The following is a 230,686-nucleotide window of genomic DNA, read 5'->3' as shown; positions in this document are numbered from 1 at the left end:
TGCTCCATATAAATATCGTGCAACCCGGTATAAGTATGCAATATTCTTATAGCCGCGTTATCGAGTACTTCATCGCGTTTTAGAAATCCTCCAATTAAAGACCATTTTCCTCTTTCCGGCTCAAAATCTCTTTTGATTAAAAGAATTTTTAGCCCTTCATGGTCAAATCCGAAAATGATACAATCTACTGCTAATAGGACTTTATCAGCAGAGCTATAACTGTTTAGCATATTAAATTTTTTATGGTAAATATATAAACTTCTTAATACGTTTCATAATTTATTAATGTGTGTTTTACACTTATATAAATAACTAATCAAAAGTAACGTTAAAAAAAAGACTTTTTAGAAAAAAATAACAGTCTTTTTTCTGTTTTTAGATTGTTTTAAGACGAAAACAGGATATTACAAGATGGTTTTTTGAAAGAATGTTATTTAAATACTCAAAAAACTAAAGTCAAAAACAGGATTTTATTTACAAAAATAACATTTTTTCTTCTCCAATTAGTTCAAAATTACATCGTTTTCGTTTTTTTTTTAAGGCGTTAAATTTTGCTTAAAAAGCTGCTTTTTGATAAAAAGTGTATATTTTACACAAATAACTTTCCAAAAACACACTTTTTTTGAAAGAAACACTAAATTTTAAATGTCCATTTGACACTTAAATTACGATATGTATTTTTTTTATCGCTTTTTTTTGGGATATTAATTTGTTTTTAAGCTTTTTTTTTATTTAAATTTACAAATGTAGAATTAACACTTATAATTAAACAACTAACCAACCTTAAAAAAACCAATATGATAACAAACCAACGATTATTTTTTTATTGCAATTTTTTATTGCCAAAAAAAGAATGGCTATTAGCATTAATGATGCTATTATTTTCCGTTAATCAAATGTCGGCCCAAGGCAAAGAGATTAGCGGAGTTGTTACCTCGGCACAAGACAAATTACCATTGCCGGGAGTGAACATTATGATAAAAGGAACAAAAACAGTTGCTGTAACTGGATTTGATGGAGAGTATACTATTAAAGCATCAGCAAATGATGTATTAGTTTTTTCATTTCTGGGTTTTCAAAATCAGGAAATAGCAGTAGGAAATCAATCTAAAATAAATGCTGCATTAGGTGAGGATACTAACAAATTAAATGAAGTAGTTGTAATAGGTTACGGTACGCAAAAGAAATCTGATTTAACAGGATCTGTAAGTGTTGTAAATATAGAATCGGCTAAAAAAACGGTAACTTATGATGCTGCAAAAATGCTTCAGGGGCAAGTTCCCGGAGTAACAGTACAATCATCTGGAGAACCTGGAGGTTTTGTAAATGTCAAAATTAGAGGTATAACTTCATTCACAAACAACAGCCCGCTTTTTGTAATTGATGGAATTATGGTTGATGCTCCTTATGATTTTGCACCGGGAGAAATTGAATCGATGCAGGTTTTGAAAGATGCTTCTTCGGCTGCAATTTACGGTGTTCGTGGAGCAAACGGAGTTGTTATTATTACAACTAAAAAAGGAAAAGCCGGCAAAATGGATGTTAAGTTTAAATCTATTGTTGGGCTTCAGGATGTGGCAAAAAAATGGGATGTAACTGATCGTGTTGGATATCAAAAAATTACTAGCGAAGCAGAAAGAAACAGAGATATCAGAGCCGGAGTTCCGGTAAGTATCGCTCCAGGAAATGATCCTATGAGCCCGTCTTATATCAATGACGTAAATACAGACTGGCAAAAAGAATCAATGCAAACGGGTGTAGTACAAAATCAGGCTTTAACTTTTACAGGTGGAGCAGAGAGTATTGCTTATAGCATGAACATTGATTATTTTAAAAATACTAGTTATTTAAAAACACCACAAGAGTACGAGAGATTGTCAACCAATATGAATTTGAATGGTAAAAAAGGAAAATTCAAATATGGAGCTAAGATTGCGTATACACAATCTGATAAAGAGATTTTCAACGAATATAATGCAGGACAAACATTTATTAGCGATATGCTTACTGCTGTGCCAACAATGCCAGTTTATGATGCTAACAGATTAGGGGGTTATGGAGGTACCGACAACCTGACGCAACGCGCAATTTCTATGAACCCAATTGGGTATAATAATCTGATTGATAATAACGGAAAAAGAAATCGCTTTATTGGTGACATTTGGGGAGAATTTGAAATTGTTAAAGGTCTTAAATATAAATTAGACGTAAGTTATGACAGAACAGACTGGGAAAACAGAAAATTTATACCGCCAAGTGATTTAGGATGGTATTATATTACTACAAATGACGAAGCTTCTTTAGATGTAGAAACTGGAAATGAGTTAAGAACTTTCGTTAATAATTTATTGACTTATGACCTTACACTTGGAAAACATAAAATTGATGCTCTTGCAGGCTGGATTCAGGAAAAGAGAGACTATCACAGATATAACTCAAGAGGGGTAGGTTATACACCTGGAGAAATTCCAATGCTTCAGTATGCTGATGCAAGAAATGCAAGCGAATATAAATTTACGATTACGGGAATATCATACATCAGCAGACTAAATTATGCTTATGATGACAGATACTTATTACAGGCTAACTTCAGACAAGACAGAACATCTCTTTTTAGTGATATTAATAATTCTGCAAACTTCTACTCTTTTTCAGGAGGTTGGAGAATTAGTAACGAAAAGTTCCTGCATTTACCAGAATGGGTAAGCAATATAAAACTTAGAGGTGGTTACGGTACGATAGGTAACAATACCATTCCACAGTACTTTTTTGCTTCCACAGTAAATAGTTTTGCAGGGTATGATTTTAACAATGAACTAGCTTCAGGAACAACTGTGGTTGCAGCACTTGACCCTAATGTGCACTGGGAAAAAACAACCAGTAAAAACATCGCATTAGAATTAGGATTTTTAGATAATGACTTACAATTTACAGCAGAGTATTTTGCGAAAAAAGTTACTGGTATGTTGGTAGGGGTTCCATTGCCTTTTTCTACAGGAGCTTTTCCGGCAAATATTACAACAAATGCTGGAGATATGGAAAATAATGGTTTTGAGTTTACAGCATCATATAGTAATCACCATCATAAATTTAAATATGATATCTCTGGTAATTTTGGAACTTTAAAAAATGAAGTAACCAGAATTGGAGCTACAGGAAACCCTATTTATGGAGCAGTTTCAAAAACAGAGGTAGGAAGATCTGTGGGAGAGCTTTTTGCCTGGGAAGCAATTGGTATTTTTCAAAATGCTGCAGAAGTAGCTTCATCACCAACTCAAACAGGAGCGGCTCCTGGAGACGTGAAATTTAAAGATGTAAATAGTGATGGAATTATTACAGATGCCGACAGAACTTTTCAAGGGGTATCTATTCCGAAATATGGTTTTGGATTGAATTTCAGTGCCTCTTATGAAAATTTTGACTTCTCAATGTTTTGGCAAGGTGCGGGAGGAAATAAAGTTTTCAATGCCATGTACCGCAATTTAATGATTGGACAATATACAAATCACAGTACAGATGAATTGAACTACTGGACGCCAACTAATACAAATACTAATGTTCCTGCACCAGTAATTGGTGATCCTAATGGAAACGGTAGAGACTCTAACAGATTTATTCAAAGTGGAGATTATGTGAGATTGCAAACTATGGAAATGGGTTTCAATATTCCGTTGAAAGATAAATTTATTCAAAAAGCAAGAGTTTATGTAAATGGTCAAAACTTGTGGACAATTACAAATTATTCTGGATATGATCCGGATTTTACAAGTGACGGATTGCTTTCAAGAGGATATGATGCGGGATCTTTTCCAAATCCAAGAACAATTTCTCTAGGAGTAGAAGTAAATTTCTAAACCGGTTTAACCAATTAAAAACGTATTAAAATGAAATATAAAATATTTAATTATATAGCTGTTTTCTTTTCACTGGCTGTTGTAACAACAAGCTGTGTTGATAATGAAGATTTGACTCAAATTGACCCTAATAATGATGCAGTTGATTCGTTCTGGAAAACAGACCAGGATGCCCTTGAAGGAGTAAATGCTACATACGGAAGTTTATTAACTGACGGGACTTACATGAGAAGTACACCATTGTTGTTAGATGCAAGATCAGATGATGCACGTACAAATAGCCCATGGGGTTCAATGTATAATGCGGGTCACTTTAATTCAAATGTAGCCGATGCTGCTATTTATGGATGGGCTTATGAAACGTATTACCAGGGAGTTTACCGCGCCAATCAGGTCTTAGCAAACGTGCCAGCTATTGAATTTCAGGATGCGGCACTTAAAAACAGAATACTGGGACAAGCTTATTTTTTAAGAGGACTGTTTCTTTTTCATGCGGTAAACATGTTTAAAAATGTGCCGTTGCCAACAGATTTGGCAGTGTATTATCCTCAGAAAACACAGGCTGAAGGATGGGCTCAGGTTATTGCAGATTTTAAAGCTGCTGCTGACTTACTTCCTACTTCCTATGATGGTATTTCAGGTATAGATGCAGATCAAAAAGGGCGTGCTACAAAAGGAGCTGCTTTAGGATACTTAGGAAAAACCTACTTGTTTATTAAAGATTTTGCCAATGCAAAAACAGCTTTCAAACAAGTGATAGATTTAGGAGTTTACTCTTTGGTTTCAAATTATCGCGACAACTTTACAACCGCTAATGAAAATAATTCGGAATCTCTTTTCGAGGTGCAATTCAGCAGAGATGCTGGTGGTGTTGATTTAGGTTGGGGAGGTGCTCCGGCTTCAGGTTGGGGTAAAACGTCTGCGCGTGCTATTACTTATGCACCAAGAGCTTTTGGATGGACAGACGTACAGCCTTCTTGGGTATTGTTTAATGAATTTCATGATGAGAAAACAAAAACAGGTGATCTTGATCCTCGTTTAGATGCTACTATTTTTTATAACAAGCCGGGAGCTAAGTTATATGGAAGAGATTTTGCTACTTTTTATGCTGCAAGTCCAGGCGATTTAAATGATATATTTTGCAGAAAATATCAAAATTCTGATGGAGAATTTGCTGATGAATACGATTGGCGTTCTGGTATCAACGAACGTTTATTAAGATATGCAGATATTCTTTTAATGTATGCAGAATGTCTTAACGAAACAGGAGATACTCCAGGGGCTTACGGATATATTCAAATGGTAAGAAACAGAGTTGGATTACCTGATTTGGCAACAGCAAAACCAGGAATGACTCAGGATCAAATGAGAGAGCAAATTGGACACGAAAGATTCCTGGAATTCCCTCTTGAAGGTCACCGTTTTGACGATATTCGTCGTTGGGGATGGTTGCAGGATGCTACAAAATTGGCATGGTTGAAATCGAGAGATGCGGAGTTTAATTCTTATACTGCAGGTAGAGAATATTATCCAATCCCACAATTAGAAATGGATAACAATCCGGGTACAATCCAAAATGAAAGTTATTAATATTTATTGAATTAGTTAGAATACCTAATATCATATGGCAGAAAGAAAAATCTGTCATATGATATTATCTTAAAAAAGAATGCGATTATAGAGTAATGAATTTTTTACAGTAACTAAATTTTATCACGAATGAAAACAATTACAAGTTTGGTTTTATTAGCAGTATTATTAGCAGGTTGCCAGAATGAAGATACTATAATCCCTTCGAATGATGAGGCAGTCTCAGTTGAGACAACTCAAAATTCTCAGGTAAAAAATATAACAGCTAAAACGGTTAGCGGCAATGTTCCGTCGCATGACCCAAGTACAATTATAAAAAGCGGTGTTAATTATTATGTGTTTACAACAGGTGATAATATCCCAATGACCTATTCAACAAATTTAACAAGCTGGACTTGGGGAACATCAGTGTTCACTTCAACTCCAAGCTGGATTACAAGTTATGTTCCGGGTTTTACCAAAACATTTTGGGCGCCAGATTTAGCATGGTTTAACAATCGCTGGAATATGTACTATTCCTGTTCGACTTTTGGATCTGCAACTTCTGCCATCGGGCTGGTAACAGCTCCTTCCATTTCACAAAGTGCCGGAACAAAATGGACAGACAGAGGTCTTGTTGTGGCTTCTTCATCTGCCTCAGATGTAAACGCCATTGACCCTTCTATTTTAGTAGACGGAAGTAATGTTTATATGGCATATGGTTCCTGGCATGCTGGTATTGGAGTTGTTCAGATTAATGTTTCAACGGGTAAACCAACAGGAACAAGAACTATTGTTGCCGGAGGAAGCAGTGCTTCATGGGAAGCTCCTTGTTTAATCAAAGAAGGAAGTTATTACTATATGTTCGTAAACAGAGGTTCTTGCTGCAATGGTGTCAACAGTACATATTATATTGTAGTGGGCCGTTCAACAAGTCCGTTTGGTCCTTTTACAGATAAAAACGGAGTCAATTTAAAAAGTGGAGGCGGAACAACAGTTTTGGCAACACAAGGAAATTATATCGGACCGGGGCATTTGTCAAGAATTACCGGAACGCAAAAAGGTGCGGTTCATTATTATGATGGAGCCGACAATGGAAATCCAAAACTAGAAATTGTATATTTTACATGGTCATCAGGATGGCCTACACTTTCTTATTAATTTTAATATTTGGAGGGAGGTTTCATAAAGCCTTCCTCTTTATAATCTTTTAAAAACACGTTATGAAAAAAGCACTTTTAATCACATTTCTTATTACTCTTTGTAATCAGGCAAGTTTTGCCCAAAACGAAACTACAGTAGTAACCATAAAAAATAATGCAGATGCACCAACAATCGACAAAAACATTTACGGGCATTTTGCAGAGCATTTAGGGCGCTGTATTTATGGAGGTTTTTTTGTGGGAGATACTTCAAAAATACCAAATACAAAAGGAGTCAGAAATGATATAGTCGCTGCTTTAAAAGATTTAAAAATTCCAAATTTAAGATGGCCTGGCGGATGTTTTGCCGATACATATCACTGGAAAGACGGAATTGGCCCTCAGGAACAAAGACCAACTATTGTAAACAAATGGTGGGGCGGTGTAACTGAAGATAACAGTTTTGGAACCCATGATTTCCTGAATATGTGCGAACTGCTTGGAGCAGAACCGTACTTGTCAGGAAATGTTGGAAGCGGAACGGTTCAGGAATTGTCTGACTGGGTTCAATATACCAATTTTAGTGGTAAAAGTCCGATGAGTGATTTGCGTAAAAAAAATGGAAGAACAGAGCCTTGGAAGGTTAAATTCTGGGGAATCGGAAATGAAGCCTGGGGATGCGGCGGAAATATGACAGCGGAATATTACGCTGGAGAATATAGAAAATTTGCAACGTTCATGTCAGATTGGGAAAACACTGGAGGAATTACCAGAATTGCATCAGGATCAAACAGTGCCGATTATAATTGGACAGAAGTTTTAATGAAAAACATTCCGCTAAATATGTTAGGCGGAGTTGGAGTGCATCACTACGCCGTAATTGATTGGGGCAAAAAAGGAGATGACAGAAATTTTACAGAAGAAGGTTATTTCAAAACCATGCAGTCAGCTTTAAAAATGGAAGAGCTAGTTACAAAACATAGTGCTATTATGGATAAATACGATCCTGAGAAAAAAGTAGCTATGATTGTTGACGAATGGGGAGGCTGGTATGAAGTAGAACAAGGAACAAATCCTGGATTTTTATACCAACAAAACACGATGAGAGATGCTGTTTTGGCCGGAGCAACTTTGAATATTTTCAATAATCACGCAGACAGAGTTCGTATGGCAAACTTAGCACAATGTGTTAACGTGTTGCAAGCAGTAATCCTTACGGATAAAGCAAAAATGATTACTACGCCAACATATAGTGTAATGAAAATGTACAGCGTTCATCAGGATGCTAAATTATTACCATTAAGTTTCCAATCGCCATTGTATACTTTTAAAGGAGAAACACTTCCTGCGGTATCAGCTTCAGCTTCAAAAGATAAAAACGGAGCAGTTCATATTTCATTGGTAAATGTTGACGCTAAAAACAAAAACAAAATAGAAATTGATGTTAAGGATCTTGGAGTAAAAAACTTTACAGGAACGATTGTAACATCAGCAAAATTACAAGATTACAATTCATTCGATACACCAAACAAAATTGTTCCAACAGCTTTTAAAGGTTTCGAAAACAAAAAAGGAAAACTTGAGATTACTATTCCTCCTTTCTCAGTTGTTGTTTTAGAAGGAAAATAAAATATAGAAAAAATGAAAAAATCCAATTCCATTTTAAAAATTGCCTACATCGGTCTGTTGTCAATTGCATTTGTCAGCTGTTCCAGTGATCCAGATACATCTGTAACCCCAGATCCGGGTCCGGTAGTTGATCCTCCGGTTGTTACACCAGCTTTTCCAGGGCCAACTTATGCTGATAATTATACTTCAATCTCAAGTTGGGGCAGCAGAAAGCAATGGAATTTGGCTAACGTGCACGATCCATCTGTAGAAAAATCGGGTGAATATTATTATATGTATCAAACCGATGCTTCTTATGGAAATGCACACGAAGGCAATGGACATTTTTTCTACAGAAGATCTAAAGATTTAATCAATTGGGAATTCATGGGATCTTCAATGACGCAGGCTCCGGCTTGGGTAAAAGATTCTTTGAACAATAAAAGAGCAAGAATGTCTCCGGCTTTGCCTCCAATAGAAAATCCAAATTATGGATATTGGGCGCCATGCGTCCGTAAAGTGGGGAACAAATTCAGAATGTATTACAGTATCGTTGTAACGAATCCAATTGTGGGAACAGATACGAATACTTCCTGGTCAGAACGTGCTTTTATTGGTCTGGCTGAAACAGATGATTTGGCATCGAATAACTGGGTTGATAAAGGAATGGTTGTTTGTTCTGAACCAGATGGCGTAAAAAGTTACGTTAGAAATGGAGGAAATGACTGGGATGCTTATTTCAAATTCAACGCTATCGATCCAAGTTTCATTCAGACTCCCGAAGGTGAACAATATTTAATTTACGGTTCCTGGCATTCCGGAATTGCAGCTCTAAAATTGAATTCGACAACTGGAAAACCAGATAAATTAAAAACAATTGATGATTACGGAGTACGAATTGCCGGTCGCGGAAATGTTAATTCAAATCGTTGGCAAGCACTTGAAGGACCGGAAATAATGTATAATCCGGAAACTCAATATTACTATTTATTTCTGGCTTATGACGAATTATCAGTAGCATATAACACCCGTGTTGCACGTTCAAAAAGCATTTTAGGACCATACCTTACCAGTACTGGGATGAGTATTACAAGCGGAGCAGAATGTTTTCCAATGTTAACGCATCCATATCAATTTAAAAATCATACAGGCTGGGTTGGTTTTGCGCACTGTGCTGTTTTTCAAAATCCGGATACAAAAAAATGGTTTTATGCTTCGCAAGCCCGTTTACCGGAAGGGGTTCCCGGAATTGCCGTTTCAAACGCCGTTATGATGGGGCATGTTCGCGGTATCGAATGGACAGAAGATGGCTGGCCGGTTGTAGAGGCAGAACGTTATGCGGGAGTGCCCACAACGACTATTTCTGAAGGAAGCTTTGTAGGTGCCTGGGAACAGATTACGATGAATTATCAATATAAAACGATGCAAAAATCAGGAACAATTTATTTAACTGCTGATAAAAAAGTAAGCGGTGATGCAACTGGAACCTGGTCGTATAATAGCGCCAAAAAAATCTTAACCGTAAATGGGGTAAAATGCAACGTAACGGATGCCTGGGATTGGGAATCAGCAACGCGAAAAGTAACCTTGAGTTATGCTGGTTTAACAGCTGCAGGATTACCAGTTTGGGGTAAGAAAGTGAATTAAAATAGTAGCAAGAGATTAAAGGATTAAAAAGATTAAAATTAAATCTGCAAAATCTGCGTGAAAAAATATTCCGTACTAATAAAAGAATGTATTAAATAGATTTTCGTTGCATTATATCGTCAAAATAAAAACATAATGAAAAACCTAATCACAAGCCTTTCACTTTTAGTTTTGATTGCATCCGGCAAAACAGCAGTTGCGCAATCAACTCAAATTGATCCTGCAAAATTCAATAATCCAATTATTAAAGATCAATATACAGGAGATCCTGCAGCATTGGTTTACAAGGATAAAGTGTATTTATACGCAGGTCATGACGAAGCGCCAAAAGATTTTCATTTTTATAAAATGAACGAATGGGTTGTGTATTCTTCTTCAGATATGAAAAAATGGGAATCACATCCGGTACCTTTAAAAACAACTGATTTTGCCTGGGCAAAAGGAGATGCCTGGGCTTCGCAGGTAATTGAAAGAAACGGAAAATTTTATTGGTATGTAACGGTTGAGCATGGTTCCGTAAATGGAAAAGCTATTGGAATTGCAGTTTCTGACAGTCCCACAGGACCATTTAAAGATGCTTTGGGAAAAGCCTTGATCACAAACGATATGACCAAATTCAGCGATATAAGCTGGGATGATATCGATCCGACAGTTTACATAGACACAGATGGACAAGCCTATTTATTCTGGGGAAATACAGCCTGCCATTATGCCAAATTAAAAAACAATATGATCGAATTAGATGGGCCGATTCATCATGTAAAAGAGTTGTTACATTTTACAGAAGCACCCTGGATTCACAAACATAAAAACTGGTATTATTTATCGTATGCTTATGAATTTCCGGAGAAAATCGCTTACGCCATGAGCAAGTCAATTACAGGCCCGTGGGAATTCAAAGGAATTCTGAATGAAATCGCAGGAAACAGTAACACCAATCATCAGTCCATAATTGATTTTAAAGGACAATCGTATTTTATTTATCACAACGGCGCAACGCAACCAGACGGAGGAAGTTTCAGAAGATCAGTCTGCGTTGATAAATTATATTATAACAAAGATGGAACTATGAAACGTGTGGTTATGACTTCTGAAGGAATTCAGTAGTTAGTGTTCAGTATTCAGTTTTTTAGTGATCAGTTCTGAACTTTATTACAAAAACTGTTTATATGACCTATTAAAGTGTTACAGTCAGAGTTCAAACTTAAATTTATTACATAACTTATATGGTTTACAAAAACATAAAATATGCACTTTCTCTTTTAATGGTGTTGATAGCTTCAGCTTCGTTTGCGCAGGAAATTGTCGTGCACGATCCGGTAGTCATCAAACAAAAAGACACTTATTATTTGTATTGTACAGGCAACGGAATTAGTGTTTTTAGTTCCAAAGATTTAAAAAAATGGGATAAGCAGTCTCCCGTTTTTCCAGAAAAACCAGTTTGGGCAGATGGCGTTGCTGCCGATTTCAAAAACCATATTTGGGCACCGGATATTTCGTTTCATAACAATACTTACTATCTGTATTATTCCGTTTCGGCTTTTGCCAAAAATACATCGGCAATTGGTGTTGCGACAAATACAACATTAGATCCAAAAGATAAAAACTACAAATGGGTTGACCAGGGAATCGTTATTCAATCACAGCCCAACCGCGATATGTGGAATGCCATAGATCCGAATTTAATTTTTGACGAAAACAATATACCATGGTTATCCTTTGGTTCATTTTGGGAAGGATTAAAATTGGTAAAATTAAATCCGGATTTAAAATCGATTGCACAGCCTCAGGAATGGCACACAATTTCGAAACGCAAAAGAACTTTTGAATTGCCAGATTCTGATCCGGGAGATGGTGCATTAGAAGCTCCATTCATCTTTAAGAAAAACGGTTATTACTATCAATTTCTTTCTTGGGATTTATGCTGTCGCGGAGAAAAAAGCACTTATAAAGTTGTGGTTGGAAGATCAAAAAATGTAACCGGACCTTATGTGGATAAAGACGGAAAACCATTAAATGAAGGCGGAGGAAGTTTAGTAGTGCACGGCGACGAGAATTACTTTGGCGTAGGGCACAACAGCGCTTATACGTTTGATGGCAAAGATTATATTTTTTACCACGCTTACGAAAAGAAAACCAACGGAACACCAAGATTAGTTGTTAGAGAAATGCTTTGGGATGCCGATTTATGGCCCGTTTTAAAATAGAATATTCAATACAATGAAAAAATATAATTTTCCGATAATAGCGATTTTCATTTCACTGCTGATTTTGATTTCCTGTAAAGAAACCAAAAACAATGTTGTGCAGCCAAGTGATAAAACTTCGGTTTTAAAAGCGGGTTATCAAATTGAGCCGGTAAACATTCAAAATGTAAAATTATCGGATTCTTTCTGGCTGCCAATTATCAAAAGAGTACAGGAAATTACAATTGCTTATGCCATTCAGAAATGCAATGAAGAAGGTCGTTTTGAAAATTTTTTAATCGCAGGAAAACAAAAAACAGGAACAGTAAGAGGCGAAATGCCTTTTGATGATACAGATGTTTACAAAATTATTGAAGGCGCTTCGAATACATTGATCAGCGCGCCAAATCCAAAATTAGAACGTGTTTTAGATTCGTTGATTGCCATTGTAAAAATTGGTCAGGAAAAAGACGGATACTTAACAACCTGGAGAACCATAAATCCAGCAAAACCGCCATGTACCTGGGTTCCGGTTATTGAAGGAAAACGTTGGGAATCGTTACAAATTAGTCACGAATGTTACAATTCGGGACATTTAATAGAAGCTGCTGTCGTACATTATGAAGCTACAGGAAAAAGAAATTTCCTTGACATCGCCATCAAAAATGCCGATTTATTAGTAAAAACGTTTGGAGATGGCCCTGGTCAGGTAAAAGGTGTTCCGGGGCATCAAATTGTAGAGACAGGTTTGATCAAATTATATCAAATTACCGGAAAAGAAGATTATTTAAAACTGGCGAAATACTATTTAGACAATCGCGGTAATCCAAACAATCATAAATTATACGGAGAATATGCACAGGATCATATTCCGGTGGTACAGCAAAATGAAGTGGTAGGCCATGCCGTAAGAGCGGTTTATATGTACGCTGGAATGACCGATGTTGCTGCTATGACAAAAGACAAAGGCTATACCGACGCCATAAATAATTTATGGAATAATATGGTCAACAAGAAAATGTACATCACGGGCGGTATCGGATCAAGACATGACGGAGAAGCTTTTGGAGCGAATTACGAATTACCAAATCTGGCTGCTTACAACGAAACCTGCGCCGCAATTGGAGATGTGTATTGGAATCACAGATTGCATAATTTATCTGGAAATTCGAAATATTTTGATGTAATCGAAAGAACAATGTACAACGGATTAATCTCCGGAATTTCATTAGACGGAAAACAATTTTTCTACCCGAATGCCTTAGAGGCTGATGGTGTTTTCAAATCAAACAGAGGTTCTTGTACCCGACAGGCTTGGTTTGACTGTTCTTGCTGTCCGACGAATTTAATTCGTTTTATACCTTCAATTCCAGGATTGATTTACTCTAAATCAAATGATGTTTTGTATGTGAATTTATACGCTTCAAATAATGCTTCTTTCAAAGTTGGAAAAACCGATTTGCAGATTTCTCAGCAAACCGGATATCCTTGGAATGGAAAAGTAGTCCTTTCGGTTAACCCGAAAAAAGAAAGTCAGTTCACGATTAAACTTCGTGTTCCGGGCTGGGCAAGAAATGAAGTTTTGTCTGGCGATTTATATTCTTATAAAAAAGCATCAACTCAAAAAGCTTCTATTAATGTGAATGGCGAAACATTGGCGATTCAGCCACAAGAGGGTTATTTCGTTGTGACTAGAAATTGGAAAAAAGGAGATAAAATCAATCTTAATTTCCCAATGGAAGTTCAGGAAGTAGAAACCAATTCAAAAGTAGAAACCAACAAAAACAAAGTTTCATTAGAATATGGACCAATTGTTTACGCAGTCGAAGAAATTGACAACAAAACCAATTTCGATAAAATAAATGTAGCAGCCGGAGATATTTTCCAAGTAAAAAAAGAAACCAATTTATTGCAAGGCGTAAATGTAATTGAGAATTCAAAATTCAAAGCAATTCCATATTACAGCTGGTCAAATAGAGGTGTTGGAAAAATGAAAGTTTGGTTGGATTATAGAGAATAGAGTAAAGAAAATAGAGCCAAGAAGAAAGAATCAAGAAGAAAGAATCAAGAAAATGCCACAGATTAAAGGATTAAAAAGATTGTAGAAATCTGCTCAAATCTGCGTGAAAAAATATTCAAAAAAACAAATAAAAATCCGTTTTTATCCGCGTTTTCACTTTAGTGAATCAGTGTAATGCGCGTGCCATAAAAACACATTAATTATAAAAAAATGAAGTCCAATTTAATTACCAAAATTACCCTTTGCGGTTTATTGCTGAACGGCTTTTATGCATCGGCACAAAAAAATAATTTTCAGGTTGATGCTGCCAAAACAGTAACCAAAATTGAACCGACGATGTACGGAGTATTTTTTGAAGATATCAATTTTGCTGCTGATGGAGGTTTGTATGCCGAAATGATTAAAAACAGATCGTTCGAATTTCTGTTTCCAATGATGGGCTGGCAAGAACCCAACAGCGATCGTCATAAATTAAATCAGCAATCCGGAATTGCCACTGTAGTTCAGTATTCAAACCAAGGAACCAATCATAATTATTGCAGAGTTACGCTTAATGATGCCGGCGGTTATGAATTGATCAATGAAGGTTTTAGAGGAATGGGAATTAAAAAAGACCTCAAATACAATCTGTCTTTAAAAGCTTCAAAATTATCAGGAAACATTACCAAGATCAAGTTTCAATTTATAGATAAAGATAATAAAGTTTTAGGCGAAACTTCGATTGTTCCAACTTCAAAAGACTGGACTAATTATTCCACACAACTAACATCAATTGCTACAGAAGCTAAAGCAAAGCTGAAAATTACTTTTGAAGGAAGTGGAGTTATCGATTTGGATAATATTTCATTGTTTCCAGAAGATACTTGGAAAGGAAGAAAAAATGGCATGCGTGCTGATTTAGTACAATTATTATACGATTTGAAACCAGGATTTCTACGTTTTCCAGGCGGCTGTATTGTAGAAGGAAGAACTTTGGCAGAACGCTACCAATGGAAAAAATCAGTTGGAAAAGTCGAAGATAGAGAAACTGCTGTAAACCGTTGGAACATGGAATTTGCACATCGTCCGGCTCCAGACTATTTCCAGAGTTTTGGTTTAGGATTCTTTGAATATTTTCAACTTTCTGAGGATATTGGAGCTTCTCCATTGCCAATTTTAAGCTGTGGAATGGCTTGTCAATTCAACACAGGAGAATTGGTTCCGATGGATCAAATTGATCCTTATGTACAAGACGCTTTAGATCTAATTGAATTTGCAAACGGAGATTTAAATACCGCTTGGGGAAAAGTTAGAGCCGATATGGGCCATCCAAAACCATTTAATTTAAAATTCATTGGAGTTGGAAATGAGCAATGGGGACCAGATTATATTGAACGTTTCAAAGTATTTCAAAAAGCCATTAAAGCAAAATATCCAAACATTACGATTGTATCCGGAACAGGACCATTTCCTGACGGAGATTATTTTGATTACGGCATGAAAGAACTTAAAAAACTGAACGCAGAAATCGTTGACGAACATTATTATAAAGATCCGGCATGGTTCCGTAAAAATGTAACCCGTTACGATAATTACGACCGTAAAGGACCGAAGATTTTTGCAGGAGAATATGCAGCACAAAGTGTAGCAATCGCAAGTCCGGATAATAAAAACAACTGGGAATGTGCTTTTTCTGAAGCGGCATTTATGACCGGAATGGAGCGTAATGCTGAGGTTGTTCACCTGACTTCTTATGCGCCATTATTGGCTCACGTAGAAGGCTGGCAATGGACACCGGATATGATTTGGTTCAACAATTTACAGTCTTACGGAACGCCAAATTATTATGTTCAGAAATTGTTTTCTAACAATAAAGGAACCGATTTAATCAACATTACAAAAGACGGAAAAGCAGTTACGGGTCAAAACGATTTGTTTGCATCGGCAGTAAAAGATGTGAATTCCAAAGAAGTAATTCTGAAAATTGTGAACACTTCTGCAGCAACTCAAAATGTTTCAATTGATGTAAAAGGAGCAAAATTGGATACAAAAGGAACAGCAATAACTTTAAAAGGAGACGGAATAAATGATGAGAATTCTTTTGATGCTCCGACTAAAATTAGCCCGAAAGAAAGCGAATTTAAAGTAAGCGGAAGCAAAGTTCAATACTATTTTCCGGCTTACTCTGTTACTGTTTTGAAAATTAAGATGAAATAATCGCAACAGAATAAATGTAAAAGCTACGTTTATTTTTTGTTTTGACCTTAAATCCTTGTTTTGATGCATTATTTGTAAAAATTCAAGTGCCTGTTTTTATTAAGTGTTTATTGTACACTTATAAATGAATTATAATTATATTTGTCATTATTAAAAATGAATTTCGAATGAAAAATTACGTTATAGGATTGGACTACGGAACAGATTCTGTTCGAGCGGTGCTAATAGATACTGAAAATGGGCAGGAATTGGCATCAAATGTTTCTCATTACAAAAGATGGAAAAACAAACAATATTGTGACGCGTCGATAAATCAGTTTCGTCAGCATCCTTTAGATCATATTGAAGGTTTAGAAATTACGATTCAAACCGTTATAAAAGAAAGTAAAGTAGATCCTTCGCAAGTGCGTGGAATTTGTATTGATACAACCGGATCTTCTCCAGTGCCGGTTACAAAAGAAGGGATTCCGTTGGCTTTGACAAAAGGTTTTGAAGAAAATCCAAACGCTATGATGGTGTTGTGGAAAGACCATACTTCAATCAACGAAGCAAACGAAATCAATGAACTGGCAGTAAGCTGGGGCGGAGAAAACGTAACAAAATATGTAGGTGGAATTTATTCATCTGAATGGTTTTGGGCAAAAATTCTGCACATCGCCAGAGAAGATGAAGCGGTTCGAAATGCAGCGCATACCTGGATGGAGCACTGCGATTTAATGACGTATTTATTAATCGAAGATAAAGATTTAAAAACCTTCAAAAGAAGCCGTTGCGCTGCGGGTCACAAAGCTATGTGGCATGCAGACTGGAACGGACTTCCACCAGCTGAATTCTTAGAAAAACTACATCCGTATTTAGCGCAACTTCGTGGTAATTTATATGATGAAACCTATACCTCAGATTTAGTAGCCGGAAATTTAAGCAAAGAATGGGCAGACCGTTTAGGACTTTCTACAGACACAGTAATTGCTGTTGGAACATTCGACGCACATTCTGGAGCGGTTGGAGCAAAAATTGGAGAAAACACTTTAGTTCGTGTTATGGGAACTTCAACTTGTGATATTTTGGTGGGTTCTTATGATGAAGTGGGAACAAAAACCGTTCGCGGCATCTGCGGGCAGGTTGATGGATCTGTAATTCCAGGCTTTATTGGTCTTGAAGCAGGACAATCTGCTTTTGGAGATTTATTGGCCTGGTACAAAGAATTATTAATGTGGCCGACAGAACATTTATTGACTTCTTCAACAGTTTTAAATGAGGCTCAAAAAGAACAATTAAAAGAAGAATTCAGCGATAAATTAATCGTGGAATTAACTAAAGAAGCAGAGAAAATTCCAGTTTCAGAAAGTCTTCCAATTGCTTTAGACTGGATCAACGGAAGAAGAACGCCAGATGCTAATCAGGAAGTAAAAAGCGCGATATCCAATTTATCTTTAGGAACAAAAGCACCACATATTTTCAAAGCTTTAGTAAACGCAATTTGTTTTGGAGCGAAAAAAATCGTGGATCGTTTTGAAGAAGAGGGAGTAAAAATTGATAGCGTTATCGGAATTGGAGGCGTTGCCCGTAAATCTCCTTTTATCATGCAGACTTTGGCTAACGTTTTAAACAAGCCAATCAAAATTGCAGCATCAGATCAGACTCCTGCTTTAGGAGCAGCGATTTATGCAGCAGTTGCAGCCGGAATTTATCCAAACGTAATTGAAGCAAGCCAAAAAATCGGAAGTGATTTTGATGGAGAATATTTCCCTCAATTAGACAAAGTAGCAGCGTATAACAAATTGTTAATCGCTTACGATCAATTAAGTGCTTTTGAAGATCCAACTATAAAAACAGCAAAACATGAGTTCTCTTTATAAAGATTTAAAGCAAGAATGCTACGAAGCCAACATGCAGTTAAATGCATTGAATTTGGTAGTATACACTTTTGGAAATGTAAGTGCGGTGGACAGAAAAAACGGTGTTTTTGCCATCAAACCAAGCGGCGTTCCTTATGAAGATTTAAAACCGGAAGATATTGTTATCGTCGATTTTGACAACAACGTTATTGAAGGAACCATGCGTCCGTCATCAGATACAAAAACACACGCTTACTTATATAAAAACTGGCCAAATATTGGTGGTGTTGCGCATACACATGCGACTTATTCGGTTGCCTGGGCACAGTCGCAACAGGATATTCCAATTTTTGGAACAACACACGCAGACCATTTAACCGCCGATATTCCTTGCGCGCCTCCAATGGCAGATTCGCTAATCGAAGGTAACTACGAACACAATACCGGAATTCAGATTTTGGATTGCTTCAAAGAAAAAAATCTTTCTTACGAAGAAGTAGAAATGATTCTGATTGGAAATCACGGTCCATTCGCCTGGGGAAAAAATGCTGCAAAAGCAGTGTACAACAGTAAGGTTTTAGAAGTCGTAGCCGAAATGGCCTATTTGACTTTACAAATAAACCCGAACGCACCAAGATTAAAAGATTCTCTAATAAAGAAACATTACAACCGCAAGCACGGAAAAGATTCGTATTACGGACAATAATTTAAGATAAAAGAAGAAAGAATAAAGAGCAAAGATTTTAAGCAATTCAAAACTTGAAACCTGAAACTTGAAACAAAATAAACAAAACAAAATGATTGATATATCTCAAAAAGAAGTATGGTTTGTAGTAGGAAGCCAGGAATTATACGGTGAAGAAACTTTAAGAAAAGTAGCGGAACATTCTCAAATAATTGCAAAAGGATTAGATGGAGCGTCTAATATTCCAGTAAAAGTGGTTTATAAAGATGTGGTAAAATCGCCTTCTCAAATTTTAGATGTTTGTTTGGCTGCAAATTCGGCTAAAAACTGTATCGGAATTATTGCCTGGATGCACACTTTTTCGCCAGCTAAAATGTGGATCGGCGGATTAAGTATCTTGAAAAAACCATTATGTCATTTACATACACAATACAATGCTGAAATTCCGTGGGGAACTATTGACATGGATTTCATGAATTTGAATCAATCGGCACACGGAGATCGTGAATTTGGTTTTATCATGTCAAGAATGCGCAAAAAACGCAAAGTGGTTGTTGGACATTGGGAAGACGAAAGAGTTCAGAAAAAATTAGGTATCTGGACAAGAGTAGCTTTAGGATGGGATGAACTTCAAAACTTAAAAGTAGCTCGTATTGGAGACAATATGCGTGAAGTTGCCGTTACAGAAGGAGATAAAGTAGAAGCTCAAATTCGTTTCGGAATGTCAGTGAACGGATTCGATTCATCAGATGTAACCAAATATATTGAGAAAGTTACAGACAAAGAATTAAATGATTTATTGGCTGTTTACGAACAATCTTATACTTTGACTGATGCTTTAAAAGAAGGCGGAGCGCAAAGAAGTTCATTAGCGGAAGCTGCAAAAATTGAATTAGGGTTAAGAGCTTTCCTTGAAGAAGGAGGTTTTGGCGCTTTTACAGATACGTTTGAAAATTTAGGTGTTTGGAAACAATTGCCTGGAATTGCAACACAAAGATTAATGGCTGATGGTTATGGTTTTGGTGGAGAAGGAGACTGGAAAACAGCTGCAATGGTTCGTGCATTAAAAGTAATGAACGTGGGTCTTGAAGGAGGAACTTCTTTCATGGAAGATTACACGTACCATTTCACACCTCAAAAATCATATGTTTTAGGATCTCATATGTTGGAAATTTGTCCATCAATTGCTGACGGAAAACCTTCTTGTGAAGTGCATCCTTTAGGAATTGGAGGAAAAGAAGATCCGGCTCGTTTGGTATTTAATTCACCAGCTGGAGATGCCATCAATGTTTCTTTGGTAGATATGGGAACTCGTTTCCGTTTAATCGTGAATGAAGTTACAGCGATTAAACCAATGGCTGAGTTACCAAAATTACCGGTTGCAAGAGTTTTATGGGATTGTAAACCAAACCTTGACATTGCTGCAACGGCCTGGATTTTAGCAGGAGGAGCGCATCACACGGTTTATAGCCAATCAATCACAACTGAATACATGGAAGATTTTGCTGATATCGCCGGAATCGAATTATTAGTAATTGATGAAAAAACGACCGTAAGAGACTTTAAAGATAGAATCAATGCAAATGAAGCATATTTTCATTTGTTTCAACACGGCCTTTAAGCCAGTAAAATGTAATTTGTAAGATGTAAAATGTGAAAAAACTTAAAAAGGTAATTTTTACATTTATAAAATGATTAAATTTCACGTCTAACATTTTACTTCTAACATTTAACTTTTTACAAACCAAAAAATTATCATTTATGAATGTATTAAAACGTTGTATTTTTGGAATAAGCCTTATGAGTTTGGCCGCAATTTCAGTTCAATGCAAAAGCGATAAAAAAATGGATGCTACAACAGTTTCGTCAGACGAAAAAGCTACAGTTACAATTGAAAAATCTTCTTACGGAACAACCGCCAAAGGAGAAAAAGTGGACAGTTATAAACTGAAAAACCAAAATGGGATGGAAGTTGACATCATCACTTTTGGTGGAAGAATTACAGATTTAAAAGTACCAAATAAAGAAGGCGTTTCTGAAAATGTAGTAATCGGATTTGATAATTTGGCACAATACAAAAAAGAAAATCCATTTTTTGGAGCTTTGATCGGAAGATACGGAAACCGAATTGCTAAAGGAAAATTCACTTTAGACGAGAAAGAATATCAATTGGCTATAAACAATGCACCAAATGCATTGCACGGTGGGCCACAAGGATATTTTAATGTGGTTTGGAAAGCAGATGAAGCAAAATCCGGAGATGCGGCAACTTTAAAATTATCTTACTTAAGCAAAGATATGGAAGAAGGTTATCCCGGAAATCTGAAAGTTTTTGTGACTTATACATTGACTAATGATAATCAATTAGAAGTATTATATGAAGCTACGACAGATAAGAAAACGGTTGTGAATCTAACGCAGCATTCTTATTTCAATTTATCAGGAGATTTTACAAAAACAATCTTAGATCATGAATTGACTTTGAATGCAGATAAATTAGTTCCGGTTGATGCGACTTTAATTCCGACAGGAAAATTAGATGATGTTGCCAATACACCTTTCGATTTCAGAACTCCAAAATTAATTGGAAAAGACATCGACGTTAAAAACGAACAATTAGAAAGAGGAAAAGGATACGATCACTGCTGGGTATTGAACAATCCTGAAAAAGGAAAAACAATCATTGCAAAAGTGTATCACGCAGCAAGTGGAAGAGTTATGGAAATGACAACAGACGAACCTGGAATTCAGTTTTACTCTGGAAACTTCCTTGACGGAACTTTACCAAATCCTAAAGGCGGAACCTTCGCACACAGAACAGGTTTGTGTTTAGAAACAGAACATTATCCTGATTCTCCAAATCAGAAAAATTTCCCAACAACGGTTTTAAACCCGGGAGAAAATTATAAAACTAAAACTACTTTTAAATTCTCTGTAAAAAAATAGTTTTAGGATTTTGTTTATTAGTTTAGTAATTCTCTAAGAAACCTCGAAAGTTATGCTTTCGAGGTTTTTTATTTATAAATAATTAAGACAAATGAGTATAAAATCGATCTTGTTAATTCGTGCAATTTTTTCTTACATTTGGGTGATAACTATCAAAAACAAAACGCTTACTTATGAAAAACCCAATTAAATTATTACTTCTGTTATTAACCTATTTCCTATGTGCAATAGGAAATGCTCAGGTTCAGATGAATTTTAAATTTGACACGCCTTATGGTAAAAATACTGCTGTTGGAAAATTTGCTGAAATCAATGGAGCTAAAATCTATTATGAAGAATATGGAAAAGGGGAACCATTATTATTGATTCATGGAAATGGAGGAAATATTGAATCAATGGGAAATCAGATCGATTACTTTAAAAGTAAATACAGAGTTATCGTTGCTGATAGCAGAGGTCAAGGTAAATCGGAGTTGAAAACGGATTCGTTGACATACGTTCAGATTGCAAAAGATACAGAGGAATTAGTTAATCGATTGAAACTAGATTCGATAAATATTATTGGATGGAGTGATGGAGGAATTGTGGGTTTGCAAATGGGTATTTCAGGTAAATCAAAAATAAAGAAAATTGTGGCAATGGGGGCAAATTTAAGACCTGATTCTACGGCAATTTATTCGTGGGCTGTAAAAGATGTTCAGAACATGAAAAAAATGGTTGCTTTAAAAATTAAAGAGAAAGACACTAGTGAGAATTGGAATGTACTAAAACAGCTTGCCGGGCTTTTGGTAGATCAACCTAGTATTGCAACTAAAGATTTATCAAAAATTAAAGCAAAAGTGCTTATAATAGCTGGAGATAGAGACGTAATCAGAAATGAGCATACGGTAGAAATTTCCGAAAATATACCTAAAGCACAGTTATGTATTATGCCTGGAGAAACCCATTTTGCACCGGCTTCAAGTCCGGAAGTATTTAATGCATTAGCAAATAAGTTTTTATCAGAACCGTTTAAAAGACCAGATTCGGATTGGACTAAGTGGGGTAAATAAAAACAGACTTAAAGCTTTATTTTCCTGACAGCTTCGCGATTTTGCGAGATTAATCTGTCGCAACCTTTAAAATCTTAACTTAGCAAAATGAAACATCTTTTTAAAGCAGAAGCAAAATGGACTTCAGATCAAATTCAGGAAGATTCAACGAAGAGATTTTACAGCAAAAGCCATAAAATTATAATTGAAGGAAAACCTGTTTTAAATGTTTCGGCAGCAAAAACTTTCAAAGGTGATCCCGAATGTATAATCCGGAAGATTTATTGTTGAGCAGTTTGGTTTCGTGCCATATGATGTCCTATCTATATGTGTGCTCCCAAAACGGAATAGAAGTTTTAGAATATTCAGACAATGCCGAAGCAATGCTCGAAGTTACTGCAGATGGAAGCGGGCGTTTTGTTGCCGTTCAATTAAATCCAAAAGTAAAAATCTCAAATTCGGATCAAATTGAATTGGCAATTGAACTTCATAAGAAAGCAAACAAACTGTGTTTTATTGCTAATTCATGCAATTTTGCGGTTCTGCATAATGCGAGTTGTGAGGTTTTCAAGATGTAAATTATTTAAGTTTATGTATTACAAGACATTAAATAATTAGGTAAATTAGGTATAAAAATGTAGCTTTTTATTTGCATATCCATTCGTTTGGTTATTTTTACTCAAAAAAACCAAAACCTATTTATGAAAAAAAAAATATTAATTATTTTATTGTTTTGTTACACTTTTACTAATGCACAAGTTGAATTTGAAAAAGGATATTTTATTTCAAATGATGGAAAAAAAACGGAATGCTTTATAAGAAATTTAGATTGGATGAATACTCCAACAAATTTCAAATATAAAATACAGCTTGCCGATTCGGAGATTAAAACCGAAAGTATCGAAACCACACAAGAATTTAGCATTGATAGCGAATGCAAATACAAAAGATTTAAAGTGAAAATAGATCGTGCAAATGACGATCAAAAGGAAATTAGCGGAGACAGAAATCCAAAATGGGAGGAAGCAATAGTATTTCTAAAGGTCCTAGTAGAAGGCGACGCAACTTTATATAGTTATACTGAAGCCACTGATAATAAATTCTTTTATTCTACACAAACAATTGCAACCGAGGAATTAGTACGTGTCAGTTATCTTAAAAATGGAGAAAGCGCTGGATATATAACGCAGCTTTCAAACAATGTTAAATCATCAAATATAACAGACAAGGACAGTCAAAATCTTAATTACAAAAAGTCTGATCTTATTAAATATTTTACAAAATACAATAACATTCAGCCTGTTGCCGATAAAAATAAGGATACGAAAGCGAGCAAAAAACTATTTTTTGTTAAAGTAACACCAGGAGTAAGTCTTGTTTCGGTATCTGCAAAAAACACTAATAATTCAAATTTTAATGTTGATTTTGACAATAAAATGGTTTTCAAGATAGGAGCCGAATTAGAATATGTATTTCCTTTTAATAAAAATAAATGGAGTTTATTTGTAAATCCAACATATCAAAAATACACGAATGAAAAAGATTATGTAGCTCGTAGTCAAAGCGTTATATATCCTGAGATTCCGTATAATGTAAAAATAAATTACAGCTCCATACAATTGCCACTTGGTTTAAGGCATTATATGTTTTTAAATCAAAATTCAAAAATTTTCATAAATGCATTATATTCATTTGAAATAAGTGGCAATACTAAAATAACCTATACTAATATGACTCCGGGAAGTATTAGTAAAGCAAATTTTGAAAGCCACTCAGATACCAATCTTGCTTTTGGTTTAGGATATAGTTTTAAAAATAAATTTACAGTCGAAGCAAGATTTAATACCAAAAAAGAATTAATGGAGTACCAAATTTATTCGGTTAGGTATAATGCGATAGATTTTATATTTGGTTATACTCTTTTTTAGTATAATCAAAACGTTTTATTTTCATAGCAACTGAGGTGATTTTTTAAATACTTCAGTTGCTTTTTTATTTATCGAAACGAAAAAATTTTGAAAATGATGGTTTTCTAATTACGCAACGAATGAAGTAATCGATGTTATTGAGTTAAGTTTAAGAGGAGTTAAAACCAAAAAAACCTCTTCTTTCGAAGAGGTTTTTGTACCCGGAGCCGGAGTCGAACCGGCACGGTTTCCCACAGGTGTTTGAGACCAGCGCGTCTACCAATTCCGCCATCCGGGCTTAGCAGACGAAAAAATAACTAATAAATCAGTTATTTTAACGCAATAGAATAAGTAATTATGATGTCATAACTGTGCTTATTCCTTTAACACGGTGCAAATGTAAAAAATAAAATTAAATGTTCTACTAAAAATACTTAAATTTTTCCTTTCAGTGTCCAATAAATTTTCTAAATTTGCACCTCGTTAAAACGAAGCACACACAACTAACTACACCCGAGGCATTTATACACGTTTTGTTTTACCCAAAGAGGTTAAGCCGAATTGTACAGAGCGCAGCGAGTAAAAACAACAAATTATAATGTCGCACCTAGAACCAGAAGCTAAAATTTTTGCTTGTTCACAAAGTGTCTATCTTGCAGAAAAGATTGCCGAACAATACGGAATTCCGTTAGGCAAAGTAACGATGTCAACGTATAGTGATGGAGAATTTCAACCATCTTACGAAGAGTCAATAAGAGGATTACGCGTTTTTATCGTGTGTTCAACTTTTCCATCTGCCGATAATTTGATGGAATTGTTACTAATGATCGATGCAGCAAAACGCGCATCAGCAAGACATATTACAGCTGTTATGCCATATTTTGGTTGGGCAAGACAGGATAGAAAAGACAAACCAAGAGTTCCGATTGGAGCAAAGCTAGTAGCTAATTTACTAACTGCTGCAGGAGCAACAAGAATCATGACAATGGATTTGCACGCAGATCAAATTCAGGGATTCTTTGAAAAACCAGTAGATCATTTATTTGCATCTACAATCTTTTTGCCATACGTGCAGAGTTTAAATCTAGAAAATTTAACCATTGCATCACCAGACATGGGAGGTTCAAAAAGAGCATATGCTTACTCTAAGTTTTTAGAATCAGATGTAGTGATCTGTTACAAACAAAGAAAAGCAGCGAACGTTATTGACACCATGGAACTGATTGGTGAAGTAAAAGGTCGTAACGTAATACTAGTAGACGACATGATCGATACCGGTGGAACATTAGCGAAAGCGGCAGATTTAATGATCGAAAAAGGAGCATTAAGCGTTAGAGCAATTTGTACACACGCTATTTTATCAGGTGGCGCTTATGAAAAAATTGAAAACTCAAAATTGAGCGAATTAATAGTTACCGATTCAATCCCATTAAAGAAAGAATCAAACAAAATTAGAGTAGTGAGTTGTGCACCTCTTTTTGCTGAAGTTATGCACATGGTGCACCACAACAATTCCATTAGTGGAAAATTCATAATGTAAAAGCAATATGCTTTAGGCTTTAAGCCATAAGCTATTTCACTATTACAAAAAAAGCCTAAAGCCTACGGCCTAAGCTTAAAGCAAATTAGAATATTTATTAATAACTATATTTTTTTTACAATGAAATCGATTACAATTAAAGGATCAGAAAGAGAAAGCGTGGGCAAAGTGTCAACTAAAGCCTTACGTAATGCTGGAGCGGTTCCTTGCGTGTTATACGGAGGAAATCAGGCAGTACATTTCTCAGCGGACGCTGCGGCATTCAAAAACTTGGTTTACACTCCAAACGCACACACAGTTGTGATTGAGCTTGGAAAAGGAAAATCATTCAATGCAATTTTGCAAGACATTCAGGTTCACCCGGTATCTGATAAAATTTTACACATTGACTTCTTCCAATTATTTGATGATAAAGAAATCACTATGGAAGTTCCTGTAAAAATCGTTGGTACATCTAAAGGTGTTCTTGCAGGTGGTGTTTTACGTTTAAACACTCGTAAATTAAAAGTTAAAGCTTTACCTAAAAATCTTCCTGATTTTGTTGAAGCTGACATTACTCCACTTGAAATGGGTAACAAATTGTATGTTACTAAAGTTGGACAACCAGAATACAAAGTAATGCACCCAGACAACACTGTTGTTGCTCAGGTAAGAATTTCTCGTGCTGCTATGAAAGCTGCTCAAGAAGCTGCAAAAGCTGCAAAAGCTCCTGCAAAAGGAAAGAAAAAATAATTTTTTTTCAACTCAATACAAAAAGCATCAATCGAAAGATTGGTGCTTTTTTTTTAGATGCTAAGTTGCTAAGGTTCTGGGATGCTAAGGTTAAAAGCATGGCGAACAACTTTATGTAAAACAATAGCAAACCTTTCGGTTAAGAATAATTATCTAATTGACGCATTTCCTAATTATCTAATTTTTTAAAAGCAGACACTTTCAGGTTTTTCAAAACGTGACATTTCTGCCATCAGCTATATCTTTTCCTGGCTAAAGAAGCCAGAAAAAGGATGCCGCTGCTGTCAGGGCTAGCAAGAGCGATTCATTTCTATAAGAAAGAGGTTCAAAGTACAAAGAGACAAAGGTGCAAAGTAAATCTGTATCGATCAGTTCAAATCCCTGTCATCCGTGTTATTATTAATAGTGAACCTTGCGCAAGCCCTTGCGAACTTTGCGGTTAAGGACAATACAAATCAAATTATCTAATCAACCAATTGCCATATTCCCTAATTAAGTTTATTTTTGCATCATGATAAAATGGATGACAAAACTGTTTTCATCAACACAAAAAGAAGAGAACATAGACAATATGAAACCGGAGGTTCACGAACACCCAAAAAACAATATAAAAAGCGTGAGTAAAAAATATTTAATCGTAGGACTAGGTAATATCGGTGCCGAATACGTAAATACAAGACACAACATCGGATTTAAAGTCCTTGATTTTTTTGCCAAAAAAGAAAGCCTTTCTTTTGAAACTGTAAAGTTGGGAGCACTTGCCGAATATAAATTTAAAGGAAGAACCTTTTTTCTGCTTAAGCCAAACACCTACATGAATTTAAGCGGTAAAGCCGTAAAATACTGGATGGACAAAGAAAATATTCCTTTAGAGAACATTCTGGTTATTACAGATGATTTAAACTTGTCATTCGGAACTATCAGAATCAAACCAAAAGGGAGCGACGGCGGTCATAACGGACTAAAAAACATCAATCTTGTTTTAAATACGCAACAGTATACCCGTTTCAGATTTGGTATTAGCGATCAGTTCAAAAAAGGACAACAAGTTGACTACGTTTTAGGCGATTGGGATGAAGAAGAAAAAGCAAAGTTGCCGGAACGTTTAGAAGTCTCTTCAGAAATTATTAAGACATTCGGAACCGCCGGATTAGAAAATACCATGACTACTTTTAATGGAAAATAAAGATTTACAAGTATTTAGGTCTCAAAAAATCAGATTATCAATTAATTAAATTGAATAATAACGAAATAGTATTTTCTATTCCAAAGTTAAATGTTTAAATTTGGAATAAATTATTATAAACCATAAAATCATAATATCATGGCTTTTGAACTACCACAATTACCTTATGCATATGACGCATTAGAACCACATATTGATGCACGCACAATGGAGATTCACCATACTAAGCATCATAATGCATATACTACAAATCTTAATGCAGCTATTGCAGGAACAGATTTGGAAGGAAAAACAATCGAAAATATCTTAATCAACTTAGATAAATCAAACGCTGCAGTTCGCAACAATGGTGGAGGTTTCTACAACCACAATTTATTCTGGACTGTAATGACTCCAAACGGTGGTGGATTACCAACAGGTGATTTGTTAGCTGCAATTGAGTCTTCTTTTGGGACTTTTGAAGAGTTTAAAGCAAAATTTGCTAAAGCCGGTGCTACACAATTTGGTTCAGGATGGGCTTGGTTAACAGTGCAAAAAGGAGGTAAATTAGAAGTTGTAGGTACTCCAAATCAAGATAATCCATTAATGCCAGAAGTTGCTGGTAACGGTGGAACTCCAATCTTAGGAATGGACGTTTGGGAGCATGCGTACTACTTAAACTACCAAAACAGAAGACCAGATTATATCGAAGCTTTCTTCAGTGTAATCAACTGGACAGAAGTTGCAAGAAGATATGCTTTAGACAAATAGTCTTTTTAAGAGATAATAGAATAAAGAGTAAAGAAAAAAGACGGATGGCACAAGCTATCCGTCTTTTTTTGTTATATAGTTTTAAACTATGTTCAACAATCTTTACTCTTTGTTCTATTTTCTTTCCTCTAGAAATAAAAATAAAAAAGGCGGAATCTCTTCCGCCTTTTTTGCCCCAAATCTACCATAAACTTAACCTACTAATGTTATGGTTTAGTAAATGTATGGCAGTTGTATTTATATAGAAAATTTTTCAGACGAACGGCAAATAAATCCGATTAAGTAAGAAGAGGAATGAGAATAGAATAAAGAATATAGAATAAAGACATAGAGAAAATAAAAAAGACGGATGGCCTGATGGCTGTCCGTCTTTGTTGTTGTCTATAAAAGTATGTTCAACAATCTTTCTTCTTTTCTCTTTGTTGTCATATAGTTTGAGCTACGCGTAAAATCTTTACTCTGGAAGAAAAATAAAAAAGGTGGAATCTCTTCCACCTTTTTTGCCCCAAATCTACCATAAACTTAACCTACTAATGTTATGGTTTAGTAAATGTATGGTAGTTGTATTTATTTTAAAAACTTTATAGACGAAAGGTAAATATATCCGATTAAGTGTGTTAAAATAGCCTTAAAGTACTAGTTTTCACTTTATTCCAATAAAAAAGGTGGAATTGCTTCCACCCTTTTTGCCCCAAATCTACCATAAACTTAACCTACTAATGTTATGGTCTTCCAAAAGTAATTTAGCATTTCGGTTTTGCCAAACATATAGGATGAACGGCAAAAAAAACCGATGAAATGCACATTTTAACCTTTTGTTAATACTTTTAGTACGCTCTTGCGTCTTTTCCTTCGTAGAAATTCATAAAAGCACGGTTCACTACACGATTTCCTCCAGGGGTAGGATAATCTCCTGTAAAGTACCAGTCTCCTAAATTTTTTGGACATGCAATATGTAAATCTTCTACTTTTTGGAATATTATTTTTACTTCAGCGTTAATTTCAGGTGAACTTAACATTTCTGCAATTTTATCTGAGATTTCTTCCGGTGTAAATTGATCGTAGATTGCAGTTACATAATTGACAACATCAGTATCTAAATAGTTCTCCTGAGCTTTACATTTAGCGTAAACTTCGTCTACGATATGATATAGATTTCTTTCTTTTAATAAAGCTAAAGCTGCTCTAAAAGCAACAAGACCTTCCAGCTTTGCCATATCAATTCCGTAACAGTCAGGATAACGAATTTGTGGTGCAGATGAAACAATTACAATACGTTTTGGTTTCAAACGATCCATCATTTTAATGATACTCATTTTAAGAGTTGTACCACGAACAATACTGTCGTCAATAATAACTAAATTGTCAGTTGGTTTTATTACGCCGTAAGTAACGTCGTAAACGTGAGCCACTAAATCATCACGGCTGCTGTCTTCTGTAATAAAGGTTCTAAGCTTAGCATCTTTAATAGCCACTTTCTCCGTACGGATTTTTACCGCCAATAACTCCTGAAGTGTTTCGGCTGTAAGTGTATTTCTGTTTTCTAAGATATAATTGTTCTTTCTCTGATTTAAGAAATCCTGAGCGGCTTCAACTAAACCGTAAAAAGATGTTTCGGCTGTATTCGGGATATAAGAGAAAACAGTATTATCTGTATCGCTATCAATTGATTTAAGAACAGCAGGTAAAATTAGTTTTCCTAAATCTTTACGTTCCTGATAAATTTCAGCGTCACTTCCTCTTGAGAAATAAATTCTTTCAAAAGAACATGCTTTCTTAACAGTCGGTTCTAAAATTTGTTGCATTGAAACTTTTCCGCTTTTCTTGATAATCAAAGCATTTCCCGGATCAATTTCCTGAACACTTTCAAAAGGTACATTAAATACAGTTTGAATAACGGGTCTTTCAGAAGCAACAACAACTACTTCGTCATCCTGATAATAATAAGCGGGACGAATTCCGGCAGGATCTCTAAATACAAAAGCGTCACCATGACCTAGCAAACCTGCCATTGCATAACCTCCGTCTAAATTTTTTGCTGAACGGGCTAATATTTTTGCAATATCCAAACGATCTGCGATCACAGGAGAAGCTTCTCTTTTAGAATAACCTTCAGCTTTGCAGTCTTGGTACAATTGCATTACTTCTTTGTCTAAGAAGTGACCAATTTTCTCCATTACCGTAACAGTATCTGCCATTTCTTTTGGATGCTGTCCAAGTTCTACTAAATTTTCGAAAAGCTCCTTAACATTTGTCATGTTAAAGTTACCGGCCAAAATCAAATTACGGTGCATCCAGTTACTTTGACGTAAAAATGGGTGTACACTTTCAATGCTGTTTTTTCCGAAAGTTCCGTAACGTACATGTCCTAAAAACAATTCTCCAATATAGGGAATCTCTGATTTAAGTTTAGCTACATCGTCAGTAATTTCAGGACGGGCAGTCAATTCCTCATTGATACGATCGTTGATCTGTTTGAAAACATCCTGAATTGGTTGTGCGTGATTCGAACGAACTCTGCTGATATAACGTTGTCCTGGCTCAACATCTAATTTAATGCTTGCAAATCCGGCACCATCCTGACCACGGTTGTGCTGCTTCTCCATCATCAGATACATTTTTTGTATCCCGTAAAAAGCAGTTCCGTATTTCTCTTTGTAATATTCAAGCGGTTTAAGAAGTCTAACTAAGGCTATACCACATTCGTGTTTTAAAGCGTCGCTCATTGTGTTTTGTATTTTGTGTTGTTGTAAGTTGTGTGTATTAACGTAATAAAAAAAGCCCCGTGTTATCGAGGCTTTCGGGCATTATATTTCTATGTCAAACTGAGTTAACGACTTAAATTGCTGTAATCGAATCGCTACTTCTGCTTTGCTTAATGTTTCCATCCTTTCGGTTCCAAATTTCTCCACACAAAATGAAGCTAAATTAGAACCGTAAATAATGGCATTTTTCATATTGTTAAAAGAGATGTTTTCACTTTGTGCAATGAATCCTGAGAATCCACCTGCGAAAGTGTCTCCAGCTCCTGTTGGATCAAAAACTTCTTCTAATGGTAATGCTGGTGCAAAGAATACTTCTCTGTTATGGAATAAAAGCGCTCCGTGTTCTCCTTTTTTGATCACCACATATTTTGGTCCCATGTCCTGGATTTTAGCTGCTGCTTTTACTAATGAATATTCTCCTGAAAGTTGTCTTGCTTCTTCATCATTAATAGTAATAACGTCTACACGTTTAATTACGTCCAATAATTCTGGAAGAGCGCAGTCCATCCAAAAGTTCATAGTGTCTAAAACTACTAATTTTGGTTTTTTCTCCATTTGATCTAAAACACTGCTTTGTACTAACGGATGTAAGTTTCCTAACATCACAACATCAGCGTCTTTATAATTTTGAGGAACTTTTGGCTGAAAATCTGCCAAAACGTTTAATTCAGTTACAAGAGTATCTCTAGAGTTTAAATCGTTGTGGTATAAACCGCTCCAGAAAAAAGTTTTTCCACCTTTTACAATTTCGATACCAGAGATATCAATATTTTTTGAAGTTAAAAGATCTAAATGTTCTTGAGGAAAATCGTCGCCAACTACAGAAACGATGGCCGATTGCAAGTTAAAAAAGGATGCTGATAAACCAATGTACGTTGCAGCACCACCTAATATTTTATCTGTTTTTCCGAAAGGAGTTTCAATCGCGTCGAAAGCAACCGTTCCAACAATCAATAATTTATTCATTTTATGAATTTCGAATTAGGGTGCAAAGATACTTCATAAGTTGCAATATTGCAACGGTTTAAGTTCTCAAAATTTTCTTAAAAAAACAATATCGATTTCGGGTCTAATTATATTGTAAATGAATGAATTATATTTTGTTTTGTGGAGTGCTTAAAATATGTTTTTTGGTTTTAAATTGCAAGTTTTATTTTCGAAAAAAGCTTTGAATGTTTTTGATTAGATTTGTGTAAATATCAAATCATATTCATGAAGAAAATTTCAATCATATTAATATTGTTTTGCTTTCTAATTTCCTGTGAAAAGAAGAAACCTAATTTTTCAAAAGAAATGATTAATGTTTTGGCTGATCGTGGAGAAATTCAGGATAATGGGGTAGTAAAATTACCGCCACCTCCTGTTACATTTTTAAATATTTATATTAGGATAAATGATAACGAAATTCTTTTAAGTAGTAGTAGGGAATTGTTGTTCTTTTATAAAGATTATTATTCTACAAAATTTGATTCATATGAAGACTTTTTAGATACTGTTTTAAACCAGAATTTTGTTTTAGATAAAAAAATGTTGAAAAAGCCAACTTATTTGGAAAGCTTTAAACTAAACTCAAATACAGAAAAAGAATATGCGGATTTAGGTTTTGACAGCTTTTTGAAAAAGTATTCGAAAGAAACAGTTGCAAAAAGATTAGCTCTAAACCGGAAAATTGTAAAAGAAGGCGAATACTCAACTATAGTTTATATTTTATTTAAAAATGGTTATGACATAAGTTCAGATTGCTATTTAGGAATCGATTATATTCGAAAAAGAGAAGATTCATTCAAATAATAATTTACAACTGATACTTTTTATCAAAATACTTCTTCAATAATCTTCCGAACTAAAACAATAAAAGGAACAACTAATAAAGTTTTTGAAATATGAATTTCAAAAACAATTGCCGAAATTTTATCAGTGTAGGATTTTCCTATTTCTAAATTGCTCTGAGTTCTTTAAAAGAATAAGTGTTTCTTTTTCCGATTAAAACAGGAAGATTTTCTTGCGTATGATTCTTCAATTTATTTTATATTTTTAATCCAATTGATCGCATCTTTCATAGGTTCTTCAGAGTCTGAAAATGCTGTATTGTGTCCTAAATTTGGAAACAATTTATAGTCATAATTTTTTCCTTTAGATTTTAAGATATCAAGATATTCGATTGATAGCTTAACGGGAACCTGAATGTCTTTGCCTCCAAAAATCCAGATTCCTGGAATTGATAATTTAGAAAGAATATCATTGGGATTTGTGTCAATAAACTCATATTTGTCTGGGTCATGGAAAACATGTTTTCTTGTATCTTCCTCAGAGTGTGTATTCCAAAAATTTATATCTCCATTTGTATAAAATTGGAATCTCAATTGTTCTTTAACCGTTATAAGAGCACCACTAAATAGGGTCATAAATTTGACTTTTTTATTTTTCTCTGCAGTCAATGGAATTATCCATCCAGCTTGACTGCCCCCTATTAAACCTATGCGTATTTGATCATTTGATAAATGTTTGGATAAAGTATTTACAGCAGCACTGGCATCTAAAGACAAAAGATTTAGATTTGAGAAATCAACATTGTTAGTTCCTACTTCAGGTCCTGCATATACACCGGCTGATTCTCCGACTCCACGTTTATCATAGGTTAAAACTGCAATTCCATTGTTGGCCAGGATTGTAGCAAAGTTTGTCATTCTTTTTTCTTGTCCGGATCCATGAACAATCACAACGGCAGCCTGTACGTTGTTAGGTGTAAAAATAGTTCCGGCGAGTGAAATTCCTTCACTAACAAATTTTATTTCCTTTGTAGTAAAGTTTGGTGGGATTGCTGATGCATAACTAGTAACAAAAAACAGCAACATTAAGGCATAATATATGCCTGTTTTTTTTGCTCTTAGCATGTGTTTAAAAATGGCTGTTTTATTTTTCATTTTTAAATTTTACAGTTGATACTTCTTATCAAAATAATTTTTTAAAACACCAACCTGAATTAAAATCATAAAAGAAACTATTAAAATAGCGTACATTAAAGTTTTAGAAATATGAATTCCAGAAACGATTTCCGAAATTTTATCACTATACGATTTTCCTATTTCTAAATTGTTCGGAGTTCCGTTAAAAAACACATTATAAACAATTAAAAGAGCCAAGACAATTCCGATAAAAATCCACGTTGAGATAGAAATTAAAGGTTTGTAAGGTTTGATTTTTGCTTTTTCAGAAACAAGAATTTGTGACATTAAATTCGAAGTAAAGTCAAAAGATGGCGTTTCCAAAGTGTTTTCGGCCATCATTTTATCTATAAGATTTTCTATGTTTTTATCGCTCTCTTTCATAACACGCTACTATTTCTGGTTCTAATTGCTTTTTCAAAATTACAGCTAATTTCTGTCGGCTTCTAAATAATTTTACTTTGACATTATTAGCATTAATATTCATAATCTTCCCGATTTCCTCTAAACTCTGATCTTCAAAATAAAATAAAGTTAGCAGGAAATTTTCATCACTCGGCAACAAATTCAAACAATTCTGAATGGTCTGCTTTCGTTCTTTATCTTCCAAAGCACTCAAAGCATTGTCCATCGTCTTAATTAAATGTGCCGAAAATTCATCTATTGATATATTAAGCTCTTCTTTTTTGTTTTTCTTCAAACGATCTAAACAGGTGTTATAAGCAATCTTATAAATCCAGGTCGAAAATTTAGAATCGCCTTTAAACTTGTTCAGCGAACTATAAATTTTAATAAAAGTATCTTGTGCAACTTCTTCGGCTTCTTCCCGGTTTTTAACCATCTTTAGTGCCAAAGTAAAAATCATATCCTTATAACGATCCACCAGCACGGCAAACGCATTGGTCTCGCCATGTAGGATTTTATCGATATAATGTTGATCACTGATTACACTCATATTATATAGGACGACACGTTCTGTGTTTAGGTTACAAGAAATTTTAAAAAAAATGAAATTCCAATAAAAAAAATCCAAATTCCAACCTTTAAGTGCACGATTAAACATACTATTGTCGGCACTAACTTTATCGTTTTAAACTTTGAATGCATTTTTGTCATTCCGAACGAGGAATCTCCGTAAGAAGCTCGACAACGATTGGCGATTTACTTTACGGAGCTTCTAATGTGATCTGCTTCGTCAGTCGCTAGCGCTCGAGTCTCCTTCGTTGAGATGACAAGAATGAATGTAATAAACTTTAGTATTTTAAAGTTTTGACAAACATTATTGTTTTCAAAAGGAATTTTATAAATCAAAATTAACTGATAATCAGTGACTTTTTGGATTTTGAATTTAAAATTTTGAATTTATTTTCAATTTCTTGTAACCTGAATTTAAAACCTGTCGTCCTATGAAGTATCAATCAATTAAATAAAACAAAATTATTATGGGACCAGAAATTTTAATACCAATTAGCATGTTTTTGATGATCTTCGGGATTGTCTATCTTTTTTTCTCAACCAGAAACAGAGAGCGTATGGCGCTTATAGAAAAAGGCGTTGATGCCAGTATCTTTTTTAAAGGAGCGGGAAAAAGTTCTTCTTGGAAAGTTTTTGTTGTGAATTTGGCTTTCTTATTAATAGGAAGTGGGGTTGGAATTTTTATCGCTTTATTAATTACAACTTATACTTCTTTAAATGATGAGGCGGTTTTTCCTTCTATCATTTTCATTATGGCGGGAATTGGCTTGTTGGCTGGATTTAGAACTGCAAAAGATCTGGATAAAGAGGAATAAGATTTTTAAGTTAGTACTTTAAAAAAAAACGCATCGAGGAATATTTTTCTGATGCGTTTTTATTTTTTATTCCATTTTTGAACCGATGGTTTCGTAATATTCATCAATAGAAAGCTTTGGTTGCATTGATGCCATAACGGCCAATTGATCACAACGCTCGTTTTGAGGATGATTGTTGTGGCCTTTTATCCATTTAAAATTGACTTGGTGTTTGCGGTAAACAATTAAAAACCGTTTCCATAGATCGGCATTTTTTCTTCCAACGAATTTCTTTTTCTCCCATCCCAAAACCCATTTTTTCTCAACAGAATCGACAACATATTTAGAGTCTGAAATAACCAAAACCTTCATGTTTGGGTTTTTTAGTTTTTCCAAACCAACAATTACAGCCAAAAGTTCCATTCTATTATTAGTAGTCAGACGAAAACCTTCGTAAAATTCTTTTTTATGAGGCGTTCCAACCAATTCCATTACCACACCGTAACCGCCGTTTCCGGGATTTCCTTTTGCAGCGCCATCTGTATATATATGTACTTCGTGTTGAATCATTTTATTTTTTTTTCACCATATAAGTGATATAAGTTCAATTTAAACTTTGTCTATACTTTGTTCGTTATATATAGTAATGTAAGATTATATAAGGTTTCTTATATTTCTTTTAAGATAAAGTGAGATTTACACCTACTATTATATTTACTTATATGGTTTAATAATTTTTTAGTTAGAATTTTCTTTGGTGGAGTCTTCCAGAACAGCCTGAATAATTTCCGGAAAATACTTTTGTTCCAGTTCATGGATCTTTTCAGCTACAGTTTCTGGTGTGTCTTCCTCAGTTAGCGCCACATTTTTCTGGAAAATAATGCCGCCTTCATCATAATTTTCATTTACATAATGAATTGAAATTCCGGTTTCTTTTTCCTTATTATTGACTATAGCCCTGTGTATATGCATTCCATACATTCCTTTGCCTCCATAATTAGGTAAAAGCGCCGGATGGATGTTTATAATTTTATTAGGATATTTCTCGATTATATTTTCTGGAAATTTCAAAAGAAAACCAGCCAAAACTATTAGATCCGGGTCGATTTCTTGTATTTTTTGTAATATATTTCTCTCTAAAAGTTCGTTTTTTGAGAAGATTTCGACTGGAATTTGATGATTTTTTGCTCTTTCGATGACTTTTGCCGAAGCATTGTTGGTAAAAACAGAAACCACATTTGCAATTTGAGTTTTTGCAAAATATTTTATAATATTTTCTGCATTAGTTCCTGATCCTGAGGCAAAAACAATAATTTTTTTCATAATCGACTTTATTTTGAGAATGCAAAAAACGGAATAAAAATCGAAAATAAATAGTATTAAAAGGGCTTTCTTGAAATTAATTTTATAAATTAGTATCACATTTATAAACTAAATAGTTGTTTTAAAATAAAGTTTTTTATTTTTGCCAACAAATTAAATTCTAAAATTAAAGATTATGTCAGACATTGCATCAAGAGTAAAAGCGATTATCGTAGACAAATTAGGTGTTGACGAAAACGAAGTTGTAACAGAAGCAAGCTTCACTAATGATTTAGGAGCTGACTCATTAGACACTGTTGAGCTTATTATGGAATTCGAAAAAGAATTTGATATTCAAATTCCAGACGATCAAGCAGAAAACATTGCTACTGTTGGTCAAGCTATTTCTTATATCGAGGAAGCTAAAAAATAATAATACTGCACCCGGTTTCTAAAAATACCAATTTTTGAAATTCCAAATTCCAGTTGGAATTTGACTTTTGATTTTTGTAATTTCTAAGGATCGGGTGTTATTATTTTTTTTAAAATTTAAATTTCGATTGATTTTCAATCAATAAGATATATTTATATTGTAATGCCCATGGCTCTTAAGTAACAATACTGTTAAGAAAGCGTGGGTTTTATTTGTTTAAAGTACAAAATACATATTTATGGCATTAAGGCGAGTTGTTGTAACAGGATTAGGTGCACTTACTCCTATCGGGAATAATATCCAGGATTATTGGAATGCACTTGTGAATGGGGTTAGCGGAGCCGCTCCTATCACATACTATGATACAGAGAAGCATAAAACGAAATTTGCCTGCGAAGTAAAAAACTTCAATATTGAAGACTACATGGATCGCAAGGAATCTCGTAGATTAGATAAATTTGCTCAATATGCTATTGCTGCCAGTGACGAAGCTATTAAAGATGCTGGACTTACAAATGATAATATCGATAAAACAAGAGTTGGTGTTATCTGGGGAGCAGGAATTGGTGGTTTGGAAACTTTCCAGGAAGAAGTAATTTATTATGCTAAAGGTGACGGAACTCCAAAATTCAATCCGTTTTTTATACCTAAAATGATTGCCGATATTGCTCCTGCGCACATTTCGATGCGTAATGGTTATATGGGTCCAAATTATACTACGGTTTCTGCATGTGCATCTTCTGCAAATGCATTAATTGATGCTTTCAACTACATTCGTTTAGGAATGTGTGATGTTATCGTATCAGGTGGTTCAGAAGCTGCTATTACCATTGCCGGTATGGGAGGTTTTAACTCTATGCACGCTTTATCTACAAGAAATGAAAGCCCGGAAACGGCTTCAAGACCTTTTGATGCAACCAGAGATGGTTTTGTTTTAGGAGAAGGAGCAGGAGCTTTGGTTCTTGAAGATTACGAACATGCTAAAGCAAGAGGCGCAAAAATTTACTGTGAAATTGGTGGAGGCGGAATGTCATCTGATGCTTACCATTTAACGGCACCACATCCGGAAGGAATTGGAGTTATTGCAGTAATGAAAAATACACTAAGAGATGCTGGAATGAATCCTGAAGATGTTGATCATATCAATACACACGGAACTTCTACTCCATTAGGGGATGTAGCTGAATTAAAAGCGATTAGTGCTGTTTTTGGTGATCATGCAAAAAACATCAATATCAATTCAACAAAATCAATGACAGGTCACTTACTTGGAGCTGCTGGAGCTATCGAAGCAATTGCTTCAATTTTGGCAATGCAACATAGTCTTGTTCCTCCAACGATTAACCATACAGTTGTGGATGAAAAGATTGATCCTGCATTAAACCTTACATTAAACAAACCACAAAAAAGAGAAGTAAATGTTGCTATGAGTAACACTTTTGGTTTTGGTGGTCACAATGCTTGTGTATTGTTTAAAAAATTAGTTGACTAATTTCTGTATATGAATATTATCAAAAAAATATTTTCTAAATCCCGTTCTCTAGAAGACGGGATTTTTTTTGACACTATTCAGAAAATACTTGGTTTTCCGCCAGCGAATATTAATTTTTATAAGAAAGCATTTACGCACCGGTCTTCAAACAAACTTGATGAATCTGGAAATCCAATAAATTACGAACGACTTGAGTTTTTAGGAGATGCTATGTTGAGTGCTGTAATTGCTGCACACTTATTTAACAAAGCACCTAATGGCGACGAAGGTTATTTGACAAAAATGCGTTCTAAAATTGTAAGTCGTGAGCATTTGAATGAATTAGGCAAAGACTTGAATTTAGTTCGTTTCGTAGAAAGTAAAGTGCCTATTCAGCACTTTGGTGAAAACATTCATGGTAATATTTTCGAATCACTTATTGGAGCTATTTATCTGGATAAAGGATATGCTTTTTGCGAAAAATTTATACAAAAAAGAGTAGTTACTCCTTATGTCGACATTGCACGATTGGAAGGAAAAGTAATTAGTTATAAAAGTTTGGTTATTGAATGGTGTCAGAAAGAAAAGAGAGTCTTTCATTATGACATTTTTGAAGATAATGGTATTGACGGACAACGCCTGTTCGGTGTCAAATTAAGTATAGACGATAAAGTAATCGCAAGAGCGCGAGCAACTTCAAAAAAGAAAGCAGAAGAAAAAGCATCACAAAGAGCTTATTTTGCATTTCAGGAAAAAATAGATAAGAAATAACTACAAAAATACCGCTAGTTTCTTAAAGCTATAACGTTTTCGTTTATAAATTAACAAAAACATCCACATCTTAACTATTGATGCTCCGTTAGAAATAGTATATTTACACCTTGATTTTTCATGATATGGCTATTCATAGATTGGATTTAGACGAATTTGACGAGATTGATTATTATTTAATGGCAATTCATACTTCATTAGAAGATTATAGATTGGCCTATTTTATCAATAAAAACCTTCCGATCAACTTAAGTAAGAGCAAAAACGAGATCCATGCTCAGACTAAGGAAGGCGAGGCAAATTTTTCCAGATTTTATTATTATGATTCTGAAAAAGCCATTTCCTGGAATTTGATTCAGAATAAAAATGAAATCATTTCTGTGAGTACGAATGATTTCCAGAATTTGTTTTCCAGCGAAACAAGTGAGGTTTCGACAACAATTCATTTACTTCCTGAATTCAAAAAGGTAGATTTTTTCCTGAAAATAGACAATAGCGATGAGGCTGTCGATTTTTCAGAAATTCAGCAACAACTAAATTCAATAGAAAGTATTGCAGCAATATATGCTGTGGATACCAACAAAATAAAATCAAAAAACAATCTAATTTTTTAAAAAAAATGTTAACAAACAAGAAAACCAAAATTGTTGCTACGCTAGGGCCTGCATGTAGTACGAGAGAGATTATCAAGGATATGATCGAAGCAGGGGTTAATGTGTTTAGAATCAATTTTTCGCATGCTGATTACGAAGGAGTAAAAGATAAAATTAATATTATTAGAGGCCTTAACGAAGAGTTTGGTTATACAACTGCAATCCTTGGAGATTTGCAGGGACCAAAACTTAGAGTTGGTGTAATGGAAGAAGGAACTGTAGTAAATGATGGTGACCTAATTACTTTTACAACTGCAGAAGATATTTTAGGAACTGCTTCTAAAGTATTCATGAAATACCAAAATTTCCCAAATGATGTTAATCCGGGTGAGCGTATTTTGCTTGATGACGGAAAACTTATTTTCGAAATTATTTCTACTGATAAAAAAACAGAAGTTGTCGCTAAGGTAATTCAGGGTGGAGAATTAAAATCTAAAAAAGGGGTTAATCTTCCAAACACAAAAATTTCATTACCGGCTTTAACTGAAAAAGATATCGCTGATGCCATTTTTGCAATTGAGCAAAAAGTAGACTGGATCGCACTTTCATTCGTAAAAACACCACGCGATTTACAAGACTTACAAGAATTGATCGCTAAGCATTCTGATTATAAAATTCCAATCGTTGCTAAAATTGAGATGCCGGAAGCTCTTGAAAACATCGATAAAATTATTGCTTATTGTGATGGTCTTATGGTGGCTCGTGGAGATTTAGGAGTTGAACTTCCTGCACACGAAGTGCCATTGGTACAAAAAGACTTGATTCGCAGAGCTAAAACGGCTAGAATTCCTGTTATCGTTGCTACACAAATGATGGAAACAATGATTACAAGTTTGACACCAACAAGAGCTGAAGTAAATGACGTTGCAAACTCTGTAATGGATGGAGCTGATGCTGTAATGTTATCTGGAGAAACAGCTACAGGAAATTATCCGGTACAGGTTATCCAAAAAATGACTCAAATTTGTGAGGCAGTTGAGGATTCTCCGCTTATTCAGGTTCCACAAAACACACCACAAATTAAAACAAAACGTTTTGTTACTAAAACAGTTTGTCACCAGGCAGCTTTATTGGCAAATGAAATCAAAGCAAAAGCCATTTGTACTTTAACAAATAGTGGTTATACCGCTTTCCAGATTTCGGCTTGGAGACCCTCTTCTCATATTTTGGTGTTTACTTCAAACAAAAGAATCTTAACACAATTGAATTTATTATGGGGAGTTAAATCATACTTCTACGATAAAGACGAAAGTACAGATGATACTGTAACTGATGTTAACGAAATCGCAAAACAAAAAGGTTATGTTGTCAAAGGAGATTATTTGATCAACCTTGCAGCAATGCCAATTAAAGAAAAAGGAATGGTGAACACCATGAGAGTTTCTGAAATAGAATAGTTTAAACTTTCCAATATTCAAAGCCGTCAAATAATTTTTGACGGCTTTTTTTTGCCCAAATTTTCTCCTTTTATAGTTTAATTTATCAGCCAAATGGATCTCTGAAAATAGATATTTTCTGTACTTTAAGACAGAAGTGTTTAGCGTATTAACATAAAATAGTAAAACATTTACCATTTAAAGGTCGATTATCAAACTGAAAATGTTGTATTTCTTAATAAACGCTGCAAAAATGACTTACCAAAAAAGAATTTCATACTAAAAAGCGCATTTTTCTAAAATTAAATTTAAAATCTAACTACCTAGTTTCATGTTTTTTAGATGGTTCATTTTATAAAATGAAAAAACATGAAGAAAAATAAAACTTTTTTAACGTTTCATTTTATAAAATGAAACAATGTCAGCCCCCATAATTACTATAGTTCGTTTTTTTATTAGTTAATTTTGAGAAACTTAAAAAAAAAGTTAACAAGAAACATGTTTCAAATCCGCCCCGGAATAAAGAATTTAAAACTTGAAACATGTGCATAAACAGGAAGAAATATTCTTATTGAAAAAAATGAAATAATACGCTTTTATATTTTATACGCATATCATTTATAACAGAGAACTATTAACAAATTTTACTACCATGAAACAAGTTAGACTAAAATGTGTTTTTAAAAACGCAATAATGCTTTTAGCATTAGTATGCTCCACTAGTATGCAGGTGAACGCTCAGAGCACGAAAAAGCCCAATATTCTAATACTTTGGGGAGATGACATTGGTACCACTAATATAAGTGCTTATAGTGATGGACTAATGGGATATACTACTCCTAATATTGATCGTATTGGAAATGAGGGTTTACGTTTCTTACAATACTATGGCGAACAAAGTTGTACTGCCGGTCGTGCAGCGTTGCTAACAGGTCAGCACGGTATTCGAAGCGGATTGACTAAAGTTGGTTTCCCTGGAGCGCCAATGGGTATGAGCCAATTAGATCCTTCTATTGGTGGGATCATGAAAAACTTAGGATATGCAACAGGTCAGTTTGGTAAAAATCACGTTGGTGATCGTAATGAGAGTTTACCAACTGTAAATGGTTTTGACGAATTCTTTGGAAATTTATATCACTTAAATGCTGAAGAAGAGCCAGAATTGCCAGATTACCCAAAGGATCCCGAATATTTGAAAAAGTTCGGACCTAGAGGAGTATTAAAATGCACGGCAACAAATACAGATGATACCAGTGTTCCCGATGCCCGTTTTGGAAAAATTGGAAAACAAAGAATTGAAGATACAGGTCCTCTTACTAAAAAAAGAATGGAAACTATAGACGATGAAACATCTGCAGCAGCTATTGATTTTATCAAAAGACAAAATGCAGCAGGAAAACCATTTTTCTGCTGGTTCAACGCGACACGTATGCATTTGCGCACACACGTACGAGCAGAGCATCGTGGAAAATATACACACGGAGACAGTGAATATATCGACGGTATGATAGAGCATGATTTAACAATTGGAGATATATTAAAAGCATTAGACGATTTGGGTATTGCTGATAATACCATTGTAATCTATTCTACAGATAATGGTCCTCACATGAATACATGGCCTGATGGTGCTATGACACCATTCCGTTCAGAGAAAAATACAAACTGGGAAGGTGCGTTCCGTGTACCGTGTTTGGTGCGTTGGCCAGGCGTAATTAAACCAGGACAAGTTACTAATGAAATGATGTCTCACAATGACTGGATGCCAACATTGGCTTCAATTGCAGGAGAGCCAGATTTAGTAAAAAAATTATTATCAGGTTATTCTGCTAATGGAAAAAACTATAACGTTCATTTAGATGGATTTGATCAGTCTGCATTGTTACGTGGAACCGGAAAAAGTGTAAGAGATAAATTTTTCTATTCTGATGATGACGGATTGCTGGTAGCTTTACGACAAGGAGATTATAAATATGTTTTTGCTGAACAACGTGCACCAGGAACAATGCAGGTTTGGGCAGAACCATTTACCAAACTTCGTTTGCAAAAAATATTTAACATTATGCAGGATCCTTTTGAAAGAGCAGACATTACTTCTAATACGTATTGGGACTGGAATCTTAATCACGTTCCTGCCATGTATGGTGTAATGGAACAGGTTTTTGTTTTTGCTGAAACATTCGACAAATATCCTCCACGTTCAATACCGCCAAGTTTCAACCCTACGACGATTCTTGATCAGAAATTGATGCAAATAAAAGCGAAAGCATTTATTGAAAAAAACATGATGGCGGGTGATAAGAAAGAAAGTGTTGAAGATGCAAATGCAAAATCAACCAAAAAGAAAAAATAAAAAGGTAATAAGTAAATAATAAAGCTTGAGTCAGTAATGGCTCAAGCTTTTCGATAACTTAAAAAATCAATATTATGTATAAGAAAATATACGTATTGCCCCTGTTTTTATTATTATTTGTTTCTTGTAAAAAAACGGATACTCTTACAACAGGTACTGATTCAAAGGACAGTACGACAGTTGCAACAAGCGGTGATCCTTTACCAAGTTGGAACGATGGAACACTCAAAAGTAATATTATTGCTTATGTAACTAAAGTGACTAAAGAAGGAAGTCCTGATTTTATTCCGGTTGAAAGCAGAATTGCGACGTTTGATAATGACGGAACACTTTGGGCTGAAAAACCCTATGTTCAGGAATTATTTGCTTTTTACCGAGTTAAGAAAATGGTCGAAGCAAATCCTGCTTTAGCTCAAAGACAACCTTTTAAAGCTGTTGTAGAAAAAGACAAAACATTTTTTGAAAAAGGAGGAGATAAAGCTTTAATCGAATTGGTTGCTGCCACACATACCGGTATGACCGAAGATGAGTTTGAAGCATCAACAAAAGAGTTTTTTGCTGGTGCCCAATATCCTGGTAAAAATGTTCCCTTAAAACAAATCAGATACCAGCCACAATTAGAGCTTTTAAATTATTTGCGCGCAAATGGTTTTAAAACTTTCATTGTAACGGGTGGAACGGTTGAATTAGTACGGGCAATATCAGCTGATTTTTATGGAATACCAAAAGAACAAGTTGTGGGAACTTCTTTCAAATACACCTTTGACGATGCAACAAATTCCATTAAAAGAGAACCTGCTTTAGATCTCTTAGATGATAAAGAAGGAAAACCTGTTGGCATACAATTACACATCGGTCAAAGACCTGTTTTTGTCTGCGGAAACGAAGGCGGCGCCGGTGATCTTGCTATGTTACGATATTCTTCAGGAAGCAGATATCCATCTTTTCAAATGTTGGTAAATCATAATGATTCAATTAGAGAGTACAATTATCAGGAAAAAGACAATCTTTCGTTAAATACTGCTGCCAAATACAAATATCATGTAATTAGCATGAAGGACGATTGGAAAACTATATTTCCAACAAAATAATTTTAAAGTTGAGTAAAAATCTTTTAAGAGAAAAAAATCATGAAACTTCCAAGGTATTCGATTTCAATTCAGTCTTTTTTTATTGCATTTGTTTTTCTTTTAAATTTTACTGCATTTGCACAAGAAGAAAAAGCCGGAGCAAGTGCTCAGGAATTGGCAGATAAAATGGCAAATCCGGTGGCGAGCTTAATTAGTGTGCCGTTGCAAAATAATCTTACTTACGGGATTGGCCCATACAACGGATCAAAATATCAGATCAACATACAGCCAGTCGTTCCTTTTAAACTAAGTGAAAACTTAAATTTAATTACACGTTATATTCTTCCGGTGGTAGATCAACAGGATGTTACTGGTGAAAACACACATGAGTTTGGCTTAAGTGATGCTACGGTAACCGCCTTTTTTGCTCCTAAAACTAAAGGAATTATTCTGGGAGTTGGTCCCGCTTTTTTGGTTCCAACTGCTACCGAAAAATTTTTAGGAACAGAAAAATTTGGTATTGGACCGAGCGTCCTCGTTATGCATCAGGGAAAAGGACTTTCTATAGGTTTTTTAGCCAATCAAATATGGTCCGTGGCAGGTAATGCAGACCGTGCTGATTTCAATCAATTTTATACTCAAATCTTCCTGACGCATAGTTATAAAAGTGGGGCAAGTTTAGGTATTACTTCAGAAATAACGCAAAACTGGCAAGGAAATACAACCCTGATTACGGTTAGCCCGAATGTTGGAGCCATTACAAAATTAGGAGGGCAAACCATGCAATTCGCTGTTATGCCTTTAATACCAATTGTAGGCCATTCAGCTATCAGACCAGATTGGGGATTGAGAGCTGTCGTGGCTTTTATTTTTCCGCAGTAAATTCTTCATTGATCTAAAATTTATAATTGTTGCTCTATCCATTTTAAGAACAAAAACTAAAAGACATGAAATCAAAAATTTTAGCACTTGTAACAGTTTGCTTTTTAGTATCCTGTACTAAATCGACAAAAACAAATGAAACCACAGTTGTTGCTGATACTACAGGAACAGCAACTTTTAAACCTGCTGATTTTGAAGAGCAAATAGTTTACAATCGGGCAATCGAAGCGGTGATTTGGGGAATGCCTGCCGTTAATGCAGAATTGCTGCATGAAAGTCTTTTAAAAGCAAAGGGAGATTATAATCAGATTGTTTATTGGTCAGGATTAATCAGTTCCAAAAACCAGACGCTGACTCCAAACCCGGATGTAATTTATATCAATCCGCTATACGACACCAGACAAGGACCGGTGGTTTTAGAAATTCCGGCCGTAGAAGGAGTTTCGTCTTTAACCGGTAGCGTAGATGATGGCTGGCAAACCGCTATTGAAGATATTGGCCCTGCGGGACTAGATAAAGGTAAAGGTGGGAGGTACCTTATTTTACCACCCAATTATAAAGATATTCCACCGATAGGTTATATTCCGCTTCAATCTTCTACTTACACAGGTTTTGCGATACTTCGATCGAATTTAACAGACGGAAGTCCTAACGATATAAAAAGAGCAGTTGAGTACGGAAAAAAAGTAAAAATTTATCCGCTTTCTGAAGCCGATAATCCACCAGCAACAATATTTGTAGATTTGATCAATGTTGATTTTAGCAATACAATTCCATACAGTGTACATTTCTTTGAAGTCTTAAATCAGTTTGTACAAAGAGAACCTTGGCTAACAAGAGATTTGCTTATGATAGATCAGTTAAAATCTATCGGAATAGAAAAAGGAAAAACTTTTCAGGCAGATGCGAGAAGACAGGAAATCTTAAGTGCAGCAATTAAAGATGCGCACAACTGGATTGATAAAAAATATGAAAAGATATTTACACCTCCTTTTTATGATGGTACAAATTGGGCTCTGCCAGCATCTCCGGATGTAGTCAAAGCCATCATGTCAAATTATCTCGCTCCTAATCTTTATCCTGTTGACGAAAGGGCGATAAGTTATTCTATGGCTTATTTCAGTGCTAAAAAATTAGGAACCGGGCAGTTTTATCTCATGTCTATTAAAGACGATAACGATCAGTCTTTTGATGGTTCAAAATTGTATAAGCTTCATTTGCCTGCTAAAGTTCCCGTAAAATTATATTGGTCTTTTACAGCTTATGACCGTGAGACACATGCCTTGATTTTGGGGACGAAATACTCAAGTCGTGCTTCTACAAGTCCAGGACTTCAAAAAAACGCAGACGGTTCTGTGGATATTTATTTTGGTGCTACTGCTCCCGCAGGAAAAGAATCAAATTGGGTTCCGACTGATTCGAAAAGAAAATTCGAATTGCTGGGTCGTTTTTATGGACCGGAAAAAGGATTTTTTGATAAGACATGGAAGATGGGAGATGTTGAAGAGGTGAAATAAATACAAACCGGAATTCAGGAAATTTAAATTTCAGCATTTAATTATACAGTATTATGAAAAACAAATGTCTCATTATTATCGCATTTTCATCTCTTATTTTAAATTTTGGATGTAAAAAAGCGGAAACAGAAAATGTTGCTTCAACATCAGTTTTAACTTCTGGAACTGAAATAAAAATGGATGGAGAATTGCCCTCAAAAGAATCTATTCCGAAATTATTTGACGAAATGGATTTTCAACAGGCAACTCAATGTTATTTGTGGGGATTACCGATTGTGGCTTTCGCCGAATGGCAGCACATTCAATACAAAACCTTTAATGCAACGAGTAATGATCTTATTTTTTATAATAGCTATAATGATCGTCTTGGTATTTTGACAGGGAATGCCACGACTCCTTATATTATATCATTCATAGACCTTGCCGCAAACGGGCCAACGGTTATCGAAATGCCTGCGGGACATACCGCTGGAGGATTGGGAGATTTTTGGCAGCGTGAGCAGGCTGTTATTGGTGAGATGGGACCAGATAAAGGAAAGGGAGGGAAATATATTTTGGTACCGCCGACTATGAAGGACTTTAAACCAGCAGGATATTTTGTAGTTCCTTGTACGACGGTAAATATGTTTTTTGGTTTTAGAGCTTTAGATCCTGATCCAAAAACAACAGAAACATTGGTAAAACAGGTAAAAATATATCCGTATGATAAACGCGCCAATCCTGTGCCAACTAAAGTAATTAGTCCGCCAGCCGGTAAAAAATGGTACGGAATTCAGCCAACCGGAATTGCTTATTGGGAACGGCTTCATGCCATTTTACAAAACGAACCTGTAGAAGAACGTGATCGTTTTTTTATGGCGTGGCTTAGAAATTTGGGTATTGAAAAAGGAAAACCTTTTAATCCGGATGAGCGTCAAAAGAAAATTTTAATTGCTGCTGCAGAGAAAGGACAGCAAATGGCAATGGCAAATTCATTCGAAAAACGTTTTAAAGACGTGAAACACTGGCCGGACAAAAAATGGGATTACGTTATGATTATCAAAGATCCGTCACAACATGCGGATAATTATGATGAGTTTTTTGAAAGAACTTCCTATTTCTATGAAGCCGTTACGTATTCAAAAGCTATGATTACCAAAATTCCAAATGTGGGTCAGGCCTATTTAGGTTCTTATTTTGATAATACAGGAAACTGGCTCGATGGAGGAAAAAATTATACATTGAATGTGCCGGCAAACCCTCCGGCAGTAAATTTCTGGTCGATTACGATTTACGATGTAGCGACACGCTGTCTGATTGATAATCCTCAAAAAAATGCCGATTTATCTTCCCGTAAGGATTTAATAAAAAATGCTGATGGTTCTGTCGATTTGTATTTCGGACCAAAAGCGCCAGCCGGAAAAGAGAAAAACTGGGTTCAGACTTTACCGGGAAAACACTGGTTTACATACATGCGTTTTTATGGGCCAACTCAGGCTTATTTTGATAAAAGCTGGAAAATGGATGATATTAAAGAAGTAAAATAAAACTTTTTTCATAAAAATGCTCGAAGCAATTAAAGAAGGCAGGTTGCTGATTTCGCAAAATAACTATTGAAATAAGTTACATAGCGTTAGAAAACGGAGAAATTGTATTAGAATAAAGTGCGGAGAATAAGTAAGAATTTTATCCACTCTGTTATGTTAATTAAATAAAATGATTTATCTTTGAGAGTATAGTAAGGAATTGTTATATAAGGAGTTGTGTTTTATTATTAACTATTTAACATGATTTACCTTTCATGCTAGATTTGATCATGATTTTAATAATGTCGCATGAAACGAATTTAATCATTAATCTAAATACCACAAAATGAATATCAAAAGAAAGAATCTTCGAATTATCCCATTTTTTGTATTGGGATTGCTTATCAGTTGTTCTCCAACTGTTAAAGTAACTACTGATTATGACCATTCAGCTAATTTTGGCGAATACAGAACTTTCACTGTTTATGATTTGAAAGCTCAGGAAGGTCAGGTAAATCAACTTAATGTTGATCGTGTTGCAAAAGCAATTCGTGCCGAAATGACTGCAAAAGGCTTTACAGAATCCTCTTCTAATGCGGACTTAAAAGTAAATGCGGTATCCATCCTAAAAAATAAAACACAAGTTACAGCCGATACTAATTTCTATGGTTATGGCGGTATGTACCGTCCGTATGGATATTGGGGAGGTGGTGCCATGATGGGCGGTGGCTCAACAACATTTAATACTTACGATTATGTTGATGGTTCATTGATAATTGATATCGTATCTACCAAAACAGGTAAACTGGTTTGGCAGGGAATTGGGAATGCTCAAATTGACAGCAAACCTGATAATCCGGAAGAATTTATCAATGGTGCAATTAAAAAAATATTGGAAGGTTTTCCTCCGGGATTAGCCAAAAAATAGTTGACTAGTTTATAGCTTATAAATTTAATGTATAAGGGCCTTTATACTTATTTGTTTCGGCAAATAAGTATAGCCTTTTCAATGACCCCAAGTCAGTTCTTTTAAATAACATTAAAAGAATACCTTTTAAAATTTAAGCCGGAAAATATGCTCGATATAGTACTCTCTCTTTTCTTTTTTGTAGCCACAATAGTTGGATTTGCAACATCATTTATGGTTCTTTTTTCAAAGAAAAACTATTCAAAAAGTTTCTTTTTAGGGCTATTTCTGTTCAGTCTTGCAATTGTGAGCGTTTATAATTTTTACATGTCGGCCAATACTTTTAAGACCTTTCCTGATCTGTTTATGATCACAAAATCTTTTCTGTTTTTAGTAGCACCTTCTGCTTTCTTATATGTAAGAAGTGTTTTGTTTTCAGACAGGATATTTAGAAAGTACGACTGGATGCATTTCCTGCCTTTTATCTTCTACTTTAGTTTAACACTAATTGTATGGGTGGACAGCTATTTTGATCTTCCCATCATTAATAATTTGGCAGTTAGAATAGAGAGCCCGTTTTCGATGCTAAGTCTAACAATTTGGCTGATGTATGCTTTTTGCCAGACTATGATGATTTTGAACTACGATTTGAAAAAATTCAAAGCAGATCACTTTAACAGAATAAAGGTTTTAAGCTGGATCCGACTTTATAATTTGATGATCTTGTTTTTATTTTCGACGCTTTTTGTACATTATTTTTTAGTAAACCGTGTTGATAGTATCGACTTTTCATGTTATATCCTGATTTCTTCGGTGCTTGTTTTTACAGTTGGATGGCTTTATTTTAAGCCGCAAATTTTCTATGATGCAAATCAAATAGAAGAGGTAAATGATAGTAATGAAGTAAATGAGAATTTTGACTTTGACCAGCAAGAAAGTCACCTGGTGATCATTAAAACAAATGAGACAAAAAATAGTCTGCCGGTAGTGAAAGAATTAACGACAGAAAAAAAACAATTATATCTCGCCCAATTAGAAAACATATTTGCTGTAAAAGAGCTTTTTCTGAAGAAAGATTTAGTGATTCGGGATATTGCTGAAGAAACCGGAATATCGGTACATCATCTTTCAAACTTAATTAATTCAGAGTTCAATCTTCATTTTCAGGATTACGTAAACCTGAAAAGAATTGAATATTTCAAAGAAAAAATAAACGATCCGGACTGGAAAGATTTATCTCTTGAAGGAATGGCATGGGGTTCTGGTTTTAAATCAAGAACGACCTGTTTTAGAGCATTCATCAAACATACCGGAAAATCGCCTTCAGAATATTTTAAAGTAATTAGAATAAATCCTGAAAAAGCAACTACTTATTATTTAAAACAATCTATAAACTAGAAAAAATAAAGTTTGTAGAGTGTTTCGTTTTGTCGGATCTTATTAATTTTTAACGCAGAAATGATGAAAACGATTAAAGAAAGACAAACAATATAGTGGTCAGGAAATGTTCTTGAACGCATTCTCTGTCGTCGGTTTAAATATAATAGTAACGAGATTCTAATATGAAAAATACAAAACTCTTCCAGAAAATAGTTCTCGTAAATGTTTTTTTTCTTTTATCATTGAATGTAATTATAGGGCAAGAACGTCATATTAGTTTAAGGGATTCGTTAGATCACGCGATTGATTTAAGTGACTACATCATTTATGCACACGGTTTTATTGTAATTCCATCAATCATAACTGAGCCTGCTTTGGGTGGAATTGGTGTTGCTGTTGCTCCTGTTTTTCTTAAAAAACATGCGCCCGTAGTTGATGAAAACGGTAAAAAACGTTTTATAAATCCTGATATTACCGGAGGACTTGGGATGTATACCGGAAATAAAAGCTGGATGGCAGGAGCATTTCGTTCCAGTACTTTAATAAAACCAAAAATCTTATATCGTGTATTTGCTGCATATGGCGATTTGAATCTGTCTTTTTATGAAAACCTGCCAAATGGAGACGATAAGGAATTTAAACTTAATTTTAGGTCCACTATGTTTTATACGCAGTGGTTAAAACAATTTAGGAATGCAAAATGGAGTGCCGGGCCGCAATATTTATTGCTAAATTCAGATATAACTTTACCTGATTTAAACCTGAATCTCCCGCCTTCTTTTGTTAAGCCAAAAGACATAAATAGTTTGGTCAGTCAGTTAGGAGGTGCGCTTCAGTTTGATGGACGCGATAATATTTTTACTCCCGATAAGGGAATTCGAGTACAATCTGATTTTTTCTGGTCAGATAAAGCCATTGGCTCTGATTATAATGCCTGGCGTGTTAATTTATCGGCGATTGGTTATTATCCACTTGCAGAAAAATTAATCGGAGGTCTTAGGATTGAAGGTAAACAGGCCTTTGGAAGTCCACCATTTTATCTCTTGCCGGGAATCAATTTAAGAGGAATTCCTGCTGGCAGATACATGGGAAGAACAAGTATAGTTACAGAAGGTGAATTTAGATGGGATTTATACAGAAGATGGAGCCTTATGGCTTACGGTGGTCTGGCAAGCGCTTTTAACGATTGGGACCAGGCTTACGCAAAACCAGTTGTATACAGTTACGGAACTGGTTTTCGGTATTTACTGGCCCGAAAATTCAAATTACGTATGGGAGTCGATGTTGCAAAAGGGCCTGAACAATGGGCCTATTACATAGTTTTTGGAAGCAATTGGATGCGATAGAAAATTATACGCAACAAGCTATTTGCGCCAATACCAGGCTTCATAAAATTTATCTCTGTACTCCCTCTCAACAACAGCAACAAAAATTATCTGATTATTTAATTGACACATTATCTAATTTGACACATTTTCCAGTTGATTTCTCTTTTGCGTATTTTGTAAGTTTTTATAGATTAATAAAAACATTGTGTAAAAATTAACGGCAAAGCGTTAGTTTTATTAGCTAATATTTAATTGTTTTGTAACAAAAATTAATTAAAGGTTACTAATAAGTTAACTATTTAAATCATTGATTATGTATAAAATTACGATGAAATCAGTTTTCGTAGCATCAGCATTTTTGGTTGGTGTGAGCAGCTGTTTTGCACAAGACGTTTTAGTGAATTCACTAAAAATGAATGCGAGTGAAAAAAGTAAAGAGAACTTTAAATTCACAGAGCAAATTAACCTGGGGACAACTTCGGTAAAAACACAAGGTTCTTCAGGAACGTGCTGGAGTTATTCTACAAACTCCTTTTTAGAATCAGAAATGATTCGTTTAGGAAAACAACCTGTAGAATTGTCTCAGATTTATTCCGCTAGAAATGTGTATGTCGAAAAAGGGATTAATTATGTGCGTATGCATGGTGCTGTAACTCTTGGTGACGGAGGTGCATTGCATGACGTAATCAACATGTACAAAAAGTACGGAACCGTTCCGAGAGAAGTTTATACAGGATTAAACTACGGAACGGATAAAAATAAATTTGGTGAAATGGCAGCGCTTATCGAAGGTGTTTTGGCTGCTGTAGTTAAAAATCCAAATGGAGAATTAACGCCAAACTGGCAAAAAGCATATGCTGCAGTAATCGATTCTTATTTAGGAAAAGTGCCGGATAACTTTACATACAAAGGAAAAAATTATACGCCACAATCTTTTGCGAAAGAAGTGGTTGGAATTAATCCTGATGAATATGTAGAAATGTCTTCTTTTACAACTGCTCCATATTACCAAAAAACAACTATGATGGTGCCGGACAACTGGTCATTTGATCAGGTTTATAACGTAAAGGTAAATGATATGACCGATGTTATTGACAACGCTTTGAAAAAAGGGTATACGGTAGCATGGGCAACTGATGTAAGTGAGAAAAGCTTTAGCTGGAAAAATGGTGTAGCCTATGTTCCGACTAAGAAAGTTGATGATATGACTGCTGAAGAAAAAGCAGACATGTTTAACGGACCAAAACCAGAGCCGGAAATTACTCCGGAGATGCGTCAGGCTGCATTCGACAATTACGCTACAACAGACGACCACGGAATGCATATTATCGGTCTTGCAAAAGATCAGACTGGAAGGGAATATTATATTGTAAAAAATTCATGGGGAGAAACAAACGACTACAAAGGTTTCTTGTTTGTAACCAAAAATTTTGTGAAATATAAAACAACTGCCTTAATGGTAAACAAAGGCGGAATTCCAACCGACCTTGCTAAGAAATTAGGGGTTTAGTTTTAAGACTTATTTTAAAATAGAAAAAGCGCTGCAAGTAAAATTGCGACGCTTTTTGTTTTAAGTTGAAATAGTTAAAAAATAGCAGGACATGCTTTTCGCATTATTTTAATTCCAAGCTATTTGATGTGTTTTGTTGTTGAAAAACAGTATTTTAACGGTTTTTAAGGTTGTTCATGGGTATAATAAAATAAAAAAAGGAACTATAAGTACCTTTAAATAATATTTTAGTATTCAGAATAAATTAATCTAATCAACATGAAAACTTATGCAGTTAAAATTACAACAATTGCATGTGTTTTTTCTTTGAGCTGTTTTGCACAGCGTGCTACTTCAAACGCTCCTGTCATTGCGCCGATAGCAAATGCACATTCACAAACTGACAACAAAGCTGGTGATGATCTTGTATTGGATTACTATCATGTAGTGGAAACCATTAATATGTCCTTTGGAAGAAGGGTGACCAAGTACGATGTTTCAAAACTTGATATGGTAAATACATACGATCTTGGGCCAAACAATACAAGAACCGTAACACCAGTATATAGAAAAGCAAAAGTAAAACCAACGGAAATTGGAATGCTCTCCAAAAACATTAAGGACACCGTTATAACCATAAAACCCGTGAAAGTTGAGGTGATCCCACCAGCCCAAAAAGCAAAATACCTTACTGTAGACCTTACCAAAACGTATATGAAAGTGGTAGACAAAGGTTATGCTTCACCAGATATGCTCAAAAAGGTAGCAGATAAACATTATTTTAATGGCGAAATGACAGAGGCTGCCAAATTTTATGCACAGTTATTGGAGATGGCTCCAAATTCAGAAGCGTCTTATTATTATAGATATGCACAGTCATTGAAAGAGACAGGCCAAATAGAAAAAGCCAATGAGATGATGGTGTTATTTGAAAGTAAAAACACAAATAATAGAATTGCGAAAGAATAGTTCCACGTGTTCTCTGAGCAAGAAAAAAGACTATCATGGAAGTGATAGTCTTTTTTATATTCCATTTAACTAAATAAGAAATTATTTATTGATCAGTTTTTCAAGCCTTGCCATCATTTCATCTTTCTCTTTCAACATACGCTCATATAACACGATTTTTTCTTCGTGTAGTTTTAAAACCTCTTTTATTGGGTTAAATGTCGGATGAAGATTAATTGCAGACGCTCCATCTTTAAAATCTGAAAATGTATTAGATATAATATTTACCGCCTGCTCCTCATCAAAATTCTGAAAAGCTTCAACAGGAATTCTCAATGAATTTGAGATTTGTTTTAGTAGAGCATCTTCAATTACATCTTTTTGCTCCAGCATAGAAATTTTCTTCTGATTCCATTCTTCTCCTAGATCATAAGCCAATGCCTCCTGTTTGATACCAAGCATTTCTCTGAAGCGTTTTACGTTTCTTCCCTGATGTATTTTCTGTTCCATAATGAAATTTTCTGAAGGCTCAAAGGTAAAGCCATTTGGATTAAAAATTTTGACCTTCAAAGATAGAAAAAATATCTTGTAAAATATCCCTTTTGTCAGATAATATATCCGCTTTTGGAATAGATTATCCTTTTGAAAGAGTGGAACTTCGCTTTTCAATTTTAAATCCTCCATTATGAAAAAGAATAAAATATCCTTCGAAACAAGGTTTTGGGCAGGGTTTGTGGCAAGAGATCCATTTGAGGCATTTGACGCCATTTTTGACTTCGCTCATCTTGATTATTATAAACAGAATTTAAGTGAAGCTGTACTTCACTCCTTTAAAAGAAAAGTCTACCATCAGGACAAGCCTTGCAATGTTTTTGTTTTTTATACTGCTATTTGGTCATTTCTCAAAGTGTGTTACTGCCTAAAAGAAAAAGGTAATAAATGGAAAGTGAAAGAGTCATCCCGCTGTGAAACAGTATTTCATCTTTCTTCTTTAACCAAGGAAGAATTCGATAATCCTTTTTTGGTGCTTCAAAATGCATTTGAAAAGAGGACGTTGCAACAGTTTGAATTTTTCTTATGTGAAATCACTGAGCTTTCATTGTCTCCTTTTGCTGGAGATCCTGACTCCGACCTGACTACACCTTATATTCATTTAATCAAAATGCTCGATGCAGGGGAGCTTATAAGAGAAAGAGGCGTTGAGAAAATCAAGAAAGCTGATCAGATTGATTCTGTAACGCAATAAAATATCCTTAGCTAAACTTGATTTGCATTTTTATTGTAAGGCTACCAAAGATATTGCCTTGCAATTTTTTGCCATAGCTAGTAATACTAGGGGAAACTATCAAGGGTTAGAATATTTTTTTGCAATATTTTTCATGTCCTTTTGTAGAACATACATTTTCATAAAAAACTATTACATTCCAAATTATGTTTCTAATCAAACTTTATGGCAATTATGTATCTATGTTGATTCGGACTTGCGTAAGTATAATTATTTAATAGAGCAGTTTTGGACAGATTTCTTTCCTTATTTAGACAAGCATATGACTCTTCATCATAAGTTGTCAAAGATCGGTAGAGAAGAGGCTTCTCAGATGAATGTTATAGTTGAGAAACTAATGTGTGAATTACAAAACCTGGTTATTGAAGATGGAGTAGTATTAAGCTTGAAGCAAGTTTGATACATTGTTATTTGATAAAATTAATCAATTTAAAAATAAAGATTATGCAAACTGATGAAATTAAAATCCTGGAGACTATTAAGAGATTAACTTCTAGCTGTCTCAGTACTTTGAAGGCAACAGAGGACAAACGCAATATTCACACTGCTGAAATAAAAGTATACGATTACTACGAACTTGCCTCGGTTATTAGAAACTTATTGAAATTATGTATTGTTGCTTTGGATCATGACGGGGCTGAAATTCCCATTACAATTGAAAACCGTTCAATTGATGTGGGGCTTATACTTGGAATTGCCTTGCAATTATTTCCAATTGATGAATTTGAACTGTTAAATGAAATCAGCATATTATTTGCTGTAGATCATGATTTAAAAAACGAAATATAGAGCTTTTCTTGTCAGATTATTTAATATTTTGCCTAATCTCCAACTTTTGCGTATGATCCAGATCTACGTTTTGATCCATGCTTTATTGAATTAATCTATTGCGAAAGCTTATTGTGCTTGACTTTAGCGCAAAAAAAATACCACTTACATTTCGTAAGTGGTATTTAATAAGCTCCCCCTCTTGGGCTCGAACCAAGGACCCTCTGATTAACAGTCAGATGCTCTAACCAACTGAGCTAAGGAGGAATCACCTTAAAGGTAAATATGTTTGCTAAAAAAAGTTGCTCCCCCTCTTGGGCTCGAACCAAGGACCCTCTGATTAACAGTCAGATGCTCTAACCAACTGAGCTAAGGAGGAAGTTGTTGCTCTTTTTAGCGAGTGCAAATATAGTCGATTTTTTAATTTACCAAAAATATTTTAACTCTTTTTTTAATTATTTTTTTTACTTGACAATCGCTTTGTAAATATCGTTTCCGTTAGCAAATAAAAGCAGTGCTATAAGTAGAACGAAACCAACCATTTGGGCGTTTTCAAGGAATTTATCGCTTGGTTTTTTACCACTAATTATTTCGTACAATAAAAACATCACATGACCACCATCAAGGGCCGGAATTGGCAATAAATTCATAACTCCAAGCATAATTGACAATAAAGCGGTGATTGACCAGAATGCTTCCCAGCTCCAGGTGTTTGGAAAAATGTTGAAAATAGCCGCAAATCCACCCACTTCTTTATAAGCTTCTGTTTTTGGATTGAAGATTGTTTTAAGCTGATTTCCGTACTCAACTAATCCGTTGGCACCAGTTTTAATTCCAATCGGAATTGACTCCGCAAAACTAAATTTTTGACGGTTGATCTTGTAAAGATTCAATTTCTCCAGATTAGAATACGGTAATCTTTGAGCATAATATACTCCGGATTTTGATTTGTTATTGAATTTTAGCGTACTCTGAACAACCTTATCTCCTCTTTTTACTGTTACAGCAATAGTTTTTCCACTAAAATTTTTAAACTGAGAAGCCACTTCATCAGCATATTTTACCGGAACTCCATTGATGTGCGTTAGTATGTCTCCAGTTTTTACAGCTTTAGCATTTGGATAGTTTTCCTCAAATCCTGCAACTACAAAAGGAATTCTCATCTCTACTAAAGAACGCTTAACTCCGGAGTTACTAATCTTATTAATAATGTTAATAGGAAACTTAATTGTCTTGATTTCGTTGTTTCTCTCTACAGTAACTTCGCTAGCCATGAACAGGTTTTTAGCGATATCATCGTAACGATCCATTTTTTTACCGTTAATAGCAATGATTTTATCACCTGTTTTAATCCCCGCATTTTCAATTGCAGGATTGGTTACCCAAACACCATCTTTCAAATCGGCATTAGCTACATAAGTATCACCGTAAACAAAAGCCATTCCTATATATATAATAAAAGCCAATATAAAGTTTACTGTAACACCACCTAACATAATGATCAGACGTTGCCAGGCCGGTTTAGAACGGAATTCCCACGGTTGAGGTGGAAGCGCCATTTGTTCTTTGTCCATACTTTCGTCGATCATTCCTGAGATTTTTACATAACCTCCCAATGGCAACCAACCAATTCCGTATTCTGTTTCGCCAATTTTCTTTTTTAGAAGCGAATATTTAACATCAAAAAACAAGTAAAATTTTTCGACTCTGGTTTTAAATAATTTAGCGGGAATAAAATGCCCTAATTCGTGAAGAATAATAAGTAAAGATAAACTCAATAGAAATTGAGAGAGTTTGATAACTATATCCATTTTGTATTTTTAGTTCGTAATTTAACGCACAAAAGTAACGTTTCTATTTTAATTTGATAGCGCAATATAAGACATAAGGTTTTAAATGTTTGTTAATTAATAAACATTTAGATTTCTCCTTTTATTAAGATGCTGTAACTTTACTTTTTTATATGCTATCGTACCTAATTGGTAGCCTAAAACCATTAAAAGTTACACTATATGGCTTCATTATTATTTTCTCCACTTACTATAAAAAAAATTACATTAAAAAATAGAATCGTTATTTCGCCAATGTGTCAATATTCAGCAGTTGACGGATTCGCAAACGACTGGCATTTGGTTCATTTAGGAAGCCGTGCCAGCGGAGGCGTGGGTTTGATAATTCAGGAAGCCACAGCTGTTTCTCCCGAAGCCAGAATTTCTCCTGCGGATTTGGGAATCTGGAAAGACGAACACATTCAGAAATTAAAAACAATCAATCAATTTATAGTTTCTCAAAATTCAATTCCGGGAATTCAGTTGGCGCATGCCGGCCGAAAAGCAAGTGTTTCTGCTCCTTGGGAAGGCAATAAAAAATTAGATTTCGCTCAGGGCGGATGGCAGACGGTTTCTTCAAGCGCTATTCCGTATCATGATGACGAACCGTTTCTTCCGGAAGCTTTAGATAAGGACGGAATACAAAAAGTGATTTCTGATTTCAAATCAGCAACCAAAAGAGCAGTTGAAGCGGGTTATCAGGTTGTAGAAATTCATGGCGCGCATGGTTATTTGCTGCATCAGTTTCTTTCTCCTTTAACTAATAACAGAACCGATGCCTACGGAGGAAGTTTTGAAAACAGAATCCGTTTTACTTTAGAAATTGCAGAAGCTGTTCAATCCGAATGGCCTTCGGATTTACCTTTATTTGTTAGAATCTCAGCAACAGACTGGGCAGAAGGTGGATGGAGTCCGGAAGAATCAGTAAAACTTTCTGAAATCTTAAAAGAAAAAGGAGTAGATTTAATAGATGTTTCGTCTGGTGGATTGGTTTCACAGCAGCAAATTCCGTTACATCCCAACTATCAGGTTCCGTTTGCAGAAAAAATCAAAAAAGAAGCCAATATTTTAACAGGAGCGGTTGGTTTAATAACACATGCAGTGCAAGCCGAAGAAATTCTAAATAACAATCAAGCGGATTTAGTTTTATTCGCCCGAGAATCACTTAGAAATCCTAACTTGCCGTTAGATTTCGCGAGAGATTTAAACGACGATATTCAATGGCCAAAGCAATACGAACGCGCTAAAATAAAATAATTATTAGCCACGAATTCACGAATTATTTTTTAGTGAATATATAATTCGTGGCGGAAAAAAAACACAAAATGCAAAAAATAAGAACAGCACTATTATCATACGGAATGTCGGGGAAAGTTTTTCACGCTCCATTTTTAGACATTCATCCAGGATTTGAATTATTAGGTTCCTGGGAAAGAAGCAAAAACCTGATTCAGGAAGATTATCCCTATGTAAAAAGTTATCCTTCAATTGATGATTTATTAGTAGATGATGTCGATTTGGTAATCGTAAACACACCTGTTGGAACCCATTATGAATATGCTAAAAAAGTGCTTTTAGCCGGAAAACATGCTGTGGTCGAAAAAGCTTTTACAACTACAGTTGCCGAAGCCGAAGAATTAGCATCAATTGCCAAAGATAAAGGATTAAAACTAGCCGTGTTCCAAAACAGAAGATGGGACAGTGATTTTAAAACAATCCAGAAAGTAATTAAAGATGGTGTCTTGGGAGATTTGGTCGAAGCCGAATTCCATTTTGACCGATACAATCCAATATTAAGCCCAAAAGCGCATAAAGAAACAGCCAATGACGGAGCAGGAATCCTGAAAGATTTGGGGCCGCATTTAATCGATCAGGCAGTTTGTTTGTTTGGTTCGCCAAAATCGGTTTTTGGAGACATTCGCTATACCAGAGAAAATTCTTTAGTAGACGACTGGATCGATTTGGTGTTGATTTATGACAATTTGAGGGTGAGGCTAAAAGCCGGGTTTTTTGTGAGAGAAGCCAATCCTGCCTATACGATTCACGGTAAAAAAGGTTCTTTCTTAAAACCGCGCGGTGATGTTCAGGAAGATGAATTAAAACTCGGTAAAAAACCAAATTTAGAATCTTGGGGAACGGAATCGGAAGCTTTACAAGGGCTTTTACATACAGAAATCAATGGAGAAGTAGTCCATGAAAAAATACCAACCCTTCAGGGAAATTATTTTTCCTTTTTTGATGGCGTTTATGATTCCATCGCAAACAACAAAACAGAACCCGTTACCGCACAAGATGGTGTAAAAGTAATGCAGATTATTGAAGCTGCTATTGCAAGTAACGCACAGCAGAAAGTAATTAATTTGTAAATAAAATTAGCCCACGAATTTGACAGGTCAAACAGATTAACGCAGATTTTTGTTTGCCACGAATTACACTAATTTTCTCATTTTGAGGGTAAGATAATTCGTGGAAATTCGTGGCAATTTTTTTTATTGCCAAAGACTATATGTAATCTGCGTTAATCTGTTTGACCTGTCAAATCCGGGGACAATCACAAAGAATTTATAAACATATAACGTTATAAATTTAGGAACTGGTAGTCTTCGCTACTGTGTAAAGTACATTTTTTGTATTTTTATAGTAGCAAATAAAAAATCCATCATTTTGATCAACTTCAATCCATTATCACTTTTCCAAACTAAGGGGAAAATCAAGAAAGTCTATAGAGAAGCTAAAGCTTCTTATTTAAACCGAATTCGTTTTGCTGTGGGAATGTTTTATTTCGGAATGGGGTTAAGTTTTGCAACCTGGGCAAGCCGAATTCCGGACATAAAAACCGCTTTGCATTTAACCGAAGGTGATTTGGGTTCTATACTTTTTGCCTTGCCAATGGGACAATTGGTCATTATGCCTTTTTCTGGGAAAATGGTAACCAAATTCGGGAGTCATCGCATTTTAGTTTTCTCCTTAATAATGTATGTTTTGTGTCTGGCCAATTTAGGTCTGGCAACCACAGCCTTTCAATTGTCTGTAGGTTTATTTTTGTTTGGATTGTTTGGAAATTTAGCCAACATTGCTGTAAACACACAAGGCGTTTATACCGAAGTACTTTTTAAAAAAACAATCATGTCCTCTTTTCACGGCATGTGGAGTTTCGCCGGATTCACGGGCGCGTTGGTCGGCTTGGGAATGTTAGCTTTAAATCTATCGCCATTGCACCATTTTATGATTGTTGGTGCTATTGTAATGGTGATGGTTGCTTTTAATTTTAAATTTTTGGTCAGAGCCAAAGAGAAAATCAAACATAAAACCTCCGAAGGGAAAAAGTTATTTGTAAAACCCGACAGCACTTTAATCTGGCTTGGCGTAATTGGTTTTTGCAGTATGGCCAGCGAAGGCGTAATGTTTGACTGGAGTGGGGTTTACTTTAAAGATATTGTACAAGCTCCCGGGCCATTGGTGATTTTAGGATATACTTCGTTTATGATCATGATGGCCAGCGGACGATTTTTAGGAGATGGCTTGATCAATAAATTTGGGCGCGAACGTGTCATGCAAATTAGTGGTGTAATGATTTCTGCCGGACTTTTTACAGCTGTTTTTCTTCCTTATATTATTCCGTGTACGATTGCTTTTATGGCTGTTGGTCTTGGTGTTGCCACTATTGTTCCGACAGTTTACAGTATGGCCGGAAAAAACCCAACTGTTCCACCAGGAGAAGCTTTAACGATAGTTTCAAGTGTTAGTTTCCTCGGATTCTTAATGGGACCTCCAGTAATTGGACATATTGCTCAAAATTTCGGACTTCAATTTTCGTTTGCCTTTATCGGAATTTTTGGGGTTTTGATTGCTTTTATGGTTTCTAAAATTAGAGTTGCCCAATAAAAATTCTTTCAATTCTTTTTAAAAACAGATATTGATTTACAAGAAATAACCTATAAATATAATTTTTTGTTAATATTTGAATTTTAAAAATTTTGTCTCAACAGGTTTTAAATTAACCAAAACCAGTTTATTCTTTGAATTAGAATTAAATATTTTGTTAGCTCAAATTGTTTTAATTTAAAAATTAGTATTCAAAAAGTAAATTGTCTTTATGAGAAAAAATTACCTGCTGTTTTTTATTTTTCTGCCTTTTATTCAAAATTTTGCTCAAGAAGTAACAACTTTTTTCGGGTTTGTCATCAATGCCAACATGATTTGAAAACGGATTTGCCCTTAAATTCTTTAGAAGTTTTGTTTTAAAAAATTTTGACGGCTCAAATAGTGCCAAAGCGAAATGGACAAAACTGACTGCAAAACTCCCTTCTTTGTCCACACCGGTAAGCACATTTATAAGTTCAGGCGCAATTGATTTAACTGCTTATTCAGGAAACATTTATATTGCATTTAAATACATTGCTTCAGGAAAAGATAAAACATTAAACGGCGCTTTTATGGTTGATGACATTAAAAATTTTGGCAAAAAGCAGGTTTTATTTTTTTTGATAGTAATTTAAAGTATTGGTTTTTTGGAGAATAATTTAATAGTGTATTTTTTTTTGAGATTTAAACTGTTAAAATTTGATGGAATTTTGTATTTTGGTCATCCCAAATACAAATTAAAATTATGAGAACCTACTTGATCGCCATCCTGATGATGGTACTTCCATGCTTAGTGCATAGCCAGGACAACACTGCACCTGTCCGTTTAAAGCAAATCAATATTGTAAAAACAAACTATCAGAACTCTACAGATGGTGAGATTATCAATAAAACTGTAGTGTTTAAAGATGGTAAAATACAAACCATTACCACTTCAGATGTTGTACAGCATTTCTTCTACAACAAAGCAGGATTGTTGGATATGACTGTAAAAGACAAAGTGGGAAGCGACTGGAAAGAGGTTGTAAACTACACTTATGATGCAGACAACAACATTACGAAATTTGTAAAAAAATATCAGGAAGGCCCTGATTATATTACAAAAGTGGTGTCTTTTGGATATGAAGGAGCAAGGATAAAAGTGACAACTAAAAAAAGTACGAACCATCAAAATTTAGTTGATGACATTGAATATATTGTTGAAAACGGTATTATTGTAAGACGTACTTCACGTGACAGAAACAAAGCTATTATTGGTAAAATTGAATATGTTTATACTAATGATAATGTAATAAAACACAGAGGTTTGGTAGGAGATAAAATCTCTAAAACTTATACTTTTGACGATAAAAAATCAGTAGATCAACTTATTGTTCAGAGTTTGTTTGGGGATAACTACAAAGTAATTGTGCCGATGATCTCGTATCATGAAGAGGAGTTTAGCTTTGAAGCAATATCTTATAATAACGAATTGAATTTTAGTCCGTCATCTAGTGCTTTGGTTGCTGTAAGCAGAAAGTATAAATACAACAAATTGAACTTTCCAATTTTCTGTACTCAGATCGAGGAGAACGGAATTGTAAAAACGGAAAAAACATTTATTTACGAATAAAAAACTGTATCTTCAGTGGGATGAAACCATTTAGAGTAATTTCTAAATGGTTTTGTTTTTTAAAAAAAGCAACAATCTCTTAAATAGAACTTAAAAAGAATATTCTATAAGGGTTAGTGTGCTACAAATCATTAAATTTGCACCTTATTCAAAGCTATGTTAGAAAAAGAAGTTATAAATTTTGAGAGAACAGCCATTGTTGGTATTGTGACTCAAAATCAAAGTGAGGAAAAACTTAACGAATATCTTGACGAATTAGAGTTTTTGACTTTTACCGCTGGTGGTGAAGTGATCAAACGTTTTTCGCAAAAAATGGAACGCCCGAATCCGAAGACTTTTATGGGAACGGGGAAAATTGAAGAAATCAATCTTTTTGTAAAAGAAAACGACATATCGACTTTAATTTTTGATGATGAATTGTCGCCTTCACAGCAAAAAAATATCTCTAAAATTATTGATTGTAAAATCTTAGACAGAACCAATTTGATTCTGGATATTTTTGCGCAAAGAGCCGAAAGCTCTTATGCAAGAACTCAGGTTGAATTGGCGCAGTGTATTTATTTATTACCTCGACTATCTGGTTTATGGACACACCTTGAGCGTCAGAAAGGGGGTATTGGTATGCGTGGACCGGGGGAGACGGAGATTGAAACGGATAGACGTATTGTTCGTGACCGAATTTCGTTACTGAAAGAAAAAATCAAAACCATTGATAAACAAATGGGTGTTCAGCGTAGTAATCGTGGTGCGATGGTACGTGTGGCGCTGGTAGGGTATACCAATGTTGGAAAATCGACTTTGATGAATGCGGTTGGTAAAAGTGACGTTTTTGTTGAGAATAAATTGTTTGCAACGCTGGATACAACAGTTAGAAAAGTGGTGATCAAAAACTTACCATTTTTGCTTTCTGACACCGTAGGTTTTATTAGAAAACTGCCAACGCAATTGGTAGATTCTTTTAAAAGTACGCTTGATGAGGTTCGCGAAGCTGATTTGTTATTGCATATTGTAGATATTTCGCATCCTGATTTTGAAGATCATATTGCATCTGTAAATCAGACGTTACAGGATATTAAGGCACATGAAAAACCAGTAATCATGGTTTTCAATAAAATTGATGCCTACAAACATCTAACGATTGATGAAGATGATTTAATGACGGAGAAAACGCCAAGGCATTATACGCTTGACGAATGGAAATCAACCTGGATGCATCGTTTGGGAGAAGAAAATGCATTGTTCATTTCGGCTACCAATAAACAAAACTTTGAGGAATTTAGAGAAAGGGTTTACGAAGCAGTTCGTCAAATTCATATTACCAGATTTCCTTATAATAAATTCTTGTATCCGGATTATAAAGATGCAATCGAGAAGGAAGAAGAACAGGATGAGGAATAATAAAAACTTTTACCACAAAGGGCACAAAGATTTTTATATTCAGGTATCATAACACAAAGTTCGCAAAGCTAAATCAACATGTAGCTTTGCGAACTTTTTTATTTAGTAAGTTTTTCAAAAAAAACTTTACGCTCTTTGCTGTAAAATGGACAGATTAGAATCCGAAATTAACACCTAAACCAAAAACTTCTCTGGTTTGAAAACCCTGATAAGCATTGTCATCATAAATAGCCTGGAAAGAAAAATTGGCTGATAAATATTTGTTTACTTTCATGATGATATTCAACGAGTAATCAATATCTACATTTTGAGGATCTTCCAGATAATTAGAGTAAAGATTTAAAGTGTTTTCTGCCGTTACGTTGGTCATAATCGCTAGCTTGTAGTAAACCGAAGCGTAGAAACCTAATTCGTAACGCATACTTTTGCCTTCGTCGACACCAAAATAGGTTCCGTCAACATAAGGTAAACCAGTATTTTGGTCGATTCCTGAAGTATAGGCATTGTCTACAAAAGTAAATTTTGAAGTTAAGGGTGCGAAGTTAATTTTAAGATTGGCATCTTTAGTCCAATAAATACCAGGACCTGTAGTTAGATAGCCCGGAGACATAAATTTGGTGTTTTCTGTTCTGATTTCTTTTCCGTTTGCATCCTGGCCATAAACATAACCAGTTGTAAATTGGGTTCTGAAATTTAGAAAGTAAGAGTAATACCACTGACCAAAAGCTTTTTTACCAACAATTGAATTCAGTTCAAAGCGGTCATCTGTCTTTTTTTCGAAATCGGCGTTTTTAGTTTGCAATAATCCGTAGGAAGCTAATACTTTGTTATCCCAGGTTATGTCATCTTTTTTGTAATTGAAATCATAGTTGATTCCCAAAGTTCCGGAAAAGCTATCTTCTCCACCTGCAATCCAGTTATTAAAACTCGATTGATTTAATAAAAGTGAAACCGTCCCTTTTGTCTTCCAACCTTCTCCTTCAATAGTGTCGTTAATTTTTTTTACTGCTTTTTCAGTATTCTGAATTAACTCTTTTTCGGTATTTTGGGCTTGTACAAAAGTGAAATTTACTAAAACGAAAAGTAATAACGCTAGCTTTCTCATAGTTTTTAGTTTAGAAGTGTATTAACAAATATACTAAAAACCGTCAAAAGGTTTAGGGTTTATTGCTTGTAAAAGAAAGTTATTTCTTAGTTTCTTTGTACAGCGGAACTGCTGAACAAGCCTCTCCGTACATAATACTTCTGGCAAAAGGCTGCAGATATGTAGTAGCTAAAATATACGCACGCATTGGAACTGGCTTTTTTGAACAGCCCTTTACGATGACAGGTTTGTTTTTGTATGCTGAATAATCAATGTTTTTTAAGATTTCCTCATATAAACTGCCATCTAAATCTTCGATAGTTCCATTCACAACTTTCTTGGCATAAGGAGCCAGATGAACACTTACTAAAATTAATGCCCAAGCCGGAACAATTGCATCTGTACTGCAATTTACAGCAACATATTGATCTTGATATTGCGACCAATCGTGATTTTTTAAGTGCTCTCTAAAGTCTTTTTCGCGCAACAAAAAACCTTCTAAAAGCCATTGCGAAATGTCAATTTGCACACGTATTCCCTTTGGATAATAATCTTCCAAATCAAATACTTCCAGTACACTATTAGCAACTTTATTGATGATTTCTTCCATAATTTTATAGTAAACAGTGATCAGTTTTTAGTGATCAGCCTGTAACTGAACACTTTTTTTAAAGCATTCCTAATTCTAATTTTGCTTCCTCGCTCATTAAATCTTTACTCCAGGGCGGATCAAAAGTAATTTCAACGTCGACATCTTTAATGTATTCGATTGTTTTTACTTTCTCTTCCACTTCTCTTGGTAAACTTTCTGCCACCGGGCAGTTTGGAGACGTTAATGTCATTAAGATTTTTACTTCGTAATCTGTATTTACCATTACGTCATAAATCAATCCTAATTCGTAAATATCTACAGGAATCTCCGGATCGTAAATGCCTTTTAAAACTTTTACGATTGATTCTCCTAATTCGTTTGTGTCAATTTCTTGTTCCATTTTTTATTTGCTATGTGATTTTAAATCAATAGTATATTCTACATTGATTATTTTTTGAACTCCAAGGTCTGTATTTGAGAATAAAATGTAAGGTGTTATTTTACTATTATATTCGTCATTTAATTCTACGGAATCTGTGTAAATTCTATTATTTGTTTTATAAATATATTTCCCGTTTAAAGAATTGTTTGCCGTAAACTTGATTTCTTTCACGCTTTCATCAAATGTTTCTTCATATGCCGAAGCAGAAGACAGATATTTAATTTTCTTCTTGTTATAATCTATTTTTAAAGAGTAACTGTGTTTTTTAAATTTGGTATTTAAAATTTCTGCGAATGAGTTGTTTAAATAGTCTATATCTAACTTGATTACAAATTTTGTATAGTTTTTGACCGGATCGTATGATCCTTCAATACTATGTGATGTATGTGATAGTAAAACCGTAAGTTTCTTTAAATCATTTCTAGAGAACTCTTTTAAGGCAATAAATCCTATTGATGGTTGATTATTCTCAATAAGTTCATATTTTAAATTAGGAAAATTTGCTTCTAAATATTGTTTGCTGGCATATAATCCTTTTTTATCCAGAACACAGTTTGGTCTTTGTTCATATTTAAAATTAATTGCCGGTGTTGCTTTTTCTTTATTTTGAGAAAAAACAAAGTTGACTGCTATTAAAAATAATAAACAAAGATTAATTTTCATATTTAGTTATTCTTAGCATTAAAAGCCAAAGCGTACATTTTGATGTTTTTAATCATCGAAACCAAACCGTTTGCGCGGGTTGCTGATAAATGTTCTTTTAAGCCAATTTCGTCAATAAATTGCGTGTCGGCATTTATGATGTCTTCTGCTTTTTGATTCGAGAATGCGCGGATTAAAATTGCGATTATTCCCTTCGTTAAAATCGCATCACTATCTGCAGTAAAGACAATTTTGTCATCTTTTTGTTCACCATGTAACCAAACCTTAGATTGACATCCTTTGATTAAATTCTCGTCAGTTTTATACTCTTCATTAATTATCGGAAGACTTTTCCCTAATTCGATGATATACTCGTAACGTTGCATCCAATCATCGAACATTGAGAATTCGTCTATTATTTCGTTTTGTATCTCTTTAATTGTCATAATTATTCTTTAGCAAAATCAACTAGCAAATTTACCAATTTTTCTATTTCCTGTGGAGGAAAACCATTGTCAAAACCTGTAGTTTCGTAGGTCTTTTGATTTTGAGTTATTTTTAAATTTCCAATTGCGGCGCCATCATAAAATCGTTTTTCAGTTGGTGCTTTTAAGGTTGGAATGCTTTCTAATTTAATTTTTGAAAACTCTGTTACAATCTGTTTCCATTTTGTATCGGTGATTTTCTTTTCTATCGGTTGTGTATCTCTGCCATTGGTAATCGAAACTGTTTTATTCTGCACAACGATCTTTTTGTAGACTCCTCTCGAAACCGCAGAATATTCCATTTGTGTTGTTGTCATATCAGCAAGTTTTTGGCTTGAACAGCCTGTTCCGAAGAAAATTGTCAGGAGTAATAAAGATAGTATTCTCATAAAATGTGTTTTTTAGCTTAACATGGTTTTTGCTTTTTTTACCGCTTCAACCATCGCATCAATTTCTTCTTTAGTATTGTAAAAAGAGAAAGAAGCACGAATAGTTCCCGGAATACAGAAGAAATTCATGATGGGTTGTGCGCAATGGTGACCAGTACGAACAGCAATTCCTAATTTATCGATAATTGAACCAACATCATAAGGATGGATTCCATCAATATTAAACGAAACCACAGAAGCTTTATTTTTTCCGGTTCCGTAAATTTTCAGGCCTTCAATTTCTAATAAGCGTTTTGTAGCATGGTCTAATAATTCGTTTTCGTATTGTTGAATATTCTCAAAACCAATATTGTTTAAATAATCAATTGCAGTTCCTAAAACAATTCCGCCAGCAATATTTGGAGTTCCGGCTTCGAATTTATGAGGAAGATCAGCATAAGTCGTTTTCTCGAAAGTAACCTCTTTGATCATCTCGCCACCACCCTGGTAAGGAGGAAGCTTGTTTAACCACTCTTCTTTTCCGTATAGAATTCCGGTTCCGGTTGGGCCACACATTTTATGACCTGAAAAAGCATAAAAATCGCAATCTAATTCCTGAACGTTCGGTTTTAAATGCGGAACCGCTTGTGCGCCATCAATCATAACGGCCGCTCCAACAGCATGTGCCTTATCAATAATATATTTAATAGGATTGATGATTCCCAATGCGTTCGAAATATGATTTACGGTAACGACTTTGGTTTTTTCTGATAACAAAGCATCAAAAGCTTCCATAATCAATTCGCCGTCTTCGTTCATCGGAATCACTTTTAAAGTTGCTCCCGTTTTTTCGCATAACATTTGCCAGGGCACAATATTACTGTGGTGCTCTAAAGAAGAAACAATTACTTCGTCGCCAGGCTTTAGAACCGCAGCAAAACCGTTAGTTACTAAATTGATTCCGTGTGTTGTTCCTGAAGTAAAAAGTACTTCGTGAGCAAATTTTGCATTAATATGTTGTTGCACTTTGCCACGAGAAACCTCGTAAGCATCAGTAGCTAATTGACTTAATGTGTGAACACCTCTATGAATATTGGCGTTTATTTCCTGATAGTATTTCACTTCAGCATCTATCACAATTTGCGGTTTTTGTGAAGTTGCACCGTTGTCGAAATATACCAATGGTTTTCCGTTTACTTTTTGTGAAAGTATCGGAAATTCAGCTCTTATTTTTTGGATATCTAGCATGTCTTATTTAGAAAAATTCTATCTACAAAAGTACTAAAACTAAATTTGTTTCTACGGCAATTCGATAATTTCCTTTTATAGTGCCATCAATTGCAGGCTTAAATGTTGAATCTGTAAAATTAGATTTGATTTTCTAAATTATATGAAATGGAAATCTAAATTCGATCATAATATCGTGATCATAAATTAATTATATTGCATTAAAAATAGCTGACATCATTATGAAAAAATTTCTCAAAGCGCTTCTTCTTGTTTTAGTTCTGGCATTTTTGTATTTCGGATTTACAACTTATCCCAAACTTGATCTGATTTCCGGTTTCTCGGCCAAAAGTGTCGCTTCTGGCCATTTTATGGATAATCGACCGTTAGACCTGATCCAGAAAACGGACAATGATATCGATATGATTGATTTGGCTAAAAATTCTATAGATGAAGCAGGTAAGTTTGCAACGGCTTCGGTTTATGGTTTAAAAGAAAGAAAAGCTATTTATCGCGAAGGTTTAGGAGCAACTTTGATCAATGAAGATTTTGATGTTTCGAAACCGTATTTGCTTCCAAAAAGAACAAAATTAGTCAACAATCTTCCTTTTCCTTATGGGAATAATGAACCAAAAGATACTACGTTTTCAAATGTTGATTATGCAAAATTGAAAGGTGCTGTTGATAATTCATTTGATAAAAATGGAGGAAAGAAAAAGAGAACCCGTGCCGTTGTGGTTTTGTATAAAGATAAATTGATAGCCGAAGAATACGATACTGGCTTTAATAAAGATAGCAAAATTTTAGGCTGGTCGATGACAAAAAGTATCACAAGTTCTGCTTTTGGTGTTTTGGCCAAACAAGGAAAAATTGATATTTATAAACCAGCTCCAATTGCCCAATGGCAAAATGATGATCGTAAGATTATCACGATTAATGATTTGCTTCATATGAATTCTGGTTTAGAATGGGAAGAGAATTACAGTAGGATTTGCGATGCAACCAAAATGCTTTTTCAGGCAGAAGATATGGGGAAAGTGCAAATGGATAAACCAGCACAGTTTAAACCCAACACGCATTGGAATTACTCGTCCGGAACAACCAATTTATTATCCCGAATTTTAAGAAGCCAATTCAAAACACAACAAGAATATCTTGATTTTTGGTACAGCGCCGTAATTGACAAAATCGGAATGAATTCGATGATAGTCGAACAAGATATGTCAGGAACTTTTGTGGGCTCCTCTTACGGATGGGCAACGCCAAGAGACTGGTCAAAATTTGGATTATTATACCTTCATAAAGGAAATTGGAACGGAGAACAAATCTTAGAGGAAAGCTGGGTAAAATATACTGCAACCCCAACAAATACTTCTGAAGGAAAATATGGAGCACAGTTTTGGTTAAACGCCGGAGGAAAATTCCCGGATGTGCCGCGCGATATGTTTTATTGCAGTGGTTACCAAGGACAAATGGTAGCGATTATTCCGTCTTTAGATATGGTAATTGTGAGAATGGGAGTGAAGGAAGAAGAACCTGGATTTGATTTTAATGTGTTTCTGAAAGGGATAATTGAGAGTGTGAAGAAATAGAGTGATATTTTTCTAATTGTATAGATTGCTATAATAATTTATATATTAGCGTTTTAAAAAGCTATTTTTTATACTTCTGGATTAGAAAATAATATATCAAAATTTGAAAATATAAATAGAATGCAGGAGTTGAAAATTATAAGTATTGATGGGGTTCTCGAAGGAGGAAGTTCTAAACCATTATTAATAACAGCGATTGACGAAGATAAGGTTGTATCACAGTATGTAATGAAGGTTTTTAAAAAAGACTACATCGAGCAAAATTATACTGTTGCAAAAGAAATTTTTATAAGTGAATTATGTAAAGAGTTTAATTTAGAATCTCCAGAATATGCTTTAATTAAAATTGATCATTCTTTGTTGGTTGATTTTTATGATAAAGATTTTTTAGATAAAATTGATGATGGGTACAAATTTTGCGGTAAATATCATGGACAGTATTTAATTTTTAATCCTTTAGTATCTTTGTCATTTATAAAAGATTATGATATTGAAAATCTGTTTGCATTTGATAATATAATTATTAATACTGATAGAGGTGGATATCGAGATAAGCCTAACTTGTTAATTAATGACTCTAACATTTTGCTTATTGATCATGAATTAACAATTCCGTTTATAAATAATTCAAGTGAAGACCCTAATTTTTTTAATTACCTAAGAAATTATCAGTATCAAAGGCATATTTTGACAAGACACCTGAAGGAACTAAAAAATAAAAATAATCTATTTGCTGAGTTTTTTGAATTGTTAAAAGCAGTAAATGTTAATAGATTTAATTTTATCTTTGATGAATTAGACCGTTTTGATGTGAAATATGGTGAAAAAGATAAAATATTTGCGTATCTTAATTGGATAAAAAATAATAGTACATTCATTAGCAACCATTTAATAGGGATAATAAAATGAAAAATGATTTCTATAAATACTGCATACTTAAATATAAACATAATGTTTTTCTCGAGGAAAGCATAAATATTGGTATTCTTGTGTTTTTTAGTAATAATTCGAAATTTTCGTTTACTTACTCTAAAAATTTAAGCAGAATAAAATATATTTATGATAATGTGCCTGAAAAAACTATTAAAGAATATTTAAAACGGATAGAACTCCAAATTAAAAGATTTTCTCATATTGAGAATGATATTTTTCATTCATTAGAAGTAAATGATTTAAGAAATTTTATTTCTAAAAATTTGTTGGCAATAGATTCAAGTTCTCTTCAATTCTCAGAATGCAAACATAATTTGCAATATGATTTTCACAATGAATTTATAGAAGAAGTTCTCATAAAGAAATTTTTAATAGATGACATCAAACATTTTAGTAATCAACCTAAAGAGCCTAAATTATTACAAAAGTATTTTTCTAATTTAAAAGGTTTAGATTTTGAAAGAATTAATCGAAATGAGAAAAAATTTTATATCGATTATCAATTAAAAAATGAAACAGGTAGTGTTTTTACTTTTGATTATGCCTGGCAGAATGGAAGTTTAAATCTTGTAAAGCCAATAAGTTTTGATCTAAAAGAACCTAAAAGTATTGCGGAGAAAGCGTATAAAAATCTGGGACAATTTATAGATTTAGAGGAAAATGCAAAAAATCAAAATTTGAGGTTTGATCTTATATTAGGAAAACCAAGTTCAAAATCATTATTTAAAGAATATGATCATGCAGTTAAGCTTTTGGAAAAAATTAAATTTTCGAAACTAATTGAAGAAGATGAAATTGTTGAATATGCAACTAAAACGTCATATGAAATTACTAAAGACTTATAGAAGTTTATTAGAAGAAATAATTCAGTAAATAAAAACCCCGATCAAATTTGATCGGGGTTTTTATTTATTGAATTTTCTACAAATCAAATCCTAAATTCACGCCCAATTTCATGGCAATGATTTTAGTAATACGTTGTTTTAATTCTGGTATTTTGATGCTTTCGATAACGGCATTTGAGAATGCGTACATCAATAAAGCTTTTGCTTCTTTTTTAGGAATACCACGAGATTGCATGTAGAACATTGCTGTTTCATCTAATTGTCCAACAGTACAACCGTGAGAACATTTTACGTCATCAGCAAAAATTTCTAATTGTGGTTTTGCGTTGATAGTTGCTTTGTCACTCAATAAAATATTGTTGCTTTTTTGAAAAGCGTTTGTTTTTTGAGCTTCTTTTTCTACCAAAACTTTTCCGTTGAAAACTCCAGTTGAGCGATCAGAGAAAATTCCTTTATAATCCTGGAAACTCTCGCAATTTGGCGTTGCGTGGTTTACCAAAGTATAATGATCAACGTGTTGTTTTTCTCCAATAATGGTAATTCCGTTTAGTGTACTTGTCAATCTTTCTCCAAAATGATAAAAGTTCAAATTGTTACGAGTCAGATTTCCTCCAAACGAGAACGTATGTACATAAACATGACTTTCTTGTTGTTGCGAAACGTAAGTGTTGTCAATTAAATTCGCTTCAAGATTGTCATTTTGAATTTTGTAGTGATCTACAATGGCACGTTTTTGCGCGAAAATCTCTGTAACCGAATTAGTTAAAACCGGATTTTCATTCAAACTTTGGTGACGCTCGATAATTTGAACATGTGAATTTTCACCCACAATAATCAAATTTCTTGGCTGAACCAATAAAGCAGATTCATTTCCTGTTGAGAAATACATGATTTCAATAGGTTTGTCAGCCACTTTCTTTTGTGGAATATTGATAAAAGCGCCTTCACTTGCAAAAGCAGTATTCAACGAAGTTAAACTTTCGTCTTTGCTTGCTACCTTGTTGAAGTAGGTATCAATAATCATTTTATATTTTGGTTTGGTCAATGCCGAAGACATCAAACAAACATCGATTCCGTCATGCGTAGTAGAAGACAAATGAGAACTAAAAACGCCATCAATAAATACTAATTTATAAGTATCAATTTCATGTAAAAAGTATTTTTTTACCTGATTAAATTCGATTGCATTTTCTTCTTTTGGAAAAACCGTAAAGTCATTTTTTAAGATGGCGTTTAACGATGTATATTTCCAAGCTTCTTCTTTTTTGGTTGGGAAACCTTTATTTTCGAAGTTTTTTAAGGCATTTGTGCGAATGTCATGCAAATCTGAATGTACATCAACACGCTCTTCAAAAGCCATAAAAGACGATACTAATTTTTCTTTTAAATCCATTTTCGTAGTTGTAAGTTATAAGTTATGAGTTATGAGTTTTTGCAAACTGTAAACTGTAACTGTAAACTAGTTTTCTGCTTTAATCCAGTCGTATCCTTTTTCTTCCAATTCGTAAGCCAATTCTTTTCCGCCTGATTTCACGATTCTTCCGTTGTACAAAACGTGAACGAAATCTGGCACGATATAATCTAGCAAACGTTGGTAGTGTGTGATCACGATAATTGCGTTTTTCTCGCTTTTCAATTTGTTAACTCCGTTAGCCACAATTCTTAAAGCATCGATGTCAAGACCAGAATCGGTTTCGTCAAGGATTGCTAATTTTGGTTCTAACATTGCCATTTGAAAAATCTCGTTTCTTTTTTTCTCTCCTCCTGAAAAACCTTCGTTTAAAGAGCGAGATAAAAATTTACGATCGATTTCTAATAATTCCGATTTCTCACGAATTACTTTTAGCATTTCGTTAGCCGACATTTCTTCCTGACCGTTTGCTTTACGAGTTTCGTTGATGGCAGTTTTCATGAAGTTCGTTACACTTACTCCAGGAATTTCTACAGGATATTGAAACGAAAGGAAAACTCCTTTGTGTGCTCTTTCTTCAGGAGCAAGATCAGCAAGATCTTCTCCGTCAAGGAAAACTTCTCCGTCAGTCACTTCGTAGTTTTCGTTTCCGGCAATAACAGCCGAAAGTGTACTTTTCCCGGAACCGTTTGGTCCCATGATAGCGTGTACTTCGCCAGCTTTAACTTCTATATTAATTCCTTTAAGGATTTCTTTATCACCAATTCCGGCGTGAAGGTTTTTTATTGATAACATTGTTTTTTTATTTTTATATAAATGTCAATTCTATTTTTGTTGTTTGGTTTAGGATATTGGCATTAAAATGCGCGTGTCCTAAATATTCCATGCCTAAATAATCGGCTGTTTTTTTGAACGGAATGTAAAAACTCTCTTCAATTTCGTTGTCGTGTGAATTTGATATCACACCAATTTTCTTCCCTCTAAGCTTTCGTCCGGTTTCTTTTTCAATTCGGATTAAATCCGAAAAACGATCAAAGAAAACCTTCATAATTCCGCTCATATTATACCAATATATAGGCGTTGCAAAAATTAAAGTGTCGTACTCTTCGAGTATTCTTCTTATTAAAGGCAGAAAATCATCTTCTCTGTTTTTGCTTTCGTAATCATAATGAGAAATATTATAATCACTTAAGTCAATCACATCAATTCCCGATTCTTTTGCAATTTCATCGACAATTTTTGTTGTGTTTCCGTTTTTTCTGGCTGAACCTAAAATGATGACTTTTTTGCTTTCCATCTTTCAATTATCCAACAGATCCTTCTAAAGAAATCTCTAATAATTTTTGAGCTTCAACAGCAAATTCCATTGGTAACTTGTTCAATACATCTTTACTGAAACCGTTTACTATTAAGGCAATCGCTTTTTCAGTCGGAATACCTCTTTGGTTACAATAAAATACCTGATCTTCTCCAATTTTACTTGTAGTTGCTTCGTGCTCGATTTTAGCCGATGGATTTTTACTTTCGATGTAAGGGAAAGTATGCGCTCCACAATTGTTACCCATTAAAAGAGAATCACATTGTGAAAAGTTTCTTGCATTCTCAGCTCTTGGGCTAATTTGCACTAATCCACGGTAACTGTTTTGTGATTTACCAGCCGAAATACCTTTAGAAATAATAGTCGATTTAGTGTTTTTACCTAAATGGATCATTTTAGTTCCGGTATCTGCCTGTTGGTAATTATTGGTAACGGCAATAGAATAAAATTCTCCTACCGAATTATCTCCTTTTAATACACAAGAAGGATATTTCCAGGTTACAGCAGAACCTGTTTCAACTTGTGTCCATGAAATTTTAGCGTTTGTTTCGCATAAACCTCTTTTGGTTACGAAGTTGTAAACCCCACCTTTTCCTTCTTTGTTTCCTGGGAACCAGTTTTGAACGGTAGAATATTTAATTTCTGCATCATCCAAAGCGATTAATTCAACCACCGCAGCGTGCAATTGATTTTCGTCACGACTTGGAGCAGTACAGCCTTCAAGGTAGGATACGTAACTTCCTTCATCGGCAATAACAAGGGTTCTTTCGAATTGTCCTGTTCCTGCCTGATTGATTCTGAAATATGTTGAAAGTTCCATTGGGCAACGAACGCCTTTTGGAATATAACAGAAACTTCCGTCAGAGAAAACTGCTGAGTTTAATGCTGCGTAGAAGTTGTCTTTTTGAGGTACAACAGTTCCCAGGTATTTTTTTACCAATTCAGGATGTTCTTTGATAGCTTCAGAAATCGGGCAGAAAATAATTCCTTTTTCTCCTAGTGTTTTTTTGAAAGTAGTTGCAACAGAAACAGAATCGACCACAATATCCATAGCGACATTGTTCATCATTTTTTGTTCGTCAACAGAGATTCCTAACTTTTTGTACATTTCTAAAAGTTCCGGATCTACATCATCCAAAGTTTTGTTTGGATCAACTTGTTTTGGAGCTGAATAATAAGAAATGGCTTGGAAATCTGGTTTTTGATAATGAACATTTGCCCATTCCGGCTCAATCATTTCTTTCCAGGCACGAAAAGCCTCGATGCGCCATTCGGTCATCCATTCTGGCTCTTCTTTTTTAAGAGAAATAGCTCTTACGATATCTTCGTTTAAGCCAATAGGGAACGTTTCCGATTCGATATCGGTGTAAAACCCGTATTCGTATTCTTTAGTTTCGAGTTCGATTTTTAAATCGTCTTCTGTGTATTTGCTCATTTTTGATGTAAAGATTTAAAGAGGTAATTTTCAAAAATTTCAAAGAATTACTCTTTATTAGTCTTGTTATTCTTTATTAATTTATAGTGAGAATGATTCTCCACAACCACAAGTTCTGCTTGCATTTGGATTATTGAATACAAATCCTTTTCCGTTTAGCCCTCCAGAAAATTCTAAAGTTGTTCCTGCTAAATATAGAAATGATTTTTTCTCCACTGCAATTGTTATGTCGTTGTCTACAAATATTTTATCGTCTTCGCCTTTGGTTTTGTCAAATTTTAAATCGTATGACAAACCAGAGCATCCGCCACTTTTCACACCTACACGTACGTAGTCATGTGCGGCATCAAAACCATCATCACTCATCAAATCGATGATTTTCTTTTTGGCTGTATCTGAAACTTTTATCATTGTATATGGTATTTGTTTTTTCTTTCATTTTTAATCTGCAATTAAAATAGTAATGAAATTATTACATTTTTAAAGTGCTGTGTTTCAATGTTCAAATGAAATTGTCTGCAAAGATACGACTTAAAAACCTTTTTCCATAACGGTTCACATTATTATAACAAATGTTAAAATAGATAGAAGTTATTTTGTTTTAGAAAAATCTGTTTTACGATAAACAAAATTCACTTTTTTTAGAATTTCAATTGAAAGTTTTTTAATTTGATAATAATTTGGGATATAAGTTAAAAATACCGTATTTATACTTGTTTTAACTAATCGAATTGTGGTATTTTTGCACAAAATTATGGGTAATTATGAAAAAACATTACAAAAATGGGTGGATAAAAGCACTTTTTGCAGTATTATTTGTTTTTGGATTAGGTGCTACATTTTATATTTTTAGCAATGAATCTAATCCTGAATCATCTTTAATTATAAAGAAGGAAAAACAGGACATTAGCAAATTTAGCGAACAAGAACTTGCACAAAAGGACATATTAGATTCTTTAAATATTTTAAAATTGGCGTACGATGTCGCTATTTTAGAAAAAACAGCTTTGTCGCAACAATTAGAATTAGAAAGAAAGAATATCCAAAATTTGATGGAAATAATACAGGCATCAAAAAATCCTTCAACAGATCAAATTATACTTTATCGTAAACAATTCGCTGACTTACGACAGTCATTAAATTCAAGTGTTTTAGAAGTTAAAAAATTAAAATCCCAGAATAAAAATCTATTGTCTGAAATTGAGGATCAGAATGTGGTAATGTACCAACAAAAGGCTGAAAATGACACTTTAATTTCTAAACAAAAAAAGTTAGAATCGACCTTAAAAGACGCCTCAAAATTAGCAATGAATAATTTTAAGGTAGTTGCACTTCGGGAGAAAAAGTCTGGAGTAGAACTGGAAACTGATAAAGCTAAGAATGCTCAAAAACTTAAAGTGAGTTTTACCATCAATGGAAATTCGATTGCAAAAACCGGAAAAAGAATTTTTTACATTCAGGTTCTGGATCAAAAGAACAAGGTTTTGGGGGAAGATAAATTAATCGAATTCGGAAACGACAAAGCTTTGGTTTATAGTTTTATTGTAGCTGTAGATTTTCAGGGAAAACCTGCCAATGTTTATGGGGTTTTGAATTCTGATGATGGTCATTTTCCAAAAGGAACTTATTTTGTCAACTTCTTCGACAAACAGGAAATTTTTGGAAGTACTTCTATTACGCTGGAATAAGCCCTGTTTTTTTGAGGGAAGTTTTAAGTAGAAATTTCTAGTATAAGGAAATTGGATTTCCTAGATTTGTTCTATCAGAAATTTACTCTCATGAAACTTTACCCAATAGAATCCGGAAATTTTAAATTAGATGGCGGTGCTATGTTTGGTGTTGTTCCTAAAACAATCTGGAACAAAACCAATCCCGCAGACGCAAACAATTTAATTGATATTGCAGCGCGCTGTTTGCTTATTGAAGATCAAAATCGCCTGATTTTGATTGATACCGGAATGGGCGACAAACAATCAGAGAAATTTTTTGGTTATTATTCCCTTTGGGGATCACATTCGATTGATAAATCATTGGCAAAATACGGTTTTCACCGAGATGATATTACCGATGTTTTTATGACGCATTTGCACTTTGACCATTGCGGAGGAAGTGTACAATGGAACGCTGATAAAACCGGATATGAACCGGCATTTAAAAATGCGAAATATTGGACGAATGAAAATCATTGGGAATGGGCAACCAAACCAAACCCTAGAGAAAAAGCTTCTTTTCTATCAGAGAATATTTTACCAATGCAGGAAAGCGGGCAACTTAATTTTATAAAACGACCTGAGGCTGATTTTGGTTTTTCTGAAGAAATGAATTTTGGAATTTACTACGTTGACGGTCATACTGAAAAGCAAATGATTCCTCATATTCAATATAAGGATAAAACAATTGTTTTTTGTGCTGATTTATTGGCTACAGCAGGACATATTCCGCTACCTTATGTAATGGGTTATGATACAAGACCTTTATTGACCATGCCTGAAAAAGCAAAACTATTGAATGCAGCAGCAGATCAGAATTATTATTTATTTCTGGAGCACGATGCTCATAACCAAATCATAACAGTCGAACATACTGAAAAAGGAGTTCGATTAAAAGAGGTATTAACCTGCGAAGATATTTTTTAATCTAATTTCCATCCAAACGTTGTCTGGAACACATAATCGTCTTTAGGAGCATCGTTTTTTGGCTTGTTATCATAATTATAAACAAACGAAAGTTTAATAAAGAAATCGAGAGGTAGATCGTATTTGGTATCCAGATTAAAATCAGTACGCACCCTTTTATTTTCTGTTAGACTTGGAAAAACGGTTACCTTTGATTGAATGCTGAAATCACCAAGATCATAGAGATTAAAATCGGTTCCTAGAAAAAGTTCCAAACTTTTATTGGCATCGCTTACACCTGTATAACGCTCATGATTGAAGGACAATCCGGAGGCAACTCCCCAGTATTTTTTATTGTCATGCAGGATGTATTTTCCGTAACCAGCTTTTGAAATAATACGTAGGGCAATATCTTGTTCTGTGTTAGATAAAGTGGTTATGGATAACGGAATAAAATAATCTTTTGCCAGAAGGTGTACATAACTTAAATCAGTATCAATCCTCCGTATAGGATCGCTATTATCCTGAACCGATTGAATTTGTTTATAGGTTCCGGTGGCAAACCATCTTTTTGCTGTGTAACCCAGGTTTGCGTTTATTGTTAATTGCTGTAAGTTTTCGGCTTTTGTCAATTTTATTCCCACATCAAAACTGGCATCGAGTCGGTCCCAGAAACTATCATTAACGGGTTTTATATATACAATATCGGTTAGACTAACTTCGGTTCTATTTTGGGTTTCGATATCTTTAATTTCACATTTATTAGGAGTTTTGCTTTTTGAAATAGTTCCGTTTAGCAAAGCACCTGAGGACAAGGTTATGATATGAGTCCTTGTTGAAGAAATGTTTTTCACATGTTTCCATTCCAGTTTAAAATCATCTTTGCTGTAATCCGTTTCTATCTGCAATATTCCTTTATTCATTGATTTTATTTCGCCTATTATAACATCATTGTTTTTCAGGACCAAAGTATCTGACTTTTGCGCATAGATTGAAGAGAAGAATTGGATAAAAAACAAGAAGATAATTTTATTCATAAACCGAATTTATTGTATTGGTTATCAGCTGTAAAATTAAAGTTAGGAATAAAAATGCAATGTAAAACAGATTCAAAAAAAAATCCCATTTTCAGTAGCACTGAAAATGAGATTTTAGATTAGAGTATAGTGTTATTTTAAAGAATACTAGTTTGTTTTAAATTTCCAAACCTGACCAACAGTTTCTCCTCCTTTGTTGTCTTTTACCACTACTTTCCAGTAATATTGTTTAGCAGGTTCTATTGTGACAGTGGTAGAAATTGCAGCCGCATTTTCACTTACTTTTTCAGTTGGCGGATTGGATGTTCCAAAATAAACATCATACGTAAGAGCGTCAGAAGTGTCAACATCAGAAGCACTCCATTTTAATAAAGTGGTTGTTCCGTCTAAAGCTATATTTAATACAGGCGCAACTAATTCAGGCGAAAAAGGCAAATGATTAACCACAGCCTCTCCGGTAGTATAAAGTTTAAAAGTCGCTGAATAAGCGCTTGCCAAACCTTTGCTGTCTGTTGCTTTTATTCTCCAATAATAAGCAGTATTTTTTTCTAAAGCTACAGAAGTACTGTTGGTTTTAATTTCAGCTGTTTTTACAATTTGAGAGAAAACATTGTCTTTTGCCACCTCAATTTTGTAGGTAATAATATCCTTGTTTGCATCTGTAGATACATTCCATTGAAAAGCAACAGTATTGTCTACACATAATTTATTGTCAACCGGAAGTGTTAAAGTTGGTGTGCTAGGAGCAACATTTACTTCTTCAACAGGCGGTGAATCTTCTCCTCCGCCACATGAAATTAGTGAAAGTCCAATAATTGAGAGGTATATAAAATTCTTCATCTTTATTTTTTTATGATTTTAATATATTCTGGCTTTTCTAAATAGATTTTGGCTGCATAAATCCCTGAAGGCTGATTTTCAAGAGTTAATTTTGCTGTTCCGTTTTCGATAACATAATTTTTGCTCGAAATTAATTGCCCGCCAAAATTGTAAAGTTCTATTACAACTTCATTTTTATTAGTTGGAACTTCGATTTCAAAAAATCCAGTAGTTGGATTTGGGTGTGCAGAAAGAATTGTTCCTAAAATCTCTGCCGTTTGAACCTTCTTAGAATAAATTCCTTCACAGGCTTTTGCTGTTGCTACTTCAATTAATCCACCTTCTTTAAGTTCTATTGAGAAATTAGAGTTGCTAGTTTGAAACTGTTCTGTTCCGTCAATAGAAACTGTAAATGGCGCTGTGCCTTCAGTAATTTCGATATCTACTTTTTTAGAAGTTATGCTAGACTTTCCAGTAGTAGTGGCAGCTTTTACAATTGTAAAATTGAAGTTTTGCTCAAAGTTTTCATCAGGAATAGTAACTGAAATAGTATAATTTCCCGGAGCTAAGCTTGCAACTTTTAAACTGTTGTTAGTGAAAGGATATGTTTTTCCACTAATAATGGCCTCATAAACATAGGTTGCTTGTGCTGTTATATTAATTTCTCCATTGTTTTCCCCTAAACATGATTCTCCCTTTGTCTCTACAGTAAAATTATCGTTAGGTAATACAAGAGTAGATCCACAATTGGTATTATAAGTGGCCGTGGCATCTTTTTTACTGGCCATTTTTTCGTTAGCAAAAGTGATATCATCAACCTGGATGCAAGTTAAATTAGGATTGTTTCTAAAGTCTATAGAATAATCATTGTCTAATCCTTCGAAATTAACATTATTTCCATTCTTAATGTTTAGACTTACTAGATTGTTTGAACTGCAATTGATGTATTCTAATTTTTTATTTTTTGAAACATTTAGAGTTGTTAATTTGTTTTCCTTACAATATAATGTCCATAAATTTGAATTACTTGACAGATCTAAAACGGTCAATTGATTTCCGCTACATGAAAAGTGAGACATATAGGTGTTTTTAGACACATTAATTGAAGTTAGTAAATTGTTGTCACAACCAAATTGTGATAATGAGGTTTGGTTTGAAACGTCTAAAGTTTTAAATTGATTGCCTTCGCAAAAAAGATACATTATAGATTTATTGTTTGACAGATCTAAATTTTCAAGCAAGCTATTAGCGCAATTTAAGTAGTTTAAATTTGGATTTGCTTTTAAATTTAAGCTGGTTAGTTTGTTGGTATGAGCATATAAATAATTAAATTTTGGATTTTTAGAAAAATCTAATGATGTCAATTTATTTTCCTGGCAATTAACAGTTAAAAGCTCTGTATTTTTAGAAAAATCTATTTGTGTAAAATAATTGTTTGAACAGTCTATTTTCGTTAGTAAAATGTTTTTAGATAAATTAATCTTACTTAAACGATTATAACCACAACTTAATTCTGTTAAAGCAACATTGCCAGAAAGATCGAGTTCGGTTAATTGATTGTTCGAAACATATAGTTTTTCTAAAGCTTTAAAATCTTGTATTCCTGTTAAATCCTGAATGGTAGATTCATTTGAGCCTTGAGGTAAATAAAGATTTACTTCTTTTAAAGAAGAAATACTTGATGTCAAAACACCCCCATTAGCACCATCTTTGTCTATTCCAAGTTGAATTAATTTGCTTTCAAAAATAGCATCCGGAATTAATGTAAAACTATTATCGTCACAAACTAAAGCATAAGAAATGGTTGTTTCTTTTAAATTTGGCCAGTTCGTGTCTGAAAAATCTTTGTCATCAACCTGAATACAAGTTAGTTTAGGGTTGTTTTTAAAGTTACCGCCAGTGAAATTTAGATTATTTCCATTTTTCAAATTCAAACTAAATAAGTTATTTGTTGAACAGTCTACCTGCACTAATGCCGTATTTTTTGAAAGATCTAAGTTTAGTAACTGATTTGACGTAGCATTCAATGACGTTAGTGCAACATTTTTAGTCAAATCAACAGCTTTTAAATTATTTGAAGAAAAATCCAATTGTTTTAATGCAACAAATCCTTCGATTCCGGTTAAGTTTGAGATCGAACTTGAAGATATATCTAAAGTTGTTACTGTAGCAATGCTTGAGGTTAATACTTTTCCGTTTTTGCCATCAACATCAATTCCTAAATCAATTAATTTATTTTCAAAATTGGAGTCGGGAATTGCTACAAAAGCATTACAAATTGTATTATAATTTGCAGTAGCATCTTTTAAACCTGACCAGTTTGTATTCGAATAATCTTCATTATCTACCTGAATACATTTTAAATTTGTGTTGTTTGTAAATAAAGAAGTGTTTTTGTTTAGTAAAGTATTTTTACCATTTTTTAAATCTAAACTTACTAGTTTATTGTTCGAAGTATTTACAGAAGTTAAGGCACTATTTTTAGAAAGATCTAAAAATAATAATTGATTGTCTTTACAGTTTAAAGTTTGCAGACTTGCAAAATCCTGAATTCCTGTTAGATCAGCAATAGTACTATTTGAAACATCTAGTGTTTTTATTGTGGCAATGCTCGAAGTTAAAACCTGACCATTTTTACCATCAATATCAATTTTTAAAGCGATTAATTTATCTTCAAAATTGGAATCGGGGATAACAGTGTAAGGCCTGCAATCTTCAGAAAATTTTGTCCAGATTTCTTTCTTATCGCTCCATTTTGTGTCTGCATTGACTTTATTGTCTACTAAAACACAAGCTAAACTTAGATCGTTTAGTAAGTTAATATCTAATGCACTATTGTTCCCGTTTTTTAAGTTAAGATCATATAATAACTTGTTAGAGGCAAGTTTTGCATAAGTTAATTTTGTATTAAATGACAAATCTAAACTTTCGATTTTAGTTCCTTCCAAATACAAATAAATTAAAGCTGCATTTTTAGATAGGTCAAGATTTTTTAAAGGGTTATTACTCCCATCAAATGATTCTAATTTTAAATTATGGGATAAATCTATATCGGCTAATTCATTGTACTCTAGAGATAGTCGGTTAAGTAATACGTTATTAGATACGTCTATTTTAGTTAAATCATTAAAATGTGCAGTCAGTATAACTAATTTTGTGTTTTGAGTAACGTCTAAGTTTTTTAATCTGTTAGAAAGACAGTCTATTGTTAGAAGTTCTTTGTTGTTAGAAACGTCCAGTTGTGTCAACTCATTGTTATAACATGCCAGACCGGTCAATAAAGTATTCTTAGATATGTTTAAATTGTTTATTTTATTTCCATAACACTCAAGTGTTTTTAAGTTTGGCTGTTGGCTCAAATCCAGCGTAACTAAACTATTATTGGCAGTTCTTACTATTTCTAGTTTGTTGTTTTTAGAAAGATTTAATTCTGTTAATTTATTATTATTACAGATTAAATTTTTTAATAAAACGTTATTAGAAATGTCTATTGAAGTTAGTTGATTAATTCCGAAATTTAAATCTGTTAATAATACGTTGTCGGAGACATCTAGGCTAGTTATTTTGTTATTATAACAATTAAATTCAACCAATTCCTTATTGTCTGCTATAGAAATAGAAGTTATTTGGTTACCATCAAAGTTTAATGTTTTAAGTTTTAAATTTTTAGAAACATCTAAAGTAGTAAGTTTATTACTTCTGCAAATTAAGCTTTCTAGCTCCAGATTATTAGAAACGTCCAGAGTTGTCAATGTGTTTAAACTACAATCTAGTTTTTTAAGCATTAAATTTTTGGAAACATTTAAAGATGTAAGACTACCTGTATTCCCTCTAAAAGTCAAGTTTTCAAGTGCAGTAAAGCCTTCAATTCCGGTTAAATCATTAATGTTCCATTGATAGTATGAAAGATCAAATGATTTTACTGTCGAAATCGCGCTTGTAAGCACTTTTCCGTTAATACCGTCTTTGTCATAACCCAGATAACCCAGATAGCTTTCAAACTCTGCATCCGGAATACTTGTATATTGCTCAGGTACTTCTGCAATATCTACAACAGAAACATTGTCAACTAAAATTTCAGAGTTTAGAGCTCCGTTTGCTGTAACATCAATTTCTATATTTTCAGATACGGTTGATGTATATTCGAATTCAATTTTTCTCCACTCTGATGTTGAAAAAGTAACATCTGATTTTTTAGCAATTTCTTCTTTAAAAGTACCAGGTTTATGATAAACACTCAAGTCAAGTGAGGAAAATGTTCCTAAGACAGCTTTGTGATATAAAGTTACACGATAGGTTTTATTTGCCTCAACAGCAAAATATTCACTATTAATGTAAGTAAATGTACCAGTGGCAATCATCATATTTGTACTCGATGATCCGTTTTGGGCAGTTGTACTTTGTGAAATATAACCACTAAAAAAACCATACCAATTGTCTGGCTGTGATGATGAAGTCCAGTTTTCAAAATTACCATTTGGCACCAAATTAGTCTGGGCCATTGTAGTTAAAGAAAGCAGCAATAAAAAAGAAAGTAGTTTTGTTTTCATAGATAAGGTTTATGATTCGGTCGCGCAAGTGTACGAATTTTGTGTTAACTTTCCTTACGGGAAGACGTAAAGGAGCTGTTTTTTATTAATTATTTAATTTTGAGGAAGTGATAAAGAAAAAAAACTATTGATATTTCGTAAGAAATGACTTAATTCTTTGTAGTAAAGAGTTTTATGCTTAGTTTGTATTTCTTAAATCATAACTAAAAAATCATAACACAGTGTTAATCGTTAGTATTATGTAACAAAAAATCATAATTTAGGCCCATATTTTAACTTTTATCATAATTACATATGAGTCATATAAAACCAAATAGCTTATCTGCTTTTGCATTACTTGTTTTAGCAGGTTGTAGTGTAACCCTACAAGCACAAGTTTCAACTCCTAAAGCAGCGATTAGCGCTCCTTTGGCTATTGTAAAAAAAGCTCCGGTTACCGAAAATGAATTAAAGAGATGGAGTCATCTTGATCTGGCAAAAGATACCATTGCGGGAATGAGTGTTGATAAGGCTTATGCCGAATTACTACAAGGAAAAACAGGTGTAAAAGTAATCGTTGGTATTGTTGATTCAGGTGTTGATATAGAACACGAAGATTTGAAAGGAATGATCTGGACCAATACTAAAGAAATCCCAGGAAACGGAATCGATGATGATAAAAATGGATTTATTGATGATGTTCACGGATGGAATTTCCTTGGTAATGCAGTTCATGAAAATCTTGAAATGACACGTGTTGTTAAAAAGGGAGATGATGGTTCTGCACAATATAAAAATGCTTTGGCGCAATATACGGAGCGATATGAGAAAGCTTTAAAAGATAAAAAACAAGTAGACTTTTTGTTAGACGTTCACAATACTATAAAAAAGGAATTAAATAAAACGACTTACAAACTGGAAGATTTAAGTACGATCACTTCTACTAACCAAAAAGTTTTGCAAAGTAAAGATATTATGACTCAAATTTTTACAAATGCAGGCCCAACTTTTGATCCGGAAGCAGAATTGGAAGACTATAGAAAACAAGTTTACGATGAATTAGATTATAATTTAAATAAAGAATTTGACGGAAGAAAAATCGTAGGCGATAATCCGGAAGATATTAAAGACAATCATTACGGAAATAATGTTGTTTTTGGCCCGGATAAAGAAGAAGCACTTCACGGAACGCACGTAGCCGGAATTATTGCGCAAGTTCGTGGTAATAATTTAGGTGGAGACGGAATTATTAATAACGTTGAAATTTTGACGGTAAGAGCGGTGCCTGATGGAGATGAATACGATAAAGATATCGCATTGGCAATTCGTTATGCAGTAGATAATGGGGCAAAAGTGATTAACGGAAGTTTCGGAAAAAGTTTTTCTCCGCACAAACAATGGGTTTATGATGCATTAAAATACGCCAAGAAAAAAGATGTCTTAATTGTACATGCGGCCGGAAATGACGGATACAATATTGATGAGACAAAAAACATTAATTATCCAAATGATTCTGAAGACAACGTAAAAGAGTTTACAGATAACGTGATTACAATTGGTGCGATTAATAAAGCATATGGAGAAACTGTAATTGCTCCATTTTCAAACTTCGGAAAAATTAACGTAGACGTTTTTGCTCCTGGTGAAGAAATTTATGCAACGGTTCCAAATAATAAATACAAGTATTTGCAAGGAACATCAATGGCATCACCAAATGCTGCGGGAGTTGCGGCCTTAATTCGTTCTTATTATCCAAAATTGAAAGCTTCTCAGGTAAAACAAATTTTGATGGACTCCGGAGTTGCACTTCCTGCAAAAGTAGTTTTGGGCGAAAATCCTAATCCAGATGCAGCGCCAGTAGCAGTTTCATCAGTTGAATCATCAAAAACAGCTAAAATGGTAAACGCTTATAATGCGCTGTTAATGGCTGAAAAAATGGCGAAGAAATAAAAATATAAAATACTAATCACGATGGAAGAGTGGCAACTCTTCCATTTTTATTAAAATAATGATGCGAAAAATTATACTATTATCCTTTCTGAGTTTTGGTTTAAACTCTGCATTTGCACAAAATACTCCCTATTGGCAACAACATGTCGATTACAAAATGGAGGTATCTATGGATGTCAAAAACTATCTGTACAAAGGGAAACAAGAATTGGTTTATACCAATAATTCTCCTGATACTCTAAGAAAGGTATTTTATCATTTATATCCAAATGCCTTTCAGCCAGGAAGTGAAATGGATGCACGTCTGCATTCTATAAAAGATCCGGATGGAAGAATGGTAACTAAAGTAAAAGGTGCCGATGGAAAAGAGGTAAAACAAAGTAGAATAGAAACGCTGAAACCAAATGAAATTGGATTTTTAAAAATTACAAATTTCAAACAAGACGGTGCAACAGCTCAAACCAGGACTTCGGGAACTATTCTTGAAGTGACTTTGGCTAAGCCAATTTTGCCAAACTCTAAAACGACTTTTACCTTAGATTTTGATGGACAAGTGCCAGTTCAAATTCGTCGTTCTGGACGAAATAATACTGAAGGAGTTGCCCTTTCAATGTCACAATGGTATCCAAAATTAGCCGAATTTGATTTCGAAGGATGGCACGCAGATCCTTACATCGCAAGAGAGTTTCACGGTGTTTGGGGGAATTTTGATGTAAAAATTACAATTGATAAAGACTATACAATTGGAGGTTCTGGATATTTACAAGATAAAAACCAAATTGGTCACGGGTATCAGGACGCTGGTGTAACAGTTGTTTATCCAAAAAAAGCAAAAACATTAACATGGCATTTTATCGCACCAAATGTTCATGATTTTACTTGGGCTGCTGATAAAGCCTATACACACGATATTGTAAAAGGACCAAACGATGTTGATTTACACTTCTTCTACAAAAATGATCCAAAAACAACTGAAAATTGGAAACAGTTAGAGCCTTTGATGGTAAAAGTAATGGATTATTACAACCATAAAGTTGGACCATATCCATACAAACAATATTCATTTATTCAGGGTGGAGATGGTGGAATGGAGTACGCAATGTGTACTTTGATGTTAGGAAGCGGAAAATTGGAAGGAATTTTAGGTACAGCAACGCATGAACTAGGACACTCTTGGTTCCAGCATATTTTGGCTTCAAATGAATCAAAGCACCCATGGATGGACGAGGGTTTTACAACTTACATCGAAGACAGTGCTTTGAATGAATTAAAAGGAGATAAAAAAGAAGTAAATCCGTTTAAAGGAGCTTATGGAGCTTATTATCAGTTAGTAAATTCTGGAAAAGAACAACCACAAACCACTCATGGTGATCGTTACGACGAAAACAGACCTTATAGTATTTCATCTTATGTAAAAGGATGTATCTTTTTATCACAATTGAGTTATGTAATTGGACAAGAGAATTTAGATGCAACTTTAAAAAGATATTATAATGATTTCAAATTCAAACATCCTACGCCAAATGATATCAAAAGATCTGCTGAAAGAGTTTCCGGAGCTGAATTGGATTGGTATTTAATTGACTGGGCTGAAACAGCAAATACAATTGATTATGGAATCAAAGACGTAGCAGATAACGCAGGAAAAACAACTGTAACACTAGAAAGAATTGGAAGAATGCCAATGCCAATCGATTTAACTATTGAGTATACAGATGGGACTACTGAAAGTTTCTACATTCCGTTAAGAATGATGAATTTCATTAAACCAAATCCAAATCCAAATGTAAAAAGAACTGTTTTGGAGGATTGGGCGTGGGCGCAATCCAACTACAGTTTTACAATCGATAAAAACAAAACTGCAATCAAAAAGATCACGGTTGATCCAAGCGGGTTAATGGCTGATATAAAAGCTGCAAACAATGTTTTTGAAGTGAAATAAATCAAAAATCTATTTTATAAAAAAAGCCCTTAAAAATTATTTTAAGGGCTTTTTCTTTTTTCAAATTTTATCTAAAATTGATGTTATACTGTTTTTATTTCAGTAACTGCCTGCGGTTGCGTTTTCTTAAAAGGAAATAACTTTAGGTAACTGGCAGATCTCCACAGCCATTCGACAGGACCGTAATTGTATTTTGAGAGCCACCATTTACTGATGAATAATTGGATGATAAAAACAAAAACAGCCAATGAAAAGTAAAACCAGTATGGCATTGTATCGGCTATTCCTAAACCAATTCCCGAGAAAATAAAAGCAGCCAGAATATTTTGAGTAATATAATTCGTAAGCGTCATTTTCCCTCCGGCACTAAAATAACTGAAAACTGTTTTTAGTTTTCCATTGATGTAGAGTAAGCAGATTCCCGTTGCAATAAAAATCATCGTACTTAAAACTAACCAGTACAATGGATGAAATATTTTAAGAGGAGCCAGCTTATATAAAATCATTAAATTGAAACCAACACCAATAAAAATGGCCGTACCTAAACTAATCCAAAGCGTCTTTTCTAGTAACTTTTTCTGTTCGTTTAAATGGTTAAAGAAATCTAATTTTTGAAGCAGAAATCCAAAAAGCATACAAGCAAACATTACAATATGTGCCGTAATAGCATAGCCCGGAATAATGATTTGTTCGTAAAAAGAAGCCAGTAAATTGAATTTAAAAAAGTCCAGCCAGTTTCCGGAATGGTATAATTTTAAATATTCCGGATTTGTGGTAATTTCAGGATGTTCGACGGTAAAGCCATTCACAAATGCCATAATAAAAGGAGTCGTAACAACAAGAACGGCACAAATAATGCTTAATGTTTTTGCTGAACTCTTGTAAAATAACAGCATCACAAGTCCTAGAAAGGCATAGTCTTTTAGAATGTCGCCCAGCCAAAAGGAAGAATTTATAAAAGCCAAAAGGAAAAGTAAAATCATTCGCCAGGCAAAAAAAGTAACAGGATTTTTTCCTTTAGCCGCTACATTATTAATTAAAATGGCGAAACCATAGCCAAATAAAAGCGTTAGTAAAGTCCAGGATTTTGCTGCGAAAAAATAACGGTTGAAATAAAATAGTATATCTGATATGATACTATTGTTGATTTTGTGCTCTACACCTATGTGTAAAAAATCAGAATAATTGCCAATGGCAACACCTAAAATGGCCCAGCCGCGAAGAATGTCGACAATAGCAGTTCGTTTGCTTTGCTCGACAGGATGATAAGAATTTGTCATTTGATTAACATTTTGTTTGTGATTGATTGATGATTTTAGATAAAATTTGAAATTATTCTAACGCAACCAAAAGTATGAAAATTATGTAACCAATACCTTTTGTCTAAAAATATATTCGTAAAAGAAAAGCGTGTTAATCAAAAAGAATTTCTTTCAGATTAGCACGCTTTAAATTATTTAGAATTTTAGCTTAACTCAAATGCTCCAGCATATCTTTAGTCATGGTTTCAAGATCAAAAGTATGTTTCCAGTCCCAATCTTTTCTAGCCTCAGCATCATCGATACTTGCCGGCCAGCTGTCTGCAATTTTTTGACGGAAATCTGGATTGTAAGTAATCTCAAATTCCGGAATATGTTTTTTGATTTCAGCAGCAATTTCCGTTGGCGTAAAGCTCATTGCAGCTAAATTATAGGATGAATGTATTTTGATTTTTTCTGCTGGCGCTTTCATAATGCTGATGGTGGCATCAATGGCATCATCCATATACATCATTGGCATTTTGGTTTCAGATGATAAAAAGCATTCGTATTTTTTATCGGCTATAGCCTTATAAAAAATATCAACGGCATAATCTGTAGTTCCACCACCCGGAGGCGTCGACCAGCTAATTAAGCCTGGATAACGGATGCTTCGAACATCAACTCCATAAATATTATGGTAGTATTCGCACCATCTTTCACCTGCTTGTTTACTAATTCCGTAAACTGTTGAAGGCTCCATAACAGTATATTGTGGAGTGTTTTCTTTTGGAGTTGTTGGTCCAAAAACAGCAATACTCGATGGCCAGAAGATCTTTTTTATTTTTTTTGCTTTCGCCAAATTTAAAACGTGAAATAAGGAGTTCATATTCAAATCCCAGGCAAATGCAGGATTTTTTTCGGCTGTAGCCGATAAAAGTGCCGCCATCAAATAAATATCAGTAATTTGATGTACTTCTACAAGATGCTCAATTTGGTTAAAATCTAAAGCATTGACCACTTCAAAAGGTCCTGAATTAACAACATCAGTATTTAATTTTCGGATATCAGAAGCAATTACATTTTCTGTTCCGTATAACTTACGTAATTTCTGGGTTAATTCTGTCCCAATTTGACCGCAAGCGCCAATAATCAAGATTTTTGGATTCATTTTTTTGTAGTTTTTTTAGTTAAGCAAATATAACGTTTTCGCAATTACGCAAGCTTTTTAGAATCATAAATTATAGATTCAATAATGAAAAAGTTTGTTTGTTGGATAATTCTCTTTTCCAAGGGTGTGCCTTTGTGCCGGCACGGATGTGTCTGTGTGCCTTTAAAAAGGTTTTGTTAAAAATCATTTTCATGGAAAATAAAAGGTAAAAAGAAACCTTTTAAATGGTTATGGAGAGCGCTGTCGAAAGGGACAAAAAAATAAGCTTGTTTTATAGATTCTTTAGCAAAAAACAGAATTCGTAATTGTAAATTTACTTTGTAACTTTGTAGCTTAATGTTTTACCAAATGAAATATAAAATATCTCTTTTTTTGCTTTTGATTTTTGTGCTGAATTCATGTCAAAATGAAAATGAAAAACGCCTTGCTGAAAATCTAAAAGTGGCAAAAAAGAACGAAAAAATATTTAACAATATTAATAAGGCCTGGGTTTTTATAGACGAACCAATCAATGAAGTTTCAGAGAAAAATGTAAACTCCTGGAACGAATGGCGTGAGTTTCTAAAAGAACTGGGCGAAAAACCAAGAAAAACAATCGGCGCATTTCAGAAAAAGTCAACTGCTATTTCAAAAAAAGCAATGGCACTGAACAATAATATTCCTGCAGAATTCAATCTTCCTCAAATAAAAAGCCGAATTTCTATTTTGATTACCAAAGTCAAAATGCTGGATCTATTCATTCATTTGAGTGCGATTCCAGACGAGAAAGTAACTTTTCTAATAGGAGAAATCAACAAAGAATTGGTTTCATTAGAAAGACAAATGGATAAAATCGTTGAGAAAGCTAAAATTCCGAAAGAAGAAGGTGAAGAAGATTTCTTGAGAATGTTAGATACAACACGCGCAATTCCGAATTTACAACCTGCGCCGTTTATAGACAAAAATACGCCTAAAGTTGAGTAAAAACGCCCTATATACTACCTACGATAATCTGCCAAAAACAGAGCAGATTGCCAACCAATTACTAGAGCAAAATCAGGTAAAAATGCATCTTAGCGGTTTGTTGGGATCAGCAGTTTCATTTATTATTCGCGCTGTTTTCAAAAAAACTGAATTACCTTTTTTAATTATTTTAGACAATAAAGAAGAAGCTGCTTATTATTTGAACGATCTCGAACAAATGATCGGTGAGCAGGATGTTTTGTTTTATCCGGCTTCATTTCGTCGTCCGTATCAGGTTGATGAAACTGATAATGCCAATGTTTTGCTTCGTGCTGAGGTTTTAAACCGAATCAATTCCCGTAAAAAACCTGCCATAATTGTTACGTATCCGGAAGCACTTTTTGAGAAAGTGGTGACACGTCAACAATTAGATAAAAACACTTTAAAAGTTTCTTTGAACGATAAAATTTCGATCGATTTTATCAACGAAGTTTTATTTGAATACGAATTCAAAAGAGTTGATTTTATTACTGAACCGGGAGAGTTTTCTGTTCGTGGAGGAATTGTCGATGTGTTCTCTTTTTCGAACGATCATCCGTATAGAATTGAATTCTTCGGCAATGAAGTGGACAGTATCCGAAGTTTTGATGTTGAAACCCAATTATCGGTGGAAACGCATAAAAAAATCACGATTATCCCGAATGTCGAAAACAAGATATTTCAGGAAAACCGTGAAAGTTTCTTAGATTATATTGCAGAGAAAACCGTTCTTTTTATTCAAAATACCGACGGACTTTTTAGTCAGTTAGACAAACAATTCGCAAGAGCCGAAGAAACTTTTGAGAAACTTTCAGGCGAAATAAAACACGCCACTCCCGAACAATTATTCTTAAATCAGAGTTCGTTTATCAAACGTGCCTTAGATTTTTCGATAGTAGAATTGGCTTCAAAACCCATTTTCAAAACTACTAAAAAGGTTGAATTTCATTTTCAGCCACAGCCTTCTTTCAACAAACAATTTGATTTGCTGTTGAATAATCTGAGCGAAAATCATTTTAACGGATATAAAAATTATCTGTTTTGTTCAAATGAAACGCAGGCAAAACGTTTTCATGATATCTTCGAATCTTTGGATGAAGCGAATTCAGAGAATATCCGCAAGCAGTATCATACTATTGTATTGCCTTTGTACCAGGGTTTTATTGACGAAGAAAATCAAATTACGGCCTATACCGATCACCAGATTTTTGAGCGTTATCACAAATTCAACATCAAAAACGGTTATTCTAAAAAGCAGAATATTACGCTAAAAGAATTAACAGCGCTTTCTGTTGGCGATTATGTAACCCACATCGATCACGGAATCGGGAAGTTTGGTGGCTTGCAGAAAATTCAGGTGGAAGGCAAAACGCAGGAAGCCATAAAACTGGTTTATGCTGATAATGACATCGTTTATGTAAGCATTCACTCGCTTCATAAAATCTCCAAATACAACGGAAAAGACGGAACGCCTCCGAAAATCTATAAACTAGGATCGAACGCCTGGAAAATTTTAAAACAAAAAACCAAAGCGCGTGTCAAACATATTGCGTTCAACTTAATTCAGTTGTATGCCAAACGTCGATTGGAGAAAGGTTTTCAGTTTGCACCGGACAGTTATTTGCAAAACGAATTAGAAAGTTCGTTTATATATGAAGATACACCGGATCAAACCAAATCAACACAAGAAGTAAAAGCCGACATGGAAAGCGATCGCCCTATGGATCGTCTGGTCTGCGGTGATGTTGGTTTCGGTAAAACCGAGGTTGCCATTCGTGCTGCGTTTAAAGCAGTTGATAACAGCAAACAAGTTGCCGTTTTAGTGCCAACAACGATTTTAGCCTACCAGCATTACAGAACTTTTACAGAAAGATTAAAAGATATGCCCGTTTCTGTAGGTTACTTAAACCGATTCAGAACCGCAAAACAAAAAGCACAAACTTTAAAAGACTTAGCCGATGGAAAACTGGATATTGTCATCGGAACGCATCAATTAGTAAACAAAAATGTGGTTTTTAAAGACCTTGGTTTATTGATTGTCGATGAAGAACAAAAGTTTGGCGTAAACGTAAAAGACAAATTAAAAACGATTGCCGCGAATGTTGATACGCTAACATTAACCGCAACGCCAATTCCGAGAACGCTTCAGTTTTCATTAATGGCAGCGCGCGATTTATCTGTAATTACCACACCTCCGCCAAATCGTTATCCGATAGAAACCAATGTTGTTGGTTTTAATGAAGAGATTATTCGTGACGCCATTTCGTATGAAATTCAGCGAAACGGACAGGTTTTCTTCATCAATAACCGAATCGAAAATATAAAAGAAGTGGCCGGAATGATTCAGCGTTTGGTGCCAAACGCCAGAGTCGGAATTGGTCACGGTCAAATGGAAGGTGCCAAACTCGAAGAATTGATGTTAGGCTTCATGAACGGAGATTTTGATGTTTTGGTGGCAACCACAATCATCGAAAGTGGTTTGGATGTACCCAATGCCAACACGATTTTCATTAATAACGCCAATAATTTCGGATTGTCAGATCTGCACCAAATGCGAGGTAGAGTAGGGAGAAGCAACAAAAAAGCATTCTGTTATTTCATCTGTCCGCCGTATTCTTCTATGACCGAAGATGCCAGAAAACGTATTCAGGCTTTGGAGCAATTCAGTGAACTTGGAAGCGGTTTCAACATCGCCATGAAGGATCTTGAAATTCGTGGTGCCGGAGATTTATTGGGAGGAGAACAAAGTGGTTTCATCAACGAAATTGGTTTTGATACGTACCAAAAAATCATGAACGAAGCCATCGAAGAATTGAAGGAAAACGAGTTCAAAGATTTATATCCGGAAGAGAACGATATTGAAACGAAAGAATATGTAAAAGATTTACAAATCGATACCGATTTTGAGTTGTTGTTTTCTGATGAATATATTAATAATGTTACCGAGCGTTTGAGTTTATATAACGAATTGGGTTCTGTAAAAAATGAAGAAGAACTTGTTATTTTTCAGAACAAATTAATTGACCGTTTCGGACCAATGCCTCCACGCGCAAACGCCTTGATGAATAGCATTCGCATTAAATGGATTGCAACCAACATTGGAATCGAAAAACTCGTGATGAAAAAAGGTAAAATGATTGGTTATTTTGTCTCCGATCAACAGTCTGACTATTACCAGTCCTCAAAATTTAGAAAGGTTTTACAATTTGTGCAAAAATACAGTTCACTTTGTCAAATGAAAGAAAAACAAACGCCTAATGGTTTACGACTTTTATTGACTTTTGAGAATGTAAAATCGACTAAAAGAGCATTGGAATTGATGGAATTATTAGGGGAGTAATTTTATTTAGAAGCAGAAAGATTCTTTTTCAAAAGAAGATCAGTACCGCTATCCCTTTCAAACGAAGTTCACTGAACTCCAGTAAGAATAAGAATTAAGTGAAGTGATCTTTTGTGCTGAACCCCAGCATAAAAGGATTTCCAGTCCTATCGGGGCTAGATTAGACGTTTTGTAATTCTATTTACCTTTTTTTAACCTTGTGTAGAAAAGTAAACATAAAAAAATGCCGGATGAAATTTTCATCCGGCATTTACTTTTTAAAAAATATTAATTCGTGCTAATTCGTTGCAATAAACATTATTTAACAATCAGTTTCTTCGTCACATTAAATTCATTCGAATTAATATTTACAATATAAATCCCCGAAGCTAAACTGTGATTAATTTGTCCTGAAGTCGAAAGTCTTTCTGTTAAAACCGTTCTTCCATTCATGTCTGAAACCGTGATCGAAGCCACATCTCCAGCTTGTAATTCAGGCATTAAAACATGAAATTCACTATCAGTTGCCGGATTCGGATAAATGCCGATTACAGCCTCAGTTTCTGTAACAGTATCAATTTTTAAAGCCGATTTTCCTGTTCCAACTGTTGTTGGTTCTAATTGCCATTGTGCGCTATACCAGCCATCCTGAGAATTTCCGTATTGTGCCGATCCTGTTTGGTTTTCAACATGAATAATATTTCCAGATTGCCATCTGTTTCTCAATCTTGTCCATGTTCCGTCGATATAATCGCTAGACCATTGTGCGCTCCAGAAAGTAGTATCTGTAATATTACATTGAACACTACCAGTCTGGCCTTCAATATTAATTAATTCACCAGTTGATACATTTTTCAGCACAAAATAAGTCGCATCTATAGCAATTTTTTGCCATTTGTAACTGTTGCCCGAAACGGTAGTTCCGTAACCAACATTTGCTCCGGCATCAGATAAATAAGCGCCAGTCCATCTGTTTTTGATCGTGTAATAATTTCCTGTTGCAGTTGAAACTGTTACTGCACAACTACTTGTTTTGCTTCCGTCAACAGTTGTAACCGTAATTGTTGCGCTTCCATTTGCTGCAGCTGTAATTAACCCTGATGCATTTACCGTTGCTACAGCTGTATTGCTAGAACTATAAGTAACCGATTTATTTGTTGCATTAGCAGGAAGAATTGTCGGCGTCAATTGTTGCGTTCCGCCAACAGCTAATGAAGCTGTAGTTGGACTCAAACTTACACTCGTTACTGCAACATTTGTTGCGTTTACCGTTACCGCACAAGTCGCTGTTTTTGCTCCATCCTGAGTGGTTACAGTAATAGTTGCAGAACCTGCTGCGATTGCAGTTATTAATCCAGTTGCGTTTACAGTTGCGATAGCCGTATTGCTTGAACTATAAGAAACCGTTTTGTTCGTTGCCGTTGCAGGGGCAACTGTTGGTGTTACTTGTTGTGTGGCACCAACCAATAAAGTGGCCGTTGTTGGCGATAAAGTAACTCCAGTAACCGCAACAACAGTCCCTGGATTCGAATCATACCAAGTGTTGTTCATGTACCAGCCTGTTTTGTTTCGGCTTAAATCAGCAGTTTGACTGGTTCCGTCATTGAAAATTAAATTGGTTGACGTTACGTTGGTGAACGTATAACTGTACCAACCATTTCCGACATCGGTCATATTAACTCCCGGCCAGGTGGCGTTTGCTAAAACTCCTGTTGGCAAAGCACTCCAATAATAAATTTTAATTCCAGTTCCCCAATTAGATGGTTTATAGAAGTAAACCGTAAAATTAGTATTCGGATTTACTGTAATTGCAGCAACTGCAGTTTTGTTTCCGTCTTGTGTTGTAGTTGTAATATTGGCTGTTCCTGCTGAAACCGCTGTTACAAGTCCACTGGAATTTACAGTTGCAATAGTCGTGTTACTTGAGCTATAAGTTACGTTTTTATTAGTGGCATTTGCTGGTAAAACGGTTGCCGTAAGTTGTTGTGTATTTCCTGTATATAAACTTGCAGTAGTTGGTGTAACACTTACAGAAGCCACTGGAATTGCCGCAACAGTAACTGCCGAAGTTGCTGTTTTGTTGCCATCAACAGTTGTAGCTGTGATTGTAGTTGTTCCTGCTGCTACAGCGGTTACTAACCCGTAAGCGTTAACTGTTGCTACAGAAGTATTACTGGATGTCCAGTTTAAATTTTGATTTGTTGCATTTGCCGGAGCGATCGTTGCGCTTAATTGTTGTGTAGAACCCAAACCAACTGTTACTGTGGATGGACTAACAGAAACACCTGTCACCGCAACAACCGGAGCATTGGTATTGGTTAAAACCAAATACTCATAAGCAGCAAATGATCTTGTAGCACCTGCAGTTAAAGTTACAGGAGCATTACCATTGTATGGATTTACATAAGTTCCCGCCAAAGCAGCCGGAATAACATAAGATTTAGAAGCATTTCTTAAATTCGACATTACAATTACTTTTTCAGTACCTAATGTTTTGGTAAAAATGCTAATATCATCATTCGCATACATCGTTAAATCTCCACGTCTGATCGCTGCGCTCGAAGTTCTGAAATTTAAAATCTTAGCAAAATCGGCAGCAGCAGTTGGATTTTGAGACCAATTGAATTTAAAGCCTTGCCAAGGCCAGTCGGTTTTGGGTTCGTAGTCGATTTCCTGTCCGCTCATTAAAAAAGGAACTCCTTTCATATAAGCCGAAACTAAAAAGTTTGCTACAATTCCGTTGTGATTATTGAAGATTACGAATGGTCTTTGCACGCCATTATCATTGGTATACGTATCATGATTTCCGGTATAACGAACAGCCTGATTTGAACCCGTTGCATTGGCATATTCGTAATCATTGATCGTTTGAAAGCGAGTCGAAACCGGACCACCGGCAGCAACATCCTTTAAGGCATTCCAAAACCATCTGTCACCAAAATTCATGTCAAAACCTGCCGTAAAATTGGCTTGTCTGTCTCCTTCGGCTAACATTAATAATTTATGAGAAGAAATTCCACGGATGTTTCCGATAACTTCAGACCAGAAATCTAATGGAGGGTTATTAGCATAATCGCAACGGTATCCGTCAACGTTTGCTGCTAAAATCCAGTAACGCATCGCATCTTTTATAGCGGCGCGTGTGCCCGTATTATTAAGGTCAAGAGCTGCGATATCGGAGAAGTTTCCTAATTGCTGAATAGTTGTGCCGCTTCTCATATAATACTCAGGATGCGTGGTCGTCCAGGCATTATCCCAAGAAGTTCCGTTGATGGCGATGTCTAAAATAACGGCCATTCCACGGCTATGAGCTCCATCTACTAAAGTTCTTAAATCGGAAAGCGAACCATATTCTGATCCCACCGCTTTAAAATCTTTAATACAATAAGGCGACGGCGAGCTGCGAGAATCGGTACCATGAGGATAAATGGGCATTAAATAAATAACGTTGGTACCGAGTGCTTTTATATTATCTAAACGGGCGGTTACTCCGGCTAAATTTCCGTTGGCACTAAACGGACGAATATGTACCTGATACATGTTTACATCCCGGGTATCGGGAACACCGGCAAAAGGCGTACCATACTGAGGCGGATCTTGTGCATAAACGGAACTTGCAAATAATAATAGAAAACAGATTATTGTTTTCGTGAAATGAAATAATCTAGTGGTAATTTTGATTTTCATAATTTCGGTTTTTTGCATGCTTGTCAGCATCTCTAACTAAAATTCATTCTCACTCGCATTGGTTTTAAATTTGACAAACATGTTGTGGTTAATAGTTTTCAAGTAGTAAAATTTTTAATTTTTGTCCATAAAAGTGGACGATATTTTTTTGCCACGAATTGCACTAATTTGCACTAATTTTTAGGCAATAGTAATTCTTGCCAATTCGTGAAATTCGTGGCAAAACTTTTAATTACATGTGATAAGTATGTAATCTTATAACTTTTTCAATCCCTTTAATTCAGTTGCATTTCCTTCTTTGATGCTGATGGCAACACCTCCGCCTGGAGCTAAATACTGCTTTAAAATTGTTTTTGCGGTTATAACAACTTTTGTGACAGTATATTTCTGTGGATTTTTATCCCAGTTTGCTTCTTTAGCATCAGCATAAATTGTGGCGATGAATTTTTTGCCTGCAGGTAAATAGTCAAATGTGATGTTTGCAGTTCTCGCATTTTCGTCTGTGATTCCTCCCACAAACCAAGTGTCTTTTCCTTTAGCTTTACGTGCAATTGTGATGTAATCTCCTGGTTCAGCTTCTAAAATATAACTGTTGTCCCAATCGACTGCAACATCTTTAATGAACTGAAAAGCATCTGGAAAACGCTCGTAATTCCCTGGAATATCAGCCGCCATCTGTAATGGACTGTACATCGTAACATAATACGCCAATTGTTTTACCAAAGTTGTGTTGACACGTTGTGTACTTCCAGTTCCGTAATACGAAAGATCAGTTTGGAAAATTCCTGGCGTATAATCCATTGGTCCACCCATCAAACGGGTAAAAGGCAAAATAGTAGTATGATCCGGTGCTAGACCTCCCATTGATTCAAACTCTGTTCCTCTTGCAGATTCCTGCGCAATCCAGTTCGGGAAAGTTCTGTTCAAACCTGTTGGTCGAACCGCTTCGTGACTGTCAATCATAATTTTATAATCAGCAGCACGTTTGGCTACATTGATATAATGATTCACCATCCATTGCCCGTCATGATGTTCGCCACGCGGAATAATTTTACCTACATATCCTGTTTTTACAGCATCGTATCCGTTGTCATTCATAAATTGAAAAGCACGATCTAAACGACGCTCGTAATTCGTTGCAGATCCTGAAGTTTCGTGATGCATGATAATTTTAACTCCTTTTGAAGCTGCATATGCATGAACTGCTTTTACATCAAAATCCGGGTAAGCGGTTACGTAATCAAAAACTTCTTCTTTCCAGTTGTTGATCCAGTCTTCCCAACCGATATTCCATCCTTCGATAAGAATCGCATCAAAACCATTCTTCGAAGCAAAATCAATATATTCTTTTGCTCTTTCAGTTGTAGCTCCATGTTTTCCATTTGGCGTAAGCTTCGTGAAATCATCTGTAAGTTTTACGTTGTTTTCTTTTCCGAAAGCCCAGGTACTTCTTCCTGCTACAAAATATTCCCACCAGATTCCGATGAATTTTACTGGTTTGATCCAGGATACATCTTTGTAACTTGTAGGTTCGTTGAGGTTCAGAATTAATTTTGAAGCCAAAATATCCGTTGCTTTATCACTAACGACAATAGTTCTCCAAGGCGATTGTGCATCCGTCTGCATATACCCTTTTGCCCCCACTGCATCTGGTGCTAAATGACTGCGCATTTTATTATTTACGGCATCAACTTCCAGATACATTGCCGGATAATTGATTAATCCCGCTTCGTGAATATTGATGTATAAACCATCATCAGATTTCATCATAGATGGCGTTTGAACAGCAAGTTCTTTTATCGGCCACTGCGAATTAATTTCGATCGTGGCTTTTTTCATCAACGAAGGAATCTCAGAAATTTTCGAAGTCGTGTACGCATATTCATTGGTATCATAATCGCCCGGAATCCAGAAAATTTTATGATTTCCAGCCAGATTAAATTCAGAACGCTCTTCTTTAATCACAAAATAACTCAGGTCATTTTGCTTCGGAAATTCATATCTAAAACCTAATCCGTCATTGAATAAACGGAAACGAATGCGAATATATCTGTTGTTGTTTTTCGCTTGCGCTAAAGTGACAACCAATTCGTTATAATGATTACGAATGGTTTTTTCTTCCCCTAAAACCGGATTCCAATTTTCATCAACAGAAGATTGTGCTGTATTTGTTACGGTAAAACCATCCAAAAACGAAGGCAAATTTTGAAGCTCTAAACCCAAAGAACTTGGTTTTATAACTGCTTTTTGGTTATATGATAATTGGTAAGACGGAATTCCGCCTTCTTTTAATTCAAATTTTAAGGAAAGATTTTTGTCTGGCGAATTGATTTCCTGTGCCTGAATCCATAAGGAGTTCGCACACACGAAAAGTAAAAGCGCTAGTTTTTTGCTCAAACGAATTTGAAGCCTTTTTTGGGATTGAAAATTCATGTTATTTAATTTTTTGCAAAGCTAATTTTTAAAATTGCTTTAGTATTAGTTTTTCAATACTAAATATTGAAAAGGTTGTAGTGTCACTTCGGCACCAACAGTTACGGCATTTCCGCTAAAAGCATCTTTCCATGTTCCTTTTAATGTAGGAGCAACCAAATAGTTAACAGCTGAATTTGTTAAATTAGAAAGAACCAGCACTTTTTCAGTATCGTTTACCATTGTAAAAGCACTTACAGCATTAGTACTGTATCCTGTATAAGCTCCTTTTTTTATAGCATTACTAGCATTTCTGAAAGCGATTATTTTTTTGTATTCTGCCAAAACAGCTGCATCAGCAGTAGACCAGTCGATTGGCGTTCTTGAAAAATAATTGATTCTTTGATTGTATCCTACTTCTTGTCCGTTGTAAATCATTGGAACAGATTTCAAATAGGCAGCAACAACAAATGTAGCTATAGAACCTTCTTTTCCTCCAAAAAGTTCATAAGGAGTTCCTTCAGAAAGGTTCACATCATGATTGCTTGTATATCTTACAATTCTATTTTCAGGTTTGTAATTGTTTGCATATTCGGCAGCGTTTGAATCCTGAATAGTAGTGGCAGATTTATTTTCTTTGAAAAGTTTTTCTAAAGTCGAGAAAAAGTTAAATCCAAATGTATAATCGAAACCAGAAGCAAAATGATTCACTTTTGTACCCTCAGCAAGCATTAATATATTTTGATTTTTTTTGATGTTTCTTAATTTCGTAATTGCATCTGTCCAAAAGTTTTGAGGAACGAAATCAGCATAATCGCATCTGAAACCGTCAATGTTTGCATTGTAAACCCAATATGACATTGCATCAATCATGGCGTCTTTCATTTCTGTATTATTGAAATCCAATTGCGCAACATCATTATAATTTGTTCCAGGAGGAATGATGATTTCTCCTTTGTCATTTTTTTGATACCAATTTGGATGTTGTGTAATCCAGGCATTATCCCAAGCTGTATGGTTGGCAACCCAGTCTAAAATAACAGCCATGTTTTTTTTGTGTGCTTCTTCAACCAAAACCTGCAGATCTTGTAGCGTACCAAAATCAGGGTTTACTGCTTTGTAATCTTGCACAGCATAAGGTGAACCCAATTCTCCTGAAGCTTTTATTTTTCCAACAGGATAAACAGGCATTAGGTAAATCACATTTACGCCTAATTCCTGAATTTGGGCAAGTCGGTCCTGAACACCTTTTAAAGTTCCTGCCTGACTAAAAGCACGAATGTTTACCTGATAAATGATAGCGTCTTCCTTATTTGGCATTTTTTCAAAAGAAGCGCCATATTGGGTATAAGGGGAAGGGGCAATAGGGGTGGAATTGTCATCAGAAGAACTGCACGAAATAAAAGCCAATGCAATTAGCAGCGTGTAGATGATGTTTATATTTGATTTCATATTTTTTAAATTTGATTAAATAAGTACAAAGTTTAAAGATATCCTGCCTTTCGCTCAAAAAGGCAGGTATCACTCAAACTAATCTAGCTTATTTTAATGTTAGATTATTTTTTAACGATAGTACAAGTTGCAGTTGCAGGGTAACCATTTGATACCGGATCTACTTCGTTTATTGTAAAGGTTACTTCATAAGTTCCTTCTAGTCCAATGCTATAAGCAGCTGTATTACCAAGGTTAATTGTATTGGTTGAAGCATCTGCAGGACCATAATTTACGTCCCAGGAATTATTTAATCTAAACTTTAAGGCTCCTGGCAGTAGGGTGGTAGTAATTTTCCATGTTTTGTTTTGATGATCATAGCTCATTGGAGTACTTGCATCCCAACTTCCTGCTGTTGCTGTTCCAACAATTCCCCATGAATAAGGTGTGCCGCTCCATTTTAAAGTATTTAAATTTACTTTTATTTGATATGAACCTGCTCCTGGAAGTGTTAAATCCGTATCACTCATGTTTTTTAAATCAGCATTTGTTGCACCTGCACCGTAGAATTGAGCCCAGTTTCTTGCTTTATTTAATTTAAACCCAGGACCTGAACCATCAGGCACAGTCATATACCCCTGATAAATTCCTACTTGTATTTCAGTTAATGCAGCTGCTGTTTCTATACCCCATCCCTGATAACTTCCCGGCATATATATTTCGCCGAACACCACTACTTTTTCGTAAGGGGTGACCGTTATTGTAACAGGATTGGAATAAATTCTATGATCCATCGAAGACTCTACGCGTATTACTAATTCTCCGGCAACATTCGGTTTTAGCCCTAATTCTGTAGCGATTTTGTTCAATTCGAAGACGGTAAAAGATTTACTTAAAACATCTTCACCAACTTCAACTCGTTTAGCTTTTCCCCAAGCCTCGCTTCCTTTGATGTCAGTCGTTAAGTCAAATTGTAGCGCATAGGTAACAGGCGCAGCGATCGGATAAGTCACTTTTGGCCATGAAACAAGTAACGCTTGCTGATCAGACACATCTTCTTTAAGTACAATTGTTTTCGATGAAACTTCAATCGCAGCAGGGAAACTTACTTTTGCTAAAGTTGTTAGTTGTCCATCAGTTTCGCAGGAAGCAGCTAAAAAAAGCAAACTGCCTAGTACGAATAATTTATTTATATATTTTTTCATAATAGTTTTTTGTTTTTAGTAACCAGGATTTTGTTTAAGTCCGGGATTAGCATCCAAAGCAGATGTTGGAATTGGGAACAATTTTCTAAAAGCAGGAGATGCTGCTCTAAACTCGTTTGCTAATAAAAATTTGTCAAAACGAATCATGTCTTGTCTTCTGTGACCTTCCCAGTTTAATTCGAATCCTCTTTCGTTATAAATATCATCTAGGGTTGGATTTCCTTCCAAAGGATCTAATCCCGCACGTTGTCTGATTTGATCTACAAAAGGTTTTGCCGCAGCAGGATTTCCTAAACGAGCATTACACTCTGCCATCATTAAAATTACATCAGCATATCTGTAAATCGGGAAGTCATTTGAAGCTCCTCCACCAGTTTGTGCTCCTGCTGGATAAAATTTAATGTTGCGAACGCCAGCCTGAGGATCAGCTCCCGGATCATCTAATGAAGCAACATCAAGAGTATAATTAAATCCGCCTTTTTGTTCTCCAACTAAAAACTGTTTTCTTCTAATATCCTTTAAATCGTATTTCAGGAAGAAATCTTTAGGAACTATAGTTCCGTTCCAGGTATCAAAACCAAATAGAGCTTTTCCATGTGGTCCATACAGACTGCGATTGGTGTAAATATTACGTGATACAACATCAAGAGTAGCATAGATAGGTAAAATAGTTTCATCGTCCGGCAGTACATCTCCAAATAATTCGTAGTATTTATTTCCCAGAGGACTATTAGTATTTTCTTCACCTGAATGTAATGTAAAACCACCTTCGCTTACTTTGTTACAAGCAGCAAGACACTCGTTCCATTTCTCTTCTCCTGTATATACCTTCGCATTTAGATATACTTTTGCTAATAAGGTATATCCGGCCCATTTATTAAATCTTCCGTAATAATTTCCGCCTTTAGTTATTGAAAGTAATTCTACATTTTCGGTTAATTCCTTTACAATAAAATCAAATACTACTTTGCGGCTTGCCTGAGGAATCTTGTCTACCGTAATATTATTATCAGTATAAAAAGGAACATCTCCAAAATCATCAATCAATAAATAGTAAAAAAAAGCACGTACTACTTTTGCTTCCGCTATTTTTGAAGGATCAGCATTTCCTTTTTCTAATAGCTCAACTGCTAAGTTGGCTTTGAAAATACCATTGTATAACCATCTCCAGGTATTATTAATAATACCCTCGCTTGGAAGCCATACATGTTTGTGCAAACGGGCAAAATCCTGTTGCCAGTTACCGTCATTTCTATGCGGAATAACCTGCTCATCCGATGACATACAGTTCATATCATACCAGCCGTTATCAGCTCCTGCATAACCTACTCCAGGGACACCTTTGCGTTCAAAATCACCCGGAATTTCAGCATAAACACTTGCCAATGCAATATTGGCTCCCTCAGGAGTTCCGTAAAAGCTGTCAGGTTGATATTTATCGTATACATTTTCGTTTAAATCTGTACAGCTAAAAAGGCTTAGGAAGCATACACTTCCTGCTATTACTATATTTTTAATTTTCATTTCTTTTTACTATTTAAATTTTACAGTCAAACCAAATGCAATGCTTCTGGTACGAGGATAAATACCTTTATCTCCTCCAAAAGTTTCTTCATTATTTGCGCTTACGTTCAATTCCGGGTCCAAACCTGTGTAATCTGTGATAAGAAGCAAATTGTTTCCTGTAAGAGAAAGTCTAATATTGTCTACATATTTGTCAGTAAAACGGAAAGTATATCCTGCTGTAACATTATCCAAGCGTATGTATGAACCATCTTCTAACCATATATCAGATCCGTATGGAGAAGAACGAATTCCTTTCTCAACACCGCTTTCTAAAATATTTGAACTACCCGTATTCTCCAGCATGCTCAACCTTTGGTTAAGAGTGTTGTAGATTTTATTCCCACCGGAACCTCTCCATAACATAGAAGCATCAAAATTCTTGTATCTGTAAGTCGGATTAAATGCAAATGTATAAGTTGGTAATGCTGATCCTGCATTATAGCGATCTGCGCTTCTGGCACCTTGATCTATAAGTCCGCTTCCATCACGATCCTTTACAGTTTCGACACCATTCCCATTAACTCCCGTATGCTCTAAAATATAAAATGAACCAATTGGTTGTCCTTGTACTAAATAGGAGTTTGGTGCGCCCCAGCCCACATAATTAGTATTTAAAGGAATACCATTAATGCTGCCGCTTAAATTAAGCACTTCGTTTTTCATGAAGGATACGTTTCCTGCTAAGGTAAGTGTGCTGTTTTCTGATTTAATAACATCATACGCCAAAGCAACTTCTAAACCTTTGTTTGAAATACTTCCTACGTTTGCTTTAATTTGATCGTATGGATAAGGTGGTTGCGGTACAGTGTAGTTGAACAATAAATTATCTGTTGTGGAATCATAAACATCTACACTACCTCTCAACCTATTGTCTAAAAGAGCAAAATCAAGTCCAATATTGGTTTGTTTTTTGGTTTCCCATTTCAAATCAGCATTTGCATTTTGAGAAATACCAAAATTGGTAATAAGCGATCCTCCAAAATAAATAGTTCCGGCACTATCCACTAACGGCAGTGAAGTTTGTGGCACAAGACCTTGCTGATTACCAGTTTCCCCATAACCTACGCGTAATTTTAATTCAGAAAATAAATTCTGATTGGTCATGAATGATTCTTTGTTAATTTGCCATGCCACAGATGCAGACGGGAAATTTCCCCATTTGTTGTTAGTACCAAAAACAGATGAACCATCTCGTCTGATACTTGCTGTAAGTAAATAACGATCTAATAAAGAGTAGTTTAATCTTCCTAGATAAGAAACTAAAGACCTGTCATTTTTATAAGATCTGATATCTGCGGCTCTCACTTTAGATAAATCACCGAACTGAAGTGCATTGTAACTAGCTTCATCACTGATAAAACCTCTTGCCTGAGTGAAATTACCCTGATAAGTTTGACTTTGCCATTCGTATAAAGCCAATGCATTAAAGCTATGGATTCCGAAAGACTTTTTGTAGTTAAGACTTAGATTGGTTAATTTTTCATTTTGTCTGTTATTTTCAATATTACCAAAACCGTTCTGCTCAACTGCATCTGCAAAAGTAGATTTTGCCGGCATATAATATCCTGCAGTTCTATTCGTTTTTCTCCAGCTTCCAAACCAGTTTGCTGCAAAGCCTTTGCCTAAATCTAACTCTGCCTTTAAACTTCCAAATAAATTGTCATTTTGAGTTTCATTGGTAACTTCTTGTGCAGCTGCATAAGGATTTAAGTAATGAAATACGGTCGGATCTGTAAAGTAGCTTTCATCAGTATTAAAAACAGGATCTGTTGGTCTGGCTAATAATGCATTTGTAATTAGGTTAGATGAATAACCTACAGTTCCAATATTCCCAATACTGCTTGTTACATTATTTACTCCTGTATTTAAATTAAAAGTCAATTTTAATTTGTCATTAAGCGCCAATTGCGTTGCTTGTAAACGACCAATATATTTTTGATTGCTTGAATTAATTACTACACCATCTTGCAGAATAGCCGTGATAGATGCTCTGTAATTAAATTTATCAGTTCCTCCACCAAATGATAGTGTATGCGTTTGTGTGATTCCGGTTTGCGTTAAAAGACCGTACCAATCTGTATTCGAACCATGATTTGAAGAGGCGGGAACGCCAACATTTTGAGCAGTTTCCCACCACTGATTTGCATCCAGCATATCCAATTTTTCTGGAATAAAATCTATAGAAGTGTATCCTATATATTCCATCGTAGTTTTGCCTGCTTTATTTTTTTTTGTGCTTACAATGATAACCCCAGGTGCTCCTCTTGAACCGTAAACCGCAGTAGCTGAAGCATCTTTTAAAATATCTATACTTTCAATCTCACTTGGCGGAACCTGATTTAACAAATCCATGTTTCCCTGAATTCCATCAACAACTACAAGCGGATCATTTCCTCCAATTAAAGAAGAAATACCACGAATACGAACACTTGGTGTTGAACCTGGTTCACTTCCAACCTGAGTAATATTTACACCCGCAGCTTTTCCTGAAATCAAGGACAATGGATTTACAATTGCACCCTGATTCATGTCTTTTGCTGCTACGGAGGAAACAGCTCCCGTAACATCTCTTCTGGAAGCAGTACCATAACCCACTACTACAATTTCTTGTAAATCAGTTGCATCCGGAATAAGCTGAATATTTATAATGCTTTGATTAGCAGTTACTTTTTTTTCTTTATATCCAATAAAGCTTACTATGATTACAGATGAAGTGCTTTCAACCGTAATCTTGTATTTTCCGTCAAAATCGGTTACCATTCCATTTCTGGTTCCTTCTTCAAGAACAGAAGCTCCAGGTAATGGCAAACCATTTTCATCAGTAATAACACCAGAAACTGTTTGTTTTTGATATTTAACGACCTCCGTTTTTAGCCCGGGCTTTTTTAAAATGATCTGAGTATCTCTAACTTTAAATTCAGTTGGAGTTCCTTTAAAAAGTTTATCTAAAACAATATTTATGGGTTGATCTTTTACAGAAATTGAAATTGTTCGATCTAAATCGATATCACTCAATTTGTAAATAAACCTGAAATCTGTTTTTTGCTCTATGGTCTCAATAACCTTTTCGATAGTTGAATTGTTTAATTCCAGGGTTACTTTTGTCTTTTGGGCATAAGTATTCCCTCTAATATTAAACATGGCGACCAAAATAAGTAGTGTAGTTAGTTTCAATTTTAGGTCATTTTGGAACACTCGGTATAAAAACCCAGTATTCTTTGATTTTTTTTTCATAATTTTGTTAATTGATTGTAGTTAATTCGTTATATTCAATCACTTAGTTAATCGGAAATTGTTCGCAGCTCTTTCCGATTTTTTTATTCTAGTATTTTCTCTTCATTTATTTTCATTGGTTTTAGTGGTTATTTAATTAGTATTTGATTGTCTTTTATGGTGTAATTAATGCCATGAATGTCATTAAAATAGCTCATCACATTTTCGATAGATTCTTCTTTGAAACTTGCATTGAATTTCTCGTTTGCCAGTTTTTCATTTTTATTTACAATAGTGACATTGTAACGTCTTTCTAGTTTTGTAATAATATTTTTGAAAGTCATATTTCTAAAAGTAAGTCCGCCATTAATCCATGAAGTATAAATGTCTGTGATAACAGGTTTTGTAAAAATCTGGCTATTTCCCTTATTGAAGCTTCCTTTATAACCCGGTTTAAGAATAGTGTTTTTATTAGCATCAAATTCTTCTTTTACATTATACATTCCAACAGAACCTTCAACTAAAACGATATCTGTTACAGCATCTTCAGGATAGTTTGAAACATTAAAATGTGTTCCTAAAACACGAACATTCAAATTGTCAGCATTTACGATAAAGGGATGTTTTTTATCCTTGGCGACCTCAAAGAAAGCTTCTCCATCTAAAAAGACCTGTCTGTTTTCGCCGGCAATAAATTTCACAGGATATTTTAAAGTAGTTCCGGAGTTTAAATGAACAAGAGTTCCGTCAGACAACTGCAATTGAAATCTTTTCCCGTATGGAATCTTGATGGTGTTATAAGCGATTTTTTCTAAATCAGAATTATTGTCGTAAGTAATTTTATCTCCGTCCTGATTTCCAACTATATTTCCGTCAGCATCTCTTACTTCAACTTTATTATTCTCAGAAATAATCTGAATATTTCCATTTTCTAATTGTAATACAATGTCAGTACTTTTAAAATCGAATTTTGGTTCTGATTTAGTATTGAAAGCTCCCTTTTGATAAGCAAACCCAATTCCTAATAAAACAACTACCGAAGCAGCTATCGAAATGTATTTTCTGAAATTTGATTTTTTAGGCGCGATAGAAATTGTAGTTTCATTTTCTTTAGCAGCACCCAAAATGTTTAAGAAAATATCATCAGCAGTTTTCTCATTCATTTTTGGCATTTCGCCCAAAAGATTTTGAATGTCTTCTACAGTCGGAAAATCGTCTGTAAGTTGATTTTTTTTGTAATAGGCAATTACTTCATTTGTTTCCTCAGGGGTACATTGGTTTAAAACAAACTTTTGTAAAAGGTTTTTTATTTCAGAATTTGAATTCATTACGAATTGTTTTTAGGTCCGGTTTTTATATAATACAGTTGAAAGGAAGTTGAGTACTACTCAAACGTTATAAATTTTTTAATTTTAACATTTTGATATTGAATAAACCTTTGTTAAGTGTTGATTTTGCTGAATTCTATCATGAAGAATAATTTTTATGCTAGAAATCATGTTTTTGTCATTTAAACTGTTGATTTAACCGAAAAGTTCGCAAAGGTTTATGCAGAGAACGCAATGAATAAACCTTTGCGAACCTTGCGTAGATCCTCACGTTCCTTGCGGTTAAACAAAAAAAATCATCCGAAAAGGATGATTTTAATGGTTTGTGGTTTTTTGGTTTAGATAATTTCATCATGAACGTGAAAAAAGACTCGCATCGATTCTAATGCTTTACTCATTTGGTTCCTGACTGTATTTATAGAGATGCCGAGTTCCTGACTAATTTCTTCGTAACTCATGCCTTTCTTTCGTGACATTTTAAATATTTGCTTTCGTTTGGGAGGAAGCTGTTTCATGGCCTGCTTTCGAAGTTTCTTACAGTCCGCTTCCCGTATGGAATAATCTCCATATTCATGAGATTTTTGACTTTCGTAAAAAACAGCTTCTTTAAGAGCCAGATCGTTTGCAGCTTTATTTAGGGTATTAAAAGCCTGATTTCTTGCAATGGTAAAAATGTAGGCTTTAAAAGACTGATCTGGATTTAAGTTTTCGCGATGCAGCCAGACTTTCATAAACACATCCTGCACATTTTCTTCGGCTGCTTCTTTCGATTTTAAAAGACTAATGCTGTAACCATAGATATCCTGATAGTATAAATCAAAAAGTTGGCGAAAGGCTTTTTCGTTCCCATTTTTGAGTTCACTAACTAATAATTGTTCGCTATGGTTTTTTGTTTCCAGCAATTTAATTAGTCTTTATTTAATTCTAATTATACCAAACTGTCAAACGGAAGATTCTTGTTTGACTCGTAGCAAATATATAAAAATATTATTCGCAGCAAATTATATGTAAAAAAACTTAATTCTTATTTTTATAACGTTTTTTGAATGAATGAGACAAAAACAGTCTAAAAGTACCCTTTTTTCAAGTAAGTGTGTTTTTGACGCTTTAGTAAATTGTTATTTAATTTAGAATTTATCTTTTGAGAATATTCTTATTTGTGAAAATGAAAATTTAAAGAGAATGACAAAAAACAATTCAAAAAAAAATCCTTTTGTCTTCAATTGAAGGACAAAAGGATTCTATGAAAATTAAAATATAACTTAGTTTTTAAGATCTTTAATTACTTTGAATGCAACATCAACCTGATCTTCTCCCACTAAAATGGTGAATTCATTTGAAGTAGAAATTACCTCATTGATGATAATTCCTTCCCAGGCCAAACGCTGGAAAATGAAGTAATAAATACCCGGAACCACAATGTTTTCTTTTGGTAATTTTACTGTAATCGAAGCTAAATTATCTAATTTTTGAATTAATTTTTCACGCATAAAGTGCTTTTCAACTAAATGATTTACACTGCTGCTGACAACAATATTCGTCTCATTTACACCACGAGATGAGGTGTAGAAAATATCAGACAACGCATTAATATCAGAAATTAAATCGGCTTGTTTATTTAATACAGTTTCTGAAGCTGCAAAAGTGTAATCCGTCAACTCAGAACGAACCGTAATTTCACCAATATTCTTGATTACTTTATTGATTTTATGGTTCAATTTAAAATCTAATTCTTCAGTAAGTCTTTTAAGTGACATTACTACAGCGCCTTGTTTTACTTCTTTGCCAAATTCGCTTTCTAATTCGGTCATAATGTTCCGAGAAAGAGAGGTTAAATTAATTATTCCGAGAGATAATGCATTTAATAAAAACGGCTTTGTTTTGATGTAATTTTCGACGATTGAAGAAACGGTTTTCATAATTTTTTTTCTTTTTTTTTGTAACGTAATTGTGTTGGTTTGGTTTAATAGTGATGTTATAAATCTTGACAAAGATAAATAAAAAAACAATTTGTTACAATTATAACAATAAAAAAATATGTTAAAAATGATAAAATGCGTCGGTAAGATGTTCAATTGCAAATGTTTCACCGTCTTTATGGATCGCAATGATGTCAAAACGAACCTCCATCGCATCATCAAAATCCATTTCCCTATCGTTTATGTAGGCATTTACTGATTTTATGAGTAACTGAATTTTTTTGGGTTTCACAAAATCCTGCGGATCTCCAAAATCTAAACTCGATCTTGTCTTAACTTCGACTATGGCCAAATAGTTGTCTTTTTGTGCAATGATATCAATTTCAGCCTTTTGAAAATTCCAGTTTCGGTCTCTTATTTCCTAACCATTTTCTTGAAGAAAGTTTAAAGCCAATTCTTCTCCTTTTTTTCCTAGTTCATTGTGTTCAGCCATTTTTTTAAGTTTTCAGTCTCAAGCACTGTGCGGTTAGTAATTTCACGCAAAGACGCAAAGTCGCAAAGAATTAAATTAAAACTTTGCGTCTTTGCGTGATTTTATGTGGTATTTAGATTTCCCTAATTAAAGATTATTGGGTAGAAATATTACTTTTGAAAAGTAAGCGTACTTCCAGATGCATTTACATCAATAGTTACGGTATTTCCCATAATCAAAGCTCTATTGTCCTGAATATGACCGGCTGGGAAATTGAAGATTACAGGAATATTATATTTTTTGGTTACATCGTCTATAATTTCGACTGCATTTTTACCCCAGGGAACTTCGTTATCTTTCATTTTTGTCATTCCTCCAACAACAATTCCCTTCAGGCTCTCGATGCAGCCATTGCGACGAAGGTTCATCATCATACGATCAATATGATATAGATATTCATCTAAATCTTCTATAAATAGAATTTTATCTTTACAATCTATTGCCGATGGAGATCCTAACAAACTGTACAAAATAGATAAATTTCCACCCACTAATTCGCCGGTTGCTTTTCCGAAACGATTCATTTTGTCCGGACCAACGGAGTAAGATACTGGCTCTCCAAACAAACTCGATTTCATAGAACTGATGGCCGCCGGAGTTGCTCTCGGAATCGTTACAGGCATTACGCCATGAATCGATTTATAGCCCATTGTATTTAAATGGTTATGTAAAACCGTAACATCACTAAAACCAATAATCCATTTAGGATGTTGTTTGAATTTGGTAAAATCTAATAAATCAAGCATTCTCACAGTTCCATATCCACCACGAACACACCAAATTGCCTTAATATTCGGGTTATCCAATTGCTTCTGAAAATCAGCTGCACGTTGCTCATCTGTTCCAGCTAATTGGTTAAAATCAAGTCCAATTGTACTTCCAACAACAGCTTCTAAACCCCAGCTATGCAATAAATCTATAGTAGGTTTAAGGTTGTCGTCGATGTTTTTTCTGGCAGTTGCTAAAAGTGCTATAGTATCTCCTTTTTGTAAATAAGGTGGTGTGATCATGTTTTGTTGAGATTGACAGGTGAGTGATTGTAAAGCAAAAATAAGAAATACGAATTTATAGCGTGTAAAGTGCTTCTTTAAATTTTTATATATAGGGTTGATCATAAGTTGTAATTGGAATAGAATAACAAATATAGGGATTTTAAAAATTTAAATTATTAGAAATTTCCTACAAAACAGTATTTTCGTAATTTTATATTTTTAAATACTCAGCAATTATGCGCAACTTTCAAGCCAGAATTTATTTTATTTTTCTTCTATCAATTGCAAATTTACAAGCACAATCCAAAAAATATATCATTCACACGGTTGCATTTTACAATTTCGAAGACCTCTTTGATACCAATAATGATCTCAATACCAATGATGACGAATGGACGCCAACAGGAGCACAGCATTATCGACTCCTTGCAGCAAATTAATCCAAAGGCCAAAGTTTTTACAATGGGAGTTTTAAATGATGGTCCGTTTAATAGAAGCATAAAAATAGCTTTAGGAGCAAAGGCGAAAAAGAAAGAAGTTTCGGAGTTTGGTGTTTTCAATCCCTTTGAAGAAATGGCCAACAAAGGAATGGGAACTATTGCTTTTCGGGATTCCTGGGATATTTTCGATCATGATGACAGAATCTGTTATAAAACCCGATCATTCCGCTTTTACGTTTTGGAAAGCAGGTATTTTTAATCGCCCTTTTTTAGTTCAGACTTCCGGTCAATACAAAGGATATCCGCTTCGGCATAGTCAGACAGAAGTTGGTTTTAGCGATCACTTTCCTGTTTATATTTATTTGATAAAAGAAAAAATATAAAGCCGCAGTTTACGGTCTCAGTTTATAGGTTTGATCTGAAAACGGAGACTGTGACTGAAAACTTTTCCTTAACTTAGCTACTCAGAAACTTAGTATCTTAAAACATGTCAATAGCAAAACCTTTCAATCTTACTAAATGGATTGACGAAAACCGTCATTTATTAAAACCACCAGTTGGAAATAAAAATCTCTATGTTGATTCCGGTGATTATATTGTAATGGTTGTGGCGGGCCCAAATGCCCGAAAAGACTATCATTACAATGAAACCGAGGAGCTTTTTTATCAGCTTGAGGGAAGCATAAAAGTTGTGATTCAGGAAGATGGTGAACGCAAAGAAATGGAATTGAATGCCGGCGATATGTACCTGCATCCTGCAAAGATTCCGCATTCTCCGGTTCGTTCAGCTGGCTCAATTGGATTGGTAATAGAGCGCAAACGCGCCGGAAAAGGTTATACCGACGGATTGCTTTGGCATTGCGATAACTGCAACCATAAATTATACGAAGTGTATTTTGAGTTACACAATATCGAGAAAGATTTCTTGCCTCATTTTGAACATTTCTATAATTCAGAAGAGTTAAGAACTTGTGATAATTGTGGAAGTGTAATGGAATCTGATCCGAGTTTTGTGGCGAAGAAGTAGTTTAATTAGGAGCTAATCCCGCTATCGTTCCAATCTTTGCTTTTTAATGGAAAAAGCAAAAGGATTTCCACTTCTATCGGCGCTAGGGCACTCATTTTCAAAAGAAAATTAATTTTTGTAATCATGAATCTTTGTCAAAGTTTTAAACTTTGACAAAGATCAATACCAAAAGAAAAATCTTTTTAATCTAATAATCTGCGGCTAAAGAAAAACTACAATTCAAAACGTTTCCCTTGATCAGGATAAATAATTTGTACTCCTAAATCATTCTGATTTTTGATCTGTTCTTTAAGCGTTACAATATTTTTTGTTGGCGGTTTTAAATGCGTCACAATAATTTTAAAACCTTTCAAAGTTCCTTTTCCAGCTAACTCTTCTAAAACGTGAAGTTCTTTCATCAAATAATTTGGAGTCAGATGGCCAAATAAAAATTGGTCCGGCTGTTCGTTTGGAAAGGATACTTCAATAAAAATTCCTTTTAGTTGTTTGTTTTTTACAAGTGGAGCAATTGCTGTCCATAAATCTTTCAAATCGTTACTTTTCTCTACTGCATCAGGTCCCGTATCTCCTAAATATAAAGCGTAAGCATCTCCATTTTTAATCAAAAAAGCTGTACTCTCAAAAGGATTGACATGGCTTAACGGAAAAGCTTTTACTGTCATTGTAGTATTGGTAATTGGAATTTCTTCGCCAATATTTAAAGTTTGGAAATGATACTTTTTCAAGGGTTTTCCGGGGCCTATATCTCCAAAATTAGCCCAGCTCTGATCATTAAAATAATGATTTTTCATCATTTCCATACATTTAGTAGTAGCATAAACGGTCTTAGCTGAATCGGCAGGAGAATTAATTATTAAACCTGAAACATGATCGAGATGCGCATGCGAAATGAAATACCCTTTTATATACTTTCTCAAAACTTCGCTCGTTGAAACTTTGAAACTTTTATTTTCGATTGCTTTTTCAATTCCGGCATTTATAGTTCCTGCATCCAAACTGATATAATCGTTCGTATTGATTGGTGCCAATAAATAAGCCGATAGATTTTTTTCGTCAATACCGCCTTTTACTCCCAAAGGAACAACCTGAAAAGAAGGTTTCTCTGTTTTTTGCGAAAAAGCATTCAATGAGATTAAAAAGAAGCACAGCAGAATACGATTGAAAATGGTCATATTTAAGTAATTTTGTTAAGGCAAATTTCATGAATTAAAGCGAATAAAACGATCCATATTTCCGAAATTCATCATAAATAGCCCTAAATTTACTTTGTTTTTAATGATGGAATTGGATCAGAATTCAGCTCGAAATAATATCTTTACAAAAAAAATATAACAATTTTAACTAAAAAAGTTACAATGACAACAATAGCATCGCAATTTGGAATGAATGAGGCTCTGGATAAATTGGGCATCAAATTGATAAATGACGGAACATCAACAGGATTACAATACTTTTCATCAGGAGAAATTCTGGATAGTTTTTCACCAGTTGATGGAAAATTAATTGCTTCGGTAAAAATGTCAACACAGGAAGATTACGAAAAAGTAATGCGTTCAGCGACGGAAGCATTCAAAACATTTCGTTTGATTCCTGCGCCACAACGTGGTGAAATTGTACGTCAGTTTGGAGAAAAATTACGTCAGAATAAAGAAGCGCTGGGTAAGTTGGTTTCTTATGAAATGGGAAAATCATTGCAGGAAGGATATGGAGAAGTTCAGGAAATGATCGATATCTGTGATTTTGCAGTAGGATTGTCTCGTCAATTGCACGGATTAACAATGCACTCTGAAAGACCAGGGCACCGTATGTATGAGCAATATCATTCATTGGGCGTTGTCGGAATCATTTCGGCATTCAATTTTCCGGTAGCAGTTTGGTCTTGGAATACGGCTTTAGCATGGATTTCCGGAGATGTTTGTGTTTGGAAACCTTCTGAAAAAACACCTTTATGCGGAATTGCATGCCAAAATATTATCGCTCAGGTTATCAAAGAAAACAATCTTCCGGAAGGAATTTCATGTTTGATTAATGGCGATTACAAAATAGGGGAGTTAATGACAAAAGATACTCGTATACCTTTAATTTCTGCAACAGGGTCAACCCGAATGGGGAAAATTGTTGCACAGGCTGTAGCCGGACGTTTAGGAAAATCATTGTTGGAGTTAGGTGGGAATAATGCCATTATTGTAACTCCGGATGCTGATATTAAAATGACTGTTATTGGGGCTGTTTTTGGAGCCGTAGGAACTGCTGGACAGCGTTGTACATCAACTCGTCGTTTAATTATTCACGAAAGTATTTACGATAAAGTGAAAGATGCTTTAGTGGCAGCCTATAAACAATTACGTATCGGAAATCCGCTTGACGAAAACAATCATGTTGGACCACTTATTGACACATATGCAGTTGAAATGTATGCAATCGCTTTAAATAAGGTTGTTGCTGAAGGTGGTAAAATTTTAGTAGAAGGTGGAGTGCTTTCAGGTGATGGTTACGAAAGTGGCTGTTATGTAAAACCTGCAATTGCTGAGGCTGAAAACTCTTTCGCAATTGTGCAGCATGAAACATTTGCTCCGGTTTTATACTTAATTAAATATTCTGGTGAAGTGGATAATGCAATCGAAATTCAGAATGGAGTAGGACAAGGATTGTCTTCTGCAATTATGACCAATAATTTGCGTGAAGCCGAAAGATTTTTATCTGTGGTTGGATCAGATTGCGGAATTGCAAATGTAAATATTGGAACTTCAGGTGCTGAAATTGGTGGTGCTTTTGGAGGAGAAAAAGAAACCGGAGGAGGTAGAGAATCTGGTTCTGATGCCTGGAAGATCTATATGCGACGTCAAACGAATACAATCAATTATACTACAAGTTTGCCTTTGGCACAAGGGATTAAATTTGATTTGTAGCAAGTTCTAAAACTTAAATAATGTAAAAAGGCTTCCAAATTTGGAAGCCTTTTATTTTTGAAACCTGTTTTATGAGTTTTATTTTTTAAGAATGGTCTGATTGAATGAACCATCATTCGTATACACTTTTACTAAATAAGTTCCTGCAATTAAACTGCTGAAATCGATACTTTCAGCATCCTTTTCAGCACTCTTAACTAATGTACCAGACATATTATAAACCTGAACTTTTTCTATTGTCTGAGTTGATTTAGTAAGATATAAAACATCAGCAACCGGATTTGGATATAAAATTATTTTCGCAGTTTCCGGTTCTGCAACAACTTCTGTTGTTTGTGCCATACGAGCTGTACCGCCAGTATAATGTGTACTGATGTAGAACAAGTTTGCAACAGATCCTTTAGTAATTGTGTTTGAACCTGCAGGAATTGAAGCCGTAACGATTCCGGCTGATGCGGTGTAAGAAACGTTGTTTACTTTAATTGTTCCTGTAAAATTAGAATCAAAAACTAAAGTTAAGGTTGAAGCACTTGTAGTTGTATAAGTAATTGAAGTACTTGATTCAATTTTTAAACGTGCTGTTAAAGTCAATCCGTCATAAGTTACAGATCCAGGAGTAGAATTCATATTTCCTGTAATAGCATAAAAGGAACTTGTTTTTCCAGAAGTTGTAAAGTTGTGAATTTGATCTCCACTTGGCGTTCCGGTGGTAACGGTAATTGTTCCTGAACCTGTCGCAGGTGTTCCGCTTCCTGTTGTAGCAATTGAGTAAGATAAGGTTGCTGTTGGCGTTCCGGTAATCGTGATTGTTTTTGCCGTTGTATTCTTTACAAAGCTAATTCCTGAAGCTGGTAATCCAGTAACAGTTGCATCAGTTGCAGTTCCTCCCCAAGTGAAAACAATTGAACTAATAGCCGCACCACTCACAACTGTTTGATTGTTGTTGCTAGTTGAAGTTAGTGTTTGAGTTCCTGCCGGATTAACCGTAATTGTTCCAGATCCAGTTGCAGGTGTTCCAGTACCAGTTGTGGCAATTGAGTATGATAATGTTGCCGTTGGAGTTCCTGTAATAGTGATTGTTTTAGCTGTAGTATTTTTTACAAAGCTAATTCCTGAAGCTGGTAATCCAGTAACAGTAGCATCTGTTGCATCTCCGCCCCATGTAAATACAATTGTTGCAATGGCAGTTCCGCTTGTTACGGTTTGATTGTTATTACCTGTAGAAGTTAAGGTTTGAGAACTTGCCGGAGGGTTTCCTTCTCCTTGTACTGCAACAAGAGTTCCCGAATAATTAGTCAATGCCGATTTAAGAGCGGTAATTACAAGTGAAGATTTGTCATCTACATTATTGTCAAAAGTCCATTTTAAGTCTCCTCCGGAAATACGTCCCGCGTATTGCGTTGTTTTTGTTTTGGCAGTTGCAGGTTGGTCTACAACTAAGTTTTTCACATAAAATGCAGCATCGGTATCAAAGTTATTATATGTATTTGCGCCAGACTTAGATTTAACGGCGCTGCTTACCGTTTCGCCTCTTGTTGTTGCAACATAAGCATCAAAATCAGTTGTTGAACTAATTTTACCAGCAATATTGTACAAAGGATTTGGATCATTATAAGCGACAAAACGCATATCATTTGTTCCGATTGAGGCATCAAAAGTATTATTGAACGCTTTGATTGATCCACCAGCTTCACCTGAAAAAGTTCCCATTGTTCCGGCATTATTTACCTGATTGGCTTCGTCCCAGATATCTGTTCCTTGTAAAGACGTTAGCATTGGATTTTTAGTATTACGGAAATAGTTTCCCTCAATAAATAGAGAAGAACCTAATGTTGATCCTGAACCATATTTAGAAACACCATCAAAATAGTTGTTATAAATATGGGCTGAATAATAACGTACACGAGGGTGACGAGAATCAGAGTGGTCAAACCAGTTATGGTGATATGTGATGTACAAACCACTTGTTGTTCCTTCGCTTAAACCAAGCAGACTTGCTTTTCCACTATCCCAAAAGTGATTGTAAGATAAAGTAATGTAAGTTGATGTTTTATTGTCAAGAGCTCCATCTCCTTTGATTTGGTCTGCATCGCTTCCTGCATTTCCATAAAACAAGTCGCAGTTATGAACCCAAATATGATCATTAGCTTGTTGCATTCCAATATTGTCTCCTGCAGTACTATTGCAATTCATAACGCCAATATTACTAATTTCTACGTTAGAAGCTGATTTAAGTCGGATTCCCCAGCCATTTGCAACAGCATCTGTTCCTACACCTTCTAAAGTAATATAGCTTGATGCATTATTGGCGTTTTCGATAACAATATCTCCGCCTTCCATTACCGTTAAATCAGTAACATTTCCTATCAATCGGAAAATAAACGGGCGTGTGTCTTGTCCTTTTTTGATAGCGTACAAAATATTTTGTAAACCAACACAAGGATTTGAGCTCGCACCAGTGATGTTCATTGAAATGGTGTTTTTGGTATTTGGAGTAATGTAGGCAATTACTGCATTGTCTTTTGGAGTTCCATCTGCTTTGTATCCGCCGGGAACGCGACCGTCGGCAAAAGCAAAGCCATTACGGTCCTGTGCGGCAACAGTTAAATTACCGGTCGTTGTTCCGGTTCCTTCAGCACCAGAAATTACAGGTTTTACTTTTACAGTGTAGGTTCCGGCCTGTAATCCTGGAATATCAGCTCTAAAGTAACTTCCATAACTACGAATAAGCTGATCATCAATTTTTTTGTCTGTCACCCCTTGCCCGGTGTAGTAGACGTTGTACGTTTGTGCGCCACTAACGGGCTGCCATTTTACAAAAGCCGATTCCAGCCAGCCGGATGCTTCGTTGATTTGAACTTGTTGGGCCCAAATTTGGACGGTAAGAAAAAACACAGTCAGAAAAAGTAGGTTTTTTTTCATAATTGTTTGGTTTAAGTGGTTAAATAGTTAATGTGGATTCTTAATTTTTTACTTTAATTTTTTTTGTAATCGATTACACAAAAATATATGATTTTTTCAAATTCTTAGTATTTTTGTAATAAAAAATAATATTGTGTAAAAAATTACGCCTTGTATTTGTAATAATGTAATAAATTGCATAAATTGTAATTTATTACATACAAAAATAAACCGTAAAAAGTCTTGATTTTATTAGCTTTCCTGAAGTTGAAGATTGGAACTTTATTTTTGAAAAGGCCTTTTTTAATTTTAAATCAAATATTGGGGCACTACTATATTTTTGAATGAAAAAGATTACTTTTTAGTTTTTTAAAGCAGTAAATTTTCATTAAAAAAGAATTTATTCGATTACTTTTTTAGTGGCTTAGCTTAAAAAACACTCTTCTTTTTTTTTACGGAAGAGGATAAAACGAAGGTAAAATTAGCGCATAAAAAAAGCCTTTTTGAAAACTCAAAAAGGCTTTTAAAATATGTTGAAGAGTGTAAATTTAGTCTTTACTTGATAATTTAGATAGTAATCTTAAAAATTCAACGTATAACCAAACCAGGGTGATCATTAATCCCATAGCGCCAAACCATTCCATGAATTTTGGCATTCTTTGTTGAACCCCTTTTTCGATTTGATCAAAATCTAAGAAAAGATTTAATGCTGCAATGATAATTACAAAAACGCTAATTCCAATACTCATCATACCGTTTCCGTAATGTACTGGTGTGAAATTGAAAATTAGAGAAGCTAACCATGAAAATAAATAGTATGTTGCTATTGCCAGTGTAGAAGCAATAACTACAGACTTAAATTGCTCTGTAACTTTTACAATTTTAAATTTATATAAACCTAAGCAAACTAGAAAAGTTACTAAGGTTGCGCTTACAGCGTTGACAACAATTCCGGGATATTTTATTTCAAAAATAGCAGAGATTCCTCCAATAAATAAACCTTCAAATAAGGCATAACCTGGGGCTAAATAAGGAGAAAGATGCGGTTTGAAAGAAGACACAACAACTAGAATTAGACCAATAATTGCACCTCCAAAAGCGGGTACAATAGGATTCATTCCGTTAAATGCCATCCACCATGTTACCATAGCAGCAGCTGTTAAAATTAAAAATAAAATAGCTGTTTTATTGATAGTACCTGACAAAGTCATTTCCTGATTGTAATCAATAATCTTTGCTTCGTGCACTTCTTCAGCTTTTGAAACAGCATTTGATGAAAAACGCTTGTCGCTTAAAAATGGATTTTTTGAATTGAAGTTCATATTTCTAATACATTTAATTGTATTCAAATATATGGAGTTTTTTTGAAGTGCACTTGTTTGCGTTAAATTTTTAACATGAAATTTTCGTTACTTAAAAAGGCTTTAAAATAAAAAGTCCATCAAAAAAACTCTTGATGGACCTGTATTTATTTTGATGAAATATTTAGTTCAATAAATCTAAAACTAAAGATGGAAATAAACCTAAAACAATATTTAATACCATTGAAACGATTGCAACAGCATAGATAAGGAATGGTTTTCCGGTACGCTCCTGATTCGGTTCTTTAGAGTACATTGCCAGAATTAGTTTGAAATAATATCCAACACTGATGATTGAGTTGACAACAGCTACAATAACTAAAGCGATATAACCAGATTCAATTGTTTGGTTAAATAAAAATAATTTAGCAAAGAATCCAGAGAAAATCGGAATACCAGCCATCGATAATAAGGATCCGGTTAAGATTGCAGCCAATAACGGATTCGTTTTTCCTAGACCATGGAAATTCGTAATATCTTCGTTATCCTGATTTTTGCAAATGTATAAAATAACACTAAATGCAGCGATTCCTGCTAATGCATAAGCAGCTGTATAATATAATAATACTCCGGCTGAAGTTGCAATTGTCAATAAAGTCATCAACATAAAACCTGCATGTGAGATTCCTGAGAATGCCAACATACGTTTTACATTTACCTGACGCAATGCCATAATATTTCCAACAGTCATCGAAGCTATAGAAATGATTACTACAATTGTTTCAAAAGTTGGTAATAAATCCTGATTCTCAAGTGATGGGATTAAATTTAACGCTGAGATTAATTTATATAATGTGGCAATAGCTACAACTTTTGCCAAAGTACTCATTAAAGCAGTGGTCAATGCAGGTGATCCTTCATAAACATCCGGAGCCCAAAAGTGAAATGGAACTGCAGCTACTTTAAACAACATTCCGATAACCATCAAAACCATCCCAATAGGAAACCATATTGGCAATTCAGCTGATAAAGAATTTTCGCTGATTTCAACTACATCAAAACTTCCCATCGCACCGTAAATCAAACAGATACCAAATAGGATAATTCCTGATGCAAATGATCCCATCAAGAAGTATTTCATACCAGCTTCGTTACTTTTCAAATTCAAACGCTCACTTGCAGCAAGTACATACAATGCAATTGATAAAATTTCGATTCCTAAGAAAAACATTGCTAAGTTTCCAAAAGATACCATTGCAACTCCTCCAGCCAATAAAAATATTTTTATAGCAACAAAATCTGAAATTTTGGTTGGATGGTTTTCATAGAAATTATGACTTAATGCCACTAGGAAAATGGTCAGGATGATGAACAATGATGAGAATGCAGTAGAGAATTTACTCACTGTGATCATATTGTTGTAGTAACTTTCTGTTGATCCAAATTCAGAAAAATTAATTGCCAAAACGCCCAATAAACCCAGAATGGTAATTGGAACAATGGCTTTTCTTAAATTAAGAATTTCAAATAATAGGCAGAAAATACCCAATCCTGTTATAGCTATTAATGTATTCATTTTTGCTTTTTTGATTTAGGAAATCCAAACTACAGATGTCCTAATTTATTTTTATTTAAAATATTAATTTTTATTGATAACGCTTAAAATCGTTTCTAAACTTGGTGTAATCAAATCTGTAATTGGTTTTGGATAAAATCCGAAGAAAATTAAAACAGCGATAATTACTACTAATGAGATTCCTTCATTAACAGTTACATCTGCAAAAGTTTTCGAATTCGTTTCTCCTAACATTACACCCTGAAACATCTTAAGCATATAATAAGCTCCTAAAATAATAGTTGTTCCACCTAAAACAGCGAACCAAATATTGATTTGAGAAAGACTATACAAAACAGTAAATTCTCCAACGAAGTTAAAAGTACCTGGCAAAGCTACAGAAGCCAATACCAATATTAAAAACATAGAAGTGAATTTTGGCGATTGTGTACGGATGCCACCCATTTCTGAAATATTTCTCGTTTCGTATCTTCTGTAAATAATTTCAGCTGCGTAGAATAATCCAACAACAACAAAACCGTGAGCAATCATTTGTAAAACGGCTCCACGTAAACCATCAACTGTTAATGTATAAGTTCCTGCAGCAATTAATCCAACGTGAGCAAGAGAAGAATAAGCTAATAATTTCTTTAAATCTTTTTGTCTCAAAGCAACGATTGATCCGTAGATTACACCAGCAACTCCTAAAGCAATGAAAATAGGCATGTATTCTTTTGCAGCAAGAGGTGCAATTGGCAATTGCCAACGAATAACACTATATAATCCCATTTTTAGCATGATACCTGATAAAAGCATAGTTCCAACGGTTGGTGCTTTTTGGTACACATTTGCCTGCCAGGTGTGGAAAGGAATAATTGGAATTTTAATAGCATAAGCTAAGAAGAAAGCTAAGAATATCCATAACTGCTCATCAGCAGATAAGCTTACTTTGTATAGATCCTCGATTAAGAAACTTCCAGCTTTTTGGTACAAGTAAATGAAAGCAACCAACATGAATAATGAACCGGCAAGTGTGTAAATAAAGAATTTAACTACTGCTTTTCTGCGTTCTTCAGCATCTCCGTTACCCCAAATAAGTGCGATAAAGTAAATCGGAATTAAAGCTAATTCCCAGAAAATATAATACAAAAGACCATCTGCAGCCAGGAAAGTTCCTGTCATTGCAAAAGCCATAAATAAAATTAAAGCATAAAAACCTTTTGCATTTTTATATTCATTTCCAAAAGAAGAGAATATAATAATAGGAGTCAAAGCTACCGTTAATAAAAGCATAGCAATTGCCAATCCATCAGCATTTAAAGCAAATGAAATTTTAGGTTGTGTAATCCACGCATTAATTACACTGATGTTATCGCCAGCACAAAAATGATTTAACAATACAACCGAACAGCCCAGAGCTGCCAAACTAAAGAACAAAGCTACTTTTGATGCTAGTTTATCACCAACAAAATAAGTGGCAAATGCACCAATTAAAAGAATAATTAATATAAGAGAAACGTTCATAGTTATAAAATTATTGAGCTAAAAATATATAGGAAATAATGGCACAAAGACCCAAAACAAAAGCAAACAGATATAATCCGATACTTCCGTTTTGTAATTTTTTACCTTGAAAAGCCAGTTCATTAGTCACTTTACCTAATCCGAAAACAACTGCTGATAAGCCAGTTTCAACATAGTCTCTAAAGAATTTTGACAATCCGTTGATAGAGCGTACAAATACGGCATCGTAAATTTCATCTACATAATATTTGTTGTATAAAACTTTGGTTAAACCAGTGATGTTTTCATCTGCTTCAGGAACATTAGCTTGTTTGAAATATTTGATATAAGCAATTAAAATACCGATCAATCCACCTAAAACAGCAACACCCATAAGTGTATATTCAGTTGCACCTAAATGGTGCTCTTCTCCGGCCACTTTAGTGAAAAGCGGAGCCATATATTCATTTAACCAGCTATTTCCAGGAAGACTGATAAGACCTCCAAAAGTTGCCAAAAGGGCTAAAATCATTAATGGGAAAGTAATTAATCCGTCACTTTCATGTAGATGGTGTTTTTGCTCTTCAGTCCCTCTAAACTCTTTAAAGAAAGTAAGGAACATCAATCTGAACATATAAAATGCCGTCATGATTGAAGCAACAGATCCAATAATGTAAAGCGGAATACTGTGGTGAAAAGCAGTCATTAAGATTTCATCTTTAGAGAAGAAACCGGAAAACAAAGGAACACCTGAAATCGCTAATGAGGAAACTAACATGGTCCAGAATGTGATTGGCATTGCTTTACGCAAACCACCCATTTTGCGCATATCTTGTTCTCCGTGCAATCCGTGAATTACAGATCCTGATCCTAAGAACAAACAAGCTTTGAAGAAAGCGTGAGTGATTACGTGAAAAACAGCTACTTCATAAGCACCGAATCCTAAAGCTAAAAACATTAAGCCTAATTGAGAAACGGTAGAGTAGGCCAATACTTTTTTAATGTCAGTCTGAACCAAACCAATTGTTGCAGCAACTAATGAAGTTACAGCTCCAACAATAGCTATTACAGTCTGAACGTCTGGCGCTAAATCAAAAACAAAGTTTAATCTCGTTACCATAAAGATACCAGCAGTAACCATTGTCGCTGCGTGAATCAATGCCGATACCGGAGTTGGTCCAGCCATCGCATCAGGTAACCAGGTGTATAATGGAATCTGTGCCGATTTACCACAAGCTCCAATAAACAAACATAAAGCTGCTAACGAAAGCAAAGGTATGTTTAGATTTGTCGCTCCGGCAATCGCCGTTTTTAAAGTTGCATAATCTAAGGTGGAGAACATTGCACCCAAAATGAACATTCCGATTAATAAACCTAAATCTCCAATTCTGTTCATGATGAAAGCTTTTTTCGCAGCATCATTGTAATCCTGATTTTTATGCCAGAATCCGATTAATAAGTACGAACAAAGTCCAACACCTTCCCAACCAATAAACAATACTAATAAGTTACTTCCAGTTACCAATGTAATCATGAAGAATATAAACAGATTCAAATAAGCAAAAAACTTATGCATATTCTCATCATCGTGCATGTAACTGATAGAGTATAAGTGAATCAATGATCCAATTCCGGTAACAAAAAGCAACCAAAGAACTGATAATTGATCTAATAAAAATCCTAGATTAATATGAAGATTACTGATCTGGATCCAATCAAATAAAGTTACCTGAATGGCTTTTCCAGTTGAAGTAATTTGATTAAAAAGTATAAGAGTAACCACAAAAGAAATTGCTACGGCAAGGGTTCCGATAATACCCGAAACTGTTTTTCCTAAGCTTTTCCCGAAAAAAACATTGATTAAAAATCCTAAAAAAGGAGATAAAACTAAGACTAAAGCTAAATTGGTATCCATTTCCATTTATCCTTTTAAATTTTTTAAATTATCGATACTAATTGAGCCTAAATTTCTAAAAATAGAAACTAAAATGGCCAATCCTACCGCAACTTCTGCTGCAGCAACTGCCATCGAAAAGAACACAAAAACTTGTCCTTGTGCATCTTGATGATACGTTGAAAAAGCAACAAATAAAAGGTTAACTGCATTCAACATGATTTCGATAGACATGAAAACGATAATAGCATTTCGTCTGTACAATACACCAAAAACACCAATACAAAAAAGTACAACACTTAAAAAGATGTAGTTTTCAATACCTATTTGATTTAATATATTACCCATTATTTATTTAATTTTTCTTTTTTAGACAATAATACTGTTCCAATCATGGCTACTAAAAGCAAAATCGAAGCAAATTCAAACGGAACCATATATTCGTTCAATAATATTTTACCTAATACTTTTATAGATTGAAAATCTTCTCCGGTTGAATCATATTCGCCAACAATTGGTTTAGAATTGATGAAAATTGTAATCAATACAATAACAATTAAACAAAAAGAAACAATAGCGCCCAAACGAGTAATTCTTGGTCTGTGAACCTGATGACGCTCATTTAGATTCATTAACATGATCGTAAACAGGAATAAAATCATAATCGCTCCCGAGTAGACTATAATATGTACAATAGCCAAAAATTGAGAGTTTAATAATAAATAGTGACCAGCAATTGAAAAAAAACAAATCACTAGATAAATAGCGCTGTGAATAGGATTTCTACTAAAAATGGTCAAAAATGCGGTAATTACCGTAATAAACGCTAAGAAACAAAATATAATTTGTACAGTTGTTGCGTGTGCAAAATCAGGAATATGTATCATTTAGTTAGCATTATTAAGTTGAGCATTTTTGATAGCCACATCAAGAGGCATCACTAATCTGTCTTTTCCAAAAATGAAATCTTCTCTTTCATAACTAGAAGGAACCAAAACTTTTGAAGTTGTCAAATAAATGGCATCTTTCGGACAAGCTTCTTCGCAAAGACCACAGAAAATACATCTTAACATGTTGATTTCATAAATCGAAGCATATTTTTCTTCTCTGTACAAATGTTTTTCGTCCGCTTTACGCTCAGCAGCTTTCATAGTGATTGCTTCTGCAGGACAAGATAAAGCGCACAATCCGCAAGCCGTACAGTTTTCACGACCTTGTTCATCACGTTTCAACTGGTGTTGACCACGATAAACCGGACTCATTTCACGTACTTGTTCCGGATAATGAATGGTTACTTTTTTTCTGAAAAGGTGCTTAAGTGTAATAAGCAATCCTTTCACAATCGCCACAAGATACAATCGCTCCCAAAAAGTCATCTCTTTGTTCGAGACCATCTTTTTTCTACCCGATAATGATATAGTTTCTATTGACATTTTTTAATGTATGATTTATGATTTATAATTTGATGTTTAAATCAAATCCACAATCTATTTTATTTTTAATTTGAATCCCGATAACTATCGGGACTGCTATCCGCTTGTATCTTTTATTGTTCCCGAGGCTTCGGGACCACCATAAAAGGATACCACTTCTGTCAGGACTAGGGCACTCAGGTATTAAAACCCTAAGTAAGCAGCAATATCATGTCTTAAAATTACAACCCCTGTAATTATGATATTAAGGATCGAAAGCGGAATCAAAATTTTCCATCCTAAGTTCATTAACTGGTCATATCTAAATCTTGGAATGGTCCAACGAACCCACATATAGAAAAAGATCCAGAAACAGATTTTGGCAAATAATACCGCGATTCCTAAAATATTAGCTGTATTTACACCTACATTTTCTACCATCCACTGCATTCCAGGATAATTGTAACCTCCAAAAAACAATACTGATATAATAGTTGCTGATATAAACATATTCGCATATTCAGCAAATAAATAGAATCCCATTTTCATGGATGAATATTCAGTATGATAACCACCAATCAACTCAGATTCACATTCTGCTAAATCGAAAGGCGTTCTGTTTGTTTCTGCGAAAGCACAAATTAGGAAAATCAAGAAAGATAAAGGCTGGTAAAAAACATTCCAGTTCATTCCAGCTTGTTGCTCAGAAATTTCTTTTAAGCTTAAAGTTCCGGTCATCATCAATAATGCAATCATTGATAATCCCATGGCAACTTCATAAGAAACCATTTGAGAAGCCGCACGAACAGCTCCCATCAAAGAGAATTTATTGTTTGAAGCCCATCCACCAATCATGATTCCGTAAACTCCGACAGAAATTACTCCGAAAACATATAATAAAGCAATATTTACATCTGTAGCCTGTAATAAAACATCACGTCCAAAAACATGAAGTCTGTCTCCCCATGGAATTACAGCGCTGGTCATCAAAGCCGTACTCATGGCAATTGCCGGACCAACAACGAATAAAAATTTATTAGGCGTGTTTGGTTCAAATTCTTCTTTTGAGAATAATTTCATACCATCAGCAAGTGGTTGTAATAATCCACCCCAACCAGCACGGTTTGGTCCTACACGATCCTGAAGAAAAGCCGCAACTTTACGTTCCGCCCATGTAGAATACATTGCCATGATCATTGTTATAGCAAAAACCACAACGATTACAACACTTTTCTCTATAATAAACGTACCATCTACCATCATTAAGAAATTTTGTTGTTAGTGTTCAATGGAATTTCAGCCATACTAATTTTTTTACGGTCAATATCTCTACCCATAAGGATAGTTTTTTCTGTGTCGATTTCTACTTTCTCTAATTTTTGAGTGTAGTTATTTTGATTGATAACAGAATCTTTTTCAAATTCTCTTGGTCCTTCAATAACCCAGTCATTTACGTTTTTGTGATCAAAACGACAAGAATTACAGATGAATTCTTCCACTTCATGATACTCATCTTTACGACCTGTTACACGTTGAATTTCTCCTCCAAACATCCAAACGGTTGTTTTTCCACAACATCCCGGAGTTGTACATTCTCTGTGTGCATTGTAAGGTTTGTTGAACCAAACTCTTGATTTGAAACGGAAAGTTTTATCTGTTAGTGCTCCAACCGGGCAAACGTCAATCATATTTCCAGAGAATTCATTATCAATAGCTTTTGAGATTCCTGTTGAAATATTAGCGTGATCTCCACGATCTAATACTCCGTGAACTCTGTTGTCTGTTAATTGATCTGCAACTTGTACGCATCTTTGGCATAGAATACAACGGTTCATATGTAGTTGAATATTTGGACCAATATCTTCTGGTTCAAATGTTCTTTTTTCTTCAATAAAACGTGATTTTGGATTTCCGTGTTCAAAACTTAAATTTTGAAGATCACATTCTCCGGCCTGATCACAAACCGGGCAGTCAAGCGGGTGATTGATCAATAAAAATTCTGTTACAGATTTACGGGCTTCCGTTACTCTGTCAGAAGATTTACTGTTTACTTCCATTCCGTCCATACATCCTGTTACACAAGATGCCATTAATTTTGGCATTGGTCTAGGGTCAGCTTCACTACCTTTAGAAACTTCAACTAAACAACAACGACATTTTCCTCCGCTGCCTTTTAATTTTGAGTAATAGCACATGGCTGGCGGTACCAAATCTCCACCAATCATACGTGCAGCCTGCAGGATCGTTGTTCCTGGCTCTACGTCTATACTTTGACCGTCTATGGTTACTTTCATCTCTTATTGATTTGAATGTTGAAAGTCGGAATATTTAAAAAGATTTGCTGTCCTTTTTATATTATTAACTTTATAACTTTCTGCTTTATATGTTTCTTTATACGATTACTTTACCGCCTACCAAATGTTTCACTTGCGAGAAAGGTTCAGCAACAAAATGATCTCTATGTTTAATTTTTTCAGGGAAACGAACGTGATATTCAAATTCATCTCTAAAGTGACGGATCGCTGCTGCTACTGGCCAAGAAGCTGCGTCGCCAAGTGGGCAAATGGTGTTACCTTCGATTTTACTTTGAATACTCCACAATAATTCGATATCTTCTTCACGGCCCTGACCGTTTTCAATTCTCCACAAGATTTTTTCTAACCAACCAGTTCCTTCACGACAAGGTGTACATTGCCCACAAGATTCGTGGTGGTAAAAACGTGCAAAATTCCAAGTGTTTCTTACTACACAAGCAGTATCATTATAAACGATAAATCCTCCAGAACCTAACATCGATCCGGTAGCAAAACCACCATCACTTAAAGATTCGTAAGTCATTAAGCGGTCTTCACCGTTTGCTGTTTTGAAAATCAATTCAGCAGGTAAAATTGGCACTGAAGATCCTCCGGGAACAAACGCTTTCAAAGGTCTGCTAGAAGACATTCCGCCTAAATACTCATCAGAATTCATGAATTCGTCAACACTTAAGCCTAATTCAATTTCGTAAACTCCTGGATTTTTAATATGTCCCGAAGCAGAAATTAATTTAGTTCCGGTTGAACGACCAATTCCAATTTTTGCATAATCATCTCCAGAGTTGTTAATGATCCAAGGCACAGTCGCAATAGTCTCTACATTGTTTACTACTGTTGGATTAGCCCAAAGTCCAGAAACCGCTGGAAATGGTGGTTTGATACGAGGGTTTCCTCTTTTACCTTCCAAAGATTCAATAAGTGCAGTTTCTTCACCACAGATATAAGCTCCGGCTCCACAGTGAACATGTAATTCTAAATCGTAACCTGTTCCTAATATATTTTTTCCTAACCAACCGGCAGCTTTTGCTTCGGCGATTGCTCTTTCTAAAATTTTGAAAACCCACATATATTCTCCACGAATGTAGATATACGAAAGGTTAGCGCCTAAAGCAAAACTTGAGGTAATCATTCCTTCAATCAATAAGTGAGGAATAAATTCCATCAAATAACGATCTTTGAAAGTTCCCGGTTCAGACTCGTCGGCATTGCAAACTAAGTGTCTTGGTTTACCTGATTTTTTATCAATAAAACTCCATTTCATTCCGGCAGGGAAACCTGCTCCACCACGACCACGAAGTCCTGATTTTTTTACTTCTTCAACAACTTCGTCTGGCGTAAGTGTTTTCAAAGCTTTTTCTACAGAAGCATAACCACCATTTTGGCGATATACTTCGTAGGTTTTAATACCTGGAACATTGATTTTATCTAATAATATTTTCTGTGACATCTTATTTATCGTGTAATATTATTTTATCATCTCTACAATCAGCGATTAACTGATCGATTTTTTCTTCTGTCAATTTCTCTTTGTAGAAATCGCCTAACTGCATCATCGGAGCATATCCGCAAGCACCTAAACATTCTACTCCGGCAATAGTAAACATTCCGTCTGGAGTTGTTTCTCCCATTTTAATGCCTAATTTTTCAGAAGTATAATCCATTAAATTTTCAGCACCATTTAAACAACAACAAGAAGTCTGGCAGAATTCGAACATGTATTTTCCAATTGGTTTTTGGTTGTACATGGTATAAAAAGTAACCACTTCGTAAACCTCAATTGGTTTGATGTGCAAAATTTCAGCAACTTTATCCTGCAACTCAGTGCTCAACCAGTTATCATGCGCATCCTGCACTTCATGCAAAACAGGCAACAAAGCTGATTTTCTTTTGTCTTCAGGATAATGACTGATCAATTCATTGATGCGAGTCATCAATGCTTCAGTCATGTTTATTTCTTGTTTGTAATGTTTTCTTTCCATTCTTATTTTGGATTTTAGATTTTAGATTTTAGATTTTTCAATCTGTATCTAGAATCAGCATTCTGCAATCTTTTTTAATTTTAGATTTCTGATTTTAAATTTTAGATTTTTCAATCTGCAATCTAAACTCTAAAATCTGCAATTCTTTACGCGTCTAATTCTCCTGCAATAACATTTAAACTTGAAAGGATAACAATTGCATCTGATAATAAAGCGCCTTTAATCATTTCAGGATATGCTTGATAATAAATAAAACAAGGTCTTCTGAAATGTAATCTATATGGAGTTCTGCTTCCGTCAGTAACTAAGTAAAATCCTAATTCTCCATTTCCTCCTTCAACCGGGTGGTAGATTTCTGCAACTGGTACAGGAACCTCTCCCATTACAATCTTAAAGTGATAAATTAAAGATTCCATTGAAGTGTAAACATCTTCTTTTGGAGGAAGGTAATAATCCGGAACTTCTGCGTGGTATTCGTTTCCGGCTGGCATTTTGTCTAAAGCCTGGCGAATGATGCTTAAACTTTCGCGAACTTCAGCATTACGAACACAGAAACGATCGTAGGTATCACCTGATTTTCCAACAGGAACAATAAAATCGAAATCTTCGTAAGATGAATAAGGATGTGCAACACGAACGTCATAATCAACTCCGGCAGCACGTAAATTTGGACCTGTAAATCCGTAAGCCATTGCTTGCTCTGCTGAGATTGCTCCAACATTTACAGTTCTGTCAAGGAAAATTCTGTTTCTTTCGAATAAGTTTTCAAATTCTTGCCAAGCGACAGGGAAATCTCTTAAAAACACTTCTAATTTGCGGAAAGCTTCTGGTGACCAATCTCTTTCGAAACCACCAATTCTTCCCATATTTGTTGTTAAACGAGCACCACAAATTTCTTCGTAGATCTCGTAAACTTTTTCTCTAAATTGAAAAACGTATAAGAAACCAGTATAGGCACCAGTATCTACACCCAAAATCGAGTTACAGATTAAGTGGTCTGTAATACGAGCCAATTCCATTACGATAACTCTTAAATATTGCGCTCTTTTAGGAACTTCAATATTCAACAATTTTTCTAAAGTCATCCACCATCCCATATTATTAATAGGAGAGGAGCAATAGTTCATACGGTCTGTAAGAGGCGTAATTTGGTAGAAAGGGCGATTTTCGGCAATTTTTTCGAATGCCCTGTGGATATAACCAATAGTTGGTTCAGCCTCAAGAATTCTTTCACCATCCATCAATAAGATATTCTGAAAAATACCGTGAGTTGCAGGGTGAGTTGGACCTAAATTCAATACTGAAAGCTCGCTTCCGTCTTCGTTTAGTTTCTCCTTTATTATTTTAGCATATCGATGCTCTGGTGGTAATAATAGTTCTGACATTTTATAATGTTGAATTATTTATTTTTTAGCAATTTGTTGTTGTTCTTCCAAAGAATCTGTCGTCTTTATCCGTTCTTCCGCTGTCTTCCATTGGGAATTCTTTTCGCATTGGGAAAGAGATCATTTCGTCCATATTCAAAATACGTTTCAATTGCGGATGTCCAATAAAGTTAATCCCGAAGAAATCGTATGTTTCTCTTTCCATCCAGTTGGAGCTTAAGAAAATATTTGAAATGGTTTTTATCTCTGGTTTTTCACCATTAAGATATACTTTGATTCTAATACGTTTATTTTCGTACCAGTTGTGTAAGTGATATACTATCGCGAACTGACGATCTGCTTCGTTGTCCGGATAGTGAATTCCACATAAATCAGTTAAAAAGTGAAAACGTAAATCAGAATCGTTTTTCAAAAAAAGAATTAAAGCAGTGATTTTATCCGCTGTTGTTTCTATTGAAAAAATATCTCTTTCTTGTTGAAAGTTAAAAACACTTGAATCAAATGTTTCTGTAAGTTTGTCTTGAATCAGGGTATTTTCTAAGGCCATCTTATGAAATATTATATGAAGCTAGTAATTCTTGGTATTCTGGAGAGCTTCTGCGTCTAACAGATTCGCTTCTTACCAATTCCTGAAGTTTCATTACTCCATCAACAATTTGTTCTGGTCTTGGAGGGCATCCCGGAACGTAAACGTCAACCGGAATTACTTTGTCGATTCCTTGTAAAACAGAATAAGTATCGAAGATTCCACCTGATGAAGCACAAGCTCCAACTGCAATTACCCAGCGAGGCTCAGACATTTGTTCGTAAACCTGTCTTAAAATAGGCGCCATTTTTTTAGAAATAGTTCCCATTACCATTAACATATCTGCCTGACGAGGAGAGAAACTCACACGCTCAGAACCAAATCGTGCTAAATCGTAGTGTGAAGCCATTGTAGCCATGAATTCGATACCACAGCATGAAGTTGCAAAAGGTAATGGCCACAAGGAATTGGCTCTTGCTAAACCTACAACGTCATTTAGTTTTGTAGCGAAGAAACCTTCTCCTACAACTCCTTCCGGCGGCGCAACCATATTTACATTTGAATCGCTCATTTTATTTTAGATTTTAGATTTCTGATTTTAGATTTTGTAAATCTTGTATATCGAAATCAATATTTTAAAAGTCAATATTATATTTTGAGAAACTGTCTTTCAAATCTAAAATTCTAAATCAATCTAAAATCTAAAGATCTGAAATCTAAAATTTCTTATTCCCAGTCTAAAGCTTTCTTTTTGATGATATAGAAAAAACCAACTAAAAGCAGTGACATGAAAACAATCATTTTTAGCATTCCTTCCATTCCTAATTCCTTGAAGTTTACTGCCCAAGGGTAAAGGAAAATTACCTCTACATCAAATAATACGAACAAAATAGCTACCAGGAAGTATTTTACTGAAAACGGAATACGGGCATTACCAACAGATTCGATACCGCACTCAAAGTTTTTGTCTTTAACTTCTGAGGTTCTTTTTGGTCCTAATTTTCCAGAAATTATGATTGTTCCTACCACAAAACCAACAGCTAAAATTAACTGCATTAGAATAGGAATGTAACTGTATTGATCAGATTGCATAAACTTAGGGTTTTTACTTAAAGAATAAGCCACAAAGATAACTTTCAACTATGTAAATCACAAGATAAAAAATGATTTAAGTATGTTGAGAAACGGTGTTTGTGTCTAATTTTTATTGATTATAAATAACAATCTCAAATTTTAATATTTTTTTAAGATTTGAGCAAAAAAAAACGTTTCGAAATAAATCGAAACGTTTTAAAACCATTCAGAGGCAAAAAAAATAAATTGCTATATTTTTCTTAGATTACTGCTACTTTAGCAGCAACTTTCCCTTTTCTTCCTTCTTCTTCTTCATAGCTTACACGGTCACCTTCGCGTAATTCTTCCGCGTTAATTCCTGAAGCGTGAACGAAGATATCTTTTCCTGTTTCTTCGTCTGTAATGAATCCATAACCTTTAGATTCATTGAAAAATTTTACTGTACCTGTACGCATTGTAATTGTAATAATAATTTATAATGAAGCAAATGTAAGATATAAATTCATACAAAAGACAATAAGGTGTTAATTTTTTGTAAAAATTATTGATTCACAGTCTTTTCGCTATTTATATTGCATCAAATCCCATACAGATGTGCTTTATTTGAGAATCATTAATTGTAGGAAACGAACTAAGAAAAATTAGCCTGACTTTAAGGTCATTTTGACAATTATTGTAATTGTTGAATAATTTAGAAAGTAATTGTGATAAAGGTTGCCTTTTGTTATGTTTTTGAGAATTAGGAAATGAAACAAAAAAACTGCAACTAAAAAGATAATTGCAGTTTTGTATTATGAAATTCTTTAGAATTTTATTGAATATCAACTTTAATATGTAATTCTTTTAGTTGCGCATCATCAATTGTTGCAGGCGCATCAATCATTACGTCACGTCCTGAATTGTTTTTTGGGAAAGCAATGAAATCTCTAATAGTTTCCTGGCCTCCTAAAATAGCAACAAGTCTGTCCAATCCAAATGCTAATCCTCCGTGTGGCGGTGCTCCAAATTGGAAAGCATCCATTAAGAAACCGAATTGTGCTTTTGCTTCTTCTTCGGTAAATCCTAAATATTTGAACATTAATTGTTGGGTAGCTTTATCGTGAATACGAATTGATCCTCCTCCAATTTCATTTCCGTTTAATACCATATCATACGCATTGGCACGAACTTTTCCTGGTTCAGTTTCCAATAATTGCATGTCTTCTGGTTTTGGAGAGGTGAACGGGTGGTGCATTGCATGGTAACGTCCACTTTCTTCGTCAAGTTCCAATAATGGGAAATCTACAACCCATAACGGAGCAAATTCTTCAGGATTACGTAATCCTAAACGAGTTGCCAATTCCATACGAAGTGCTGAAAGTTGTGCACGTGTTTTGTTTGCCGGTCCGGAAAGTACAAAAATCATGTCACCAGGTTTTGCACCTGTAATTTTTGCCCATTGTCCTAAATCGTCCTGATTATAAAATTTATCTACAGATGATTTGAAAGTTCCATCGTCATTGCATTTTGCATAAACCATTCCTGATGCTCCAACTTGTGGACGCTTAACCCAGTCAATTAACCCGTCAATTTCTTTACGTGTATAATTTCCTGCTCCCGGAACGGCGATCCCTACTACCAATTCTGCAGCATTGAATACTGGAAAATCTTTGTGTTGTGCATACTCGTTTAACTCACCAAACTCCATTCCGAAACGGATGTCCGGTTTGTCATTTCCGTATGTTTTCATAGCATATTCGTAGGTAATTCTTGGGAATTTGTCTACTTCAATACCTTTAATCTCTTTGAGTAAATGTCTTGTCAATCCTTCAAAAACATTCAAAATATCTTCTTGTTCCACAAATGCCATTTCGCAATCGATTTGTGTAAACTCAGGCTGACGGTCTGCACGTAAATCTTCATCACGGAAACATTTCACAATTTGGAAATATTTATCCATTCCACCCACCATCAATAATTGTTTGAAAGTTTGCGGAGATTGTGGCAATGCATAAAATTGTCCTTCGTTCATACGGCTTGGTACAACGAAATCTCTTGCTCCTTCAGGAGTAGATTTAATTAAGTAAGGCGTTTCAACTTCACAGAAATCTAAATCAGATAGATATTTACGAACTTCCATTGCTACTTTATGACGGAATAATAAACTGTTTTTTACAGGATTTCTTCTAATATCTAAATAGCGGTATTTCATTCTGATATCTTCTCCACCATCCGTTTCATCTTCAATTGTAAATGGAGGTGTTAAAGCTGCATTTAAAATGTTTAATTCAGAAACTAAAATTTCGATTTCACCAGTCGGAATGTTTTTGTTTTTGGCTTCACGCTCAATCACAGTTCCTTTTACTTGAATTACAAATTCTCTACCAAGTGTTTTAGCTAATTCAAAAACCGTTTTATCAGTACGGCTTTCGTCGAAAATAAGTTGTGTAATTCCGTAACGGTCGCGTAAATCAACCCAATTCATAAATCCTTTATCGCGTGATTTTTGAACCCAACCCGCTAGTGTAACTTCCGTATTAATATTTGAGGCGTTTAACTCGCCACAATTATGACTTCTATACATGATCAAAATTTTAGACTGCAAAAGTAAACACAAAATTCAAATTAAAATAGTAAAGTGATAATCTGATGTGCATTAATTTTAAATATTTTGTTAATTGTTAAAATTTGCACTTTTAATTTCTTTAGATTTGAAATACTAAAAACAAACTTTAATTACCTATGAAGAAACTTTTTATTGCCGGTCTGGTGCTTGTCAGCACATTAAATGTAGTTGGACAATCTAAAAAATATGTCACTTTTGAAGCAAATATTGCGAACAGAAATGGAGATGTCATTAAGATTGTTAATAATGGAAAAATTGTAAAAACAATTAATGTTAATGCAAAAGGCATTTTTAAAGATACTTTGATGGTTGATGGAGGAAGAAGCCGATTATCAGATGGAGTAGAATCTACCGAATTATTTCTGAAAAATGGTTATGATATCAAATTGAAAATGGATGCCAAACAATTTGATGAGTCTATTGTATATACTGGTAAGGGAAGTTTAGAAAACAATATTTTGGCACAGCGTATTTTAGCTGATGAAAAATTATATAGTGACTCAGTTTTAACATTAGATGATGCTGCTTTTAATAAATTGGTTGAAGAAAAAAAGACTGCCGATTTGGTTCGATTAAATAATAAAAAATTAGATCCTGAATTTGTAAAAATTGAAACTGAAAATGGTGTTCGTGCGGTAGCTGAAATTGCAGAATATCGCAAGCAGGCGCAGGAAATGGCAAAAATGAACAATTCACCATCACCAGATTTTGATTATGAGAACCATAAAGGCGGAAAAACCAAACTTTCAGATTTAAAAGGAAAATATGTTTATATTGATCTGTGGGCAACGTGGTGTGGACCTTGTAGAGCAGAGATTCCTTTTCTTCAGAAAATTGAAGAAAAATATCATGGAAAAAATATTGAATTTGTAAGTGTTTCTGTTGATACTCCAAAAGATCATGATAAATGGCAAAAATTTGTAACGGACAAGCAACTTGGAGGTATTCAGCTTTTTTCAGATAATGAATGGAAATCTGCGTTTGTGACGAGTTACAATGTAACGGGAATTCCCAGATTTATTTTGATAGATCCAAAAGGTAACATCGTGGACGCTAACGCAGCAAGACCTTCTTCTCCAGAACTTCAAACGCAATTAGACACATTATTGAACTAATTTTTGTATGAAATTATAACGATATAGTAATTTTATAATTTTTATAAAATCACAGTAAAACCAATGCTTCGGCGTTGGTTTTTTTGTTTTTAGAAAATCTCCAATGTTAAGTTTTTATTCAATGTTACCAAATTGTTAAGTAAAAGTTTGTTTAATGTAAACTATTAACTATATTTGATAACGATTTGATAACATTAATACCTAAAGATATGAAAAAATGTGTGATTTTAGTTGCAATGATGTTCTCTGGAATTTTAGTTGCACAAGAGGTAAAACCAGAATTAGAAGCTGTTGGAAATAAAGTAAAAGCTACTTATTACCATGAAAATGGTAAAGTACAACAAGAAGGTTTCTTTAAGGACGGTAAACTGGATGGCGTTTGGGTATCTTATGATAATAAAGGTAATAAAGTTGCCGTGGGAGAATACACAGACGGATTGAAAACTGGAAAATGGATTTTCTTTAATGAAAATAGCCTATGCGAAGTTGCTTACGAAAATAGCAAAGTGAGCTCAGTTAAAAACTTACAGAAAAATTCTTTAGCTGATAGAAACTAAAGTAATTTCTAAAATACATTTAAAGAACCGCTTTTTATAAGCGGTTTTTTTATGCCTTTAATTTTTTGCAGCTTTTTTTTCTTCTTCCATACCAGATTATAAAACCGGATACAGGAAGAGCTGCCGCAATTAAACTTACTATAAAAGCAATAATTTTTCCGGGTAAATTCAGAATTTGCCCTGTATGGATTCCATAATTCATTTCGACAACCTGGAGTCCTAAACTTTTTTGATCATAAGGATCACTCTGAAGCAGTTTTCCGTCAAGCGGATGAAAATAGTAATTGCTTTGGTGATCGTATCTTAAAGTATGAGGATAAGCCCCAGTACTAATTATGTCACCTTTTTTCTGCGAGAGCAAGACAAAAAACATTTCGGATTTTGGTTGCAATTTTGCAGTTTCAATAAATGCGCGATCAACCGCAGTTATACTATTTGTTTTAAACTTTGTTGTGTCAATTACGGGTGCTTTGGTTTCTACAGCTTTATCTCCGCCAAAATTGAAAGTTTTGTAAATACCATCACCAACCCATTCGTAAGTAAAGGTTAAGCCTGTTATGGCAAGAATAAGTACAATAAGCGAAATGTAAAAGCCAGAAGTATTGTGCCAGTCATAGTTTACACGACGCCATTTGGCTGACCATTTTACTGTAAAACTTCTTTTGATATCATATTTTCGTTTTGGCCACCATTGAATAATTCCGGAAATTAGTAATAAAATGAAAATTATGGTTGCACAGCCAATAATATGTTTTCCAATATAATCGGGCAGGAGTAAACACAAATGAATGTATTCAACAATAATAAAAAAATCAGTTTTTGGATTTTCGGTTTTTAAATATTTTCCTGTGTACGGGTTAAAATACAAATACAAATTTTCAGTATCAGAATAGGTGTAGACAATTGCTGATCGATTTCTTCCGTAATACGAAACCATACTTGCTGTGTTTTTTGGAAGTATTTCTTTTGCTTTTTGCTGTAAAACGGAAGGCATCAAAAAAGATTTGTTCTGAGGTTCAACAAATCGCCATTCTTTTCTTGTAATATCTTTTATTTCGTCATGAAAACAAAAGATGCAACCGGTGATGCTTATTATAAAAACAATAAGCCCGGAAATTAATCCGAGCCATTTATGTAGAAAACGTATTTGTTTTTTGAAACCCATTTTTTGAATAAAAGCGTAAAAGTATGCGCTAAATCAATTAGGGGCAAATTATTTCAATTATTTTTCAATAAGTACTTCTTTTTTTGGTTTTAAATGATAAGCCACGTAAAGCGATATTGAAGCCAGAACAACCCAGAAAACATCAATAAAGAAAACCTGAATTTTGTTTTCCATAAAAGAAGTCCAAAACCAATTACCTGAAACGATTCCGTTTGTAATCGGGATTAAGAAGCCTAAGATACTTCCAGAAATCAGACATACTTTATTGGTAAAGGCATCATTCTTTTTAAGTATAAAAAAGACTGTCAGTATTAACCATCCCAGAAAATAAGCGGTATAAAGATTATTCTGAGTTAATGGGTAGAATATTTTGGTAATTATAAAAGCAAGCGCAGTGATTGGATACATACTCAAACAAATCGCCAAATAAATACGAACAACAGCTGCATTGAAACGTCTTTTCTTTTCAGGCATATTGTTTTTTTGTCTTGCCACTAACCAGATCATAACACCTGAAATGATCACAAAACAAGTAATAATTCCTAAAATGAAGCTGACTATTTTCAGCGCATAACCACCGTAATCGCCAAAATGAATTTTGTACAAAACATTTTTGACAACATCCAGATAATTGTTATCAGTTACAGGGTTTTTCTTTGCAATTTCTTTTCCGTCAGCAATTCGGTAAACTACTTTTCCAATTCCGGTGAATTTTTTGTGGTTTGGCATTTCACCTTCAACTAAAACGTGCATGTTAGTATCGCCGTAATTTTGGATGAAAACGCGTGTGATTTCAAAATCAGACCAATTACTTTTTGCTTTTGCAACCAGTTGATCAATGTTAAAAGGATTGGCTAATTTTTTATTTTCAAATTTGTAATCAGGATCGTTGTATTCTAATTCTTTGTATAATTTATCCTGATCTCCTTTATATAATGTCATTACAGCGGGAGCAACGATTAAAAGTTTAATCATAAAAAAAGCTCCGGTGACAGCATAAACAAACTGAAAAGGTAATCCAATCATTCCGAGAGCTGTGTGTGCATCTGTCCACAACGTTTTTAATTTTTCCTTTGGACGGAACACGTAAAAGTTAGAAACAATTTTTTTCCAGTGTAATAAAACACCAGTTACAATTGCAAACAAGAAAAATAAAGCTACAAAACCAGAAAGGTAATAGCCAACAGGATATGGAACTTGTGCCAGGAAATGCAATCGGTACAAAAACTCTCCTAAGGAATAAGATTCTTCATAGGTAAAGGTTTTAAAGTTTTTAGTATCAAGATAAAAAAACGATCCTTTTTTTTGTTTGGCTGGAGCCAAAGTATCTTTGGTGCCTTCCATATAAATGGCAACTCTCCTTTCATTACTTGGTTTAGAAATGGTAATGTTTCTTCCGTGTAGAATATATTTTTTGTCAAGCGTATTTAATGCCGCGTTGTAGTCTAATTGAATTTCTTTTGTGATAGCAGTAGATTCACTTCTTTCCCAATTGATTATTTCATCCCTAAAAAAAGAAAAAGATCCTGCAAAGAAAATGACAAACAGGACCACACTAATAACGATACCGCTAACGGTATGTGTATGAAAGTAGATATTATAATTGCGATTGCTCATGCTTATTGTGCCGTTGGATTGCAGGTTTGACCCAGATAAATGAAAAGAGAAAAAACTAGTGTTAGAAGAATATAGAGACCCCAAATTTTCCAGCCGCTTTTTGCCAGAAAAGCAATTACCATAAGTGCAACCCAAAGGATAAAACCACTAAAAGCCATTGTCATCAATATGTTTGCACGGTTAAACCAGGAAGCGAGTGCCAAGTGAAAGGTAACAGAAACAAAGTAGCCGCCTAGAATGGCAGCAGTAATTTTGGCAAAACGCTGCCATTTGGACTGGGTTAAATATTTTGGATTTGCTGGCATAGAGAGCTTAAGAATGATTTAGTAATAGTAAAATTCTAATAAGGCAACAATTATGAATAACAATAAAAGAGCGATGCTATTTACTTTTTTCAGAGGCTTCAATATGATAATCAAACTGCCAATAGTCATTAGCTGAATGAAAAACATGAAAGTACCGCAACACAATGATTGCGAAAAGAGCCATACAGAATAAGCAGATAAAAGAAGCAAGAGTCCTGTGATTTTAGTTTGCTTTGGATTCTTCTGCATCCATTTTTCAAAACCTAAATCATATGATAAAGCTGCTCTTTTTGAGGTGTAATACAAAGTGTAAAAAGCTAAAAAAACGATAAGACTTGCAATTGTTATCATGATTAAAAATTTAAAACGCGCAACTATTATTTAGAATAAATTTTAATAGTGCAAATCTAAGTTAAGAATCTAAACAAAACAAGTTATTTTTATTTATTCTAAGTAAGTTTTCAGGTAGAGTTTGGGCAATAAAAAAAACCTGCTCAAGTATTGAGCAGGTTTTATATAAAAATTGAAAATTATTTGAAAACTACAATTCTAAAGCACGTTTAGCATCGCCGTTCATCAATAATTCTACTGGATTTTCTAAAGCTTCTTTTACAGCAACCAAGAAACCAACAGACTCACGTCCGTCGATAATTCTGTGATCGTAAGAAAGTGCAACATACATCATTGGGTGAATTTCAACTTTACCGTTTACAGCGATTGGACGCTCGATAATGTTGTGCATTCCTAAAATTCCTGATTGAGGAGGGTTGATGATTGGAGTACTTAACATACTTCCAAAAACGCCACCGTTAGTAATAGTGAAAGTTCCACCAGTCATATCGTCAACAGTAATTTGACCGTCACGAGCTCTTAAAGCTAATCTTTTGATTTCAGCTTCAATTCCACGGAAAGTTAAAAGTTCTGCATTACGAACAACAGGAACCATTAAACCTTTTGGTCCAGAAACTGCGATAGAGATATCAGCAAAATCGTAAGCGATTTTGTAGTCACCATCCATCATTGAGTTAACATCTGGATATAATTGTAAAGCTCTTGTAACTGCTTTTGTAAAGAAAGACATAAAACCTAAACCTAAACCACCATGTTTTGCTTTGAATGCATCTTTGTATTCATTACGAATTTGGTTGATTGGTGTCATGTTAACCTCATTGAAAGTAGTTAACATTGCTGTTTCGTTTTTAGCAGAAACTAATCTCTCAGCTACTTTACGACGCAACATTGATAGTTTTGTACGCTCAGTTCCACGGCTTCCTCCAGTTGGAGTTCCCATAGAAGGTACTGCATTTACAGCATCATCTTTAGTAATTCTTCCACCTTTACCAGTTCCTGAAACTGTTGCTGGTGCTATATTTTTTTCGTCTAATATTTTTCTTGCTGCAGGAGATGGAGTTCCGGCTGCATAACTTGTTGCTGCTGGTGCCGGAGCTGCTTTTGGAGCTTCAGCTTTTACTTCTGCCTTTGGAGCCTCAGCTTTTGGTGCTTCAGCCGCTGGAGCTGCTGGTGCATCACCTGCAGGTTTTGCTGCATCTGTATCAATTAAACAAACGACAGCTCCTACTGCAACTGTATCACCTTCTTCAGCTTTAAGCGTAATGATACCGCTCATTTCAGCAGGCAATTCAAGAGTAGCTTTATCTGAATCAACTTCAGCAATAGCCTGATCTTTCTCTACATAATCTCCGTCTTTTACTAACCAAGTTGCAATTTCAACTTCTTTTATTGATTCCCCTGGTGATGGGACTTTCATTTCTAAAATCATCTTATTTTTTGTTTAAGGTTTTTATGGTTTCAGGTTTCATGTTGTTACACTTAAAACCTGAAACTTGAAACATTTTTTTATCTGAATAAATTTTTATCGAAAACCATTCTAATCGCATCTGCATGACGACGTTTAGCTCTTGTGTAACTTCCTGATGCCGGAGCAGCATAAGCTTTTAATGAAGCTAATCTCCATTTTACAAGATCGAAGTTCATTAACATAAAGCTGTAAGCTCCCATGTTTTTAGGCTCTTCTTGTGCCCAAACATAATCATCAGCATTTGGGTATTTAGCAATAATTTCTTTTAATTGCTCCACTGGTAATGGGAATAATTGCTCAACACGAACAACTGCAACATCATTTCTTCCGTTGTTTTCTCTTTCAGCAACGATGTCATAGTAGAATTTACCAGTAACAAAAACTAACGTTTTTACTGCTTTTTTATCTACTGTATTATCGTCAATCGTTTCCTGGAAACTTCCGTTTGCTAATTCTTCAACTGTAGAAACGCATCTTGGGTCACGCAATAAACTTTTTGGAGAGAAAACTACCAAAGGTTTACGGAAATTTGTTTTCATTTGTCTTCTCAACAAGTGGAAGAAGTTAGCTGGCGTTGTACAATCTGCAACGTACATATTTTGTCTCGCACAAAGCTGTAAGTAACGTTCCATTCTTGCAGAAGAGTGTTCTGCACCTTGTCCTTCATATCCGTGAGGTAACAATAAAACAATACCATTTTGGTTGTTCCATTTGTCTTCACCACATGAAATATATTGGTCAATCATAATTTGAGCTCCATTAGAGAAATCTCCAAATTGTGCTTCCCAAATAGTTAATGCTTTTGGATTAGCTAATGCATATCCATAGTCAAAACCAAGAACACCATACTCAGATAAAAGAGAGTTGAAGGCACCGAATTTTCCTTTTTTGTTTTCGATAGCATCTAACAGAATTACTTCTTCTTCAGAATCTTCAACCTTAACTACAGCGTGACGGTGAGAGAATGTACCACGCTCTACGTCCTGACCTGAAATACGAACATCAAATCCTTCTGTCAAAAGAGAACCGTAAGCTAATGCTTCAGCTGTTCCCCAGTCAATAGTGTTATTGTCGTATCCAGATTTTCTATCTGTAACAATTTTTGTTATTTTGTTGATGAACTTCTTGTCAGATGGTAAAGTTGAGATTGTATTGATGATAGAATCTAATCCTTTTTTATCAAAAGTAGTATCAACTTTTTGAAGCATTTGCGTATCAGTTACCTGAACAAATCCATCCCATTCGTTTTTCATGAATGGTGTTATAATTGTCAAATCTTTTTTACGGGAAGCTTCTAAATTCTCCTCCATATTAGATTTGTATTCTTTTTCTAAAGCGTTTACATAAGAAGCATCGATTACGCCGTCAGACAATAATTTCTCAGCATAAATATCTCTTGGATTTTTATGTTTAGCGATGATTTTATATAAAACAGGCTGAGTGAAACGAGGTTCGTCACCTTCGTTATGACCGTATTTTCTGTATCCTAATAAATCGATAAATACGTCACGTCCAAATTGCATTCTGTAGTCTAATGCAAAAGATACTGCGTGTACAACAGCTTCAGCATCATCAGCATTTACGTGTAATACCGGAGATAACGTTACTTTGGCAACGTCTGTACAATAAGTAGAAGAACGAGCGTCTAAATAGTTCGTTGTAAAACCAACCTGGTTGTTAATTACAATATGGATTGTTCCTCCAGTTTTGTAACCGTCAAGCTGAGCCATCTGAATGATTTCATATAAGATACCCTGTCCTGCAATTGCAGCATCTCCGTGAACGGCGATAGGCAATACTTTAGAGAAATCGTCAGCATAATATTTATCTTGTTTTGCTCTTGTGATTCCTTCAATTACAGCTCCAACCGTTTCTAAGTGTGAAGGATTTGGTGCTAAATTGATATTGATGCTTTTTCCTGATCTTGTTTTTTTGTCAGCGGTAAGACCTAAGTGGTATTTTACGTCACCATCAAAATATTCCTGATCGTAATCTTTACCGTCAAACTCACCAAAAATATCCTGAGTAGATTTTCCGAAGATGTTTGCCAAAACGTTCAAACGACCACGGTGTGCCATTCCCATTACGAATTGTTCAACACCTTTTTCAGCAGCTTGCTCTATCAAAGCATCTAAAGCTGGAATAATAGATTCTCCACCTTCCAGTGAAAAACGTTTTTGTCCAACATATTTAGTGTGTAAGAAGTTCTCGAAAGAAACTGCTTCGTTTAATTTATTTAAGATTGTTTTCTTTTCTTCTGTAGAAAAATTAGGCTGATTAACATTAACCGCTAATTTATCCTGAATCCATTGTACAACACCAGGATTTCTGATGTACATATATTCAATTCCAATATGCTGGCAGTAAATAGATTTAAGACGCGTTACAATATCCTGTAAAGTAGATGGTCCAACTCCGATAGTCTTAGCTGCATCAAAAACTGTTGAAAGATCAGCTGTTGTTAATCCAAAATTCTCAATGTCTAAAGTAGGAGATGAAGTTCTACGATCACGAACCGGATTTGTTTTTGTAAACAAATGCCCGCGCGTACGGTAACCATCGATTAATTTTAGTACGTTGAATTCCTTTTGTAGTTTTTCTGAAACTTTGCTGTAATCTGTGTTGTCGCTAGTCACATATTCAACAATCTGTTGAACCGGATTTTCGTCATTATAAGTCGTCATTCCAAAGTCGAAACCCTGAAAAAAACTTCTCCAGCTAGGCTCAACGCTGTCTGGGTTAACTAAATATTGATCGTATAATTGTGCGAAAAACTCTGTATGCGCTGCATTTAAAAATGAAAACCTATCCATAATATTAGTGAATATACTTTTTGTTAAATAGAATGGCAAAAGTACAACAATCACATTTATTTAAATCTTTTTTTTACGTACTTTTACGTAAAAATTTGTTAAAAATAGATCTAACTATGAAGAAAAATCAAATTTCAATCGTTTTCAAATCTTTTTTTGTGATTATGACAGTCTTTTTTTCTAGTTATGCAACCGCTCAGCAAAACTATGTTATTGATAACAGCAATCACTTTTGGGATAAAGTTCAGTTTGGTGGCGGATTAGGATTAGGTTTTGGATCCGGGTACACTAATATTTCAGTGATGCCAAGTGCTATTTATAATATTAATGAAGTAGTAGCTATGGGAGTTGGATTGCAGTTTGGCTATTTATATCAAAAAAACTATTACGAATCTTTTGTTTACGGAGGAAGCTTTATTACACTGGTTAGCCCCATTCCTCAATTACAGTTATCTGCAGAATTAGAACAGGTAAGGGTAGATACAGACTATGAAGAAAATTATTATCACCCTGGTTATTCAGATGCTTATTGGAACACAGCCTTATATCTGGGAGCAGGTTACAGAACTGGAAATGTAACGATTGGTGCACGCTACGATGTTTTGTATGATCCAAATAAAAGCCTTTACGGATCTGGATTTATGCCTTTTGTGAGAGCGTATTTTTAAAAGTATTATATAAAAAAAGACCGATTTAACTTCTCAATTTAAATCGGTCTTTTTATTTTGGAAAATCATATTCTACAACTACTCTTGTGCCAAATAAATAGAATATAAACTTCTGGGGTCTGTAATTTCACCTGGCGTACTACCTCCAACAATTAATCTTGCTTGATTTGAGTTAAGTTCCATAATATTTGTTTTATTAAATACCATTTTTTTTAATGTAGTTTTTTTTAATTTAATCTTTTTCATAATGTTTTTGGTTTTAAAATTGGGTTTAATACTGTGAATTGTTTGGTGAAATTATTCTAAAAATAGTATTAAAAAAAACCTGACAACCTTATTTTTATAAAAATAGTCTCCCTTTTTATAAAAATAATCTATCTTCGATATTAAATTAATGATTCCTGCTTTTTTGAAAAAAAACCAAAATGAAGACACTGTCTAAGTTGTACTGTTTGCTTTTATTATTTTCTATAAATTTATGTTTTTCTCAGAATAAAATAGAGATCTACAAAGACTCTGTGAAAAGTCTTTTATATTCTGATCCTGTTAAGGCAAAATACTATTGCCATAAAATACTAAAATATGCTAAGCCTAATAATTTAGTCGAAGAAGAAGCCAAGGCTTATTGTATTTTAGCTGACTTAAGCGGTGCCTTAACGCAAAAAGATAGTGCTTATTATTATTTTGATAAAGCAATCCAAAAGACGATTCAAACCGATAATCAAAAACTTGAAATGGTTTTCAAAATCAATAAAGCGAATTTTTTATTCAATGAATTTGATTTTGAGGAAGCTTTAACTCTTTATGAGGAATGTTCGGACTTGTCTAAACAGCTGAAAGACATTGATGCTTATGATTATATTTCGATAAAAAAAGGAAGTATTGCTTATGAGTTAGAGCGATATCAGGAAGCTTTAAACATTTACAAAGAAAACTTAAATAAAAAAGGTATTAGTATTGTAGGTCAATTAAATCTCAAGTTGGGATTAGTAAAAACGTATATTAATTTAAATAAGCCAGATTCCGCCTATATCTTTATAAAAAATGGGATTAAAGAATCAAAAAAAAACAAATTTAAAGAACACGAAGTTCAATTTTTGATTCAGTTGGGGCTAATTTATATAGATAAAAAAAAATATTCAGAAGCCAGATCAACTTTTGATAAGGCATTGCTAATTGCACAAAATATTCAAAGTAAAAATTCAGTAATTGAGGTTAATATCAAGATATCTAAATTGTATTCTATTCAAAAAGAGTACGATAAATCAATTTTGATTTTGAATTCATTAATAAAAAAAGAGGCTTTATCAAATATTTCGGTAGAGACCTTATCAGAAATTTATTATCTATTAGCTGAAAATTATAAATCAATCAATAAATTTTCTGAATCAAACTATTACTATAGTCAATTTATCGAAAAATCGGAGAAAATTGGACAAAAAAGAATTGAAGCCATTGATCATTTGCATAAAATTGATATCAATGAAATTAAAGACCGAGAAACGGAACAAAAACAGCAAAATTGGATTTTACTTGGTCTAATTGCCTTTTTGACTCTTGTATTTATTGGAGTTTTACTCAAAAGAAGGAAAGAAAGCATACAAAATCAAGTGAAATTTGAGGAACTAATACTTAAGATTAAAAACTTTGAGAATCAAGCCCATAAAAAAATAGAGGAGCAGGAACAAAATACAACATTTTTAGAAGAAACAATAGATCAGACCATAGAAGATAAATTTGAATTAGAACTGATTCAAAACCCAATTATACCAATTATAACTGATCTAGAGGATGAAATATTTATTGAAAATAATAGTCTTGAAGATAATGGTATTGAAGATAATAGTCTTGAAACCGAAGAATCTACAAATCCTCAATTTGTTATAAAAGATACGACAAGAATAGAAATACTGGATAAGCTTATTAAACTGGAAGAAAAAAGGTTGTTTTTAAGACAAGACTTCACATTGCATAATGTTGCAAAGAGATTAAAAACAAATACGGCCTATTTATCTAAAATCGTGAACAATGAATTAGGTAAGAATTTTAGTACATACATAACCGAATTAAGAATTAATTACATAATCATTGAATTAAAGAATAATGCGAAGTTAAGATCCTATTCAATTAATGCCATAGCAGAAGAAATCGGATATAAAAGCCCCGAATCATTTACCAAATATTTTAAGATTGCAACCGGTATTAGTCCTTCTGTTTACATAAAAAAGATAAATCAAATGAAGGAAGACGAAAAGATGTAATTTGGTTGTAAATAATTGATAAACAGATGGTTATTTGTTTATTTAACCCCCCTTATTTTATAAATATGGGGGGTTTTTGTTTTTTTTGCAGAAAAAAAAGATTTTACTTTGTCTCAGAAATAATTCGAATATCAGAATGTTTCAATTGGGTTTTAAAAAAGTGGTGAAAATAAGTAGCCACTTTTAAAACTAAAAAATAAAACAGAGTGTGGAGACTCTGTTTTATAAGGTAATTTAACAAAACGTAATATCTAACAAGATTGCCAGAAATTACTTCTGCAAAAGTAAAAAAAAATGTGTTCACAAAACATTTTTTTTACAAATTCTAAAGTACTTCTACAATGCATTACTTGTTAGCTTTTAAAAACAAAGGTTATGAGAACGGGTAATCAATCCAGTCCTAAAAGACTAAGCAAAAATTCAATTTTTAAAATTAATGACAATCAGGATTTAAAACAACCTAAATCATTGTTTTACATACTAACAAAAAAGATTAGGGGTTTTTTTAAATAAACCAGTCAGGATGTTTTCCTGAAGCACTATGCATACGATATCACGGTTTATTTAAAAAATATCTGATCATCTGAGAACACTTGATTTTAATTGAGCCTGGCTGAAATTATTTTAGTCACACGTGATATTATTTAAATCATTAATACAGAAAAAACAACATTAATTAAATAAAAAATGAAAAGCTAAACCCAAACAAATTGGCTTTTAGAAAAGCTATTGTTGCTGAATTAAATCTTCAACAATTAAAAACTATATGGAAACAGGAATTAAAGGATTTGATGATACAAACTCTTTTCCGAGCTGTATATATGATCTATTATCTATAAAAATAACCGTTAAACAATTAAATTAAAAACAAATGAGAAAAACAATTATCACTAACAAACTGGCTTTTAAAAAAGCAGACGTTACAGAATTAAATGACAATTCAATGAACGAAATTAATGGCGGATCCACTATTTTGGGAGGAGACAACTGCACAGGATGCTGTTGTTTACAAATAAGCATTATAATAATGCAAGATATGTAATCGCGGCATCTCAAAATGAAAAAATCAACCCAAAACAACAAATTAGTTTTCAATAAGGCTATTGTTACAGAATTAAATGAAGATGAATTGAACGATATCAACGGCGGTACAAATGATTTAATCATAAGTTTTATTATCACTGCCGGATACGGTACTTGGTTAATGGTTGTGTAAAAAAGCAACTGAATGATGAGCATTGCTATTGGTTTATTAATAACCAGGTATTTGCACAAAATAAAACAGAGTGTGGAGACTCTTTTTTATAAGGAAATTTAACAAAACGTAATACTTTCAAGTTTGCTGGAAATTGCTTCTGCATAAGTAAAAAACATTTCATTCGTTTTTTACACTTTCAAAAGCACTTCTTCTACGCATTACTTGAACACACAAAATAGAGTGTATGGCCGGGGATGCTATTGCCCCAAAGGTTAATACTGTCTATATGTCAAACCGATGACGCTTTATTAAAAGATTTTTAAACAAAGGTTTATACTATAAACAGTTGCTATTCTTTTTAGTAAGTATCGTCATGTTCTAAACCCGCTAAAATTTGGCTGATTTTTCAGCTGAGGTTTTCAGCACATGGAATTGGTATGTTCAAAAGTAAATGAGACGTATTAAAATTTGGTGAATATTTTTAGTGATTTTGAATCTATTGTGTGCAATAATTCAAAATAAAAGTAAATCATTTCAAAACAAATCAACATGAAAAAAACAGAAACAAGCAACAAACTTGCTTTTAATAAAATGGCGATTACGGAGCTTAATGACAGTCAAATACAAGAAATAAATGGAGGTACTGATTATCTAAAAAGCATTTCTATTACTATTTATATTCTGACTTTAATTTAAAATTAATAACAGCCTAAATTAGAAAATGAAAAAACAGAACTCAAACAACAAGCTGATTTTTAACAAAGTCGCTGTTGCAGAATTAAACGATAACCAGCTTCAAGATGTAAAAGGGGGAAGCTTCCTGTTAACATCTATTATTGTAGTCGTAACGATTGGAGCTGGTATCCTGGTTAGTCAAGCAGAATAACTAATAAATAAAAAACTAATAAACAGAATCATGAAAAAACAATATGCAAACCACAAGTTGGCTTTCAACAAAGTCGCTGTAACTGAATTAAATGAAAACCAATTGAACGACATTAACGGCGGAACATCAATAGATGGCGGCGGAGATACCTGCACAGGATGTTGCTGTGTTCAAACTTTACTTGTAATGGCCTAAAATTTAAAAAAAAAATGAAAAAACAAAATCCACACAACAAGCTTGTTTTTAATAAAGCAGCTGTTACAGAATTGAATGAAAACCAACTACAGGAGATTAACGGGGGAACGTCAATAGTTGGCGGCGAAGAAACCTGTACAGGATGCTGCTGTGTTCGAACTTTACTTATAATGATTTAATAAATTTCTTAAAAATGAAAAAACAAAATGCAACAAACAAGCTTGCTTTTAATAAAGCAGCTGTTATCGAATTAAACGATACTCAAATGTATGAAATTGACGGAGGAACTGGGGGCTATTGCAGTGTAGCTGTAATTGTCAGTATTACCTATCTAATCTACGAGGCTCTGTAAATTCATAGTAAAACAAAACTAGGAGTAACCCAAAAATCCTTAAAAAGAGTAGGGAATAAAATTAAATTATAAAATTATGAAAAAGCAAAATGCAAACAACAAGTTAGCTTTCAATAAAGTTAGTGTTATCGAATTAAATGACAACCAAATGTATTCTGTAGAAGGTGGAACTTCTCCAGCAACAGTTTCTTCAACGTGGTGTGCAGCAGCTATTGGCGCTGCCGTTGGTGGAGCTATCGCTTGGGCAATGGCTGAATAATAGAAATAATGAGTTATAAAAGCAATCAGATAGTTTTGACTTTTTTATTAGCCCTTTTGACAAGTTATATTATTGTTAGAGATTTTAAGAAGAAGCAATATTCTAAAAAAATTGAAATCGAAAATAAAATTGCAAAGCAAAAGTAATCTGAAAAGTCAAAAAAAAAGAGTAAGAATAAATTGTTGCTAAAAACAACCAAATAGATAAAAAAATGCCAGAACTATTTTACAGTACTAATAGCATTTTCATACTATATTATATTGTTTTAGGCAACAATTTCTTGAGCTCTTTAAATTCATAGCGAAACAAACAAGGAGTAACCCAAAAAACCTTAAAAGAGTTGGGAATAAAATTAATTATAAAAATTATGAAAAAGCAAAACCAAAACAACAAGTTACTTTTTAACAAATCTGTAATTACAGAATTAAATGATGATGTATTGAAGGATCTAAACGGAGGCGGTGGTGATAGTGCTGCATCTTTCATTGCTTCAGTAGCACTAAGTTATGCCATCACTAAAGATTTATTTGCTGATCATTAATAAATCAGAATCCACACAACAAGCTTGTGCTTTTAATAAAGTAATTGTGAAAGAATTGAATGACTGTCAAATGTATGAAATAGGCGGAGGAACTGGACTTATTGCAGCATAGCTGTAGTGGTGAGTATTACTTATCTAATTCTATGAGGCTCTTTAAAATTCATAACAAAATAAACGAGGAGTAACCCAAAAAACCTTAAAAGAGTAGGGAATAAAATAAATTATAAAATTATGAAAAAGCAAAATGCAAACAACAAATTAGCTTTCAATAAAGTTAGTGTTAGCGAATTAAATGACAACCAAATGTATTCTGTAGAAGGCGGAACTTCTCCAGCAACAGTTTCTTCAACATGGTGTGCAGCAGCCATTGGTGCTGCCGTAGGTGGAGCTATCGCTTGGGCAATGGCTGACTAATAGAAACAATGAGTTATAACAGGAGTAACTCGAAAATCCTTAAAGAGTAAGGACTCAATTTAAAATTTAAAAAATTATGAAAAAGCAAAACCAAAACAGCAAGTTAGTTTTTAACAAATCTGTAATTACAGAATTAAATGATGATTTATTGAAGGATGTAAACGGAGGCGGTGGTGAAAGTGCCGCATCTTTCGTAGCTTCAGTAATGCTAAGCTATGTAATCACTAGAGATTTGTTTGCTGCCGAGTAATAAATCTAAAACAAAACATAAACAACAAACTGATTTTTAATAAGTCTGAACTTGCAGCATTAAATCATTAAAAACTATTACTAATAAACCGAGATAGTTTACGTGTTGTTTTTGTAAAGTTATTAGAGATTCAATTAAGGATAGCACATTTGATTTTCTTAAAAAAAACTACCTGCATTAATTTGCAGGTAGTTTTTTTATTAAGATAAGTAAACTATAAATAACATCTTAATTGTTCCAAAAATACTGGTTTTACTACAACGTTATTAGCCCTATAAAATATAAAAAAAGACTTTTACAGATAGCGTTATTGATTTTAAAAATCAACAATTCTTTTCTTTTATGATCAAAAAAACATGAAAACTAATCTGAAAGCAAAAGACTCGTAAAAGTCTAAATAATATTTTTATTTCGCTTAAAATCAGTAAAATAAGTCCTAATTTCATATGCTTTTTTTATAAAAATAGGTATTCTTCATTTTTTTCTTCTTTAAATATTAGGTTCATTTGTCAAACAATTTAATACTAAAGAAATGAGCGATAGTGAAATTTTTCCAGAAGAGATTTTAAACAGTACAGTTGAAAGTCATATTATTAAGCACAATAAAAAAACGTCGCTTTTATTTGTGATTACTTTCCTGGCACTTTTAATTGCCATTATTTCTCTTCCTTTTATAGATATCGATATTTATACTACAAGTAGAGGAAACATAATTCCGCAAGAAAAAAAACTTACACTATACTCCCCAATAAGTGGTAAAATATCTTTTTTTAATGTTGATGAAAATCAAAAGATAAAAAAAGGTGATACTCTACTAATAATAGATCACAATATATTAAAAGAAAGAGAAAATCTGAACACTGTTCAAAGTTCTGAAAACTCACTTTACTTAAATGATTTGAAGAATTTGATCCATCGAAATTACAATCAAATAAAATCCGATCAATATAAAAGAGAGCTTTTAAAACATCAGCAGGAACTATATAATCTGGATGTTATTATTAAAAACACACAATCCGAGTTTAATAGAAAAGAATACTTGTATCGAAAAGAAGTCATTTCTAAATCAGAATTTGAAAAGGCACAACTGGATCTGGATAAGATTAAAAACGACCGAATCAATTTAATCAAACAAACCGAATTATCCTGGCAAAAAGAATATACACAGTTAAGTCAGAATAATAAAAGTATTCATTCGAATCAAAAACAGTTAAAAGAAGAAGAAAACAATTACATCATAATTGCGCCCATAGATGGCGAATTAATAAACATGCAGGGTTTTCATAAAGGCAGCGGAATTGCAGCAGGAAACCCAATTGTTGAGATTTCTCCCGATAAAGATATCATAGTAGAAACCTACGTTAATCCATCAGAAATAGGTTTTTTAAGAGAAGGTGGAGAGGCTATATATCAGGTTGATGCCTTTAATTCCAATCAATGGGGTTTTGGAAGGGGCAAAATTTTCGAAATAAGTAAAGATATTTTGGTCATCAATAATGCTCCTTATTACAAAATTAAGAGCAGCCTGGAAAAAGACACACTCTCCTTAAAAAATGGAGCCACAGGAAATTTGAAAAAAGGGATGAGTTTAACAAGCCGTTTTTTTCTAACTAAAAGAACCGCGTTCCAGTTATTATTTGATAAAGTAGACGATTGGTTTAATCCTTATAACAACAAAAATGAATAAAATTGCCATAAAACAACATGACTCTTCAGATTGCGGTGCTGCTTGTTTAGCGTCAGTTTCAGAGCATTACAATATAAGCCTGCCTATTTCGAGAATCCGACAATATGCAAATACCAATCAAAAAGGAACAACATTATTAGGGTTAAGAGAAGCTTCGGTAAAATTAGGATTTCTGGCCAAAGGGGTAAAAGTTGAATTTGAAGGATTAAAAGATATTCCGTTACCCGCCATATTGCATGTACTAATTATAAAAGACGGACATGAGTTTCCTCATTATATAGTAGCTTATAAAGTTACCAGCAAATATGTCCTTACAATGGATCCTGCGGTAGGCAAATTAGAAAAAAAGTCATTTGCTGAATTAGAAAAAATATTTACCGGGTACGCTTTAATTTTAGTTCCGGATGATGATATTTTTAAAGAGAAAAACGAAAAAGTATCAAATTTCAAAAGAATCTTATTTTTATTAAAGCCTCATAAATACATTTTACTGCAAGCTATTATTGGAGCAGTTTTATATACCCTTTTAGGTTTCTCAGTTTCAATTTATGTAGGTAAGATTACTGATTTTGTACTAGTCAGCGGGAACAAAAGCTTGCTGAATTTAATGAGTATAATTGTAATAGGCTGTTTGTTGCTTCAAATTGTATACAGTGTTTTAAAAGATGTATTTATTTTAAAAACAAGCCAGCAAATTGATTCAAGGCTGATATTAGGGTATTACAAACATCTTTTTACAATGCCTCAAAAGTTTTTTGATACCATGCGAATTGGTGAAATTATGTCAAGAATTGGAGATGCCGTAAAAATTCGGGCTTTAATAAATGAAACAGCTTTAAGCATTTCGGTAAACCTTTTAATTGTTATTTTTTCTTTCATTTTCATGTTTACTTTCTATTGGAAATTGGCTTTAATCATTTCATTGATAATTCCGTTTTATGTTACTATTTATTTAATAACAAATAAGTTAAATAAAAAAGTAGAACGCGAAATAATGGAGAAAAACGCGCTTTTGGAATCTCAATTGGTAGAGTCTATAAAAAACATCGGTACGGTTAAAAGATTATCGTTAGAAGATTTCTCTAAAACAAAAACAGAATTAAAATTTATTGATTTGCTTCAAAGCATTTATAAATCCGGATTGAACGGAATTTTTGCCAGAACATCTACTGATTTTATTTCCAGATTATTCACCATTATACTTTTATGGGTTGGAACCTATTATACCATTGATGGCGAAATTACACCAGGAGAATTGTTTTCGTTCTACTCTATTATTGGATATTTTACAGGTCCTGCAGCACAATTAATAGGAACCAATCAGGCCATTCAGAATGCAATGATTGCTTCAGATCGTTTATTCGGAATCATGGATCTGGATCGTGAAGAAATGGAATCTAAAGTAAACCTGACCAAACATAATTTTAATGACATCAAATTTAAAAACATCGATTTCTCTTATGAATTGGGAAGATACATTTTTAAAGATTTGAATTTAACAATCAAAAAAGGCCAATTTACAGCTTTAGTGGGAGAAAGCGGAAGCGGAAAAAGTACAATCGCATCATTAATTCAAAATATTTATGCTCCAAAAGAAGGCAAAATATTAATTGGTGAATATGACCTGAATTACATCTCTAAACAAAGTATCAATTCATTAATTACCACAGTGCCTCAAAATGTAGAGCTTTTTGATGGAACGATTGCTTTTAACATTGCAATTGGACAGTCAAATCCAGACATGGAAAAGATAATTAATGTGAGTAAAAAAGTAGGAGCTTATGATTTTATTGAAGCTTTACCAAACGGATTTAATACTTATTTAGGTGAGTTTGGAGCCAATTTGTCAGGAGGAGAAAGACAGCGAATTGCTTTTGCAAGAGCACTCTATAAAGATCCGGAAGTGCTTATTCTTGATGAAGCTACGTCAGCTCTTGATTCGGAATCAGAGTTGGTGATAAAAAATCTGGTTGAAGATTTAAGAGCCCAGGGAAAAACAATAATTGTAATTGCACACAAGCTGCAATCGATAAAAAAAGCAGATGTTATCTATGCCTTCAAAAAAGGCGAAATTGTTGAGTCAGGCTCTCATGAAGAGCTTCTAAATAAAAAAGAATACTATTATAAAATGTGGAATAATATAATTGTTCAATAAGGAAAATTTAACAAAAATGAAAAATTACTCTTTTACAAAAACAGCTATCGTAAGAACTCCAATTGCAGAAAAACAAGTGGATATTACGTGGGAGAAGATTCAGGAAATCTTCTCCAAAAAAGAAAACAGAGAAGCACTATTTATTGGCTCACCAAACATCTACAAGGCACTTTTATCTTGGGAAAAAGGAGAAGCTTTTCAGAACGAAGATGACTTAAAAAACCTAAAAGGATCTTTATACAAATATGTTTCCCGTTTGTCAAACAGAAGTACGCCTTTTGGAATGTTTGCCGCTGTGTCAGCAGTAGATATGAAGCCGGAAACAGATTTGAATATTGCGGAGAGTGCTTTTGGCCGGTTTACTAAATTTGACATGTATTTCTTAGGAAGCTTTTTACCTGTCATTTTGCAAAATGATGCTATACAAGGAGTTTTAAAATACTATAGCAACAACTCAATTTATACCGTTTTTGATAAATACAGATATGTAGAGTACTATTTCAAAGATAATGTTAGGTTTCATAAAATCTCTGAAGTAGAAATCAGCGAATATCTGGAACAACTATTCGAGAAAGCTAAAAACGGGGTTTTGTTAAACGAATTGGTAAATCATTTAATTTCAGATGAAATTACAGAAAAAGAGGCCAAAGAATTTATCAATACTCTTATTCAAAGTCAATTTATTGTAAGCGAACTTGAGTTTACAATAACCGGCGAAGATTATCTGGATAAATTAGTAAAAATATTTTCGGAAAAACGATTTGATTTTTATGAAGCTCAGGTCATCAAAGAACTAATTACGAATCTAAAAACAAAAATCAATACCCTTGATAAAAATAATAATAACGATCCTGCTTTATATACTGAAATTCATGAATTAGTAAACGAAGAATTAAATCACGTTGATGTTTCAAAATTATTTCAGGTTGATAGTTTCAGAAAGATAGAAAATGGTTCCATCAGCTTTAAAACCTTGAAAAATTTACGTCCTGCGTTAACTGTTTTAAATAAATTGCAGTCAAAATACAACAATACCAGCTTAAATGAATTTAAGAAAAAATTCCAGGAACGTTTTGAAGAGTATGAGCAGCCATTAGTAAGTGTTCTGGATCCGGACATTGGTATTGGCTACGGAAGACAGTCTGGAGCAAAATCACCTTTGGTTGATGAATTGCAAATCAATGGCGAACAGTCTGAGGTAAATCAGATTTCAATGGATGCAAAAAAAATATTCATATTCCAAAAATTGATTCAGGCTACAAAAAATAATCTTCAGTCTATCGAAATTACCGATGAAGAAGTCAATAAATTTGAAGAAAATGAATCTTTATATCCTGATACTTTTTCAGCATTTGTAAATGTTTTTCATGAAAATGGAGTTGAAAAAATCAATTTAAAAACGGCTAGTGGTCCATCTGCAAACGGGTTAATTGGAAGATTTAGCCATTTAGATACCAGAATTTTAGATTTATGCAATGAAGTAACTACAATTGAGAACCAACTACAGCCGGATAAAATTATTGCTGAAATAGTGCATTTGCCTCAGGCAAGAACAGGGAACATTTTGTACAGAAATTTCCAAAGAGAATATGAAATTCCATATTTAGGAAATGCATCTGTAGACAAAGAGAATCAAATTATGATTGATGATCTGTATGTTTCAGTAAAAGGAGGAAAAATCGTTTTGCGCTCTAAAAGACTCAATAAAGAAATTATTCCAAGACTTAGTAATGCACATAACTTTAGTACAAATGCATTGCCGATCTATCATTTTCTTTGTGATCTTCAAAATCAAAGCTCTTTTGGATTTGGATTTAATTGGGGTGCACTTCAAAATCAGTTTGATTTTTTACCACGAGTAACGTACAAAGATGCAGTTTTAAGCAGAGCTACCTGGAATATCAATAAAACAGAAATTGAAAGTATTTTGGCTGTTAGCGAATCAAAAAACGTTGAATTTATTCAAAATTTTATAGCAAAAAGAAAGATTCCGGATCTTGTCTATTTCACTCAGGGAGATAATGAAGTCCTTATTAATTTCAACAATAATTTAAGCTGTAATGTTTTTTACTATATGCTTAAAGGAGAAAAATTCGTTCAGTTAAAAGAATTTTTATTCACTGAAGACACTATAACAGGTACATATTGTAATGAAATAATCTTTACAGCACATAAAAATATCGATCAAAAACAAGTAGCTGCCGATGCTATTCAGTTTGTATCGAAAGAGTCTAAAGCAAATGTAATTTCTTCATTTTCGATAGGAGAAAAGTGGCTTTATTATAAATTTTATTGCGGAGAGAGAGCAGGCGAAGAGGTACTGAACAGAGCAATAAATCCAATTGTTCAGGAATTAGAATCAAATGATTTAATCGATAAATGGTTTTTTATTCGCTATCACGACGCTCAGGGTCACCATGTCAGATTCCGTGTTTTGCTAAAAAAGATCGATTCTTTTACAGAGTGTATTCAAATTGTTAAAACGCATATCGAACCTCTTGAAAAAATGAAAATCATCTGGAAAACACAAACAGATAATTATCTTAGAGAGTTGCAAAGATATGGATACGAGGCTATTGAGGAAACCGAAACCTTGTTTCACAATGACAGCGAATGTACTTTGCAGTTTATTGATATGATTGAAGGAGATTCCGGAGAAAAAATAAGATGGCTGTTTGCTCTATTGTCTATGGATCACTTTTTAGACGATTTCAATATCAGTCTTGAAGCAAGAATCAAATTGTTTAATTTGGCTAAAACCAGTTTTGGAAAAGAATTTAATCGTTCAGGAAAACTTAACAAACAAATCAATGAGATGTTTGTTAATCATGAATCTGAAATTGAAGCTTTCTTAGATAGAAACAATATTGAGGAGATGTATGAGCCTTTAACTGAAATTCTTAAAGAACGTTCAGCAAAAAGTGCCAATGCTGTTGCCGCAATAAAAAGAATCAGTAATGAAGATCGTCTTCCAACACCACTTTATAATATCATGTTAAGTTATGTACACATGATTTGTAACCGAATTTTTATAACCAAACAAAGAGCACACGAAATGGTTGTTTATGATTATTTGTATAAATATTACAGTAAACAACTGCATACAAACAAACCGCTTAAAGAAAAAGCAGAACTAATAAACTAACATTATGAGAGCATTAGCAGTAGTAACGTCTTCTCTATTTGATAAAATCGAAGACAGCCAAAAACATTTAATAGAAATTGATAACTTAAAAATTCCTATTGCTTTCATTGAAGGAAATCCTCCTAATTTTGAAGCTGATTCTGCTCAATACGCGAATCTTGTTTTAGTAAAAAAATCAAGTTTTTCTTTAAATTATAGAGATTTAGGTGTTATTGAAGGTGCATGGCAACAATTAAACGCTGAAAAAAACGATACTTTTTATCCCATCGGATCGGATTTTTCAGGACATGTGGCAGCTATTGGTAAAAATGTAACCGCATTCGCAGTGGGTGATTTGGTGATAGGAAATTGCTTCTATCCTGAATCTGAAAATGGAGCTGTAGCGGGAATTCCCTCTAATCATTCCAGCAAAGAATATGAAATATATCATTGGGGGAAATTAATCAAGGTACCGGCTTATATTTCCAGTGTCGAAGCCGGAGCACTTAGTATAGGAACGCAAACTGCCAATGCAATGATAAGAAAAGCCAATATCAAAAAAGGAGATAACGTATTGGTAACCTCAATTACGTCCAACACTTCTTTCTTTTTACTGAATGCGCTTTGGAACCTGGATTGCAATGTTTATGGATTATCTTATTCAGGAAAAAACACTGAAATAGTGCGTGATCACTTTCCTTTTATTAAAGATGTTTTTTCAATAAAAGACAATAAAATATCCGGAAAATTACTTTTTGATGTAGTTTTTGATGCCTTTTCAGATACTTATTTGAGTATTTTGTCTTCAAAATTAAATTTGAATGCGCGGTACCTGACTTGTGGTATTTTTAATCAGTCATCAGATAAAATAAAAAATATAAAACCGACAAATTTACCTTTGTTAATTGCTAATCTAATGATTCGTAATGTTAGCTTTATTGGTAATTGTTTAGGAACAACTGAGGATTTGGTGACAGGTATGGAAACGTATAAAACAAATAAGCTCAAGATCGATTCTGTTTTTACGGATAGTGATTCTTTATCTGATTTTATCACTAAAACCTATAATCTGGGATCTGATAAATTTGGAAAGGTGGTTTATCAATATACTTAACCCGGGAAGCAAAGTCTATTTATAGTAATTCCGAAACCAAACCTTCTGCCATTCTCGTTTTAAAACTAAAAAGGAAACCTGTTCAGCCAGAATAACTAAATCAGAACCGTCTAGTTTTTTAATTTCACTTTCTGACACATCAATAATATAAAGAAGATTCAAATATTCAGCGAATTTGTACTGAATCATTCGGTAGATTTTTTCGTGAAGCTGAATCTTTAATTCGTCTGGAGAAATGCTTAACGGAAAATCGATTCCTTCATTAGCTAAATTAAAATCCTTGTTGATTTGTTCGATCAGGTTGAGATATAGGTTTTCTTTTTCGGCATCAGCCAATAAAAAATCGGTATTTTCTGGAATTGGAAACATTGATGCTTTTTAAGATTGACGCAAAGTTAAAACTAAAAAATCATTTAACTGTCGATTCTCTTTCAATGATTCTTGTAGGGAGTTCAATAATTTGATGTGTTACCGGACGATGCTCTTTTATGTCTACTATTTCATCAATTAAAAGAGAAACTGCCTGATGCCCCATTTCAAATCCGGGCTGATCAATGGTCGTTAATTTTGGTGAAATAACGGTGCTCATAAACCAGTTACTAAATCCGAAAACGGCAACTTGCTCCGGTGTTTTTATTCCCGCTTCATTAAAATATTTAATAATCCCGATGGCTACCAAATCTGTAATGGCAAAAATGGCATCAATATCCGGATGTTCGGTCATTATTTTTTGAGCATTTTCGTAACCATCCTCAAAATCGGTATTGTTGTCACAAACATAAACCAGTTTTGAATCGTACTCGATTCCATGAGCTTCAAGCGCTCTTTTGTATCCTAAAAAACGATCAATAGAATTTTGAGGAACATACGAACCTCTAAAGTGTGCAATTTTTTTATATCCTTTATTGATAAGATAGGTAACAGCATCATAAGCGGCTTTGGCATCATTGATTACTACTTTGGAGCAATCTACTCTTTTTGCTATTTTATCAAATAAAACAACCGGGGTGTTTTTTCGAATGGCTTCATTAATGTGAGTAAAATCATCAGTTTCATTCGAAAGCGACATTAAAACGCCATCAACGCGCTTCTGAATCAATAAAGCAAGCTGTTTTTTCTCAAGTTCATATTTTTCGTTTGATTGTAGTATAATGACCAAATAACCTCTTTTTTCTGCTTCTTCTAAAATACCATTCAATACACTGGAAAAGAAATGATGAACCGTCGCCGGAATAATGACACCAATGGTTTTTGTTTCATTGGTTCTTAAGTTTACCGCAACAGAATTGGGCATATAGTTCATTGTCTCCGCCATTTCGATAACGCGGGCACGGGTGGCTTTACTAATATCTGTATAGCCTTTTAGTGCCTTTGAAACCGTTGTAACCGAAATTCCGAGTGCCGAGGCTATATCTATTAATTTAGTATCATTCATGAAATAAAAGTACTAAAAATAAACTGCATTGATAAAATTTTTAGTTTCGAAAACGTTTTAGGTCGTTTCGAAAACGTTTTCGATTTCTAATTCTTAAATTGGTGGTAATTAGTGATTAAGTTTACAATCATAAAAAGAAAACTTTACCAACTAAACCAAAAAAAAATGAAATCAAAACAATCTTATTTAGGTATATTATTTTTAATAATGTGCCTAATCTCTGTTCCCAATAACCTGTTTGCGCAGGTAAAAAACACTGTTTCAGGAAAAGTATTCGATGACAGTGGAGCAACGATTCCCGGTGCTAATGTATCTATTAAAGAAACAGGAAAAGGCACTATTACGGATGAAAACGGAGGATATTCATTCTCAAATATCGAAGCTGGAACTTACACCATTATTGCAACAAATGTGGGTTATAAAACTTTCGAGAAAAAAATTGCAATAAAAGAAGGAGAATCTTTGGAAGTAAATTTACTTCTTGAAGGCGAATCACAAAGTTTAAAAGAAGTTGTAGTTACCGGATCATCAAGTCCGAGATCAAAGCTTGAATCGAGTGTTGCTATTACGACAATGGGGGCGAAGGCAATCGAAGACAGAGCGCCATCAAGTACAGCAGCTTTGTTGCAGACAATTCCCGGATTTGTGGTTGAAGCATCTGGAGGAGAAATTGGAAATAACCTTTTTGCAAGAGGAATTCCATCAGCAGGAGCTTACGAATATGTGCAGATTCAGGAAGATGGTTTACCGGTTTTTGAAGATGGAGCTTTGCAATTTGCAAATGCCGATACATTTTACAGATTAGACGAAACGGTAAGTAAAATGGAAGCTGTTCGTGGAGGTTCTGCATCAATTTTCGCAAATAATGCTCCGGGTGGAATTATCAACTTTATTTCAAAAACAGGTCAGAATGAATTTATGGGAAGAGCCAAATTCACAACTTCAGATTACGGAATGTTCAGAACAGACCTTAACCTGTCTGGTGCTCTAATTCAGGATAAATTATTCTTTAATGTAGGAGGTTTTTACAGAGCCGATAATGGAGTAAGAAATACTGGTTTTACAGCCAATAAAGGAGGACAAATCAAAGGAAATCTTACATATAAATTTGATGATAGCGATTATTTAAGAGTAAACTTCAAACATCTTGATGACAGAAATACATTCTATTTGCCAATTCCTTTAAAAAGCAACAATGGAAAAATTGAAGGTATTGATGGATTTAATCCGAATTACGGAACTTTGACTTCAGTAAATTTCAGTCATTTAAATGTACCTCAATATGGCGGCGGAACTTTTACTGCTGATTTAGAAGATGGCTCTCATCCAATTATAAACTCAATTGGAGCTGAATTTAAAAAGAAAATATCGGAGAAAGTAACCTTCAAGAATGCCTTCAAACAAACCAATATTGATTTAAATTATAATGCCATTTTCCCTAATGGAGGTCCTTGGACACAAGACGCTTATGCAACAGGAGTTCAAAATACAACAGCCAGTAATTTAACGTATTCTTATGTAGACAATGGGCAAACTCTTGATCCAAATGCATTAATTATGAGAGCAGATCTTTGGCATATCGAGAAAAAGATGAACAATTTTGCGAATAATTTCTCTTTTTCTTTTGATTTAGATCCTGTACAATTGACTGCCGGTTACTATTATTCTAACTGGAAATCGAATCAATACTGGAACTGGAATTCGTATTTAGTGGGCGTTTCAGATAATCCGAGATTGTTAAACGTAAAAGACAACACAACCGGAGTTGATCATACCTGGAATGGTGTAGAAAGAATTACCTGGTTGGAAAGAGATGCTCAGACTAAAGGACTTTTGAATGATATTTATGCTGATGCAGAAATTAAAGCTACTGATAATCTAACCTTCAACGCTGGTTTGAGATACAATAAAGACAAGTATTCAGGATACAGAGATAACGCCAGATTTTTTGCTGAAGATTTAGGAATTTTAGATAACAATACAGCCGACGATGCGGTGACAACGGTAAAAGGAAATCCTTATACTTACTGGAGATATGATGTGAGCGAATGGTCTTATACTGCTGCAGGAAACTACAAATTCAACGACAACATGGCTTCTTATGTTCGTTACAGCCACGGTTTCAGATCTCCAATTGAAGAGTCATTTTATGATAATGCAGCCGATTTAAGCAAGTTAGAAAACACAGAAGTAAATCAGTTCGAATTGGGTTATAAATATTCTAATTCATTCTTCAATGTGAATGCGAATTTGTTTCACATGAACTTGAAAAATGTGGCTTTTACTGATATTTTATCTGACGGAAGTTCTGAGAATAAATTTGCAGACGTAAACAATATTGGTCTTGAAGTTGAAACCAATGCAAGATATGAAATGGTTAAACTGAACTTTACATTTACTGTTCAAAAACCGGAATATGATAATTTTACAGGAACAAATGCTGACGGTTCTACTTTTGATTTCAACGGGAATACAGCGAGAAGAATCCCTAAATTTTTCTGTAACCTAAGGCCGGAAGTAGACATCACAAAAGATTTTACAGCATATGTTCAGTTTTCTTATTACGATAAAAAATTCACAAATCAGGATAACAGACAAGTTTTACCGGCATATAAAGAAGTTGGTGCAGGGTTGAATTATACTTATAATAATCTTCGTTTTGCAGTCGATGCTTCGAACTTATTTAATGAAATTGGTTTAACCGAAGGAGATCCAAGACAAACAACATCTGCCGCAAGCGATGTGTTTATGGCAAGACCAATTTTAGGACGTGCTTTTAGATTTTCTGTAGCGATTAATTTCTAAATTCATATAAAATCAAAGGGTATGCGGTATTGTAGAGGCGCACAGCAGTGCGTCTCTCACACCGTAACCACAAAGCATAGACAAACAAGTAAAAAATGAAAAACATAGGAATCAAAATATCGCTTTACCTTAATTATTTTGTCTTTGCTATTTTATTAAATAGTGTAGGTATTGTGATTTTAAAGTCGCAGAAAAATTACGGAGTCGATGAAGTTCAGGCTAGTATTTTAGAAGCTTTTAAAGACATGCCAATTGCCATTGTATCTTTTTTTATAGCTTCTTTTTTACCAAGAATTGGCTATAGAAAATCGATGCTTATTGGGTTAGGTTTGGTTACTTTGGCTTGTATTTCTATGTATTTTGGGAACTCTTTTGACAATGCCAAAATTCTTTTTGCGACAGTTGGAGTATCCTTTGCTTTGATCAAAGTTTCGGTTTATTCGTTAATAGGAACTGTGACCGAAACCAAGAAAGAACACAATGCTTTAATGAGCAGTATCGAAGGGTTTTTTATGGTCGGAATTGCATTGGCTTATTTCTTATTTCCGGCTTTTAATAACGAAAATGATCCTAATTCCTGGCTAAATGTTTATTGGTTTTTGGCAGGATTATCACTGCTTTCGTTCTTGTTTTTATTCTTTGTAAAATTTGAAGAGCCTGAAGTTTCGGCAGGAGCAAATCTCAAAGACGATTTCATGCAAATGTTCAAATTAATGGCAAAATTGCTTACCGTTATTTTTGTAATAAGTGTCTTTTTGTTCGTAATGATAGAGCAGGGAATTTTGTCGTGGCTGCCAACATTCAATACCAAAGTGCTTCATCTGCCGGAAAATATCAGCATTATGATGGCTAGTATTTTGGCTATTTCTTTAGCAATAGGAAGATTGATTGCCGGGATTGTGACCAAAAAAGTAAATTGGATTTGGGTTTTAAGTTTTTGTATCCTTTCTGCCATGCTGATTGTCATTTTTGTACTTCCAAAAACAGTAGGTTTAGAAGTAAAAAGCATCAATACACTTTCGGATATTCCCTTAATTGGCTTTGCATTTCCTTTAATCGGATTGTTTATTGCGCCTATTTATCCGCTGTTAAATTCGATTGTTTTGAGTGCTCTGCCTAAAAATCTGCAAAGTTCAATGACCGGATTAATTGTAATTTTTTCGGCTCTTGGCGGAACATTAGGTTCCAGAATAACGGGTTGGCTGTTTAAAAATGAAGGACCGGAAAAAGCTTTTTATTTTACCTTAATTCCAATGTCATTATTACTGATATCCTTTTTTATTCTTAAAAAAATAACTGCAAAAGATGAAATTTAAATTACATATAACCCAAACGATCGAAAAATTATTGACTCAGGAAGATACTGATGGCGATAAAAAAATAACGATTGATGATAATGGTCCAAAAAGATTTTTGCTGTATGATGTAGATGGAAATCCGGCTATTATTGAAGGGACTTATCAGCTTTCAAATTTATTGCAGGAATTGGCGCTGGCGAAAAAAAACAATATAGATTTCGCCGAAATCAATCTAAACGAAATTACCGAAGATCCTGTAAAAAGGATTTCTAGAAAAATAAAAAATCTCTATTGGAAAGGTTTAACGAGAACAATTGATGCAAATGGTGTAAAGAAAATTCTGGAAGATAATAAGATTGAAAATGAAATAGCTTATTTATATGTTCCTTTTGGAGATGAAATTGTTTTTGATTATTTCAAAAAATTGGAAGCCACAACACCAAAGTTAAAAGTGGTTCAAATGCCTAAAAGTATTTCACCTGAGTATGTTTTATCACTTAATAAACAACCCGGAATTCTGGCATTGGCTCTTCAAATTAAGAACAATGAAATTTCAGGAGTTCCGTTTGTTGTTCCGGGTGGAAGATTTAATGAAATGTATGGCTGGGACAGTTATTTTATTGCAAAAGGACTTTTAATCGATGACAAAATTGATCTTGCATTGGGTATTGCAGAAAACTTTAAATATCAGATTGATCATTATGGAAAAATTCTAAATGCCAACCGAAGTTATTATTTGACACGTACACAACCGCCTTTATATACATCCCTAATTATGGATGTTTTAGAAAGTTCGAATCCGGATATTTTTTGGATTGAAAGACATTTAAAAACCGCCATAAAAGAATATCAAACCGTTTGGATGGAAGAAGGAAAACGACTTACCGCAAATGGATTGAATCGTTATAAAGCAGAAGGAATCGGGCTTCCGTTTGAGGTAGAAGAAGGGCATTTTGATGATATTCTGGAGCAATATGCGCCAAGATATAATTTGTCTACGCGTGAATTTGAAAAGAAATATCTCGAAAGAGAAGTGGTAGACGCAGAACTTGATAAGTATTTTATTCATGATCGAAGCATGCGAGAAAGTGGTCACGATACAACAAATAGGTTGGTCGGAATTTGCGCTAATTTAAATACGGTTGCGATCAATAGCTTGCTTTATAAATATGAAACAGATATAGCTTTTTTAATCAAAAAATATTTTAAAAACGAATTTCAATATTTTGAAGATAAGTCTTATTCGAGTGAATATTGGATTTCAAAAGCCGTTTCCAGAAAAGAAAAGATCAATAAAATGTGCTGGAATCCTGAAAACGGAATCTATTTTGATTATAATTTTGTAACGGAGGAGCAGCATTTCTTTGAAGCTGCGACAACATTTTATCCACTTTGGGCGAAAATAAGTACGCCTGAACAAGCAGAAATCTTGGTAAAAAAGGCACTCCCAAGATTTAAAATGAAAGGTGGAATTGCCGGAAGCACAAAAGAATCTATTGCCAATCTGGATGAGAATTCACCAATACGACAATGGGATTATCCTTTTGGCTGGGCGCCGCATCAAATGCTTTTGTGGAAAGGTTTGCTAAATTATAATTTTAACGAAGAAGCACAAGAAATGGTGTATCGCTGGCTTTGGCTGATTGCCAGAAATGCGGTCGATTATAACGGAACTATTCCGGAGAAGTTTGATTTATCGATCAGTTCTCACAAGATTTTTGCCGAATATGGAAACGTAGGAACCGAGTTTGATTATATAACGGAAGAAGGTTTTGGATGGATGAATGCTTCTTTTCAATACGGTTTAACAATTTTAGAAGAGGATTTAAAGCAAAAATTATCAGCTTTAGTTGATCCGGATGATTTGTTTTAATTTCTAAAATGACAAACCCGACAGGTTTTTTTAAAACCTGTCGGGTTTGCTATATGTGTAATTCGTGGCAAAAAAAACTAAACTTTTCTTCCCATTAAATTTTCACCGAAAGTTCTCAGAATATTTTTCTTTTCGACATTAATATCCATTTTTTCTAAAGTTTCAAAAGCTTTAAAAGTATACATTTCTATCGCTTCCTGTGTCGCTTTTGAAGCTCCTGATTCATTAAAAATAGCTTTCGCAGTTTCTATTTTTTCTAAATTGTCTTCTAATTGCAATCCAAATAACTGTCGTAATTCTGCTGCTTTTTCATCAGATGAAAACTCAAGAGCTTTTAGATATAAGTACGTTTTTTTGTTTTCGATAATATCTCCTCCAACTTGTTTTCCGAAGGTTTCAGGATCTCCAAAAGCATCTAAATAATCATCTTGTAACTGAAATGCCAATCCAAGATTAAGTCCGAAATCGTAAATCAAATCTGCCTCTTTTTCAGAAGTTTTCGATACAATAGCACCCATTTTCATGGCCGCAGCGACTAAAACAGCTGTTTTGTATTCGATCATTTTCAGGTATTCGGGAATAGTAACATTACTTCTTTCTTCAAAATCAACATCCCATTGTTGTCCTTCACAAACTTCAAGAGCCGTTTTGCTGAATAATTTCGCTAAATCCCTAAAAACCGTTGGTTCGTATTGTTCAAAATACTGGTAAGCCAGAATTAACATCGCATCACCAGAGAGAATTCCGGTGTTGATATTCCATTTTTCATGAACGGTAACTTGCCCTCTTCGCAAAGGCGCATCATCCATAATGTCATCATGAACTAACGAAAAATTATGAAAAACTTCAACCGCCATTGCAGCTGGAAGCGCTATTTTATAATCGGCATCAAAAACTTCTGAAGCCATTAAGGTAAGTACGGGACGCATTCGTTTTCCGCCAAGCCCTAAAATATAGGTAATAGGTTCATAAAGATTCTTGGGTTCTTTGTCTATGCTTTGGTTTTCTAAATAATTAATGAAAAATTCCTGGTACTGACTAATATCGTGCATAAAATGAAATTCTGATTTACGAGGCTCAAAGATACAATTCAAATATGAAATATGTTGTGCTAAAATTTAAATGCTAACTAAGATTAAAAATCAGTTAAAATTGACCTCGTTTTTAATCTGTTAAATTATTTTAAAAAAAACTTGGAAACTTATTTGGTGTTTAGAGTTTCCTGTTTATATTTGCACTCTTAATCGGAAACTCAGAACACTATAAAAGTTTCCGTATGAAGTTTAGACAGATTATAAACTAAACAAAACCAAAAAGTTATGAAAACAACATGGACCTTAGATTCTAGCCAATCAGATGTTTTGATTAAAATGAGACATTCGATTATTGCCTATTTAGGAGGAACTACAAATAAATTTGACGGTTACGTTAATATTGAAGACAATGAAATCGAAGATGCTTCGGTCGAATTCTCATTAGATATTAATAATAAAAATGATAGTTTTCAACACATCGATTCTCATATGCAGTTGAATGATTTGTTCAATGTAAATGAGCATCCTATTATCAGTTTTAAATCGACATCCTTTCAGAAAATTAATGATAACATCAATTTTTTCAAGGGAGATTTAACTATAAAAGATGTAACAAAAGTAGTTGAGCTTGATGCAGAATTTATTGGTATCAATTCTTATAACGGACAGAAAAAAGTTGCTTTTGAAATTAAGGGAGATATTAAACGTCAGGACTTTGGTTTAGACTATAATGCATTTAATTTCAACGGGGGATTAGCATTAGGAAAAGATATCAAACTTATTGCAAATCTTGAATTTAGCATATAAATCTTACATATTGAATAAATTAATGTAAAATTATTACAAATATAACGGAAACTATTTTTTAAGTTTTAGTTTCCTAATTATATTTGTAATGCAATTTGAATTAAAATGAAAGAGAAAATCATATCAAAAGCGAGTGAGTTGTTTTTAAAACTCGGTTTTAAAAGTGTTACGATGGATGATATTGCAGGAGAAATGTGTATTTCGAAAAAAACGATTTACAAATATTTCTGTAATAAAGAAGTTCTGATTGAAGAAAGTACTTCGATGGTTCACAGACAGGTGCATGAAATAATCGATACCATAGTAGCTAAAGATTACAATTCCATTCATGAAAATTTTGAAATAAGAGAGATGTTTCGGGATATGTTTAAAAATAATATGGATACTTCACCCATTTATCAGCTGAAAAAGCATTATCCGGAAATTTATCAAAATGTTTTATCGCATGAAATTGAACAATGCACCCAATATTTTAGAGTAAACATAGAAAAGGGAATTAGTGAAGGATTGTATCGTGAAGATTTAAATATTGATATCTATGTGAAGTTTTATTATACGTTAATTTTTCACATTAATGAAACTACAATCTCTGAAAGGGAAGCGCAAGAAATAGAATTAGAAGCGTTGGAGTATCATACCAGAGCTATGGCGACCGAAAAGGGAATAATCGAATTAGAAAAACAACTTAAAAAAATTAGTACTTAATTAATCAATCTATATGAAACGAATAATTCTTATATTTTTGTGTTCAATTGGCTTGACTGCCAACGCACAAGTCAAAACCCTAACCTTAAAAGAGGCTCTTACATACGCGTTGCAAAACAAAGCGGATGCTAAAAAATCGAAACTACAGGTTGAAAATAGTGAGTATCAAATTCAGGAAATTCGCTCAAGAGCTTTACCACAAATTTCTGGTAACGCAAGTTTAACTTATAATCCTATTCTGCAAACCAGTGTAATCGATGGAGGATCTTTTGGTCAGCCGGGAACTTCTATTCAGGCTACTTTTGGTCAAAAATGGACTTCCGGAGCAGGAATCTCTTTAAGTCAGGCATTGTTTGACCAATCTGTTTTTACAGGTTTGAGAGCTGCTAAATCTACACGTGAATTTTATCAAATAAACGATCAGTTAACAGAGGAGCAGGTTATTGAAAGAGTTGCAAATAACTACTATGGAGTATATGTACAGCGTGAAAGATTAATTTTATTAGATAGTAACTACGTTAATACGACTAAAGTTCGCAATATCGTACAAGGTCAGTTTGACAATGGTTTGGCTAAAAAAATTGATTTAGACCGTATTATTGTTAAAATGTCAAACATTGATACTGAGCGTCAGCAAATTAAAAATCAAATTACTTTACAGGAAAATGCTTTGAAGTTTTATATGGGAATGCCTATTGAAGCTCAAATCGAGATTCCAAAAGAAGAATTTGAAGTGGTTCCTGCTGCCTTAACTGAAGTTCCTAATGTTGAAAACAGAACAGAATATTTGCTTTTGAAAAAACAAGAAGAATTATTAGTGTTTAATAAGAAAGCTACTGAAGCATTGTATTACCCAACATTAAATTTGGTTGCTGGTTATAATTATATAGGGCAAGGTCCTGATATGCCTCTTTTCGCTAAACCAAAAGATGGTGTTTATTGGTCTGATTACTCTGCAATTGGATTGAATTTACATGTGCCAATCTTTACAGGTTTCGGTACTCGTGCTAAAGTAAGACAGGCAGATGTTGAAATTAGATCACTTCAAGAAGATATTAAAGACACCAAACTTTCACTTGATTTGGATTACAGAAATGCAATGGCTCAAATTGAGAACAACCTTATCACGATTAACAATCAAAGGGAAAACATGCGTTTAGCTAAAGAAATTTTAAGCGATACAAAAAACAATTACCTTCAGGGATTAGCATCATTAACCGATTTATTAGATGCTGAAAATGAATCTCTTGAGGCTCAAAATAATTTTACAAGAGCAGTTTTAAATTACAAAATTGCTGAGATAACACTAATCAAATCAAAAGGCGAACTAAAAACTCTTATTAAATAACTAATTACAATGAAGAAAACTATTATAACAATCGTAATCATAATCGCAGCCTTAGGGGTGATTGGATATATCTTAAATAATAATAAGAAGGAGAATAAAGAGAAAACAGATATTGTTGCTGAGAAAAATGCTGCGGTTTCAGTAAAAATTTCTCCTGTTAAGACAGAAGAAGTTTCATTAGACTTCGTTGCAAACGGAAACTTTCAACCAATCCAACAGTTGACATTTTCTGCTGAGAAATCAGGAAAAGTAATCAGCGTTTTGGCAAAAGAAGGAGATTACGTAAAAGTTGGTCAAACTTTATTGACAATGAGAGGTGATGTAATCAATGTAAATGCACAACAAGCACAGGCTGTTTATGCAAATGCAAAATCAGATTATGCGAGATATGAAAATGCTTTTAAAACAGGTGGTGTTACAAAACAACAATTAGATCAGGCAAAATTGGCTTTAACAAATGCTCAGTCTAACTTAACCCAAGCTAATATTAATGTTGGAGACACAAGAGTAAAAGCACCAATCAGCGGATTTATCAATAAAAAATACATTGAGCCGGGATCTATCTTAACAGGAATGCCGGCGACTGCATTGTTTGATATCGTAAATGTTTCTAAATTAAAATTGGTAGTTACAGTAAACGAAAATCAGGTAGCAAGTTTAAAAGTTGGAAATACTATCAATGTAACTGCTAGTGTTTATCCTGATAAAAATTTCTCAGGAAAAATCACTTTTATTGCAGCAAAAGCTGACGAAAGTTTAAACTTTCCTGTTGAAATCGAAATTGCAAATAATACAAACAATGACCTGAAAGCAGGTATGTACGGAACTGCAAATTTTGCTTCAAATCAACAAAAACAACAGTTAATGGTTGTACCTAGAAATGCATTCGTAGGAAGTGTAAGTAGCAACGAGATTTTTGTGGCTGAGAATGGTATTGCAAAATTGAGAAAAGTAACTGCGGGAAGAATTTTAGGAGATCAGGTAGAAATCATCAATGGATTATCTGATGGCGAAAAAGTAATTACTACCGGTCAAATTAACTTACAAGACGGTAATAAAGTAGAAATTATTAAATAATTTAAAGCAATAAGCTATACGCCATAAGCATTAAGCTTATTGCCTAAAGCCTACAGCCTAAAGCAAAATATATGAAATTAGCCGAAATATCCATAAAACGTCCGTCGTTAGTAATTGTATTGTTTACAATTCTGACTCTTGGTGGATTGTTCAGTTATAGCCAGTTAGGCTATGAGCTGATCCCTAAATTTGAGCAAAACGTTATTACAATTTCTACAATTTATCCTGGAGCTTCTCCAAGTGAGGTAGAAAACACTGTAACCAAGAAAATTGAGGATGCGATTGCATCTTTAGAAAATGTCAAGAAAATTGACTCGAAATCATACGAAAGTTTATCTATTGTTTCGATTACACTGACATCAAATGCAAAAGTCGATTTCTCATTAAATGATGCGCAACGAAAAATCAATGCGATTATTAGTGATTTACCAGATGATGCTGAAACACCTTCGTTAACCAAATTCTCGCTAAGTGATTTACCAATCATGACGCTTGGTGCCAACGGAAAAATGGACGAGGCGGAGTTTTATGATTTGATTGATAAAAAAATAGCCCCAATTTTGTCTCGTGTACAAGGTGTGGCACAGGTAAATATTATTGGTGGTGAGGAACGTGAGATTCAGGTAAATCTTGATGCATTAAAAATGCAGGGTTACGGATTATCTATTCCTCAGGTGCAACAAAATATTTTGAGTTCGAATCTAGATTTCCCAACAGGAAATATCCAAACCAGAAATCAAAAAATATTAATTCGTTTAGCGGGTAAATATAAAAGTGTTGAAGAATTAAGAAACTTAGTAGTTTCTTCTCAAAACGGAATTCAGGTTCGTTTAAGTGATATTGCTGATGTTCAGGATACTCAAAAAGTAGCAGAGAAAATATCTCGTGTAGATCAAAAAAGTGCGATTGTTTTACAAATCGTTAAACAATCTGATGCAAATGCAGTTGCAGTAAGTGAGCAATTATTGAAAACAATTGCAACTCTTGAAAAAGATTATGAAAAAAATCATTTAAAATTAGAAGTTGCAAAAGACAGTACAATTTTTACTCTTGAAGCAGCAGATTCTGTTGTTCACGATTTATTAATCGCGGTAATTCTGGTAGCATTTGTAATGTTGTTCTTCCTGCACAGTATTAGAAACTCGTTGATTGTAATGGTTTCTATTCCTGCCTCTTTGATTGCAACATTTATTGGTATTTATTTAATGGGATATACATTAAACTTAATGAGTTTATTAGGACTATCTCTGGTGGTTGGTATTCTTGTGGATGATGCGATTGTGGTATTGGAAAATATCTACAGGCACATGGAAATGGGTAAAAGCCGAATTCGTGCATCATACGATGGTACTGCAGAAATTGGTGGAACCGTAACTTCGATTACCTTAGTAATTGTGGTGGTATTCTTGCCTATCGCGATGAGTTCTGGTTTGGTTTCTAATATTATTACACAATTCTGTGTTACGGTAATTATATCAACTTTACTATCACTTTTAGCTTCGTTTACTATTATTCCATGGTTATCATCTCGTTTTGGTAAATTAGAGCATATCGAAGGAAAGAATTTATTTGGAAGAATTATTCTTGGTTTCGAAAGTTATTTAACACGTTTCACTAACTGGGTTTCTGAATTGTTAACCTGGTGTTTGGATCATTATATTAAAACATTTATTGTTGTATTAGTATTGTTCTTTGGTTCAACAATTGGATTAATGGGTGGAGGTTTTATTGGAGGAGAGTTTTTCGCTTCTTCTGATAGTGGAGAGTTCTTAGTTCAAATCGAAATGCCAAAAGATGCATCGTTGGAACAAACGAACTTCATGACACAAAAAGCAGAAGCTTATTTGAAAGCTCAGGAATATGTTCACAGTCAAATTACAACAGTAGGACAAACTTCTGAAGGATTTGGTGCGTCGCAAGCTACAGCTTACAAAGCAGAGATTGACGTAAAAATGATCGAGCAAAAAGATCGTACAGATGATGCAAACGTATACGCTGCAAAAATCAAACGTAAATTAGAAAAAGTATTAGTTGGAGCAAAAGTAAAAACAGTTCCGGTTGGTATTTTAGGTACTGCGGAAGATGCAACTTTAGGATTAATTGTAACAGGTCCTTCAACAGAAGCGGCTATGGCATTTGCTAAAAAAGCAGAAGCTGAATTACGTACTATTCCTGGAACAACAGAGATCAAATTAACAGTTGAAGATGGTAACCCTGAGATTAACGTTAAGGTAGATCGTGATAAAATGGCTGCCTTAGGATTGACATTACAAACAGTTGGTTTAACCATGCAAACTGCTTTTAGTGGAAATACTGACGGAAAATACAGAGCTGGTGAATATGAATATGATATCAACATCAGATACAATGCATTCGACAGAAAAAGTATTACGGATGTTAGTAATTTGATTTTCATCAATGCAGCTGGTCAACAAATTAAATTATCTCAATTTGCTACAATTACAGAAGGTTCAGGACCTAGCCAGTTGGAGCGTAGAGATAAATCAGCGTCGGTAACTGTAAAAGGACAAAACGTTGGGGTTCCTTCAGGAACAATTGTTACACAATGGCAAGCGAAGTTAGACAAGCTTCAAAAACCAGCTGGTGTAAACTATATCTGGGGTGGTGACCAGGAGAACCAATCTGAAGGATTTGGTACTTTAGGAATCGCTTTATTAGCCGCTATTATCTTGGTTTACTTAGTAATGGTGAGTTTGTATGACAGTTTCGTTCACCCATTCGTAGTATTATTTGCGATCCCGCTTTCGTTTATTGGTGCGATGTTGGCATTGGCTTTGACTAATAACTCATTAAACATCTTTACCATTTTAGGTATCATCATGTTGATTGGTCTGGTGTGTAAGAATGCGATCATGCTGGTCGATTATACGAACCAAAGAAGAGCAGCTGGAGAATCAATCAGAACGGCATTAATTCAGGCGAATCACGCTCGTTTACGTCCGATTTTGATGACTACAATTGCGATGGTATTTGGTATGTTCCCAATTGCATTAGCATCTGGAGCTGGAGCGGAATGGAAAAATGGATTGGCTTGGGTAATCATCGGAGGATTAATTTCTTCTTTATTCCTAACCCTGATTGTAGTTCCGGTTATTTATAACATCATGGAGAAAATAATTGCTAAAGTTAGCAAAGGAGAAAAAATCGATTACGAAGCTGAAATGGTTGCCGATTATGAGCATACAGAATTAAGTGAAGATGGTTTTAATCCTAAACATACCCATTAATTGATTTAATTTTAGATTGAAAAAATCCCAAATTCCGAAAGGAGTTTGGGATTTTTTATTTTTATTAAGCTCTCAGATTTGGAATTTGAGATTTTCTATCTTGGAATTTAATTAGGTTTATTTCTTCACAATCTTAATTGTTTTGGTCTTACCTTCTGAAGTTACTTTTAAGAAATAAAATCCTGAAGGAACATTCGATAAATCAATTTCTGAATGCGTGTTATTGATTTTTTTCTCTAAAATAGATTTACCGGAAATAGAAATTATTTCGATTTTATCAATGTTTGAAGTATTGTCAACACTCAGAACATGTTGAATAGGATTTGGATAAGACTTAAAATTAGGCAAAACAAAATCCGGAGTCGAAAGATTGCCATTTAATTTTGCTGTTACAGCAAGTCGTTCCTTACTTTCAATTCCGTTGATTGTTTGCGAAGCATAATAAGTTGTTCCGTCTACAAGTACTGTTGTTAAAGGTAAAGGAGTTTCAGCAGCTAATTTTCCTGCTTTATTATCCAAAGGATTATGACTGCTATACCATTTTATGTTGTCGCCTTCAACAACAAGATCTGCTAAAGTTTGTCCCGGTTTAAATTCAAGTGTTAATTCGTCTTTTCCGTCTATCAATGGTGGTGGTGGGTCTACAGTTACATCAATTACATACACACCACAGCCATTTGTATCCCTTACAGTTATTTTATAATTTCCAAAATTAGGGACTTTAAAAACAGGATTAGACTGAAAATTAATTCCTTCTAAGGAATATTCATATTGGCCACTTCCTCCAATTGCTGTAATGGTTATTGTTAGATTTTCTACAAGAACATCTGCAATTAAAGGTGTAGGTTCCGTTATATAGGTCTGAAGTAATACTTTGCATCCAGTGGCATCGGTAATTTCGACAGTATAATTTCCCGCCTCTAAATTTGCGAAAACCATTGTCGATTGCTCACTTACTATCGGTGTTCCGGAAAGATCTTTAAGAGAATAAGTAAAAGGTAAATTTCCGCCAGATATATTTACTGTAATAGATCCATCTTTCATTCCAGAACAAGTTACATCTTTTTTTAATACGTCTGCAATGATTGGTTGATAAGCAACAAGGGCAACCATCAGTGAATAGACACAGCCTAAAGCATCTTTTGTATTTATCATGTACATTCCCGGTTCTAAATTGGTAAATACATTAGCAGAGCTATAAGAGCCTCCATTAAAGGCATATTGATAAGGAGATTTTCCTCCACTTCCCATAATAGTAAGAGTTCCTTTGGGGTTTATACAAGAAATTCCTTCTGTAGTTATAAGAGAAATCAAATAAGAGTTTAAAATTAAATTAAAATAATTGGTTGTAATAGTCCCAAGATTATCAATTCGGGCATAAATAGTTTTAGAATTTTCAGTACTGATATAGCTCGAAGGATTTGCAATTGCATTTGTATTGTTGTTTGCTTCTGCAAGACTTAAATGATAACTAATCGAGGTTTCAGCAGGATTTAGATTGCCCAATAATTCTGTTTTTCGAATTGTTAAGTCAAAATTAGTATCACCAGCACAATGTTCAATATTGGTAACCTGGGCATAAAAAACAGTAGTAAACAAGAAAAGAAAACAAAGTAGAGTTTTTTTCATAGTATTAGATTTGTTAAAATGGACTTAACAAATATATACAAAAAGTGATTCTACAATTGTATAAAGAATGATTTTCTCACAAAAACAACTTCAAATTAAATTTTCTTTAAACATGAAATCTTGAATTATAAAGTCTTGGAGTTATAAATTTCAAAAACTTAAATTTATAATTTTAGGTACAAATAATGATTGTAGTAATCAATAATTGCTTTACCTTCAAGCAAGACATCAGCACCAATAATACCATCAACCGCCTTTGATTTATAAGCTTCCAATGCTTCATTAACATGCGAAAGATCAAAAATGACCAAACTGAAATCTGCATTTTTCCAGCTTCCGATTTGTAAAAGATTGCTGGCCGAAATTTGCGTTCGCATACCGGTTCCACCAGCTCCTGAAGCTTTTGTTTTTGATTTTTTTGCTGTAACACTAAAAAGTTCAATACTTTCAAAACTTATACAAGTATTGGAAGCTCCGGTATCAAGAATAAAATTCCCCAAAATACCATTAATTTTAGCTTTTATCAAAAGATGCTGTGTTCTGGTTACTTTGAATTTTATTTTTTTGTAATTTTTTTTCCTAAGAGTCTCGTGAAGATTTTCCATTTTCGATAGTGATTGAGTATCAAAAATAAACCAATTACAGTCAATAAACTAATGATGTAATAGATATAATTTGATACTTTTTCTTCCTGTGATATTGAACCGTAATACACAAACGAGCTCCAGTAATACGGAGATTTCTTTGCATTCGAAATCGATTTGTCGTTTAAAAATGCAATTTTAGCATTGGCATTGGCTTCAAAATAAGGAACATCATTTTTGACATTTTTATAGAAATCAGTCATAAAAACCGATGTGGTATAATCGTTTACTTTCCATAAAGAAAATAGTAAATTTTGTGCGCCGGCAAACTGAAAACCTCGCGCCACACTCATCGCGCCTTCGGCTTTGTAGAGTTTACCAATTCCGGTTTCGCAAGCACTTAAAACCACTAAATCTGGATTGATGTTGAGGTTATACAATTCAGAATATAATATTTCCTGATCAGAGAATTTAATACTTGCCGGAGTTTCAACATCGCCGGAAGAAGCATGTGTACTTAAATGTAAAATGGAATAATTGGAAGCATTGTTTTTGAAATTTGAAAAACTCGCTCCTGAATTTTCTAAATATTTTCCTTTGAAATTACTTCGGATGGATTCTAATTCTTTCTTTGAATAAGTCAATTCAAAAGCCGTTTTTTCGAATATGGGAAAAATGCCCAAAACTGTTTTGTCTGAATTGGAAACCGGTTTTGAATTCAAATAAAAACTAGCCGAAGTATTGTACGCTATCTTGAAATCATTTAGCAAATAATGCATTTTGGCAAAATTTGTTGTAGAAGATTCCTGCGTTATCAAAGCTTCAAAAGGAAGAAAATTTAAAATTCCGTCGGGAATAATAATAAGGTTTTTGTATATTGTGTTTTGAGGTAATTTCAACATGTTGTAAAGCACTTTTCCGTATTTATTATATCCGGAAATATCGTTTGTAATAGCATCTGCTGAATTGAAATAATCTATAAATTGTGCAATTTTAGGAATTGCAGTATCTGTAATATTAATTTGCAGGAGATTAATTTTCTGATTTTGTAAAGTGAAATAAAACAAATTTTCATCACCCATAAAATAATAAACCATTACCGCTTTATTTTTTTCCAGTTTTGAAAGAAGAGCTTTTAAATCAAAGTTTTCAGAGGAAGAATTAAAATCGTTAGATTGATTTTTTTTCAATAAAAGCATCAATTCGTTTTGCTTTTTTATTGCCAAATTTATTTTTGAAATATTAGCTAACGCTCCTTTTTGCTGTTCTTTTAAAATGGAATTATTTAAGTTTTGAAGTTGCTTTAAAAGAGATTTTTCTTCTGCAGAAACACTTTTAATAGTCGAACGATAACGTCGCAAAATGCCAGATTTTGTTTTTTCTGACAATTGAAAAGCTTTTTCTATGTATTGAATTTTGTTTTCTTCCTGATACAATCGATCATAAATAGAAATACATTTTTCAGTACGATTTCTTGCTCTCATCTGGCTAATAATTTTGGAGTTTTCGTAAACCAAAATATTCATCATTAAATCTTCAATATGAAAAGAAAGGAGATAAGCCAAAAGTGCTTTTTTGGGTTGGTTTTTTTTGATAAAAATAGCAGCCTGTAGATCAAAAACATCTAATAAAACTGTTTCAGCATACAAATCATTTTGTTTTGGCAGAATGTTTTTTGAATTATAGTTCGGAATCAAAACTTTAAAAACAGCTTCAATTTCTTTAGAACTTTCAACATATTTTTGTTGCTCAAAAAGCAATAAAGCTTTTTCATAATATAATTTTGCGATTTGCCTTGGTTGTTGATTTGGAGTTTCAAAAAACAGTTTTTCTGCCTTTTTTAAATAAGAATTAGCAAGATCGTATTTTTGCCATCTTATGTTTAAAGAAGCTAAATTTCTGTAACAATTTGATAAAGTTTCTGATTGACCTTTTTCTTTTTCCAAATATTGAATTGCAGCTTTAAATGATTTCTCAGTATTATCAGTTGAATTTACAACAAATAAAAACTTATTTGAATTCAGCATATAGCTATTTCCCAGATTATTTAATAAAATTCCTTTCTGGACATTCGATAATTTCTCTGTTTTCAAAGTGTTCTCCAATAATTCAATAGCCAAAGAAGTTTTCCCGGAACTCTGATACACATTCGATAAATTCAAAATCGCAGCAAATTTTTGTTTCTGTGCGTTAGGATAATTCTTGGTAGTATTGACAATAAAGAAATATTGTTTAATAGTGTTTTCTGCACTGTCATAATCGCCTAAAACAGTATATAAATTGCCTAAAGGTTTAAGGCAAAATTCAATAATATCATAATTGGAAAGTTTCTTTTTCTGATAAATTTGCCAGGCTTTTTCATAACTCGAAATCGCTTTTTCCGTTTGCCCGAACTGGTTTTCATAATACGCTTTATTGCAATTTAAAATCACAATTGCCAATAATTCATCGCGAGTTTTTGGTTTAGAATTTTTCCAGAAATCAGCTTCAGTTTTGGATAAATTTTGTAACGCTTTCGCGGAAGGATGAGCAACAAAAACATCAATTGCATTATAAATTTTATCTTCTTGAGAAATAGATTTCTGCCCGAATAAAATCAGAGTAGAGAAGATGAAAATATAGCAATATAGTTTTGTCATAGCTTTTTGTTTCGCAGAGATTCGCAAAGTTTTTCACAGAGATTCGCAAAGTTATTTTTAAATTCTCTGTGCATCTCTGTGCATCTCTGTGCAAACCTCCGTGCATCTCTGTGGTATAACTTTTAAAACTTCCATATCCCATAAAACTGGAAATAATTAAAATTCTGTTCAAAATTGATTACGTATCTCGCACCCAAACTTGGACCAATTCTCGCAAAACCAGCTGTTAAATCAAACAAAAGCCCTGTTTTAATATCAGTAAAAGAATTTTTTACCGTGTTGGATGTTGTTGTTGTACTAATTAAAAAAACTTCTTTTTCAGCTTCAAAAGTTTCGGTTTTTATATTCTGATTTTGTTCTTCAGATACATTGATATTCCCCTGAATTCCGGCGCCAATACCGATGTAATTATTGATGTTGTACCGAATCAAAAGAGGAACTTCCCAATTGACATTTTTGTTTTCTGTTGCTGTCGTTGTTCGCACCAATTGTCTTACTCCATTTGCGTTTGTATTTATTTCATTTTTGATATCAACCTCACTATCATACTTATTCAAAGCATTAACCCATTCTGCCTGCCAATAAAAACGATACGATTTAAAAGGCGAAATCGTGGCACCCACAAAATAACTCGTCGATTTATCTAAATCAGGATATAAATTGTATCCGGCTTTTGCACCAATCGAAATTCCGGGCAAGAATCGGGTAGTGGCGTAATTGGTAATTATGGGTTCGTTTTTATCAAATATAATCGCAGTTCGGCTTCGGGTTTTTATTTTGTGAAAGTCTTCGGCAAACTTCATTGAATATTTTACAAAGCCTTTTGTAGAATCTTTTTCATGTACATTTTTCTGTTCACTTCCCGGCAAATAAATGTTTTTGAAAGTGAAGAAAATCTGTTTTTGTTTGATAATTGTATCCAGACAACTTACAGTTGGTTCTTCATCTTTTGGACAAATCGGACATTTTGGATACATGTCTTCGATCTGAAAAGTCTTTTTATCAAACATATCCGGAATGTCAGTTTCTAACCGAATCATTCTCGCCGGACCTTCGCCGTTGTTTTGAAAACGAGTTTTAAAATTCACTCTTTTAAAACGCACCAATCTGTAATTCATAAAACTTCCGTTCGATCCCATTTTGTTCGGGTCGTGAGAAGTCACAATCTCCATTTCCAGATTTTTAATTTTGTGGTTTTTATAACTTCGATTTGGAACAAAAATCCCACGCATCGTAACTGTTGCACTGGTATCTTTTATCATTTCCGGAGTGGTTTTGAAGGTGTAAAAGATATTGCGCGTTTCTCCGGGATTAGCATCATCAAATTCTAAAATATTGACATTATGATATAATTTATTGGCTTCTAATAACGAAGCATCCAAATCTTCTTCAGTAGTTGTATTTCGGTATTTTTTGAGTTTGATTCGATTTTCGGCGGAAGCCAGATAATTTTTAGAATCGTCCAAATCATCAACCGAAGCAACGGTGTTTTCTTTTACTTCGCGTTCGTTGGCATAGGTTCTAAAATCCACTAATTCAAAATTATTGTTTTTGAATTGCTTTTCATTATAAAACAAATACAGTTTTCCACTCGCTACATAATTCTCCAGATTTTGATAACCTACTACAACTACCATTTCCTGTTCCGGAATAGGGTCACAATTTTTAATTATCGCAAATCCATTTTGATCTTCTATTGATGCAATGTCTTTATAATTCGTATCCGTTATATCGTTTATGGCGACTTTTTTAGGTCGCGTTGCCGGTGGTTTTCCGTTGTCATAATTGTTAGTTACAGCCAATCGGGTAGTGTATGTCCCTTTATTTTTATAGACATGTTTAGGTTGGGCTTCTTTACTGTAATGACCATCGCCAAGTTCCCATAAATAGGAATAACTTGGTTTTGGCGCACCCGCAATCGGAATTAAAGGCGGCGTTTCGGGTTTATAGTTTACAACGTTTCCGTTTTGAATAAAACCAATCGTGGCTCTTCGGGTTATGGTGTCTTTTACTTTGGTTTGTCCTATTAAGAGAATAGAAAATAGAAGAAAGAAAATAGACAAGAGTGGTTTCATAGCTAGTAATTTTTTAGCCTTAAAATCATCAGAGTTAATTTTAAAACTGGATTAAATGTAAAAAAAAGTGATGAGCAAATCACCACTTTTTCTTAAAAGTATTTTGTAAGTTACTGAATAGCATTGATTGCGGCTACCAGTTGTACTTCTGTTCCAACAACAGTTTCTGCAAGTGTAAAAGTGTAAACATCGTTTGCAGCAACGGTTACGGCTTTTATTGCATAACGCCAATTGCCATTGTCTTCAGTCACAAAAATCACGTGACAAGCCAGTCCAATTGGAATTTGACCATAGTGTTCGCTGAATAGTCCAGCAGTAGTGTATGTATCTAATTTAGCCAATGCATTGGTTCCTTCACCGTCATAAGAAAGATAAACGGCACTGTTATCATTGTCATAACCTTCCGGAGCATCCACAAGAATCGTTGTTTTTGGTCTTGGATCGCTGTAAAAACGATCCACATTTGTCCATCCAAAGTTTCCAAAAGTTACATAATAGTTGGCGCCTTCGCCCTGAACACCGCCTTTTCCGCCATTGGCTTCTTTATCTTCTCTCCAGGCTAGTTCCCCTTTTTCGTCGATTACACCAGCCCATAAAGTCATGGCATTGTCCAAACCATCAGTTAAAGCAGTTGGAATTATCATACTCATTGAACAAGAATTTTGAAGCTCAACACCGCCCTGAGTGGCCTTGATGAAGATTTCTCCTCCGGAAATCAGTAGGCTTTTCTTTCCGTCAGGCATAATTCCCATTGTTGGTTTGTTGGTTACCAACATATTTCCTTTGTCAAAAAGTTCAATGTATTCGATATCGACAGTTCCTGCTACCGCATTTCCGTTTTTGGTCAGACAGTTTCCATTGATGTTTACTTTTACTCCTTTAGCTGAAGTAAAGGTTACCATTCCGTCTCCGGCTGTAATAGTAAAGTTTTGCGTGTTTCTTTTAAGTCCTTTTTCGCTAATGCTTTTAAAAGCGGCTGATGTTGGTGGGGAAATAATAATATCATCGCCATCAGTGTTGGTATCACAACTTACTAAAGTGATAATTAATAAAAATAAAAGACTAGTAGTTTTAAATTTTGTGTTCATGATTTCTGGTTTTTATAAATCTGTCTTGATGATTCAAGCGGTTTCAGATTCAGGTTGTTAATTTTAATTTTATATTCTTATATCAACTCACTAATAAAATTGTTACCCCCGTTTTTTATTTTTTTTATTTATGCGGAGAGGCATTTGTCTTCAAAGAGATTTCCGTCTTCGTCGACTGCGACAAGTATGTTTTTCTTCCGCGAAAGTGTAACAATTAAATACAGCCAGACAAGAGACCATAGTCCAAATGTGAGGCAAGTCAAGAAGAGATGAAAAGAATGTTTGATAGCCCTTTTTTCTTTAGATAAAACCACATAAGGTAGTTTTTCGTTGTGTTCGATAATGACAAAACCATTTCGTTTTTTGGCTGAAATCATTTCGTAAAACTGATCGAGATTTTGTTTGTTTGTGAATTGATACGTTTCCATTTCTCTTAATTATTTTGGTTTAAAAGATTATTGTACTCCTATATCAACTTGATTTTGTAATTGTTACCCCATGAAATGAAAGTTATTTCAGATTCTTTTTCTAAATTAGCTATCAAAAAGTTTTTTTATGGGCGCAAATAAAATTCATCCTGACCAAATGTATATTGAAGGGCTTGCTGCAAATGATTCGGCAATTATTCAGTCTATTTATAAAAAGTTCGTTCCAAAGGTCGTTTTTTTCGTCATGAATAATTCCGGCGATAAAGACCAGGCGCAAGACATTGTTCAGGAAGTGATGTTATTGCTTTTTAATCAGGCGAAAACCAATACCCTAAAATTAACCTGCCCGTTTGACGCCTACTTCTTTCTATTGTGCAAAAGAAAATGGCTGAATGAGTTTAAAAAAACATCTAATAAAGGGGTAACAATTCATGAAGATATAGTATCTATGAATGAATCTGCAATCGAATTAATTGGACAAACAGAAGAATTTGACGAAAGGCAACAGCTTTTTGATACGATGTTTCAGAAACTAGGAGACAAATGTCAGGAACTCTTAAAACTGAGTTTTTCAATTAAGTCGATGGAAGAAGTGGCTGAAAAACTTAACGTGACTTATGGTTATGTCCGTAAAAAGAAATCGTTGTGCGTAGGTCAGTTAACGCAGTGGATTCAGGAAGCTAAAAATTTTAATTCTCTAAAAAACAATTAGTCATGAACGAAGAACGCTATATATTATTTGATCAATATCTTCAAAGCGAAATGACTGCTGCTGAAAAAACTGATTTTGAAAAACAATTAGCCGAAGATCCGGAATTTGCATCAGAATTTGAGACTTTTAAAGTAGTAGAGCTTCAATTGCAAAATAAATTTGGATTTGAAGCCGAAAGAGAAGCGTTTAAGAAAAATCTGGATCAGATTGCAGAAAAGCATTTCAATAAAGAAAAACCAAAAGTAGTATTGATGCGTCCGTGGTATTTAGCGGCGGCGGCCTCTGTAATTATTTTATTCGGATTGTTCTTTTTTGACTACAATCAGAATCCGTCTTTTAATGATTACAATCATCCAGGGCAAGCTCATTTTACAGAAAGAAGCACTACGGATATGCATCTCTTACAAGCCGAAAAAGCCTTTAATAGCAGAAAATTTAAAGAGGCGATTCTGTTTTTTGAGATGGCTTTAAAAGACAACAAAACACCAGAAGTTCAATATTATTATGGTGTTTCTTTATTAGAAACCAGTGAATACGAAAAAGCAGAAGCTGTTTTTAATGAATTGAAAGCCACAAACCCTGTTTATAAAGACAAAGCGCGTTGGAATTTAGCTATAATGAAATTGAAACAAAAAGATTATAAAGGCTGCAAGCAAATCCTGCAAACCATTTCTCAGGATTATGAAGATTATGATGAAGTTCAGGAGCTTTTGAATGCCTTAGATTAGAAGTTATTTCACAGAGATACAAAAAGAATTTTACCACAAAGTTCGCAAAGAGTTTACGCAAAGATTCGCAAAGTTTAATTTCTTTGCGTTCATAGGGTAAACTCTTTGCGAACTTTGCGGTTAGACATTTTTCGTCTTTACGTAAAACCGTAATTGAATTCGAATTTTAATAATTACATTCGAACTTATTTTGCCAAAACACCCAAACCTATTGTAACCTAACGTTTATTTAATGAAAAAAATTACCCTCTTTTTTCTCTTAGTTTTTACACAAATTACCTTTAGCCAGGCCAAAATCACAGAAACTGAAAAACTTGCCGCAACTTGTAAAGTTTGGGGTTTTCTAAAATATTATCATCCAAAAGTAGTCAAAGGCGAATTAAATTGGGATCAACAGCTTCTCGATATTTTACCAAAAATTGATAAGGCACAAACCAAGGCAGAGTTCTCTTTAATTCTGGAAAACTGGATTGATGATTTGGGAGTTGTACCAGAAATTGCGCCAATTGCGATTCCGAAAGATGTTGCGTTTTTCGATAAAAATTTCGATTTAAGTTGGTTTAACAATAAGTTATTTTCGAAAAAATTTTCGAAAAAATTGAAATTTATTGAGGAGAATAGATTTCAAAGCAATGAAGAATTCGGGATGGGTTTTGATGGTTTTAAAAATGTTAGAAATTATTTTGATCTTGACTATAATAATAAAAATTCCAGGCTACTTATGCTGTTTGCTTATTGGAATGTTATTGAGTATTATTTTCCATACAAATATGTAATGGACCAAAAATGGGATCTGAGTTTTGATCAGGCATTGCCTTCTATCCTTGATGCTAAGACAGAAACGGATTTTTATATTGCGCTAAAAAAATTGACTACCAAACTTAATGATAGTCATGTCGAAACTTCAATATATGGAATGTCCGGCAGAGGATCGAATTTTTTTCCTGCGAAGGGTAAAGTAATTGACGAAAAATTGGTTGTTACTGAGATCTTAGGCGATAGTTTGGCTGAGGCAGATAATATTAAAATAGGTACCGTAATTACCAAAATAAAGGGTAAAACAATAAAAGAGTTAATTTTAGAAAACAGAGAACTAATCTGCGCTTCCAACGAAGACAAGTATTTAGACAAGGTGATAATCCCTATTTTAAGAAGTAATTCTGAAAATGTTGAAGTAGAGTTTTTAAAGGATGGCAAGTACGAAACAAAAGCAATGATTTGGACCAATTATCATGATTCCCATAGAAATGAATTTAAAAAGGGAGCCATGAAAAAAAGGGAAAAATTTAAACTTTTAGATAATAATATTGGCTATGTCGATATGGGTGTCATAAAAGTTAGACATATCCCTGATATGATTGAGACCTTAAAATCTACAAAAGCAATTGTTTTTGATATGAGAAATTATCCGAATGAAACATGGAAAGAGATTTCAGATTTTTTAAATGCACAGGAAAAGGAATTTTGCAAATATACAGAGCCCTATTTAAATTATCCTGGGCGATATATATGGACAGAAGGAAGAAAATGTGGATTTGAAAATAAGGATCATTATAAAGGAAAAGTTATCGTATTACTAAATGAAAAATCTTTAAGTCAGTCAGAATGGACGGCTATGTGCTTTCAAACGGCACCAAATACTACAATTATAGGTAGCCAAACGGCAGGAACGGATGGAAATGCAATTGATATTGATTTTAAAGGTTTTCATTCCAGATATACCGGCTTAGGGGTGTTTTACCCAGACAGACGCGAAACACAAAGAATCGGTATCGTTCCGGATATTGAAGTAAAACCAACCATAAAAGGAATTCAGGAAGGAAGAGACGAGGTTTTAGATCGCGCTTTGCTGTTTGTTGAAACTGGAAAATAATACATAGTTTGTTAGACTGAGGAACGAAGGGTCACACAAGAACTAGACAAAGATTGGGGGCTCTGTACAAGGTTACTTGCGGAGACTCCTCGTTCCTCGACATAACAAGATTGCGCTCAGATCATTATTAAATGAAAAATCCGCATTCACCCGCGCTTTCGCGTAAGCGAATCCGTATCATCCGTATCCTATTTCCTCAAGATTGGGAAAGTTTTTAATATTGTCGTAATTTTGGCTTTTTAAAAAATTTACCATTGAATTCAACACCCATAATTACCGATACACATACCCATTTATATTCTGAAGAATTTGATCAGGATCGTGACGAAATGATGCAGAGAGCTATAAATGCCGGAGTAACACGTTTTTTTATTCCTGCTATTGATGCTACTGCCACACAATCGATGTACGATCTAGAGCAAAATTATCCGGACTATGTCTTTTTAATGATGGGTTTGCATCCCACTTACGTGAAAGATAATTATGAAGAAGAATTAAAACATGTTGAAACCGAATTGGCCAGAAGAAGATTCTACGCTGTCGGCGAAATCGGAATTGATTTGTATTGGGATAAAACGCATTTAAAAGAGCAGCAAATCGCTTTTAGAAGACAAATTCAGTTGGCAAAACAATATAAATTACCAATCGTAATTCATTGCCGTGAAGCTTTTGATGAAATTTTTGAAATTTTGGAAGAAGAAAAATCGGATGATTTGTTCGGAATTTTTCATTGTTTTACCGGAACTCACGAACAAGCTTTACAGGCAATATCCTATAATATGAAGTTAGGAATTGGCGGAGTCGTAACTTTTAAAAACGGAAAAATCGATCAGTTTCTAAATCAAATCGATTTAAAACATATTGTTTTAGAGACCGATTCTCCTTATTTGGCACCTATTCCGTACCGTGGAAAACGAAATGAAAGCAGTTATTTAGTCAATGTTTTGACAAAATTATCTTATATTTATAGTATTTCTGAAGAAGAAATTGCAGCAATTACAACACAAAACTCAAAAGACGTTTTTGGTATTTAATAGTCAACTAACAATACTTTAATTTTTTTTTTGTTCTTTTGCCCACCTAAATAAATATTTATAATGCAGAGATTTGATGCCATTCGACCGTTTTATGATTCAGAAATAAATGAAGCACTTCGTGATGTTGTGAATCATCCGATGATGAAAACCATGATGAACTTTACTTTTCCGGAAGTAGAAGATGAGGTTTGGAAAGAGCAGCTTAAAAAAACGCACTCAATTCGTGATTTTCAATGCAACTTTATTTATAATACAATACAAAAAGTTTTGGAGAAAAGTTCTGAAGGTCTTACAACTTCAGGATTCGAGAAACTTGAAAAAAACACTTCTTATTTATTTATTTCCAATCACAGAGATATTTTATTAGATACTACTTTGCTCAATGTTTGTTTATTCGAACATGGTTTAGTTATGACAGCATCTGCAATTGGAGACAATTTAGTTAAGAAAGCTTTCCTGAGTACTTTGGCAAAACTAAATAGAAATTTTTTGGTTTTAAGAGGTTTAACGCCAAGAGAAATGTTGCAGAGCTCTAAATTATTGTCTGAATATATGGGACAATTATTGCTTCGCGAAAATCGTTCGGTTTGGATTGCACAGCGTGAAGGACGTACCAAAGATGGAAATGACGAAACCAATCCGGGAGTTTTAAAAATGATCGGAATGGGTTCTGATGAAGCTAATTTGATGGATTATTTTAAGAAATTAAAAATTGTTCCGGTTTCAATTTCATACGAATACGATCCGACGGATGTTCTGAAAATGCCACAATTAATGGCAGAAGCAAAGAACGAGGTTTATATTAAAGAGAAAAACGAGGATTTCATGACCATTTTAAGTGGTATTATGGGAACCAAAAAAAGAATACATATTTCAGTTGGAGATGTTTTAGATACTGAAATTGATCAGATTGTTGCAGAGAATGACAATGCAAACAAACAAGTACAGGCTTTGGCACAAGTTATTGATGATTCTATTTTAAAGAGTTACCGATTATGGCCAACAAACTTTATTGCTTACGATATTCTAAACCAGACTGATAAATTTTCTCATTTGTACAGAGAAAGTGAAAAATCACTTTTTGAGCGTCGTTTAGAAATGCGTATCGGAAGTGATAATCCTGTTACCAGACAGGGATTTCTTTGTATGTATGCCAATCCTGTAGTCAATAAATTAAAATATCAGGATGTCATCTAAAGCTAAAATACTTTTAGTTTATACCGGAGGAACCATCGGTATGAGCAAGGATTTTGAAACGGGCGCACTCAAAGCATTCAACTTTGGAAAATTATTGCAAAAGATTCCGGAGATCAAACAATTAGATTGCGAAATTGAAACCGTTTCTTTTGAACACCCAATAGATTCATCGAACATGAATCCTGAAATGTGGACCAAAATTGCCACGATAATTGAGGATAATTATATTGCTTACGACGGATTTGTAGTACTTCACGGTTCAGATACCATGTCATATTCGGCTTCAGCATTGAGTTTTATGCTGGAGAATTTAACAAAACCAGTTGTCTTTACAGGCTCTCAATTACCAATTGGAGATTTGAGAACGGATGCTAAAGAAAACCTGATCACCGCAATTCAGATTGCTTCACTTCAGGAAAATGGAAAACCGGTTATTACGGAAGTTTGTCTGTATTTCGAATATAAATTATACCGAGGGAACCGAAGTTCAAAAGTAAATGCAGAACACTTTAAAGCATTTACAGCACCAAATTACCCTGAATTGGTGGAATCTGGAGTTCATCTTAAATTAAACAGACATTTATTTCTTCCAGTAAAAGAAGAGGCTAAACTGATTGTACACAAGAATTTAGACAATCATGTAGCCATTATAAAAATGTTTCCCGGAATGAGCGAAGTTGTTTTATCTTCGATTCTTGCCATTAAAGATTTAAAAGGAATTGTCCTTGAAACATACGGCTCAGGAAATGCCCCGACCGAAGATTGGTTTTTGAATTTAATTGAGAAAGCTATTCAGTCTGGATTACACATTGTAAACGTAACGCAATGTTCAGGAGGAAGTGTCAATATGGGACAATACGAAACCAGTACTGCCTTAAAATCGTTAGGTGTTATTTCAGGAAAAGATATTACCACAGAAGCTGCAATTACGAAATTGATGTATTTGCTTGGGCACAATATTCAGCAGGAAAATTTTAAGACGATCTTTGAAACTGCGTTACGCGGGGAGATTTCGTTGTGATTTTTTTCCACCATATAAGTGATATAAGTTTTATTTAAAAAAAGCTCTTATTCTTTGAATAGGTTTGCGACTAGTTTGTCATTTTCTCGTTCCTCGAAATGACAATATTGCGGATAATTGGAATTTGGAATTTAATTTTTGGAATTTCTATACGGAACCGGACAAGTTTCCAATTCTTCTTCAGAACTATGTTTTTTATAATAAACATACACAATCACTGAAATAATACAAATTATCCCCTGAATTGCTACTGTTTCACGTGTTCCAATAATATGCGAAATGTATCCAATTATTAAACTTCCCACAGGAATCATTCCCTGATACGCCATTAAATAATAACTGATACTTCTCGAACGCATATTCACAGTACTTTGAGTTTGTACATAAATGTTTATCGATGAGGTTTGCGCCATCATTCCGATACCGCTCAAAGCCATACAAATAAGCGCTACAGTCAAACTATTTGAATAGGCTAGTATAATGACACTAAAACCTAATAATAGACTCGCAGCGATCATTATTTTGTTCATATTGTCGGCTTTTTTAAGATTGGCTAAATAGATTGCGGATACAATAGACCCAATTCCGGCGGCACTTTCAAACCAGCTGAAAGTTTGAGCATTCCCGCTAAAAATATCTTTGGCAAAGACCGGCATCAAAGTATTGAAAGAAATTACGAATAAACTACTAACCATTAACATCAGAAGCATTTTTGCCATCTCTGTTTCTTTTTTTACATAATCTAAACCTTCAATAAAATCATCCCACATTTTCAATTTGTCAGTTGCTTTAATGTGCGGCGTGATTTTCATCATCAACAAAGAAATCAAAACCGGAATATAGCTTAAGAAATTTCCAATAAAACAAATGTCTTCTCCGTATTGGTGCAAAATAATTCCTGCTAAGGCTGGGCCTGCAATTCGGGCGAAATTATTCAAGGTTGAGTTAAGAGCGACTGCGTTTGGTAAATCTTCTTTATCATTTACAATATCAATCATCATGGTTTGTCTGCAAGTCATATCAAATGAATTGATAATTCCCTGAAAAAGACTCAAAGCCAGAATAAAGTTGATGTTGTATATTTTTAGATAAATTAGCAAAGCCAAAGCTCCGGCCTGGAACATTGCCAAAGATTGTAACAGGATCATACTTTTGTGTCTGTCGTAACGTCCAATAATACTTCCGGCAATTGGAGCCAGAAATAAAGACGGAATCATACTTAAAAAAGTGGCTAATCCTAATAAAAAAACAGAACCTGTAACGCTGTACACCATCCAACTTACAGCTGTTTTTTGAAGCCAGGTTCCGATAACAGAAACAGATTGTCCGTAAAAGAACAACTTGAAGTTTTTTGATTTTAACGCTTTAAACATAACTCTTATTATTTTTTTACAAAGTTCGGAATTATGATTTCATTAGAAAAATTAATAATTTTACTGATAACAAGTATTAAAACTTATCAATATGGAAATCTATCAATTGGAATATTTTATTAAAACAGCTGAGGTTTTGCATTTTACGAAAGCGGCGGAGTTGTGTTTTGTAACCCAATCCGGACTTTCGCAGCAAATTAAAAAGTTAGAAGAAGAACTCGGAATGCCTTTGTTTGTAAGGATTGGTAAGAAGGTGCAGCTTACTGAGGCTGGATCTGTTTTTTTAATTCATGCCAAACAAATTATCGAAAATGTCCAAAGCGGCAAACAGGCTATTGATGATTTAAACCAGATGATTGGTGGAGAATTGCGAATTGGTGTGACTTATATTTTTGGGCTTTTGGTTTTGCCAATCGTGGATTTGTTTGCCAAAACCTATCCACATTTAAAGATTGTTGTTGAATATGGCACGACTGAACCTTTGGAACAAAAACTGCTGAATAACGAATTGGACTTGGTTTTAGTCATTTCTTCGAATGAAATTGAGCTTCCTTTTCAAAAGGTTCCATTGTTTACATCAAAGTTGGTTTTGGCCGTTTCAAAAACGCATCCTTTAGCGGTTTTAGACAAAATTTCCTTTAAGAAAATAGAAGATCTTCCGCTTATTTTACCTGTAAAAGGGTTTAATTCGAGGGAATTTCTTGATGAATTGTTTTTGAAAAACAATATGAAGCCTACCGTTTCGATTGAATTAAATGCGGTTCATGCTTTATTGCGATTAGTGGGTGATAGCGATTATTGGGCAACGATTGTAACCGAGAAAGCCCTAAAAGGCTGGGATAATATAAAAGCGATAAACATTTCAGGAGTCGCAACACAAAGAGATTCGTTTATGTTAACGATAGAAGGGGCGTATCAAAAAAAGGCAGTAAAATTATTTATGGAAGAATTCAGAAAAAGTATGTAAACTAATTTTTGATTTTGTTTTTGTAACTCAGTTTTTTTTGTGTTCTTTGCAGACCAATAAAGAGAGGTGTCCGAGTGGTTGAAGGAGCTAGCCTGGAAAGCTAGTATATGGGTAACTGTATCGAGGGTTCGAATCCCTTCCTCTCTGCAAATAAAAATCCCTTATGATGATTCATAAGGGATTTTTTGTTTTTACTACAGTTTAATCTCAAACAAACTAAAAGAACCTTCTTTGTAATGTTCCGGTAATTCATTTGTCCATTCGATAGTACTGATTCCTTTGTATTCGAAACCGCAACTTGTGTAATATTTATTTATTCTTTCGTTTCCGCTATGCGTGTCAAGTCTGATGTATTCTTTACCATTCTCTTTGGCATAAATTTTTGCCCATTCTACAATTTTTGTGACATAGGATTGTCCTCTGAATTTTGGATTTGTTGCAATACGATGTAAGTATATTGCAGGATCTGAACTTGTATCTTTCCAGATAATCAAATCATTAAAAGTAAGTACAAAGGTACAGGCGACTTCATTTCCCTCTTTGATAATAAAATGACGATTTTCGGCTATTTCTTTTTCGATTAGCGCTCTTTCAAAACCTCTCCAGCTTTTATTATTAACTGTTTTTTGATAAGATGTAGCTTCATTATAGATGTCGAAAACAGCATCGATATCTTGTTTTGTAGTTTTAAAAAATTCCATTATTGAGTTGTATTCTGTAGATTAATGAATTCTTCAAAGTTAAATCTTTCTATTTTCTAAGTCCAAAGAAAGCGATAGGTTTGACATTTTTTTATGAGAAATGGGTAGTGGACAAGAAAGACCTAATAACAATTCATTCCTATTAAAATTATCTAAAAATTATTATATATTTGGCTCTTATTATAAATAACTTAATGGATTTACCTCCTTATTCACCAGGACTGCATAAACTGGTTACTTTATATGTTACCGACCCTCAAAAACTAACTGATAGTAAGGGTTTTGTTGCTATCACTAATTCTATTTTACAGACATATGAGCTTGAAAAAGTGGGTGTTATTGTTCATGATTTTGACAATGATAGTTTTACTATTTCATTTTGTTTGAAAGAATCTCATATCTGTATACATACGTGGCCAGAATATAGTCAATTAACACTGGATGTTTATTTGTGCAACTATCAGCAGGACAATTCTCAAAAAGTAAAAGACGTTATGGCGGATTATATTGCCTATTTTGAAGGAACAATTATTAAAGATTTTGAAATTAACCGCTAGTATATGAAAGTTCCTTGTTACAATTGTAATACTGTTACAGAACTGGAAGTTGGTTTTGAAGTAGTAAACTTTGTTTGCCCAAATTGCCACAGTTTATATTTAGCAGATAGTGAACGACAACTTCGTTTAAGTTCTAAATTTAAGCCAGAGATAAATGATTTTGCTTTTAAAATAGGAGATAAAGGCATTCTAAAAGGAGTAGAATATACGGTTACAGGCGCTTTGGTCAAAAAAGTATCGCGGAGTCATATTTGGACAGAATATATCCTGAAGAGTTTAAAAGGGGATTTTATTTATCTCTCTGAATCAGATGGAAATTGGATTTTTTTAACCGAAATGGACGAGAAATTCGATGTAAAACAGCATCCTGCAACTCTGAAATATAATGATGCTATTTTTGATATTTATGCCTATTGTGATGCAGAAATAGAAAATGCCCAAGGTTATTTTGATTTTTCATTACCAATCAAAAAAGTTCATACGGTCGAATATATTCAGCCACCGCTAATGATTTCTATCGAAAGAATGAATGATGTTGAAACGGCTTTTCTGGGAGAGTATATTACAAAGACTGAAATTAGAAAAGGATTTCCGCAAGTTAATTTACCTTATCAAAAAGGGGTAAATATAACACAACCTTATTATTTTGATCTAAATAATACAGCCATCATATTTTGCATTGCTGCTCTTTTGATCGTTATTTCAAATTGGTACATATATAAAGATCAGACGCAACAAGTAGTTTTTAATAAAATAGTTTCTTTTACAGATTTTAATGATAAAGAAATTACAAGTGAGTCTTTTGTTTTAAAAGGAGGCTCGGCTCCAATGACCATTCACGTAGCGACTGATGTAGAGAATTCCTGGGCAAACGTTGATATAGTATTGGTGGATGAAAGAACGAATGATGAGATTCATGCTAACAAGGATATTGAATATTATTCAGGTTATGAAGATGGGGAAAGCTGGTCAGAGGGAAGCCCGTTTGAGAAGTTTAATATTTGTGGAATTAAAGGAGGTAAATACCACCTCTTAATTACACCAGCCAAGGCACCTGAAGATATGAAGAATAATGCAATGACAATTAGAGTTGTCTGGCAAGAACCTTCCAATCGGAATGTATGGCTGATTGTTATCTTTATGATTGCCGTTTTTATATTGATACGCTTTTTAAAGATTAATTTTGAGAAGAAGAGATGGTCAGATAGCTCATATTCTCCTTACAGCGAATAGTTATGAAAGATAGTTTTGATTTTATAAAAAATAATTTGGGTGCAGTTGCAATAGGTTTATTTTGCTTTGCTGCTTATTTGTATTTTGCCTATTCCGGAAACAGAATTTGCGATTGCGAAACCACAGAAAAATATAGTACATCCGGAAGTCGTAGTTCCGTAAATCGTTTTTATCATAAATAATACTTTAAAATATGGATTTAATACATGCTCAGCCAATAGCTAATTCGATTGTTTATTCTTTTTTAGGAATCATTATCTTATTAATAGCTTATTTCATAATCGAAAAAATTACTCCGGAAAACACTTGGAAAGAAGTTGTTCAAAAAAATAATATAGCTGTTGCGATTGTTTTGGCAGCATTTATCATTGGAATTTCAATGATTATTAGTGCCGCTATTCATGGGTAAAAAGTTTTTAAAGTTTGAATTTTTATTGCTATTTGCTGTATTCGTTATTGCGACCTGCGGACTTGTTTACGAGCTTGTGGCAGGTACATTGGCCAGTTATTTATTAGGAGATTCAGTAAAACAGTTTTCATTTATTATTGGAGTTTACCTGTTTTCAATGGGTATTGGCTCTTTTTTTTCAAAATTTTTTCATAAAAACTTACTGAATACTTTTGTTGAAATCGAGATCTTGGTTGGCTTAATTGGTGGTCTGAGTTCAGTAGTTTTATTTTTATTATTTGAAAGTGTGGAGTACTTCCAATTCATATTGTATTTACTTGTTTTTATAACAGGTTTCTTAGTAGGATTAGAAATTCCGCTCTTGATGAATATATTGAAAGACAAAGTCGAATTTAGAGATTTGGTTTCAAATGTATTTACGTTTGATTACATAGGAGCTTTACTGGCATCCATACTTTTTCCTCTTATTCTGGTTCCTAAACTTGGTATTATGGGAACTTCATTATTCTTCGGAATGATTAATATTAGTATTGCGATTGCTTTATGTTTTCTTTTAAAAAGAGAATTGAAGAATAGTTATTTTTTAAAAACAAAAGCCATTTTTTCATTTGTAATTTTGTTGGGTGTCTTTATTTTTTCAGATAAAATTTTAGCCTATTCAGAAGGAAAGCTTTATGGAGAAAACATCATTTATACGCATTCAACTCCCTACCAGAGAATCGTTTTAACGCACAATAAGAGCGATTACAGGCTTTATTTAAATAATAACCTGCAATTTAGTTCTGCCGATGAGTATCGCTATCACGAAGCATTGGTTCATCCTGCAATGTCAATTGCAAAAAACATTAAAAATGTTTTAGTTCTTGGAGGAGGTGATGGCCTGGCTGTGCGTGAAATTTTAAAATACAAAAATGTTGAAAAAATCACTTTAGTAGATCTCGATCAGGGAATGACAAAGTTGTTTAAAACTAATAAAGTATTGACAGATTTTAATAAAGGGTCACTGAATAACCCAAAAGTCACAGTCATCAATACAGATGCTTATATTTGGGCAAAAAGCTGTAAAGAAAAGTTTGATGTTGCTATTGTCGATTTTCCTGACCCATCAAATTATAGTTTGGGAAAGTTGTATTCGCTTAATTTTTATCAAACCATGAAAACTATTTTACAACCTGATGCGGTGGTCGTGATTCAGACAACTTCACCTTATTTTGCTCCAAAATCATTTTGGTGTATCAATAAAACGGTCATGCAGGTTTTTACTCAGGTTGATGCCTATCATGCTTATGTGCCCTCGTTTGGAGAGTGGGGTTATACTATTGCCATCAATGGGTTTGGAACTACTTTTAATCAAGTAAATCGTAAAGCTTCGGGGTTAAAATTCTACAATTATCAGTTTGATAGATTTAATTATTTTACCACAGATATGATCTCAAATGAAATTGAAATCAATCGTTTAGACAACCAAATTTTAGTACGCTATTTTGATGAAGAATGGGGAAAATTACAGTAAGTCAAGGCGCAGTTTTGTAAAAGGAATTGGGGCTTCTTTATTGTTAATTCCTTTTCTGCAATTTTGTTCCGATAAAATCATTCTTTTGCTGCTTCGTCTGTCAGGAACCAATCATCTCTTGGGACATAGGCTATGGGTAAAAGATTTTCCGAAACCAACGACTCAAATTCATATTCCATACTTAATTATTGGTGGCGGAATTTCAGGTTTAAGTGCTGCAAGACAATTTCAGAAAAAAGGAATTTCAGATTTTCTATTAGTAGAATTAGAAGGACATCTGGGTGGTAATTCATCTAATGGGGAAAATCAATATTCTAAATTCCCGCTTGGTGCGCACTATTTACCTTTACCTAATTTTAAAGATAAAGAATTATTGCGGTTTCTTGAGGAAGAGAAAATCATTTTAGGTTATGATGCAAAAGGATTTCCTGTTTTTGATGAACTACAATTATCGTTCGCGCCTGATGAACGTTTGTTTTACAAAAATAATTGGCAAGAGGGAGTAGTTCCAAAACAAGGGAATTATAAAAAAGAAGATTTAGAATTTCAACGTTTTTTTACCTTAATGGATACTTTTCGTGAGGGAAAAGGAGAAGATGGAAAATATTTATTTGATATTCCGCTTCATCTTTCTTCAGAAGATATTGTAACTAGAAATTTGGATAAAATCACAATGAAAGACTGGTTTGAAACGAACAATTTCAAAGCTGAACCTCTCTTTAATTATATTGATTATTGCTGTAAGGACGATTTTGGACTTGGAATTCATTATGTTTCGGCTTGGGCAGGAATTCATTATTTCGCTGGGCGAAAACAAGATTCTACTGCAGATAAAAAAGAAGGTGTTTTAACCTGGCCCGAAGGAAACGCCAGATTAGCCTCTCATCTAAAAAAATATACCGATGGAAAAACATTAAAAAACCATTTGGTTTATGAAGTTAAAGTCGAAAAGGATAAAGTTGTTGTAACAGTATTTGATGATGTTAAAAAGGTTTCTGTAGAAATTATTGCAGATAAAGTAATTATGGCAACACCTCAATTTGTGAATCAGTATTTAATAAAAGATAGAAAAGAGTTTACAAAAGCATTTCATTATACGCCATGGCTTTTAGCAACTTTAACTGTTACTGATTTAGCAGACAATTTTAGTTTTCCGCTTTCCTGGGATAATGTCATTTATGATGCAAAAGGACTAGGTTATGTATATGATCAGCATCAATCTTTAAAGCAGTTTCAGACCAGAAAGGTAATTACATATTACTATAGTTTTTCTTCTTCAGATTTAAAAAAATCACGAAAAGAGTTGTATAAAAAAAGTAAGGAATATTGGAAACAATTTGTTTTTGATGATCTAAAAATTGCCCATCCTGATATCGAAGATTGTACAGAACAAATGGAAGTTTTTTTATTAGGCCATGGAATGGTAAGTCCTGTGCCTAATTTTATTTTTGGCGAAGCAAAGAAACAAGCTTCAGGAAATATGGAGAATAAAATCTATTTTGCTCATACCGATTTGTCCGGAATATCCATTTTTGAAGAAGCTTTTCATCACGGAATTAATGTAGTAAATCAAATTTTAGATGAAACAGCCCTGGATTAATAAAGAAAAGACAGATTTAATTTTTATCATTGGCCCTTCCTTTTTTGTATTAGCCATAGTGTTTCTGTTTCAAAATTATATTACAGAAATCGAGAATAATTATTCGTTTTATACATGGCTTTTCCTAATTGTTTTTATAGACGTGGCACATGTTTATGCAACTTTATTCAAAACTTATTTTGTTGCGGATGAATTTAAAAAGAATAAAAAAAGATTACTTCTTCTGCCTACAATTTGTTTTGCCATTGGTGTAATTCTTTTTTCGTTTGGGAGCTTAATTTTTTGGTCGTTTTTGGCCTATGTTGCAGTATTTCATTTTATAAGACAGCAATATGGCTTTATGCGATTGTATGCCAGAAATGAAGAAAAAACAAAGCTTTCTGTTGTTATTGATAATCTGGCAATTTATGCTTCAACAGGTTACCCGATGCTGTATTGGTTTTTTTCTTCTGAAAGGAAATTCAATTGGTTTGTTGAGAATGAATTTTTTCGTTTTCATAACACATTTATATTAGAAATGTTTTTTTGGATTTATATGGAAATAATGGCAGTTTTTGTAATCTATACTATTTGCAAAAGCGTACAGCAAAAGTTTTTTAATATACCAAAAAATGCTATTGTTTTAGGAACAGCACTTTCATGGTATTTTGGAATCGTTTATTTTAATAACGATCTTATTTTTACTTTACTCAACGTAGTTTCTCACGGAATTCCATATATGGCGTTGGTTTATTTTAGAGAAATCGAGAATAAAAAAAAAATAGATTTAGGTTTCTTTAACTATTTAAAAAAATATAATGTCCTCTTTATTTATATTTTAATTTTATTAATTATTGCTTTTACAGAAGAATTTCTGTGGGAAATTTTGGTTTGGAATGAAAATTTTTCAATTAGAAATTTTGATTTTTCCTCATGGCAATTTTTTATAGTACCATTGTTAAGTGTGCCACAGTTTACCCATTATTTATTAGACGGATTCATCTGGAAATCAAAAAAAACTAATTCTGTAAAGCCATTTTGACCTGAGGCAGTATACGGTCAACAAACATTTTGTAAGCTTGTTCAGAAGGGTGTAAGCCATCAGACGCGACTAAACTAGTATTGCTTAAACCTGTTCTTGTAATATCAGTAATAGAAATGAAAGTTACGCCTTTGCTTATGCAGTACCTCTCAGCAGAAGCATTGTATTGATCTATCTCATTCGAAATTTTCATTCGGTTTTCATAAGTATAATTAGCTGCAAAAGGAGTGTAGGCATAATCTGGAATGGAGAGTACAATGACATTGTTTTTATCGCCTTTCGCCAGAGAGATAGCCTTGTTTAATAACTGTGGAAATTCTTTTTCATAGACAGAAAAATCCATATGCTGATACTGATTATTAACTCCAATCAATAACGTAACCAGGTCATAATTTGGTTCTGGATTTTGAGCATTTACTGCCGAAATTAAATTCGAAGTTGTCCAGCCGGTTGTAGCAATTACTTTTAAGGTGAAATTACTTTCAGGATAAATTGCTTTTAAACTTGATTTAAGTTGTTCAGGATATCGGCAGGTTTCGCATACGCTTTGTCCAATAGTATAACTGTCGCCTAAGGCCAAATAATTGATTGAACCGGAAATTGGAGTTGTTGGAACTTGTGTAGTTGGAGGTTTAACCTGAGGCGGAGTAACAGCATTGCCTGAGCCAGAGTCTTCAGCACTACAACTTAATAAAAAGAGGGAGAGTATAACGATAACTATTTGTTTGAAATGTGATTTCATAATTTGAGTAAATTAGATTCTGGGTCATCTTAAACAAATAGTTACGTTAAATTATTTGTTTTGGTTTTTACGATATCGCCTTTTTGCAGCGTTAATTTGAATTTTATAGCTCTTACTTTTGATTACGGTTTTTGCGCTTCTTTATAAATGTTTCTTTCCATAACGATATTTAATCTTTCAAACATTTCGGAAATATTAAAGTCTTCTTTTTTATATTGGGCCTGAACAGTTTCTTTTGCTTTTTTCAAAACAGCTTCGTTTTCCCAAACGGCAATCGTCATATAAATTAAATATCCGTTTTCATCGGTGCGTTCATAAGCGTCATCTTTTATAAATCCGTTTAAGTGTTTGATAAAGTTTCTATTAATGCTTACTCTTTTTAAGAATTCTTGTTTTGATTTCGCAGGAACGATAAATGTATCGATAAAAATTTGCTTCATGGTTTCTGATTTTTTGGATTCTCTTTCTGAATTTACAATTGCTGTCTGTGCATCTGCTTTAATGGTAAAGAATGCCAAACAGATGATTCCGATTAAAAGATTTGTTTTCATAATTCTTAATTTTTTGTTGATGTAAAATTCAGAATTGAAAGCACCAAATCATTGTAAAAAATCATTGATTTACCAAAAGGAAGAAAATTTGAAAAATTCAGAGGGAGTTTGCCCGGTAAATAACCTGAAGTCTTTATTAAAATGGGGCTGGTCAAAATATCCTGCATCAAATGCAAGATCGATTAGGTTTTGATTGTGTTGCTTTTGGTCTATAATTGATTTTATTCTAACGACATAACAAAACTGTTTGGGAGAGGATCCAATTGTTTTTCTGAATCTTTTTTCAAAGGCATCCTGACTGATGTAAAGGGCGTTCGCGAGTTCTTTGATTTTAACAACACCTTTTTTAGATTGAATTATGGCAATTGCTGCAGCGATCAATTTATCGGGTTTGTAGTCGTGCAATCGCGACAAAAGAAATTGTTCTATGATGGCAATTTTTTGGTTGTTGGTTTTTGCTTCTGCCAAAAGTTCTTCTATGATTGCTATTTTTTGCTGCGGAATAAAATTATCCAGCGAAACACTTTCTTCAAATAATTCGTGAAGTGGTTCTTTAAAAAATGCTTTGGCTCCAGCTTCTTTAAATTGAATGACTATAGTTGTAGTATCTTCTGAGTAATTGATTAAACGGACTGATTTACGAATTCCGGAAATTGTAGAAATTGGTAAGTTTTCATGCTGATTTTCTCTTATATAATTTACATTTCCTTTGCACCGAAAGGATATAGCAAGAGAAGTACTAGGTAAAACCCGATTTGTCATTTCATCCTGACTTTCTATAATTCTGTAAACCTTTACGAAAGGTTTTAATTGTTCCGATGGGATGAAATCTACAATTTTCATTTTGTATGTGGTTTACAATCAATGAATAACAAAGGTATGGAAAACAATATTTAGAATAAAATGGTATTGTTTAAATAATAAAATCCCAAAACTTAAAAGGAAGCAATGTCCAATTAAGTTTTGGGAGTATTTTGATTAAGTATTGAGTCAGTAATATTTTTCTGACTTATACCATTTCTGCTTTCATCACGATTTCTTCTTCAATGGCATTCCAAAGCCCGATTCTTTTTTCCAGGGCAAGAATGGATATTTCTTCCACTTCTTTCCATTTTTGAGCATCATCTTCACATAAATCTGTGATCATCTGCATTGCCATTGGTCCGTGCTCATCGGCATCCAATTCGATATGTCTTTCAAAATAATAAAGCAATTTGCTCAAATCAGTTTCTGGAAGATTTTTTTGAAAGTTTTTTAAGATTGCAGTAAACATACTCGGAATTAGATCTTCTCTTCCAAAAGTAAAACCGGCGGCAATCTCATGCGGTTTCCCTTGTTCAATAACTCTGAAGGTAAAATCTAAAAAAGCTTTTACATCTGGATGCAGTGAGCTCTGTTTTATGGCAACAAAAATATTATGCAGCGAATGTACTTCTGATAAAAATTTATTGATTCCAGTAGTGTCGGCACCACAATCTTCCATGGCTTCAAGGTACATTTCGTAATGACTTTGTCTTCTTCCGTCAATCGTTAAATCGGTTTCTTCGGCAAGAACAATTTCGTTGATTAAATATCTTGTTTCAGGATTTTTAGTGGCAAACCAAGGTGTTGTGGTACAGGTAAGTTTGGCTTGTAAAGCTTTTAATAGTGACATAAAATCCCAAACGGCAAATACGTGATTTTCTAAGAAAATATGTAAATCATCAATGCTTTGGATTTTGTTGTATAAAGAATGTTGTAAAAGTTGTTCTTTTTGAGGTTGAATGCTATTGTTTATAGTTTCAATATTCATTTTTGGAATTTTTGTGCAAAGATAAAAAGCTTCTCGGTTAGAAGAAGCTTTTAGTATTGTTTTTGTATATATATTAATAATTGTTTACTATTTAAACGCTGGAATTCCAGTAACATCCATTCCGGTAATCAATAAATGAATGTCATGAGTACCTTCATAAGTGATAACACTTTCAAGGTTCATCATGTGTCGCATAATTGAATATTCGCCTGTAATTCCCATTCCGCCCAACATTTGCCTGGCTTCACGGGCAATATGAATTGCCATATCAACATTATTACGTTTTGCCATCGAAATCTGAGCAGTTGTCGCTTTTCCTTCGTTTCTCAAAACACCTAAACGCCATGTTAATAATTGCGCTTTTGTGATTTCGGTAATCATTTCGGCTAATTTTTTTTGTTGCAATTGCGTTCCTCCAATTGGTTTTCCAAATTGAATTCTTTCTTTAGCATAACGCAAAGCCGTATCGTAACAGTCCATCGCAGCACCAATTGCGCCCCATGCGATACCGTATCGGGCAGAATCTAAACAGCCAAGCGGTGCTCCTAATCCTGACTTATTTGGTAAAAGATTCTCTTTTGGAACTTTAACATTATCAAAAATTAATTCACCGGTTGATGACGCACGAAGCGACCATTTATTATGTGTTTCAGGAGTTGTAAAACCTTCCATTCCGCGTTCAACGATTAAACCGTGAATTCTTCCGGTTTCATCTTTAGCCCAAACAATGGCAATATCAGCAAACGGAGCATTAGAAATCCACATTTTAGCACCATTTAAAAGATAATGATCTCCCATATCTTTAAAATTGGTAATCATGCTTCCGGGATCAGAACCGTGGTCAGGCTCGGTTAAACCGAAACAGCCCATGAATTCTCCGGTTGCTAGTTTTGGCAGATATTTCATGCGCTGTTCTTCGTTTCCGTATTTCCAAATAGGATACATCACCAAAGAAGATTGCACAGATGAAGTCGATCGTACACCAGAATCACCACGTTCGATTTCCTGCATTATTAAACCATACGAAATCTGGTCTAATCCTGCACCACCGTATTCATGTGGAATATAAGGTCCGAAGCCACCAATTTCTCCAAGTCCTTTTATAATTTGTTTAGGAAATTCGGCCTTTTGAGCGTACTCTTCTATAATTGGAGAAACTTCTCTTTTAACCCATGCACGTGCAGACTCGCGAACTAATTTGTGTTCGTCTGTTAATAGATCGTCAAGGTTGTAATAATCTGGAGCTTGAAATAAATCTGGTTTCATTTTTGATAGTTTTACTAAAACAAATTTACGTAATAAAAATATAACAAAACAACGCACAATTGTTATATTTTTTTAATTTTGTAACAAAATTAACAACAAAGTAGCAAATTAATTTTAGTTTATTGAAAATTTAAGCGTTATTTTTGAAATCCAAAAACACATAAATGAGGCTAATCATCTCTTTTTTACTACTCTTTGTTCTTAATTTAGGTTTTGCTCAGAAAAAACAAATTAGCGAACAGGAATATTTAGCGTTGCAAGACAAAATTCGATTTAGTTTTAATACAAATGTCGAACAGGGTCTTGCATATACTAAAGAATTGATGAGATCTAATAATATTAAGCATTTGGCTTTTGCCACTAGTGCGGCTTCTTATTTGTATCAAATGAAAGGTGACACTGTTAAGTGTAACGAAAGCTACAAATTATCACTACAATACTTAGATCGTATGCCGGAATCTGATGAGAAAACAAAGCTCACAGGTTACATTTATAATTACAGAGGATTAACAGAATGGAAACGAGGAAACTTTAGTAAAGCCCTTGATAATTATCAAAAAGGAATGAAGTTTTCATTAGCAGCTGAGGATGTTATTCAAATTGTAAAATTTAAAAGCAATATTGCCCTGATTAATGAAGAAGTTGGTAATTACCAATTATCAATTAAGAATTTGAGACAAAATAATGACTTCATTGATAAGAATGAAAGGGTTTATCCGAGAGAGCAATTTCAAAATAGTAAGAGCAACATCAACTTAGACTTAGGAGGCTCATATGAAGGATATTATATTAAAAATCAAAATAAGAAGTATTTGCTTGATTCGGCCGAGTACTTTTATAAAAAAGCAATTACATATTCTCAAAATTTCACTACCAATAAAATCAGTGCTAAACTGAGTTTAGGTAATGTTTATTTAATGAAAAATGATTTTAAAAATGCCGAAAAAATATATTACGATATCTTATTTCTTTCAAAGCAAAATAATTCTGAAGAATTACTTGATATTGCAAATTCTAATTTAGGTTATTTATATTACTCAACGAAAAAATACGACAAGGCTTTAGTGTTTTTTAAGAAAGTAGATTCGATTTCACACAAAAACAAAACTACTAATTCTAATTTTTTAAGATCAAATTTTTGGCAGGCTAAAATCTATAGTTCATTAAATGAGCCGGAACTGGCGTATAAGTATTCGAGAATATATCTGGATACTTATGAAAAATCTGAAGCCAAATTAACAAATGAAGCTTTAGAAGTTAATTATAGGCTGGGAGTAAAAGATTTGAGTGATGAAATGGTTAGTATTCAGGAAAAATACAAATATGATGTTCTGTTAAGCAAAGCATTAAGGGTATTTTATGTTTTGCTGGTAGTTGGAATTGTATTTTTACTAATAAAAAACATTAGGGATAAAAACAAGGCACATAAAAAAATGAATGCCTTGATTGAAGAATTCAAAGCTAATTTGGAGAAAAAAGAAAATACTGTTGTCCTAGCCACAATTGAAGAATTAGAACATGAAGATATTCAACTCAAAAAAGAAAATGTTAATCTAAGTATTGACGAAGCCAAGGAAAACAAAATTGTTGAAAAATTGTTGGCACTAGAAAGCAAACAAGAATTTTTAAACGCTGATTTTACATTGCCATATGTAGCAAAAAAAATCAAAACAAATACGACCTATCTATCCTATGTTGTCAATAAGCGATTTGGTAAGTCTTTTGGAGAATATTCAAATGAGCTAAAAATTAATTATGTAATTAATGAAATGATTACAAATCATATGTATCGTAAATATTCGACCCAGGCAATTGCTGAAAGTGTAGGTTTTAAAAATGCTGTTTCTTTTGCAAAGTCTTTCCGTAAAAGAACAGGTGTATCTCCGGCGCAATTTGCCAGTAATATTTAGTTTGCTGATGTTCCCAATTATCTCAACCTTTTCAAAAACTAACTCAATTAGAATTATCTCTGTTGTTTTCTTTTTTCTTTTTTATACAGCTTTTGCTCAGCAGAAAAACACAGTAATTGAAGATGACTACGAAACACTGAAAGGTAAAATTCGACTTAACTGGAATATATCTGTGGACCGTTCATTAGTGTATGCTGAACAAATGGCAAAATCAAATAATTATGAACATTTGGCTTTTGCAAATGGAGCAATATCCTGTTTAGTGCAATTTAAAGAAGAACCAGAAAAATCTAAAAAAAAATATAAAGAAGCACTCTTTTACTTGAATAAAATTCCAAATTCAGATGACAAAAAACGTTTGACGGCAGATATATACAATTACGGCGGATTAGCCGAATGGAGTAGAGGAAATTTTGCTTTGGCATTGGAAAAATTTCATGATGGAATTAAAGTTTCTTCTCAGATTGGCGATATGAAACAAATTATGAAATTCAAGGCCAACATCGGATTAATAAATGAAGCTGTCGGAAACTATAAAGAAGCGATTAAAAATGCTAAAGAATACCTTGATTTTATTGACAAAAATCAAAATCTATTTACCAATACGGAAATTATAAATAAAAAAAGTAATTTAAATCATGCTATTGGAAGTGCCTATGAAGGTTATTTTATGGAAAATCATGATAAATGGGCATTGCTTGATTCAGCAGCATACTATTATAAAAAAACAATTACTTATTCTGACTCCTATACAGATAATGAAATCAGTGCAAAGTTAAGTTTAGGAAATATTTTAAACTGGAAAGCCGATTACAAAAATGCTGAAAAAACATATTACGAAGTTGCCTCCTTGTCAAAACAAAATAATATGGATGGGGTATTGTGTATTTCTTATTATAACATAGGAGATATTAATCTCACAATTAAAAAATATGATAAAGCCCTTCTCTTTTATAAAAAAAGTGATTCAATTGCACTTTTAAAAAATACAGAGCCTCTTACTTATTTGAAATCCAATTGTTATCAGGCTAAAATCTACACTATACTTAATATGCCTGAACTCGCTCACAAGCATTCTAAAATCTATCTGGAAAAATTAGATGAATTTGAAAGTAGATTAAGAGAGGAAAGGTTAAAAGTTAATTATAAACAGGGTGAAGAAAACCTCACTGCTGAAATGCTTTCGATTGATAAAAAATATAGGGAAGACCTTTATTTAGATAGGATTTTTATTTTTTTTGGTATTTTTTTAATTGTTGGAGTTGTCTTTTTCTTGATCAAAAATGTTAACGATAAAAAGAAAATCCGTAAAAATACTATTGCTTTAATTGCAGAATTCAAAGCAAAAAATGACTGAAAAATTCGCTTTATAAGTAATTGAAAATTTAATTGGAAGACTAAATTTACGATAATGATTTTCAAAAATCATTTCGCAAAACGACCTGGAGTATCTCCAGGTCGTTTTGCGAATAATATTAATTGAATACTGAAGAGATAGAGATCAATTACATCAATTCAATATTATGATTTAAATTAACCATTTCCTCCTTTTCCTCCTTTTCCAGTTCCATCAACAGGATCAGTTACATCATCTCCTCCTCGAACCGTTTTTTGTTGGTTTTTAGATAATTTCTCTGCCTCAAAATCTTCGAATTTTAATTTCATATTTGCCATGATATTGTGTGTTAGAATTAGTGTATATCAAAACTAGACAAAAAGGAAAACGCTTCATCGAGAATAGGCTTTTGCAAGTTTTTGCGAAACACTTTAGGTTGTAATTAGTTAATAATCAACGCTTTAGTTATATGACTAAGACTGATATAATTTATAAATTGTATGTAGTATAATTGATAAAATGTGTGCCTTCAGCGTTTTATTCTGGATAAAAACACTAATCTTTGTATTGTAATTATGATTTTAAACGATCCGAAAAGATGTTAAAACTTGTCCAAAAATTTCTACAGATAAATAGATATTCAGAGATAAAAAATGAGTTTAAGGATTTGTTTCTTTCTCATCCAAATTATCCAAGTTTATTTGCGATAACAGATTCGTTAGATCTTTTATCAATAGAAAACGCAGCAATAAGAGTTCCGAAAGAGCAGATCGTAGATTTGCCGGCAAATTTTTTAGCTTATTTTCAGGACGAACTTATTTTAGTAGAAAAAGCTAAAAATGATGTTCGTGTTACAACCGAGAAAAAAGGACCACATAAAATGGCTTACGAAAAATTCCTTTTAGATTGGAATGGCGTAATTGTGGCGATCGAACCAAATAATGTAATCGCAAGAGAAAATCTAAAAGTAGAATTTAATTGGTTAAAATATTCTCTGCCTCTTTTTCTTTTAGTGGGCTTGTCGTTTTTTTATAATACGTATAGCTTGTTTAGTCTTGCTTTTTTAACAACATCTATATTAGGACTTATTGTTAGTATACTTATTGTACAGGAGAAATTAGGTTTTAAAAATACGATGATCTCGAAGTTTTGCAATCTGAGTTCAAATTCTTCATGTAATTCTGTTATTAATGCTAATGAAGGAACTGAAAACAAATTGCTTAATTTTTCAGATTTGCCCCTTATTTTTTTCGGTTCAAGTTTGATTGCAATTTTAGTGAAGCCTTTTGATTCGGCAATATTTATCGGATTTTTAAGTTTGCTCGCTATTCCCGTTATAGTATCATCTATTTGGATTCAGAAATTTGAGATTCAAAAATGGTGTGTAATGTGCCTCGTAGTTTCGTTCTTAATTTTTACGCAAAGTGCTATATGGTTTGCATCAGACTTTTTTACATTGACTTTTGCATTTGAGAGTATGTTTCCATTGTTATTTTCTTTGGCTCTTCTTGTGCCGATGTGGCTTATTGCAAAACCAATGATTAAAAACATGCTCAAAAGCGATAACTCACTTAAAGAGCTTAAAAAATTCAAAAGAAATTATTCACTATTAAATTTCCTGTCTCGAAAAGTTATAAATACAAATGGATTTGATGATTTAAGAGGTTTGAATTTTGGTAATAGAAATGCAGCAGTAAAACTGTCTGTAATTATAAGTCCAAGTTGTGGTCTATGCAATACGACATTTCAGGAAGCATTCGATTTGGTTTTAAAATTTCCGGATAGAATATTTTTAAAAGTCTTATTTAATATCAACCCGGAAAATACAGATAATCCTTATAAAGCGGTTGTAGAAAGATTATTGACCATAAACAGATCTACACCGGGAAAAACGGTTGAAGCTATTTCAGACTGGCATATTAAGAAGATGAGTCTTAAAAAATGGCTTAAAAAATGGCATGTTGAATCAGTAAGTATGATGATTAATCAGGAGATTAATAAACAATATGAATGGTGTTCGAAAAATAATTTTAATTATACACCGGTTAAAATTGTAAATGAAAGATTATTTCCGAACGAATATGAGCTAAACGAGCTGAAATATTTTCTAAACGATTATGTAGAAGATGTTGAGATTCTCGAAAAAATCGCCTAACAGGAGAAAAGCAGACAGAATCTTCAAATGTCTTAAAACGATTGGAGCCTAAAACTTAGAACTTATGTTAAAGAATATTCTAAACCTTGAAGGAACTCAGGAATTAACAGCAAATGAACAAAAAATGATTATTGCTAACAATGTTAAAGAAGCATCTCCAAGATGCGAGGCTTGGATTAATGAAGAAGATTGTACATCGTATTCTGATCGAAGAGAGTTGTGGCAATTAAATTGATTCAAAATTAAAACATAACAGCCATGTTAAAGAAAATTTTAAATCTAAAAAATGCTCAGCATATAAGTAAAAGTGAGCAAAAGACAATAAAAGGAGGAATTCCTGAATGTTGGATTTATGCGATAGAAGCGGGATGTGTTTTAGTGCCAGTTGGCCAACCGTGCCCCATAGATAAAATGCCGGGTATTTGCGATACAAGTCGTCTATGCTGTTGATTTTAATTTTTTTTTGCAAGTATACAATATAAAGCCTTATCAGAAATTTAGTCATGTTTTTTTTTGAATTTGTAGGCGCTCGATCGTGGAACATTGAGCAAATATCCCAACATTGATGATTGGTGTCGGGATTCTCAGGAAATTGGTCGCTGTGTTAATTTTATTTGGTTAGGGTTAGCCAGTGCCATGTCCTAGAGAAAAGGGTGTATTGCTTTTCGTTAGACATTGTTTTTAAATAATATATATCCTTGAATTTAAGAGTAAATTCAAATTTGTTATTATGTTATGAATAGACAGAAGCTTCAAATGTCTCTAAACGATTGGAGTAATAACCCAAAATTTCAAAGCTGGTACATTATGTTAAAAAACATTTTAAATTTAGAAGGAGCTCAAGAATTATCTAGAGAACAACAACAATCTATTAAAGGTGGTATTGCATGTTCTGAAGACTTTCCATGTAAAAAAGGAAGTCATTGTGTATATGGTGATGATAGCACCGAAGGACGATGCGTGCTTAACTAGTCTTATTGGTTAATTATATAATTTATACCAGTTTTTTTTAAATTCTAGTATAAATTAAAATAATAAGAATTTGAATTCTTAGTTTTTGGGTTGCAAACAATTGTAGTATAAAACCTTATCAGAAATTTAGTCATGTTTTTTTTTGAATTTGTAGGTGCTCGGTCGTGGAACATTGAGCAAATATCCCAACATTGATGATTGGTGTCGGGATTCTCAGGAAATTGGTCGCTGTGTTAATTTTATTTGGTTAGGGTTAGCCAGTGCCATGTCCTAGAGAAAAAAATGTATCGCTATTTTTTTATTTTTTAGATACTTAACAGGGTGGATTTATTTCTTCTCTGTTTTTTTTTACTATAAAATCAAAAAATATAATGTTAAATTGCTCCTGAATAAATTGATTATAAATTGAAAAAATTTACCAATTACAAACAAGCCGATTTTAAGGATTGTGGTCCAACGTGTTTGAAAATTATTGCCAAGCATTATGGAAAAACAATCAACATTCAGGATTTACGAGATATTAGCGAAACAACTCGTGAGGGAAGTAATTTGCTTTTTTTAAGCGATGCTGCAGAGAAAATTGGGTTTAGGACCTTGGGGGTAAAATTAAATTTAGAGAGATTAGAAGAGGCGCCTTTGCCATGTATTTTGCATTGGAATAAAAACCATTATGTTGTTCTCTATAAAATCAGAAAAAACAGCTATTATATTTCAGACCCGGCCTTTGGACTGATTGAATACAATAGAGAAGATTTTATAAAATTCTGGATTGGCAATAATGCGGATAATTCGACTAAAGAAGGAATTGCATTGCTCATGGAAGCAGCACCAAAATTCTTTCAGTCTGACTTTGATAAAGAAGAAAATAAAGGATTAGGATTTAGTTTGTTATCACAATATGTATTGCGTTATAAATCTTTTCTGACGCAGTTAAGTATTGGGTTGGTTGCCAGCAGTTTATTGATGCTAATCTCGCCATTTTTAACCCAAAGTATTGTTGACGTTGGTATACAGAATCAAAATCTTCGTTTTATTTATTTAATTCTTTTTGCGCAATTATTTCTTTTTGCCGGAAAAACAGGTTTAGAACTGATCAGGAGCTGGATATTGCTTCATCTGTCTACCCGAATTAATATCTCGCTTATTTCAGATTTCTTCATTAAACTAATGAACCTGCCCATTTCTTTTTTTGATGTCCGAATGACAAGCGATATCATGCAGCGTATTAATGATCATCGACGTATAGAGCGAATTCTGACTACATCGTCTTTAAATGTTTTATTCTCGGCTATTAATATGGTTGTTTTGGGCGCAGTTCTGGCTTATTTTAACCTAAAGATATTCCTGGTGTTTTTTATAGGGAGTCTATTGTATTTTGGATGGATTACTTTGTTTTTGAAAAGAAGAGAAGTGTTAGACTATAAACGTTTTGCAGAAGTATCTCAGGAGCAAAGCAAGGTTATGGAGCTTATCAATGGCATGCAGGAAATAAAACTTCACAATGCCGAAAAACAAAAACGATGGGGTTGGGAATATGTACAGGCACGACTTTTCAGGGTTTCAATAAAAGGATTGGTTTTAGAACAAACCCAAACTATTGGTTCGTCTTTTATTAATGAATTAAAAAACATTTTCATCATATTTCTTTCGGCTAAATTGGTTATCGATGGTTCGATTACACTCGGAATGATGCTGGCAATCAGTTCCATTGTTGGAAGCTTAAATGGGCCAATAACACAACTTATAGAATTTGTAAGGGAATTACAGGATGCCAAGATATCATTAGCAAGATTATCTGAAATTCATGAAAAAGAAGATGAAATACAACAGGAAGTCCATCAGACAAATGAAGTTCCCATTGATTGTGATATTACGCTAAAAAACGTTTCGTATCGTTATTTGGGATCAGACATTCCTGTTTTGAATGATTTGAATTTGATAATTCCGGCCAATAAAGTAACGGCGATTGTAGGTGTTAGCGGAAGCGGTAAAACGACCCTGATGAAATTGCTTCTAAAGTTTTACGATCCCGAAAAAGGAGAAATAAATATTGGAAATGCCCAGTTAAAAAATATTTCACAAAAAGCCTGGCGATCGAATATTGGGGCCGTAATGCAGGAAGGTTTTATTTTTAGTGATACGATCGCCAATAATATTGCTTTTGGAGTTGATAAAATTGATAAAGAGCGTTTAGTATATGCAGCAGATGTCGCCAATATAAAAGAATACATTAGTGGCTTGCCATTGGGATACAACACAAAAATTGGAGCAGAGGGAGTGGGAATGAGCACCGGACAAAAACAACGTCTACTCATTGCAAGAGCCGTTTACAAAAATCCGGAAATATTGTTTTTTGATGAGGCAACATCAGCTTTGGACGCTAATAATGAAAAAGCAATCATGCAAAAGCTGGATATGTTTTTCAAAAACAAAACAGTTATCGTGATTGCGCATCGATTGAGTACAGTAATAAATGCAGATCAGATTGTGGTTTTAGATAAAGGAAAAATTATCGAAATTGGAAACCATTCAGCATTGGTAGAGCAAAAAGGGAATTACTTTGAGTTGGTTAAAAATCAATTGCAGTTAGGAAATTAATTATGGCAGAAGATACATTCGAATTAAGAAGTGAAGAGGTTCAGGACATCCTGACCAAAGTGCCACATTGGATGATCCGATGGGGAACGGTCCTGATATTTGCCATTATTTTTATGCTCTTTTTTGTTTCGTGGTTTATAAAATATCCGGACGTTGTAAACACTGAGATTTTTATCACAACCAATATTCCACCAGAAAAAATTGTGTCAAAATCATCGGGCAGAATTGAAGCTATTTTGGTAAAAAACAGAGCTATAGTTTCAAAAGGTACTACGCTGGCCATTATTGAAAACACGGCAAATTATAAAGACGTTTTTTTATTAAAAAGCATAGTTGAAAATTATAATATCAACGATCCAAAAAAAGCATTTCCGTTTGCGGTCTTGAAAAATAGTCAATTGGGGGAAATTGAAAGTGCTTTTGCTGTTTTCCAAAAAGATTATGAGGCAGACAAACTAAATGAAAATTTACAGCCTTTTGAAGTCGAAAACAGAGCGCAGCTTTCTGAAAAAATTCAGATAAAGGAAAGATTGGATATTTTGCAACAGCAAAAAGTACTTAATGAAAGTGAATTGCAGCTTCAGAAAAATGAAATTGCCCGTTTTGAAACGCTGTTTAATAAGGGAATTATCTCAGCGCAGGAAATGGAAGCTAAAAAACTGGGCTATCTTCAGGCGCAAAAGAATTATAAGAGCCTGTTAACGTCGATTTCTCAATTAAGGTCCTCTTTGATCAATAATACAAAATTGAGCCGGAATTCGCAGATAAGCGGCACTAAAGAAGAAGTTAGCCTTGGGCGTAATATGGCGCAGTCTTTTTATCAGCTTAAAAAAGTAATAAAAGATTGGGAATTGGCCTATACACTAAAATCATCAATCAGCGGTGTAGTCACTTTTTTGCAGGTCTGGAATGAAAGCCAAACTATAAATGTCGGCGATAATGTCTTTTCTATTATTCCTGATGCAAAGAATGGTTTTATTGGAAAAGTAAAGGCTCCGGCCCTCAATTCAGGTAAAATAAAAGTAGGGCAAAAAGTGAATATCAGATTGGCCAATTTTCCGGACAGGGAATTTGGAGTCCTAAAAGGCAAAATTCAGAATATTTCTCTTGTTCCGGATAAAGATGGTAATCTGCTTTTAGATGTTGCGCTCCCAAACGGGCTACAAACTTCTTATAATAAACAAATTGTATTTCAGCAGGAAATGAAAGGGAGTGCTGAGATAGTAACCGAAGATTTACGATTAATTGAAAGAATTTTATATCAATTTAAGAGTATATTTGAGCAAGTTTAAAATTAGCCCAAACCTAAATAATTAACCTAGCCATTTTTTTCTAATGAAGAAAACATTACTTCTTGTCCTTGTTTTATTATTTCAAAATGCATTTTCAAAACCAATTACCGAAACTCAAAAACTCGCTGCTACCTGCAAAGTTTGGGGTTTTCTAAAGTATTATCATCCAAATGTGGCGGATGGAAGTAAAAATTGGGACGAACAATTGTTTCAAATTTTGCCAAAAGTAGAAGAAGCACAAACTGCCGAAGCTTTTTCGTTAGTGATCGAAAATTGGATAACATCTTTAGGCGAAGTAAAAGCATATAAAATTTCGACACCTACTTCAAAAAAGGAATATTTTGATAAAAACTTTGATTTGTCATGGTTTTCAAAAAATGATTTATTCTCTAAATCACTTTCAAAAAAATTAAAATTTATTGAAGAAAACAGAATTCAGGTAAAGCAATATTATGTTGATTTTGAATTGAATACTGGGAAAGTGCCGTTGCAGTTTAATAATGAAATTAAGTACACAGATTTTAAATGGACAAATAAAAATTTGCGTCTTTTGGCATTGTTCAGATATTGGAATTATATAGAATACTTTTTCCCTTACAAATATCAAATGGATGAAAACTGGGATAAAGTATTAAATACGATGCTTCCTAGATTTTATGCTCCTGAATCTGAGAAAGATTTTGTTTTGGCAATGCGTGAGATTTCTATAAAGCTTAATGATACGCATGCATCAACCCAGATGTCTCAATTGTTTGATTATTTTGGAGATAAATTTATCCCTGCGGATGTCAAAATTATTGATGAAAAGGCAGTGATCATTAGTTTAAAAAACGATTCATTGGCAAAAGTAAGTGATTTAAAAATAGGTGATGTAATTACGAAAGTTGAAGGAAAAACTGTTGCTGAACTTTTAAAAGAAAATAGAAAATATGTTGAAGGATCAAATGAACCGTCTGTCCTAAAGAATGCCTATTGGACAATCTTTAATGGAAAAACACCTGCTGTTGAAGTAGAGTTTGTCCGTGATGGGAAAACGACGTTAAAATCAGTAAATCGTTATAAATATCAAGACTTAAAAATTCAGTTTCCAGATAGAGAAAAATGGAAAATTTTAGAGGGCAATGTTGGCTATGTTAATTATGATGCATTAGAAGAAAGTGATGTCCCTGCTTTGATCTCTGCACTTAATAATACAAACGCTATTATTTTTGATAATCGTGAACGTCCGAATGATGTTATGTTTGCTATTTCGGACTGGCTAAATTCTGAACCTAAGGAGTTTGTTAAATTCTTAGATCCAGATGTAAGTTATCCAGGACGTTATTTGTGGAGAAATGAAATTCTAAAGTGTGGTAAAAACAATCCAGAATATTACAAAGGAAAAGTAATTGTTTTGGTAAATGAAAAAGCTGTGAGCCACGCAGAATTTAATGCGATGAGTTTGCAAACTGCTCCAAAAGTTAAAGTGATAGGAAGTCAGACAGGAGGTGCAGATGGAGCAAATTATGGATTTCCGATCATTAAAGGATTTTATACTTCGTTTACTTGTTATGGCGTTTTTTATCCCAATAAAAAAGAAACCCAACGCATTGGTATTGTTCCTGATATTGAAGTAAAGCCAACAATTTTGGGAATTCAGCAAGGGAAAGATGAGGTTTTGGACCGAGCGATTTTGTTTGCTAAAAATGGAAAGTAAAAATTATGTAGTCTTTGTCAAAGCTTCAAACTTTGACAAAGATGTTTTTTACATCTTCAAATAAAACTCCTTTGTCAATTCGATATATTCAGGAGTATAAATGTGTCTGTCGATTTCGATAATTAACTCGTCAATTTCAATTTCAGGGCTTTCATTTCGGCTAAAAGCCAGTAAACTGCGCTTGATTTCAGATTTTGGAGTTCCTTTTACGCGCGTAATTTTGATCGGATATAATTCGGATTCTTTTGTTAAGGCGATGAATTTTTCTTCTTCCTTGAAAGGAATAATTAAAGCAAATATTCCATTTTCAGAAAGTAATAAATCAGCTGCTTCAATTAGCTCTTCAAAAGGCATTGCATCCTGAAAGCGGGCTAAATCGCGCTGTTCACTTTCTGTCTTGTAATCTTCAGCATAAAAAGGAGGATTCGAAACAATCAGATCATATTCGTCTTCAGGTTCTTCAATAAATTCATCCAATCCCGCATGAAAACAAAATAAGCGATCACTCCAAGGCGAATTTTCAAAATTTTCTACCGTTTGTTCATAAGCCTCTTCGTCAATTTCAAGAGCGTCAATTTGTTCCGCATGAGTTCGCTGAGCAAGCATTAAAGCTATAATTCCAGTTCCTGCACCAACATCTAAAATGCTAAATGGATTGTGGTTTATTGGAGTCCAGGCACCAAGTAAAACGCCATCAGTTCCGACTTTCATAGCACAGCGATCTTGCTTAATTGAAAACTGTTTGAATTGGAACATATCTGTTATGATTGTAGATTAAAGATTTTTGATTCAGAAGAAAACTGAATACTTAAAATTGTAAACTGATCACTTTTTTAAAGGTACATTTCAACAAGCCCTTCAGGCAAGTTCATAATTACTTTTTTATTCTCGCGGTCAATTTTTACAAGAAAATGATCGATCATCGGAATTAACATTTCGACTTCGCCATTTAAAACTTCAAAAAGAGGTTGTGCTGTAGTATCGTTTACAGCGACTATTTTTCCAAAAACGCCTAAACGCTGGTCTTCGATTTCAAAACCGATAACCTCATGGAAATAAAATTTGTTGCCGGAAAGTTTTGGCAACATACTTAAAGGAAGATAAATAGCATTGCCCATAATAGCATCTGCATCTTCTTCGGTATTCATGTCTTCAAAACGAATTCTAAGAAAATCATTTTTGTGTAAAGAACTTTTTTCAATAAAAAAAGGAACCAAGTGTTTGTTGCATTCAACAAACACTGATTCCAGATTTTCGTATAACTCAGGTTCGTCCGTGTCTAAATAAGCCAGAACTTCACCTTTGAAACTAAATTTTTTAGCGATTTTACCTAAATAAAAACATTCTTCTTTACGCATTCTCGCTAAATAAAATTATGCTTCAGTTGTTTCGTTATTTTCTTCAGCAGCAGGAGCTTCTTCAGTAGCAGCTTCTGCTTCTACTTCAGCAACTTCTTCTTCAACTGCAGGAGTTGCAGCAGCGATAGCATCAGCTTCAGCCTGAGCTGCAGCAGCTAAACGTTTAGCATTAACTTCTTGTTCTGCTTTAAAAGCTTTAGCTTTAGCATCAGCTTGCGCTTTTGTTAAACCGTCTTTTTTAGCGTCAACTTTTCCAGCTTTAGCTTCTAACCAAGCAGCTAATTTAGCATCAGCTTGCTCTTGAGTTAAAGCACCTTTACGAATACCTCCATCAAGATGGTGTTTCAATAAAGCTCCTTTGTAAGAAAGAATTGCTCTGGCAGTATCAGTTGGTTGTGCACCATTGTGTAACCATTTTACAGCGCTGTCAAGGTTTAATTCAACAGTTGCAGGGTTAGTGTTTGGATTGTAAGTACCGATTTTCTCTAAGTATTTACCATCTCTTTTTGAGCGTGCATCTGCAGCTACAACCCAGTAAAAAGGTTTTCCTTTTTTACCGTGTCTTTGTAATCTAATTTTTACTGACATAATCTTATGATTAAATTTTGAGGTACTCGACCTCTGTTAATTAAGGGCGCAAAGATATAATTTTTTTATGAATTATGCGTTCCAAACAGTATTAAATATATTTAAGGTGAATTTTTATCATTTTTAGACGGTTTTAGGATCCAATTTTTAAATATTTATTTCAAATAAGGTACTTTTGCAGCAAATTCATTCTATATGAAAAAAATCTTTTATTTTTTATCACTTCTTTTTATCCTCTCATCTTGTACCGAGGACATAAAATTCAATAATCCGGCCTTTCAGGGCTTAAAAGACAACGTTTTTTGGAGATCTAATGGGTATGTAGCAAATTCAGGAACAAATGGAAATATGGTTATTGAAGGAACTCTAGGTTATGAAAAAGTGATTTTAGAAATACCATCTCCTGCAGTACAAACATACATTCTTGGAATAGATAACGTTGCAATGGCATCTTATTCAAATACTTTTCCCGGACAACTGGAGGAATTTAGTACCGGCGAAAATAAAGGCAATGGTCAGATTGTAGTTACAGAATTTAATAGTGAAACAAATACAATTTCGGGAACATTCAAATTTACTGCGCCTAATGTAAATGAAGAAGATCTTGAAAAACCAAGTTTAAATTTCAAAGAAGGTGTTTTTTATAAAATTCCGATTACTCCAAATCTAGAGAATTAAAATATTTAATTAACAATCGTTTGGTTTTGCTGGTTTCTGCTTTTTTAAATCAAAATAAAAGCATAAATAAACTAATATATAGTAGATTAGAGAAAAATAAGATTACATTTGCTACATTATTATAAATAAGTACATATGAACATTTTTGTTGGAAGCCTTCCATTCAGTATTGAGGAAGCAGATTTAAGAGAGTCTTTCGAGGCTTACGGAGCAGTAGATTCAGTTAAAATCATTACTGATAAATTTACAGGAAGAAGCAAAGGTTTTGGTTTTGTTGAGATGCCAAACGATGCTGAAGCTCAAAAAGCAATTGATGAATTGAACGGAGCTACTGTTCAAGGTCGTGCAATTGTGGTTAATAAATCTGAGCCGAAACCTGAAGGTGAAAGAAGAAGCTTCAATAATAACAGCCGTGGTGGAGATTCACGCGGAGGTTATGGTGGAGGAAACAACCGTGGTGGAAATGACCGTGGTGGTAGAGGAGGATATTAATATTTTTTTCTAAATATATAAAAGGGATCAACGAAAGTTGATCCCTTTTTTTGTGGTAAATTATTTTGTTTCAGGTTTATTTTGTTTGCTTCGCCCGTTCGGCTAAAGCCTCACGTCAAGTTTCAAGTTGGAAAACCTGAAACCTGAAACAAAAATAACTATAAGTTAGCTACAAGCCAGTCTCCAACTTCGCTGGTTTTGTAAGCTTTTGATCCTTTTGCCGCTAAATCTTCAGTAACAATTCCTTGTTCTAATGATTTATTTACGACTGCTCTAATGGCTTCAGCTTCGTCTTTTAATCCAAAAGCATCTTCGAACATCATAGCTGCAGATAAAATAGTCGCTAATGGGTTAGCAATATTCAGTCCTGTAGCCTGAGGATAAGATCCGTGGATTGGTTCGTATAATGAAGTATGTTCTCCAACAGAAGCAGAAGGCATTAATCCCATAGAACCTGAAATTACAGAAGCTTCGTCTGTTAAGATATCTCCGAATAAGTTTTCAGTAATTAAAACGTCGTAAGAGTTTGGCCATTGAACCAAACGCATTGCAACAGCATCAACGAATTCGTAAGAAACAGTAACTTCAGGATAATCTTTTTCCATTGCCTGAACCGTTTCTCTCCATAAACGTGAAGTTTCCAAAACGTTTGCTTTATCAACACAACATAGTTTTTTGCTTCTTGTCATGGCTAATTCAAAACCTTTTTTTGCTAAACGTTGTACTTCAGCTCTTGTGTAAACACAGTTGTCAAAAGCAGTTTCTCCGTTGTCTTTTCTTCCTTTTTCTCCAAAGTAGATTCCACCGGTTAATTCTCTTAAGAAAACCAAATCAGTTCCTTCAATTCTTTCTCTTTTTAAAGGAGAATTATCAATTAAAGAAGGAAAAGTAAAAGTTGGACGTACGTTAGCAAACAATCCTAATTTTTTACGCATCAATAATAATCCCTGCTCCGGACGAACTGGTGCGCTTGGATCGTTATCGTATTTTGGGTGACCAATTGCTCCGAATAAAACAGCATCGGCAGCCATACAAACTTCGTGAGTCTCATCAGGATAAGGAACTCCAACGGCATCAATTGCACAAGCTCCTGTTAAAGCTGGTGTCCATGTTATTTCGTGATTGAATTTTTTTGCAATAGCATCAGATACTTTTACAGCTTCATTAATTACTTCTGGTCCGATTCCGTCACCGGCTAAAAGGGCTATGTTAAATTTCATTTTTTTTATTTTAAGGTTCTAAGGTTCTGAGTTGCTAAGGTTCTAAGTTTTTTTTCTTAGTATGTCAGCACCTTTATTTATAATTGTTTTTTAGGTTTTTAAGTTTCTAAGGTATAACAGTTGCTAAGCTTCTAAGTTTTTTATCTCAGAACCTTAGAACCTTAGGTAATTACATTCAACATCTTTTGTGTCGCAATAATCGCTGCAACCGTTTGATCTGAATCTAATCCTCTTGTTTTAAATTCTTTTTCGTTGTTTACCCAGGTGATGATTGTTTCGCATAAAGCATCGGAACTACTCCCTGGAGGAATTCTCACTGCGTAATCAATCAATTTAGGTAGCGTTAGTTTTTTACTTTTGTAAATTTTGCCAAGGGCATTCATAAAAGCATCAAATTGACCGTCGCCCTGAGCGTGTTCTTCAATTACTTCGCCGTCAATTTTCAGGCATAAAGTTGTTGAAGGGCGCATCCCTTTTGAGTGTACTAATATATAAGATTCAATTGTAATTTTCTCTTCGTAAGTATGACTGTCCAAAACATCAGAGATAATGTATGGCAAATCTTCTTTGGTAACGGTTTCTTTTTTATCGCCTAATTCGATGATTCTTTGGGTAACCAATTTCAAATCTTCCTGGTTTAATTTTAAACCTAATTCCTGAAGATTCTTTTCGATATTGGCTTTTCCCGAAGTTTTTCCTAAAGCGTATTTTCTTTTTCTTCCGAAGCGTTCCGGAAGCAAATCATTAAAATACAAATTGTTTTTATTGTCTCCGTCAGCGTGAATTCCGGCAGTTTGTGTAAAAACGTTATCGCCGACAATTGGTTTGTTGGCAGGAATTCTGTAACCTGTAAAAGTTTCTACCAGTTTACTCACCGAATACAAAGAGGTTTCTTTGATATTGATGCTAACTTCTGGTAAATAATCATTTATAACAGCAACCGTACTCTCGAGCGGTGCATTTCCAGCACGTTCTCCCATTCCGTTTACAGTTACATGAAGTCCGTTTATGCCAGCTTTTACAGCTTCCATAACATTGGCGATGCTTAAATCGTAATCGTTATGTGCGTGAAAATCAAAATGAATTTGAGGGTATCGGGCTCTTATTTTTGAAATAAATTCAAATGCCAAAGACGGAATTAATACGCCTAAAGTATCCGGAAGCAATATTCTTTTAACGGGTTGCGTTGCTAAGAAATCCAGAAATTGAAAAACATAATCTGGCGAATTTCGCATTCCGTTGCTCCAATCCTCTAAGTACACATTCGTTTCAATATTATTTTTTTTCGCTAAAGCAATGATTTGTGCAATTTCAGAAAAGTGTTGTTCCGGCGTTTTTTTTAGTTGATGCGTTAAGTGATTCATTGAACCTTTGGTTAATAAATTTTGCACTTTAGCGCCTGCTTTTTTCATCCATTCAATCGAAACTCCTCCATCTACAAACGAAAGAACTTCAATACGATTAATATATCCTCGCTCTTCAGCCCAGGTTGTAATACCTTTTACGGCTTGAAATTCTCCTTCGCTTACGCGTGCAGAAGCAATTTCGATTCTATCAATATTTAATTCCTCCAACAACAATTGTGCAATGGTTAATTTTTCTGCAGCAGAAAATGATACTCCTGAGGTTTGTTCACCGTCACGAAGCGTCGTATCCATTATTTCAATTTTTCTTTTTTCCATATTGATTTCTAAATTCCTTTTAAAAGTAAATTGTAGTTGTGTTGTCTTGGTTTAGCTTAACTTATAAAGACCCGACAGATTTTAAAAAACCTGTCGGGTCTCAAAGGACTGAACCTGATTTTTTAGTAAGGAAGCTTATCGGCGAAAGCCACAATATCTTCTTTAATATTTTGTAAATAATCAATGTCATCAAAACCGTTAATCATGTTGTTCTTTTTGTATCCGTTGATTGCAAAAGATTCAGATTGACCTGTTGCCAATAAAGTAATCGTTTGGTTTGGCAAGTTGATTTCCAATTCAGTTTTAGGATCAGCTTCGATTGCTTTGAAGATAGTATCAGCAAACTCCGGGCTAACCTGAACTGGTAAAACACCAATGTTTAAACAGTTTCCTTTGAAAATATCAGCGAAGAAACTTGAAACTACAGCTCTAAAACCGTAATCGTAAACTGCCCACGCAGCATGCTCTCTTGAAGATCCTGAACCGAAGTTTTTTCCTCCAACCAGGATTTTTCCACTATAAGTTGAATCGTTTAAAACGAAATCAGCTTTTGGAGTATCATCTCCGTTATATCTCCAGTCTCTAAAAAGATTATCTCCAAAACCTTCACGTTTTGTAGCTTTTAAGAAACGAGCCGGAATGATTTGATCTGTATCTACGTTCTCAATTGGTAGTGGCACAGCACTACTGGTAAGGATATTAAATTTATCGTATGCCATTTTTTTTTTGCTTTAGGCTGTAGGCAATAAGCTTTAAGCTTTTTTCTACAGCATTTATTTTAGTATTGAATTTTAGCTTAAAGCTTACAGCGGGAATTAAAATAATTCCCTTGGGTCAGTTAGCTTTCCTGTAACAGCAGCGGCGGCAGCCATAATTGGACTTGCTAATAATGTTCTTGATCCAGGACCCTGACGACCTTCAAAGTTTCTGTTTGATGTGCTCACCGCATATTTTCCAGCTGGAACTTTATCATCGTTCATTGCCAAACACGCTGAACATCCTGGCTGACGTAATACAAAACCAGCTTCAGTTAAAATATCTAAAATGCCTTCTTCTTTAATCTGCGCTTCAACAACGTGAGAACCCGGAACTAACCAGGCAGTAACATTATCTGCTTTTTTTCTTCCTTTTACAATTTCAGCGAAAGCTCTAAAATCTTCAATACGTCCATTTGTACAACTTCCTAAGAAAACATAATCAATTGGTTTTCCAATCATCACATCATCTTCATGGAAGCCCATGTAAGCAAGCGATTTTTTGTAAGTTTCCTCACCACCTTCAACTTGATTAGCGTTTGGAATATGTTTTGAGATACCAATTCCCATTCCAGGGTTAGTACCATAAGTAATCATTGGTTCAATGTCTGAAGCATTGATGTTTAATTCAGCATCAAAAACAGCATCAGCATCCGTTTTAAGTGTTTTCCAGTATTCAACTGCTTTAGTCCACGCTTCACCTTTAGGAGCAAACAATCTTCCTTCAAGGAAATCAAAAGTAGTTTGGTCAGGAGCGATCATACCTCCACGAGCACCCATTTCGATACTTAGGTTACAAACGGTCATACGACCTTCCATAGTCATGTTTTCGAAAACATCTCCGGCGTATTCAACAAAATAACCTGTACCTCCAGAAGTAGTTAATTGTGCAATAATATAAAGTGCAACGTCTTTTGGACCAACACCTTTGCTCAATTGACCGTTTACGTTGATACGCATTTTCTTTGGTTTTGGCTGCATGATACATTGTGTAGAAAGAACCATCTCAACCTCAGAAGTTCCTATACCAAAAGCAATAGCTCCAAAAGCACCGTGAGTAGACGTGTGTGAATCTCCACAAACAATAGTAGCACCTGGCAAAGTAATTCCGTTTTCAGGACCAACTACGTGTACAATTCCGTTTTTAATGTGACCTAATCCCCAGTGCGAAATTCCGTATTCGGCAGCATTATCTTCAAGAGCTTTCAGCTGATTTGCAGATAGTGCATCCTGAACTGGTAAATGTTGGTTTATGGTGGGTGTATTGTGATCTGCAGTTGCAAAAGTACGCTCTGGGTAAAGAACCTTAACGCCTCTGGCTTTTAATCCTAAAAAAGCAACAGGACTCGTAACTTCATGAATGAAATGACGGTCAATAAAAAACACATCTGGTCCATCTTCAATTTTACGCACTACATGTGAATCCCATACTTTGTCAAATAATGTCTTACTCATTTTTTATTTTTTTTAATTGTAATTTCTATAATCACAGCAATTTTCTGATAATAGCAAAACAAAAGTAAAAAAAGATACAAAGTGGTCAATTTCAA

The 230,686-nt window shown here is 34.0% G+C and carries 194 protein-coding genes, 4 tRNA genes and 4 pseudogenes (1 of these 202 running past the window's edge); 110 read left to right on the top strand and 92 right to left on the bottom strand.

Annotated elements, in window-relative coordinates; all coding sequences use genetic code 11:
* Nucleotides 1–230: the 5' end (the start) of an NUDIX domain-containing protein gene (locus tag Q7C23_RS01505; RefSeq protein ID WP_072970111.1), read on the bottom strand. 460 nt of this gene lie to the left of the window's left edge; only the first 230 of its 690 coding nucleotides appear in the window; it begins with the start codon at nucleotides 228–230; its stop codon lies off the left edge, out of view.
* 567 nt (nucleotides 231–797) lie between these two features.
* Between Q7C23_RS01505 and Q7C23_RS01500 the strand changes: the two genes are divergently transcribed.
* From Q7C23_RS01500 to Q7C23_RS01425, 16 genes and pseudogenes are all read left to right on the top strand, one after another.
* On the top strand, nucleotides 798–3,854 hold the full coding sequence (locus Q7C23_RS01500; protein WP_375030855.1) for a SusC/RagA family TonB-linked outer membrane protein: 3,057 nt from the start codon (nucleotides 798–800) through the stop codon (nucleotides 3,852–3,854).
* Between the two features lie 30 nt (nucleotides 3,855–3,884).
* Nucleotides 3,885–5,444, top strand: coding sequence for a RagB/SusD family nutrient uptake outer membrane protein (locus Q7C23_RS01495; RefSeq protein ID WP_375030854.1), 1,560 nt, complete (start codon nucleotides 3,885–3,887; stop codon nucleotides 5,442–5,444).
* Nucleotides 5,445–5,573: 129 nt separating this feature from the next.
* Nucleotides 5,574–6,584, top strand: coding sequence for an arabinan endo-1,5-alpha-L-arabinosidase (locus tag Q7C23_RS01490; RefSeq protein ID WP_375030853.1), 1,011 nt, complete (start codon nucleotides 5,574–5,576; stop codon nucleotides 6,582–6,584).
* Between the two features lie 62 nt (nucleotides 6,585–6,646).
* A complete protein-coding gene (locus tag Q7C23_RS01485; RefSeq protein ID WP_375030852.1) occupies nucleotides 6,647–8,194 on the top strand; it encodes an alpha-N-arabinofuranosidase in 1,548 nt (515 codons plus the stop codon).
* 12 nt (nucleotides 8,195–8,206) lie between these two features.
* A complete protein-coding gene (locus Q7C23_RS01480) occupies nucleotides 8,207–9,820 on the top strand; it encodes an arabinan endo-1,5-alpha-L-arabinosidase (protein WP_375030851.1) in 1,614 nt (537 codons plus the stop codon).
* A 135-nt stretch (nucleotides 9,821–9,955) separates the two neighbouring features.
* Nucleotides 9,956–10,927 (top strand): glycoside hydrolase family 43 protein, encoded by a 972-nt coding sequence (locus Q7C23_RS01475; RefSeq protein ID WP_375030850.1) that lies wholly within the window; start codon nucleotides 9,956–9,958, stop codon nucleotides 10,925–10,927.
* 119 nt (nucleotides 10,928–11,046) lie between these two features.
* Entirely contained in the window at nucleotides 11,047–12,027 is a 981-nt protein-coding gene (locus tag Q7C23_RS01470) for an arabinan endo-1,5-alpha-L-arabinosidase (RefSeq protein ID WP_375030849.1), read from the top strand.
* A 13-nt stretch (nucleotides 12,028–12,040) separates the two neighbouring features.
* The gene (locus Q7C23_RS01465) at nucleotides 12,041–14,026 is read left to right on the top strand and encodes a glycoside hydrolase family 127 protein (RefSeq protein ID WP_375030848.1); all 1,986 of its coding nucleotides are present in this window, start codon (nucleotides 12,041–12,043) and stop codon (nucleotides 14,024–14,026) included.
* A gap of 210 nt (nucleotides 14,027–14,236) precedes the next feature.
* Nucleotides 14,237–16,222: an alpha-L-arabinofuranosidase C-terminal domain-containing protein gene (locus Q7C23_RS01460; protein WP_375030847.1), complete on the top strand. Its 1,986-nt coding sequence runs from the start codon at nucleotides 14,237–14,239 to the stop codon at nucleotides 16,220–16,222.
* A 167-nt stretch (nucleotides 16,223–16,389) separates the two neighbouring features.
* A complete protein-coding gene (locus Q7C23_RS01455; protein ID WP_375030846.1) occupies nucleotides 16,390–18,081 on the top strand; it encodes a ribulokinase in 1,692 nt (563 codons plus the stop codon).
* Nucleotides 18,065–18,766 carry an L-ribulose-5-phosphate 4-epimerase gene (locus tag Q7C23_RS01450; RefSeq protein ID WP_026982501.1) on the top strand — a complete coding sequence of 234 codons (702 nt, stop codon included), beginning with the start codon at nucleotides 18,065–18,067 and terminating at the stop codon, nucleotides 18,764–18,766. The genes Q7C23_RS01455 and Q7C23_RS01450 overlap by 17 nt, the downstream gene beginning before the upstream one ends.
* A 91-nt stretch (nucleotides 18,767–18,857) precedes the next feature.
* Complete coding sequence (araA, locus tag Q7C23_RS01445; protein ID WP_375030845.1) at nucleotides 18,858–20,366, top strand: L-arabinose isomerase; 1,509 nt, start codon at nucleotides 18,858–18,860, stop codon at nucleotides 20,364–20,366.
* 140 nt (nucleotides 20,367–20,506) lie between these two features.
* The gene (locus Q7C23_RS01440; RefSeq protein ID WP_375030844.1) at nucleotides 20,507–21,691 is read left to right on the top strand and encodes an aldose epimerase family protein; all 1,185 of its coding nucleotides are present in this window, start codon (nucleotides 20,507–20,509) and stop codon (nucleotides 21,689–21,691) included.
* Nucleotides 21,692–21,864: 173 nt separating this feature from the next.
* A complete protein-coding gene (locus Q7C23_RS01435) occupies nucleotides 21,865–22,743 on the top strand; it encodes an alpha/beta fold hydrolase (RefSeq protein ID WP_375030843.1) in 879 nt (292 codons plus the stop codon).
* 87 nt (nucleotides 22,744–22,830) lie between these two features.
* Nucleotides 22,831–23,300, top strand: a pseudogene (locus Q7C23_RS01430) (OsmC family protein).
* Nucleotides 23,301–23,423: 123 nt separating this feature from the next.
* Nucleotides 23,424–24,650: an outer membrane beta-barrel protein gene (locus Q7C23_RS01425; protein ID WP_375030842.1), complete on the top strand. Its 1,227-nt coding sequence runs from the start codon at nucleotides 23,424–23,426 to the stop codon at nucleotides 24,648–24,650.
* 197 nt (nucleotides 24,651–24,847) lie between these two features.
* Here the strand turns inward: Q7C23_RS01425 and Q7C23_RS01420 are convergent.
* Nucleotides 24,848–24,927 (bottom strand) — tRNA-Leu (locus Q7C23_RS01420).
* A 300-nt stretch (nucleotides 24,928–25,227) separates the two neighbouring features.
* Between Q7C23_RS01420 and Q7C23_RS01415 the strand changes: the two genes are divergently transcribed.
* The 4 genes from Q7C23_RS01415 (at nucleotide 25,228) to Q7C23_RS01400 (ending at nucleotide 28,837) form a co-directional block, all read left to right on the top strand.
* Nucleotides 25,228–26,169 (top strand): ribose-phosphate pyrophosphokinase, encoded by a 942-nt coding sequence (locus tag Q7C23_RS01415; RefSeq protein ID WP_026982505.1) that lies wholly within the window; start codon nucleotides 25,228–25,230, stop codon nucleotides 26,167–26,169.
* A 120-nt stretch (nucleotides 26,170–26,289) separates the two neighbouring features.
* Entirely contained in the window at nucleotides 26,290–26,901 is a 612-nt protein-coding gene (locus Q7C23_RS01410) for a 50S ribosomal protein L25/general stress protein Ctc (RefSeq protein WP_056206997.1), read from the top strand.
* Between the two features lie 511 nt (nucleotides 26,902–27,412).
* Nucleotides 27,413–28,087, top strand: a complete 675-nt coding sequence (pth, locus tag Q7C23_RS01405) for an aminoacyl-tRNA hydrolase (RefSeq protein ID WP_375030841.1) — start codon at nucleotides 27,413–27,415, stop codon at nucleotides 28,085–28,087.
* 138 nt (nucleotides 28,088–28,225) lie between these two features.
* A complete protein-coding gene (locus Q7C23_RS01400; protein ID WP_072970126.1) occupies nucleotides 28,226–28,837 on the top strand; it encodes a superoxide dismutase in 612 nt (203 codons plus the stop codon).
* A gap of 827 nt (nucleotides 28,838–29,664) precedes the next feature.
* Here the strand turns inward: Q7C23_RS01400 and Q7C23_RS01395 are convergent.
* Together Q7C23_RS01395 and Q7C23_RS01390 are read right to left on the bottom strand one after the other, a co-directional pair.
* Nucleotides 29,665–31,563 carry an amidophosphoribosyltransferase gene (locus tag Q7C23_RS01395; protein WP_375030840.1) on the bottom strand — a complete coding sequence of 633 codons (1,899 nt, stop codon included), beginning with the start codon at nucleotides 31,561–31,563 and terminating at the stop codon, nucleotides 29,665–29,667.
* Between the two features lie 81 nt (nucleotides 31,564–31,644).
* Entirely contained in the window at nucleotides 31,645–32,568 is a 924-nt protein-coding gene (locus Q7C23_RS01390; RefSeq protein ID WP_375030839.1) for a PfkB family carbohydrate kinase, read from the bottom strand.
* A gap of 246 nt (nucleotides 32,569–32,814) precedes the next feature.
* On the opposite strand from Q7C23_RS01390, the gene Q7C23_RS01385 reads away from it, so the two are divergent.
* Entirely contained in the window at nucleotides 32,815–33,393 is a 579-nt protein-coding gene (locus Q7C23_RS01385; RefSeq protein ID WP_375030838.1) for a hypothetical protein, read from the top strand.
* A 230-nt stretch (nucleotides 33,394–33,623) separates the two neighbouring features.
* On the opposite strand, the gene Q7C23_RS01380 is transcribed toward Q7C23_RS01385, so the two are convergent.
* Genes Q7C23_RS01380 through Q7C23_RS01370 form a run of 3 tightly spaced genes read right to left on the bottom strand, consistent with a single transcriptional unit; the run spans nucleotide 33,624 to nucleotide 35,502 of the window.
* Nucleotides 33,624–34,526: an alpha/beta hydrolase family protein gene (locus Q7C23_RS01380; RefSeq protein ID WP_375030837.1), complete on the bottom strand. Its 903-nt coding sequence runs from the start codon at nucleotides 34,524–34,526 to the stop codon at nucleotides 33,624–33,626.
* 9 nt (nucleotides 34,527–34,535) lie between these two features.
* Nucleotides 34,536–34,931: a hypothetical protein gene (locus Q7C23_RS01375; RefSeq protein WP_375030836.1), complete on the bottom strand. Its 396-nt coding sequence runs from the start codon at nucleotides 34,929–34,931 to the stop codon at nucleotides 34,536–34,538.
* Nucleotides 34,915–35,502, bottom strand: a complete 588-nt coding sequence (locus Q7C23_RS01370) for an RNA polymerase sigma factor (RefSeq protein WP_375030835.1) — start codon at nucleotides 35,500–35,502, stop codon at nucleotides 34,915–34,917. The genes Q7C23_RS01375 and Q7C23_RS01370 overlap by 17 nt, the downstream gene beginning before the upstream one ends.
* 487 nt (nucleotides 35,503–35,989) lie before the next feature.
* Here Q7C23_RS01370 and Q7C23_RS01365 point away from each other — a divergent pair, with 487 nt between their 5' ends.
* Complete coding sequence (locus Q7C23_RS01365; RefSeq protein WP_375030834.1) at nucleotides 35,990–36,337, top strand: DUF6249 domain-containing protein; 348 nt, start codon at nucleotides 35,990–35,992, stop codon at nucleotides 36,335–36,337.
* A 66-nt stretch (nucleotides 36,338–36,403) separates the two neighbouring features.
* On the opposite strand, the gene rnhA is transcribed toward Q7C23_RS01365, so the two are convergent.
* On the bottom strand, nucleotides 36,404–36,883 hold the full coding sequence (gene rnhA / locus Q7C23_RS01360; RefSeq protein WP_375031157.1) for a ribonuclease HI: 480 nt from the start codon (nucleotides 36,881–36,883) through the stop codon (nucleotides 36,404–36,406).
* 171 nt (nucleotides 36,884–37,054) lie between these two features.
* Nucleotides 37,055–37,639: a phosphoribosylglycinamide formyltransferase gene (purN, locus tag Q7C23_RS01355; protein WP_375030833.1), complete on the bottom strand. Its 585-nt coding sequence runs from the start codon at nucleotides 37,637–37,639 to the stop codon at nucleotides 37,055–37,057.
* Between the two features lie 175 nt (nucleotides 37,640–37,814).
* Between purN and Q7C23_RS01350 the strand changes: the two genes are divergently transcribed.
* The 15 genes from Q7C23_RS01350 (at nucleotide 37,815) to Q7C23_RS01280 (ending at nucleotide 55,722) form a co-directional block, all read left to right on the top strand.
* Nucleotides 37,815–38,051, top strand: coding sequence for an acyl carrier protein (locus tag Q7C23_RS01350; RefSeq protein WP_007137004.1), 237 nt, complete (start codon nucleotides 37,815–37,817; stop codon nucleotides 38,049–38,051).
* Between the two features lie 238 nt (nucleotides 38,052–38,289).
* A complete protein-coding gene (fabF, locus tag Q7C23_RS01345; protein ID WP_072970135.1) occupies nucleotides 38,290–39,543 on the top strand; it encodes a beta-ketoacyl-ACP synthase II in 1,254 nt (417 codons plus the stop codon).
* 9 nt (nucleotides 39,544–39,552) lie between these two features.
* Nucleotides 39,553–40,293: a ribonuclease III gene (gene rnc / locus Q7C23_RS01340; RefSeq protein WP_375030832.1), complete on the top strand. Its 741-nt coding sequence runs from the start codon at nucleotides 39,553–39,555 to the stop codon at nucleotides 40,291–40,293.
* 125 nt (nucleotides 40,294–40,418) lie between these two features.
* Complete coding sequence (locus tag Q7C23_RS01335; protein WP_072970137.1) at nucleotides 40,419–40,907, top strand: IPExxxVDY family protein; 489 nt, start codon at nucleotides 40,419–40,421, stop codon at nucleotides 40,905–40,907.
* A 5-nt stretch (nucleotides 40,908–40,912) separates the two neighbouring features.
* The gene (gene pyk / locus Q7C23_RS01330; protein ID WP_375030831.1) at nucleotides 40,913–42,343 is read left to right on the top strand and encodes a pyruvate kinase; all 1,431 of its coding nucleotides are present in this window, start codon (nucleotides 40,913–40,915) and stop codon (nucleotides 42,341–42,343) included.
* A 631-nt stretch (nucleotides 42,344–42,974) separates the two neighbouring features.
* Complete coding sequence (locus Q7C23_RS01325) at nucleotides 42,975–44,675, top strand: arylsulfatase (RefSeq protein WP_375030830.1); 1,701 nt, start codon at nucleotides 42,975–42,977, stop codon at nucleotides 44,673–44,675.
* Nucleotides 44,676–44,749: 74 nt separating this feature from the next.
* Nucleotides 44,750–45,766 (top strand): HAD family hydrolase, encoded by a 1,017-nt coding sequence (locus Q7C23_RS01320; RefSeq protein ID WP_375030829.1) that lies wholly within the window; start codon nucleotides 44,750–44,752, stop codon nucleotides 45,764–45,766.
* A gap of 39 nt (nucleotides 45,767–45,805) precedes the next feature.
* Nucleotides 45,806–46,627, top strand: coding sequence for a hypothetical protein (locus tag Q7C23_RS01315; RefSeq protein ID WP_375030828.1), 822 nt, complete (start codon nucleotides 45,806–45,808; stop codon nucleotides 46,625–46,627).
* A 65-nt stretch (nucleotides 46,628–46,692) separates the two neighbouring features.
* Complete coding sequence (locus Q7C23_RS01310) at nucleotides 46,693–48,144, top strand: DUF1254 domain-containing protein (protein WP_375030827.1); 1,452 nt, start codon at nucleotides 46,693–46,695, stop codon at nucleotides 48,142–48,144.
* A gap of 53 nt (nucleotides 48,145–48,197) precedes the next feature.
* Nucleotides 48,198–49,670, top strand: a complete 1,473-nt coding sequence (locus Q7C23_RS01305; protein ID WP_375030826.1) for a DUF1254 domain-containing protein — start codon at nucleotides 48,198–48,200, stop codon at nucleotides 49,668–49,670.
* A 325-nt stretch (nucleotides 49,671–49,995) separates the two neighbouring features.
* Entirely contained in the window at nucleotides 49,996–50,577 is a 582-nt protein-coding gene (locus Q7C23_RS01300; protein WP_375030825.1) for a DUF4136 domain-containing protein, read from the top strand.
* A 147-nt stretch (nucleotides 50,578–50,724) separates the two neighbouring features.
* Nucleotides 50,725–51,954, top strand: coding sequence for a helix-turn-helix domain-containing protein (locus Q7C23_RS01295; RefSeq protein ID WP_375030824.1), 1,230 nt, complete (start codon nucleotides 50,725–50,727; stop codon nucleotides 51,952–51,954).
* Nucleotides 51,955–52,118: 164 nt separating this feature from the next.
* Nucleotides 52,119–53,282, top strand: coding sequence for a hypothetical protein (locus Q7C23_RS01290; protein WP_375030823.1), 1,164 nt, complete (start codon nucleotides 52,119–52,121; stop codon nucleotides 53,280–53,282).
* A gap of 295 nt (nucleotides 53,283–53,577) precedes the next feature.
* Nucleotides 53,578–54,774, top strand: coding sequence for an aminopeptidase C (locus Q7C23_RS01285; protein WP_375030822.1), 1,197 nt, complete (start codon nucleotides 53,578–53,580; stop codon nucleotides 54,772–54,774).
* A 258-nt stretch (nucleotides 54,775–55,032) separates the two neighbouring features.
* On the top strand, nucleotides 55,033–55,722 hold the full coding sequence (locus Q7C23_RS01280; RefSeq protein WP_375030821.1) for a tetratricopeptide repeat protein: 690 nt from the start codon (nucleotides 55,033–55,035) through the stop codon (nucleotides 55,720–55,722).
* 81 nt (nucleotides 55,723–55,803) lie between these two features.
* Here Q7C23_RS01280 and Q7C23_RS01275 read toward each other — a convergent pair whose 3' ends face one another.
* Nucleotides 55,804–56,211 (bottom strand): XRE family transcriptional regulator, encoded by a 408-nt coding sequence (locus Q7C23_RS01275; RefSeq protein WP_375030820.1) that lies wholly within the window; start codon nucleotides 56,209–56,211, stop codon nucleotides 55,804–55,806.
* Between the two features lie 175 nt (nucleotides 56,212–56,386).
* Here Q7C23_RS01275 and Q7C23_RS01270 point away from each other — a divergent pair, with 175 nt between their 5' ends.
* On the top strand, nucleotides 56,387–56,947 hold the full coding sequence (locus tag Q7C23_RS01270) for a hypothetical protein (RefSeq protein ID WP_375030819.1): 561 nt from the start codon (nucleotides 56,387–56,389) through the stop codon (nucleotides 56,945–56,947).
* A 483-nt stretch (nucleotides 56,948–57,430) separates the two neighbouring features.
* The gene (locus Q7C23_RS01265; protein WP_375030818.1) at nucleotides 57,431–57,775 is read left to right on the top strand and encodes a hypothetical protein; all 345 of its coding nucleotides are present in this window, start codon (nucleotides 57,431–57,433) and stop codon (nucleotides 57,773–57,775) included.
* A 172-nt stretch (nucleotides 57,776–57,947) separates the two neighbouring features.
* Here Q7C23_RS01265 and Q7C23_RS01260 read toward each other — a convergent pair.
* From Q7C23_RS01260 to rseP, 3 genes are all read right to left on the bottom strand, one after another.
* Nucleotides 57,948–58,021 (bottom strand) — tRNA-Asn (locus tag Q7C23_RS01260).
* 38 nt (nucleotides 58,022–58,059) lie between these two features.
* Nucleotides 58,060–58,133: transfer RNA gene (locus Q7C23_RS01255), tRNA-Asn, on the bottom strand.
* Between the two features lie 85 nt (nucleotides 58,134–58,218).
* Nucleotides 58,219–59,565 carry an RIP metalloprotease RseP gene (rseP, locus tag Q7C23_RS01250; RefSeq protein WP_375030817.1) on the bottom strand — a complete coding sequence of 449 codons (1,347 nt, stop codon included), beginning with the start codon at nucleotides 59,563–59,565 and terminating at the stop codon, nucleotides 58,219–58,221.
* A gap of 201 nt (nucleotides 59,566–59,766) precedes the next feature.
* Between rseP and Q7C23_RS01245 the strand changes: the two genes are divergently transcribed.
* The 6 genes from Q7C23_RS01245 (at nucleotide 59,767) to hflX (ending at nucleotide 66,457) form a co-directional block, all read left to right on the top strand.
* A complete protein-coding gene (locus tag Q7C23_RS01245; protein WP_375030816.1) occupies nucleotides 59,767–60,840 on the top strand; it encodes an NADH:flavin oxidoreductase/NADH oxidase in 1,074 nt (357 codons plus the stop codon).
* A gap of 68 nt (nucleotides 60,841–60,908) precedes the next feature.
* The gene (locus Q7C23_RS01240) at nucleotides 60,909–61,949 is read left to right on the top strand and encodes a Gfo/Idh/MocA family oxidoreductase (protein ID WP_375030815.1); all 1,041 of its coding nucleotides are present in this window, start codon (nucleotides 60,909–60,911) and stop codon (nucleotides 61,947–61,949) included.
* A gap of 298 nt (nucleotides 61,950–62,247) precedes the next feature.
* Complete coding sequence (locus Q7C23_RS01235; RefSeq protein WP_375030814.1) at nucleotides 62,248–63,468, top strand: MFS transporter; 1,221 nt, start codon at nucleotides 62,248–62,250, stop codon at nucleotides 63,466–63,468.
* A 425-nt stretch (nucleotides 63,469–63,893) separates the two neighbouring features.
* Entirely contained in the window at nucleotides 63,894–64,082 is a 189-nt protein-coding gene (locus Q7C23_RS01230) for a hypothetical protein (protein ID WP_375030813.1), read from the top strand.
* Between the two features lie 110 nt (nucleotides 64,083–64,192).
* Nucleotides 64,193–65,059 carry a hypothetical protein gene (locus Q7C23_RS01225; RefSeq protein WP_375030812.1) on the top strand — a complete coding sequence of 289 codons (867 nt, stop codon included), beginning with the start codon at nucleotides 64,193–64,195 and terminating at the stop codon, nucleotides 65,057–65,059.
* 156 nt (nucleotides 65,060–65,215) lie between these two features.
* Nucleotides 65,216–66,457, top strand: coding sequence for a GTPase HflX (gene hflX / locus Q7C23_RS01220; protein WP_194656286.1), 1,242 nt, complete (start codon nucleotides 65,216–65,218; stop codon nucleotides 66,455–66,457).
* 154 nt (nucleotides 66,458–66,611) lie between these two features.
* Here the strand turns inward: hflX and Q7C23_RS01215 are convergent, their stop codons facing one another.
* The 7 genes from Q7C23_RS01215 to Q7C23_RS01185 all read right to left on the bottom strand — a co-directional run bounded on the left by Q7C23_RS01215 (nucleotide 66,612) and on the right by Q7C23_RS01185 (nucleotide 71,318).
* Entirely contained in the window at nucleotides 66,612–67,562 is a 951-nt protein-coding gene (locus Q7C23_RS01215) for a DUF3078 domain-containing protein (RefSeq protein WP_375030811.1), read from the bottom strand.
* A gap of 79 nt (nucleotides 67,563–67,641) precedes the next feature.
* Nucleotides 67,642–68,151 carry a DUF2480 family protein gene (locus Q7C23_RS01210; RefSeq protein WP_375030810.1) on the bottom strand — a complete coding sequence of 170 codons (510 nt, stop codon included), beginning with the start codon at nucleotides 68,149–68,151 and terminating at the stop codon, nucleotides 67,642–67,644.
* A 58-nt stretch (nucleotides 68,152–68,209) separates the two neighbouring features.
* Entirely contained in the window at nucleotides 68,210–68,533 is a 324-nt protein-coding gene (locus Q7C23_RS01205; RefSeq protein ID WP_073483842.1) for an iron-sulfur cluster assembly protein, read from the bottom strand.
* A gap of 3 nt (nucleotides 68,534–68,536) precedes the next feature.
* The gene (locus Q7C23_RS01200) at nucleotides 68,537–69,238 is read right to left on the bottom strand and encodes a hypothetical protein (protein WP_375030809.1); all 702 of its coding nucleotides are present in this window, start codon (nucleotides 69,236–69,238) and stop codon (nucleotides 68,537–68,539) included.
* A gap of 2 nt (nucleotides 69,239–69,240) precedes the next feature.
* Entirely contained in the window at nucleotides 69,241–69,663 is a 423-nt protein-coding gene (locus Q7C23_RS01195; RefSeq protein ID WP_375030808.1) for a SufE family protein, read from the bottom strand.
* A gap of 2 nt (nucleotides 69,664–69,665) precedes the next feature.
* Nucleotides 69,666–70,091, bottom strand: a complete 426-nt coding sequence (locus tag Q7C23_RS01190; RefSeq protein WP_375030807.1) for a hypothetical protein — start codon at nucleotides 70,089–70,091, stop codon at nucleotides 69,666–69,668.
* 12 nt (nucleotides 70,092–70,103) lie between these two features.
* Nucleotides 70,104–71,318 (bottom strand): aminotransferase class V-fold PLP-dependent enzyme, encoded by a 1,215-nt coding sequence (locus tag Q7C23_RS01185; protein ID WP_375030806.1) that lies wholly within the window; start codon nucleotides 71,316–71,318, stop codon nucleotides 70,104–70,106.
* 221 nt (nucleotides 71,319–71,539) lie between these two features.
* On the opposite strand from Q7C23_RS01185, the gene Q7C23_RS01180 reads away from it, so the two are divergent.
* The 3 genes from Q7C23_RS01180 (at nucleotide 71,540) to Q7C23_RS01170 (ending at nucleotide 74,667) form a co-directional block, all read left to right on the top strand.
* Complete coding sequence (locus Q7C23_RS01180) at nucleotides 71,540–72,889, top strand: serine hydrolase domain-containing protein (protein ID WP_375030805.1); 1,350 nt, start codon at nucleotides 71,540–71,542, stop codon at nucleotides 72,887–72,889.
* A 120-nt stretch (nucleotides 72,890–73,009) separates the two neighbouring features.
* The gene (locus Q7C23_RS01175) at nucleotides 73,010–73,798 is read left to right on the top strand and encodes a HipA family kinase (RefSeq protein ID WP_375030804.1); all 789 of its coding nucleotides are present in this window, start codon (nucleotides 73,010–73,012) and stop codon (nucleotides 73,796–73,798) included.
* Nucleotides 73,795–74,667, top strand: a complete 873-nt coding sequence (locus tag Q7C23_RS01170) for a DUF3037 domain-containing protein (RefSeq protein WP_375030803.1) — start codon at nucleotides 73,795–73,797, stop codon at nucleotides 74,665–74,667. Before Q7C23_RS01175 ends, Q7C23_RS01170 begins: the two co-directional genes overlap by 4 nt.
* Nucleotides 74,668–74,743: 76 nt before the next feature.
* Here Q7C23_RS01170 and sufD read toward each other — a convergent pair whose 3' ends face one another.
* From sufD to Q7C23_RS01145, 5 genes are all read right to left on the bottom strand, one after another.
* Nucleotides 74,744–76,060, bottom strand: a complete 1,317-nt coding sequence (gene sufD, locus Q7C23_RS01165) for a Fe-S cluster assembly protein SufD (RefSeq protein WP_375030802.1) — start codon at nucleotides 76,058–76,060, stop codon at nucleotides 74,744–74,746.
* 66 nt (nucleotides 76,061–76,126) lie between these two features.
* The gene (sufC, locus tag Q7C23_RS01160; protein WP_375030801.1) at nucleotides 76,127–76,873 is read right to left on the bottom strand and encodes a Fe-S cluster assembly ATPase SufC; all 747 of its coding nucleotides are present in this window, start codon (nucleotides 76,871–76,873) and stop codon (nucleotides 76,127–76,129) included.
* A gap of 13 nt (nucleotides 76,874–76,886) precedes the next feature.
* Entirely contained in the window at nucleotides 76,887–77,375 is a 489-nt protein-coding gene (locus Q7C23_RS01155) for a flavodoxin family protein (protein WP_072970166.1), read from the bottom strand.
* 7 nt (nucleotides 77,376–77,382) lie between these two features.
* Complete coding sequence (gene sufB, locus Q7C23_RS01150) at nucleotides 77,383–78,831, bottom strand: Fe-S cluster assembly protein SufB (RefSeq protein ID WP_375030800.1); 1,449 nt, start codon at nucleotides 78,829–78,831, stop codon at nucleotides 77,383–77,385.
* An 81-nt stretch (nucleotides 78,832–78,912) separates the two neighbouring features.
* On the bottom strand, nucleotides 78,913–79,242 hold the full coding sequence (locus Q7C23_RS01145; RefSeq protein ID WP_375030799.1) for a HesB/IscA family protein: 330 nt from the start codon (nucleotides 79,240–79,242) through the stop codon (nucleotides 78,913–78,915).
* A 353-nt stretch (nucleotides 79,243–79,595) separates the two neighbouring features.
* Here Q7C23_RS01145 and Q7C23_RS01140 point away from each other — a divergent pair, with 353 nt between their 5' ends.
* Nucleotides 79,596–80,519: a hypothetical protein gene (locus Q7C23_RS01140; RefSeq protein WP_375030798.1), complete on the top strand. Its 924-nt coding sequence runs from the start codon at nucleotides 79,596–79,598 to the stop codon at nucleotides 80,517–80,519.
* A 90-nt stretch (nucleotides 80,520–80,609) separates the two neighbouring features.
* Nucleotides 80,610–81,467 carry an MBL fold metallo-hydrolase gene (locus Q7C23_RS01135; protein ID WP_375030797.1) on the top strand — a complete coding sequence of 286 codons (858 nt, stop codon included), beginning with the start codon at nucleotides 80,610–80,612 and terminating at the stop codon, nucleotides 81,465–81,467.
* Here the strand turns inward: Q7C23_RS01135 and Q7C23_RS01130 are convergent.
* From Q7C23_RS01130 to Q7C23_RS01120, 3 genes are all read right to left on the bottom strand, one after another.
* Complete coding sequence (locus Q7C23_RS01130) at nucleotides 81,464–82,483, bottom strand: DUF481 domain-containing protein (RefSeq protein WP_375030796.1); 1,020 nt, start codon at nucleotides 82,481–82,483, stop codon at nucleotides 81,464–81,466. The two genes, Q7C23_RS01135 and Q7C23_RS01130, sit on opposite strands and share 4 nt — an antisense overlap.
* 147 nt (nucleotides 82,484–82,630) lie before the next feature.
* Nucleotides 82,631–83,323, bottom strand: a complete 693-nt coding sequence (locus Q7C23_RS01125; RefSeq protein WP_375030795.1) for a hypothetical protein — start codon at nucleotides 83,321–83,323, stop codon at nucleotides 82,631–82,633.
* Nucleotides 83,324–83,325: 2 nt separating this feature from the next.
* Complete coding sequence (locus tag Q7C23_RS01120; RefSeq protein ID WP_375030794.1) at nucleotides 83,326–87,852, bottom strand: T9SS type A sorting domain-containing protein; 4,527 nt, start codon at nucleotides 87,850–87,852, stop codon at nucleotides 83,326–83,328.
* A gap of 294 nt (nucleotides 87,853–88,146) precedes the next feature.
* On the opposite strand from Q7C23_RS01120, the gene Q7C23_RS01115 reads away from it, so the two are divergent.
* Together Q7C23_RS01115 and Q7C23_RS01110 are read left to right on the top strand one after the other, a co-directional pair.
* On the top strand, nucleotides 88,147–89,781 hold the full coding sequence (locus tag Q7C23_RS01115; RefSeq protein ID WP_375030793.1) for a S8 family peptidase: 1,635 nt from the start codon (nucleotides 88,147–88,149) through the stop codon (nucleotides 89,779–89,781).
* A 61-nt stretch (nucleotides 89,782–89,842) separates the two neighbouring features.
* Entirely contained in the window at nucleotides 89,843–91,723 is a 1,881-nt protein-coding gene (locus Q7C23_RS01110; protein WP_375031156.1) for a M1 family metallopeptidase, read from the top strand.
* An 83-nt stretch (nucleotides 91,724–91,806) separates the two neighbouring features.
* Here Q7C23_RS01110 and Q7C23_RS01105 read toward each other — a convergent pair whose 3' ends face one another.
* Together Q7C23_RS01105 and Q7C23_RS01100 are read right to left on the bottom strand one after the other, a co-directional pair.
* A complete protein-coding gene (locus Q7C23_RS01105; RefSeq protein ID WP_375030792.1) occupies nucleotides 91,807–93,003 on the bottom strand; it encodes a DUF418 domain-containing protein in 1,197 nt (398 codons plus the stop codon).
* Between the two features lie 190 nt (nucleotides 93,004–93,193).
* Nucleotides 93,194–94,132, bottom strand: coding sequence for an L-threonine 3-dehydrogenase (locus Q7C23_RS01100; RefSeq protein ID WP_375030791.1), 939 nt, complete (start codon nucleotides 94,130–94,132; stop codon nucleotides 93,194–93,196).
* Between the two features lie 348 nt (nucleotides 94,133–94,480).
* Between Q7C23_RS01100 and Q7C23_RS01095 the strand changes: the two genes are divergently transcribed.
* Both Q7C23_RS01095 and mfd read left to right on the top strand, forming a co-directional pair.
* Entirely contained in the window at nucleotides 94,481–95,095 is a 615-nt protein-coding gene (locus tag Q7C23_RS01095; RefSeq protein ID WP_375030790.1) for a hypothetical protein, read from the top strand.
* A complete protein-coding gene (gene mfd / locus Q7C23_RS01090; RefSeq protein ID WP_375030789.1) occupies nucleotides 95,088–98,453 on the top strand; it encodes a transcription-repair coupling factor in 3,366 nt (1,121 codons plus the stop codon). Before Q7C23_RS01095 ends, mfd begins: the two co-directional genes overlap by 8 nt.
* Before the next feature lie 297 nt (nucleotides 98,454–98,750).
* Here the strand turns inward: mfd and Q7C23_RS01085 are convergent, their stop codons facing one another.
* From Q7C23_RS01085 to Q7C23_RS01035, 11 genes and pseudogenes are all read right to left on the bottom strand, one after another.
* Nucleotides 98,751–102,119, bottom strand: coding sequence for an Ig-like domain-containing protein (locus Q7C23_RS01085; protein ID WP_375030788.1), 3,369 nt, complete (start codon nucleotides 102,117–102,119; stop codon nucleotides 98,751–98,753).
* Between the two features lie 255 nt (nucleotides 102,120–102,374).
* Nucleotides 102,375–104,552 (bottom strand): glycoside hydrolase family 97 protein, encoded by a 2,178-nt coding sequence (locus Q7C23_RS01080; protein ID WP_375030787.1) that lies wholly within the window; start codon nucleotides 104,550–104,552, stop codon nucleotides 102,375–102,377.
* A gap of 45 nt (nucleotides 104,553–104,597) precedes the next feature.
* Nucleotides 104,598–105,983, bottom strand: a complete 1,386-nt coding sequence (locus Q7C23_RS01075) for an alpha-amylase family glycosyl hydrolase (RefSeq protein WP_375030786.1) — start codon at nucleotides 105,981–105,983, stop codon at nucleotides 104,598–104,600.
* Between the two features lie 104 nt (nucleotides 105,984–106,087).
* On the bottom strand, nucleotides 106,088–107,167 hold the full coding sequence (locus Q7C23_RS01070) for a SusE domain-containing protein (RefSeq protein WP_375030785.1): 1,080 nt from the start codon (nucleotides 107,165–107,167) through the stop codon (nucleotides 106,088–106,090).
* 15 nt (nucleotides 107,168–107,182) lie between these two features.
* A complete protein-coding gene (locus tag Q7C23_RS01065; protein WP_375030784.1) occupies nucleotides 107,183–108,691 on the bottom strand; it encodes a RagB/SusD family nutrient uptake outer membrane protein in 1,509 nt (502 codons plus the stop codon).
* Between the two features lie 9 nt (nucleotides 108,692–108,700).
* Nucleotides 108,701–111,907, bottom strand: a complete 3,207-nt coding sequence (locus Q7C23_RS01060) for a TonB-dependent receptor (RefSeq protein WP_375030783.1) — start codon at nucleotides 111,905–111,907, stop codon at nucleotides 108,701–108,703.
* A 188-nt stretch (nucleotides 111,908–112,095) separates the two neighbouring features.
* Nucleotides 112,096–113,274 carry a FecR family protein gene (locus tag Q7C23_RS01055; RefSeq protein ID WP_375030782.1) on the bottom strand — a complete coding sequence of 393 codons (1,179 nt, stop codon included), beginning with the start codon at nucleotides 113,272–113,274 and terminating at the stop codon, nucleotides 112,096–112,098.
* Between the two features lie 338 nt (nucleotides 113,275–113,612).
* The gene (locus Q7C23_RS01050; protein ID WP_375030781.1) at nucleotides 113,613–114,176 is read right to left on the bottom strand and encodes an RNA polymerase sigma factor; all 564 of its coding nucleotides are present in this window, start codon (nucleotides 114,174–114,176) and stop codon (nucleotides 113,613–113,615) included.
* Nucleotides 114,177–114,536: 360 nt separating this feature from the next.
* The gene (locus Q7C23_RS01045) at nucleotides 114,537–115,193 is read right to left on the bottom strand and encodes a hypothetical protein (RefSeq protein WP_008466087.1); all 657 of its coding nucleotides are present in this window, start codon (nucleotides 115,191–115,193) and stop codon (nucleotides 114,537–114,539) included.
* A 121-nt stretch (nucleotides 115,194–115,314) separates the two neighbouring features.
* Nucleotides 115,315–115,686, bottom strand: a pseudogene (locus tag Q7C23_RS01040) (YraN family protein).
* A gap of 149 nt (nucleotides 115,687–115,835) precedes the next feature.
* Nucleotides 115,836–116,735 carry an LD-carboxypeptidase gene (locus tag Q7C23_RS01035; RefSeq protein ID WP_375030780.1) on the bottom strand — a complete coding sequence of 300 codons (900 nt, stop codon included), beginning with the start codon at nucleotides 116,733–116,735 and terminating at the stop codon, nucleotides 115,836–115,838.
* Between the two features lie 218 nt (nucleotides 116,736–116,953).
* Here Q7C23_RS01035 and Q7C23_RS01030 point away from each other — a divergent pair, with 218 nt between their 5' ends.
* The 3 genes and pseudogenes from Q7C23_RS01030 to Q7C23_RS01020 all read left to right on the top strand — a co-directional run bounded on the left by Q7C23_RS01030 (nucleotide 116,954) and on the right by Q7C23_RS01020 (nucleotide 118,184).
* The gene (locus Q7C23_RS01030; RefSeq protein WP_375030779.1) at nucleotides 116,954–117,157 is read left to right on the top strand and encodes a hypothetical protein; all 204 of its coding nucleotides are present in this window, start codon (nucleotides 116,954–116,956) and stop codon (nucleotides 117,155–117,157) included.
* Nucleotides 117,084–117,540: pseudogene (locus Q7C23_RS01025) on the top strand (hypothetical protein). Before Q7C23_RS01030 ends, Q7C23_RS01025 begins: the two are co-directional and overlap by 74 nt.
* A gap of 104 nt (nucleotides 117,541–117,644) precedes the next feature.
* On the top strand, nucleotides 117,645–118,184 hold the full coding sequence (locus tag Q7C23_RS01020; RefSeq protein ID WP_375030778.1) for a 3-hydroxyanthranilate 3,4-dioxygenase: 540 nt from the start codon (nucleotides 117,645–117,647) through the stop codon (nucleotides 118,182–118,184).
* 212 nt (nucleotides 118,185–118,396) lie between these two features.
* On the opposite strand, the gene Q7C23_RS01015 is transcribed toward Q7C23_RS01020, so the two are convergent.
* Nucleotides 118,397–119,356, bottom strand: a complete 960-nt coding sequence (locus tag Q7C23_RS01015) for an MBL fold metallo-hydrolase (protein ID WP_375030777.1) — start codon at nucleotides 119,354–119,356, stop codon at nucleotides 118,397–118,399.
* A gap of 183 nt (nucleotides 119,357–119,539) precedes the next feature.
* Here Q7C23_RS01015 and Q7C23_RS01010 point away from each other — a divergent pair, with 183 nt between their 5' ends.
* Nucleotides 119,540–121,093: an aldehyde dehydrogenase family protein gene (locus Q7C23_RS01010; protein ID WP_375030776.1), complete on the top strand. Its 1,554-nt coding sequence runs from the start codon at nucleotides 119,540–119,542 to the stop codon at nucleotides 121,091–121,093.
* A gap of 78 nt (nucleotides 121,094–121,171) precedes the next feature.
* Here Q7C23_RS01010 and Q7C23_RS01005 read toward each other — a convergent pair whose 3' ends face one another.
* The 18 genes from Q7C23_RS01005 to aspS form a co-directional block, all read right to left on the bottom strand.
* Nucleotides 121,172–124,015 carry a T9SS type A sorting domain-containing protein gene (locus Q7C23_RS01005; protein WP_375030775.1) on the bottom strand — a complete coding sequence of 948 codons (2,844 nt, stop codon included), beginning with the start codon at nucleotides 124,013–124,015 and terminating at the stop codon, nucleotides 121,172–121,174.
* A gap of 527 nt (nucleotides 124,016–124,542) precedes the next feature.
* On the bottom strand, nucleotides 124,543–125,316 hold the full coding sequence (locus Q7C23_RS01000; protein WP_375030774.1) for a Bax inhibitor-1/YccA family protein: 774 nt from the start codon (nucleotides 125,314–125,316) through the stop codon (nucleotides 124,543–124,545).
* Between the two features lie 163 nt (nucleotides 125,317–125,479).
* A complete protein-coding gene (locus tag Q7C23_RS00995) occupies nucleotides 125,480–126,871 on the bottom strand; it encodes an NADH-quinone oxidoreductase subunit N (RefSeq protein ID WP_375030773.1) in 1,392 nt (463 codons plus the stop codon).
* Between the two features lie 63 nt (nucleotides 126,872–126,934).
* Nucleotides 126,935–128,374, bottom strand: coding sequence for a NuoM family protein (locus Q7C23_RS00990; RefSeq protein ID WP_375030772.1), 1,440 nt, complete (start codon nucleotides 128,372–128,374; stop codon nucleotides 126,935–126,937).
* Between the two features lie 10 nt (nucleotides 128,375–128,384).
* The gene (gene nuoL, locus Q7C23_RS00985; protein WP_375030771.1) at nucleotides 128,385–130,268 is read right to left on the bottom strand and encodes an NADH-quinone oxidoreductase subunit L; all 1,884 of its coding nucleotides are present in this window, start codon (nucleotides 130,266–130,268) and stop codon (nucleotides 128,385–128,387) included.
* Nucleotides 130,269–130,274: 6 nt separating this feature from the next.
* Nucleotides 130,275–130,595, bottom strand: coding sequence for an NADH-quinone oxidoreductase subunit NuoK (nuoK, locus tag Q7C23_RS00980; protein ID WP_026982591.1), 321 nt, complete (start codon nucleotides 130,593–130,595; stop codon nucleotides 130,275–130,277).
* Nucleotides 130,595–131,134 carry an NADH-quinone oxidoreductase subunit J gene (locus tag Q7C23_RS00975; protein WP_035747761.1) on the bottom strand — a complete coding sequence of 180 codons (540 nt, stop codon included), beginning with the start codon at nucleotides 131,132–131,134 and terminating at the stop codon, nucleotides 130,595–130,597. The genes nuoK and Q7C23_RS00975 overlap by 1 nt, the downstream gene beginning before the upstream one ends.
* Nucleotides 131,135–131,680: a NuoI/complex I 23 kDa subunit family protein gene (locus Q7C23_RS00970; RefSeq protein WP_375030770.1), complete on the bottom strand. Its 546-nt coding sequence runs from the start codon at nucleotides 131,678–131,680 to the stop codon at nucleotides 131,135–131,137.
* Nucleotides 131,681–131,863: 183 nt separating this feature from the next.
* On the bottom strand, nucleotides 131,864–132,922 hold the full coding sequence (gene nuoH, locus Q7C23_RS00965; RefSeq protein WP_375030769.1) for an NADH-quinone oxidoreductase subunit NuoH: 1,059 nt from the start codon (nucleotides 132,920–132,922) through the stop codon (nucleotides 131,864–131,866).
* Nucleotides 132,922–133,953 (bottom strand): 2Fe-2S iron-sulfur cluster-binding protein, encoded by a 1,032-nt coding sequence (locus Q7C23_RS00960; RefSeq protein ID WP_026982595.1) that lies wholly within the window; start codon nucleotides 133,951–133,953, stop codon nucleotides 132,922–132,924. The genes nuoH and Q7C23_RS00960 overlap by 1 nt, the downstream gene beginning before the upstream one ends.
* A gap of 97 nt (nucleotides 133,954–134,050) precedes the next feature.
* Nucleotides 134,051–135,421, bottom strand: a complete 1,371-nt coding sequence (gene nuoF, locus Q7C23_RS00955; RefSeq protein ID WP_099710318.1) for an NADH-quinone oxidoreductase subunit NuoF — start codon at nucleotides 135,419–135,421, stop codon at nucleotides 134,051–134,053.
* 1 nt (nucleotide 135,422) lies between these two features.
* Nucleotides 135,423–135,953, bottom strand: coding sequence for an NAD(P)H-dependent oxidoreductase subunit E (locus Q7C23_RS00950; RefSeq protein WP_026982598.1), 531 nt, complete (start codon nucleotides 135,951–135,953; stop codon nucleotides 135,423–135,425).
* 146 nt (nucleotides 135,954–136,099) lie between these two features.
* The gene (locus Q7C23_RS00945; RefSeq protein WP_194656243.1) at nucleotides 136,100–137,338 is read right to left on the bottom strand and encodes an NADH-quinone oxidoreductase subunit D; all 1,239 of its coding nucleotides are present in this window, start codon (nucleotides 137,336–137,338) and stop codon (nucleotides 136,100–136,102) included.
* A 25-nt stretch (nucleotides 137,339–137,363) separates the two neighbouring features.
* Nucleotides 137,364–137,885 carry an NADH-quinone oxidoreductase subunit C gene (locus tag Q7C23_RS00940; protein WP_375030768.1) on the bottom strand — a complete coding sequence of 174 codons (522 nt, stop codon included), beginning with the start codon at nucleotides 137,883–137,885 and terminating at the stop codon, nucleotides 137,364–137,366.
* Nucleotide 137,886: 1 nt separating this feature from the next.
* Nucleotides 137,887–138,435, bottom strand: a complete 549-nt coding sequence (locus Q7C23_RS00935) for an NADH-quinone oxidoreductase subunit B (protein WP_029271568.1) — start codon at nucleotides 138,433–138,435, stop codon at nucleotides 137,887–137,889.
* Between the two features lie 155 nt (nucleotides 138,436–138,590).
* Nucleotides 138,591–138,956, bottom strand: coding sequence for an NADH-quinone oxidoreductase subunit A (locus tag Q7C23_RS00930; RefSeq protein ID WP_375030767.1), 366 nt, complete (start codon nucleotides 138,954–138,956; stop codon nucleotides 138,591–138,593).
* Nucleotides 138,957–139,198: 242 nt separating this feature from the next.
* The gene (locus tag Q7C23_RS00925; protein ID WP_007137066.1) at nucleotides 139,199–139,393 is read right to left on the bottom strand and encodes a cold-shock protein; all 195 of its coding nucleotides are present in this window, start codon (nucleotides 139,391–139,393) and stop codon (nucleotides 139,199–139,201) included.
* A 356-nt stretch (nucleotides 139,394–139,749) separates the two neighbouring features.
* Nucleotides 139,750–141,501: an aspartate--tRNA ligase gene (gene aspS / locus Q7C23_RS00920; RefSeq protein WP_375030766.1), complete on the bottom strand. Its 1,752-nt coding sequence runs from the start codon at nucleotides 141,499–141,501 to the stop codon at nucleotides 139,750–139,752.
* Between the two features lie 158 nt (nucleotides 141,502–141,659).
* Here aspS and Q7C23_RS00915 point away from each other — a divergent pair, with 158 nt between their 5' ends.
* Both Q7C23_RS00915 and Q7C23_RS00910 read left to right on the top strand, forming a co-directional pair.
* Nucleotides 141,660–142,658, top strand: coding sequence for a TlpA family protein disulfide reductase (locus Q7C23_RS00915; protein ID WP_375030765.1), 999 nt, complete (start codon nucleotides 141,660–141,662; stop codon nucleotides 142,656–142,658).
* Nucleotides 142,659–142,867: 209 nt separating this feature from the next.
* Complete coding sequence (locus Q7C23_RS00910) at nucleotides 142,868–143,215, top strand: toxin-antitoxin system YwqK family antitoxin (RefSeq protein ID WP_375030764.1); 348 nt, start codon at nucleotides 142,868–142,870, stop codon at nucleotides 143,213–143,215.
* A gap of 49 nt (nucleotides 143,216–143,264) precedes the next feature.
* Here the strand turns inward: Q7C23_RS00910 and Q7C23_RS00905 are convergent, their stop codons facing one another.
* From Q7C23_RS00905 to Q7C23_RS00880, 6 genes are all read right to left on the bottom strand, one after another.
* The gene (locus Q7C23_RS00905; RefSeq protein ID WP_375030763.1) at nucleotides 143,265–144,380 is read right to left on the bottom strand and encodes a PepSY-associated TM helix domain-containing protein; all 1,116 of its coding nucleotides are present in this window, start codon (nucleotides 144,378–144,380) and stop codon (nucleotides 143,265–143,267) included.
* Nucleotides 144,381–144,437: 57 nt separating this feature from the next.
* Nucleotides 144,438–145,997: a PepSY-associated TM helix domain-containing protein gene (locus Q7C23_RS00900; RefSeq protein WP_375030762.1), complete on the bottom strand. Its 1,560-nt coding sequence runs from the start codon at nucleotides 145,995–145,997 to the stop codon at nucleotides 144,438–144,440.
* A 2-nt stretch (nucleotides 145,998–145,999) separates the two neighbouring features.
* On the bottom strand, nucleotides 146,000–146,302 hold the full coding sequence (locus Q7C23_RS00895; protein ID WP_375030761.1) for a hypothetical protein: 303 nt from the start codon (nucleotides 146,300–146,302) through the stop codon (nucleotides 146,000–146,002).
* Nucleotides 146,303–146,320: 18 nt separating this feature from the next.
* The gene (locus Q7C23_RS00890; RefSeq protein ID WP_375030760.1) at nucleotides 146,321–146,653 is read right to left on the bottom strand and encodes a hypothetical protein; all 333 of its coding nucleotides are present in this window, start codon (nucleotides 146,651–146,653) and stop codon (nucleotides 146,321–146,323) included.
* A gap of 190 nt (nucleotides 146,654–146,843) precedes the next feature.
* Nucleotides 146,844–148,082, bottom strand: coding sequence for a 2-oxoglutarate dehydrogenase complex dihydrolipoyllysine-residue succinyltransferase (gene odhB, locus Q7C23_RS00885; RefSeq protein ID WP_375030759.1), 1,239 nt, complete (start codon nucleotides 148,080–148,082; stop codon nucleotides 146,844–146,846).
* Between the two features lie 77 nt (nucleotides 148,083–148,159).
* Nucleotides 148,160–150,934 (bottom strand): 2-oxoglutarate dehydrogenase E1 component, encoded by a 2,775-nt coding sequence (locus tag Q7C23_RS00880; RefSeq protein WP_375030758.1) that lies wholly within the window; start codon nucleotides 150,932–150,934, stop codon nucleotides 148,160–148,162.
* A gap of 116 nt (nucleotides 150,935–151,050) precedes the next feature.
* On the opposite strand from Q7C23_RS00880, the gene Q7C23_RS00875 reads away from it, so the two are divergent.
* Nucleotides 151,051–151,602, top strand: a complete 552-nt coding sequence (locus Q7C23_RS00875) for a hypothetical protein (RefSeq protein WP_375030757.1) — start codon at nucleotides 151,051–151,053, stop codon at nucleotides 151,600–151,602.
* 78 nt (nucleotides 151,603–151,680) lie between these two features.
* Here the strand turns inward: Q7C23_RS00875 and Q7C23_RS00870 are convergent, their stop codons facing one another.
* A complete protein-coding gene (locus Q7C23_RS00870; RefSeq protein ID WP_375030756.1) occupies nucleotides 151,681–151,848 on the bottom strand; it encodes a hypothetical protein in 168 nt (55 codons plus the stop codon).
* Between the two features lie 179 nt (nucleotides 151,849–152,027).
* On the opposite strand from Q7C23_RS00870, the gene Q7C23_RS00865 reads away from it, so the two are divergent.
* From Q7C23_RS00865 to Q7C23_RS00790, 16 genes are all read left to right on the top strand, one after another.
* The gene (locus Q7C23_RS00865; protein ID WP_375030755.1) at nucleotides 152,028–153,863 is read left to right on the top strand and encodes a helix-turn-helix domain-containing protein; all 1,836 of its coding nucleotides are present in this window, start codon (nucleotides 152,028–152,030) and stop codon (nucleotides 153,861–153,863) included.
* An 871-nt stretch (nucleotides 153,864–154,734) separates the two neighbouring features.
* Nucleotides 154,735–154,905: a class I lanthipeptide gene (locus Q7C23_RS00860; protein ID WP_375030754.1), complete on the top strand. Its 171-nt coding sequence runs from the start codon at nucleotides 154,735–154,737 to the stop codon at nucleotides 154,903–154,905.
* A gap of 15 nt (nucleotides 154,906–154,920) precedes the next feature.
* Nucleotides 154,921–155,079, top strand: coding sequence for a class I lanthipeptide (locus tag Q7C23_RS00855; protein ID WP_375030753.1), 159 nt, complete (start codon nucleotides 154,921–154,923; stop codon nucleotides 155,077–155,079).
* A gap of 531 nt (nucleotides 155,080–155,610) precedes the next feature.
* Entirely contained in the window at nucleotides 155,611–155,757 is a 147-nt protein-coding gene (locus tag Q7C23_RS00850; RefSeq protein WP_375030752.1) for a class I lanthipeptide, read from the top strand.
* Between the two features lie 25 nt (nucleotides 155,758–155,782).
* Complete coding sequence (locus Q7C23_RS00845; protein WP_375030751.1) at nucleotides 155,783–155,947, top strand: class I lanthipeptide; 165 nt, start codon at nucleotides 155,783–155,785, stop codon at nucleotides 155,945–155,947.
* A gap of 30 nt (nucleotides 155,948–155,977) precedes the next feature.
* Nucleotides 155,978–156,142: a class I lanthipeptide gene (locus tag Q7C23_RS00840; protein WP_375030750.1), complete on the top strand. Its 165-nt coding sequence runs from the start codon at nucleotides 155,978–155,980 to the stop codon at nucleotides 156,140–156,142.
* Nucleotides 156,143–156,156: 14 nt separating this feature from the next.
* Nucleotides 156,157–156,321 (top strand): class I lanthipeptide, encoded by a 165-nt coding sequence (locus Q7C23_RS00835; protein ID WP_375030749.1) that lies wholly within the window; start codon nucleotides 156,157–156,159, stop codon nucleotides 156,319–156,321.
* Nucleotides 156,322–156,335: 14 nt separating this feature from the next.
* Nucleotides 156,336–156,494 (top strand): class I lanthipeptide, encoded by a 159-nt coding sequence (locus Q7C23_RS00830; protein WP_375030748.1) that lies wholly within the window; start codon nucleotides 156,336–156,338, stop codon nucleotides 156,492–156,494.
* Nucleotides 156,495–156,570: 76 nt separating this feature from the next.
* Nucleotides 156,571–156,753 carry a class IIb bacteriocin, lactobin A/cerein 7B family gene (locus Q7C23_RS00825; protein ID WP_375030747.1) on the top strand — a complete coding sequence of 61 codons (183 nt, stop codon included), beginning with the start codon at nucleotides 156,571–156,573 and terminating at the stop codon, nucleotides 156,751–156,753.
* Between the two features lie 367 nt (nucleotides 156,754–157,120).
* A complete protein-coding gene (locus Q7C23_RS00820; protein WP_375030746.1) occupies nucleotides 157,121–157,294 on the top strand; it encodes a class I lanthipeptide in 174 nt (57 codons plus the stop codon).
* A gap of 231 nt (nucleotides 157,295–157,525) precedes the next feature.
* A complete protein-coding gene (locus Q7C23_RS00815; RefSeq protein WP_375030745.1) occupies nucleotides 157,526–157,708 on the top strand; it encodes a Blp family class II bacteriocin in 183 nt (60 codons plus the stop codon).
* 76 nt (nucleotides 157,709–157,784) lie between these two features.
* On the top strand, nucleotides 157,785–157,958 hold the full coding sequence (locus tag Q7C23_RS00810; RefSeq protein WP_375030744.1) for a class I lanthipeptide: 174 nt from the start codon (nucleotides 157,785–157,787) through the stop codon (nucleotides 157,956–157,958).
* A 532-nt stretch (nucleotides 157,959–158,490) separates the two neighbouring features.
* Entirely contained in the window at nucleotides 158,491–159,645 is a 1,155-nt protein-coding gene (locus Q7C23_RS00805) for an HlyD family secretion protein (protein ID WP_375030743.1), read from the top strand.
* Entirely contained in the window at nucleotides 159,638–161,800 is a 2,163-nt protein-coding gene (locus Q7C23_RS00800) for a peptidase domain-containing ABC transporter (protein ID WP_375030742.1), read from the top strand. Before Q7C23_RS00805 ends, Q7C23_RS00800 begins: the two co-directional genes overlap by 8 nt.
* A gap of 16 nt (nucleotides 161,801–161,816) precedes the next feature.
* Nucleotides 161,817–164,945 carry a lantibiotic dehydratase gene (locus Q7C23_RS00795; RefSeq protein WP_375030741.1) on the top strand — a complete coding sequence of 1,043 codons (3,129 nt, stop codon included), beginning with the start codon at nucleotides 161,817–161,819 and terminating at the stop codon, nucleotides 164,943–164,945.
* Nucleotides 164,946–164,949: 4 nt separating this feature from the next.
* A complete protein-coding gene (locus Q7C23_RS00790) occupies nucleotides 164,950–166,038 on the top strand; it encodes an alcohol dehydrogenase catalytic domain-containing protein (protein WP_375030740.1) in 1,089 nt (362 codons plus the stop codon).
* 15 nt (nucleotides 166,039–166,053) lie between these two features.
* Here Q7C23_RS00790 and Q7C23_RS00785 read toward each other — a convergent pair whose 3' ends face one another.
* Together Q7C23_RS00785 and Q7C23_RS00780 are read right to left on the bottom strand one after the other, a co-directional pair.
* A complete protein-coding gene (locus tag Q7C23_RS00785; protein ID WP_089350062.1) occupies nucleotides 166,054–166,407 on the bottom strand; it encodes a hypothetical protein in 354 nt (117 codons plus the stop codon).
* Nucleotides 166,408–166,447: 40 nt separating this feature from the next.
* Nucleotides 166,448–167,473, bottom strand: coding sequence for a LacI family DNA-binding transcriptional regulator (locus Q7C23_RS00780; protein WP_056189717.1), 1,026 nt, complete (start codon nucleotides 167,471–167,473; stop codon nucleotides 166,448–166,450).
* Nucleotides 167,474–167,638: 165 nt separating this feature from the next.
* Here Q7C23_RS00780 and Q7C23_RS00775 point away from each other — a divergent pair, with 165 nt between their 5' ends.
* The 3 genes from Q7C23_RS00775 to Q7C23_RS00765 all read left to right on the top strand — a co-directional run bounded on the left by Q7C23_RS00775 (nucleotide 167,639) and on the right by Q7C23_RS00765 (nucleotide 173,449).
* Nucleotides 167,639–170,278, top strand: coding sequence for a TonB-dependent receptor (locus Q7C23_RS00775; RefSeq protein WP_375030738.1), 2,640 nt, complete (start codon nucleotides 167,639–167,641; stop codon nucleotides 170,276–170,278).
* 95 nt (nucleotides 170,279–170,373) lie between these two features.
* Entirely contained in the window at nucleotides 170,374–171,594 is a 1,221-nt protein-coding gene (locus Q7C23_RS00770; protein WP_375030737.1) for a sugar MFS transporter, read from the top strand.
* Nucleotides 171,584–173,449, top strand: coding sequence for a trehalase family glycosidase (locus Q7C23_RS00765; protein ID WP_375030736.1), 1,866 nt, complete (start codon nucleotides 171,584–171,586; stop codon nucleotides 173,447–173,449). The genes Q7C23_RS00770 and Q7C23_RS00765 overlap by 11 nt, the downstream gene beginning before the upstream one ends.
* 77 nt (nucleotides 173,450–173,526) lie before the next feature.
* Here the strand turns inward: Q7C23_RS00765 and Q7C23_RS00760 are convergent, their stop codons facing one another.
* A complete protein-coding gene (locus tag Q7C23_RS00760) occupies nucleotides 173,527–174,501 on the bottom strand; it encodes a polyprenyl synthetase family protein (RefSeq protein ID WP_375030735.1) in 975 nt (324 codons plus the stop codon).
* Nucleotides 174,502–174,768: 267 nt separating this feature from the next.
* On the opposite strand from Q7C23_RS00760, the gene Q7C23_RS00755 reads away from it, so the two are divergent.
* The 5 genes from Q7C23_RS00755 (at nucleotide 174,769) to Q7C23_RS00735 (ending at nucleotide 181,668) form a co-directional block, all read left to right on the top strand.
* Nucleotides 174,769–175,290 carry a YceI family protein gene (locus Q7C23_RS00755; RefSeq protein ID WP_375030734.1) on the top strand — a complete coding sequence of 174 codons (522 nt, stop codon included), beginning with the start codon at nucleotides 174,769–174,771 and terminating at the stop codon, nucleotides 175,288–175,290.
* 105 nt (nucleotides 175,291–175,395) lie between these two features.
* Nucleotides 175,396–175,995 (top strand): TetR/AcrR family transcriptional regulator, encoded by a 600-nt coding sequence (locus tag Q7C23_RS00750; RefSeq protein ID WP_375030733.1) that lies wholly within the window; start codon nucleotides 175,396–175,398, stop codon nucleotides 175,993–175,995.
* Nucleotides 175,996–176,008: 13 nt separating this feature from the next.
* On the top strand, nucleotides 176,009–177,343 hold the full coding sequence (locus Q7C23_RS00745) for a TolC family protein (RefSeq protein ID WP_375030732.1): 1,335 nt from the start codon (nucleotides 176,009–176,011) through the stop codon (nucleotides 177,341–177,343).
* Nucleotides 177,344–177,352: 9 nt separating this feature from the next.
* Nucleotides 177,353–178,420: an efflux RND transporter periplasmic adaptor subunit gene (locus tag Q7C23_RS00740; protein WP_375030731.1), complete on the top strand. Its 1,068-nt coding sequence runs from the start codon at nucleotides 177,353–177,355 to the stop codon at nucleotides 178,418–178,420.
* A gap of 71 nt (nucleotides 178,421–178,491) precedes the next feature.
* A complete protein-coding gene (locus tag Q7C23_RS00735) occupies nucleotides 178,492–181,668 on the top strand; it encodes an efflux RND transporter permease subunit (RefSeq protein ID WP_375030730.1) in 3,177 nt (1,058 codons plus the stop codon).
* Nucleotides 181,669–181,785: 117 nt separating this feature from the next.
* Here the strand turns inward: Q7C23_RS00735 and Q7C23_RS00730 are convergent, their stop codons facing one another.
* The 6 genes from Q7C23_RS00730 to Q7C23_RS00705 all read right to left on the bottom strand — a co-directional run bounded on the left by Q7C23_RS00730 (nucleotide 181,786) and on the right by Q7C23_RS00705 (nucleotide 190,111).
* The gene (locus Q7C23_RS00730; RefSeq protein WP_375030729.1) at nucleotides 181,786–183,297 is read right to left on the bottom strand and encodes a T9SS type A sorting domain-containing protein; all 1,512 of its coding nucleotides are present in this window, start codon (nucleotides 183,295–183,297) and stop codon (nucleotides 181,786–181,788) included.
* A 164-nt stretch (nucleotides 183,298–183,461) separates the two neighbouring features.
* On the bottom strand, nucleotides 183,462–183,902 hold the full coding sequence (locus tag Q7C23_RS00725; protein WP_375030728.1) for a retropepsin-like aspartic protease: 441 nt from the start codon (nucleotides 183,900–183,902) through the stop codon (nucleotides 183,462–183,464).
* Nucleotides 183,854–186,520 carry a CHAT domain-containing protein gene (locus Q7C23_RS00720; RefSeq protein ID WP_375030727.1) on the bottom strand — a complete coding sequence of 889 codons (2,667 nt, stop codon included), beginning with the start codon at nucleotides 186,518–186,520 and terminating at the stop codon, nucleotides 183,854–183,856. Before Q7C23_RS00720 ends, Q7C23_RS00725 begins: the two co-directional genes overlap by 49 nt.
* A 122-nt stretch (nucleotides 186,521–186,642) precedes the next feature.
* A complete protein-coding gene (locus Q7C23_RS00715) occupies nucleotides 186,643–188,595 on the bottom strand; it encodes a PKD domain-containing protein (protein ID WP_375030726.1) in 1,953 nt (650 codons plus the stop codon).
* 110 nt (nucleotides 188,596–188,705) lie between these two features.
* Nucleotides 188,706–189,683, bottom strand: coding sequence for a hypothetical protein (locus Q7C23_RS00710; RefSeq protein WP_375030725.1), 978 nt, complete (start codon nucleotides 189,681–189,683; stop codon nucleotides 188,706–188,708).
* 128 nt (nucleotides 189,684–189,811) lie between these two features.
* The gene (locus Q7C23_RS00705; protein WP_375030724.1) at nucleotides 189,812–190,111 is read right to left on the bottom strand and encodes a hypothetical protein; all 300 of its coding nucleotides are present in this window, start codon (nucleotides 190,109–190,111) and stop codon (nucleotides 189,812–189,814) included.
* Nucleotides 190,112–190,238: 127 nt separating this feature from the next.
* Between Q7C23_RS00705 and Q7C23_RS00700 the strand changes: the two genes are divergently transcribed.
* The 6 genes from Q7C23_RS00700 to Q7C23_RS00675 all read left to right on the top strand — a co-directional run bounded on the left by Q7C23_RS00700 (nucleotide 190,239) and on the right by Q7C23_RS00675 (nucleotide 196,679).
* Entirely contained in the window at nucleotides 190,239–190,823 is a 585-nt protein-coding gene (locus tag Q7C23_RS00700) for an RNA polymerase sigma factor (protein WP_375030723.1), read from the top strand.
* Between the two features lie 2 nt (nucleotides 190,824–190,825).
* Nucleotides 190,826–191,551 carry a tetratricopeptide repeat protein gene (locus Q7C23_RS00695; RefSeq protein ID WP_375030722.1) on the top strand — a complete coding sequence of 242 codons (726 nt, stop codon included), beginning with the start codon at nucleotides 190,826–190,828 and terminating at the stop codon, nucleotides 191,549–191,551.
* A 232-nt stretch (nucleotides 191,552–191,783) separates the two neighbouring features.
* Complete coding sequence (locus Q7C23_RS00690) at nucleotides 191,784–193,424, top strand: S41 family peptidase (protein WP_375030721.1); 1,641 nt, start codon at nucleotides 191,784–191,786, stop codon at nucleotides 193,422–193,424.
* Nucleotides 193,425–193,678: 254 nt separating this feature from the next.
* Complete coding sequence (locus Q7C23_RS00685) at nucleotides 193,679–194,458, top strand: TatD family hydrolase (protein ID WP_375030720.1); 780 nt, start codon at nucleotides 193,679–193,681, stop codon at nucleotides 194,456–194,458.
* 63 nt (nucleotides 194,459–194,521) lie between these two features.
* Nucleotides 194,522–195,658 carry a 1-acyl-sn-glycerol-3-phosphate acyltransferase gene (locus Q7C23_RS00680; protein WP_375030719.1) on the top strand — a complete coding sequence of 379 codons (1,137 nt, stop codon included), beginning with the start codon at nucleotides 194,522–194,524 and terminating at the stop codon, nucleotides 195,656–195,658.
* Nucleotides 195,648–196,679, top strand: coding sequence for an asparaginase (locus Q7C23_RS00675; RefSeq protein ID WP_375030718.1), 1,032 nt, complete (start codon nucleotides 195,648–195,650; stop codon nucleotides 196,677–196,679). The genes Q7C23_RS00680 and Q7C23_RS00675 overlap by 11 nt, the downstream gene beginning before the upstream one ends.
* 131 nt (nucleotides 196,680–196,810) lie before the next feature.
* Here Q7C23_RS00675 and Q7C23_RS00670 read toward each other — a convergent pair whose 3' ends face one another.
* Complete coding sequence (locus Q7C23_RS00670; protein WP_375030717.1) at nucleotides 196,811–198,052, bottom strand: MFS transporter; 1,242 nt, start codon at nucleotides 198,050–198,052, stop codon at nucleotides 196,811–196,813.
* A 91-nt stretch (nucleotides 198,053–198,143) separates the two neighbouring features.
* Between Q7C23_RS00670 and Q7C23_RS00665 the strand changes: the two genes are divergently transcribed.
* Both Q7C23_RS00665 and Q7C23_RS00660 read left to right on the top strand, forming a co-directional pair.
* Nucleotides 198,144–199,019, top strand: a complete 876-nt coding sequence (locus tag Q7C23_RS00665; protein WP_375030716.1) for a LysR substrate-binding domain-containing protein — start codon at nucleotides 198,144–198,146, stop codon at nucleotides 199,017–199,019.
* Between the two features lie 60 nt (nucleotides 199,020–199,079).
* Nucleotides 199,080–199,166: transfer RNA gene (locus tag Q7C23_RS00660), tRNA-Ser, on the top strand.
* 47 nt (nucleotides 199,167–199,213) lie between these two features.
* Here the strand turns inward: Q7C23_RS00660 and Q7C23_RS00655 are convergent.
* A complete protein-coding gene (locus Q7C23_RS00655) occupies nucleotides 199,214–199,720 on the bottom strand; it encodes a GNAT family N-acetyltransferase (protein WP_375030715.1) in 507 nt (168 codons plus the stop codon).
* Between the two features lie 170 nt (nucleotides 199,721–199,890).
* Between Q7C23_RS00655 and Q7C23_RS00650 the strand changes: the two genes are divergently transcribed.
* The 7 genes from Q7C23_RS00650 to Q7C23_RS00620 are packed head-to-tail and all read left to right on the top strand — an operon-like array spanning nucleotide 199,891 to nucleotide 206,053.
* Nucleotides 199,891–200,277, top strand: a complete 387-nt coding sequence (locus tag Q7C23_RS00650; RefSeq protein WP_375030714.1) for an S-adenosylmethionine decarboxylase family protein — start codon at nucleotides 199,891–199,893, stop codon at nucleotides 200,275–200,277.
* 3 nt (nucleotides 200,278–200,280) lie between these two features.
* On the top strand, nucleotides 200,281–201,510 hold the full coding sequence (locus Q7C23_RS00645; protein ID WP_375030713.1) for a DUF4178 domain-containing protein: 1,230 nt from the start codon (nucleotides 200,281–200,283) through the stop codon (nucleotides 201,508–201,510).
* A 2-nt stretch (nucleotides 201,511–201,512) separates the two neighbouring features.
* Nucleotides 201,513–201,692, top strand: coding sequence for a hypothetical protein (locus tag Q7C23_RS00640; RefSeq protein WP_375030712.1), 180 nt, complete (start codon nucleotides 201,513–201,515; stop codon nucleotides 201,690–201,692).
* Nucleotides 201,693–201,703: 11 nt separating this feature from the next.
* Nucleotides 201,704–201,919 carry a DUF350 domain-containing protein gene (locus Q7C23_RS00635; RefSeq protein WP_375030711.1) on the top strand — a complete coding sequence of 72 codons (216 nt, stop codon included), beginning with the start codon at nucleotides 201,704–201,706 and terminating at the stop codon, nucleotides 201,917–201,919.
* Nucleotides 201,912–203,432, top strand: a complete 1,521-nt coding sequence (locus Q7C23_RS00630) for a polyamine aminopropyltransferase (RefSeq protein ID WP_375030710.1) — start codon at nucleotides 201,912–201,914, stop codon at nucleotides 203,430–203,432. The genes Q7C23_RS00635 and Q7C23_RS00630 overlap by 8 nt, the downstream gene beginning before the upstream one ends.
* Entirely contained in the window at nucleotides 203,407–205,032 is a 1,626-nt protein-coding gene (locus Q7C23_RS00625) for an NAD(P)-binding protein (protein ID WP_375030709.1), read from the top strand. Before Q7C23_RS00630 ends, Q7C23_RS00625 begins: the two co-directional genes overlap by 26 nt.
* Nucleotides 205,013–206,053, top strand: coding sequence for a hypothetical protein (locus Q7C23_RS00620; RefSeq protein WP_375030708.1), 1,041 nt, complete (start codon nucleotides 205,013–205,015; stop codon nucleotides 206,051–206,053). Before Q7C23_RS00625 ends, Q7C23_RS00620 begins: the two co-directional genes overlap by 20 nt.
* On the opposite strand, the gene Q7C23_RS00615 is transcribed toward Q7C23_RS00620, so the two are convergent.
* From Q7C23_RS00615 to Q7C23_RS00590, 6 genes and pseudogenes are all read right to left on the bottom strand, one after another.
* Nucleotides 206,031–206,795: an SGNH/GDSL hydrolase family protein gene (locus Q7C23_RS00615; protein ID WP_375030707.1), complete on the bottom strand. Its 765-nt coding sequence runs from the start codon at nucleotides 206,793–206,795 to the stop codon at nucleotides 206,031–206,033. The genes Q7C23_RS00620 and Q7C23_RS00615 overlap by 23 nt on opposite strands.
* 122 nt (nucleotides 206,796–206,917) lie before the next feature.
* Nucleotides 206,918–207,346 (bottom strand): hypothetical protein, encoded by a 429-nt coding sequence (locus tag Q7C23_RS00610; RefSeq protein WP_375030706.1) that lies wholly within the window; start codon nucleotides 207,344–207,346, stop codon nucleotides 206,918–206,920.
* A 69-nt stretch (nucleotides 207,347–207,415) separates the two neighbouring features.
* Complete coding sequence (locus tag Q7C23_RS00605; protein ID WP_375030705.1) at nucleotides 207,416–208,189, bottom strand: AraC family transcriptional regulator; 774 nt, start codon at nucleotides 208,187–208,189, stop codon at nucleotides 207,416–207,418.
* 166 nt (nucleotides 208,190–208,355) lie between these two features.
* Nucleotides 208,356–209,138, bottom strand: coding sequence for a DUF3050 domain-containing protein (locus Q7C23_RS00600; protein WP_375030704.1), 783 nt, complete (start codon nucleotides 209,136–209,138; stop codon nucleotides 208,356–208,358).
* Between the two features lie 87 nt (nucleotides 209,139–209,225).
* Nucleotides 209,226–210,404 (bottom strand): acyl-CoA dehydrogenase family protein, encoded by a 1,179-nt coding sequence (locus Q7C23_RS00595; protein WP_072970231.1) that lies wholly within the window; start codon nucleotides 210,402–210,404, stop codon nucleotides 209,226–209,228.
* Nucleotides 210,405–211,842: 1,438 nt separating this feature from the next.
* Nucleotides 211,843–211,905 (bottom strand): annotated as a pseudogene (locus Q7C23_RS00590) (hypothetical protein); the annotation flags it as partial.
* Between the two features lie 94 nt (nucleotides 211,906–211,999).
* Between Q7C23_RS00590 and Q7C23_RS00585 the strand changes: the two are divergent.
* Nucleotides 212,000–212,314, top strand: a complete 315-nt coding sequence (locus Q7C23_RS00585) for a helix-turn-helix domain-containing protein (RefSeq protein WP_375031155.1) — start codon at nucleotides 212,000–212,002, stop codon at nucleotides 212,312–212,314.
* 7 nt (nucleotides 212,315–212,321) lie between these two features.
* Nucleotides 212,322–213,671 carry a tetratricopeptide repeat protein gene (locus Q7C23_RS00580; RefSeq protein WP_375030703.1) on the top strand — a complete coding sequence of 450 codons (1,350 nt, stop codon included), beginning with the start codon at nucleotides 212,322–212,324 and terminating at the stop codon, nucleotides 213,669–213,671.
* Between the two features lie 176 nt (nucleotides 213,672–213,847).
* Here Q7C23_RS00580 and Q7C23_RS00575 read toward each other — a convergent pair whose 3' ends face one another.
* Nucleotides 213,848–213,988, bottom strand: a complete 141-nt coding sequence (locus Q7C23_RS00575) for an rSAM-modified peptide (RefSeq protein WP_375030702.1) — start codon at nucleotides 213,986–213,988, stop codon at nucleotides 213,848–213,850.
* Between the two features lie 260 nt (nucleotides 213,989–214,248).
* Between Q7C23_RS00575 and Q7C23_RS00570 the strand changes: the two genes are divergently transcribed.
* The 6 genes from Q7C23_RS00570 to Q7C23_RS00545 all read left to right on the top strand — a co-directional run bounded on the left by Q7C23_RS00570 (nucleotide 214,249) and on the right by Q7C23_RS00545 (nucleotide 222,363).
* Entirely contained in the window at nucleotides 214,249–215,805 is a 1,557-nt protein-coding gene (locus Q7C23_RS00570; RefSeq protein WP_375030701.1) for a vitamin K epoxide reductase family protein, read from the top strand.
* Nucleotides 215,806–215,869: 64 nt separating this feature from the next.
* Nucleotides 215,870–216,040 carry a hypothetical protein gene (locus tag Q7C23_RS00565; RefSeq protein WP_194656196.1) on the top strand — a complete coding sequence of 57 codons (171 nt, stop codon included), beginning with the start codon at nucleotides 215,870–215,872 and terminating at the stop codon, nucleotides 216,038–216,040.
* Nucleotides 216,041–216,612: 572 nt separating this feature from the next.
* Nucleotides 216,613–216,777: a hypothetical protein gene (locus Q7C23_RS00560; protein WP_375030700.1), complete on the top strand. Its 165-nt coding sequence runs from the start codon at nucleotides 216,613–216,615 to the stop codon at nucleotides 216,775–216,777.
* A gap of 405 nt (nucleotides 216,778–217,182) precedes the next feature.
* A complete protein-coding gene (locus Q7C23_RS00555) occupies nucleotides 217,183–219,375 on the top strand; it encodes a peptidase domain-containing ABC transporter (RefSeq protein ID WP_375030699.1) in 2,193 nt (730 codons plus the stop codon).
* 2 nt (nucleotides 219,376–219,377) lie between these two features.
* Nucleotides 219,378–220,667, top strand: a complete 1,290-nt coding sequence (locus Q7C23_RS00550) for an HlyD family secretion protein (RefSeq protein WP_375030698.1) — start codon at nucleotides 219,378–219,380, stop codon at nucleotides 220,665–220,667.
* A 43-nt stretch (nucleotides 220,668–220,710) separates the two neighbouring features.
* The gene (locus tag Q7C23_RS00545) at nucleotides 220,711–222,363 is read left to right on the top strand and encodes a S41 family peptidase (RefSeq protein WP_375030697.1); all 1,653 of its coding nucleotides are present in this window, start codon (nucleotides 220,711–220,713) and stop codon (nucleotides 222,361–222,363) included.
* Between the two features lie 48 nt (nucleotides 222,364–222,411).
* Here Q7C23_RS00545 and Q7C23_RS00540 read toward each other — a convergent pair whose 3' ends face one another.
* The 3 genes from Q7C23_RS00540 to Q7C23_RS00530 form a co-directional block, all read right to left on the bottom strand.
* Entirely contained in the window at nucleotides 222,412–223,119 is a 708-nt protein-coding gene (locus Q7C23_RS00540) for a tRNA1(Val) (adenine(37)-N6)-methyltransferase (RefSeq protein WP_375030696.1), read from the bottom strand.
* A gap of 77 nt (nucleotides 223,120–223,196) precedes the next feature.
* Entirely contained in the window at nucleotides 223,197–223,721 is a 525-nt protein-coding gene (rimM, locus tag Q7C23_RS00535) for a ribosome maturation factor RimM (protein WP_026982649.1), read from the bottom strand.
* A gap of 15 nt (nucleotides 223,722–223,736) precedes the next feature.
* Nucleotides 223,737–224,309 carry a 30S ribosomal protein S16 gene (locus Q7C23_RS00530; protein WP_072970241.1) on the bottom strand — a complete coding sequence of 191 codons (573 nt, stop codon included), beginning with the start codon at nucleotides 224,307–224,309 and terminating at the stop codon, nucleotides 223,737–223,739.
* 195 nt (nucleotides 224,310–224,504) lie between these two features.
* Between Q7C23_RS00530 and Q7C23_RS00525 the strand changes: the two genes are divergently transcribed.
* Nucleotides 224,505–224,987, top strand: a complete 483-nt coding sequence (locus Q7C23_RS00525) for a DUF6252 family protein (protein WP_375030695.1) — start codon at nucleotides 224,505–224,507, stop codon at nucleotides 224,985–224,987.
* 135 nt (nucleotides 224,988–225,122) lie between these two features.
* Complete coding sequence (locus tag Q7C23_RS00520) at nucleotides 225,123–225,479, top strand: RNA-binding protein (protein WP_072970243.1); 357 nt, start codon at nucleotides 225,123–225,125, stop codon at nucleotides 225,477–225,479.
* Between the two features lie 158 nt (nucleotides 225,480–225,637).
* Here the strand turns inward: Q7C23_RS00520 and leuB are convergent, their stop codons facing one another.
* From leuB to leuC, 4 genes are all read right to left on the bottom strand, one after another.
* A complete protein-coding gene (gene leuB, locus Q7C23_RS00515; RefSeq protein ID WP_375030694.1) occupies nucleotides 225,638–226,699 on the bottom strand; it encodes a 3-isopropylmalate dehydrogenase in 1,062 nt (353 codons plus the stop codon).
* A 161-nt stretch (nucleotides 226,700–226,860) separates the two neighbouring features.
* Nucleotides 226,861–228,381: an alpha-isopropylmalate synthase regulatory domain-containing protein gene (locus Q7C23_RS00510; RefSeq protein ID WP_375030693.1), complete on the bottom strand. Its 1,521-nt coding sequence runs from the start codon at nucleotides 228,379–228,381 to the stop codon at nucleotides 226,861–226,863.
* Between the two features lie 122 nt (nucleotides 228,382–228,503).
* On the bottom strand, nucleotides 228,504–229,100 hold the full coding sequence (gene leuD / locus Q7C23_RS00505; RefSeq protein ID WP_026982656.1) for a 3-isopropylmalate dehydratase small subunit: 597 nt from the start codon (nucleotides 229,098–229,100) through the stop codon (nucleotides 228,504–228,506).
* A 96-nt stretch (nucleotides 229,101–229,196) separates the two neighbouring features.
* On the bottom strand, nucleotides 229,197–230,591 hold the full coding sequence (gene leuC, locus Q7C23_RS00500; protein WP_375030692.1) for a 3-isopropylmalate dehydratase large subunit: 1,395 nt from the start codon (nucleotides 230,589–230,591) through the stop codon (nucleotides 229,197–229,199).
* Nucleotides 230,592–230,686 lie beyond the last annotated feature (95 nt).

Source organism: Flavobacterium sp. LAR06 (assembly GCF_041946075.1).
Classification (GTDB): Bacteria; Bacteroidota; Bacteroidia; order Flavobacteriales; family Flavobacteriaceae; genus Flavobacterium.
Note: the sequence above shows the minus strand (reverse complement) of the source record. Positions and strands in the feature narration are given on the sequence as shown.

Excerpts from the sequence above, each read along its gene's own strand:
- Q7C23_RS01285 (WP_375030822.1), top strand. The coding sequence starts at position 53,578 with ATGTATAAAATTACGATGAAATCAGTTTTCGTAGCATCAGCATTTTTG.
- Q7C23_RS00540 (WP_375030696.1), bottom strand. The coding sequence starts at position 223,119 with ATGTTCCAATTCAAACAGTTTTCAATTAAGCAAGATCGCTGTGCTATG.
- Q7C23_RS01275 (WP_375030820.1), bottom strand. The coding sequence starts at position 56,211 with ATGGAACAGAAAATACATCAGGGAAGAAACGTAAAACGCTTCAGAGAA.
- Q7C23_RS00930 (WP_375030767.1), bottom strand. The coding sequence starts at position 138,956 with ATGCAATCTGATCAATACAGTTACATTCCTATTCTAATGCAGTTAATT.
- Q7C23_RS00610 (WP_375030706.1), bottom strand. The coding sequence starts at position 207,346 with ATGAAAACAAATCTTTTAATCGGAATCATCTGTTTGGCATTCTTTACC.
- Q7C23_RS01265 (WP_375030818.1), top strand. The coding sequence starts at position 57,431 with ATGCAAACTGATGAAATTAAAATCCTGGAGACTATTAAGAGATTAACT.
- Q7C23_RS00975 (WP_035747761.1), bottom strand. The coding sequence starts at position 131,134 with ATGATACATATTCCTGATTTTGCACACGCAACAACTGTACAAATTATA.
- Q7C23_RS01035 (WP_375030780.1), bottom strand. The coding sequence starts at position 116,735 with ATGATCACACCACCTTATTTACAAAAAGGAGATACTATAGCACTTTTA.
- Q7C23_RS01350 (WP_007137004.1), top strand. The coding sequence starts at position 37,815 with ATGTCAGACATTGCATCAAGAGTAAAAGCGATTATCGTAGACAAATTA.
- Q7C23_RS01135 (WP_375030797.1), top strand. The coding sequence starts at position 80,610 with ATGAAACTTTACCCAATAGAATCCGGAAATTTTAAATTAGATGGCGGT.
- pyk (WP_375030831.1), top strand. The coding sequence starts at position 40,913 with ATGTTAACAAACAAGAAAACCAAAATTGTTGCTACGCTAGGGCCTGCA.
- Q7C23_RS00550 (WP_375030698.1), top strand. The coding sequence starts at position 219,378 with ATGGCAGAAGATACATTCGAATTAAGAAGTGAAGAGGTTCAGGACATC.
- Q7C23_RS00875 (WP_375030757.1), top strand. The coding sequence starts at position 151,051 with ATGAAGAAAAATCAAATTTCAATCGTTTTCAAATCTTTTTTTGTGATT.
- Q7C23_RS01300 (WP_375030825.1), top strand. The coding sequence starts at position 49,996 with ATGAATATCAAAAGAAAGAATCTTCGAATTATCCCATTTTTTGTATTG.
- Q7C23_RS00960 (WP_026982595.1), bottom strand. The coding sequence starts at position 133,953 with ATGAAAGTAACCATAGACGGTCAAAGTATAGACGTAGAGCCAGGAACA.
- Q7C23_RS01270 (WP_375030819.1), top strand. The coding sequence starts at position 56,387 with ATGAAAAAGAATAAAATATCCTTCGAAACAAGGTTTTGGGCAGGGTTT.
- Q7C23_RS00520 (WP_072970243.1), top strand. The coding sequence starts at position 225,123 with ATGAACATTTTTGTTGGAAGCCTTCCATTCAGTATTGAGGAAGCAGAT.
- Q7C23_RS00715 (WP_375030726.1), bottom strand. The coding sequence starts at position 188,595 with ATGAAACCACTCTTGTCTATTTTCTTTCTTCTATTTTCTATTCTCTTA.
- hflX (WP_194656286.1), top strand. The coding sequence starts at position 65,216 with ATGTTAGAAAAAGAAGTTATAAATTTTGAGAGAACAGCCATTGTTGGT.
- Q7C23_RS00630 (WP_375030710.1), top strand. The coding sequence starts at position 201,912 with ATGGGTAAAAAGTTTTTAAAGTTTGAATTTTTATTGCTATTTGCTGTA.
- Q7C23_RS01095 (WP_375030790.1), top strand. The coding sequence starts at position 94,481 with ATGAAATATAAAATATCTCTTTTTTTGCTTTTGATTTTTGTGCTGAAT.
- Q7C23_RS01130 (WP_375030796.1), bottom strand. The coding sequence starts at position 82,483 with ATGAATAAAATTATCTTCTTGTTTTTTATCCAATTCTTCTCTTCAATC.
- Q7C23_RS01185 (WP_375030806.1), bottom strand. The coding sequence starts at position 71,318 with ATGCTAGATATCCAAAAAATAAGAGCTGAATTTCCGATACTTTCACAA.
- Q7C23_RS01390 (WP_375030839.1), bottom strand. The coding sequence starts at position 32,568 with ATGAATAAATTATTGATTGTTGGAACGGTTGCTTTCGACGCGATTGAA.
- Q7C23_RS01145 (WP_375030799.1), bottom strand. The coding sequence starts at position 79,242 with ATGATAAAAGTTTCAGATACAGCCAAAAAGAAAATCATCGATTTGATG.
- Q7C23_RS00865 (WP_375030755.1), top strand. The coding sequence starts at position 152,028 with ATGAAGACACTGTCTAAGTTGTACTGTTTGCTTTTATTATTTTCTATA.
- leuD (WP_026982656.1), bottom strand. The coding sequence starts at position 229,100 with ATGGCATACGATAAATTTAATATCCTTACCAGTAGTGCTGTGCCACTA.
- Q7C23_RS00915 (WP_375030765.1), top strand. The coding sequence starts at position 141,660 with ATGAAGAAACTTTTTATTGCCGGTCTGGTGCTTGTCAGCACATTAAAT.
- Q7C23_RS01195 (WP_375030808.1), bottom strand. The coding sequence starts at position 69,663 with ATGACAATTAAAGAGATACAAAACGAAATAATAGACGAATTCTCAATG.
- Q7C23_RS00720 (WP_375030727.1), bottom strand. The coding sequence starts at position 186,520 with ATGACAAAACTATATTGCTATATTTTCATCTTCTCTACTCTGATTTTA.
- Q7C23_RS00750 (WP_375030733.1), top strand. The coding sequence starts at position 175,396 with ATGAAAGAGAAAATCATATCAAAAGCGAGTGAGTTGTTTTTAAAACTC.
- Q7C23_RS01400 (WP_072970126.1), top strand. The coding sequence starts at position 28,226 with ATGGCTTTTGAACTACCACAATTACCTTATGCATATGACGCATTAGAA.
- Q7C23_RS01030 (WP_375030779.1), top strand. The coding sequence starts at position 116,954 with ATGCGCAACTTTCAAGCCAGAATTTATTTTATTTTTCTTCTATCAATT.
- Q7C23_RS01295 (WP_375030824.1), top strand. The coding sequence starts at position 50,725 with ATGCTCGATATAGTACTCTCTCTTTTCTTTTTTGTAGCCACAATAGTT.
- araA (WP_375030845.1), top strand. The coding sequence starts at position 18,858 with ATGATTGATATATCTCAAAAAGAAGTATGGTTTGTAGTAGGAAGCCAG.
- Q7C23_RS01485 (WP_375030852.1), top strand. The coding sequence starts at position 6,647 with ATGAAAAAAGCACTTTTAATCACATTTCTTATTACTCTTTGTAATCAG.
- nuoF (WP_099710318.1), bottom strand. The coding sequence starts at position 135,421 with ATGTCACAGAAAATATTATTAGATAAAATCAATGTTCCAGGTATTAAA.
- Q7C23_RS00635 (WP_375030711.1), top strand. The coding sequence starts at position 201,704 with ATGGATTTAATACATGCTCAGCCAATAGCTAATTCGATTGTTTATTCT.
- Q7C23_RS00595 (WP_072970231.1), bottom strand. The coding sequence starts at position 210,404 with ATGAAACCAGATTTATTTCAAGCTCCAGATTATTACAACCTTGACGAT.
- Q7C23_RS01495 (WP_375030854.1), top strand. The coding sequence starts at position 3,885 with ATGAAATATAAAATATTTAATTATATAGCTGTTTTCTTTTCACTGGCT.
- Q7C23_RS01000 (WP_375030774.1), bottom strand. The coding sequence starts at position 125,316 with ATGAACTTCAATTCAAAAAATCCATTTTTAAGCGACAAGCGTTTTTCA.
- Q7C23_RS00705 (WP_375030724.1), bottom strand. The coding sequence starts at position 190,111 with ATGGAAACGTATCAATTCACAAACAAACAAAATCTCGATCAGTTTTAC.
- Q7C23_RS01170 (WP_375030803.1), top strand. The coding sequence starts at position 73,795 with ATGAAAAATGATTTCTATAAATACTGCATACTTAAATATAAACATAAT.
- Q7C23_RS00835 (WP_375030749.1), top strand. The coding sequence starts at position 156,157 with ATGAAAAAACAAAATCCACACAACAAGCTTGTTTTTAATAAAGCAGCT.
- fabF (WP_072970135.1), top strand. The coding sequence starts at position 38,290 with ATGGCATTAAGGCGAGTTGTTGTAACAGGATTAGGTGCACTTACTCCT.
- Q7C23_RS00825 (WP_375030747.1), top strand. The coding sequence starts at position 156,571 with ATGAAAAAGCAAAATGCAAACAACAAGTTAGCTTTCAATAAAGTTAGT.
- Q7C23_RS01425 (WP_375030842.1), top strand. The coding sequence starts at position 23,424 with ATGAAAAAAAAAATATTAATTATTTTATTGTTTTGTTACACTTTTACT.
- Q7C23_RS00950 (WP_026982598.1), bottom strand. The coding sequence starts at position 135,953 with ATGGAAAGAAAACATTACAAACAAGAAATAAACATGACTGAAGCATTG.
- Q7C23_RS01370 (WP_375030835.1), bottom strand. The coding sequence starts at position 35,502 with ATGAGTGTAATCAGTGATCAACATTATATCGATAAAATCCTACATGGC.
- Q7C23_RS00810 (WP_375030744.1), top strand. The coding sequence starts at position 157,785 with ATGAAAAAGCAAAACCAAAACAGCAAGTTAGTTTTTAACAAATCTGTA.
- Q7C23_RS00945 (WP_194656243.1), bottom strand. The coding sequence starts at position 137,338 with ATGTCAGAACTATTATTACCACCAGAGCATCGATATGCTAAAATAATA.
- Q7C23_RS01435 (WP_375030843.1), top strand. The coding sequence starts at position 21,865 with ATGAAAAACCCAATTAAATTATTACTTCTGTTATTAACCTATTTCCTA.
- Q7C23_RS01210 (WP_375030810.1), bottom strand. The coding sequence starts at position 68,151 with ATGGAAGAAATCATCAATAAAGTTGCTAATAGTGTACTGGAAGTATTT.
- Q7C23_RS00970 (WP_375030770.1), bottom strand. The coding sequence starts at position 131,680 with ATGTCAATAGAAACTATATCATTATCGGGTAGAAAAAAGATGGTCTCG.
- Q7C23_RS01240 (WP_375030815.1), top strand. The coding sequence starts at position 60,909 with ATGCAAAAAATAAGAACAGCACTATTATCATACGGAATGTCGGGGAAA.
- Q7C23_RS01365 (WP_375030834.1), top strand. The coding sequence starts at position 35,990 with ATGGGACCAGAAATTTTAATACCAATTAGCATGTTTTTGATGATCTTC.
- Q7C23_RS01280 (WP_375030821.1), top strand. The coding sequence starts at position 55,033 with ATGAAAACTTATGCAGTTAAAATTACAACAATTGCATGTGTTTTTTCT.
- Q7C23_RS01010 (WP_375030776.1), top strand. The coding sequence starts at position 119,540 with ATGACAACAATAGCATCGCAATTTGGAATGAATGAGGCTCTGGATAAA.
- Q7C23_RS00565 (WP_194656196.1), top strand. The coding sequence starts at position 215,870 with ATGTTAAAGAATATTCTAAACCTTGAAGGAACTCAGGAATTAACAGCA.
- Q7C23_RS00625 (WP_375030709.1), top strand. The coding sequence starts at position 203,407 with ATGAAGAATGGGGAAAATTACAGTAAGTCAAGGCGCAGTTTTGTAAAA.
- Q7C23_RS01315 (WP_375030828.1), top strand. The coding sequence starts at position 45,806 with ATGAAACTTCCAAGGTATTCGATTTCAATTCAGTCTTTTTTTATTGCA.
- Q7C23_RS00745 (WP_375030732.1), top strand. The coding sequence starts at position 176,009 with ATGAAACGAATAATTCTTATATTTTTGTGTTCAATTGGCTTGACTGCC.
- Q7C23_RS01385 (WP_375030838.1), top strand. The coding sequence starts at position 32,815 with ATGAAGAAAATTTCAATCATATTAATATTGTTTTGCTTTCTAATTTCC.
- Q7C23_RS01455 (WP_375030846.1), top strand. The coding sequence starts at position 16,390 with ATGAAAAATTACGTTATAGGATTGGACTACGGAACAGATTCTGTTCGA.
- Q7C23_RS01310 (WP_375030827.1), top strand. The coding sequence starts at position 46,693 with ATGAAATCAAAAATTTTAGCACTTGTAACAGTTTGCTTTTTAGTATCC.
- Q7C23_RS01115 (WP_375030793.1), top strand. The coding sequence starts at position 88,147 with ATGAGTCATATAAAACCAAATAGCTTATCTGCTTTTGCATTACTTGTT.
- Q7C23_RS00530 (WP_072970241.1), bottom strand. The coding sequence starts at position 224,309 with ATGTCAGTAAAAATTAGATTACAAAGACACGGTAAAAAAGGAAAACCT.
- Q7C23_RS00840 (WP_375030750.1), top strand. The coding sequence starts at position 155,978 with ATGAAAAAACAATATGCAAACCACAAGTTGGCTTTCAACAAAGTCGCT.
- odhB (WP_375030759.1), bottom strand. The coding sequence starts at position 148,082 with ATGATTTTAGAAATGAAAGTCCCATCACCAGGGGAATCAATAAAAGAA.
- Q7C23_RS01205 (WP_073483842.1), bottom strand. The coding sequence starts at position 68,533 with ATGGAACAAGAAATTGACACAAACGAATTAGGAGAATCAATCGTAAAA.
- Q7C23_RS00510 (WP_375030693.1), bottom strand. The coding sequence starts at position 228,381 with ATGGAAAAAAGAAAAATTGAAATAATGGATACGACGCTTCGTGACGGT.
- Q7C23_RS00855 (WP_375030753.1), top strand. The coding sequence starts at position 154,921 with ATGAAAAAATCAACCCAAAACAACAAATTAGTTTTCAATAAGGCTATT.
- Q7C23_RS00560 (WP_375030700.1), top strand. The coding sequence starts at position 216,613 with ATGTTAAAAAACATTTTAAATTTAGAAGGAGCTCAAGAATTATCTAGA.
- Q7C23_RS01305 (WP_375030826.1), top strand. The coding sequence starts at position 48,198 with ATGAAAAACAAATGTCTCATTATTATCGCATTTTCATCTCTTATTTTA.
- Q7C23_RS01245 (WP_375030816.1), top strand. The coding sequence starts at position 59,767 with ATGGCTTCATTATTATTTTCTCCACTTACTATAAAAAAAATTACATTA.
- Q7C23_RS00645 (WP_375030713.1), top strand. The coding sequence starts at position 200,281 with ATGAAAGTTCCTTGTTACAATTGTAATACTGTTACAGAACTGGAAGTT.
- nuoH (WP_375030769.1), bottom strand. The coding sequence starts at position 132,922 with ATGATGGTAGATGGTACGTTTATTATAGAGAAAAGTGTTGTAATCGTT.
- Q7C23_RS00525 (WP_375030695.1), top strand. The coding sequence starts at position 224,505 with ATGAAAAAAATCTTTTATTTTTTATCACTTCTTTTTATCCTCTCATCT.
- Q7C23_RS00665 (WP_375030716.1), top strand. The coding sequence starts at position 198,144 with ATGGAAATCTATCAATTGGAATATTTTATTAAAACAGCTGAGGTTTTG.
- Q7C23_RS01100 (WP_375030791.1), bottom strand. The coding sequence starts at position 94,132 with ATGAATCCAAAAATCTTGATTATTGGCGCTTGCGGTCAAATTGGGACA.
- Q7C23_RS00900 (WP_375030762.1), bottom strand. The coding sequence starts at position 145,997 with ATGAGCAATCGCAATTATAATATCTACTTTCATACACATACCGTTAGC.
- Q7C23_RS00990 (WP_375030772.1), bottom strand. The coding sequence starts at position 128,374 with ATGAACGTTTCTCTTATATTAATTATTCTTTTAATTGGTGCATTTGCC.
- Q7C23_RS00845 (WP_375030751.1), top strand. The coding sequence starts at position 155,783 with ATGAAAAAACAGAACTCAAACAACAAGCTGATTTTTAACAAAGTCGCT.
- Q7C23_RS00910 (WP_375030764.1), top strand. The coding sequence starts at position 142,868 with ATGAAAAAATGTGTGATTTTAGTTGCAATGATGTTCTCTGGAATTTTA.
- Q7C23_RS00790 (WP_375030740.1), top strand. The coding sequence starts at position 164,950 with ATGAGAGCATTAGCAGTAGTAACGTCTTCTCTATTTGATAAAATCGAA.
- Q7C23_RS01140 (WP_375030798.1), top strand. The coding sequence starts at position 79,596 with ATGAAAAAACATTACAAAAATGGGTGGATAAAAGCACTTTTTGCAGTA.
- Q7C23_RS01005 (WP_375030775.1), bottom strand. The coding sequence starts at position 124,015 with ATGAAAAAAAACCTACTTTTTCTGACTGTGTTTTTTCTTACCGTCCAA.
- Q7C23_RS01380 (WP_375030837.1), bottom strand. The coding sequence starts at position 34,526 with ATGAAAAATAAAACAGCCATTTTTAAACACATGCTAAGAGCAAAAAAA.
- Q7C23_RS01450 (WP_026982501.1), top strand. The coding sequence starts at position 18,065 with ATGAGTTCTCTTTATAAAGATTTAAAGCAAGAATGCTACGAAGCCAAC.
- Q7C23_RS01070 (WP_375030785.1), bottom strand. The coding sequence starts at position 107,167 with ATGAAAAAATATATAAATAAATTATTCGTACTAGGCAGTTTGCTTTTT.
- Q7C23_RS01190 (WP_375030807.1), bottom strand. The coding sequence starts at position 70,091 with ATGAGAATACTATCTTTATTACTCCTGACAATTTTCTTCGGAACAGGC.
- Q7C23_RS00730 (WP_375030729.1), bottom strand. The coding sequence starts at position 183,297 with ATGAAAAAAACTCTACTTTGTTTTCTTTTCTTGTTTACTACTGTTTTT.
- Q7C23_RS00725 (WP_375030728.1), bottom strand. The coding sequence starts at position 183,902 with ATGGAAAATCTTCACGAGACTCTTAGGAAAAAAAATTACAAAAAAATA.
- Q7C23_RS00850 (WP_375030752.1), top strand. The coding sequence starts at position 155,611 with ATGAAAAAAACAGAAACAAGCAACAAACTTGCTTTTAATAAAATGGCG.
- Q7C23_RS00615 (WP_375030707.1), bottom strand. The coding sequence starts at position 206,795 with ATGAAATCACATTTCAAACAAATAGTTATCGTTATACTCTCCCTCTTT.
- Q7C23_RS00620 (WP_375030708.1), top strand. The coding sequence starts at position 205,013 with ATGAAACAGCCCTGGATTAATAAAGAAAAGACAGATTTAATTTTTATC.
- Q7C23_RS00995 (WP_375030773.1), bottom strand. The coding sequence starts at position 126,871 with ATGAATACATTAATAGCTATAACAGGATTGGGTATTTTCTGCCTATTA.
- leuC (WP_375030692.1), bottom strand. The coding sequence starts at position 230,591 with ATGAGTAAGACATTATTTGACAAAGTATGGGATTCACATGTAGTGCGT.
- Q7C23_RS01470 (WP_375030849.1), top strand. The coding sequence starts at position 11,047 with ATGGTTTACAAAAACATAAAATATGCACTTTCTCTTTTAATGGTGTTG.
- Q7C23_RS01410 (WP_056206997.1), top strand. The coding sequence starts at position 26,290 with ATGAAATCGATTACAATTAAAGGATCAGAAAGAGAAAGCGTGGGCAAA.
- Q7C23_RS01045 (WP_008466087.1), bottom strand. The coding sequence starts at position 115,193 with ATGAAAACCGTTTCTTCAATCGTCGAAAATTACATCAAAACAAAGCCG.
- Q7C23_RS00830 (WP_375030748.1), top strand. The coding sequence starts at position 156,336 with ATGAAAAAACAAAATGCAACAAACAAGCTTGCTTTTAATAAAGCAGCT.
- leuB (WP_375030694.1), bottom strand. The coding sequence starts at position 226,699 with ATGAAATTTAACATAGCCCTTTTAGCCGGTGACGGAATCGGACCAGAA.
- Q7C23_RS01500 (WP_375030855.1), top strand. The coding sequence starts at position 798 with ATGATAACAAACCAACGATTATTTTTTTATTGCAATTTTTTATTGCCA.
- Q7C23_RS00820 (WP_375030746.1), top strand. The coding sequence starts at position 157,121 with ATGAAAAAGCAAAACCAAAACAACAAGTTACTTTTTAACAAATCTGTA.
- Q7C23_RS00640 (WP_375030712.1), top strand. The coding sequence starts at position 201,513 with ATGAAAGATAGTTTTGATTTTATAAAAAATAATTTGGGTGCAGTTGCA.
- Q7C23_RS00670 (WP_375030717.1), bottom strand. The coding sequence starts at position 198,052 with ATGTTTAAAGCGTTAAAATCAAAAAACTTCAAGTTGTTCTTTTACGGA.
- Q7C23_RS00765 (WP_375030736.1), top strand. The coding sequence starts at position 171,584 with ATGAAATTTAAATTACATATAACCCAAACGATCGAAAAATTATTGACT.
- Q7C23_RS01490 (WP_375030853.1), top strand. The coding sequence starts at position 5,574 with ATGAAAACAATTACAAGTTTGGTTTTATTAGCAGTATTATTAGCAGGT.
- Q7C23_RS01395 (WP_375030840.1), bottom strand. The coding sequence starts at position 31,563 with ATGAGCGACGCTTTAAAACACGAATGTGGTATAGCCTTAGTTAGACTT.
- Q7C23_RS00880 (WP_375030758.1), bottom strand. The coding sequence starts at position 150,934 with ATGGATAGGTTTTCATTTTTAAATGCAGCGCATACAGAGTTTTTCGCA.
- rseP (WP_375030817.1), bottom strand. The coding sequence starts at position 59,565 with ATGGATATAGTTATCAAACTCTCTCAATTTCTATTGAGTTTATCTTTA.
- Q7C23_RS01415 (WP_026982505.1), top strand. The coding sequence starts at position 25,228 with ATGTCGCACCTAGAACCAGAAGCTAAAATTTTTGCTTGTTCACAAAGT.
- Q7C23_RS01290 (WP_375030823.1), top strand. The coding sequence starts at position 52,119 with ATGAAAAATACAAAACTCTTCCAGAAAATAGTTCTCGTAAATGTTTTT.
- rnc (WP_375030832.1), top strand. The coding sequence starts at position 39,553 with ATGAATATTATCAAAAAAATATTTTCTAAATCCCGTTCTCTAGAAGAC.
- Q7C23_RS00760 (WP_375030735.1), bottom strand. The coding sequence starts at position 174,501 with ATGCACGATATTAGTCAGTACCAGGAATTTTTCATTAATTATTTAGAA.
- Q7C23_RS00800 (WP_375030742.1), top strand. The coding sequence starts at position 159,638 with ATGAATAAAATTGCCATAAAACAACATGACTCTTCAGATTGCGGTGCT.
- Q7C23_RS00935 (WP_029271568.1), bottom strand. The coding sequence starts at position 138,435 with ATGAGCGATTCAAATGTAAATATGGTTGCGCCGCCGGAAGGAGTTGTA.
- nuoL (WP_375030771.1), bottom strand. The coding sequence starts at position 130,268 with ATGGATACCAATTTAGCTTTAGTCTTAGTTTTATCTCCTTTTTTAGGA.
- Q7C23_RS01075 (WP_375030786.1), bottom strand. The coding sequence starts at position 105,983 with ATGAAATCAAATATAAACATCATCTACACGCTGCTAATTGCATTGGCT.
- Q7C23_RS00600 (WP_375030704.1), bottom strand. The coding sequence starts at position 209,138 with ATGAATATTGAAACTATAAACAATAGCATTCAACCTCAAAAAGAACAA.
- Q7C23_RS00895 (WP_375030761.1), bottom strand. The coding sequence starts at position 146,302 with ATGCCAGCAAATCCAAAATATTTAACCCAGTCCAAATGGCAGCGTTTT.
- pth (WP_375030841.1), top strand. The coding sequence starts at position 27,413 with ATGATAAAATGGATGACAAAACTGTTTTCATCAACACAAAAAGAAGAG.
- Q7C23_RS00680 (WP_375030719.1), top strand. The coding sequence starts at position 194,522 with ATGCAGAGATTTGATGCCATTCGACCGTTTTATGATTCAGAAATAAAT.
- Q7C23_RS00545 (WP_375030697.1), top strand. The coding sequence starts at position 220,711 with ATGAAGAAAACATTACTTCTTGTCCTTGTTTTATTATTTCAAAATGCA.
- Q7C23_RS01325 (WP_375030830.1), top strand. The coding sequence starts at position 42,975 with ATGAAACAAGTTAGACTAAAATGTGTTTTTAAAAACGCAATAATGCTT.
- Q7C23_RS01110 (WP_375031156.1), top strand. The coding sequence starts at position 89,843 with ATGCGAAAAATTATACTATTATCCTTTCTGAGTTTTGGTTTAAACTCT.
- Q7C23_RS01125 (WP_375030795.1), bottom strand. The coding sequence starts at position 83,323 with ATGAAGAATTTTATATACCTCTCAATTATTGGACTTTCACTAATTTCA.
- Q7C23_RS00570 (WP_375030701.1), top strand. The coding sequence starts at position 214,249 with ATGTTAAAACTTGTCCAAAAATTTCTACAGATAAATAGATATTCAGAG.
- Q7C23_RS01065 (WP_375030784.1), bottom strand. The coding sequence starts at position 108,691 with ATGAAAATTAAAAATATAGTAATAGCAGGAAGTGTATGCTTCCTAAGC.
- Q7C23_RS01440 (WP_375030844.1), top strand. The coding sequence starts at position 20,507 with ATGAATGTATTAAAACGTTGTATTTTTGGAATAAGCCTTATGAGTTTG.
- Q7C23_RS01225 (WP_375030812.1), top strand. The coding sequence starts at position 64,193 with ATGAGAACCTACTTGATCGCCATCCTGATGATGGTACTTCCATGCTTA.
- Q7C23_RS00690 (WP_375030721.1), top strand. The coding sequence starts at position 191,784 with ATGAAAAAAATTACCCTCTTTTTTCTCTTAGTTTTTACACAAATTACC.
- Q7C23_RS00890 (WP_375030760.1), bottom strand. The coding sequence starts at position 146,653 with ATGATAACAATTGCAAGTCTTATCGTTTTTTTAGCTTTTTACACTTTG.
- Q7C23_RS00780 (WP_056189717.1), bottom strand. The coding sequence starts at position 167,473 with ATGAATGATACTAAATTAATAGATATAGCCTCGGCACTCGGAATTTCG.
- Q7C23_RS00815 (WP_375030745.1), top strand. The coding sequence starts at position 157,526 with ATGAAAAAGCAAAATGCAAACAACAAATTAGCTTTCAATAAAGTTAGT.
- Q7C23_RS00755 (WP_375030734.1), top strand. The coding sequence starts at position 174,769 with ATGAAAACAACATGGACCTTAGATTCTAGCCAATCAGATGTTTTGATT.
- Q7C23_RS00775 (WP_375030738.1), top strand. The coding sequence starts at position 167,639 with ATGAAATCAAAACAATCTTATTTAGGTATATTATTTTTAATAATGTGC.
- Q7C23_RS00710 (WP_375030725.1), bottom strand. The coding sequence starts at position 189,683 with ATGAACACAAAATTTAAAACTACTAGTCTTTTATTTTTATTAATTATC.
- Q7C23_RS01155 (WP_072970166.1), bottom strand. The coding sequence starts at position 77,375 with ATGGAAAGCAAAAAAGTCATCATTTTAGGTTCAGCCAGAAAAAACGGA.
- Q7C23_RS01320 (WP_375030829.1), top strand. The coding sequence starts at position 44,750 with ATGTATAAGAAAATATACGTATTGCCCCTGTTTTTATTATTATTTGTT.
- Q7C23_RS00940 (WP_375030768.1), bottom strand. The coding sequence starts at position 137,885 with ATGGCCTTAGAAAATACCCTGATTCAAGACAAACTTACAGAAACATTT.
- Q7C23_RS01200 (WP_375030809.1), bottom strand. The coding sequence starts at position 69,238 with ATGAAAATTAATCTTTGTTTATTATTTTTAATAGCAGTCAACTTTGTT.
- Q7C23_RS00695 (WP_375030722.1), top strand. The coding sequence starts at position 190,826 with ATGAACGAAGAACGCTATATATTATTTGATCAATATCTTCAAAGCGAA.
- Q7C23_RS01180 (WP_375030805.1), top strand. The coding sequence starts at position 71,540 with ATGAAAAAATTTCTCAAAGCGCTTCTTCTTGTTTTAGTTCTGGCATTT.
- Q7C23_RS01215 (WP_375030811.1), bottom strand. The coding sequence starts at position 67,562 with ATGAGAAAGCTAGCGTTATTACTTTTCGTTTTAGTAAATTTCACTTTT.
- Q7C23_RS00575 (WP_375030702.1), bottom strand. The coding sequence starts at position 213,988 with ATGGCAAATATGAAATTAAAATTCGAAGATTTTGAGGCAGAGAAATTA.
- Q7C23_RS00860 (WP_375030754.1), top strand. The coding sequence starts at position 154,735 with ATGAGAAAAACAATTATCACTAACAAACTGGCTTTTAAAAAAGCAGAC.
- Q7C23_RS00675 (WP_375030718.1), top strand. The coding sequence starts at position 195,648 with ATGTCATCTAAAGCTAAAATACTTTTAGTTTATACCGGAGGAACCATC.
- Q7C23_RS01335 (WP_072970137.1), top strand. The coding sequence starts at position 40,419 with ATGGCTATTCATAGATTGGATTTAGACGAATTTGACGAGATTGATTAT.
- Q7C23_RS00795 (WP_375030741.1), top strand. The coding sequence starts at position 161,817 with ATGAAAAATTACTCTTTTACAAAAACAGCTATCGTAAGAACTCCAATT.
- Q7C23_RS01475 (WP_375030850.1), top strand. The coding sequence starts at position 9,956 with ATGAAAAACCTAATCACAAGCCTTTCACTTTTAGTTTTGATTGCATCC.
- Q7C23_RS00740 (WP_375030731.1), top strand. The coding sequence starts at position 177,353 with ATGAAGAAAACTATTATAACAATCGTAATCATAATCGCAGCCTTAGGG.
- nuoK (WP_026982591.1), bottom strand. The coding sequence starts at position 130,595 with ATGGGTAATATATTAAATCAAATAGGTATTGAAAACTACATCTTTTTA.
- purN (WP_375030833.1), bottom strand. The coding sequence starts at position 37,639 with ATGAAAAAAATTATTGTTTTTGCCTCAGGATCAGGAACTAATGCAGAA.
- Q7C23_RS00735 (WP_375030730.1), top strand. The coding sequence starts at position 178,492 with ATGAAATTAGCCGAAATATCCATAAAACGTCCGTCGTTAGTAATTGTA.
- Q7C23_RS01055 (WP_375030782.1), bottom strand. The coding sequence starts at position 113,274 with ATGAATTCAAATTCTGAAATAAAAAACCTTTTACAAAAGTTTGTTTTA.
- Q7C23_RS01460 (WP_375030847.1), top strand. The coding sequence starts at position 14,237 with ATGAAGTCCAATTTAATTACCAAAATTACCCTTTGCGGTTTATTGCTG.
- Q7C23_RS00700 (WP_375030723.1), top strand. The coding sequence starts at position 190,239 with ATGGGCGCAAATAAAATTCATCCTGACCAAATGTATATTGAAGGGCTT.
- Q7C23_RS01465 (WP_375030848.1), top strand. The coding sequence starts at position 12,041 with ATGAAAAAATATAATTTTCCGATAATAGCGATTTTCATTTCACTGCTG.
- Q7C23_RS00655 (WP_375030715.1), bottom strand. The coding sequence starts at position 199,720 with ATGGAATTTTTTAAAACTACAAAACAAGATATCGATGCTGTTTTCGAC.
- Q7C23_RS00905 (WP_375030763.1), bottom strand. The coding sequence starts at position 144,380 with ATGGGTTTCAAAAAACAAATACGTTTTCTACATAAATGGCTCGGATTA.
- Q7C23_RS00580 (WP_375030703.1), top strand. The coding sequence starts at position 212,322 with ATGTTCCCAATTATCTCAACCTTTTCAAAAACTAACTCAATTAGAATT.
- sufD (WP_375030802.1), bottom strand. The coding sequence starts at position 76,060 with ATGGATTTAAAAGAAAAATTAGTATCGTCTTTTATGGCTTTTGAAGAG.
- Q7C23_RS01080 (WP_375030787.1), bottom strand. The coding sequence starts at position 104,552 with ATGAATTTTCAATCCCAAAAAAGGCTTCAAATTCGTTTGAGCAAAAAA.
- sufC (WP_375030801.1), bottom strand. The coding sequence starts at position 76,873 with ATGTTATCAATAAAAAACCTTCACGCCGGAATTGGTGATAAAGAAATC.
- Q7C23_RS01105 (WP_375030792.1), bottom strand. The coding sequence starts at position 93,003 with ATGACAAATTCTTATCATCCTGTCGAGCAAAGCAAACGAACTGCTATT.
- rimM (WP_026982649.1), bottom strand. The coding sequence starts at position 223,721 with ATGCGTAAAGAAGAATGTTTTTATTTAGGTAAAATCGCTAAAAAATTT.
- Q7C23_RS01085 (WP_375030788.1), bottom strand. The coding sequence starts at position 102,119 with ATGAAAATCAAAATTACCACTAGATTATTTCATTTCACGAAAACAATA.
- Q7C23_RS01015 (WP_375030777.1), bottom strand. The coding sequence starts at position 119,356 with ATGACCATTTTCAATCGTATTCTGCTGTGCTTCTTTTTAATCTCATTG.
- aspS (WP_375030766.1), bottom strand. The coding sequence starts at position 141,501 with ATGTATAGAAGTCATAATTGTGGCGAGTTAAACGCCTCAAATATTAAT.
- Q7C23_RS01175 (WP_375030804.1), top strand. The coding sequence starts at position 73,010 with ATGCAGGAGTTGAAAATTATAAGTATTGATGGGGTTCTCGAAGGAGGA.
- Q7C23_RS01480 (WP_375030851.1), top strand. The coding sequence starts at position 8,207 with ATGAAAAAATCCAATTCCATTTTAAAAATTGCCTACATCGGTCTGTTG.
- Q7C23_RS00870 (WP_375030756.1), bottom strand. The coding sequence starts at position 151,848 with ATGAAAAAGATTAAATTAAAAAAAACTACATTAAAAAAAATGGTATTT.
- Q7C23_RS00785 (WP_089350062.1), bottom strand. The coding sequence starts at position 166,407 with ATGTTTCCAATTCCAGAAAATACCGATTTTTTATTGGCTGATGCCGAA.
- Q7C23_RS01375 (WP_375030836.1), bottom strand. The coding sequence starts at position 34,931 with ATGAAAGAGAGCGATAAAAACATAGAAAATCTTATAGATAAAATGATG.
- Q7C23_RS01120 (WP_375030794.1), bottom strand. The coding sequence starts at position 87,852 with ATGAAAACAAAACTACTTTCTTTTTTATTGCTGCTTTCTTTAACTACA.
- Q7C23_RS00925 (WP_007137066.1), bottom strand. The coding sequence starts at position 139,393 with ATGCGTACAGGTACAGTAAAATTTTTCAATGAATCTAAAGGTTATGGA.
- Q7C23_RS00805 (WP_375030743.1), top strand. The coding sequence starts at position 158,491 with ATGAGCGATAGTGAAATTTTTCCAGAAGAGATTTTAAACAGTACAGTT.
- Q7C23_RS00770 (WP_375030737.1), top strand. The coding sequence starts at position 170,374 with ATGAAAAACATAGGAATCAAAATATCGCTTTACCTTAATTATTTTGTC.
- Q7C23_RS01020 (WP_375030778.1), top strand. The coding sequence starts at position 117,645 with ATGTCAATAGCAAAACCTTTCAATCTTACTAAATGGATTGACGAAAAC.
- Q7C23_RS00605 (WP_375030705.1), bottom strand. The coding sequence starts at position 208,189 with ATGAAAATTGTAGATTTCATCCCATCGGAACAATTAAAACCTTTCGTA.
- sufB (WP_375030800.1), bottom strand. The coding sequence starts at position 78,831 with ATGAGCAAATACACAGAAGACGATTTAAAAATCGAACTCGAAACTAAA.